We start from the raw sequence: 225,774 nt of genomic DNA on the forward strand, positions 1-225,774 counted from the left end.
AAGTTGGTGGTGACGGGGATGTCCGGGGTCAGTTCATGGAGGATGTCCCGTTCCATCCGGAAGTTCTCCCGGATGGTGGCGTCGGCGAAGCGGCGGTAGTCCAGCTGTTGGCCCGGGTTGCCGACGGTGGCGGTGACGCGGGGCGGGTCGATCTCCTCGTACGAGCCGTAGTGCTGGCCCCAGAAGGCGGTGCCCCAGGCCTCGTTCACGGCGTCCACCGAGCCGTGCGTCTCGTGGAGCCAGCGGCGGAAGTGGGCGGCGCAGCCCTCGCAGTAGCAGGCGCTGACGGGCACGCCGTACTCGTTGTGGACGTGCCAGAGGGCGAGCGCCGGGTGGCTGCCGTACCGCTGGGCCAGCGCGGTGGTGATCCCGGCGGCGGCCGTGCGGTAGACGGGCGAACTGTGGCAGATCGCCCCGCGTGAGCCGTACGAGAGGCGGACGCCCTCGGCGGTGACGGGCAGGGCCTCGGGGTGGGCGCGGTAGAACCAGGCGGGCGGCGCCACGGTGGGGGTGCCGAGGTCGACGCGGACGCCGTTCTCGTGCAGCAGGTCGAGGATCCGGTCGAGCCAGCCGAAGTCGTACCGGCCGGGCTCCGGTTCGAGGAGGGCCCAGGAGAAGATCCCGACGCTCACCATGGTGACCCCGGCCTCCCGCATCAGCCGGACGTCCTCCTGCCAGACGCTTTCCGGCCACTGTTCGGGGTTGTAGTCCCCGCCGAACGCGAGCCGGTGCAGGCCCTTGGGAGTGGTCTGCGGCATGAGTCTCTCCTGAACGCTCGGAAGGTGAAAGCTGTGGATCGCTGGGAACGTGCACACAGTCGATCTCGATGGGGCAACGCAACATAACCGCACACGAACAACCATTGACAAGTGTCCGGAACATTTCTCTACTGTGAACGCTCACAGATGCATGACGGCCATCCCGCTCCAGGGAGAGGCCCCTTTTTCGGTCAGGGAGAAGTACCCCATGCCTCACATTTCGCGCCGCGGACTCGCCGCCGCCACCGCCGTCCTGCTCGGTGCCACCGCGCTCACCGCCTGCGGTTCCTCCGACTCCGGCGGCAAGGCTGACGCCGAGTCAGGCCCCGTCTCGCTCACCTACTGGGCCTGGGCGCCCGGCATGGACAAGGTCGCCGCCCTCTGGAACGCCGAGCACCCCGACATCAAGGTCACCGTGCAGAAGCAGGCCTCGGGAGACGACCTCGTCACCAAGATCATCACCGCCACCAAGGCGCACAAGGGTCCCGACCTCGTCCAGGCCGAGTACCAGGCACTCCCGACCCTCGTCAGCAACGACTCCCTGGCCGACATAGCCGCCGAGGTCCCGGAGAAGGCCCGCGACGCGTTCGCCCCCGGCGTCTGGCAGCAGACCACCTTCGGCGGTCCTGCCGTATACGCACTGCCCCAGGACTCCGGGCCGCTGATGTTCTTCTACCGCGAGGACCTCTTCAAGCGGTACGGCCTCTCCGTCCCCACCACCTGGGACGAGTTCGCCGCCACCGCCCGCACCCTGAAGCAGAAGGCCCCGGACAAGTCCCTGACCACCTTCTCCGCCAACGACGCCGGCCTCTTCGCCGGCCTCTCCCAGCAGGCCGGCGCCAAGTGGTGGACCTTCGCGGGCGACAACTGGAAGGTCGGCATCGACGACGCCGCCACCCGGAAGGTCGCCGACTTCTGGGGCGGGCTGGTCGCCGAGGGAGCCGTCGACAACCAGCCGATGTACACCCCCGCCTGGAACAAGGCCATGAACACCGGCGAGCAGCTCGCCTGGGTCAGCGCCGTCTGGGCCCCCGGCACCCTCACCACCGCCGCCCCCGCAGGCAAGGGCAAGTGGGCCATGGCCCCGCTCCCGCAGTGGACCAAGGGCGGGAATGTCACCGGCAGTTGGGGCGGCTCCTCCACCGCCGTCACCGCCGACTCCAAGCACAAGGCGGCCGCCGCGAAGTTCGCCATCTGGCTGAACACCGACCCGAAGGCCCTCGCCGCCCTCGTCAAGGAGACCGGCATCTACCCCGCCGCCACCGCCGCCCAGACCAGCGGCGCCCTCGCGAAGGCCCCCGACTACTTCGCCAACCAGCCCGACTTCTACACCCGCGCCGCCGAGATCGCGAAGACCACCGCGCCCGGCGCCTGGGGCCCCAACGTGAACGTCGCCTACACCTCCTTCAAGGACGAGTTCGGCAAGGCCGCCAAGGCCAAGGCCAAGTCCGGCTTCGCCACCGCCCTCACCGCCATGCGGGACACCACCGTCGCGGACCTGAAGAAGCAGGGCTTCGGAGTCGCCAAGTGACGCAGCCCCACCAGGGCGCGCGCCGGTCGTACGGGGTCAAGGCGGCCCCGTACGGCTTCCTCCTCCCCGCCGCCCTCCTCTTCGCCCTCTTCTTCGCCCTCCCCATCGGCTACGCCCTCTGGCTCAGCTTCCACAAGGTCGAGATCAAGGGCCTCGGCCTCGGCAGGGGAGCCCGGCACGAGGTCTGGGCCGGCCTGCGGAACTACACCTCCGCCCTCACCGACTCCGAGTTCCTCCACAGCGCCCTGCGCGTCCTCGGCTACGGCGCGATCGTCGTCCCCGTCATGCTCGGCCTCGCCCTGTTCTTCGCGCTCCTGCTCGACTCCGAGCGCGTCCGGGGCCGCTCCTTCGCCCGGCTCGCGATCTTCCTGCCGTACGCCGTGCCCGGAGTCATCGCGGCGCTCCTCTGGGGCTTCCTCTACCTCCCCGACGTCAGCCCCTTCCTGTACGTCCTCGACGCCCTCGGCCTCCCGGAGCCCGACCTCATGGACGGCGGCCCCCTCTACCTCGCGATGGCGAACATCGCGGTCTGGGGCGGCACCGGTTTCAACATGATCGTCATCTACACCGCGCTGCGCTCCCTGCCCGCCGAGGTGTACGAGGCCGCCAAGCTCGACGGCTGCTCGGAGCTCCAGATCGCACTCCGCGTCAAGATCCCGATGGTGGCACCCTCCCTGGTGCTCACCTTCTTCTTCTCGATCATCGCCACCCTCCAGGTCTTCAACGAGCCCATGACGCTCAAGCCGCTCACCAACGGCATCCCCTCCACCTGGAGCCCCCTCATGAAGGTCTACAACGACGCCTTCACCGGCGGGAACATCCACGCCGCCTCGGCCACCGCCGTCGTGCTCGCCCTCGCCACCTTCGCGCTCTCCTTCGCCCTCCTCCGGGTCTCCAACCGCCGCACCACACAAGGAGCAAGCCGATGACCGGGCTCGCCTCCCCGATCCGCGCCTCCGCCCCGGCCGCCGGCACCACCCCCGGCACCTCCCAGGGCCCGCCCGCCGACTCCGGCGGAAAGACCCGCGGCCGCGTCGCGCCGCTCCCCACGGCGGCCCTCGTCCTCGGTGCGCTCTACTGCCTGCTGCCCGTCGCCTGGGTCGTGGTCGCCGCCACCAAGTCGGGCGAGGACCTCTTCTCCACCTTCACCTTCCTGCCCGGCGACGGCTTCGCCGACAACCTCGCCGACCTGAACACGTACCGCGAGGGCATCTACTGGCGCTGGATGGGCAACTCCGTCTTCTACGCGGGCCTCGGCGCCGTCCTGTCCACCGTCGTCTCCGCGTTCGCCGGCTACGCCTTCGCCGTCTACCGCTTCCGCGGCCGCGAGGCCTTCTTCAACGTGATCCTCACCGGCGTCCTCATGCCGCCGGTCATCCTCGCCATCCCGCAGTACCTCCTCATGGCCGAGGCCGACCTCACGGACACGTACGCCTCCGTGCTGCTGCCGCTGATCCTCTCCCCGTACGGCGTCTACCTCGGCCGCATCTACGCCGAGGCCGCCGTCCCCATGGAACTCGTCGAGGCCGGGCGGATGGACGGCGCCGGAGAGTGGCGCATCTTCCTGCGGATCGCCGTCCCCATGATGTCCCCGGGCCTGGTGACGATCTTCCTCTTCCAGTTCGTCGCCATCTGGAACAACTTCCTGCTGCCGTTCATCATGCTCGGCGACGACGAGAAGTTCCCCATGACCGTCGGCCTGTTCACCCTCCTCAAGCAGGGTGCCAGCCAGCCCTCCCTCTACACGCTCGTCATCACCGGAGCCGGCCTCGCCGTTCTCCCGCTCATCGCGCTGTTCCTGGTCATCCAGCGCTTCTGGAGCCTCGACCTGCTGTCCGGCGCCGTAAAGTCCTGACCACAGGGGATCGAGGGGAAACACACAGCATGAGCACAGCAGCGAGCAGGCGCCGCCCGGCGACCATCCACGACGTGGCCCGCGAGGCCGGAGTCTCGCGCGGCACCGTCTCCCGTGTCCTCAACGGCGGCCACTACGTCAGCCCGACGGCGAAGGCCGCCGTCGACGCCGCGATCCGAAGAACGGGATACGTCGTCAACCGGCACGCCCGCTCGCTGATCACCGGCAAGTCCGACTCGGTCGCCTTCCTCCTCACCGAACCCCAGGAGCGCTTCTTCGAGGACCCCAACTTCAACGTCCTCCTCAGGGCCTGCACCCAGGCCCTCGCCGCCCAGGACATCCCGCTCCTCCTGATGATCGCCGGCACCGAGGACGAACGCCGCCGCAACCTCCGCTACATCGAGGCCGGTCACGTCGACGGCGTCCTCCTCGTCTCCAGCCACTCCGGCGACCCCGTCGTGGCCCGGCTGCACGAGGCGGGCGTCCCCGTCGTCGCCTGCGGCAAACCCCTCGGCCAGACCGCCAAGATCGGCTACGTCGCCGCCGACGACCGGGACGGCGCCCGCGACATGGTGCGCCACCTGTACGCCACCGGGCGGCGCCGGATCGCCACCGTCACCGGACCCCTCGACACCCCCGGCGGCGTCGAGCGCCTCGCCGGCTACCGCGAGACCCTCGCCGAACACGGCCTGCCCGTCGACGAGACGCTCATCGCCACCGGCGACTACAGCCGGGCCAGCGGCGAGGACGCGGCCCGCGCCCTCCTGGAGCGCGCCCCCGACATCGACGCCCTCTTCGTCGCCTCCGACCTCATGGCGCAGGGCGTCCTCGACGCCCTCGCCCGCGCGGGCAGGCGGGTCCCCGAGGACATCGCCGTCGGCGGCTTCGACGACTCCCCGGCGGCCCTCTCCTCCCGGCCCTCGCTGACCACCATCCGCCAGCCCTGGGACCGGATCAGCACCGAGATGGTCCGGACGCTCCTCGCGCGGATAGCGGGCGAGGACCCGGTGACGGTCATACTGCCGACGGAGCTCGTCCGCCGCGAGTCGACCTGACGCCACCCCGTCCCGAGGCGGCCGGCCGTCCTTCGAGAGGTCGTCTCAGGTGGCCCGCGTCAGCCGTCGGACATCGCCGCCCAGCCGTACCCGAAGTAGTCCAAGCCCTGGCTGTCGTCGACGGCTTGGAAGGAGCGGGTCAGGCTGCGGTACTGCATGCTGCGCGGGTTCTTCCCGTCCTTCAGCAGCCGCTGTTCCTGGTCCATGAGCTCTTGCGAGCAGGTCCGGTGGGTGGTCCGGGTGAGCCCGGACATCGAGAGGACGTCGCCCCCGAAGGCGGCGCTCCCCGTGAAGTCGTTGCAACCGGCCCTGCCGGTGACGGTCCCGTCCCGGTGGAAGACGAAGTACACCTCCTCGCCGCCGACGACCGGCGCCACGGAGTCGCCCACGATCAGATGGTCCAGCCGCCACCGGGAGCCGAAGAGCCCCTTGGGCCACATCAGTTTCACCGCGATGTAGTCGCCCCGCCGGTTCTTCAGGTCCATCGTCAATTCGTCGACGCGCTGGTGGATGGTGAGCGGCCCGCTGAAGAGCTTCCGCAGCTCCTCCTCGAAGGCGCGATCCCACGGTGGGCAATGCCGGGCCGGGGCCGCCCCGTCGGTCTTCCGGCCGACGGTGAGTGCTGTTCCGGTGACGGTGGTCGCCGCCTTGAACGGGACGCATCCGTAGTTGCCCCGGGCCGTGTCGTCGTAGCCGAACTCGACCCAGGCGGCGGCATGGGGCGGCGCGGTGGTCACCCGCCCGCCGACGGTGACCCACTGCACGTACCAGCGCGCCCCCACCAGCAGCCCTCCGTTCCCGCCGGGACCCTTGGGGGTGGGCGTGACCGTGGCCCGTCCCGCCTCCGCCGGCGTGCACCCGGTGATGAGGAGCAGGGCGGCGAGCAGGGTTCCCATGACGGCCCTGGTGCGAGATCCATCCTTGGCGTTCACGCGCACGAAGTACATGGAGGAGGAGACGGACGAGGCCCGCGCAGGGTTGTACGGTCCCCCGGCCCGAGCGCCGAACGGCTTGCCCAGCGCCCACGTCCGTCACGCCGAGCACGTCCACGAGGAACTCCGTCAGTTCGTACACGCGCGGGGCCAGGGCCGCGGCCTCCGCGCCGAACGGCGGGTAGTGACGGCGGACGATCGCCGCGCACGAACCCGACGGGGTGACGACGTGGGCGTACCCCTCGAAGGCCCGGACCGTGCGCCGTACGAGCGGCTCGGTCTCGGCGCGGTAGCCGGTGTTGAACTGCGGCTGCCCGCAGCAGGACTGGGCCTCGGGAAGTCGACCTCCACGCCCAGCCGTTCGAGGAGCCGGACCGTGGCCACGCCCGTGGAGGGGAAGACGGCGTCGTTGACGCAGGTGACGAAGAGGGCGACACGCATCACGGGTTCCTCGGGGCGGAGTCGAGTCGGGCGGCGCTTGCGGTACGTAGTGTCGCAGGGGCACGTCCGGGCGACGGGCCGACGCATCGGCCTGATCGCTTCCCCGCGCGTGAGGGGCCGCGGGCGACCGGCCGCATAGGATGAATTCACGGAGCGGGACCCCACCCGGACAGGGGGGCAGGGGCAGGACGGACCAGGTGGGACGGATGACGGACACCGCACGGACAGGCGGAAACGGCGACGGCGCGGCCGGCGGTGGTGCCGGGTCCGTGGGGATCAAGGACGTCGCGCGCGAGGCGGGCGTCTCCGTCGGCACCGTCTCCAACGTGATCAACCAGCCCGACCGCGTCTCGCCCGCGACCCGCCGGCACGTCCAGGCCGTCATCGCGCGCCTCGGCTATGTCCGCAGCGAGTCCGCCCGCCAGCTCAGGGCCGGCCGCAGCCGCATCATGGCGCTGCTCGTCCTCGACATGGGCAACCCCTTCTTCGTCGACGTCGCCCGCGGCGCCGAGCGCACCGCCCGGGCCGCCGGCCTCGGCGTCATGGTCTGCAACAGCGACCAGAACCCCGCCGACGAGGCCGACTACCTCTCCCTCTTCGCCGAACAGCGCGTCCGGGGCGTCCTGGTCACCCCCGCCGACCCGAGCGGGGAGAACCTGCGGGCGTTCCGCCGCCACGGCATCCCGTCCGTGCTCGTGGACCGGGTGGCGGGCGACGACGAGGCCGGGTGTTCGGTCTCCGTCGACGACGTCGTCGGCGGTTCCCTCGCGATCCGGCACCTCGTCGCGACGGGCCACCGCTCCTTCGCGTACGTCAGCGGCCCCGCCCATCTCCAGCAGGTCCGTGACCGGCGCGAGGGCGCCCTGCTCGCGCTCGCCGAGGCCGGTCTTCCGGCCTCGGCGCTCCGGGAGATCCCGACCGAGCGTCTCGACGTGGCGTCGGGGCGGGACGCCGGGTCCCGGCTGCTCGGCCTCGCCGACCGTCCGACCGCCGTCTTCTGCGCCAACGACCTGCTCGCCCTGGGAGTGCTCCAGGCGCTGTACGCGGCCGGGGTCCGGGTCCCGGAGGACATGGCGATCGTGGGCTACGACGACATCGAGTTCGCCGCGGCCGCGACCGTACCCCTCACCTCCGTACGCCAGCCCGCGCTGACCCTCGGGGCGAAGGCCGCCGAGCTGCTCCTGGAGGAGACCGGCGAGCAGGCGGCCGACCACCGGCACGAGCACGTGGTGCTCCAGCCGGAACTGGTCGTCCGCCGCTCGACGCTCGCCGCGCGCTGACCCCGGCCGGGGGGCCGCTCAGCGCACGCCGAGGAGGTGCTCCAGGGCCAGCTGGTCCAGGAGTTCGAAGGCCATCGAGCGGGCCGCGGCCGCGTCCGGGTCGAAGGACTCGTACGCCGTGGGGTCGGCGAGCAGCCCCGCGAGACCGTCGGCGGCCGTGGGGACGGCGAGCTCGGGCAGCCGGGAGGCGGCGAGCGCCGCCACGACGTCCGGGTCGGCGCGGAAGGCCGCCGCGCGCTCCTTGAGGATCAGGTAGTTCCGCATGCAGTTCTTCGCGGACTCCCACACCCCGTCGAAGCCGTCGGTGCGCACCGGCTTGAAGTCGAAGTGGCGGGGGCCCGTGTAGCCGGCCGTCTCCAGGAGGTCGACCAGCCAGAACGCCTGGCGCAGATCGCCCGCGCCGAAGCGGAAGTCCTGGTCGTACTTGATGCCCGACTGGCCGTTCAGGTCGATGTGGAACAGCTTGCCCGCCCACAGCGCCTGCGCGATGCCGTGCGGGAAGTTGAGACCGGCCATCTGCTCGTGGCCCGTCTCCGGGTTCACGCCGACGAGCTCGGGGCGCTCCAGGCGCTCGATGAAGGCGAGCGCGTGCCCGATCGTGGGCAGCAGGATGTCGCCGCGCGGCTCGTTCGGCTTGGGCTCGATCGCGAAGCGCAGGTCGTAGCCCTGCTCGGTGACGTACTGGCCGAGCAGGTCGAAGGCCTCCTTCATGCGGTCGAGCGCGACCTGGACGTCCTTCGCGGCCCCGGACTCGGCGCCCTCCCGGCCGCCCCAGGCGACGTAGGTCGTGGCGCCGAGCTCGACGGCCAGGTCGATGTTCCGGAGGGTCTTGCGCAGGGCGAAGCGGCGCACGTCCCGGTCGTTGGCGGTGAAGGCGCCGTCCTTGAAGACGGGGTGGGTGAAGAGGTTCGTGGTCGCCATGGGCACGGCGAGTCCGGTGCGGTCCAGGGCGGCCCGGAAACGCTTGACGATCGCGTCCCGCTCGCCGTCGGGCGTGCCGAAGGGGAGCAGGTCGTCGTCGTGGAAGGTGATGCCGTACGCGCCGAGGGCGGCGAGCCGCTCGACGGACTCCACCGGGTCGAGGGCGGGGCGGGTCGCCTCGCCGAAGGGGTCGCGGCCCTGCCAGCCCACGGTCCACAGGCCGAAGGTGAACCGGTCCTCGGGCGTGGGGGTGAAGCGCTCCGCCATGGTGTCTCCCTGCTACTGGTCACTGGATTTGTTTTCTGAGATAACTAATACGGGACGTGGCCGCTCGGCGCCAGCCCCGACGAGTAGAGAGATGAGGTGAGGGCGTGCCCGCGAGCCGCTCCGTCGTGATCGGCGTGGACAGCTCCACGCAGTCCACCAAGGCCGCCGCCGTCGACGCCGACACCGGCGAGCTCCTCGCCCTCGGCCGCGCCCCGCACACCGTCACCGGCTCCGCCGGGGCGCGCGAGAGCGACCCCGCGGAGTGGTGGACCGCCCTCGCCGCGGCCGTCCGCGCGGCCGTACGGGACGCGGACGTGCCGGCCTCCGACGTCACCGGCATCGCGGTCGCCGGCCAGCAGCACGGCCTCGTCGCCCTCGGCGCCGACGGCCGGGCCCTGCGTCCCGCACTGCTCTGGAACGACACCCGGTCCGCCCCGCAGGCGGCCGCCCTCGCCGAGCGCCTCGGCGGCCCCAAGTCGTGGCTGGAGCGGACCGGTTCGGTCCCCGTCGCCTCCATGACCGCCGCCAAGTGGCAGTGGCTCCGCGAGAACGAGCCCGAGCACGCCGAGGCCGTCCGCGGGATCCGCCTCCCGCACGACCACCTCACCGAACGCCTCTCCGGAGCCGCCGTCACCGATCCCGGGGACGCCTCCGGCACCTGCTGGTACGGGACCGCCACCGGCGCCTACGACCCGGACGTCCTCGACCTCCTCGGCCTCGACCCGGCCCTGCTGCCGGCCGTCGCCCCCTCCGGCGCCGCCCGCGCCGGCACCCTCACCCCGGCCGCCGCCGAGGCCCTCGGCCTGCCCCGTACGGTCGCCGTCGCCGCCGGGACCGGCGACAACATGGCCGCCGCCGTCGGACTCGGCCTCGGCGGCGCGGGCCTCCTCGACCACCCCGTCGTCAGCCTCGGCACCTCCGGGACCGTCTTCGCCGCGACCCGCGCCCGCCCCGCCGACCCCGGACTCGCGGGCTTCGCCGCCACCGACGGCACGTACCTCCCGCTCGGCTGCACCCTCAACTGCACGCTCGCCGTGGACCGGTTCGCCACGCTCCTCGGCCTCGACCGCGAGGACGCGGCACCGGGCGGCGGGGTCGTCGTCCTCCCGTACCTGGACGGCGAACGCACCCCCGACCTTCCGCACGCCGCCGGCCTCGTGACCGGCCTGCGGCACGCCACCGACCCGCGCGCGGTCCTGGGTGCCGCCTACGAAGGCGCGGCCTTCACCGTCCTGCGCGCACTCGACGAACTCCTCGCCGCCTGCGGCCTCGACCCCGAGGCGCCCGCCGTACGGGACCGTCCGCTGCGCCTGATCGGCGGCGGGGCGCGCGGCCGGGCCTGGACGGAGACCGTTCGCAGACTCTCCGGCCGCCCCCTGCTCGTCCCGGCCGCCGAGGAGCTCGTCGCCCTCGGCGCGGCGGCCCTGGCCGCGGGGGCGGCGACCGGCGCCGACCCGGTCGCGCTGGCCACGGCCTGGGGCACGGGCGCGGGAACGGTCCTGCCTCCGGTCCCGCGCGACGAGGAGACCTGGGACCGGATCGCGTCCGTACTCACCGCGGCGACACCGGCACTGCTGCACTGAGCGCGGCGCGGCGAAGCCCTGTCCTGGCCGTGATCCCGGGGTTACCCTGCGGAAGACAACGGGGGAGGCACCATGGTTTCGCTAGTCGTTCTGTTCGGCGTGCTCGGTGGCATCGGGACGCTCCTGACCGTCACGCTGCTCCGCAGAGGCGGCGGCCGCGTGGACACGGTCGAGGGTCTGCTCCAGGAACAGGAGGCCGTCCGCCGGGCGAAGGCGGACCGCGTCTCCTTCGGCCTCGGCTCCCACAACCTCCCGCCGACCGCGAGCGACAGCTACGTCCGCGGCAGCGGACGGCCTTAGGCCGAGCGGCGGCGGTGGTACGCGACCGCCACCGCCGTGAGCAGCGGCGCCCAGGCGACCAGAGGGAGGTAGCAGACGTAGAGCAGCGTCTGCTGGAACGGGCTCACCCTGAGGTCGCTGGGGGAGGCCGGGCCGATGCCCGCGTACACCACGTACACGAACCAGCAGGTGAGAGCGGCGAGCCCGAACGCCCCCGCCAGCGCGGCGAAGGTCGCGCCCCGGGCACCGACGGGACGTCCGCCGAGGAACGGCAGCCGGCGGGGGAACACCTCGCCCCACTCGCGCACCAGACCCAGCGTCAGGAAGGCGAGCAGCTCGGCGAGGACGGTGAGCCCGAGCTGGTAGGCGCCCTGGCCGAGACTCGGGTCGTCCACCTCGGCCACCGGCGCGCCGAACGTCAGGGCGAGGCGCCAGAGACCGGACGGCAGGACGACCAGCGGCACGGCGTGGGCGGCGACGGCGGCCCAGCGGGGCACGCCCGGAAGGGCCTTGAGCTTCATCATGCCGCCCAGACTGCCGCCGTACGGAGGCCCCGGCATCGCCCTGGTGGCCGCGCCGTCTCCCCCGCGCGGGGGAGACGGCATCCTCCTGTCAGGCCCCCGCGGCAGCCGTGACCCGGCGCTGGTGGACGCGCAGGTGCAGCGTCGCCAGGTCGAGGAGCGGGGTCGGCACGCCGAGGGCGCGCGCCCGGCCGGTCAGGTCGCCGAAGAGGTGCTCGACCTCGGTGGGGCGGCCCGCCACCAGGTCGCGGTAGAGCGACGGCACCATCGGCGAACCCGGGGCCGACACCACGGCGAGCGTCGCCGCCCGCTCCTCCTCCGGTACGGGATGCCCGGCCGCGGCGGCGACCGCGGCCGCCTCGTCGAGGACCGCCGGGCCCAGGACCGGGCCGCCCTCCACGTCGTAGACGTCGCCGACCGTGCCGCGCATCAGGCTCGTCACCGCGCCGAACGTCGTGATGAACACCCACTTGTGCCACATCGCCGTGAGGACGTCGGCCGGCACCGGCGCGTCGATCCCCGCTCCTTCGAGGACCTCGCGGATCCGCTCCACGCGCGCGGAGACCTTCCCGTCCCGCACGTCCTGCTCGCCGAAGGCCAGATGGGCCAGCGGGGCGAGCCGGCGGATGTCGCCCGCCTCGTCCAGGGTGGTCACCACCTTCGCCACGCCGCCGAGGACGGGCTCCCTGCCGAAGCGGGCGTTGAGGGCGTCGATGTGGGCGAGGCCGTTGAGGAGCGGTATGACCGCCGTGTCCGGTCCGACGGCCGGCGCGACGTCCTCGATCGCCCGGTCGAGCCCCGTGGACTTCACCGAGAGCAGCACGAGGTCGTACGGCTCGCGCAGCTCGTCGGCCGTGACGAGGCGGGGCTCCACCGTCCACTCCTCGTCCCGGCCCACGACCCGCAGCCCGCGCTCGCGCAGCGCGGCCGCCCGGCCCGGGCGGACCAGGAACGTGACGTCCTCGCCGGCACGGGCGAGCAGGGCGCCGAAGTAGCCACCGGTGGCACCGGCGCCGACGACCAGGATCTTCATCAGGGTGAACCCTTCGTGGGGCGCCGCGAGGGCGCGGTGGTGAGGAGCGGGGTGAGCAGCCGGTGCGGCCGGGCGAGCGCCGCCGTCACCGGATCGTCGTCCGGGGCCGCGGGAGCGAGCCCCGGGCCGGGGGCGACCAGGACGTCCCCGACGGGCACGGCCGCGCCGCAGCCGGCACAGCGCCCGTCCGGGTCGAGCGGGGCCTCGCCCTCCGCGTGCAGGAAGACGCGGCGCGGGCCGCCCCCCGCCGCGTAGAACTCCTCGCCCCAGACGGTGAGCGCACGGACGGCCGGCCACAGCGCGACCCCCTTCGGCGTGAGCCCGTACACCTCGCGGCGGCCCGTGCCCGTCCCGGGGCGGCGCGTCAGGACGCCCGCCTCGGTGAGAGTGGCGAGCCGGTCGGTGAGGACGGCCCGGGGGACACCCAGGTGCGCCGCGAACTCCCCGAACCTGCGGACCCCGTAGAAGGCGTCGCGCAGGATCAGCAGCGTCCAGCGCTCGCCGACGATCTCCATCGAACGGGCGAGCGCACAGGTCTGACCGCGGTAGTCGCGCGGAAGCGTCATGGGCGGGAGCCTAGCGCAGAACAGTTCGGTGACCGAACTGTTTTCATGTGGGCGAAAGGGCCGACTAGGCTTTCGCTCACCATGAACCAGCCCACGGAACCCAAGGCCGACAAGTCGGGAGTGCGCCGGCACAACCTGAGCCTCGTCCTGCGGACCGTCCACGACGCGGGCGAGACGACCAGGGCGGCGGTCGCCGCCCGCGTCGGGCTCACCCGGCCCGCCATCTCCTCCCTCGTCGAGCAGCTCCTCGACCTCGGCTTCCTCGTCGAATCGGGCAAGACCTTCAGCGGGCAGGCGGGACGGCCGGGCACCGTCCTCAAACCGGCGGACACCGGACCCGCAGGCCTCGGCGTCGAGATCAACGTCGACTACGTCACCGTCCGCGTCGTCGACCTGACCGGCACCGACCGCGTCCACCGCACCGAACACCTCGACAACCGGGCGGCCGACGCGGCCGGCGTCCTCGCCCGCGCCGCGGGCATCGCCGCCGAGGCCCTCGACGAGGCCGCCGGGCTGCGCCTCGCCCCGGCCGGAGCCGCGCTCGCCCTCCCCGGGCTCGTCTCCGGCGGGACCGTCCGGCAGGCCCCCAACCTCGGCTGGAACGAGGTCCCCGCCGAAGCCCACTTCGGCAAGGCCCTCACGGCCCTGCGCCCCGCCACCGCCGGCCTCCCCGTCACCTCCGACAACGAGGCCAACATGGCCGCCCTCGCCGAACTGTGGTCCGGCTCGCTCGGCGCCGTCCGCACCTTCCTGCACCTCACGGGGGAGATCGGCGTCGGCGGCGCGATCGTCGTCCACGGCGAACTCCTGCGCGGCGCCCACGGCTTCGCCGGCGAGATCGGCCACCTCGTCGTCGACGCCGAGGGGCCGCGCTGCCGCTGCGGCTCCCGCGGCTGCCTGGAGCAGTACGCCGGACAGGCCGCCCTCCTCGCCTCGGCGGGCGCCGCCGACGTCCGGGACCTCGCGGGCCGCGCCGAGGCCGGGGAACCGCGCGCCCTCACCGCCCTCGCCGAGGCCGGCCGGATGCTCGGCCGAGCCCTGTCGGGAGCCGTGAACCTCCTCGACCCCGAGGCCGTCGTCCTCGGCGGCATCTACCCGCAGCTGCTGCCCTGGCTGACGCCCGCCCTCGCCGACGAGCTCTCCGCCCGCGTCGTCTCCGGCCTCTGGACCCCGGACGCGGGGCGCCTCCGCCCCGCGTCCACCGCCACCGACGCCTCGCGCGGCGCGGCCGCCCTCGTACTCCACGACGTCCTGGCCGACCCGCTGACCTACGCGCCGCAGTAGGGTCGGCGACGACGTCCCGGCCTGCACGCCGGTGGAGTCGGTCACGGTGTCCTGGCCCGTGCCGCTGGGGTCGGTCACGGTGTCCTGGCCTGCGCCGCTGGGGTCGGTCACGGTGTCCTGGCCCGCGCCGCTGGGGTCGGCCACGGCGTCCCGGCCTGCGCCGCTGGGGTCGGTCACGGCGTCCCGGCCCGCGCCGTTGGGGTCGGTCACGGCGTCCCGGCCGACCCACTGAACAACGCGCCGCCGCCCACGGCTCTCATCCCGCTCTCACACGGGCCTTATCCCGTCATCACACGCGGCCCCTACCTTCGCGCCCATGTTCTTCACCTACCTCCGGCGCGAGCTGCGCCGTCGCAGAAAGGCGGCGCTCGTCGTCGCCTCCGGGCTCGCGCTCGGCATCGCGCTGGTCATCGTCGTCAACTCCGTCTCCTCCGGCATGAGCCGTGCCCAGGGCAAGGTCCTGGAATCCCTCTACGGCCTCGGGACGGACCTGACGGTGACCAAGGCGCAGGAGCGGCCCGCGGAGGGGACGCAGCCGCAGCGGCCCCGGTTCGAGTTCGAGGGCAAGGAGGACGGCAAGGAGCAGAGCAGCGACCGGCTCATGGTCCAGGGCTTCCAGACCCTCGCCGACTCCACCGTCGGCACGGTCGCGAAGCAGCAGGGCGTCGCCCAGGCCGTCGGCGGTCTGAGCCTCGTCAACCTGAAGATCGACGGCGAGTTCAAGCGCGGTCAGATCCAGCGCGGCCAGGCCCAGCAGGCCCAGCCCGTCGGCCCCGGCGGCGAGAACGGTGGCAGCGGCGGCGGCCCCGGCGACACCGTCACCGGCGGTGGCGCGGCCTTCGACGTCGACTCCTTCACGATCTACGGCACCGACGTCGCCGCCCCCGACCTCGGCCCCCTCACCACCTCCACCGTCTCCACGGGCCGCACCTTCAAGACCACCGAGACGGACGCGAAGGTCGCCGTCGTCGACAGCGCCTACGCCCAGGAGAAGGACCTCTCCGTCGGCGACGAACTGACCGTCAAGGGCGTCACGTTCGAGATCATCGGCATCGCGACCGCCGACAGCGGACAGTCCGCCGCCCAGGTCTACCTGCCGCTCAAGCAGGCGCAGACCCTCTCCGGATCCGCCGGAAAGATCACCACGATCTATGTGAAGGCGACCGACTCGACGCGCATCGACGCGGTCAAGACCGCCATCCAGAAGAACGTCGCCGGCACCACCGTCACCACTTCCGCCGACCTCGCGAAGACGGTCTCCGGTTCGCTCGACACCGCCGCCGACCTCGCCTCCAACGTCGGCAAGTGGCTCTCGTACGCGGTGCTGCTCGCGGCCGTCCTCGTCGCCGGGCTCCTCACCTCCTCCGCCGTCGGCCGCCGGGTCCGCGAGTTCGGCACCCTCAAGGCCCTCGGCTGGAAGAGCGGCCGGGTCACCCGCCAGGTCGTCGGCGAGGCCCTCGTCAACGGCGTCATCGGCGGCGCCCTCGGCATCGCGATCGGTCTCGCCGGAGCGTACGCGGTCACGGCCGCGAGCCCGACCCTCACCGCCGAACTCGGCGCGGGCGGAGGCGGGTTCGGCGGGCGCGGCGGCGGCATGGTCCTCGGCGGCCCCGGCATGGCCCGTACGGTCGCCGGCAAGACGGTCGACATCGCGCTCACCGCCCCCGTCAGCGTCACCACCGTGGGTCTTGCCGTCGTCCTCGCCCTCGGCGGCGGACTCGTCGCGGGTGCCTTCGGCGCCTGGCGCGCCTCGCGGCTCCGCCCCGCCGACGCGCTGCGCCGCGTCGAGTAGACCCGCCTCCAGCCCCAGTTACGGACCACAGGAGTCCCACCATGTACGAACTCATCGGCGTCACCAAGCAGTACCGGCGGGGACAGAAGAGAGTCGACGCGCTCGCCGGGATCGACCTCACCCTCGCCCAGGGCGACCGGCTGGTCATCCAAGGGCCCACGGGCGGCGGCAAGTCGACCCTCCTGCAGATGCTCGGCGGCCTCGACCGCCCCACCTCCGGCCAGGTGCTGCTCGACGGCACCGACCTGGCCGCGCTCTCCGAGCGCCGGCTGACGGCCGTGCGCGGCGAGAACATCGGCTTCGTCTTCCAGAGCTTCAACCTCATCCCCACGCTCACCGCCCAGGAGAACGTGGAGACCGCGCTCGTCCCGCTCGGCGTCAAGGCCGCCGAGCGGCGCACCCGGGCCGCCGAAGCGCTGCAGTCGGTCGGCCTCGGCGAGCGGCTCGGGCACCTGCCGTCCGAGCTCTCCGGCGGCCAGCAGCAGCGCGTGGCCATCGCCCGCGCGCTCGTGAAGCGGCCGAAGGTGCTCCTCGCCGACGAACCCACCGGCAACCTCGACGAGTCGATGCGCGACGAGATCGTGGACCTGCTCGAAGGGCTCTGCGCCGAGCACGGGCTGACCTTCGTCATGGTCACCCACGACAGCGCCGTCGCCCGCCGCGCTCCCCGCCTGGCCACGATCGGAAGGGCCGGATCACGATCAAGGAGAACGGGCGGACGACGGCGGAGCGGGTCGAGGCCTGACCGGCCCGAACCCGGACCGGGTCGAGGCCTGACCGGCCTGAAACGGGACCGGGTCGAGGCCCGACCGCCCTACACGGACACTCCGTGGGCGCGGAGATAGACCAGCGGGTTGATGTCCGAGCCGAAGTACGGCGTGGTCCGCACCTCGAAGTGCAGGTGCGGACCCGTCACCCGCCCCGTCGCCCCGGACCGTGCGATCCGCTGCCCGCCCGACACGCTCTGCCCGGGCGACACGTCGATACGGGAGAGGTGCGCGTACTGGGTGTAGCGGCCGTCCGGATGACGGATCACCACCTCGTAGCCGTACGCGCGCCCGTACCCGGCCGTCACCACCCGGCCCGGGCCCACCGCGCGGACCGTCGTACCGGACGGCACCGCGAAGTCCTGCCCCGTGTGGTAACCCTTCGACCAGGAACCCGGCTGCCCGTAGTACCCGGTGAAGACGTACGAGGAGACGGGCGTCGTCCAGCCCCGCGTGGACGGCGAGGAGGGCGAGGAAGGGGTGGACGGCTGCGTGGGGCGGCCGGTCCGCTGCTCGTACTTCCACGCGTGGCTCGTCCAGTACCAGTGGCCGCGTGACTGGTACCAGTACACACGGCACCGGGGATCCCACCCCTGCCGGCCGTGGAAGACCGGCTCGTCCGTGCGGCCGCCGCTCGCCCGCTGCTGTTGCGCGCCGCCCGAGGCTTGGGCGCGCTGCTTGTACGTGGCGTAGTGGCTGGTCCAGCGCCACTCGCCGGCCGCGTTGCGGAACCAGTACCGGGAGCCGTCCCAGCCGGCGTGCGCCGGGGCGGGCTCGGCGGCGGCCGTTCCGGCGCCCGCACCGGTCAGGGCGACCACGCCCACGGTCGCGACGACCGCGCGGCGCACGCCGTGCAGGGCGCGCTGCCCGCCGGGCACCCTGCCCGCCCTGGCGGCCTCGGCGCAGCCCGCGCACGCGCAGTCCGGGCGCATCTCGTCGGTGAAGGCGGGGGCGTCGAACTCGGGATCGGGGGTGCTGGGGTGCACGATGCTCCTCACTCCTGGTGGTTCGGTTCGGCCGGGCCGCCACTCCGGGTGTAGAAGGCCACGGTCAAGTCCTTGACCAGGGCCTGGCGTTCGAAGTCGTCGAGCTCGACGAGCCCCCGCGAGGTCAGCCGGGTCACGGTGTCGTCCACGGCGTCGATCACGCCGGTCAGGACCGAGTCCCGGTGCTTGGCGTCCAGGACGGCGATCTGCCGCCGGCGCATGGCGGCGGCGACCTCGGGGGCGTACTCGATCCGGGTGGGCTGGGCGGAGAAGACGGCGATGCCGACCGGCCGGCACTCGGCCGCGAGCATCCGGGTCAGCGCGTCGCCGACCGCTTCGGCGTCCCGCAGGGTCGGCGCGTCGCCCCGGAAGGCGTCCGCCGGCAGCTGCGAGAGCACGCGCGCGGTGGCCGCCTCCACCTGCTCGCGCAGATAGCCGAGATGGTCGTCGACGGCGAGCAGGGCGCGGGCCGTGTCCCGTACCGACCACACGACCAGGACCACCACGCGCAGCGCCGAACCCTCCGCGTCGACGACGGCGATGGGCTCGCTGCGCCAGTGCCGCAGCCGTACGTCGATCCGGCGGCGCAGTACGAAGGGGCTGATCCAGACGAGGCCGGTGCGCCGGACGCTGCCCCGGTAGCGGCCGAAGAGGGAGAGGACCCAGGCGGAGCCCGTGCGGCCGCGGGTCAGCCCGCCGAAGGAGACGACGCCGACGACGAGGCAGGCGGCGAGCGCGGCCCACTGCCACGGGGGCAGCTCGACGGTGCGCAGGGGGCTGGCGCGCCAGAGGGCCGCCGCCGCGCCCGTGAGCGCGGTGAGGCCGGTGAGGACGGCGACCCAGCCGGGGACGGCGGGTCCCGGACGCTCCGTCAGGTCGGGGTCGGCGGGCGGGGGACGGCGGGGGAGCGTCACGGAGGGCGCGGGTCTCTCGGCCGTTCGCGCCGCCGTTCGTTCCGGCGTTCTCTCCGGCGTTCGTTCTGCCGCTCTTTCCGGCGTCCGCTCCTTCGTCCCCTCCGGCGAGCGGGGCAGGGTCTGTGTCGGCCGGGTCGGGTCCGACCGGAAGAGGTCGTTCATCGGTATGCCGTCCGTGTGCCGGCGGGTGCGGACGGGCAGGGGCCGCTTCGGTGGCTCGGTCATGAGGCCCTTCCGGCCGTAGCTGAGGTGACGGCTCGTCGGATGATCTTCACGCACCATGGTCACAGGGGTGAATGTCCGGAATGCCGCGTCGAAAGTCCCGAATGCCCGGGTCTTTGGTCCCTTGGCCACGGCTTCACCGCGGGCCGTTGTCAGTGGTGGCCCCTACCGTTTTCACCATGACGACGACGACCTATCTGGAGCTGTCGCAGGACGGCGGCGGTGCCCACAAGTTCTACGAAGTGACCGTCGAGGACCTCGCGGTGTCGGTCCGTTACGGCCGGATCGGCTCGGACGGCCAGACCCAGCGCTCCACGTTCCCGACGGCGGCGAAGGCCCAGGCCGCGGCGGCGAAGAAGATCGGCGAGAAGGTCCGCAAGGGGTACGCCCCCGCCGTCCCGGGTCAGCGCGCCGCGCGCCCCGTGACGCGCCGTGAGGTCAGCTCCGCGCCCTCCACCGCGCGCGCCGTAGCCCCCGTCCTGTGGCGCTTCCGCACCGGCTCGGCCGCCTTCGGCATCCACGTCGACGAGGACCGCTGCTGGGTGGGCAACCAGGCGGGCGACGTCTTCACGCTCGACCGCGCCGGCGAGGTGCAGGCCCGGTTCAGCCTGCCGGACGGCGTCAAGTGCCTGGTCGCCGACGACTTCTGGATCTACGCCGGCTGCGACGACGGCAAGGTGTACGACCTCTCGTCGAAGCTGCCCTTCGCCGCGTACGACATCGCCACCGACGTCGACATCTTCTGGCTCGACATCCACGAGGGCGTCCTGCACGTCGCCGACCGCTCCGGCCGGCTCACCGTCATCGACCACGAGGACGAGCACCAGTGGGCGCGCGGCGGCCAGGGCGAGCACGCCTGGATGGTCCGCGCCGACGGAGACGCCGTCTACTACGGGGACACGAAGGGCGTCGCCGCCCACGCGCCGGACGGCGGCGGCGAGCTGTGGCACACGGCGACCGAGGGCGGGGTCCTCTTCGGCTGGCAGGAGGACACCGCGGTCTACGCGGGCACGTCCCGCAAGAAGGTGCAGCGGCTCGCGAAGAAGGACGGGCGCGTGGAGGCGGTGTACTCCTGCGACAGCCCGGTGTATTCCTGCGCCACCTCGCCCGGCGGCCGGTTCGTCTTCGCGGCCGACTCCGCCTCGTCCGTGTACTGCTTCGCGGAGGACGGCACCCGGCTGTGGAAGCTGGGCACGGGCGGCGGTTCGGCGCTCTCCATGCAGTACCGGGACGAGCGGCTCTACCTGGTGACCACGGACGGTTCGCTGGTCTGCGTGGACGCGAGCGAGGCGGCGATCGAGGCCGCCCAGCAGGGCACGGTCCCGGTCGCGCGGGACATCAAGCTCGCCGCCGCCCTGCCGGTCTACGAGCCGGCGACGACCGTGACCGCGGTGACCTCCGTCAGCGACGCCCCGGCCGGCTCGGTGGTCGTGGAGTGCGTGACCGAGGGCGGCAGGACCCGGGTGCGGGTCGTCTCGCAGGGGTACGAGTCCTGGAACGTGCAGTTCCCGCGGGCGATCCGGGAGCCCGGCGCGCGGTACGTGGTGGACGCCCTGCACCCGGCGGCGGGCGGGTTCTACCGGGTGCGCGGCGACATCCGGCGGCTCCTGTGACGACCGGTGCGGGGGGCGGCTCGGGGGTGTTCGAAGCGGCGACCGGGGACGGGCCGCCGCTGCCCCCGGCCGAGGCCGAGCAGCGCTCGCGGGAGATCCGTGCGGCCGTCGAAGGACTGCTCCAGATCAGACGGCTGACCCTGCGCCAGGGCGGGGACCCGAGGACCGTGCCCGCCGACTGGGAGCGCCGCAGGCCGGTCCGCGCGGTGGCGCTCGCCCTGGAGTCCGGCGGGATCACGCCCTCGTCCGTGGACGCCTCCGGTGCGCGGCTCTCCACCGGCTACCGGGTCACGGCGGGGGAGCGGCCCGGCACGGCCAGGGTGGAGTGGCTCGGGCCGCCCGGCGCGGGCGCCGCCCAGGAGGAGGCGGCGGCCCTCGGCGCGTGCGTGCCCGCGCTGGAACGGCTCGGCTGGGAGGCGCTCCTCTACAAGGGGCCGCGCGGCCGCCGCTTCCTGGAGGTCGAGCCCATGTCCCCGTGAGGCGACCGTCAGGCGATCGAGGCGGAGACGATCGCCGAGACCGCGATGTTGCAGGACGCCGTCACCCAGACCGCCGGGTGCGGCTCGGGGTCGACGAGCGTGGCGCCGAGCTTCCCCGGCGTGACCAGGTCGACGACGAGGAAGGCCACCGCCATCATCACGAGGCCGAGCAGGCCGAACGCGGCCGTGGAGACGAGGCCCTTGCCGAAGTCGTCGTACGTCGTCCAGATCGAGGTGAAGACGATGCCGCCGATGCCCAGGAGCGCCGAGGTCAGCAGGATCGCGGCGTTGCGGTTGCGGTCCTCCCAGATCTGGCGCCCGAGCTTGCCCGGGGTCAGCACGTCCACGAGCACGATGCCGAGGATCAGCAGGACCACGCCGAGGGCTCCGTAGGCCCCGGCGCGGCCGAGGCCGTTGACGATGTCGCTCATGAGGTGCCGGCTCCGAACGTGTTGATCGCGGGGATCGGTGGTCAAGGACCGGCAAAATGTAGCGCACGGGTGAACGAGAACCGCCGCCCGCCCGGAGATCGGGCGGGCGGCGGTCGGAGACGGCGAGGGCTGCTAGGCGCCCGGTGGAAGGTCCTTGGCGCGGGAGCGGACCATGAAGGCCGTGATGAGCTCGGCCACGCCGACGACGAGGAGCCAGATGCCGCCGAGGACCGTGAGCACCGTGGCCGACTCCAGCGGGGACACGATCAGCACGATTCCGGCGAGCGCGCTGACGACGCCGAGGAAGATCTGCCAGCCGCGCGCCGGCATCGCCGGATCGGAGGCCGCCGCCACGGTCTGGGTGATGCCGCGGAAGAGCCAGCCGATCCCGATCCACAGCGCGAGCAGCAGGGTCGACTGCGTCGCTCCCCGGAAGCAGAACAGGCCGAGCAGGATCGACAGGGCGCCACTGATGAAGGCCATCACCCGCAGTGCCGTGGTGGCATGCGTGCCGAAGGCGGCGACCAGTTGCATCACACCGCTGAGCAGCAGGTACAGACCGAAGAGCACCCCCACCACCCGCAGGGTGGCCTCCGGCCAGGCCAGCACCATGACGCCGAGGACCAGCGAGACGAGTCCGGCGACGAGCAGCGCCTGCCAGGCGAAGCCCGCGAGGACTCCCAGGGGACCGGGTGGCACGTCCCCTCGCGGGTCGCGGCCGTATGGAGAGTCATGAGTCTGTGTCATGGGACGGTACCGGTCCTTTCGTTGCGGGCGGGGGTCACGGTCGAGTGCCGTAGGAGCTCAGGAACAGGGCCTCGGCCAGCGCCATGTGCTCGATCTCGGAGGGGTCCACGCTCTCGTTCGGGGCGTGGATGAGGCAGCCCGGCTCCTCGACGCCGATCAGGGCGATCTCCGCCTCCGGGAACTGCGCCGCGAGCACGTTGCACAGCGGGATCGAGCCGCCCTGCCCGGACTGCACCATGTCCTTCCCGTACGCCTCGCGGAGCGCCGCCCCCAGGGCCCGGTAGGCGGGTCCGTCGGTACGCGCCCGGAAGGGCTGGCCGGCGCTCTCCGGCTCCACCTCCACCCGGGCGCCCCACGGAGCCGCCGAGGTCAGATGGTCGGTGAGGGCGCGCAGGGCGTCGGCCGCGTCGATCCCCGGCGGCACGCGCAGGCTGACCCTGGCCCGTACCTTCGCCTGGATCGCGGCGGAGGAGCCCACCACCGGCGGGCAGTCGATGCCGAGGACGGTGACGGCGGGCCGGGCCCACAGCTCGTCGGCGACCGCGCCCGTGCCGACGAGGGACACCCCGTCGAGGACGCCCGCGTCGGTACGGAACTGCTCGACCGGATAGTCCACCCCGTCCCAGACACCGGCGTCGTCCAGGCCCTTGACCGCCGTGTTGCCGTGCTCGTCGCGGAGGCTGTCGAGGATCCGGACGAGCGCGGCCAGCGCGTCGGGCGCCGGGCCGCCGAACATCCCGGAGTGCATCTCGCCCTTGAGCGTGGAGACCGTCACGACGACATTGGTGAGCCCGCGCAGCGAGGTGGTGGCGGTGGGCAGGCCCAGCGCGAAGTTGCCGGTGTCGCACACCAACAGGGTGTCGGCGGCGAACAGTTCGGGCTGCAGCGGCACGAGCTGCTCAAGACCGCCCGTCCCCTGTTCCTCCGAACCCTCCGCCACGAACTTGATGTTCACGGGGAAGCCCCGGCCCTCCTGCCCGCCGAGCGCGCGCAGCGCCGTCAGATGCATCGCGATGTTGCCCTTGCAGTCGGCCGCGCCGCGCCCGTACCAGCGGCCGTCGCGCTCGGTCAGCTCGAAGGGCGGGGTCCGCCAGGCGGCGTCGTCGAGGGGCGGCTGCACGTCGTAGTGGCAGTAGAGGAGCACCGTCGGAGCCCCTTCGGGGCCGGGCGCGTGCCCCACCACCGCGTCCGTGCCGTCCGGGGTCGTCACCCGGCGCATGTCGCGCAGCCCGGCCTCCGTGAACGCCCGCACGAGGAAGTCGGCGGTCTTCGCGCACTCCTCGGGCGGGAACTGGCGCGGATCGGCGACCGAGCGCATCGCCACCAGTGCGGTGAGGTCCTCCTTCGCCCGGGGCATCAGCGCCCGGACCCTCTCCCGCAGGGCTGCGGTCTCGGTGGACTCGGCGGACATGCGTACCCACTTCCCTCGGGGACGAAAGCCCACTCAGTCAAGCAACAGTGGGCAATCGCCGCAAAACATGACTCAGGTGGGCTATTCCGGAGGGGCTTCGGGGGGCGCCCGGGGGCCGCCGGGCCCAGAGTGGACCGCGTACGCCTCCGCCTCCCGCACCTGGAGAACCCCATGGGCCACCCCAACCGACGCGATCTCGGGCTGCTCGTGCTGAGAGTCGGCACCGGCGCCGTGCTCGCCGCGCACGGCACGCAGAAGCTCCTCGGCTGGTTCGGGGGAGGCGGCATCGAGGGCACCACCAAGGCGATGGAGGCCATGGGCTTCAACCCGGGCCGCGAGAGCGCGATCGCCGCCGGTCTCGGCGAGGCGGGCGGCGGGGTGCTCCTCGCCCTCGGGCTCGCCACCCCCGCCGCGGGCGCGGCCGCTGCCGGCGCCATGGCGGGCGCCGTCTCCGTGCACGCCCCGTCCGGCTTCTTCGCCATGTCCGGGGGCTACGAGTACCCGGCCTTCCTCGGCTTCACCGCCGCCGCGATCGGCATCACCGGCGCCGGACGGTACTCCCTGGACCACGCCACCGGGCACGTCCTCGACCGGCCCTGGGTGGTGGTCACCGCCTTCCTCGGCACCGCGATCGCCGCCGCGGCCGTCGTCGGCCGCCGCGCCGCGCAACAGGCCTCCCCCGAACCGGAGCCGGCGCCGGAGTCGGCGTAGCTCGTACGAGGGGGACCCGCACGCGTCCGCCGCGCGGGAGGGTTAGGCTCGCCGCAGAGGAAGGGACGGGCGCCGCACATGAAGATCGATCTGACGGACACCGACTCCAGCAAGATCAACAAGGCGATCCTGCAGGGGCGCAGGGCCGTCGGCACTCCCGCCGTCGGCGCCGTGCTCACTCTCATCATCGTCACCGACGAGGAGAACGCCTACGACTCCGTCAAGGCGGCCAACGAGGCCTCGCGGGAACACCCTTCCCGCACCCTCGTCGTCATCAAGCGCCACGCCCGCACCCCGCGCGAGCGGTACGAGACCCGGCTCGACGCCGAGGTCCGGCTCGGCAGCGACGCCGGCTCGGGCGAGACGGTCCTGCTCCGGCTGTACGGCGAACTCGGCGCCCGCGCCGACTCCGTGGTGCTTCCGCTGCTGCTGCCCGACGCGCCCGTCGTCGTCTGGTGGCCGGTCGACGCCCCCGAGGTGCCCTCCCGGGACCCGCTGGGCTCGCTCGCGCAGCGCAGGATCACCGACATGTACGCGGTCGAGGACCCGCTCGCCGCGCTGGAGCTCCGCTCCGCCTCGTACGCCCCCGGCGACACCGACCTCGCCTGGACGCGGCTCACCCCGTGGCGCTCGATGCTGGCCGCCGCGCTCGACCAGGCGCCGCTCACCATCACCTCCGCCGCGGTCGAGAGCGAGGCGGAGAACCCCAGCGCCGAACTCCTGGCCCGCTGGTTCGAGGTCCGGCTCGGGGTCTCCGTCGACCGGGTCGTCACCGACGGGCCCGTCGTGACGGCCGTCCGGATGGGCACCGCCGACGGCGAGATCCGCATCGACCGGCCCGAGGGGCCGGTCGCGCGGCTCGCCATCCCGGGCCAGCCCAGCCGGGTGCTCGCGCTGAAGGTCAGGACGACGGCGGAACTGATCGCCGAGGAGCTCCGCCGACTGGACCCGGACGAGGCGTACGCAGCCGCACTCCGGGGCCGAGCCTGAACTGGACGGTGCCTCGCGCACGTGTGGGCGATGCGCACGGCCGTGTGGGCCCGCGCCCCGTCGGGGCGGTGCCCCGGTCCGCCCCCGTGTGGGCAATCGTCCCGCTGGGCGGGACGGGTGGGCACACGGGACGGCGCCCTCTCGCGGCGCCTCCGCGTTCCGGGCCTGGACCCGCACCCCATGGCACCGAGCGGGTGGTGCGGGTCAGGGCGCTTGAGCCTCTGGCGCCGGCAAGGGCGCCGTTCCGTTGTGCCCACCCGTTCCGCCCCTTGCGGAACGCATGCCCACAACGGCGGAAGCGCGGCCCACACGGGCCTGAGCGGGCTACCGGGTGAAGATCAGGACCTGGTCTGCTGAGTGGCGGCCGCGGGGGACGTCCGGGTCCGGGAGGGCCAGGAGGCGGGATCGGGTCTCCTCGACCAGGTGGGCCCCCTCCCCGCCCACCGCCCACGCCCCGGTGAACAGCCCCCGCGTCAGCGACGCCGCCATCGCCCGCGGCGACACCTGGAACGACGTGGGCCGCTCCGAGGCCGTCCCCGCGTAGACGAGGCCGTGCGCCGCGGCGATCGGGGCCAGCCACTCCGGCCCGTCGCGACGGCTGCCCTCCGGATCGAGGCGGTCCTCCAACTCCCCGACGAGGACGCCGATGTCGTCCGTGGGACGCGTCCCGCCCGCCGGGATCACCAGATAGCGCCCGCCCGGCCGCAGGACCCGCCCGACCTCGGCCAGGACGGCCCGGTTGTCCGGTCCCGCGTGCAGCAGCCAGGTCGACACGGCCTGGTCCACCGAGCCGCTGCGCACCGGCAGCCGGCAGGCGTCGGCGACCGCGACCCGGGCGCCGAGCCGGGCCCTCGCCCGGGCGAGCATCCCGGGCGAGAGGTCGAGCCCGTGCACCGTGTGCCCGAGCGCGGTCAGTTCGGCCGCGACGATGCCGGTGCCCACGCCGATGTCGAGCACCGGGCGGGCCGGGTCGAGCAGCGGCGCGAGCATCCGCGCGAAACCCGCCGCCCGTTCCGTACCGCCGCGCGACTCGTCGTACCCCGGGGCGATCTCGTCGAACTCCGCGACGGTCACCGTGCTCCTCCTCACGCCTGCGGGGTGAAGGTCACGGGCAGTGTCGCCATGCCGCGCAGAATGCCCTCGCGCCGGCTCAGGTCCGCGTCCGGGTCGGCGAGCCGCAGGTCGGGAAAGCGCCGCAACAGGGTGCCGATCGCGATCCTGGCCTCGGCGCGGGCCAGCGGGGCGCCCAGGCAGAAGTGCACACCATGGCCGAAAGCGAGCTGTTGCGGCACCTCGCGGCGGGCCACGTCGAGGATGTCGGGACGGTCGTAGCGCGCCGGGTCGCGGTTGGCCGCGGCGAGCCCGATGATGATCATCTCGCCGGGCGGGACGGTGACCCCGCCGATCTCGTACGCGTCGACGGTGAAGCGCGCGACGCCCCGGCTCACCGGCCCCTCGTAGCGCAGGAGTTCCTCGATCGCGCCGGGCAGCAGCGAGGGGTCGTCGCGCAGCGCGGCGAACTGCTCGGGGTGGCGCAGCAGGGCGTGGACGCCGTTCGCGATGAGGCTCGCGGTCGTCTCGTGGCCGGCGAGCGTGAGCAGGATGGCCATGGCCGTCAGCTCGCGGTCGCTGATCTTCTCCTCGGCCTGCGCGGCGCAGAGCGCGCTCAGCAGATCGTCCTTCGGATCCGCCTTGCGCGCGGCGATCAACGGCTCGAAGAACTCGGTGAGTTCTGCCCTCGCCCGGGCTCCCTTGGCGAGCCGCTCCGGGGTGTTGGGCGGCATGATCAGGCCGACCGCGAGACGGGCGAAGTCCGGCTGTCCCTCGGCCGGGATGCCGATGAGCTCGCTGAGCACGGCCATCGGCAGCGGCAGGGCGAACTCGGAGACCAGATCGGCCGATCCGCGCTTGGCGATGGCGTCGAGGAAGGCGTCGGTGTGGGCCTGGACGCGGGGCGCGAGCGCCTCCACGCGGCGGAAGGTGAAGGCCTTGGAGACGAGGTTGCGCAGCCGGGTGTGGTCCTCGCCGTTGGCCACCAGCATGCTGGCCATCAGGACGTTGGTGCGCTCCTGGTGGGCCATCTCCTCCTCGAGCCCGTTGACCCCGACGGGGCTGCTGCTGAGGCGCGGGTCGGTGAGCGCGGCCACCGCCTCGTCGTAGCCGGTGACCATCCAGACTTCAAGGGTGGGATTCAGCCGGACGCGCTGGACGACCCCGTGTTCACGGATGCGTTCGAAGAGCGGGTAGGGATTGGGCTGTTGAGCAACGTTCACCGGGACATCGTGGACGATTGTCTGGTCTTGGCCGGTCATCTTCCGTAACTCCCCGAAGCTTTGTGAAAGATCTGAGGCAGGTAGTCATACCAGCCACCCCAGTTGCGTGGTAGCGTCACCGGCGCTCGGCTCGGATGATGTACGGGGAGGACCGGCTTACCGCCGGTGCAGCACCAACGAGGCGTTCCACCCACCGGTGATCCGGCGTCTCGTACGCACGACTCGGAAGGCAGCCAAGGCCTCAACCAGGCCCGATGCGCAGGGGGAGACGTTTCGTGGAGCAAGCGGCAGCCGTGGACCCGATTCTGGATCTGGCCCGTCCGTCGATCCTGCGGAACCCCTACCCGGCCTACGCCCGTCTGCGGGAGAACACGCCGGTCTTCTGGCACGAACTGCTCGGCTCCTGGGTCCTGACCCGGCACGCCGACTGCCTCGCCGTGCTCACCGACAGCAACCGTTTCGCCTCCGACTGGCGCCGTGCCGGCGAGGACATCCCGGCCCCGCTGCTGAGCGTCCAGACGCTCGACCCGCCGGAGCACACCGCCATCCGGCACCTGCTGCTCGACGGCTTCCGCGCCCAGGACCGCCAGGCCCTGCACGACGGCCTGGAGCACGGGATCGCGGAGCTGCTCGCCGAGTTGGCCGGCCGGACCTCCTTCGACCTCGTCGGAGAGCTCGCCGAACCGGTCGCCCTCCGCTTCGTCACCGCCTTCCTCGGCGTCCCCGCGCCCGAGCTCGACTGGTTCGTGCCCATGTCCCGTACCGTCGTCGACGGCATGGACGCCGGGCTCTGGCCCGAGAAGCACGAACCGGCCGTCGCCGCCCGGGCCCGGCTCGCGGAGTACGCCGGCGGATGGCTCGCGGATCCGCCCAAGGAAGGGCTCATCGCCCACGTCGCCGAGCACGCGGCGGACAGCGGCGTGGCAGAAACGGTTCTTCGGAACAGTCTGCGCGCCGTCCTCCACGCCGGCTACGAATCCGCCTCACGGCTCCTCGGCAACGCCGCGGCCGCCCTCCTCACCACCCCCGGCGCGCTCGCCGCGTTCCGGGCGAGCCCGGCCACGGCCGTGGACGAACTCATCCGGTACGACGCACCCGTCCAGGCGGACGCCCGGGTCTGCGTCACCGACACCGAACTGGGTGGCGTCACCATCAAGGCGGGTGATCCGGTCACGCTCTTCCTGGGCGCGGCCAACCACGACCCGCTGCGGTTCGACCACCCCGCAGAGCTGCGACTCGACCGCGCCCCGAACCCGCACCTCGGGTTCGGACGCGGGGCCCATGCCTGTCTGGGCGCGTCCATGGCGATCCGGCTCGCCGGATCGGTCCTCGGGGCCCTGGCCAGGGACTACCCGGACGCACGGGCGGTCGCGGAACCGGACCACCGGCGCAATCTGACCCTCCGCGGTCTCGACCGCTTCGAGGTCACCCTGCGCCCACGAGCGGGGGAGGAGGTTCGACCATGAAGTACTGGCACTGAAACCAGCGAGCGTGACGCCCGTCCGGGAGGCGGGCAGCACGCCGGTGCACGGCTCACGTGCACCCGCCGGAGCCCGGGACCGCAGCGCGGCCCGGGCTCCGGCCCATCCGCTACCGCAGCCTGCCCGGCAGCCAGCGCAGCTGCGCCGCCTGCTGGAACGCCCCGCCGCCCTCATGGTCGTTGAAGTCGTAGACCTCGATCGTCTTCTCCTCCGCGGCGTACGCGTTGAAGGCCGCGAACACCGTCGACGGCGGGCACGTCTGGTCCTCCAGGGCCGTCGAGAACAGGGCCGGGGCCGTCGCACGGGCGGCGAAGTGGACCCCGTCGAAGTAGGCGAGGGTCTCCCTGACCCGCTCCACCCGGCCGCGGTGCGTCTTCAGGTAGTTGCCGATCTCGCGGTACGGCGTGCGGTCCGTGATCGTCGTCGCCCGCGGGAAGTCGCACAGGAACGGCACGTCCGGCGCCACCGCCACCAGGTCGCGCACCAGACCCGCCACGGCCAGCGTGATGCCGCCGCCCTGGCTGCCGCCCGTCACCGCCGTGCGCCCCGCGTCCACCAGGGGATGCGAGCGGGCCGCCTCGACGGCGCGCACCGCGTCCGTGAAGACCCGCCGGTAGTAGTACGCGTGCGGGTCCTCGACGCCCCGCGTCATGAAGCCCGGGAACGAGGGCGCGCTGCCCTCCGGGTCCGGGGTGTCGCCGGTCGCCCAGCCGCTGCCCTGCCCCCGGGTGTCCATCACGAAGTGCGCGAACCCGGCCGAGGCCCAGAGCAGATGCGTGTGCGGAAGGCCGCGCCCGCCGCCGTACCCGAGGAACTCCACCACGACCGGCAGGGGTTCGGACGCTCCGGCCGGCAGCACGAACCAGCCCTTGACCGGGTGCCCGCCGAACCCCGCGAAGGTCACGTCGAAGACGTCCACCGTGGCCAGCCCCGTCGTCACGGGCTCGAAGCGTGCGTCCAGCTCGTGCGCGCGGGCCTCGTCGAGGGTCTTCGCCCAGAAGGCGTCGAAGTCCTCGGGCTCCACGGAAGCGCTGCGGTAGGTGCGCAGCCGGTCGACGGACAGGTCGAACTGAGTCATGGAAACCGCCTGGTGAGTGAGGTCTCGTTCGAAATCTCGACCGGTCGCCCCGGTCCTCCCCAGCCTAGGGCGGGACCCCGGTGATTCATATACGTGAACCCCCGGGGTCCGCCCGGGCGGACACTCCGCGCGGTGAACGCCACGAGAACACCAGTGGGCCGCCAGTCGTGACATCCTCGGACGAACCGCCCACGCCGACGTCCCGCTGTGGGCCTTCCTCGTCTCCTGTGCGGAGGGACGCCTTGCTCATCAGCCACGCCGTACGTCACGACGCCCTGCACGTGACGCTCCACCGTGACCTGGACGTCACGAACCGCGCCGCGGCCGCCCTCCAGATCCAGGCCCTCGTCCAGGAACACCGGCCCGGCCGGGTCGTCATCGCCGTCCCGGCCGCCGACCCCAGCCCCGCGACCCTCAGCGCCCTCGCCCGCGCCCACCGCATGTGCGCCGGCCTCGGCGTCCCCCTCACCCTCAGCGGCGCCAGCGACCGCACCCGCCGCCTCCTGGACGCCAACAGCGCCTGAGCCGAGGTACGCCGGTCCGTTGTTCCTCGCGTCCGCCGTGGATCCAGAATGGCCCCACGAGGACCGCCCGGAACGATGGAGGCAACACCTGTGCCGCACGACGACGCGTACGCGTGGCCCCCGCGCTGGCCGCTGGAGGAGGAGCTGCGCGCCCTGCGGGCCTCCGCGCTGTGGCACCGGCCGGAGTTGGAGGACGAGGCCCGGCGCGGATGGGAACGGCTGCTGCGCGACACGGAGGTGGACGAGGAGGGCTTCGCCGCCGCGTTCGAGGAGATCACGGCCCGGTTCCCCGGCGCGGACGCGACCTTGGCGCTCTTCCGTGCCAGGCCCGTCGTCATGCCGCGCGGGGTTCCCGACCCGGACCCCGTTCCGCCGCCGCGCCGCCCGTCGCCGGCCGCGGACGGGCATCGGCGGAGTCCGGAGCCGATACACCCGGCCGAGCGCGCGAAGCGGCGCAAGACGCGGGGCCGGCGCCGGCGTCTGCTGGGGCGTCAGTTCCAGGACATGACGAACTCCTGGGGCACCGCGCATCCGCCGTCGCCCGGGCACGCCACCCGGCCCGCGGCCGAACCCGCCCCGGCCAAGGAGGAACGGTTTCTCAATCTGGCCGTCGTCTGGTCGCTCTCCAGGGAGCCCGTCCCCCAGGACCGGGTCCTCGCCTCGGGCAGCCGGTACGAACTCCGGGTGGACATCGGCGACCTGTCCACGGAGAGCCTCCTCGCGGGGCAGGCCAGGTCCTTCCCCGAGCAGCCGCTCGCCCACGCGGACGACGAAGGCCGGGGCGACTGGCTGGACGTGACCGTCTTCAGTGAGGACTTCGCCGTCCCGGCGTTCGCGCACCCGGTCTTCCTGCCGCTGCGGGGCGGCAGTTGGGTCTGCCCGTGCGGGCCCGGCGCGCGGCACGAGTGCGAGCCGGGGCACCGGGGGCGGTACCTGCACATCCCGTTCACCGCACCGGAGGCGCCGGGCCCTGCGCGGATGCGGGTGTACGTCACGTACCGCGGCAACCAGCTCCAGTCGGCCTCCCTGACGGCCGTCGTCGCCGCCAGGGAGAGCGCGGGCGGCGCGACGACCGCCGCCGTCGACTACACCCTCGCGCCCGGGTTCACGGACCTCGCCGAGCTGCCCGCACGAACCGCCGGCGTACGGATCGGCCGCGGCGGCGACGGCACGATGACCGTGGACGTCACCTCGCAGCACGGTCCCGTCGCCACCTTCTGGCTGGGCGACCACCAGGTGCGTGACGTCCTGGAGAAGGCGCGCGCGGCCCTGCTCGACTGTCACGCCTTACGGACGGGGGAGGGGGAGAACCGCCGGCTGGAGAACGCGCTCGGCCCCGACAACGGCAAATCGCCCGAGGCCCTGCTCCGGGACATGACGAGGCTGGCGCGCCTCGGCTGGTCCTTCTTCCAGCTGATCGCGCGCGACCGCAGGGAACGGACGGCGCTGATGCACGTCCTGCGGGAACCCGCCCAGATCCAGATCTGCCGCGAGGAGCACCAGTACCTCGTCTTCCCCTGGGGCCTGTTGTACGACATCCCCGTCGAGAGCCGGGCGCCACTCGTGCCGTGCGGTCCCGGCCTGGAGCAGGTGGCGACGGACACCACGGCGCGCTCCTGCCCGGCGGAAGGACGACACGCACTCAACACCCTCTGCCCGTACGGCTTCTGGGGATACCGCCACTTCATCGAGCACCCGCCGTCCGTCCCGCCGGGGCGACGCCTGCGGCTCACCGCGGGCCGCGAGGGCGCCGCACCGCTGCTCACCGTGGCCCGCGGCAACCGCCTCGACCAGCGGCTGTCGGACCGTCACATCGCCGCTCTGCGCGCGCGGTTCGGCTGGGTGAACGTCTACGACTACAGCGCGGCGCTGCGGCAGGCCTTCCTCGGCGACCCCGGCGACTGCGTGTACTTCTACGGGCACGGCCGTCGGCCCCGCCCCGCCGGCGGCGAGTTCTCCAGCGCCACGGTCCTGGAGATCGGCCGGAACGACCGGATCCTCCCGCAGGACCTCAAGGCCTGGGCGGTGGACGAGGGATGGGACCGCTGGGACGAACTCGCACCCCTCGTCTTCCTCAACGGCTGTCACACCGTCGACCGGGACCCGGCCTCCTGGCTCGGCTTCGTCGACACCTTCACCGAACTCCACGCCTCCGGAGTCATCGGCACCGAGATCACCGTGGACCAGGCACTCGCCGGCGAGTTCGCCGAACTCTTCTGGGAGGCGCTGCTCGCCGGGCAGGAGGTCGGCCCCGCCCTGCACGGCGTCCGGATGCGGCTGCTGCGCAAGGGCAACGTCCTGGGGCTCGCCTACACGGCGTACTGCTCCGCCGCACTCCGCCTGCGCGCCACCGGCTGACCGGCGCCGGTCACTCCTCGCCCATCCACGTGGACGTCGACGCGGACGCCGGGGCGGACGCCGGGCCGGCGCCGGCCTCGGGGGCCTCCGCCTGTGCCGGAATCTCCGCCCGGAGCCGTGCCTTCGCCCTGGTCTCGGACCGGTCGACGAGCAGACCGGCCACGAAGTAGCCGAAGAACCCGGCGAACAGGCCGAGGCCGTAGGCGGCGAAGAGATCCGGCTCCGCGAACTGGTTGTTCACGACAGCGCCGCCGCCCAGCGCCGCGATGACGGTGACGAGATCGGCGATCCGCGACCCGTCGGCCGCGCGCCGCAGCGTCCGGTAGGCGATCCACCCGATGACCGCGCCGAAGGCCCCGGCCCCCCAGAGACCGAGCGTCGAAACCTGCATGTGTGCTCCTCGATTCGCCGGTGCGTGCGCGGATCAAGGTACCGGCGTGCCGGCCGCCGGACCGCCCGAGTGAGCGGATGCCGACCGGGCGCCCTGCCGGCGGCTCACTTGGAGTCCGCGCTCGGCACGGCCAGCGGGTCGCGCGGGGCGTCCTCCTTGCCGGTCCGCAGCCGCTCTCCGAGCTCGACGAGCCGGTTGCGGCCCATCGCCTTGCGGACCTCGGGGAACCAGTCCTGCTCCTCCTCCTCGACATGGTGCCGGACCTGCTCCATGAGGACGGTCATCTTGGCCTTGAACCGCTCGTCGGCCGGGTCCATGCCCTTGATCTCCGACAGCATCCACACCACCGCGTGGTGCTCCTCGACGCTCTCCAGGACGTGGTCCTTCGTGTCCGGCGCGGCCTCCCTGGCCGCCGGATAGAAGTACTGCTCCTCGATCCACGCGTGGACCGTGAGCTCCTCGATCACCTCGTCCGCGATCTCCCGGCGCTCGGCGAGGTCGTCGTCCGAGGTCTTCTCGAACCTCTTGAACAGCTTCTCCACCGTCTTGTGGTCCTCGCGCAGCAATACGATCGCGTCCATCCGCAGCTCACCTTCGTTGCCGTGGGAATCACCCGGCCTGGCGGGCTCGCCGGGCGGTGGCACGTATCTGCCCGATCCCCTTCCCCGCGTCACGGGCACCGGGGGAACTGCACCCGCCTTGACGACGGCCGTACGCCCGGTCGCGAGGGACGTCTGTACGCCCCGGCCGTGGGTAGACGCGGCCATGGACACCACCGGAAGACTCCCGGCCACCGAAGGAGGCCACACCATGAGCAAGGTGGAGCAGACGATCGATGTGGACGTACCGCTGCGGAGCGTGTACGACCAGTGGACGCAGTTCGAGGAGTTCCCACGCTTCATGGAGGGCGTCGAGGACGTCCGGCAGATCGACGACCGGCACTGCCACTGGCGGACCAAGGTCGCCGGGGTCCGGCGCGAGTTCGACACCGAGATCGTCGACCAGCTTCCGGACCAGCGCATCGCCTGGCGCACGACGGGAGGCGACGTACACCAGATGGGCGTCGTCAGCTTCCAGCCCCTGGGCGAGGGCCACACCCGGGTGCGGCTCGCCATGGACGTGGAGCCCGAAGGCATGACGGAGAAGGCAGCCGACGCCATGGGGATCCTCGACCGCCGGGTCAAGGGCGACCTCAAGCGCTTCAAGGGCTTCATCGAGGAGCACGGGGACGCGACCGGCGCGTGGCGCGGCCGGATCCGCCCCGACCAGGCCGGCACCTCCATGGGGAGCCGGGCCACCGAGAAGGGCCCCGAAGCGATGAGGGAGCCGCCCGGACCGGTGAAGTCCTCCGGATCGGAGGGCACCGCCCCGGAGACGGGGGGCTGGCAGCTGCCGCCCGACGAGGAACCGGGCATGCGCTGACCGGACCGTCCCGCGCCGCGGTGCGAAGGGCCGGCTCCTCGGAGCCGGCCCGTTCCCGTTTCGGACGCCCCGGTCGTGGCAAGTCGCGGGACATGATGCACATCGGGTACACGATGATGACCGAGCAGGCAGGCCCCCGTGAGCTGGTGGGACACGTGGTCGAAGCGGAACGGGTCGGATTCGACTTCTCCGTGATCTCGGACCACTCCTTCCCCTGGCTGCCCTCGCAGGGACACGCTCCGTACGCGTGGAGCGTCCTGGGAGCGGCGGCGCAGGCGACCTCTGCCATTCCGCTCATGACCTTCGTGACCTGCCCGACCTTCCGCTACCACCCGGCCGTGATCGCCCAGAAGGCCGCGACCCTTCAGCTCCTCTCCGAAGGCCGGTTCCGGCTCGGCCTCGGCTCGGGCGAGAACCTCAACGAACACGTAGTCGGCCGCGGCTGGCCCTCGGCACGCGTACGCCTCGCCATGCTGGACGAGGCCGCCGAGATCATCCGCGCCCTGTTCACCGGGGAGTACGTGACACGGCACGGCCCCCACTTCCAGGTCGACGACGCCAGACTCTGGGACGTCCCGGACACCCCGCCGCCCCTCGGCATCGCCGTGTCCGGGCCCCGCTCCTGCGCCCTCGCCGGACGGCACGGCGACCTGGTGATCACCACGGAGGCGAAACGCGAGCTCATCGACGCCTTCGAGGCCCAGGGCGGTGCGGGAAAACCCCGGATGGGCCAGCTGCCCGTCTGTTACGACACCGACCGGGACGCGGCCACGGCCCGCGCCCACGAACAGTTCCGGTGGGCGCTCGGCGGCTGGCGCCTCAACGCCGAGCTCCCGCTCCCGGCCGGGTTCGAGCAGGCCTCCGAGCACACCCGGCCCGAGGACGTGGCGAAGAGCATCCCCTGCGGGGACGACGTGGACGCCGTCCTGGACGCCGCCCGCCCCTTCGCCGAGGCCGGGTTCACCGACCTCGCCCTCGTCCAGATCGGCGGCGCCCACCAGGCGCCCTTCCTCCACTGGGCGGAGACGACCCTGCTGCCCGCCCTCCGCGACCTGTAGGGAGCCGACGTGGACCGCGCCGCACTCTTCGACATCGACGGAACCCTCGTCGACTCCAACCACCTGCACGTCGTCGCCTGGTGGGAGGCCTTCCGGCAGAGCGGTCACCAGGTACCGACCCACGCCGTGCACCGCGCCATCGGCCTGCCCGGCGAGCAGCTCATCGACCATCTGCTCGGCGGGGACCGCGACCGGTCGGACGACGACCGGCTCGGCGCCGCCCACGACACCCTCTACAGCACCTTCTTCGAGCGTCTCCAGGCCTTCGACAGGGCCGGCGACCTGCTGCGGACGCTCGCCGACGACGGCTGGAAGGTCGTCCTGGTCACCTCGGCCAAGGACCGCGAGCTGGCGGCTCTGCGCCGCGCCGTCGACGCCGACGAGGCCCTCACGGACACCGCCACGTCCGACGACGTCGAGGAGGGCAAGCCCGCCCCCGACCCGCTCGAACACGCCCTCTCGCTCGTCGGCGTGCCCGCCGACCGGGCCGTGTTCGTCGGCGACAGCGTCTGGGACATGAAGGCCGCGCACCACGCCCACGTGGCCCGGGCCGCTCTGCTGTGCGGCGGCATCCCGCGCGCCGACCTCGTCGAGGCGGGCGCCGCCGCCGTGTACGACGACCCGGCGGACCTCCTCACCCATCTGCACACCAGTCCCTTCACGACCGTAGGGAGATGAACGACATGACCGGAGCGAGCAACGCGGACCCGGACCCCCGGCGCATTCCCGGACTCGAGGCCGGCGGGGGCGTCCCCGCGGGCGAGACACCGCCGGCCGAGTCGGGAACGGGCACGGCCACCGGCCCCCACCGGCCCCTCCGCCGAGGCTGGGCGACAGGCCCGATGATCATCGTGTGGGTGCTGGTCATCGCCTGCGCCCTGTTCTTCCTCGTGTACGCGATCGTCCTCGCCACCCACTGAGCCGCACCTCGGTACGCGCGCGCGTGCCCCCGCTCGGGCGGGGTAGCCGCAGGGGCATGACCCCACTGATCCAGGACCGCACCGTCGCGCTGCTGCTCCAGGGGTACGGCTGGCTGCCCGACGCCCGCCGCCGGGCGCCGGACGGCGACGTCGTCAGGACCCGGCTGCTCGGCCGGACCGCCGTCGCGCTGCACGGACCCGAGGCGGTGCGCTTCTTCTACGACGAAGACCACGTGCGCCGCGCCGGCGCCCTCCCCGGACCCGTGCTCGACACCCTGTTCGGGCGGGGCGCCGTGCACACCCTCGACGGCGCAGGCCACCGCGCACGCAAGGAGCTGTTCGTCGACCGGCTGACGGATCCGGCCGCCGTCGGTGCACTGGTCGCGCGGGCCGAGGCCGTCTGGCACGAGACGTTCGCCGCCCGCGCAGTCCCGGGCGAGGTCGTCCTCTTCGACGAGGCGGCGCTGGTGCTCGCCCGGGCCGTCCGCGACTGGGCCGGGCTGCCGTACGACGACGCGCAGGCCGTCGGCCTGGCGCGGGACTGCGTCGCCATGGTGGACGGCTTCGCCACCCCGGGCCCCCGCCATCTGCGGGCCCGGCGTGCACGCTCCCGCCAGGAGGAGCTCCTCGCCCGTGCGGTCGAGGAGGCCCGGGCGGCCCCGTCCGGGCCGGACACGCCGTTCGAGGCGGTCGTCCGGCACCGGGAGCCCGGGGGCAGCCCGCTCGACCCGCACACCGCCGCCGTGGAGCTCCTGAACATCGCACGGCCCACGATCGCCATCGCCTGGTTCGTGGCCTTCGCCGGACACGCCCTGCACCGGTGGCCCGGGACACGCGAACGGCTCCGCGACCCGGACGAGGCCCCCGGCCCGTACGCGAGGGCCTTCGCGCACGAGGTCCGCCGCTTCTACCCGTTCGTGCCGTTCGTCGGCGGACTCGCCGCCCGTGACCTGGAATGGCACGGCGAACCGATCCCCGAGGACGCGATGCTCCTGCTCGACGTGTACGGGCAGAACCACGACCCGGCCCTCTGGCCCGACCCGTACCGCTTCGACCCCGGCCGCTTCCTCTCCCGGCCGCCGCACCCGGACGCCCTGATCCCGCAGGGCGGCGGCGACACCCGTACCGGCCACCGCTGCCCCGGCGAGGACATCACCGTCGCCGTCCTCGCGGCCCTGGCACGCGCTCTGGCCCGCCTGGAGTGGACGGTGCCCCCGCAGGATCTGCGGATCCCGCTGCGAAGGATCCCCACCGCGCCCCGCAGCGGCTTCCGGATCGCGCTCGGGCGGGACTGAACGGACGTTTGCGGAGGCCTCGTCCGGGCACCGCACCTCGCAGAACGGGGACGTGCCGAGCCGAGGAGGACGTCATGACCGCGACGAGACGCCTGACGGAGGCCGAGTGGCGCGGCGTGGCGGAGGAGACGGCGCCGCGGCCACAGGCGTCACGACCACCGGAGGGCGCCCGGGAGCGGGTCAACAGACGCTGGCAGGAGGTCCTTCAGGAGACTCGGGTCGCCCAGACCGGCGTGCAGATCCTGTTCGGCTTCCTGCTGAGCCTCGCGTTCACCGCCCGCTTCCGTGAACTCGGCGGCTTCGACCGCGGACTGTACGTGGTCACCGTCGTCCTCGCGGCCTCCTCCACGGCGGCCCTGATCGCACCCGTCTCGCTCCACCGCTGCCTCTCCGGGCTGCGCCTGAAGGACGAGGTCGTGACCGCCGCCGGCCGGCTCATGGTCTGGGGCATGATCCTCCTCGCCCTGACCGTCGCCTGCACGCTCCTGCTCATCCTGAACGTGGTCCTCGGCGGCACACTGGCCGGGATCGTCGTCGGCGGCGTGATGGTGTGGTTCGCCCTCTGCTGGTACGTCGCCCCCTACCGCCTCCGCCGCAAGGCGCGGTCCCGGGGCAGGGACGGAGAAGGACCGCGGTGACCTCGCTCAGGTCCGGGCGACGACCGCGACGCACAGGGCGGCGAGGCCGAGGGTGAGCCGGGCCAGGTGGTCGCCGAGGGCCTGCCGGGCACGGGCAGCCGCCACGGCTGCCCGTGCCCGGCGGCGTCCTCGCCGAGTGCTTTGCCGGGGGTCCACGAGCAGTCAGTCGGGCGGCTCCTGCGGGCGCGGCTCACCGGGCTCCGGCGGGCGGGGCTCACCGGGCCCCGGCGGAGGGGGTTCACCAGGCTCCGGCTGACCCGGCTCGGGGCGGGGAGGGCCCGGCGGCCGGGGCGGTTCGGCCGGGGGCACCGGCGTGGTGTCGGGGTCGGGCGGCACGGGAACGGTGCCCATGAACAGCGGGGCCCCGCGCCCTTTCGCGGTCATGTCGAGGTGTACGTACCGCATGGTCACACCTTCCTGTGTGTGCTCCGGTCGCCCGGCGTTCGAGCCCCGCCACCGCGCAAGAGCGCGGGCGAGGGCCCCGAAAGCGTGCGCGGCCAATTGCCGACGGCTGCGGCGGCGGGCCGGTCCTCGGCGCGCCCCCAGGCGGCCAGCAGGCCGTTGATGCCGTCGCCCGGGGAGGAGAAGACGTACTCCACCTCCCAGTCACGCAGCCGCTCCAGCACGTGGTCGGACACCTTCATCACCCGACTCCTTCCCTGCGCGGTCAGGACCTCCGGGGCCTCGGGGGCGGGCCTACAGGCGCGGCTAACCGCTGGTGCCGGGATGAAACCCGCGCGGAGGGCAGCCGGCCGCCGTGCCGGTCGTCGGCGGCGGACCGTGCGCACGGCGATCGCCCCCGGCCCCGTCCGGCGGACGGGCAGATCGCTACCCGTCCCCCGGACCGGTCCAGGGGCGACAGGGGGTACGACGGCCCCGGGTCTCCTACCGCTTGTGGCCGTTCCCGTGTCCGTTCGGATGCAGGACCACCTTGGTCCAGCCCTCGTCACGGGCGTCGAAGTGCTCGTAGGCGGTGGGGGCCTCGTCCAGGCTGAGCTCGTGGGAGACGACGAAGCTCGGCTTCGCCTTCCCGCCGGCGATCAGATCCCGCAGCGCCCGGTTGTACTTCTTCACCGGTGCCTGCCCCGTGCCCATGCTCTGGCCCTTGAACCACATCATGCCGAAGTCGATCGGGACCTTGCCCTGGGCCTCCAGCTCGCCCTGGGCCTCCGCGCCGCCGGGGTCCTGGGGCAGGAACACGCCCACCACGCCGATGCCGCCCGTGAACCTGACCGAGTCGATCAGGCCGTTGAGCGTGAGGCTGGCGTCCTCGTGTCCCTGGGGGTCGTGGGCCTGGTAGCCGACGCATTCGCAGCCGTTGTCGGCGCCCAGACCGAGGGTGGCCTCCTTGACGACCTCCGCCGGGTCCTGCTCGGCGGTGTTGATCGGGATGGCTCCGATCTCCTCCGCCTTGCGCAGCCGGTCGGGATGGTGGTCGGCCGTCCAGACGCGGCCGGCGCCCCTGAGGAGGGCGGAGTAGGTCGCCATCAGCCCGACGGGACCGGCCCCGAAGACGATGGTCTGGTCGCCCGGCTTGACGTGCGCCATCTCGGTGGCGTGATAGCCGGTGGGGAAGATGTCGGCGAGCATCACGTAGTCGGTCTGCCGCTCGGCGGCGTCCTCGCCCAGACGCAGCGCGTTGAAGTCGCCGTAGGGCACGCGCAGCAGCTCCGCCTGGCCGCCCTGGTAGGGGCCCATGTCGGCGAATCCGTAGGCCGCTCCCGCGAGGGCGGGTTCCGGCTGCATGGTCAGGCAGTAGTTGGTCAGACCCTGCTCGCACTGCTTGCAGAAGCCGCAGGCGATGTTGAAGGGCAGGACGACGTACTCGCCGACCTGGACCTTGCGGACGGCCGGGCCGACCTCCACCACCTCGCCCATGTTCTCGTGTCCCATGGCGCGGCCGGACTCGAACGAGGTGCGGCCCTCGTACATGTGCAGGTCCGAACCGCAGATGTTGGTGGTGGTGATCTTGACGATGATGTCGCAGGGGTGCTCGATCTTCGCGTCCGGTACGTCCTTGACGGTGACCGTTCGCGGTCCTTCGTATACCGCTGCCTTCATGATGACTTCCCTTGACGTCGCTGCACGGCGGTGGTGCTTTCGCAGGTGCTGCGACGGGTTCGTGGCTCCGACACGCCTCTGGGAGCCGTTCACCTCGGTGAGGGGAACGGTGGTTCTGCCGCCGGCCCGCCCCGGGGAGCTCCGGCGCTCCGGCAGCGTGCCGTGCGGCTACCCGTCGGCCCCGAGGTGAAACGACCACGCACCGACCGGCATGGCGAAGCCGAGCGCGCACGTGACTCGGATGCCGCACCGGCATTGACGCTCCGTATGTCCCCTTTGTGACAGTCTGCTGCTTCACATGCCTGATATGGCGCTGGAACGTCCCTCAGGGGGTGCGGGTGAACGCGGTGAAACGGTGCCGGACGACGAGGGCCGCGGTCGGAGTCTCGGCCTTGGTGCTCCTGCTGCTCACGGGGTGCGACGTGCCGGGGATCTACCGGCCCGCCCGCCCCGCGAGCGGCGGTCCGTTCACCTTCTACGTGAGTGCGGACGGCGACGACAAGAACGATGGCATGTCGCCGGAGAAGCCCTGGAGGACCCTGGACCACGCGAACACCGCGAACTTCCGGCCCGGTGACAGGCTCCGGCTCAAGGGCGGCGATCGGTTCCGCGGCACCGTCACCCTGGAGGAGGGTGAGGCGGGCAGCGCGGCGCGGCCGGTGGTGATCGAGTCGTACGGCACGGGCCGGGCCACGATCGCGCCCCGAGGCACCTCCGGCATCACCGTGCGCGACACCGCGGGCGTGGAGATCAGGAACATCGCGTTGGTCGGCGACCGCCAGGCGCTGCGCGAAGGAGTCGGGATCGCCTTCCGTGCCGCCCGCCCCGGGAAGCGGAAGCTCGCCCACGTCAGGATCACGAACGTGGAGGCGCGGGGCTTCCAGAACGGGATCAGCATCGGCACGGACGACGACGCTGCCACGGGCTACAGCGACGTGCGCATCAGCGACGTCTCGGTCCACCACAACCTGGAGGCCGGACTCGTCTTCTACGGACCGGAGTTCGAGGCGGACAACCCCGTCTACGCACACTCCGGCCTGCGGATCGAGCGGGTCACGGCGTTCTCCAACAGCGGCGCTCCGGGCAGGGACAGCCGCAACACCGGAAGTGGCATCGCCCTCGGCAGCGTCCGGGACGCGAAGGTGCGGTTCTCGGTGGCCCACGACAACGGCGCGCGCTCCGCGGCGGACGCCGTCGAAGGTCCCGAGGGCATCTGGGTGTACGACTCGACCGGAGTGGTCCTGGAGAACAACCGCTCCTACCGGAACCGGACCGGATCACGGGTGGACGGCGGCGGTTTCGGCCTGGACAACAACGTGTCCCACTCGGTCATGCAGTACAACCTCGCCTACGGCAACGACGGGCCGGGATTCCTCGTCTACTCCGGACAGGCGACCGGCGCCCACCGGGACAACGTCGTCCGTTTCAACATGAGCTGGGACGATGCGCGGAAGCTCCCCGCGTACGGCGGCATCGTCGCCTACGGCGCCCGGATGAAGAACGTGGACATCCACAACAACACGGTCGTGATGCGGACGAAGGGTCTTGCCTCCGCGGAAGCGGCGGGAATCCGGCCCCCGGCCCTGCGGCTGAGGGACGGCATGAGCGGTGTGAAGGTCCAGGGCAACATCCTCGCCACCGATGGTGGTCCCCTGATCGACGCCGAGTCGCCGTATCTCCCCGGCACGCACCAGTTGCGGGGCAACGTCTACTACAGCATGGGTCCCTGGTCGCTGAATTGGGGGAATCGGCGCTTCGCCGACCTCGGCGACTGGCGTACCGCCTCCGGCCAGGAACTGCTCGACGGCGAGCCGACCGGCACCGGCGACGACCCGTGCCTGCGCGCTCTGACCGTCTCCGTCACCGACCCGGCCGGGGCCGAGAACCTGGTGCCGAGCTGCGAGGAGGGGGCGTCGGTGAGCATGGGCCCGCAGGCATCGGGCGTCGACGCGGGGTCCGTCGACTACTTCGGCAACCGGCTCCCGGGTGAGCTGCGCCCCGGCGCCGCGCAGGAGCGCACCGCCCATTGAGCCGGACGTCGATGCCTCGGGAGCCGGCGCACACCGGCTCCCCTCGATCTCCCCGGCGCGTTCCCGCGCGACGTCCTCGGCGATCGGACATGCCGTGACGCCGCCCCACCCCGGCGGGGTGGGGCGGCGTCACGGGGACTGCCTAGACTTTGCCGGCCGGCAGCGCCGGGGACGGAAGGCCGGTGTGGTCCGCTTCGACGGCCGGCGACGCGATCGTGGCCCTCAGGGCCTCGCCTGCCGGAGCGACCGGCGGCCGGTCCGCCGGCGCGGGACGGCCGAGCCCCTTGACGGTCCAGCCGGCGGCCCGCCACTCGTCGTGCGGCAGCGCGTTGCGCGCGTCGACGAGGACCGACGTGCGGACCACCCGGGCCAGCTTCACCGGATCCAGCTCGCGGTACTGCCCCCACTCGGTGAGGTGCAGAACGAGATCCGCTCCCCGGCAGGCCGTCAGGAGGTCCTCTTCGCAACGCAGTTCCGGATGGGCCCGGCGCGCGTTCGCGATGCCCTCCGGGTCGTGCACCCGAATGTCGGCGCCCTGCCGGTGCAGTGCCGCCGCCACCGCCAACGCCGGCGAGTCACGCACGTCGTCGCTGTTCGGCTTGAAGGTGGCGCCCAGGACGGTCACGCGGCGGTCGGTCAGGTCGCCCCCGACCAGCCGACGGGCGAGTTCGACGGTCCGCGTCCGCTGCCGTTCGTTGATCGCGTCGACCTGGTCCAGGAAGGCCACTGCGGGGCCGACGCCCAGCTCCTGGGCGCGGGCGGTGAACGCCCGGATGTCCTTGGGAAGGCATCCGCCGCCGAAGCCGAGGCCGGCGTTGAGGAACCGCCGGCCGATCCGGGTGTCGTGGCCGAGGGCGTCGGCCAGGGTGACCACGTCCGCGCCCGCGGCGTCGCAGACCTCGGCCATCGCGTTGATGAAGGAGATCTTCGTGGCGAGGAACGAATTGGCCGCGACCTTCACGAGCTCGGCCGTGCTCGGGTCGGTGCTGATGTACGGAACGCCCGCGTCCAGCATCGGGGCGTACAGCCGGCGCAACGTCTCGTCCGACTCCCTGCCGACTGTGCCGACGACGATCCGGTCCGGTCGCAAGGTGTCCTCGACCGCGAAGCCCTCGCGCAGGAACTCGGGGTTCCACGCCACGTCGGCCCGTACACCCGTCGGAACGAGCCGCGCGATGCGGTCGGTCAGGCGCGCGGTGGTGCCCACCGGCACCGTCGACTTGCCGACCACCAGACACGAGGCCGGCAGGTGCGGCACGAGCCCGTCGACGACCGCTTCGACGTACCGCAGGTCGGCCGCGCGGGAGCCGGCCTGCTGCGGGGTGCCGACGCAGATGAAGTGGACCTCGCCGTGCACCGCCGCTTCGCGCAGGCTGGTGCCGAAGCGCAGGCGTCCGGAGGCGAGGGCGCGGGTGAGGACTTCGTCGAAGCCGGGCTCGTAGAAGGGGGGCCGGCCTTCGGCGAGGGCCGAGATCTTCTCGGCATCGACGTCGACGCCGAGGACGTCGTGTCCGATGTCTGCCATGCACGCGGCGTGCACAGCTCCGAGATAGCCCGTTCCGATGACGGTCAACCGCATGCGGTGTTCTCCTGTCTGAACGCGGGGGCGGGGTGGGCTGCGCGAGGGGTCAGGGCGCGTATCCGTACGGGTTCTGCTGCTGGAAGGTCCACGCGTCACGGCACATGGCGGCCAGGTCGCGCCGTGCGGTCCAGTTCCAGGCGGAGGCGACCTTCGTGGGGTCGGCGACGAGTTCGGCGACGTCGCCCGGGCGGCGCTCGGTGACGCGGTGCGGGATCCGCTGCCCCGACACCTCCTCGAAGGTGCGCACGAGCTCCAGGACGGACGCGCCGCGCCCGGTCCCCAGGTTGAAGACCCGCATGCCCGGCTCGTCGTCGAGGTGGTCCAGGGCGGTGCGGTGCCCCTCGGCGACGTCGACCACGTGGACGTAGTCGCGGATCCCGGTGCCGTCCGGGGTGGGGAAGTCGGCGCCGAAGACGCTGAGTTCGTCGCGGCGGCCCACGGCGATCTGGGTGAGGAACGGCATGATGTTGTTCGGCACGCCCCTCGGGTCCTCGCCGAGGAGTCCGGTGGGGTGGGCGCCGGCCGGGTTGAAGTACCGCAGGGCGAGTACCCGCAGCTCGGGCACGTGCCGGCAGACGTCCGCGAGGATCTGCTCGCAGGTCCACTTGGTGGTGGCGTACGGGTTGGTCGGCGCCGCCGGCGACTCCTCCGTCAGCGGGACGGTTGTCGCGTCGCCGTAGATCGAGCAGGAGGACGAGAACACCAGTCGGTGCACTCCGTGCTCGTGCATGGCCGAGACCAGGGCCGTCGTGCCGCCGACGTTGATGTCGTAGTACGCGAGCGGGATCCGCACCGACTCGCCGACGGCCTTCTTCGCGGCGAAGTGGATCACCGCCTCGATCGGGTGGCTCGTGAAGACGGCGTCGAGGGCCCGCCGGTCGCGTACATCCGCGACGTGGGCCGCCGCGATGGGGCGGCCCGCGATCTTCGTGACCCGTTCGAGGACCTCGGGCGAGCTGTTGGAGTGGTCGTCCAGCACGACGACCTCGTGGCCGGCGCGGAGGAGCTCGACACAGGTGTGGCTGCCGATGAAACCGGCGCCGCCGGTGACCAGGACGGTCTGGGGCACTGGAACCTCGTTTCTCGATCGGTCGCAGGGGCTCTCACCAGGCGTAGAAGCCGGCGAGATAGGTGGGGAAGACGCCGACGGCGAGCGCCAGCGGGATCAGGGCGAGGAGCCCCGCGGCGAGCGGGACGGCGGCGGTGCGGAAGGCCCTGTACCGCGGGACGCCGGCGGCGCGCGCCGTCTCCCCGATGTGCAGGGAGCAGACCGCGAGGGTCACCGCCGCGTACGAGAGGGCGCCCAGGATGCAGAGGAACACGTAGCCGAAGGCAGGACCGGTGAACTGACCGACGACGGCGGTGCAGGACAGGAACAGCGTGATCACCAGGTACGGTGCCACGGCGCGCAGCGGCAGCGGTTCGAGGCCGTCGCGCTTCTTCGGCGTGACCTTGAAGGTGACCGGGCGCGGTCGCAGCTTCTGCACGAGCGCCGCCCCCACGCCCCAGGCCACGTACGGCCAGCGGGCCAGGCCGAAGAGCCAGATCTCCCAGCTGATCACGGGAGAGTCCTTCGGGCGCAGCAGGCCGGCCCGGCGGCACAGCAGGGTGAGCAGCATCAGCCAGACGGACATGGTCCAGAAGCGGGCCAGGAACTCGAAGTAGTTGACGTTGATCCACGGAACGCCGGTGATGGCCGCGATCGGCGGCAGCATGATGCCGATCACCGTGGTCAGGGCGAGCAGGGGGTAGTACAGCAGCGCGCAGGAGAAACGGATCCGCAGCTTTCCGGGCATCCGGCTCAGGTGACGCGGCAGCATCCCGAAGAACATCACCGCCAGGCTGCGTGACCACTGGAACTCCTGGGTGACCATCGCGCCGAAGGTGATCGGGCCGTCCCCGTGTGCCTCGGCGTCGATCGCGAACGCGCCCTGCCAGCCCGCCGAATTGAGCAGGAACGACGTCGAGAAGTCCTCGGCGAGTTCGGGACCGAGGCCCCCGATGTCCCGCAGCGCCTCGGTGCGCACGGCGTAGTGGGAGCCGATGCACAGCGGAGCGAGTCCGGCGGAGTAGCCGAGCTGCACGGGGCCGTGGAAGAGCGCCTCGCGCTGCAGGCGGCCGCGCGCCGCCCACGACTGGTCGGCGTTGGCGTCGCAGACGCTCGGGGCGGCGACGTATCCGATGGCGGGGTCGGCGAAGGGCCGGACGACCTCGGCGAGGTAGCGCGGGTGCGGCACGTGGTCGCAGTCCAGCTGGGCGACGACGTCGTAGTGTTCGTAGCCCCAGTGGTCGTAGAAGAAGGCCAGGTTGCCCTCTTTGCACCGGGTCCGCCGCGGCCAGGTGGCCCGGTGGTAGTCCGCGCGGCCACGGCGGCAGGAGACGCTGACACCGTGAGCCAGGCACCAGTCGGTGATCTCGTCGGTGGGGTCCTCGTCGCACAGCCACACGTCATAGGCGTCCGGATAGTCCTGGTCGAGCATCGCCTCCAGGGTCCTCCGGGCGATGTCCCAGTGCTCGGACGGGGCGCGGGTCACGACGAACGCGGTACGCAGCCGCGGCACCTCGACCGCCGGATCGAAGCGCCGCATCCGGATCAACGCGACGAGGAAGTGCACCGGCAGATAGGCCAGGTAGAGCAGCAGTGCGCTGTTGACCACCAGGCCGGTCCAGCCGACGCGGTGGGACGGCTCGAGCCACCACATCCAGAACCACACCAGGCAGGCCGCCCACCCCAGGGACAGCACGGCGACCAGGAAGCGGTGGGAGCGCGAGAACGCCCGGACGAAGCTGGACGGACGGGTGGTGAGCCCGCGCGCAGGGCGCGCAAGGACGGGACCGTCCGGGCCGATGGAGGCCACCATGCCGTTCGACAGGGCGCGGATCTCCGCCTCCAGCGCCTCCCACTCCGCCGGTGAGCCGGGAGCCGGTGAGGAAAGCGGGGGTTCCTGGGTGATGCCGGTCCCGTGGGCGGGACCTTGCTCCAAGGACGTCATGGCAGCAGGTTCTCCAGGCGGTGCGACAGGATGAGGGGCCGGGGGAGCAGGCTCGACGGACTCCGGGCCGCGGCGGGAACGGTGGGAGGCCCGCCGCGGCGCGTGGATCAGCCGCCCGCGACAGTGGCCCCGGACGCGGAGGACGCGACGCCGGCGGCGGATCCGGCCGGGCCGGGGATCGTCTGCGGTGTCGGGGACGCCGACGTCGACGCGGCCAGCGGCACCGTCTCGTCCTGGCCGCCGCGGATCGAGGCGGCCAGCGGCACCGTCTCGTCCTGGCCGCCGCGGATCGACGCGGCCGATGCGGCGAGGCGATCCGCGTGGGCGGCGAAGTGCGCGACGGTGCGACGCAGGCCCTCGGTGATGTCGACCTCCGGCTCCCAGCCCAGCACTTCGCGGGCGCGGGTGATGTCCGGGCGGCGGCGGGCCGGGTCGTCGACCGGCAGAGGGTGGTACTTCACCTCGGATGCCGAGCCGGTCATCTCCAGCACGATGCGGGCGAGTTCGGAGACGGTGCGCTCGACCGGATTCCCGAGGTTGAAGGGCCCCAGCTCGGAAGAGTCGAGGAGCGCGACCAGGCCGCGGACCAGGTCGTCGACGTAACAGAAGCTGCGGGTCTGGCCGCCGTCGCCGTAGATGGTGAGCGGTTCGCCGGTCAGGGCCTGGGTGATGAAGCTGGACACCACGCGACCGTCGTGAGGGCGCATGCGGGGGCCGTAGGTGTTGAAGATCCGGGCGATGCCGACGTCGACTCCGTGCGTGCGGCGGTACGCGGCGGACACCGCCTCGGCGTATCGTTTCGCCTCGTCGTAGACGCTGCGCGGGCCGATGGAGTTGACGTTGCCCCAGTACGTCTCCTCCTGCGGGTGGACCATCGGATCGCCGTAGATCTCGCTCGTGGAAGCGAGGACGAAGCGCGCGCTGTGGAGCAGGGCGAGGCGAAGGGCGTTCTCTGTGCCGCGGCTCCCGACCGCGAGCGTCTCCAGCGGATGGCGCAGATAGTCGGGAGGGGAGGCCGGGGAGGCCAGGTGGGCGACGGCGTCGACCCGGCCGGCGACTTCCACGGACACGCTCACGTCGGCGTGCTGGAACTCGAAGGCCGGGTGGGCCAGGAGATGGGCGATGTTCGCGGGGTCGCCCGTCGAGAAATTGTCGAGGCACACCACCGAGTCGCCGCGCCGCAGAAGCGTCTCGCACAGATGTGAGCCAAGGAAACCACCGCCACCGGTCACGGCAACGCGCATGTGTTCTCCAGGAATGAGAAGCGGAATGACCTCGATATCCGCTCGTACTTACGATTGAGTCCCGGGAATGGCCTGACGATCCGAAAATCCGAGCCATCCCGGAAGACGTGGAACGAGGGTATGGGCATACGTAGTAATTTTTGCGGAGGTGAATCGTGGGCTGGGCTGATCGGCCGGACACTTCCAGGGGAGGGTGCGCATTCACTGCCTAGTTCGTGCTTGCGCCGCACGTCGAACGGAGCAATCGGACGGTGTCACCCGCACGTGTCTCCCTCGGTGTCCGAGGTGGACGTCGGACCCAACCCTCGCGCCCGCTCGACGGCCCCCACCGCTTCAGATCCTTCCGGGGACGCGATCCTCGAGTGGTAGCCACTCGTGCGCCCGAAATCATGGCCTGCCACCGACTTCGAGGCCAGCGCACGCCGTGGCTACGGAAACCGGGGGCGGAGGGCTGTTCCCCCAGGGCGGTCGGAAGGGGTGGCAGTTCGACTGCTGCACGGCCGTGCCGGCCGACCCGGCGCTCGATCCGGAGAAGTCGTACGCCGTGTCGAAGCAGCGCGGCCTGCTCGACCGGATCGGGGATCTCTTCTCGGACGACCCCGCGAGCGAACAGGCCGTTCACGTCCTCGCCGCCCAGCGCATCGGCGACGCGGCCCGCGCGTCCGACCTGACGTCCCGGGCGGAACGGAACACCGCCGCGATGCTGCGGGAACTGCTGCGGGGCCTGGGCTTCGAGCGGGTGACCGTGACCTTCGTCTGACCGGGGTCCACCGGGCCCGAAGCCGCCCGTCCGGGGGCGCGAGGACCGACGCGCCGGTGCCGGTCCGCCGGCGGGGCAGGAGACCTCCACGAGCACTCACGACGACCGGGCCGCCCCCGGGACCTCCTACGAGCCGTTCCGGCACGCGGAGCGCACCATGGTCGCGGCCCTGTCCGGCGGCCGGGAGCACCGCTTCGAGCCCCGGCTCCAGAGGGAGCGCCGCACTCCCGGCCACCCCGGCCGCGGGAACCGACGCGCGAGCCCCGCCGGCGTCCTCCCGGGCGCGAGGGCCGTGGGCCGGGGCCGGCACCCGTACGGATGAGAACGGCCCCGGGGTTCCCGCACCGGAGGCGTGTCCGGTGCGGGAACCCCGGAGCCGTTCGGGGCGGCCGGATCAGCCGGCGCCGGTGCCCAGCAGACCCTCGCGCAGGCGCTTCACGGTGCGCGAGAGGAGCCGCGAGACGTGCATCTGCGAGCAGCCCAGCCGCTCACCGATCTGCGCCTGGGTCAGTTCCTCGACGAACCGCATGTGGATGATCCGGCGGTCGCGCTCGTCGAGGTCGGCGATGAGCGGGGCCAGCGAGTGGAAATCCTCCACCAGCTCCATGGCGGGGTCCTCAGTGCCGATGACGTCGGCCAGCGAGGCGTCGTTGTCCTCGTCCTCGCCGCTGAGGGCGGCGTCGAGCGACGAGGAGTTGTAGCCGTTGGAAGCCAGCCGCGCCTCGGTGACCTCCTCCTCGCTGAGGCTCATCAGCTCGGCCAGTTCCTTGACCGTCGGCATCCGTCCCAGGCGGGTGCTGAGTTCCTCGGTCGCCTTGGCCAGCTCCACGCGCGCCTCCTGGAGCCTGCGGGGAACGTGCACAGCCCAGGAGGTGTCCCGGAAGAACCGCTTGATCTCGCCGACGATGTAGGGGACCGCGAAGGTGGTGAACGCGACCTCGCGCGACAGCTCGAACCGGTCGATCGCCTTGATCAGGCCGATCATGCCGACCTGGACGATGTCCTCCATCTCGTCGGCGCGGTGCCGGAAGCGCCCGGCGGCGTAGCGGACCAGACTCATGTTCATCTCGATGACGGTGTTCCGCGCGTACTGGTACTCGGGCGTCCCCTCCTCCAGCGTCGCGAGCTCCTGGAAGAAGACCTTCGACAGGGCCCTGGCGTCCCTGGGTGCGACCGTCAACGTGTCAGGGATCTCCGGCAGCGCCCGTGTTCCGGACTCGACTCCCGCCATCGACATCGTGGTGACCGTCACACCTGTCTCCTTTCACGTGTGTTCCTCATGGGTACGCGTAACCCGAGACTGGCCGCCTACCCCGACTTCTCGCGTTCAGGCCTGTCGAATCCGCATGGGTTTCCGGTCGGTTTTTCCCGCCGTGCGAGGGGCAGACGGAATCCCTGACCGATCCTCAGGAGGAGAGACATGACACGGGACCCCTCGATGAGGGCCGTCGGCTGGGCGTGTTCGCTGCCGATGGGCAGCAGCGTGCAGAAGGCCCGCGACTGGACGCGCGAGCACCTGGCGGCGCTCGGCTGGGACCGTACCGCCCCCGGCGTGGCGGACTCGGTCGTGCTGGCGGTCTCCGAACTCGTCACCAACGCCCATGTGCACGCCCGTAGCGATGCGCAGCTGATCCTCACCTGGGACGAGGAGTGCCTGCACGTCACCGTGCACGACGCCTCCCCGCGGGTGCCCGAGCAGCGCAGCCCGGACGACGGCGCGCTGGGCGGCCGCGGACTGCTCCTGGTCGACGCCCTCGCCGACGACGTGCGGACCCGCCCCTGCCCGCGGGGCAAGGACGTCACGGCCTGTTTCCGTTCGGCCGACCGCGGCCGTCCCGGCTGAGGGAGCCGCTTCCCGCCGCACTTCAGTGCCCCAGGGACGCGAGCAGCGGACCCCAGTCGATGTGGCGCTCCTCCGTGCCCTGCGGCACCAGGACGAAGGTCTCGCGCACGAAGCGGCCGATCGCCTCCTGCTCGCAGCGGACGACGGCGCACTGTGCCGCCGGCCCGAGCCGGAGCATAAGCCCGCCGTCGGGGGTGGGACGGATCCGGACCTCGCCGTCGCCGGTGGGGCCGAGCGATCCGGCGAGGATCATCTCGCGGTCGACGCGCCACACCACCGGCTCCTCGCCGAGGAGGTGGAAGGCGATGCTCAGGGCATGGGGGTCGCGGGAGTCGTAGCCGACGGTGGTGTCGATCCGGACCGCCGCGTCCGCGGTGAACAGGTCCATGGCCATCAGCTGGATGAGGCCGCGCGGTGCGGGGAGCGGTGCGACGGGGGGCTGGGGCATGAGGTCCTCCGGCTGAGGGGTTGTCAGCGAGCGGGTGCGGTGTCCGCTTGTCCCGTCCCGTCCCTGTTACACCTCGTGCCGTCGTGGTGGATGCGTCGATGGTGTCGCGATTCGGTGAAGGTCGTGAAGGCCCGTCAGGGACGGGCGGGACGGGGGCCCTCCGCCGTGCCGCTCGGGGTGTCGCCGTCGGGTCCCGCGGTCTCGGACCGGCCCGTCAGGTGCTCGTAGGTGCCGGTGAGGAGGAGCAGCCGGTCGAGGAAGGGCGGTCTGCGGTCGAGGTGCAGCGGGACGCCCGCGGCCTCGGCGAGCCGGTGGAGGGCCAGCAGGGCGGAGAGGCCCATCGAGTCGCAGAGGGTGAGTGCGGCGCAGTCGAGGCGGAGGTCCGTCGGGGCGTTCCCCGGGGCGAGGCGGGCCCGGACCGCGTCCAGCAGTTCGTCGGCGCTGTCCCAGACCAGGTCACCGGCGAGCGCCACGTACAGGATCCCGTCGGGCGCGGCGTCGGCCTCGACGCCGAAGGTGTGGTCGGGGGTGGTCACGAGCGGGGTTCCGGGGCGGGCGGGTCGGGTACGGGGAGGAGGGCGCGGCGCCCGGCGGCCAGGTGCGCCAGCGTGCGGGGGAAGTCGCGCTGGGCGTCGGCGAGCAGGTCGAGGGCGGCGACCAGGGCGCCGCCCGGGACGCCGCGGGCCCGGAGGATCCCGGCGGTCCAGGTGACGAAGCCGGTGAACAGCTCGGGGTCGTCGGCGTAGAGGGAGGCGCCGAGGAAGTCGACGATGTGGGCGAGGTCCTCGGCCGTCCGCTCCCGCTGCCGGTCGGTGTACGAGGCCATCGCGGGGACCGCGTCCTCCAGGCCCCGGAGGGTCTGGCGGACCAGCCGGGTCCGGGCACGCGTGACCAGGGTGTACTCCTGGTCGGCGAGGTGGGGCGGGTCGGCGGCGGGCCGGGCCGGGCGCGGCCGGGGCGGACCGGCGGCGAGGAGCCGGGCGGCGGCCCGGGCGTCCGGTGCCCAGCCGTCCGCGCCCAGCAGACGGGCGTAGCGGCCGTCGGGGCCGAAGGCGGCGCCCCCGACGAGGACGGGGAGTCCGATGGCCTGGACGGCGGTGACGGCGGCGTGGGCCGCGGGAAGCCGGACCGGCAGCGAGGACGAGAGGGCGACGACGTCCGTGCCGGTCTGGTGCAGGTGGGCGATGAGGTGGGTGGTGGGGACGTGCGCCCCGAGGTAGTCGACGAGGAAGTCCCGGCCGCGCAGGGCCTCGGCGAGGAGCCGGGCGGGCAGGGCGTGCCACTCGCCGTCGACGCGGGCGACGGTGATGTGCCGGGGCGTCTCCCCGGTCTCCGGCCGGGGCCCGGCCTCGCCCGCCGTGCGGTGGGCGAGGGCCGCGACGACCCGGTCCTGGATGGCGGTGGCGGCGTGCTCCTGGGCGACGCCGATGCGGCCGGCGGCCCATTCCGCGCCGATTCGGGCCTGGACGGGGCCGATCACGTCGAGGAGGAGGTCCTCGACGGGGACCCCGGCGTCGTGGGCGCCGAGGACGGCGGCGGTGGCGGCCGGTTCGTCCCTCGTCTCCAGGGCCGCCCACAGCCGTCGGCGGGTGGCGGCGAGGACGTCGGCCGGGGTGGTGGTCTGCGTGCTCATGCGGTGTACCTGCCCCGGGTGTGGCCGTTCACCGCGGACAGATGGGTGGTGTGCGGCGCGGTGATGGCGACGACCGCCATGTCGTCGTGAGGACCGTCGCCCACCCAGTCCCCGGCGATCATCTGCACGCGCTCGACGACGGCCTCGGCCGGGAGCCCCACGCACTCGGAGAGCGCGCAACGCAGCCGGTCCTCGCCGAACATGGCGGGGCCGAGCGGCCCGCCCCGGGCCTCCGTGATCCCGTCCGTGTAGAGCAGGCAGGTCTCGCCGGGGGAGAGGTCCACGGTCGCGGACCGGCTGGTGACGACCGGGAGGGCGCCCACCAGGGTCCCGCCGGTGTCGGCCTCCTCCACCTCTCCCGTGGCCCGCAGGACGAGCGGGCGGGGGTGGCCGGCGCTGGTGAGCCGGAGCCGCACCCGGCCGCCCGTGCGCCGCACCGAGGCCAGGACCAGGGTGGCGAAGCGGGTGTGCCGGGCGGTCAGCAGGGCGTCATTGAGCAGCCGCAGGACGTCCTGGTGGTCGCCGGCGAGGGGCAGCAGGGCCTGCACGGTGCTGCGGATCCGGCCCGTGAGCACGGCGGCGTCCAGCCCCTTGCCGCACACGTCGCCCAGGACGGCGAGCGTGTCGCGGCCGCCGTCGGTGCCGGGGTGCACGTCGTAGAAGTCGCCGCCGATCCGCTCGGTGTCCCGGGACGTGCGGTAGCCGCCGGCGAAGTCGACGCCGTCGACGTGGTGGAGCCGGGGCGGGAGGAGTTCGGCGATCAGCGCGCGGGTGACGCGGGCCTGCTCCGCGTAGAGGCGCGCGGCCGAGAGGGCGGCGCCCGCGCGGGCGGCGAACAGCCGGGCGAAGTGCTCCTCGGAGGCGTCGAAGGCCCGCTGTCCGCCGCGCCGCAGCAGGACCAGGGCGCCCGCGGGCACGCCGTGGCCGGGCAGCGGGGTGATGGCGACGGAGCCGGGGGTCCCCCCGAAGCCCTCGGGCACGGCCCAGGAGGGCAGTTCGGCCGGGTCGATCCAGCGGGCGGGCACCGGCGGGAAACCCCGGAGCGCCTCGGCGAGACCGGGCACGACGGCCGGGTCCAGGGTGAGCTGCGTCCGCTCGAAGCCCCCGGCCATGGCGGTGACCACGGTGGAGCGGTTCCGCATCCCGGGCGGGGAGATCACGAGGGCCGCGTCGCCGAGGTGGTCGGCGGCGAGCAGGGCCGCCTTCTCCAGGCAGCGGTCGGGGTTGAGCGAGGCCAGCAGCTGGGTGGAGGCCTCGGCCAGGATCGCGTGGCGCTTCCGTTCGGTGCGCAGGGCGTCCTGCGCGGCCGTCAGGTCGGAGTCGTCGACCAGCCACCAAGCCACGTCGCCCTGGCCGGACTCGGTGGGGTGGGCCCTCAGGAGCCTGCCGTCGTGGCTGCCGCGCAGCGGTGCGGGATCCGCCGGGGCGGGTGCGCGCGCCGGGCGGGCCAGCCGCCGGTGGGCGTCGGCGAGCCACCGCGGGACGGCTTCGTCCAGCCCCTTGCCGACCCCCAGTCGCGGGAAGAGGTCGGCCGCGGCGGCGTTGAACTCCACGACGCCGCCCTCGCGGTCGGCCACCACCGCAGGGTGCGGCGAACCGCGCCACCAGGGGTTCCTCGCTTCCGCGGTCTCCCGGGAGCGGCTGGACTCGTCCTCGAAAACAGTCATCAGCGTGGCCCGCGCGTCGTGGCCCGCCACCTTCCCACTCGACGACAGCTCGTCCGTCCACCCTTGCGCAGGGGGCTCCGCACATCAAGTGACCCCCCCTCTTCCGGTACGCGTACCGCCCGGCCCCGCACGATCCCCACGATTCCGGCACAGGTGCTTCACTGTCCTGTCCGCCCGTGAAGCACGCGCACCGCACGGGCCAGGGCGTCGACGACCTGCTGGGCCGAGGGCAGGCTTTCGTGCGGGTCGAGAGGGAGGGGGCGGGAGACGACGTCGGTCCCGGCGGAGATGCCGAGCAGGGATCCGCGGGCGTCGACGAGGCGGGTGGTACGGCGGCGAGCACGAGGGGTCTGCCCCGGGCGGACAGGAACCTGATGGCACCTCAGCAGGGCGCTGATGCCGCTGGATTCGCAGAAGGTCAGGGCGGCGAGGTCGACCACGACGGGCCCCGGCGCGGCGCCGGCCCCTCACCGTCTCCTTCCACTTTCCCCCTCCTCCGGATTCATGACGGAGGAAGGAGTTTCGGCGTGGTGTTCGGGGTCAGTCGGATCCCGGAACGCGGTCCGCTCCCGGAAGGAATCCGCCGTGCCGGTCTTGCTGGTCCTGGTGTTCGGTGTCGGTGTGGCGATGACGTGGTGGAGCGTCGTGCCCGCCCCGCGCGGTTCGCGGCGCGGTCCCTGAAGACGCCCCGGCGCGGCCCCGCGCGGGTTTCACGGACGGACGAGCGGTCAGGCGGACGGGGACACGAATCCCTACTCATGTGCCAGGAGGCTCACATGGAAGGCTGGCGTGCGGCCGCGGCCTGTCAGGAGGTCGACCCCGATCTGTTCTTCCCGGTGGGGACCGGGGCTCCCGCGCTCACGCAGGAGGAGGAGGCCAAGACGGTCTGCCGGCGCTGCCCGGTACGCGAACCGTGCCTGCGCTCGGCCCTGGCGCAGCCGCATCCGCCGTCGGGCGTGTGGGGCGGCCTGACCGAGGCCCAGCGGCGGTCCCTGGCACGCCGGGCACGCCGGCGGGCGGACGACCGCGGGTGACCGGCCCGCGGATCACGCCCTCGGACGTTCCCGGAGGCGTCCGGGGGCCCGGGCGTGGTGCCGGTGCGTCACCGCGCCCGCCTGTTCCGCGGGTCCGCGGGCTCCGGCAGCAGGGAGAGGCGGGCGCGGACCCGCTTCCCCGCCGGGGCGGGCTCCACGGTCAGGCTCTCGCAGACGGCGACGACGATCTCGACGCCGTGCTGGCCGATGCGGCGGGGGTCGTGCCCGCGGGGTACGGGAGCGGCGGCCTCCTGGTCGAAGACCGAGATGTCCAGGACGTCGCGGCCCAGTTCGAGCAGGAGCCGGCAAGGGCCGGCCGTGTGCCGGATCGCGTTGGTGACCAGTTCGCTGACCACCAGCTGCGCGAGTTCGACGCGCTCGTTGCCGACCGGTCCGCGCAGCACGGCCGGGGCGGCCGCGAGGAATTCGGCCGTGAAGGCACGCGCCGACGCGATCGCCCCGCCCCGGGAGGCGTCGCCGTAGACGACGCCCGCGGACAGCAGGGGCTCCGGGACCGCGCGCTCTGCGGTGATCGCGTCCGTCATGGCGCTGGTACTCCCCTCGTCCTGGGCCGGTGGCCGGGCTCCTCGTACCCGCCTTTCCCCTCTTCATGGTTCTCACACCGCATGCCCCGCGGATCACTCCGCGGGCAGCGCGTCAGGGGGATGTCGGCCAAGTCCCCCCGTGGCGTCCTCCGTCCGGCGTCTCGGCCCCGTGGCCGCGCCAGTCGAGACAGAGTACGAGGACGGGGGCCGACGCGCCACGGGGTGTGCCGCGCAGCGCCCGTACGACGGCCCGGGGGACGTCCGCGCCCTTCCGGCGGCGCACGCCGGAGACGGCGCGGGCCACGCGACCGTCCAGCGCCTGTTCTCCGCCGCCGGCCGTCGGCTCTCCGGCGCCGTGGGCGACGAAGACCAGCCGGTCTCCGCGCAGGAGGCGCAGGCGCTGGGGAGCGTAGACGGTGTCCTCGAACATGCCCAGGGGCAGTTGGCGGTCCAGGTCGATGCGCTCGGTCACGGTGGGGCGGAGGCGCCAGAGCGTCGGCGACCCGGCGTCCACCACCTCTGTCTCGCCGGTGGTCAGGTCGATCCGGAGCAGCAGGGCGGAGAGCGGGTGCCGGCCGCGGTACTGCCCGTAGAGCGCCTGGTCGGTGAGGCTGGCCTGGGTCACCAGGTCGAGCCCGGCCCGCCGGGCGTTGCGGATCGCCATCAGGGCGAGGGTGCTCGCCAGGGCGGCCGGTGTGCCGGGGCCGGCGCCGTCGGCGACGACGATCACCAGGTCCCGCTCGGTGGCGCTCCAGTCCAGGAGGTGCCCTCCGGAGGCGTAGGCGGGCTCCCAGTGGGCGTGGAGGTCGAAGGAGGGCCCGGCGCAGGCCCGGCCCGGCAGGGTGTCCCACTGCATCTCGCCCGCGACGCTGAGGGGGTGCGTCCTGCGGGTGCGGCGGTACAGGTCGGTGTGGCGGTCGGCGACGCGCAGGGCGTGTCCGAGGGTCTCGGCGACCCGGGCGAGGCTCGCGGTGGTCTCCGGCGTGGACCGGTCCGCGGGCAGGACGACGACCAGGACGCCGAGCCGGTCGCCGCGGACCGTGACGGGCAGGTGAACGGTCGCCGTGGGCCCGACATCACGGAAAAGATATGGTTGCTGGGTGCGGAAGACGCGGCCGGCGGGGCCCGCGTCCACGGGCGTGTGCGGCACCCCGGCAGGTGTCTGGACGGGCTCCACGGGGCGCAGGGTCGTGAATCCGTAGTCGACGAGCAGCAGGTCGGCGGAGGTCGCGGCATACAGGTGCGCGAGACTGGTACGGAGGGAGTCCAGGAGGAGGTGCGGTGCCGCCCCGCGCAGTGCGCCTTCCACTGTCACGTGTCGATCCACCGGATCCGTACCGCCTTCTGGAGTTCTGGAGAGATGTGTAGATGACCGGTCTGTCGCAAGGCCGCTGTCGCCGGCGTGCGACGTCCGAGGAGGGTCGGCAGGCATGACGAGCAACCCCGCCCCGCCGCCACGGGAACCGCAGCGGACGGCCGAGTCCGCCCGGGAGCTCATCGAGCTCCTGGAGGTGCTGTGGGAGCGCGGCCGGGACATGGTGTCCTCGACACCCGTCTCGGCGAGTCAGCTGCGCGTGCTGTACAGCCTGGACCGTGAGGAGGGCATCAGCCTGCGCACCCTGGGCGAGCTGCTCGGTTCCGCACCGCCCTCGGTGAGCCGCATGTGCGACCGGCTGGAGGCGCTGGGCTTCGTGCAGCGGCTGCCCAGTCCCGTGAGCCGTCGGCAGCTGGAACTGCACCTGACCGTGCACGGCAAGGCGTACCTGCGGGACCTCAGAGTCCAGCGCGAGGAGGCTCTGCTCGCGGTCATCGCGGACATGTCGCCGACGAGCCGCAAGGCGCTGCTGCGGGGGCTCACCGGGTTCCACGACGCGGTGGGAGGGAGCGGAGCGGCCGCCTCGTCACCCGCCCGCACGCCGCTGAAGGACGTCAGTTCGGCTTGACCCCCGCGCGACGCCGGCTCCCACCGGGCGCACCACCCATGTCCTCATTGCCACCTCTGGTCGTCCTTGACGGCGTTCTTCCGGGCACCCGCCAGGGTGTTGCCCCAAGGATACAGTTGTCAGACGGCAACTGTTGACGGGGGGCCGTGCCAGTCCAGGCAGACGACCAGGGCGTCGTCCTCCAACGGGCTGCCACCCTGGTGGACGGCGAGCTCCCGGAGCACCGCCTGCGGCACCTGCGTGGGCGGCAGCAGCCGCGTCCCCCGCAGCGCACGGGCCAGCGCCCGGTCCCCGTAGCTCTCCCCGGACGACGAGACGGCCCCGTACACGCCATCGCTGCCGAACAGCAGCCGGTCGCCCGGCCGCACGGAGAACCGCTCCGGTACGTACACGGTGTCCTCGAACATGCCGAGGGGCAGCTGCGCCTCGAAGCCGACGGACTCCACCGCCTGCCCCCGCTGCCGCCACAGCCGGGGCGATCCGGCGTCGACGGCCTCCACCTCGCCCGTGGCCAGGTCGAAGCAGAGCAGCAGCACCGACACGAAGACCTCGCCCCGGTAATGGGCGTACACGGCCTGGTCCGCCAGCGCGGCCTGGTCCGCCAGCGGGAGGCCGGCCCGGCGGGCGTTGCGGAGCGCGTTGATCGCGAGGTTCGTCAGCAGGGCGGCCTCGATGCCCTCCCCCATGCCGTTGGTGACCGTCAGGGTCAGCCGGCCGTCCGAGACCGACCAGTCGTAGTTGTCGCCGAAGATGGCGTAGGCGGGCTCCAGATGGGCGGCCAGGGCGAACTCGGGGCGAGCGCAGGAACGGCCGGGCAGCAGCTGCCACTGCATCTCCGCCGCGAGCGTGAGCCGCGTCGCACGCCGCGCCAGGACGTACAGGTCCGTGTCGCGCTCCGCCACCAGGATCTCGTGGCCGAGCGCCTCGCAGAGCTGGGCGAGCCCTGGCAGCAGCGGCCCGAGGTCGGCCTGCTGGGGCAGCTCGGCCGTCAGCACACCCAGCCGGTCCCCGCGGACGGTGACGGGCAGATGGAGCCGGAGCGCCCCGCGCTCCCGGACCACGTGCGGCTCCTGGGCGCCGAAGGCGCGCCCCTGGGGGCTGTCGTGGATGGGCACCGAGGGATCCGCCCCGGGGACGTGCCCGACGAGCTGGAGCGTCCGCAGACCGTAGTCGGCCATGCGGAGTTCCACCCGCCGCACCCCGCGGTCCCTGAGGGCGTCCTCGACGACCCCCACGAGCCGGTGCGGAGCCGCCCGGCGGAGCGCCTCCTCGATCTCGGCGATCTCGCGCACGGTCTTCCTCTTCCCCTTCCCTGCGCCCGGTCCCTTTGCACGGGGTCGGGCCACCCGTCCGCTATCTCGCGCTGCCGGCCGCCGCCAACGCGTCCGCCAGGCCGTCGTGCGGCGGGATCGTCGTCGTCACGCCGGTGATCTCCAGGATGCGGCGCACGGCCGGGGTCGGCGCGGCGAGATACACGTCGCCGCCGGTCCCCCGCGCCTTGTTGACCGCCCGGATCAGGACGTTCAGCCCCGAGGAGTCCATGAAGTCGAGGGCGGACATGTCCAGCACGAAACGGCGCCGCCCCTGGCCGAACTGCTCCGCCAGAAGCTCCTGCAGCCGGCCGGCCGTCTCCATGTCCAGCTCGCCCGCCACGGTCAGCACCACCGTGCGGTCGTCGCGGATCTCGACCTCGACATCAAGGTTGGGTTCACGCTCGAGCATGTCTCCTGCTTTCCGTGGGGGGTGGGGTCGGTCTCGGGGTGGACGGTCGGGATCAGGACACCTGGACACCGACCACGCACGTGTCGTCGTCGGTGTCCGACTTGCTGCGCGCGAGCAGCTGGTCCAGCCGGCGTTCGAGGCTGTCGAACGGCTGCCGGGCGACGTTGAGCAGTTGGGCCACGGAATCGTGGACGGCGGTGTCACGCCGCTCGACGAGCCCGTCGGTGTACATCAGCACCGTGTCGCCGGGTTCGAGTCGCAGCTCCGTCTCCTCGTACTCGGTCTCCGCGAGGGCTCCCAGCAGCACCCCGCGCAGGAGCGGCAGGTCGAGCGCCTCCTCCCCGCGCACCAGCACCGGCGGGAGGTGTCCCGCGCGGGCCCAGCGCAGCGTACGGCTCTCCGGGTCGTAGACGCCGCACACGGCGGTGGCCGTCACATGGGCGGTGAGGTGGTGGGCGACGCCGTTGAGCCAGGACAGCAGCTGCCCCGGGCCCGCGCCCGTGACGGCCAGGCCGCGGAGGGCGTTGCGCAGCACCACCATGCCGGTGGCGGCCTCCACGCCGTGGCCGGCGACGTCGCCGACGCACAGGAGCACCTTCTTGGACGGCAGCACGACCGCGTCGTACCAGTCGCCGCCGACCAGGGACTCGGACTCCGCGGGCCGGTAGCGCACGGCCACTTCGAGTCCCGGCGCGTCGAGCGGCGGCATGGCCGGCGGCATGATCGCGTGCTGGAGCTGGAGGGTGAGCCGGTTGCGTTCCTCGGCCACCTCCTCCGTCGCCGCCAGCCGGTCGCGGGTGGCCGTGAGGGCGACCTCGGTCCAGTGCTGCGCCGAGATGTCCTGATAGGCGCCCCGGACGGTCTGGAGACCGCCGTCGCTGCCCAGGGCGGGTTCGGCGGTCACCCGGATGTGCCGGGTGACGCCGTCGTGGCGGAGCATGCGGAAGGCGGTGGAGCCCACCCGCCGCTGGTCCAGCACCTGCTGGAGGAAGCGGCGGATGGTGTCGGCGTCGTCGGGGTGGGCGTGGCCGGCGAGGTCGCGCAGGGCGACCGGCGGCTCCGTCGTCCTGCGGCCGAAGAGCTCGTACAGCTGGCCGTGCCAGGTGATGTCGCCGGTGACGAGGTCCTCCTCGAAGGCGCCGACCCGGCCGAGGCGCTGGGCGTGCTGGAGGAGGCTGGCGAGGCGTGCCGACTCGTCCTCGACGCGCCAGATGAGCAGCACACTCGCGCCGCACCGGCTGATGCTGATGTCGGCGAGCGAGGCGAGCGGCACCTGGTCCACCAGGGCCGTGAGCCGGACCCGGCGGGCGCGGAACGGTTCCCCCGTGGCATGGACCCGCTCGATCCGTTCGAAGAGTTCGCTGCCGCCCGCCGTCGCCGGGTACGCCTCCAGGAGCAGGGCCCCGTCGACGGAGCCGCGGGGCCGTCCGGCCGGATCCTGGAAGTGCGCGTTGGCGTGCCGGATGCGGAAGTCGACGAGCTTCCCCGTCTCGTCCAGATGGGGGGTGAGGACGAGGGCGGGGTCGTAGAGCCCGTCCGAGAGTTCGGCCAGCGCCGTCGCCCCGTCCCCGCCGGGGACCGGCAGGCCGCCGGGGGCGGGGAAGCCCCCGGGGGAGGCCTCGGGCAGCGTCTCCAGGGTGTGGGCGCAGAGCTCGGCGAGGGCCTCGACCTGGCGCTCCACGGCCTGCGGCAGGGGACCGAGCGGACGGGCCCAGCAGATCTCCAGGACGCCGTGGATGCGGCCGCCGGTCCCGGCGGGGACGACGACCCGGCCGCCGTCGGGATGACGCGCGCGGCCGATCGAGGGGATGCCCGCGTCCGCCAGGGAGGCGTAGCGGACGGTTCGGCGCCCGATGAGCGCCTGGCGGGCCGCGGTGGTCACGCCCGGCGGCACATAGTGCCAGCGGGCCGCCTCGTCGAGACCGAAGCCGGCGTGGCCGCGCAGGCTCAGCGAGGTGTCCGGGCCGGTGGTCCAGATCGCGACGGCGACGGCGCCCAGCGGTTCGAGAGCGTGCCGGAGCAGCGACTCGGCGACGGCCTGGGTGTCGCCGGCGCTGAGCGCCGCGCTCTCCGCCGTGCGCAGCCGCACGGCGACCGAGGCGGCGGTGGCCGCGGGCTCGCCGACGGCCGTCCTCACGAACTCGTCGGCCGCCTCCGCCATCCGGTCACGGGCCGCCTGGTTGACGATGTCCGCGGCCAGTTCCAGCCGGGACAGTCCTGCCCGGTCGGCGAGCTCCGCGAGCTGGCGGGCCGCCTGGGCCGGGCCGCAGCCCAGGCGCTCGACGATGACCCCCTTGGCGAGTTCGATCAGGGCGCGGCCCTCTGCGGCCGCGTGCGCGGCGCGCACCTCGCCGCGCAGCCGTTCCACCGTGGCGGCCAGCCGGCCGTCGGCGGCCGCGGCGTCCGGGACGGGCGGCGCCCCGTCGGCAGTGAGCGGGACGGCCGTGCCGGGGGGCGGGCCGGGGGGCAGGGGCGTGGTCACGAGGCCGCCCCGCCGTCGAGCCAGCGGCTGACGCAGGCGATGAGTTCGTCGGCGTCGACGGGCTTGGTGACGTAGTCGCTGGCCCCGGACGCGAGACTCTTCTCCCGGTCGCCGGGCATGGCCTTCGCGGTGACGGCGATCACGGGCAGGTCCGTGTACTGGGGCAGCTCCCTGATCCGCGCGGTCGCGGTGTAGCCGTCCATCTCCGGCATCATCACGTCCATCAGGACGAGGGAGACGGCCGGGTTCGCCAGCAGCGTCTCGATGCCCTTCCGCCCGTTCTCGGCGTGCAGCACCGTGATGCCGTGCAGCTCCAGGATGCCGCTGAGGGCGTACAGGTTGCGGGCGTCGTCGTCGACGGCGAGCACAGTCCTGCCGCGCAGGGTGCTGTCGACGGCCCGGGGCGCGGGCGCCCAGTGGTCGCCGCGCACCAGGGGCACGACGTCGCCGGGCTGCTCCGCGGACAGGTGCAGGGCGATCCGCTCGCGCAGCTCGTCGAGGCTGGAGAGGAGCTCCAGCGGTCGGCGGCGGGCGAGGTCCTGGAGGGCGCCCTCCTCGTCGGCGGGGAGCCGGCGGTTGTTGTGGGCGAGGACGGGGACGGTGCGCAACGCCTCGTCCCCGTCCATGGCGTCCAGGAAGCGCAGGGCGTCGCCGTCCGCCATGTCGACGTCGAGCACGACGCAGTGGAACGGCTGGGTGGCGAGCGCGGCGGCGGCCTCCTGGGGGCCGACGACCGCGACCAGTTCGGTGTCCGACCGGCCCGTCTGCCCGCTGTCGGCCGAGAGCTGGCCGACCGCGTTCTCGGCGACGACGGCGAGGAGCCCGCGCGGGCGCTCCTCGATCACGAGGAGGCGCCGGGGCGGCCGTGCGGCCGCGCCGCCGGGCAGCGCGAGCGCGCCGCCCCGGGCGGGGGCCGGGACGGCGGGCCCTGCGGGGGAGTCCGTCGGCAAGGCGGCGGGGGCGGGCTGCTCGGCGAAGTCGGTGCGGGCGACGGGGAGGTAGAGGGTGAAGGTGCTGCCCTCGCCCGGCACGCTGGTGACGGTGAGGGCGCCGCCGAGGAGATGGGCGATCTCGCGGCTGATGGAGAGGCCCAGGCCGGTGCCGCCGTACTTGCGGTTGGTCGTCCCGTCGGCCTGCTGGAAGGCGCCGAAGATGGCCTCCAGGTTCTCGGGGGCGATGCCGATGCCGGTGTCGGCGACGCGGAAGGCGACGACGGGGCCGCCGCGGTGCACGGACACGGGCAGCTCGCCGTCCGATGCCGGTTCGATGCGCAGCTCGACGCTGCCGTGCTCGGTGAACTTGACGGCGTTCGACAGCAGGTTGCGCAGCACCTGCCGGAGCCGCGTGTCGTCGGTGACGAGGTCGACGGGGACGCCGGCGGCCGTGGAGACCGTGAAGGCGAGGCTCTTCTGCGAGGTGAGGGGGCGGAACGTGGCCTCGACGTAGTCGAGGAGCCTGCGCAGCGGCACGCGCTCCGGGTTGAGGTCCATCTTCCCGGCCTCCACCTTGGAGAGGTCGAGGATGTCGTTGATCAGCTGGAGCAGGTCGGATCCGGCCGAGTGGATGATGCCGGCGTACTCGACCTGCTTGGCCGTGAGGTTGCGGGTGGGGTTCTGGGCCAGCAACTGGGCCAGGATCAGCAGGCTGTTGAGCGGGGTGCGCAGTTCGTGGCTCATGTTGGCCAGGAACTCCGACTTGTACGTGGAGGCCAGGTCGAGCTGCTGGGCGCGTTCCTCCAGCTCCTGCCGGGCCTGCTCGATCTGGAGGTTCTTGGCCTCGATGTCGCGGTTCTGCGTGGCGAGCAGGGCCGCCTTCTCCTCCAGCTCGGCGTTGGAGCGCTGGAGCTCCTCCTGCCGCACCTGGAGTTCCTCGGTGCGCGAGCGCAGTTCGCCGGCCAGCCGCTGGGACTCGTCCAGGAGTTCGTCGGTTCGGGCGTTGGCGACGATGGTGCTCAGGTTGACGCCGACGGTCTCCATGAGCTGTTCCAGGAAGTCCCGGTGCACGGAGGTGAAGGGGCTGAAGGACATCAGCTCGATGACGCCGAGCACCTGCTCCTCGACGACGACCGGCAGCACCACGAGGCTGCCCCGGGACGTGCTGCCGAGACCCGAGGAGATCGTGACGTAGTCGGCGGGGACGTTCTCGGCGGTGATGGTGCGGCGACTGCGGGCGGCCTGTCCGACGAGCGACTCGCCCAGCCGGAAGCGCACCCGGTGCCGGTCGCCGGCGGGGCGTCCGTAGGAGCCGACGAGGCCCAGCTCGACGCCGCCGGCACCCTCCTCGGCGAGGTAGAACGCGCCGTACTGGGCGCCCACGAGCGGGGTCAGCTCATCCATGACGAGTTCGGCGACGACGGTCAGGTCGCGGTGGCCCTGCATCAGCGCGGACATCCGGGCCAGACTCGACTTGAGCCAGTCCTGCTCCTGGTTGGCCCGCGTCGTCTCGCGCAGCGAGCCCACCATGGCGTTGATGTTGTCCTTGAGCTCGGCCACCTCGCCCGACGCCTCGACGGTGATCGAGCGGGTGAGGTCGCCCTCGGCGACGGCGCTCGCGACCTCGGCGATGGCGCGAACCTGGCGGGTGAGGTTGCCCGCCAGCTCGTTGACGTTCTCGGTCAGCCGCTTCCAGGTGCCGGAGACCCCCTCGACCTCGGCCTGGCCGCCGAGCCTGCCCTCGCTGCCGACCTCGCGGGCGACCCGGGTCACTTCGGCCGCGAACGAGGACAGCTGGTCGACCATCGTGTTGATGGTCGTCTTCAGCTCCAGGATCTCGCCCCGGGCGTCCACGTCGATCTTCTTCGACAGGTCGCCGTTGGCGACGGCGGTCGTGACCTGGGCGATGTTCCGGACCTGCCCGGTCAGGTTGTTCGCCATGGAGTTGACGTTGTCGGTGAGGTCCTTCCAGGTCCCGGCCACGTTCGGCACCCTGGCCTGGCCGCCGAGCCGGCCCTCGGTGCCGACCTCGCGGGCGACCCGGGTCACCTCGTCGGCGAAGGCGGACAGGGTGTCCACCATGGTGTTGATGGTGTCGGCGAGGGCGGCGACCTCGCCCTTGGCCTCCACGGTGATCCGGCGGGAGAGGTCGCCGCGGGCCACGGCGGTGGCGACCTGGGCGATCGAACGCACCTGCCCGGTGAGGTTGGAGGCCATCACGTTGACGTTGTCGGTGAGGTCCTTCCAGGTGCCCGAGGCGCCCCGGACGGTGGCCTGGCCGCCGAGGTTGCCCTCGGTGCCGACCTCGCGGGCGACCCGGGTCACCTCGGCCGCGAACGAGGACAGCTGGTCGACCATCGTGTTGATGGTCGTCTTCAGCTCCAGGATCTCGCCCCGGGCGTCCACGTCGACCTTCTTCGACAGGTCGCCGCCCGCGACGGCGGTGGCGACGTGGGCGATCGCCCGGACCTGGGCGGTGAGGTTCCCCGCCATCGAGTTGACGGAGTCGGTCAGATCGCGCCAGGTGCCGGAGACGCCCTTCACGTCGGCCTGTCCTCCGAGGATGCCCTCGGTGCCCACGTCCCGGGCCATGCGCGTGACTTCATCGGCGAAGGCCGAGAGCTGGTCCACCATCGTGTTGATGGTGTTCTTCAGCTCCAGGATCTCGCCGCGCGCGTCCACGTCGATCTTCTGGGAGAGATCTCCCTTGGCGACGGCCGTCGCCACGTGGGCGATGTCGCGGACCTGGGTGGTGAGGTTGCCGGCCATCGCGTTGACCGAGTCCGTCAGATCGGCCCAGGTGCCGGAGACGCCGGGCACGGCGGCCTGCCCGCCGAGCGTCCCCTCCGTGCCGACCTCGCGCGCCACCCGTGTCACTTCGGAGGTGAACAGGGAGAGCTGGTCGACCATCCCGTTGAACACCCGGGAGATCTCACCCATCAGCCCGTCGGCCTCGTCCGGCAGACGGGTGCCGAAGTCGCCGTCCCACACCGCCGTGAGCCCGGCCAGCAGCTGGCGGAGTTCAGGCTCGACCACCGCGGCCGGCCCGGACTGCTCCCGTCCGGAGGAACCCCTGGTCGTCGTCTCAGACATGCCCCATCCTCGTTCCCCACCATGTGCGCACACGGACCGTCCGGCCCACGCCGCGCGCCGGCCGACCGTTCCCCCGGGTCGGCTCCGGCTGCCGCGATCGTTGCCGTACGGCAATCATGACGACATTACCCCTCCGTGATCGACAACAGGAGGGCAGTGCCGGTCATCCGGCCGGAACCCGCCCTCCCCGGCCCCGGGACGGGGTGTGCGACGCCGCGACCGGGGTACACGCGCCCCGAACCGGGCGGTCCCCCGCCCCGACGACGAGGGGAGCAGATACGTGCTGATGGCCCACCCCGCGGTCCTGCGCGAGCTCATCGAGCAGTACGAGACGCTCAAGATGCTCAAGGCCGAGAACGGCGGCGAAGAAGTACGGCGGCGCATGGACGACCTCGCCTACACGCTGTGCGTGTCCACCGGTACGCGGGACGTGGACGCGGCGCTGATCGCGGCCCGCCACCGTCTGCCGGGCGCGCGCCCCGAGGACGACTCGGTGCTGAGCGCCTGAGCACGCGGCCGAGCCCGGCACCCTCCTGACGGAGGTGCCGGGCTCGGCCGCGCCGTGGGCGGGAGCGCGCCCGACCGGGGGACCGCCTACCAGCGGTACCAGCGGCTCGTGCCGCCCCTCGGCCGGGCCACGAAGCCCAGCAGCCACAGGACGAGCACGATGACGGCGATCCACCAGAGCGCCTTGACGGCGAAGCCGGCGCCGAAGAGCAGCAGGGCGAGGAGCAGGACGAGAAGCAGGGGGACCATCTGGGTCGACCTCCGTGAAGACGGTGACTGACGGAAAGGTGCAAGGGCGGCGGACGGCGGACGCGCGCGCCGGCCTCTCGCGGGGGCGGAAGCGCCGCCCGCTCAGCTGCGGCGTCCGAAGAACAGGGCCACCGGGCCCAGGCCGCGTCGTGCGGCCAGGCGTCCGGTCCGGCGCCCCCACCCGTACGCGAGGGCGAGCGCGGCCGCCGTGCCGGCCGCGGCACCGGCCGTCACGGTCCGGTGGGCGCGCGCGGCGGCCCGCAGGCCGCCCCCGGTCCCGCGGGCCGTCTCCGCGGACGGCGCGGGAAGGAGGCGCAGGCCCGCGAGAACGGCCGGCTCGTACGCCTCGTCCACGTCGGGGTCATCCCCCCGCGTCAGGCCGGGGCGGTCCGGGACGGCGTAGGGGCCGGTCCGGGGGAGGGGGTTCCGTTCGCTGTTCTCCGAAGCACTCATGGGCACCGTCTCGCCGGAGTCCCGCACGCTAAACCTGGTGGATCACGGCCCCGGCCCCGCCCCGCGTCTTTTCCCCGCGTGCTTGACCGCGCCCGTACGGGACAGACGACCGTCCATGGTGACGTCACTGCTCGTGGTCTGTTCCGTCCTCGCCGCGCTCGCCACCGGCCTCGCCGCCGTCCTGGTGTCCCCGTGGTGGTGGTGCGCGGCCGGACCCGCCCTGCTGCTCGCCGCGGTCGCGACGCACGACGTCGTCCAGCGGCGCCACTCGATCCTGCGCAACTATCCGCTCCTCGGGCACCTCCGGTTCGCGATGGAGGCGATCCGCCCCGAGGTGCAGCAGTACTTCGTCGAGAGGAACGTCGACGGCGTGCCCTTCGACAGGGACACCCGGTCCATCGTGTACGAGCGGGCGAAGGGGACGGACGCCGAGGACCCCTTCGGCACCGAGCTGGAGCTGGACCGGACCGGCACCGAGTACCTGGTCCCCTCCATGGCGCCACGCCCGGTGCCCGACGAGGCGCCCCGAGTCCGGATCGGCGGCCCCGACTGCGCGCGGCCCTACGACATGGCCCTGCTCAACGTGTCGGCGATGAGCTTCGGCTCCCTGTCGGCCCCGGCCGTCCGCGCCCTGAACGAGGGCGCCCGGCGCGGCGGCTTCGCCCACGACACCGGCGAGGGCGGGGTGTCGGAGCACCACCTCGCCCCCGGCGGCGACCTCGTCTGGGAAATCGGGACCGGGTACTTCGGCTGCCGTGCCGAGGACGGCGGCTTCGACCCGCGGCTGTTCGCCGAGAAGGCCGCGCTCGACCAGATCGCCTGCGTCCTGCTGAAGATCAGCCAGGGCGCGAAGCCCGGCATCGGGGGAGTGCTGCCCGGCTCCAAGGTCGGCCGGGAGATCGCCGCCGTCCGCGGCGTCCCCGAGGCCCGTACGGTGATCTCCCCGCCGTACCACCGCGTCTACCGGACCCCCCGGGAGCTGGTGCGCTTCCTCGGCCGGATGCGGGAGCTCTCCGGCGGCAAGCCGGTCGGCTTCAAGCTGTGCGTGGGCGCGCGCCGTGACTTCCTCGCCGTCTGCAAGGCGATGCTGGAGGAGGACCTCACGCCCGACTTCATCGTCGTCGACGGGGCGGAGGGCGGTACGGGCGCTGCCCCGCTGGAGTTCGCGGACACCGTCGGCCTGCCCCTCACCGAGGGCCTGACCACGGTGCACCGGGCCCTCGTCGGCACGGGGCTGCGCGACCGGATCAGGATCGGCGCCTCCGGCAAGGTCGCCACCGGGAGCGACATCGTCAAGCGGCTGATCCAGGGTGCCGACTACACCAACTCCGCCCGGGCCATGATGTTCGCCCTCGGATGCATACAGGCCCAGCGCTGCCACACCAACACCTGCCCCGTCGGGGTGGCCACCCAGGACCGCCGGCGCGCCCGCGCCCTCGACGTCCAGGACAAGGCGGAGCGGGTCCGGCGCTTCCAGGAGGCGACCGTCCGAAGCGCCCTCGCGCTCATGGCGGCCATGGGAGCCGACGGTCCCGGGGACCTGGAGCCCGGCATGCTGCTGCGCCGGGTCGGACCCGACGCCGTGCGCTCCCACGCCGAGCTGTACGAGCCGCTCGAACCCGGTCTGCTCCTGTCGCCCGCATCGGTTCCCGACACGTGGCCAGGCGACTGGAAGGCGGCCCATCCGGACCGGTTCACCCTCCGGTGAACCGGTCGACAGCCAGAGGAAGGAGACCCCATGTCCCGTACCGTCGCACAGGTGATCGTCGACGGGCTCGCAGACCTCGGCGTCGCCCGCGTCTTCGGCGTGGTCGGCGACGCGCTCAACCCGATCACCGACGCCATCCGGACCACCGAGGGCATCGACTGGACCGGCTTCCGCCACGAGGAGGCGGCGGCCTTCGCCGCCGGAGCGCACGCCCAGCTCTCCGGAGAGCCGGCCGTCTGCATGGGCACGGTGGGACCGGGCTCGGTGCACCTGCTCAACGGACTGTACGACGCGGCCAAGAGCGGGGCGCCGGTCCTGGCGATCTGCGGCCAGGTGCCGCTGTCGGAGCTGGGCGGGGACTACTTCCAGGAGGTCGACAACGACCTACTCTTCCGGGACGTGGCCGTGTACCGGGCCACCGTGACCTCACCCTCCCAGATGCCCCGGCTGCTGGAGTCCGCGGTGCGGGCGGCCGTGACCGGGCGGGGCGTGGCGGTGCTGACCGTCCCCGGCGACCTCGGTGACCAGGAGGTCGAGGAGGACCGGCCGACGCGGTTCGCGCTGCCGCGCCCGGCCGTCACGCGCCCCGACGACCCGGCGCTCGCCGAGGCGGCCGAGACGATCGGCCGGGGCTCGCGGGTCACCCTCCTGGTCGGCCGCGGCGCCCGGGAGGCCCGCGAGGAGGTGCTGCGCGCCGCCGAGCTGCTCTCGGCGCCCATGGTGCTGACCCTGAAGGGCAAGGAGGGCTTCGAGGACGACAACCCGTACGAGGTCGGCCAGACCGGCCTCATCGGCAATCCGGCCGCGGCCCACGCCATGGACTCCTGCGACACCCTGATCATGCTCGGGACGGACTTCCCCTACCGGGACTGGTACCCGGAGAACTGCCGGGTCGTGCAGATCGACACCCGGGAGGAGCACCTCGGACGCCGCGCCCCGGTGGACGTCGGGCTCGCCGGGGACGTGGGCGCGACGCTGCGGGCCCTGCTGCCGCTGCTGGCGCCCGTCGCGTCGCGTTCCCACCTCGACGGGGCCCGCGAACGGTACGCGGACTGGCAGGAGGGGCAGGCCGGCCTCGCCGACCCTGCCCACGACAGGCGGCTGCTTGGACGCGTACGGGCCATGTTCGACAACCGGGAGGCAGACATCCGTCCCGAGGCCCTCGCGGCGGCCGTCGACCGCCACGCCGCCGACGACGCGATCTTCACCTCGGACACCGGCATGGCCACCGTGTGGCTCTCGCGGCTCGTGCGCATGCGCGGCACCCGCCGGCTGATCGGCTCCTACAACCTCGGCTCCATGGCCAACGCCATGCCCCAGGCCATCGGGGCGCAGCTGTGGGCCCCGGACCGGCAGGTCGTGGCCTTCTGCGGCGACGGCGGCCTCGGCATGCTCCTCGGCGACCTGATGACGATCCGCTCCGAACGGCTGCCGGTGAAGCTCGTCGTCTTCGACAACCGCCGCCTCGGTATGGTCAAGCTGGAGCAGGAGCAGGCGGGGCTTCCCGAGTTCGGGACGGTGCTGGACAACCCCGACTTCGCCGCGGTGGCCGAGGCACTCGGGCTGACCGGCATCCGCGTCACCGCGCCGGGCGAACTGGACGAGGCCGTGCGCAAGGCGCTCGCCCTGCCCGGCCCGGTCCTCCTCGACGTGCTGACCAACCCGGCGGAAGTGGCCGTCCCGGGCAAGCCGGCGGTGTCGCAGGGGTGGGGCTTCGCCATCGCCAAGATCAAGGAGAACCTGCCCTCCGGTGCGCGCTGAGTGTCCTCGCGGAGGAGGGGGCGGCCCGCCGATATGCGGGCCGCCCCCTCCTCCGTCCCGGTCAGCTGCGGTCGGCGTAGCCGACGCGGACCCACAGGGGCAGGGCGAACCAGCAGATCAGGTACCAGGCGAGGACGCCGGAAACCAGCCAGGGCACGTACGGGTCGTGCGTCGCCACGCGCAGGATGAGGAACAGGGCGGACATCAGCGTCGCGAGCAGCAGGAGGAGGCCGGTGAAGGTGAGCCGGGAGGCCCAGACGACTGCCTGGGGCTTGACCCGCCGCCCCGACACGATCCGGTGGAAGGAGACGGGGCCGATCAGCGCGCCCGTCGCCAGCGATCCGAGGACGGTCGTGACCAGGTAGATCGTCTTGTCGGTCTGCTCCAGGTCGTGGAAGAGGGGAGTGAACACCACGGTGAGGAGGAAGCCGAGGAGGATCTGGACGCCGGTCTGCGCCACCCGGATCTCCTGGAGGAGCTCCTGCCAGCGCCGGTCCGCGCGCTCCTCCTCCGTCTCCCCGCGTCCGTCGTGCCCACCGGTGCCGGTGTCCGGTTCTGATGCCTTGTTGCCTTGTCGGTGAACCCTCGGGTCGGCTTCCGGTGCACCGCCGTCTCGTTCGTCCATGGATCCTCCTCAGCAGCACGGGTCGGGAGCGGGACCGCACCGACTCACGGCGGAAGCCCCCGTCGGGTGCGGGGGCTTCCGTCCGGTGCGGCACGGTGCGGAGTCAGGCCCGCGGCGTACCGGCCGTTCGCGGGGGCGCGTGGCCACCGTCGCCGGTGGCGGGGCAGTCGGCCCGCCCGTCCGGCCCCTCCCGCCCCTGCTGTCCGTCTCGTCCGCGCGGTGCGCCGGGGGTCGCGGCGGGAGCGTACGTACGGCCCTCCCCGCTCCGGCCCGAGGCACTGGGGTCCTCGGACGGGACCGCGGCCTCCGGAGCGCGCGGGTGTGGCCCCGTCCCCGCGGGGAGTCCCCGCACCGGGACGCCGCGTACGGAGACGCCGTGCACGGGGGCACCCGGTAGGGGGACGGCCGGCGCGGGGACGGTCGGTCCCACCGGCGCGGCGCACGGCGCCACGCGGCCGAGGGCTCGGGTCGGGTTCGACATGAGCGCCTCCTGGGTGAGTTCCGTGGGCCGATTGCCCGTCAGCCTGCTTCCGAGGCCTACAAGTTCGGCTTACCGCCTTCCCCGGGTCCAAACCCCGAGGACGCGGAAAGACCGCCTCGGCCCTCGGACGAGCCGGGACCGCGACCCCACGGCGCGGGCTCGGAGTGACGGCCGGGGGCAGTGGCGCGGGGCCGCGGTTCGGGACGGCGGCTCGGGACCACAGGTGAGTGGCCCGCACCTTCCACCGGTGCGGGCCACTCACGGATGCCACCGATCCACGGCAGGGGGGACCGTGGATCGTCCGGCGCGAGCGTGTCCCTCGCTCGACCCCCGCCTGCCCCGCCGGTCGGGATCCACACCCTTTGGTTTCGACCCGGGGGCTGGGCCCCGCCACGGGCGTGCCGGTGCCGGGCCCTCAGACCGATCCGCGCCAGCCGCCCGTCTGGAGGCCACCGCGCTCCTCGATGAACGACTTGAACCGCTTGAGGTCGCCGGCCACCTTGCGCTTGACGAAGCCGAGCTTGTCGCCCGCCTGCTCCGTCAGCCCTTCGGGGGCGAAGTCCATCTGGAGCATGACCTTCGTCCGGGTCTCGTCGAGGCGGTGGAACGTCACCACGCCAGCCTGGCGGGCCTCGCCCTCGACCGTCGTCCACGCGACGCGTTCGTCCGGGATCTGCTCGGTGATGACCGCGTCGAACTCGCGTCGCGCGCCGCCGATCTCCGTGACCCAGTGCGTGAGCGTGTCCGTACGCTGCTCGATCCGTTCCACGCCGTCCATGAACTGCGGGAACGTCTCGAACTGGGTCCACTGGTCGTACGCGGCGCGCACCGGGACCTCGACCTCGACCGACTCCTCCACCTTGGACATGGCGACACCTTTCTCTCGGAGGCGCATCGTTCCCCTGTCGGGGACGTGCTGCTGAACCTGTGCGGACCGGGGCGGACCGGCGGCCGTCAGAGGCCGCCCGGGCCTCCCCCGAAGGGCCAGGACATGCGGTAGTACTGGCCGATCTCCTCGCGGTACTGACGGTCCGCGAGGTGCTTGTCGGAGACGAACTCGGGCGAGTCCTTCACCTGTTCCTTCGACAGGGCGAGGTGGAGGGTCTGCTCCTCCAGGTCGACGCGGGTCACCGCCCGCGCCGGGATGAGCACCTCCTTGCCGAAGATCCAGACGCCCGTGTCGACGACGAGGTAGGACTCGTCCACCTCGTCGGAGTGCTTGTCCACCTTGCCGATGTGCCCGTCGGCGGCCTCGACGCGCCACCCGGTGAGGTCGGTACCCGCCAGGTGGCCGGACTCGGCACTGAAGGACCACAGATGGTCGGTCATCGCTTTCACTCCTCTGTCGCTGTGTTCGTGCAGGGCGCGGCGCCGGACGCGCGGGCCGCCTCAGAGCAGGTCACGACGGTCGTCGTCGGTGACCGTGGGCGCCACTGGCGGGACCACCATCCGACGGCGGCGCAGCACGTTGGTGTAGACGGCGGTCCCGAGCAGGCCGACGCCCATGAGGATCAGGCCGACCAGATCGAGGTCGACCGCTTCGATCTCCCAGTCGGTCGCGAACGTGAGGATCGCGCCGACGGCGATCATGATGATGAACAGTCCCAGACCCATGGTTGGTTGCTCCTCCCCTGCGGGTTGGACAGCGTCCGCGTACCCGGGTCTGCGGGGATCATTCCGCCGTCCTCGGAGACGGTCGGAACGGGTCGGTCCGGGCCCGTGGGCACCGCGAACCGCCGATTCGGCGTCCTTCAGGGGATGTTCATGGACGGAGGGGGCACGCGTTCAGCCGCGGCCCGCGCACGACCGGCGGGCGGCACACCCGCTTCCCGGCCCGTCGGCAGCGGGCCGGCCACACCCCGCCCGGACGCCGCCGCCTGCGCCCGGATCCTACCGGCTCGCCGGGCAGCGCACCGGTCGGCCGGGCGGCGGACGGGACCCGGACGGCCGCCCTGACCACGCCGCTCCCGTACGAGAACGACCTTCCCGCAAACCGGTCCTGACTGATCGTCAACAAAGGGGGGAGTGTGAGACGGCCGTCCGGGGCAACACGGAGTGCCAGGACACGGACATCGGAGGAGAACCCCATGACCGCACTGCTGGACCGCATCAAGCGATTCGCCCGCAGCCGCCAGGGCCGTGACGCGGCGGCGTCCCTGCGCCGTGCCGCGGCCGACCCGCGCAGGCGCGCCCAGGCACGCCGCCTGTTCGGCAGGCTGCGTCATCGCTGACGTCCGCCCGCCCCTCACAGCCGTACGCCGGTGCCCCGCGCGGTACATCGCGCGGGGCACCGGCGTACGGGAGCGGTGCCGGACGTGCCACCGACCCGGTGATGTGGGGATGCGAGGCCGTCAGCCGTCGTGCCGGCGCGTCTGCTCCTCGCGTCCCACCCCGGGGCGCTGGTGCTTGTCGGTGTGACCACCGGCGCCCTCCGGGTCGGTGGCTTCACGGCCCGTGGCCCCCTGCCGCTCGCCGGTCTCGCGCCGGCCGCGGGGCAGTCCCCGGGAGGACACGGCCTCGGCGGCCTCCCTGCGGGCCTCCTCGTCGCCGCTCTCTCCCTCCGCGTCGGCAGGCGTGGTGCGCGGCCGGCCGGCGCGGTCCTCGTCCGTCCTGTGCTGCTTCCGCTCGCCCATGGTCCCTCCTCCGTCTCCGTTCCGTCGCGGGGCGTGTGCGCCCCTGCTCATCGCTCGGGCCCCTCCTCCGGGGTCGACCAGGAACCCCGCTCCGCCTCCATGGGCGGCGGCTGGGCGACACGGCCGTCCCGCCGTCGGCGGGCGACGCGCCGTGAACCCCACCAGAACGCGGCGATCAGCACCACGACCAGCACCACTCCCACCAGGATCAGGAACAGCGAGGACGATCCGGAGGCGGCGGCCAAGGAGTCGGTCATGATTCTTCCTTTCTCACGGGATCAGAACGGGGTGTCGCATTCCGTCCCCGCCGGGCCGGGCGGCGGGTCCTCCAGCCGCGGAGGCTGCGAGCTGCCAGGTCTGGCGGGTCCTGCGCGACGGGGAGCAGGGCACGGAGTTCGGGTTCGAGACCGGAGCCCGCGAGCCGGCGGCCGGTCCGGGGAGCGTCCCCCTGCCTCGCTCGCTCGGCTCGCGGTCGAAGTCGTCGATCCGCCGGTCCTTGCGCACGGCCTTCGCATGGCGCACCCACAGCAGCGGGACCCCGTCCGTGCCGTCCCCGGCCGGTGGTGCCCGCCTGTATCCGGGCTCCGGGCACATGACGTCTCCCTTCCGCGCGTACGGCTCCGAGTCGTTCCGGAAGATGCGCGTACCCCGTCTTCGCGATCGCACGCACGGTCGGGCGAGCCCGGCCCTCCGGACGGGCGGCCGGGCGCGGCCGGTGCGCGGTGACGGCGGTCACGAGGGCTCTCGGGCGTGTGCCTCGTCGGCTTGTCACGTCACGGTAGGCCAGCGATCCGGGGACCGGAGCACGCAAGTGCGCAGGGGCGCACACGCGGGCCGGACAGCCGCAGGTGCAGGACCACTGCAGTACCGGCCCGCCGCTTCAGCAGCGGGCGGGCCGGAACAGCGTCGGTCAGGCCGTGACCGCGGCCGGGGTCCTGTCGGAGAGGGCGGCGAGGTGGCGCTCGGTGTCGAGGGCGGCCTGGCAGCCGGATCCGGCAGCGGTGACGGCCTGGCGGTAGGTGTGGTCGACGACGTCGCCGGCGGCGAAGACGCCGGGGATGTTCGTGCGGGTGGAGGGGGACTCCACCTTGATGCAGCCCTCGTCGTCGAGGTCGATCTGGCCGGTGAAGAGCTCGGTGCGCGGGTCGTGGCCGATGGCGATGAACAGGCCGGTGGCGTCGAGGTCGCGGGTCTCGCCGGTGAAGGTGTCGCGCAGGACGACGCCGGCGAGCATGCCGTTCTCGGACTTGATCTCGGCGATCTCGCTGTCGAAGGCGAAGGAGATCTTGTCGTCGGCGAAGGCCCGGTTCTGCATGGCCTTGGAGGCGCGCAGGGTGGAGCGGCGGTGGACGACGGTGACCGAGCGGGCGATGGGGGTACCCCCATGCCCTTAAGGCTATGGGGGAGGGTGAGGAAGGTGGCTTCCTCCATGGCGGTGTCTCCGCCGCCGACCACGACGATGTCGCGGTCGCGGAAGAAGAAGCCGTCGCAGGTGGCGCACCACGAGACACCCCGGAGAGCTCTCGCTCACCCCGGTCACGCCTTCTTGGCGTCGATGTCGGCGATCAGGCCCTCGATGAGGGTCTTGATCTCGTCGCGGATGGGGCGGACGGCCTCGACACCCTGGCCGGCCGGGTCCTCCAGCGTCCAGTCGAGGTAGGTCTTGCCGGGGAAGTACGGGCAGGCGTCGCCGCAGCCCATGGTGATGATGTAGTCCGACGCCTGGGCGGCCTCGGTCGTCAGGACCTTCGGCTTCTGGTCGGAGATGTCGATGCCCAGCTCGGCCATGGCGGCCACGGCGGAGGGGTTGATCCGGTCGCCCGGAAGGGAGCCCGCGGAGCGGACCTCGACGCGGTCGCCGGCCAGGTGGCGCAGGAAGCCGGCGGCCATCTGGGAGCGGCCGGCGTTGTGGACGCAGACGAAGAGCACGGAGGCGAGCGGAGCGGTCATCGGTTCTTCCTTGGAGGCAGGGGTGGTGCGGGGGACGGAAGGGCTCAGGAGCCGGACGGCAGGGTGTCCGGCAGGGCGGTGATCCGGGCGTCGAGGGCGTCACGGATCTCGCACACGACGGCGATCGGGGCGCCGTCGGGGTCGGGGACCGGCCAGTCCAGGTAACGGTGGCCGGGCAAGACGGGACAGGCGTCGCCGCAGCCCATGGTGATCACGGTGTCGGCGGCCTGGACGACCTCGTCGGTCAGCGGCTTGGGGTAGACCTCGTCGAGCGCGACGCCGGCCTCGGTGAGCGCCTGGAGCACGTGCGGGTCGACGGCGCCGGAAGGGTGGGTGCCGGCGGAAGAGACGATCACGCCGGCGCCGGCCCGGTGCGCGAGCAGTGCTGCCGCCAGCTGGGAGCGGCCGGCGTTGTGGCTGCACACGAACAGCACGCGCGGTCGACCGTCGCCCGCAGTTGGGTCCTCGGCGTGCGCGAGTGCGTCCAGGCGCTCAGCGGCGAACCGCTCCGCCAGCACCACCAGGTGGGTGCGGACGTGCGCGTACCCGGCAAGCCGCTCGTAGGAGTCGGCGATCAGCCGCTGTACCGTCTCCACGGAGTACCGGCCCTGGTGGCGTACGGCGAGGCGGGCGACACCGGCCGCGAGACGTTCGTCGGGAAGGACCGGGTGCGAGGACGCGGCCATGGCGAGAACCCCCTTCGGCGGGTTCAAGAGGTCAGCCCAGGCTGGTATCAGCTCCAGGTGATGTGAGATTATCAGCCCATGATGACGTCAGTCGACACTGATCTGATCCGGGTGCTGGGTGACCCTCTGCGTCTCCGGATCGTGACCCTGCTCGCCCGCGAGACGCTGTGCACCACTCACCTCGTGGAGGAGACCGGTGCCAAGCAGACCAATCTCTCCAACCATCTGAGAGTGCTGCGCGAGGCCGGGGTCGTGGAGACGGAGCCCTGTGGCCGGTTCACCTACTACCGCCTCAAGCCGGACGTCATCGAACAGCTCGCCGGGCAGTTCGCCGCGCTCGCGCAGACCGCGCGCCTGACCGCCGAGGCGAACGTCAAGCGTTCCTGCCCCTGACCCCGCCCCCTCTCGCCTCACCTGCCGAGGAGTACCCGCCCGTGACCGCCACCGAGCCCGCTGCGAGCGACGCCATAGCCACCGACCCGTCGCCGCGGCCCGCACCCGGCGCCACCCCGCCCCGCACCCCGCTGATCGCCCGGGCGGCTGCCGAACTCGTCGGCACCGCCGCCCTGGTGGCCGTGGTCGTCGGCTCCGGCGTCCAGGCCACGAAGCTCACCGACGACGTCGCGCTGCAACTGCTCGCCAACTCCACCGCCACCGTCTTCGGGCTCGGCGTCCTGATCGCCCTGCTCGGCCCGGTCTCCGGCGCGCACTTCAATCCGGCCGTCACCCTGGCCGAGTGGTGGACCGCCCGCCGCGGTGGTGCCGGGGTGAACGCCCGCGAACTCACCGTCTACGTCCCCGCCCAGATCGTCGGCGCGATCCTCGGCGCGATCCTGGCGGACGCGATGTTCGGCGAGCCGCTGGTGAAGTGGTCCACCCACGACCGCTCCGCCGGGAACCTGCTCCTCGGCGAGGTCGTGGCCACGGCCGGCCTGATCCTGCTGATCTTCGGTCTGGCCCGTACCGACCGGCTCCGCTTCGCGCCCGTCGCGGTCGCCTCGTACATCGGCGCGGCCTACTGGTTCACCTCGTCCACGTCCTTCGCCAACCCGGCGGTGACGATCGGCCGGGCGTTCACGGACACCTTCGCGGGCATCGCGCCCGCCTCGGTGCCCGCGTTCGTGGGGATGCAGATCATCGGCGTGGTCGTGGGCCTGGCCCTGGTCGCGGTCATCTTCATGCGCGGGAAGACGGACGCCGAGTGACCCAGGTCGTGGACGTGGTGGTGATCGGCGGCGGCCAGGCCGGGCTCGCCGCCGGTTACCACCTGCGCCGCCTGGGCCTGGACTTCGTCGTCCTCGATGCCCAGCCGGCGCCGGGCGGTGCCTGGCAGCACACCTGGGACTCGCTCCACCTCTTCTCCCCGGCCGCGTACTCGTCGCTGCCGGGCCGGCTGATGCCGCCGCAGCCGGGTGAGACGTACCCGGACGCCGCCCACGTCGTCTCGTACCTCACGGACTATGAGGAGCGGTACGAACTCCCCGTCCGCCGTCCCGTACGCGTGGCCGGTGTGCACCGCGACGGCGCACTCCTGCGCGTCGAGACCGACTCCGGTGCGTGGCGGGCGCGGGCGGTCGTCAGCGCCACAGGCACCTGGTCGCGCCCGTTCGTGCCCGCCGTGCCCGGTCGTACGGAGTTCCGAGGCACCCAGCTCCACACGGTGGAGTACCGCAGCCCGCGCGACTTCGCCGGGCAGAGGGTGATCGTGGTCGGGGGCGGCAACTCCGGCGCGCAGATCGCCGCCGACCTCGCCCGTGACACGCAGCTGACCTGGGTCACGCTGCGTGAGCCCCGCTACCTCGCCGACGACATCGACGGCCGCGCCCTCTTCGACCACGCCACCGCCCGCCGCCGCGCCCTCGACGAGGGCCGTACGGACACAGGGGGCGTGGCCTCACTCGGCGACATCGTCGCCGTCCCGCCCGTCCGAGCAGCGCGGGACGCCGGCCTGCTCAAGGCCCAGCCGATGTTCACCCGTCTGACTCCGACTGGGGTGCAGTGGCCCGACGGTATGACCGCCGAGGCCGATGCGATCGTCTGGTGCACCGGCTTCCGCCCAGCCCTCTCCCACCTCGCCCCAGTCGGCCTGCGCGGCCCCCGAGGTCATATCCCCACGTCCGGCACCCAGGCGATCGGGGAACCCCGCCTCCACCTCCTCGGCTACGGCGACTGGACCGGCCCGGCCTCCGCCACCCTCATCGGCGTCGGCCGCCCCGCCCGCGAAGCCGCCCGGCAGATCGCCGGCCTGCTCGGCGTCGTGTGAGTCCGCAGCGCAGGTGAGGACGTGGGTTCTGTGGTGATCCTGGCGGGAATCATCCAGACCCTGGGGGACTCGGGCTCCGAAGGGAGTGGTGTGATGCCGGATGGCCGTTCCGTGCTCGACCGGCAGGGCGTCCTCGACGGCTACGCCACGGCCCGCCGGACCTTCCACGCTCTCCTGGACGGGGCCACGCCGTCCGACCTCGCCCGTCCGACCAGCGGTACTCGCTGGACCAATCGGCAGCTGCTGTGGCACATGCTCTTCGGCTACCTCGTCACCCGCGTCCTGCTGTTCCTCGTACGCGGCTTCGGACGCCTGCCCCGGGGCGCGAGCAAGGCGTTCGCCCAGGTGCTCGATGCAGGATCGCGGCCCTTCGACGTGATCAACTACCTCGGACCGTGCGGGGCGGTGAAGGTGTTCGGGCCCCGCAGGATGGGCGCGGCGTTCGACTGGATCACCGGTTCGCTGGCGCGACGGCTCGCGAAGGAGTCCGAACGCGATCTGGCGCGAGGGATGCACTATCCGGTCCGATGGGACCCGTTCTTCAACGACTTCATGACCCTCGCGGACCTCTACCGGTATCCCACCCAGCACTTCGATTTCCACCAGCGCCAGCTCACCCTCGGCGAGGGTGGCTGACGCCCATCAGTCGATATGGGGGCTGCGGCGTTCGACGAGGACGGTGTCGCGCCAGACGCCGTGGTGGCGGCCGATGCGCTCGCGGGTGCCGATGACCCGGAAGCCCTCCCGTTCGTGCACGGCCAGGCTCGCGGCGTTCTCGGGGAAGATGCCGGACTGGATGGTCCAGATCCCGGCCGCCTCGGTGGAGTCGATGAGCGCCTTGAGCAGGGCGGAGGCGACCCCTCGGCCGCGGGCGTCGGAGTGGACGTAGACGGAGTGCTCGACGACTCCGGCGTACGCGCACCGGTCGGAGACCTTGGTGGCGGCGACCCAGCCGAGGACGCGCCCGGTCTCGTCGAGGGCGGCGAAGCGGTGCTCGGGGAGCTTGGCCGCGTCGAACTCGGCCCAGGTGGGGGCGGTGGTCTCGAAGGTGGCGTTGCCCTCGTCGATTCCAGCCTGGTAGATCGCGACGACCTCGTCGGCGTGCTCCGCGGCCAGCGGGACCACGATGGTGGAGGCGGTCACGCGGCGGCAGCCTTGGTGAGGATCGCGCCCATCGCGGCGAGGACGGCCGGTTCGACACGGTAGTAGACCCAGGTCCCGCGCCGCTCGGAGGAGAGCAGGCCGGCCTCCTTCAGCTTCTTCAGGTGGTGGGAGACGGTCGGCTGCGAGACGCCGACGTCGGAGATGTCGCAGACGCATGCCTCACCGCCCTCGTGCGAGGCGACCGCCGAGAAGAGGCGCAGCCGGACCGGGTCGCCGAGGGCCTTGAACATCTTCGCGGTCCGCTCGGCCTCCTCGGCGTTCAGCGGGCGCTCGGTGAGCGGCGGGCAGCAGGGGGCGACCTCGGGCTCAAGGACCGGCAGCACGGCGACATTCGACATGCATCTATGTTGACACATGTCGAAGCAGCCGCCCAGGGGGTGCTCGGGAAGGCGGTTCATTTCGATGAATGTCTATGTTGACGAGTGTCGATCCAAGTGCCATGCTTGCAGCGCAAGAGATCGACGGATGTCGAAACAAAGGGGAATTGTCGTGAACACCACCGCCACCGACCGGCTGCCCGTCGTGGTCATCGGGGCCGGGCCCGCCGGCCTGGCCGCCGCCGCCCACCTCGTCGAGCGCGGCCTCGAACCGCTGGTCCTGGAGGCCGGGCAGGCGGCTGGTGCGGCGGTACGCGAGTGGGCACACGTCCGTCTCTTCTCCACCTGGGGCGAGGTCACCGATCAGGCCGCCGAGAAGCTCCTGGCCCCCACCGGCTGGGTGAAGCCCGACGCGAAGACCTACCCGTCCGGCGGTGACTGGGCGGAGAAGTACCTCCAGCCGCTTGCCGATGTCCTCGGCGACCGCGTCCGCACCGGCGCCATGGTCACCGGCGTCTCCCTTGCCGGCCGCGACCGGATCGTGGACGCCGACCGCCAGGCCCAGCCGTTCGTCGTCCACGTGACCCACGCCGACGGCCGTGAGGAGCGGCTGTTCGCCCGTGCGGTGATCGACGCCTCCGGCACGTGGTCCACCCCGAGCCCGGCAGGAGCGTCCGGCCTCCCCGCCCTCGGCGAGAAAGCCGCCGCCGACCGCGTCACCTACCGCGTCCCCGACCTCAAGGACCCGTCCGTCCGCGCCCGATACGCGGGCAAGCGCACCGCCGTCATCGGCTCCGGCGCCTCCGCCTTCACCGCCCTCGCCTCCCTCGCCGAGCTGGCCAGGGCAGAGGACGGCGCGGGCACGAAGGCCGTGTGGATCCTGCGCCGGGGCATCTCCGGCTCCACCTTCGGCGGTGGTACGGCCGACCAGCTCCCCGCCCGTGGTGCACTGGGGCTCGCGGCGAAGGAGGCGGTGGACGGGGGCCACGCCGACGCCGTCACCGGTTTCCGTACGGAGGCGATCGAGCGCGAGGGCGACCGCCTGGTCCTCGTGGCCGAGGACGGCCGCCGGCTCGACCCGGTCGACGAGGTCATCGTCCTCACGGGCTTCCGCCCCGACCTCTCCTTCCTCTCCGAGCTCCGCCTCGGCCTCGACGAGCGCCTCCAGGCCCCCGTCGAGCTCGCCCCGCTGATCGACCCCAACCAGCACTCCTGCGGCACCGTCTACCCCCACGGCGTCAACGAGCTCTCCCACCCCGAACAGGGCGTCTACCTGGTCGGCATGAAGTCCTACGGCCGCGCCCCGACCTTCCTCGCCCTCACCGGCTACGAGCAGGTCCGCTCCGTCGTCGCCGCGATCGCCGGCGACCACGAGTCCGCCGAGCGCGTCGAACTCGTCCTCCCGGAGACCGGAGTCTGCGGCGGCGCCGGCGTCTTCGACCAGCCCCAGCCCGACGAGGCGGCCGACGGTGGCGGTTGCTGCACCCCCGCCCCGGCCCTCATCCAGCTCGGCGCCGGCTCCCCGGCCACCTCCGGCGGCTGCTGACCCGCCCCCACCACACACCCACAGCAGGAGGTTCGTCATGACTCGTGTACAGCTCGCCCTGCGCGTCCCCGACCTCTCGGCATCCGTCGCCTTCTACACCAAGCTCTTCGGCACCGAGCCGGCCAAGCTCCGCGACGGCTACGCCAACTTCGCCATCACCGAACCGCCGCTCAAGCTCGTCCTCATCGAGGGCGCCGACGGCGAGGACACCCGCCTGGACCACCTCGGCGTCGAGGTCGACACCACCGACGCCGTCCACGCCGCCACCACCAGGCTGGCCCAGGAAGGCCTCGCCACCACCGAGGAGAACGACACCACCTGCTGCTACGCCCTCCAGGACAAGGTGTGGGTCCACGGCCCCGGCCGCGAGCCGTGGGAGGTGTACGTCGTCAAGGCCGACGCCGACACCCTGGCCAAGCAGCAGGCCGGCACGTGCTGTTCCAACCCGTCCACCGCCGGCGCCCGGGCGAGCGAACCGGCCACCGTCACAACCGGTGGCTGCTGCTGATCGCCAGATGACCCACCTTCACAACCGCGAGGCCGCGACCGGAACCGGGGACCGGTCGCGGCCCCGCGCCGTCCTGCCCGCCCTCTGCGCCACCCAGATCACCAGCTGGGGAAGCGTCTACCACGCCTCGCCGTCCTGAACCCCCAGGTCACCGCCGACACCGGCTGGTCAACCGGCGTCACGACGGCGGCGTTCTCGCTCGCCGGCTGGATCCTGGCCGGACTCGCGGATGATCTGCCGCATGTTGTGGCGGGAGCGGGGGTCCAGGCCGGTCGTGGGCATGTTCTCCTCTCCCGCGATCAGGCCGTCCACCGCGGAGAACAGGCCGGTCATCCCGATCGCCGCCCGGACAGGCTGCGGGCGGCGATGTCGCCGTACCCCGTCGTGGCCCGGATGCTCAGGCCACGAGTGCCGTCGTTCTTCAGGGAGTTGCCGACGCGTCCGTAGGCCGTACCGGCGTCCAGGGAGGCGGAGACCCCGGCGGCGGCGCCGACCGTGATGTCGCCCATCTGGGTGTCCAGGAGGACCGAGCCGCCCAGCGCCTCGGCGATGCGGATGTCGCCGCGCGCGGTGCTGATCTCGGCGGAGCCGGTCAGGCGGCCGACCTCGACGTCGCCGTCGACCGCGGTGAGGCGGAGGGTCGCGGCCTCGTCGATCTTGATCTGCTGGTACGCGCCCTCGAAGGTGACGTCGCCGAGCCGGCCCACGGCGCGGAGTTGGGTGGCGGCGGCCTGGGCCTTGATCGTGGATCCGGCGGGGAGCAGGACCGTCACCTCGATGGAGCCGGCGTGCCCGAGGATCCGGTTCTCCGGCTTCGGGACCTCGATGCGCAGGACGCCGTCGGCGTAGGTGACTTCGGTCTGCTCGGCCGTCTTCACGTCGCGGCTCTTGGAGGGGTCGGCGGGCAGGACCTCGACGGTGGTGTCGGTGCGGTCGGCGGCGATGAGGCGGATGCGGCCGGCGGGGACGGTGAGTACGGCGGAGATCGGGGCGGTGGTGTCGAACTTCTGCCTTCGTCGGTGGCGGGGCGCTTGTTCGTCGTGCTGTTTCCGACGAAAGAAAAGCTACGTTGCGTTCGGAGATCTGGCGAGCACGGCATTGCGTAAAAACCACGTCATTGCAGGTCGGTTGCTTGGTTTCGTTGCATTGGTACTGAATCTAATGCAACGAACCAAACCTGTTGCGTTGCAATGGGTTGGAAGTGAACGCGATGTCGAGGCTATGTGTCACTGCCTGTTGTCCCAGAGGGCCGGGTGGCAGACTGTCCGGCGATCTGCCGAAGGAGCACCTCGTGTCGATGATTCACCGCCTGCGCAGCGCCGTCCGCCGGACGTACCGGCGTGCCGTGGACCTCAGCCACCCGGCGCGGTCGCCGCTCGGCAGCGCGGTGGTCAACTGTGTGGTCTACCGGGACGGTGTACGGCAGGACGGGGTCCGGTCGGTCGAGGAGGCCGTGCGGCGCGTGCGGAAGTCGGGCGACGGGTTCGTGTGGATCGGTCTGCACGAACCGGAGGAGAAGGAGTTCGCGGGTCTTGCCGAGCTGTTCGGGCTGCATCCGCTGGCCGTGGAGGACGCCGTCCACGCCCACCAGCGGCCGAAGCTTGAGCAGTACGACGACGTGCTGTTCGCCGTCTTCAAGACGGTGCGTTACGTGGAGCACGACGAGCTCACCGCCACCAGCGAGGTGGTCGACACCGGCGAGCTGATGGCCTTCACCGGGCCCGATTTCGTCATTACCATCCGCCACGGAGGGCACGGTTCGCTCGGTCCGCTCCGCGAGGCCCTGGAGTCGGAGCCCGAGCAGCTCGCGAAGGGGCCCTCAGTGGTGCTCCACGCGATCGCGGACCACGTCGTCGACGACTACCTCGCCGTCACGGAGGCCGTGCAGGACGACCTCGACGCGATCGAGACCGCGGTCTTCTCCGAGCAGGGCCACCGCAGCGACGTCGGCCGGATCTACCAGCTCAAGCGCGAACTCCTCGAACTCAAGCGGGCCGTGGCGCCCCTGGGCCGGCCGCTCCAGAGGCTGGCGACCGAACCGGTACCGACCGTCGCGGACGAGATACGCGCGTACTTCCGCGACGTGGCCGACCACCTGGCTCGGGTCACCGAGCAGGTCGCCTCGTACGACACGCTCCTGGACTCCATTCTCCAGGCGCACCTCGCGCAGGTGACCGTCGCGCAGAACGAGGACATGCGCAAGATCACCGCCTGGGCCGCGATCATCGCGGTCCCGACGATGGTGTGCGGCGTGTACGGCATGAACTTCGACAACATGCCCGAGCTGCGCTGGACCTACGGCTACCCCCTCGTCCTCGGCGTCATGGCCCTCGCGTGCTTCTTCATCCACCGCGGCTTCCGCCGCAACGGCTGGCTCTGACCTCGCAAGGGGTGTTGCGTGGCTCCCTCGGCAGCGGTCGAGGAGATTCCTGCCGGGGCTGACGCGTGCGGACGCCGTCCCGGGTGCGACTGCTGCAGCTGATCCCGGGCAGGGCGCGGTTGCCCCGTCGACGTCGCGCCCTGGGGGCTCGCCCGGGGGCCACCGTCCCAGACGGTGAAAGAGCGCCGAGCGCATCATGAAGGGAGAGCGCTCGGGCGTGACAAGCCGACAGGAGCCCGTCGATGCCGCGTGGACGATTACGAATCCATCCGGGGGCAGCCAGCCCACGACCACGTCGGCGCCACTCGACCGCAGGCGCTGGCCCTCGTCGTCATCGCACTCGTCGGCGGGCTTGTGCCCGCGCTGATCGCCGCTCTCACAGGTGAGGGAGGACTTCGGCCTGGAGACGGTCAGCCTCCTGGAGGAGGAAACGGAACATCCCGCCGAGCCTCGTTGGCGGGTCGTCGTCGCCGCCGCCGGTGAGGACCCGCCCGCACGCCCGTACGACGCGGACGTGGAAAGCCCCGCCGCCGACGGACTGACTCTGGCCGCGCGGGGCCGGAAACCGAGCGGCGACGACCGGCTCGTCCTCGGCGCGTGCGCCGCACAGCCGGTGATGGCCCACGTGCACGCACGGCTCGCCGCCACCGCGGCCGAGACGGGTCTTTCGCCGAGGCCGAACACCCGGGCCTCCGTCCTCCTCGCCGCGAGCCGTGATCTACGGGCTCCGCTGCGTACCGCCGAGGCAGCCCTCGACCACCTCTTCGCCGACTTGGGCACCCGACCGTCGGCCCCGGAAACGGAGCTGCCGGACGTGATCGCCGACGCGGCGGTGCTCACGCGTGTACTGGCCGTGCCGGCGGCAGAAGCCCTGGGCCACCCGCGTCTGTCGCGCGACCGTACTCGGCCGCTGGCTCTCCCGAATCGCCACTTTCAGTGACGGCCGGCACGGCGGTCCGACGCCCCGGAACCTGCGACACGAGGCAGGGAAGCCGGCGCCTCGTACGCGGCCAGGCCCGACGACACCGACATCCGTGGAACGGAGGATCCCTGACGAACGTGCCGCCGATCTTTCGCTCTCCTTCACGGTGTGTGCGGGCGGTTCGCCCTCGGGCTGGACCGTATGGAAGGGAGGAGCGGCGCACGCGGGTGCGCAGGGGCGCGTGACCTGGACCTCGGCTCGGCTCAGTCGGGTCGGCGTCGATGCCTTGGCCCCGCCCCGCTCACGCGTTCCACGCTGCAGAGGGGTCTCCCGCCTACCTGATGGTTCATCAGGTAGGTCGGTAGCTGGTCAGCATGAGTCCCCGGGCGTTCCGTGGCGGTTGCCCGAACAGGTGCCAGTGCGGCGTGAAAGCGCAGGTGGGAAGCCGCCTCGCCTGACCGGAGCGATGTTCCTCACAAACGTCGGACGGGGGTGTCGGTGTAAGGTCGAGGACGCCCTTGACCTGCAGAAAGCAGGCAGGGAGCTGTCTTCGAGGAGTCCCAAGTGCTGCGTACTCTGTTCAAGTCCAAGATCTAGCATTTGGACGTCTGTGCAGGTCAGGGGCATGATAGAGGCCCCTCAGGTCAGCAAGAGGTCAGCATGCGTCGCAGCCCTGTCTCCGCTTGCTGACCTTCCGCCCTCTGCGCAGCGCCTGTGCATGGTTCATCGCTCCGCTCGGAAGGTTCGACACGTGGCTCGACAGCTCGCCCGCGGCATGGGCTCCTTCTTCAAGGAATGTGACTGCGCCAAGCCCACCCGCTGCCCGCACCCGTACACGATTCGCTTCAGGGACGCGCTCGGCAAGCAGCGCGAGGAGTCCGGGTACGCTACGCAGGACGACGCGATCGAGCGCCTTACGGCGATCTACGCAGAGAAGAAGAATACGGCGCCATCCGTCGCCGAGGCCCGCCGTGAGCTGGGCCAGCAGACGGTCGAGGAATACGCGAAGCAGTGGCGACCGCGGCAGCGCAAGATGACGGAGTACTCCACGGGCGAGCACGTCGATAGCTCAATCAATGTGCACATAGTCCCCCGACTCGGATCACGAAAGCTGAACTCCGTTACGCCGATCGTTGTCGAGCGCTTCCTGGACGAATTGGAGGCCGACAAGGTCGGTCGCGGAAATCAGGTGAATATATTCCGCACCCTCAAGGCCATCTTGCGAGACGCTTATGGCAAGGGCGCCATGGCAGACGACCCGGTGAAGGGGGTCCAGGAGCCGGAGTACGTCCGCGAGAAGGTGGTTATCCCGTCCCTCGCCTATGTGAAGAAGGCGCTGACTGTCGCCGACGAACATCTCGCGCTTGAGATCGTCATGATGGTCGGGTGCGGCCTGCGCAACGGTGAGGCCCGGGCGGTGAACGTCAACAACGTTGTGGCAGACGACGTCTACAGGGTGCACGAGCAGATCCACTCCAACACGCACAAGCCGGCGAAGCTGAAGCACCGCAAGGCGGGCGAGTTCAGGGAGGTTCCGCTCCCACGCTCGGCGAAGGAGGCGTTGGAGCGCTACGAGGAGCAGCACGGCACCACCAAGGACGGCTACCTGCTGCGCGGCCCTAGCGGCTACTACACGGAGCCGATGGAACGCCGTCGCGTGCAGAAACTTTTCAAAGACCTCCCCGCAGAGGACGGCGTCGGAATGTACAGCTTCCGGCACTATTTCGCCTCGAACGCGCTCGGGAGCGGCATACCCATCACCGACGTCGCCGAATGGATGGGACACAAGTCCATCGAGGAGACGTATCGAACCTACCGGCACCTGATGCCGGGGAGCATCACCAAGGCCGCCCGTATTCTGGATGCCGGTCTCTGGGAAGCGGCCTGATTCGTCCCGGACGCGTACCCGCTCCTCAGTCTGGCCGGGCGACCGACGGAGGGGCCACTCCTGTGGGGCGGATCAGTGGGTGGTGGCGGGGTGCAAGCTGCCACGAGCCCAAAGTTTGGCGGTCCAGATGGCCGTCACCGTGTCCGGTCCTGCTCCACAGCGGAGACCCCAGCATGTGGCCGCTGCTCAGCTTGATCGCAGGGCCGCTCAAGGGTCAGCACAGGGCCAACAGAGGTGCTTGTCAGTGGGCGCTGAGAGGATGGGGGAGTGGCAGGTTATGTGTTTGGCTTTGAGGTTCCTCGGGTGTGCAGGGTGCGCGGGGAACGTGCCGCCGCCGAAGATCTGATCCCGCAGGTCGCCGAGGCGTTCCGTGCGGATGATGATCACGTGGTCAGGGAGTCCGGGCGGCTTCGTGAGGGAGCCCTGGCGCTTCCCTCTGTGGTCGCGGCGGCGGGCGCGATGATCGTGCTGGGGGAGCCGGGCGCCGGGAAGACTTCCGTGCTGACACAGCTCACAGATCGGCTGCCCCGCGTCGTTGATGCCTGGGACGGAGACTCCGACGCGTGCCTCTGGGTGACGGGTGGTGACCTCACCGAGCTCTCCTACCAGGAGGAGCTTGGAAACCATCTTGCTTCCTTGCCTCCGGAGGGAGGCGCCACCGGGTGTGGTGGAGTTCTGACGCTAGTCCTGGACCAGGCTGATGAGAGCCCACTCCTGCCGTACCTGCCGAGGCGGTTAAGAAGGTCGCTCAGTGGCCGGGACCTCAGCCGGGTTCGGTTTCTCATGGCCTGCCGCACAGCCGACTACCCGGCGACGCTGACACCTGTGCTGTCCGAGGCTTTCGTTGCATGTCGGCGCGTTGATCTCGCTCCGTTGAGTCGACAGGAGGCTGTGGCGCTGGCTGACAGCGCCGGCGTGCCGGGTGAAGAGTTGGTGGCGGCGGCTGAGGCGGCTGGTGCCGCCGCGCTGGCCAGCGTACCGCTGACCTTGGAACTGCTGGTCATGACCTACCGGGCTGACGGCCAGCTGCACGGGCTGCCAGAAGAGTTGTTCGCTCGCGGTGTGGCACGGCTTGCTGAAGACCCCGACGCTCGCCGGCTTAAGAAGTCCCTGATCACCACGGCCCCGCAGCGCCTGACGGTAGCGGGCCGCGTTGCCGCGTGGATGCTGCTGTCCGGCCACCGCACCGTTTGGCGTGGCGCCACCTTCGAGGCGGGCACATACGACCTGGCGGGCGAGATACTGGCGGGCGGAAAGGAGCGAACCGCTGCTGGTCCGTTCGAGGTGACGCCCCAGGTGGTCGAGGAATGCCTGGCTACCGCGCTGTTCACAGCACCGGACGACGACAGGGTGGCCTTCCGGCACTCTTCCGTAGCGGCCTATCTCGCTGCCCGGTACCTGACCGATCGGAAGATCACGCCGCGGCAGCTGGAAAACCTCTTCCTGATCGGCTCACCGGACGGAGAGACGGCAACAATCCCAGGGCCTCTGCGCGAGACCGCCGCCTGGTTGGTGGCCATGAACCCCTCTGCCAGCAGCTGGCTAGCAACCGCCGATCCGGAAAGCCTGGCGGTTCACAGCGCTCTAGTGCGTTCCGACGAGGTCCGCCGACTGACCGTGAGCAGACTGCTGGAACGTGCAACACAGGTCGAACTGAGCGACACAAGATGGCAGCTCTCTCGCTGGGACCTGCGCCATCCTGGGCTCGCTGACCAGCTCGCCGACGTGCTGGAGACGACCCGCGGTGAAGGTGCAGCCGACTGGCAGACCACAGCGCGAATCCGCCTGGCGATCCGACTGGCTCAGGAGGCCGGCACGGCTCACCCCAAATTGGCTGATGCGCTACTGCGGCTGGTGAGGAACGACGCGTGGCACCAGACGGAACGTCGTCTGGCGGCCCGCGCCGCGTTCACGTGTGACCCAGGCCGTGCCGCGCCTGTCCTGGCAGAGACTCTCGACTCGCTATCCGACCTCTCCTACGCCGAGCGTGTGGACCCCGACCACGAGCTGCGAGGCACCCTGCTGAGCCTGCTCTGGCCGCACCATCTGGACGCCGCGACGATGCTGGCCGCCCTTCGCCCCCCGTCCCCAGACCTATACGGCAACTTCGCCCACTTCTTGAGGAGCATGCCCCAGCAGTGCAGGGACGAGGACCTGCCCGATCTCCTGGCTTGGATACATCGAGCGATCCTCCAGCCGGACCGTGGCTTCGTCTTCACTCATGACCGTTTCGAGATCTCGCTGATCAACGGGGTGATCGATCGCGCGCTCCGGGCCCCGCAAGCGGATCAGCACACGAACACCTTGGCGAAGATCATCATCTGCCTCCTTCGGGACCACCACAAGGTCGAGGTCCCGGACTGCCTGCAACCCGACGAGCACGGGCACGAAACCCAGGAGACCCAGTCACTGCGCAGGCTTCTGACTCAAGCCCTCGTCTCGGAAGCCGTGCGGGCAAACTTCGACCCGCGGGAAGCGGCCTGCCTGATCGCGTACGACTGGGAACGCCGCCCGTCGCTGCGGCTCGACGGACCCTCGGCCCCCGAGCCAGCTACCCGCCACCAGTTGGTGGACCGGAAGGACTTCGCATGGATGCTGGAGCAAACAGCCCAGGCAGCGGCGTCCGGCGACCATGCGCACATCCAGGTCTACGGCGAGCTGGCCTCCTGCACATTTCCTCCTGACGACCACCATGCGTTCGAACTGGCCTATGACGACAAGCACCCGGCATGGCCATATGTGCGTTCCTTCTACGAGGCGATAGCCCTCGACAGTCCTCTCGCTCAGGCGCTCCGCCGCAACCACAGTGCCAGCAAGAAGCATTGGCCGGAAGCAGCGGATTTCATGGCCGAGCAAGTGCGACTCCTCGGTGAGGCTAGGAAGGGGGACAACGACAGTCTGTGGCAGTTCGTATGGAATCTACGCGTGGACCCGCGGACGGGAAGGCTGGTGCAGGACGCATCGGACGCCATGTCAACCTGGCCGGCCGCCGTAGCACTCGACGACGATTTGACGGACCTCCCTGAGCTAGCTCTGCGCTATCTCACAACCGAACACGACCGCGCGGATTCCTGGCTGCCACACTCGCGCCGCAACAAGTGCTCATGGGCCGGGTACGCCCTGCTGACCGAGCTCCACCGAGCAAACCGCCTGCTCGAACTGCCCCCGTCGGTGTGGGCCTCGTGGACCGCCGCGCTTCTGGCCGAGTACCTGGGAATGTCGACGAGCTACATGGAGCCCGAACGGGTGGACCTGCTGCGCCTTGCAGCCCGTCACGCGCCTGAGTCTTTGGCTCTGCGCATCACCCAGGCAGCTCGGGCCGCACTCACGACAGGCCGACAGCCCATCGAACTTAACCCCGTCGACCTACGCTGGGCCACGGAACTGCGCACGGCCGTAGAGCACCTCGCGACTGCACTTTCCACCTGCCTCGGGCTCGTGCCCAACGCGGTGGACAGGGCCGAAGCAGGCGCACCAGCAAGCGAAGACCAGTGGATACGCCTGCCCGAGGGCGATGAGGCACGCGAGGCCGCGCTTTGGACCTGGCACAGCACCCTGGCCTCTCTCCTCACCACCGACAGCAGGACCGTGCTTGGCATCATTGACAGCACCCTCGACGCGCCCGGAGAAACTCCGCTTGCCACACGAGCCGCAGTTCTTGCCGCGCAGGCCCTGCTGACCGCAGACGCTGAGACGTACTGGCCACGTGTCAAGGCATTCGCTGCAACCGACCCGGAGCTCGGCCGCCTACTAGCCGAAGCGTGCGCCAGGACTGAGACGGAGCGAATCCAAAGCTCCCTCAGTGAGACCGGTGTTGTCGACTTGTACCAGTGGCTCAGCGGCTTGTACGACCCCGACGAGGACCGGCCCCTTCGCGGCGCGCGCTGGATCGACGCTGATGAACAAGCCCGAGAGTGGAGAGACCGCCTACTCCCTGAGATAAGCCGACGAGCCACGTCTGAGGCCGTCCATCAACTGCGTCAACTGGCGGCCCGGTACCCCAATCGACTGGCCGTCGCCGCAGCACTCGTCGCGGTGACCAAGCAACATGCTGCTGCGAGCTGGAGTCAAGTGCGCACAGAGGACGTGATACAGCTCCTGCAGGACCCAGCTCGGCGCGTCATCCGCACCACCACAGACCTCTTGGACATGGTGCAGGAGGCCCTTGAGGATATGAGTCAGGACCTTCCCGCACACTGCGAACTGCTATGGGACCGTACACCGGGGAAGACTCCTCGAAAGCCGTCTGCAGACAACCCAACAATCCCCGACGTCTGGCGCCCCAAACCCGAAGCAGCCCTGTGTGCCTACCTCACGCACGAGCTGAGTCTGAGGCTGGCCGGTCACCGCGTCGCGATAAACCGTGAGGTGCTGATCCACCCAACCGATCCATACGGTGCCGGCGACCGCACTGACCTCCTCATCGAGGCGCTGCTCTCACCGGGTGACGACCCCAACATCGCTTCGAGGGAGCCCATAAAACTGGTCATCGAGGTCAAGGGTTCCTGGAACGATGAAGTTCCCACGGCTCAAAAGGAACAGCTGGTGGGCCGGTATCTACCCGAAGCCGGGACGGACGCAGGCATCTACATCGTCGGCTGGTATCCCATCGATCTTTGGACTGCCACAGGGGACAGCCGTAAGACCCAGGCGAGGAAGCTCCAGCCTGACGAGCTGCTGGTCGATCTGCTGGACCAAGCGGCGATCCTCTCCCAGGCAGGCCATGTTCACGTTCGGCCCATGGTGATCAATGTTCCGCGCCCCCACAAGCAGTAGGTCCGATCGCGCAGATCGGTGTACCGCTCCCCAGCTTGGACAGCAGGTAGGGCTCTGCAGAGACTCGATCAGGGCTTCCCAGAGCTTGTCCGCGTTGACACAGATTTGGTTCCCCGAGTTCTTGCCATGCATCAGCGCGAGGCTGGACAACTTCGTCATGAAGTTGTCTACCTGGTGGCGCTGACCTGCATCGATGCGGCTGTGCCCACCCCTGACCTGCGCGGATAGGTCTTTCAGCGTCTTTCGGGATCGTGCTGCGTTACGCGGTCGATTCTCCCCACGCGCTCCCCAGGACCGTCGATACTCCCTAGATTCTCCCCAGGAAGTGACGTTGCGGCGGGCCTGGTGGCACGTGGCGTCATGCCACCGGAGGCGCTGCCAAGGGCACGTTGAGTGACTGTCTGTGAGGGCAGGGCAGAAGCCTGGCGCTGAGCGGATGAGCGCAACGCGTGACTCTGCCTGAGCAGGATTCAAGTTTGAACCCGCTGTCTTTCCGATGCCGCATCATGGTGCGATCGGGAATGTAGATGACCTGCTGGCCGTTGTCGGTCAGCAGCGCGATCATCAACGCTGCCTCGCCGGCATTGAGGTCGATCGCCCAGGTCGTGTCGCTTGATCCGCTTCGACGCGACGGGGGGAGCCGCGCTTTGCGCCGCGAGCGCCCGCACGCCCGCGGCACCGCTGCGGGTGGTCCGAGACTCGAGATTGCACCTGCGCGGATTCCGTGGGTAGCCCGCTGACCTTGCGCAGGAGCGACCCTGCGGGAAGCACGACGTACTCAGGACGGCTTCGGGTGCGAGAGAGGCCGACCGCTGGCGAGGGCGCGCTCCACCGCGTCCCGAGCAGGCTCCTGTCGGGTGAACACATCCTGTCCGATCACTGTGGATTCCCACGCCTGTGCCGGAGATGAGGAGCGGGTCAGCAGCCAGGTGGTCAGCAGTTGTTCCGGGTCCGGTAGGAGCTGTCCGCTCCAACTCGTCAGAGAGCCCACGTCGCCGTGTTCGTTGCGCCAGGCGATGGTCCAGCCGAGAGCGATGCCGTGCCCCGGCTCCGTTGGCCCGCCATGGCGGCCGGTGAGGAGGTATGTGCCGGGTGCGTGTCCCACGGCCGTGAGATACGTCCCGCTGATGCCTCCCACCGGGTCCGATCGCAGGTGCATGCGCGAGCCGAATTCGTTGTACCAGTCGCCGTCGATGATCACGGGGCTCTCCCAACACGTCGATGCTCCAGCAGTCCTGCCGGACATGCACCGGTTCCTGCCTCTCGATCGATTGGACCGTAATGCCGAGAACGTTCCAAGTGGCGCAGACATGCCGATATTGGGAAGCGGGGGGCGCGCCGTTACGGCGAGTGTGGCCTGTCGGCGGCCGCTGACCAGGAGCTCGGCGAGATCCTTGACACACGTCTTTGCTGGGGACGGGGCGTAGGGATCCGTGGGAGGGCCCGGCCTTCAGGATGTCCTGGACCGGTGCGGGCAACACAGGCCCGGGCACCTGCCGCCGAGAGCCGCGTCTGCGTCGCCGTCGGGGCCAGGACGGCCCTGGCGGGCGCAGTCGGCGCGTGCTTTCCTGAAGGTGAGGAGAGGTCCTCCTGGAAGGACGCGGAGGAACGGCCTCGGGCCGTACCGTGCAATCAGGATCCGCGAGAAGCGGATGGGCCCCTCCGCCGTCGTTCCCGTGTCGTGAGGTCCGGGCGGACCGCGATCGGGGCCGACTGGCTCTACCCCGGCTCTTCCTTCCCGTGTGAGCGTGGCAGCGAGGCATCTCGTATCCCGAAAGGCGGTGGGGCCATGGAGACGCCCCTCGTGGTCGGAGTCGACGGTTCCGACGCCAGCCTGACGGCGACGGACTGGGCCGCCGACGAAGCCGTACGCCTGGGGCTCCCGCTGCGTATCGTGCACGCCTCGCGGTGGGAGCGCTACGAAGGCTCCGTACCGGCCTGGAGCCTGAACCGCCCTTCCGGGCAGGTGCTCGCCGAGAACATCGCCGCCACCGCGGCCGAACGCGCCCTGCGTCGCGCCCCGGGCCTGAAGATCACGACGGACGTCCTCGCCGAGGACGCGGCGAGCGCTCTGCTCAGGGAAGGACGCACGGCCGAGGCGATCGTCGTCGGATCCCGGGGCCGCAGCGAACTCGCCGACCTCCTGCTCGGCTCCGTCGGGCTCATCGTGGCGGCCCGCTCCGAGGGTCCCGTCATCGTCGTGCGCGGCCACCGGCACGCCCTGGAGGCGCGCCACGGCAGCATCCTGCTCGGCATCGGCGAGTACGACGTGGACTCGCCCGCCGTCCGTTTCGCATTCCGCGAGGCCGCTCTCCGGCGGGCCGAACTCGACGTCGTCAGCGCCTGGAGGCGCCCGGCCCACAAACCGGTCGACCATCCCTTGCTCACGGGCGACGCCTCGCACCACGAGGAGCAGCAGGCGACCGCGCTCCTCGACAAGGCCGTGGAGGCCGCTGCCCGGGCCTGTCCGGAGGTGCGGCTGCGGCGCACCACGGTCGAGGGCCCGGCGTACAAGACGCTCGTCGAGCGGTCGGCGGCGGCCGACCTGCTGGTCGTCGGAGCACGGCGCCGCGAGGGCCACCTCGGCATGGAGCTGGGCCGGGTCGCCCACCGGGCCCTGCACCACGCCGCCTGCCCGGTCGCCGTCGTCCCGCAGCGCCACCGAGCTCCGACCGGGGGTGAACGGTGATGACCGGCGCCACTCCGCACGCTCGCGGCGACATCGGCCGCCGGGTCGCCGCCCGGCGTGAGACGCTCGGCCTGACCAGGGAAGAGGTGGCGGAACGCGCCGGTTCGGCACCGAGCTACATCCAGTACGTGGAGGAGCGCGTGGCCACGCCTGGCATCGCCTTCATGACCCGCCTGGCCAATGCCCTGGAGTGCACCGTCCAGGACCTGACCGGGTACACGACCGGACCGCCGGACGGGACCGGCCGGGCAGGACGCGATGCCCGGCTCACCGAGCTGGACGAGCCGGAGTGCCGGCGCCTGCTCGGCACCCACGGCGTCGGGCGGATCGTCTTCGTCACCGAGGAGGGGCCCGTGGCCTTCCCCGTCAACTACCAGATCGATCACGGGGAGGTCGTCTTCATGACGGCGCCGGACGCGGCAGTGGTCGGTACGGCCGGGACGGATATCGCCTTCGAGACCGACCACGTGGACGAGGCTTTCAGCCAGGGCTGGAGCGTGCTCGTCGTGGGGCGGGTCCGCCGCGTCACCGAACCGTTCGCCACCCGGCGGCTGCAGAACGCGATGCACACGGGGCCGTGGGCGGGGGAGGGGCGGGACGTGGTCATGGTCCTGACGCCGCGCCGTGTCACCGGCCGGCGCGTCGTCGTCGAGGGCGCTCCCGGAGTCGAGGGCCATCCGGACGGCCCGGCGTAGACGGCCCGGCGCGGCCGGGTCAGTGATCGCCGCGTAGTCGTACGCGGCGGTAGCGTTCGACTGCGCGGGAAGCGCAGCGGGCGGTTGCGGCGGGCCCTCGCCGAAGGCGAAACCGAGCAGCGGCTCGCAGGGCTCCACGCCCATTACGATCTCGCAGGGCGGGCGCGTCTGCGCGCCGACGCGCACCAGGACGCAGGGCTGTACGCCCCGGCCCACGACGGCCACCAACACGGAGCCGATGAAGAAGCCGACGACCTCGTCGAGCCCATGGGAGCCGGGGACTGGCAGATCGGCGTCGTTCACCAGGTCGGTCAACTCCTCGGCCTCCCTGCCCTCGGCTGATCGGTGCTCACCTCAAGATCATGGTGGGCGGCGCGCGCAGGACCGTGGTCCGTGCGGCCCGGTCCGCTGCGGCGGTGCCAGCGAGCCTCCGGGACCGACGACGACCTGGGCTGCCATGGCGGGCTTCCCTGCGGGGGCGTCCGGGGCCGCTCCGCGAGGAGAGGGCCGGGAGGGCTCGAAGGGGACCGAAGGGCCCATTCGCGGGTGTGCCGGAGTGGTGCCAGCGTGGAAGGTGCCGCACCTGGGGCGTACGTATCTCCCGGCCCTGGGACGTACTGCCGAGGAGGAGCGATGAGCAGTGACTTTCCCGTCCGTCCGGAGCTCGGCACCGTCGTCGTGGGGGTCGACGGTTCCCCGTCGGCCCGGTCGGCCGCCCTGTGGGCCGCTGATGAGGCGGCGCGGCGCGGCCGGTCCCTGTACCTCGTGCACGCCGCCGATACCGACCGGCGCGCCCTGTTCGTCCGTGCGGAGACTCTCCAAGCGATACGGGAGGCGGGCCGCGACCTGCTCGACGAAACGGCCGCCGCAGTCGAGAAAGATCACCCCGATCTGACCGTGGTCAAGGAACTCAGCAAACTGGAGCCGGTGGCCGGACTCACCTCCACCGCCGGCCACAAGGGCACGATCGTGGTGGGAAACCGGGGCCTCGGAGGGTTTGCCGCGCTGATGCTCGGTTCGGTCGGACTGGGTGTCGCCGCTCGCGCCACCGTTCCGGTGATCGTCGTGCGCGACCACGGGGACCGGCCGGAGACGGGCACGGTCACCGCCGCCGTGCACGGCGCCTCGGACCTGAAGTGGCTGCGCGTCGCGGCGGCCGAGGCCGAGACACGCAAAGCCTCACTGAGACTGCTGAGCGTGTGGAACGTGCTCACCCACGTCGGCAGCGTCGCCACCATGCTCGACGACCTGGACGGGATCGCCCGGACACGGGTCCAGGAGGTGAGGGAGATCGCCGATCTCCTCAGGCACGACTACCCGGAACTTGACATCAGCCACCACGTCGAGACGGGCACCAGCACCCCGGGCATCCTGATCGACGCCAGCGCCCACGCGGACCTTCTCGTGTTGGGCGCCGAGCACCGTGCCCTGGGCGCGACACCGGCCCTCGGACGCGTCGCACACGTCGTCCTGCACCACGCCCACTGCCCCGTCCAGATCGTCCCGTCCGGCTTCACGGACGGGGAGCGCCGGGAGGAGCAGTGAACGAGATCGTGCATGGAGTCGATCCGCGCGATCCGTCGATCCCCGCGCTCACCTGGGCCGCCGATGAAGCCGTACGCCGCGGACTGCGGCTGCACCTTGTCGCTGCCGTGCCCCCGGCCCACGACCGACTGCGTTACGACGGCAGCGGTCACCTGAGCACACTGCGACTCCGGGCCGAGTCGGCGCTCGCCAACGCCGAGGACCTGGTGCGCGAACTGCGCCCCGGGCCGCCGACCCAGGCGGAACTCGCCGACGGGACCCCAGCGGAGGTCCTCACCGCCAGGACGCCGCACGCCGATCTGGCCGTGGTCGGCTCACGGCACCTCGGCCGGGTCGCCGAGGTCCTCAGCGAGGGGTCTGTGATCGTCCCGCTCACCGCGCGCGCCGAATGTCCCGTCGTCGTGGTCGGGGCACCGGCGCACCCCGCCGTCCACCCGCCGTTCCTCGTCGTCGGCGTGGACGGCAGTAGCGGCTGCCGGGCGGCCGTCGCCTTCGCCGTGGCGGAGGCGAGCCTGCGCGAGGCACGACTGCGGGCCCTCTGGGTCTGGCCCCGCCCGCTCCTCTCCCACGACGATGTCGCCCAGGGGCTGTCCGAACGACGCCGGCTGCTCGCCGAGTCGGTGGCGGGTTGGGCCGAGCGGTACCCGGACGTCGACATCGAGCAGGAGATCGTGCGCGGCCACCCCGTCGAGGAGCTCACCCGCGCCTCCCGGGAAGCCCTTGCGCTCGTCGTCGGCCGAAGGGGCCATGGCGGCGACTCCGCCATTGGGCTCGGCTCCACGGTCCGCGGGCTCCTGCACAGAGCGGCCTGCCCCGTCATCACCGTCCCACCGCCCCGGGCGACAGGGACGGTCGGCACCGCGCACGGGGCCGACCGGGCCCAGCCGCGCACGGACCGCCCGGCCCCTGCTGGTTGATCCCCTCGGCACTGGGGCAGCCCCCTATCCGGCGGGAGTGTGGGAGGACAACAGCCCTCGGACTGCGGTCCGGGCCCCGGAGAGGTGAGGACGATGCAGCAGATCCGGATCAGCCGTCGGCCCCAGCCGCCCCGTCGGCCCCGCCCCCTCGATCTGCGGACGCCGTCCGGTCGCCCGCTCCCGTACTGAGGCCCCGGCCAGAGCCGTGGAGGACATCGTGAGCGCCATCAGTGAATCGGAGTCCAGGGTTGTGCCCTTCACCGTGCTCGGCCGCAAGGATGTCGGCCGGGTCGGCGGCAAGAACGCCTCCCTGGGGGAGCTGACCACCCGGCTCGGCGCGGCGGGCATCCGTGTACCACCGGGCTTCGCCACCACCGCCGAGGCGTACCGTGAGCTGCTCGCCGGCCACGGGCTGCGCGAGGCGATCGAGGAACAGACAGGACGCCTGCACGACGGCGCACCGCTCGAAGAGGTCGGCGCCGGCATCCGCTCCCTCCTCCTCGCCGAACCACTGCCCGAACCCCTGCGGGACGAGATCGTCGGCGCCTACCGGCGACTGGCCGAGGAATGCGGCCGGACCGATCCCGACGTGGCGGTCCGCTCCAGCGCCACCGCCGAGGACCTGCCCGAGGCGAGCTTCGCCGGCCAGCAGGAGACGTACCTCAACGTGCGCGGCGCCGACCAGCTCCTGGACGCGTGCCGGCGCTGCTACGCCTCCCTCTTCACCGACCGGGCCATCGACTACCGCGAACGCATGGGCTACGACCACCTCACCGTCGCCCTCTCGATCGGCGTCCAGCTCATGGTCCGCTCCGACCTCGCCGGCGCCGGCGTCGCCTTCACCCTCGATCCGGAGAGCGGCTTCCCGGACGTCATCGTCGTCAGCGCGGCCTGGGGCCTGGGGGAGACCGTCGTCAGCGGCCAGGTCGACCCCGACGAGTACACCGTCTTCAAGCCGAGCCTCAAGGACCCCGCGCTCGATCCACTCATCGACCTGCGGATCGGGGCGAAGCGCCTCAAGGCCGTCTACGCCGAGGACGGTCTGACCCGGACCGTCGACACCCCCGACGCAGAACGCGGCGCACGCGTCCTCGACGACGCCGAGGTACGTGTCCTGGCCGAGTGGGCCGCGGCCGTCGAGCAGCACTACGACTGCCCCATGGACCTCGAATGGGCCAAGGACGGCCTCACCGGCGAGCTCTGGATCGTCCAGGCCCGCCCCGAGACCGTTCAGTCCCGCCGCCGCGCCACGACACTGCGCCGCTGCCGCCTGACCGCCACCCCCGTGCCCAGCCCGCTCGTCGAGGGCATCGCCGTCGGCGAGGCGATCGGACAGGGCCCGGTGGTCGCGCTCGACGCGCCCGTCGACCTCGACCGCTTCCCGCCCGGCGGCGTCCTCGTCACCCCCGTCACCGACCCCGACTGGGAACCCGTGATGAAACGGGCCTCCGCGATCGTCACCGACCACGGCGGCCGCACCTCGCACGCCGCCATCGTCAGCCGCGAACTCGGCGTCCCCGCCGTCGTCGGCACCGGAGACGGCACGCGTCTCCTGCGCGACGGCATGCCGGTGACGGTCTCGTGCGCCGAGGGCGAGCGGGGCCGGGTGTACGAGGGATCACTGCCGTACGAGGAGACCCAGACCGACCTCGCGGACCTGCCCGCCACCCGGACGCACGTCATGCTCAACCTGGCCGATCCGTCGGCCGCGTTCCGCTGGTGGCGGCTGCCCGCGGACGGCGTGGGCCTCGCCCGGCTGGAGTTCATCGTCGCCCACCAGGTGAAGGTCCACCCGATGGCGCTGCTGCACCCCGAACGACTCGACGCCGACGACCGGCACGTGATCGAACGCCTCACCGAGGGCTACCCCGACCCCCGGCAGTACTTCGTCGACCGGCTCGCCCGGGGCATCGCCCGGATCGCCGCCTCCCGCTGGCCCGCCCCCGTCATCGTGCGCACCAGCGACTTCAAGACCAACGAGTACGCCAAACTCCTCGGCGGCCGCCCCTTCGAACCCGACGAGGCCAACCCCATGATCGGCTGGCGCGGCGCGAGCCGGTACTACAGCCCGGGCTACCGCGAGGGCTTCGCCCTCGAATGCCGGGCACTGCGGCGGGTACGCGACGAGATGGGCCTGACCAACGTCGTCGTCATGATCCCGTTCTGCCGCACCCTCGGCGAGGCCGACCGGGTACTCGGGGTGATGGCGGAAGAAGGGCTCGTACGCGGCGAGAACGGACTCCACGTCTACGTCATGGCGGAGATACCGGCCAACATCATCCTCGCCGAGGAGTTCGCGGTGCGATTCGACGGCTTCTCGATCGGCAGCAACGACCTCACCCAGCTCACTCTCGGCGTCGACCGCGACTCCGAGGCCCTCGCCGATGTCTTCGACGAGCGGGACCCCGCCGTCGTCCGCAGTATCGGGCTCCTCGCCGCACGTGCCCACGCGGCCGACCGGCCGGTCGGCCTCTGCGGGCAGCGCCCCAGCGACGACCCTGGATTCACTGCGCTCCTTGTCCGCGCCCGACTGGATTCGATCTCGGTGGCACCCGACAGCTTCCCCACCGTGAAACGGACCGTGGCTGAGGCGGAGTCCGCCCTCGACGACGCCGTCGCGGCCACGTCGTACGGAGATCCCCGGTGACCGGGCCCCGCAGAGTCCCGGTCGGCGTTCCCGCTCAGTGACGTCTGCGGCGGCCTCGTACGCGCGATGCCGCGACTGGTCGCCGACGTGACGTGGGCCGATCGCCCCCGTCCCAGGTGCGGGGGAACGCGCTGCCGAAGAACCGAGGCGGGCCGGGGACTCCACCCTCTGCATCGGCTGGCTCCGGCTCGCCTGGGTGCATCGCGCCCCCGCCGCCCCAGGGCGCCGAGTGCGCTCACCAGACACCCCTGGGCACCGTGGTCATGAACGACGGTCCTCCGCGACAGTGACAGCGCGCCCCGTCGCCGCCTCAGTCCTCGTACCGCAGCCGGTCGACGACACCCGCGACGCCGTCCACGCTGCCGCAGAGCCGCATGACGACCGGTCCCAGACCGCGGCGCGGCAGAACGCCGCTGAGGGTCACCACGCCGTCGGCGACCTCGACGTTCACTGCGGAGGCAGGCAGACCCAGGGTGTGGGTGAGGACGTCTTCGACGATCTCCTCCTGGATCGCACGATCGCGGCGCAGGAAGAGCTGGACCAGGTCGCTACGGCTCAGAACCCCCACGACCGCTCCCTCCTCGTCCACGACCGGCAGCCGCTTGACGCCCTGCCGGTCCATGACCCGGACCGCGCGCACCACGCTCCACTCGGGCCGGGCCACCACGGCAGGGCTCGTCATGAGTTCCCCGGCGGTGCTTGCCCCTCCGCCGTCCGCCTGGCGGCGCACGAGATCGCGTTCGGAGACCACGCCGAGCGGATGGTTCGCCTCGGTGACGACGCACACGGCGGTGATGTCGAACTCGTCGAGCAGCCGGGCGATCTCCTTCACGGAAGCGTCGGGACGAACGCTCACTGAAGTGGGGGTCATCAGATCGGCGACGCTGCGGTGCCTCATGACGTTTCACTCCCGGTCGTGGCGGCGATGCGCCGCCTCACCTCATCCGTCAGGGCCGCCAGACGTGGTGACACGGAGGCCACCGGCGCCTCCGGCCCGTCGATGCGGCGTGCCGCCTCCGGTACCTGTTTGAGGTCCGTCTCGAAACGGGCGCGCGTGGAGGCGAGGGAGGGGCGCGGCCCGATCCGGCGACCGTTCCGCATCACGGTGTGCAGCAATGGTTCCGCGCCGGCCGGGACCGGCTCGTCGCGCAGTCCGATGACGTCCACGAGGTCCGGCTGGCGGAAGACCTGCTTGGGTGCGGGGGCCGTGACCTTGCGAGATGACAGCTTCATGACCGGCCGTCCGTCGTACGCGACGAGCTTGTAGGCCGCGTCGAGGTACGGGGCGTCGGCCGACACTCCCACCTTCGTGCCGACGGCGTACACGTCGATCGGTGCCCCGGACCGTACGAGCGCGTCGACCGCGTACTCGTCGAGGCCGCCGCTGGCGATGATCCGCACCCGCGGCAGTCCCGCCTCGTCGAGGAGGGCGCGGGCGCGCCGCGCGAGCATGCCGAGGTCACCGCTGTCGAGGCGGATCGCGCATCCGTCCGCAGCGCCCAGCTCGTTCAGGACGCGCGCGGCGGTCCGGGTGCCCCGCTCGGTGTCGTACGTGTCGACGAGCAGCGTGACGGGCCCCGGGTGTGCCCGGGCGAAGGCACGGAAGGCGTCGAGCTCGGTCGGGAACGCCTCGACGTAGGAGTGCGCCATCGTGCCGGACGCCGGGATTCCGTACCGGACGGCAGCGGCCACATTGCTCGTGCCCGCGAACCCCACCAGCGCTCCGAGCCGAGCGGAGGCGAGGCCGGCCTGCGGACCGTGGCTGCGGCGCAGCGAGAAGTCGATCACCGGACGTCCCGCGGCCGCGAGCACACAGCGAGCGGCCTTCGAGGCGACCGCGGTCTGGTGACAGACGAGCGAGAGCAGGTAGGTCTCGACGAGCTGCGCCTGCGGAAGCGATGCGGTCACCTCCAGGAGCGGCTCGCCGGCGAGGACGGCCCTTCCCTCCGGTACGGCCCGCACCTCGCCGTCGAAACGAAGTCCGACAAGCGGTTGCAGGTCCTGCTCCCGGCGGTGCAGCACCTCGGCGAAGTCCCTGACGTCCGCCGGACCGACCGTGAAGCCGGAGAGGTAGTCGAGCGCGGGCTCCAGACCGGCGGCGACGAGAAACCCCCGCTCCGGTGGCAGATCCCGTACGAAGAGGCTGAACGTGGCAGGGGATCGCATGCCCTCGCGGAGGTAGGAGAGGGCCATGGTGACCTCGTAGAGGTCGGTGGTCGTCACGTTCGACACGCCACTCAGCTCCCGTCGTGTCCGTACGCTGCGGGGCGACACCACGCATGACGTCCACGACGTCTTCCACCGGTGCCCCCTGCGGTTGCCCCTCCAACCCGGCCGACCGCAGGAGGACATCGCCCAAGCCAAGTCGGGGGCCTCGACGAGTGAGGGACGAGCGAGGTCACCGGCGCCGCATCGGGACGGTGGAATGGCATGGCGCTCCGTCTTCTCTCCGGTGGTCGGTTGGTTGGGGAACCAGAGAGGCGCTACCTGACCTTCACGTTCCGCGCGGCGGCTGTCACCGGAACAGGGTCGAACGGTCCTGAGGTGGGGCCGAACGGCGCCGGGCTGGCTGGCGTCGCTTACGGGTGTGGCGCGCTGGTCCATGAAATGACCGTTCGCGGCGCCGACGTTCCGGCGGGTGCCGCGGCCTGACGCACCTCACCGAGCGCGCGGCAGACCTTGGGGTTAGCCATCGGCGTCGCTGAGGAAGTCGTCCGGCCACGGCAGGAGCGGAGGATGTCGCTACGGTGACTTTCGGTGTCGGAGCGGTTGCGCATCATGGGCGTGCTCGTGTTCGTGTGCCTGGGCGGCGATCACCGCGGCTTGTACGCGCCGCTCGACGCCCAGTTTGCCGAGGAGACGGGAGATGTGGTTCTTGACCGTCTTCTCCGACAGATACAGACGCTTGGCGATCTCATGATTGGTGAGTCCCTCGCCGACCAGGTCGAGCACGGCATGTTCGCGCTCCGTCAGCACCGTCGTGCGTTCGTCCTCCGGCGGCTTCCCGGCCTGAGGGTCGCGCAGAGTGCTCATGAGCCGGGCCGTGGTGGCCGGATCCAGCATCGACGCGCCCGTGGCCACTGTCCGTATCGCCGCGACCAGGTCGGAGCCCTTGATGCGCTTGAGGACGTAGCCGGCGGCCCCCGCCATGATCGCGTCCAGCAGAGCCTCCTCGTCGTCGAACGAGGTCAGCATCAGACAGGCGACCTCCGGTACCTGTGACCGCAACTCGCGGCACACTGTGATGCCGTTCCCGTCCGGCAGCCGTACGTCGAGAACGGCGACGTCGGGTCGCAGCGCCGGCCCGCGGGCCAGGGCCTCTTCGGCCGACGACGCGTCCCCGACTACCACCATGTCCGGCTCGTCGTTGATCAGATCACGCACGCCTCGGAGTACGACCTCATGGTCGTCCAGGAGGAAGACCCGGGTGGGTGGCGTGGGCGCCTCGGTCATGCCGGACCCCAGTCGACGGACGGATGGGAACCTGTGCCCCGATTGTCTCAGGAGTATCGATCGCGCACACGGTGGAAGCAGCCGGCTCGTCCAGCGCCAGTGCGGCCCACCTGTGTCGTCGGGCTGTGAAGGAACCCGGCGTGTGAGGGTGCGTTCGTCGTCGTTGGGTGCCACTCTTGGAGAGCGTCTGTCTCTGCTTGCGGCGCGCGCAGCCGGATCCCCGCGAGCCCGGGCTCGACACTCCAGGCGTTCGGGGGCCATCCGATCGGCGTGGCCGAGTGGCGTCGTTCCGCCCTGGACGGGAGGGCCTCGTGATCATCAGTCACAGCGTCGACGGAGACATCCTTCGTGTCACCCTCGATCGCGACCTGGACATCACCAACCGCGCTGCGGTCGCGCTTGCGCTCCAGGCCCTGATCCAGGCCCACCGTCCCAAGCAGGTGCTCGTGGATGTCCCGCTGACCGAGCCCTCACCCGCGACTCTGAGCGCTCTCGTTCGCACCCACCGGATGTGCAGGAGCGTCGGCGTCGACTTCGTACTCACCGGGCTCGGGGCTGACGCTCAGCGGCTCCTGGACGCCGGCGTCTCCTGAGCGGCCGACATCCAGCGGCACGTATGGGTGGCGCTCGGGGAGGGGCCGAACGGGGTTCTTCGAGGGACTGATCGGGACCTCACGGCCCGGTCCCCGGCTCGTATCGTGAGATGAGCGGGGCGAAAGACCCCTCGCCTCGCCCCTGGCATTCGGGTCCTCCACAGGCACGAGAAGTGTTCTGGGAAAGGGAGGGAACAGTGGGAGCACTGGTCACCCCTGTCGCCCGGCCTCAGGGGCTCTACGACCGTGAGGCCGAGTGGGAGCGGCTTGTCGCGTTCATCGACGATCCGCGTCCCGGGCCCGCGATCGGTGTCGTCACCGGTCCGCGAGGGCATGGCAAGTCGTTTCTTCTCAAGGCTTTGGCCCGTGCGACGGGCGGGTTCTATTTCAGCGGCCAGGAGGCCGCTCAGGCCGAAACCCTGCGCGCGCTCGCCGAGCGGTACGCGCGCCATGCCGGTCTCGCGCGGGCGCCTGAATGGACGGGGTGGCGGGACGCGCTGCTTACGCTGGCGGTCTCGGGGCGCGGACCGGCGGCGCTGGTCGTCATCGACGGATTTCCCGAAGTCGTACGGCAGAGCCCAGGGCTCCCTGCCACGATCAACGAGGTGTGCCATCAGCTGGACGACAGCCCAGGCAGTACCTCCCGGCTCCGGCTGCTGCTCTGCGGCAGTACGACACCGGTGATGAGCAGACTGCTCAGCGCCGCCGACAGGTGGGTGGACCAGGTCGTGGAGGTGGCACCGCTGGACTTCCGGCAGGCGCGGGAGCTGTGGGCGATCCAGGACCTCGTGCTCGCGTTGCGCGTGCATGCCGTCGTCGGTGGCAGCGCGGCCTTCCGCTTCGATCCCGCGGGCGACCGGCCCCCGGCCGGTTTCGCCGACTTCGACCGGTGGATACAAGAGCGGGTGCTCAGCCCGCGGCTGCCGTTGTTCTGGAAGGCCGGGCACATCCTGGACGGTGTACCGGACAGCTGGGACGTCGCCTCATGCCACTCCACCGTGGCCGCGCTCGCCGCCGGGCGCACCACCCCCGGGGAGATCGCCGGCTTCCTCGACCGGCCGGCGACGGACGTGCCACACATTCTGTCCCACCTCGAAGCACGCGGCCTGGTACACGGCGAGCCCGATGCCTTCCAGCCGGGGCTGATCCACTACCGCATCACCGAACCGCTGCTGGCCTTCGACCACGCCGTGATCCGCCCGCACCGTCCGGAACTCGTCGACGCGGATGTCACGGAGATCGACGAGATCTGGCGGCAGGCCCGGGCCGTGTTCGAAAGAGACGTGGCGGGCCCGCACTTCGCTCGGATCTGCCGGGAGTGGGCGGTCCGGTACGCCCCGGCGGAGCTCTTCGGAGACGCGCCGGAATCCGCGTTGTCCGGCTCCTTGCCCCACACCGGCGGTGAGCCGGCGAGCATCGACGTCGTGGTGCGCGGCGAGCAAGGCCGCCGTCCCGGTCCGCTGCTGTCGATCGGCTTGGTCTCCTGGTCGCACCCCATGGACACGCCCCACCTCGAACGGCTGCGCGACCATCGGGCGCACCTCGCCGCTCTCGGCGAGGACACCGGCCGGACCCGCTTCGTCTGCTACTCGGCTGCCGGGTTCAGCCCGGGACTCCGGCAGGCCGAGGTGAACGGGGACGTGCTCCTCGTATCACCCGAGCAGCTGTACGGCGACGGACCGTGGCCGTACACAGCGGAGGAAGGAGGACGCCCGTGAACGACTCGGCACAGCCGTCCCGAACGAGGGAGACCAGGCCCAAGGGCCGGTCTGACCGACGGGAATTCCCGGGCGGCGTGCTTCCCGCACCGAGCTTGGCGGCGTATCCACCAGCTAAGACGATCAGGGTACGTCCCAGGCGCCCCGTGCACACCATTCGTGTGAGCGCGCTGTTCCTCTGACGATCCGGGATCGCTCCGGAAGGAGCAGGCAACCATCCATGACGGAGGGGGCGGAAGGAGGAGACGGCCATGACGACCGCACGCGAGATCATGCACACCGGCGCCGTCTGCGTGAAGGAGGACGAGACCCTCGTGGACGCCGCGCAGCGTATGAGCGAACTCGGCATCGGCGCCCTGCCCATCTGCGGGCCGGACGATCGGCTCCACGGAATGATCACCGACCGCGACATCGTGGTGAAGTGCCTCGCCAAGGACAAGGACCCGCGCCACATGACGGCCGGACACCTCGCCCAGGGCAAGCCGATCACCGTGGACGCGGACGCCGACAGCGAGCAGGTGCTCCGGACGATGCGGGAGCACCGTATCCGCCGGGTCCCCGTGATCGACGACCACCGGCTCGTCGGCATGATCAGCGAAGCGGACCTCGCCAGGCACCTGGACGAGCAGCAGGTCGGGAAGTTCGTCGAGGCCGTCTGCACCTGACACGACTGCGGCACACGACCACTGCCGGTAGGGAGGGCGGCTGGTCCCCGGTGGGAACGAGGGATACGGGGGCCAGCCCCGACCGTGCTTGGCACGCAAGCTGAGCCACTGGCTTCGGGCTGTGGCGATCGATTCGCGTCGCCGGTCCCCCGCATCACGATCATCCGCCGGTCGGTCGCCCTGTGGCCGTCGAGCGTCGCTGGGATGAGGTTTGAGCATGAAGGGCTGAGCGGAGGAGCGTCGTGAGTGGGCTGATGATCGTGGGAGTGGACGGCTCGGCTTCGAGCCTTGGCGCCGTGGAGGCGGCGGCCAGGGAGGCCCGGTGGCGAGACGCGGAGCTGCGGATCGTGCACGCCTTCCACTGGCCGGTGGCGCGTGTGCCGTTGTGGCAGGCCCTCCCGCCGCCGACCCAGGACGAGATCCAGAGGATGGTCGAGGGCCTGGTCACCACAGCGGTGGAACGAGCCAGGACGGTGGCGCCGTCGGTGGACGTCACCCATGTCGTGGTGTCGGGAGCGCCGGTGACGGTCCTTGAGGCACAGTCGCGCGCGGCGGAACTGGTGGTCGTCGGATCCCGGGGCATGGGAGGGTTCGTCGGACTGATGGTGGGCTCCACGGCGCTGCACCTCGCGGCACACGGCCGATGTCCCGTGCTCGTCGTGCGGGACCAGTCGGAGCCGGCCGGGCCGATCGTCCTGGGGGCAGACGGCTCCCGGGCCGGGGCGGCGGCGGTGGACTTCGCGTTCGCGGAGGCCGCGCTGCGCGGCGTCGGCCTCGTCGCCCTGCACGCCTGGACCACGTGGAACGCACCCGTGCCTCCGCCGCAGGATCCCGCCGAACCGTACGCGAGCGGTCCGGGCATGCTCGCCCAGGCCGAGGAGCGTCTGCTCGCCGAGGCGCTCGCGGGGCACCCGGAGAGGTACCCGGAGGTCCCGGTCGAGCTCCGCGTGGTGCACGGTCCCACGCGCGAGGCTCTGATCGAGGCAAGCGGCGCCGCGCAGCTCCTGGTCGTCGGCGCACGGGGACGCGGTGGCTTCGCGGGCCTGCTGCTCGGCTCGGTGAGCCAGGCGGCGCTGCACCACGCGCACTGCCCCGTCGCCGTGGTGCGACAGCCCGGGGCCCGCTGAACGGCAAACTTTCGGCCGCGGTTTCGGCGACCGGCGCGAACCGGGCCTGCTCCCGCTCGCCGTCGTGCTTTCACGCTGTGACCTCCGCGCTTCCGGGCGCTCGACGACCTGTGCCAGCTGCTGGCCACAGCCATCCGGTTCCGTTCAGGTAGGGACTCGCCATTTGGGCGATGGGAAGTCTGTCGGTGATTCGGCCGTGGTACTCGAACACACCGCGATTCCAACCAGGGCAGTTGGGCCTCAACAGGCCCGTCCACGGCATGATCCGCCGGGCAGGTCCTGGGCATCCATCAGCACCCCGGCACCGTCAGCGTCCCTGAATGGCGACTGGCAGTCGCCGTCCGGACCACCGAACTGGGCACGGTGTGGCCAGAACCGGGGAGACCTCGGCTGTTTCCCAGTGCAGGAGACTTGCTGGGCCATGCAGTGGGACGATCGTGCCCCCGGCGCGCTGTTCCGGGCGGATGCCCCTCGACGACGATGTGGTCTCCGGCTTCGGCGTTCGTCTCACGCTCCTCGACGTCCGGGCCCACCCTCGGGTCGCGCTGCCGATGGCGAGACGATGGTCCGGCCGATGCGGGGCCTCCGGATCGTCGCCCCGGACCGCCAGGCTCGACGCCAGGACGTTCCGTCCCCCGCAGCGACTTGTTGATGAGGTTCACCTCGAAGGGGCCCGGTGACCTGCCGCGCCAGCCGGGGAGCTCCCGGTGCCGGGTGCGAATGGACCACTTCGCCTTCGTGGAGTCGATAGTCGACCGGCTGCACGACGGGACCGCTGCCGGTCGACGGCGCGATGCGGCCGATCCCGCCGGGCGCCGGCTTCCCCAGCACTCCTCTCCGGAAGATCCTTCGGGACGGGACGTGCTGGCGAGGGGCACGGCCGGGCGCTCTCCGGGCTCACCGCCCAGGGGTTCCCAGCGGACGCGCCGCGTGCCGCAGCCCGCCGAGTGAGCATCACGGCGTCGACGGCACCGGCCGACGACTGCACCTACCCCACGTACCCCGGCGCCATGTCGCCCGGTCTGCCAGGTCCCTGCGACCGAGACCGAGGAGTTGCCAGCGCCGGGCCACTCGTCGGCCGATGTCTCCGAGTGACCCGGCGGTGATCGGTACTCCCGCCGCCTGCGCACTTCATGAACACCATTCCCTCAGTGAGGGGCCGGACGGCGCCGCGACGAGCGGACAGACCGCGTCCGGTGGGTCGGATCCGTGGCGGTCATCCGTGCAGGGGCGGTTCGTTGGCGTCGGCGTCGGCCATGCCGGAGCGCAGCAGCTGGTGGCCGAGGTCGACCAGGGCGCGTCCGGCCGCGTATTCGTCGCCGATCTCCGGGGCGGGCGGGTCGTGCGGGTTGCGGTGGGCTTCGGTGTGGCTCTCCAGCCGGTTGTCACCGGTGTCGAGGACGGCGTGCACCTTTGTGGCGTCGCCCTCCTCGAAGAGGTCCACGCGCAGGGTCCACGTCTTGGTTCGCATCGGCGTGTTCGTCGTCTGCTCGTTCATGTCCAGTCCTGTCCTCTGAGGGGGCCGGTGAGGGTTCCGTCCCGGGGGTGGGTGAGTCCTGCCCGGGGCAGCCGCCCGCTGTCGTGACCGTCGGTGTGGTGACCGCTGGTGCGGTCGTCGCGGAGCTCCTTTCCCGGCCGACGAAGCGGGTCAGGGCCCAGGCGCTTCGAGTAACTGGGCGGGGAAGACGATGGTGGAGTTCTTCTCGGCGGCGATCTCGGCGAGGATCTGCGGGTTCTGCGACTGCAGGACGACGCGGTTGCCGACGATGACGTCGGTCACCGTGCGCGGGGCGACCTTCGACATCCGGTCCGTCAGCGGGCACTTGAACCGGCTCTCGGGGTCGAGCACCCCGCGCCGCCGGCCCAGCCGCAACACCACCCCGCGCTCGTACGGCCACACCATCGCGACGACCCGATCCGACACGGGAACCACCTTCTTCGCCCCGAGCCCGTACCCCCAGTGTGACCGCGGCCGAGACTGTTGGACATGGGCCGCCCGGCCCAACGCGAGACAGCGGTCGGACGCAGTCCCCGGGCGCCGCCGACTCAGTCGCCGTCCGCCGTGGTTTGGCGGTGGCGCCCGTCCCGTTCCGCCCGCTCGCGGACGAATGGTGGGGCACCAGTTACCGCGAGTGGGCAGCCGGGGGTATGGCGGATTCACCGAGCCGCCTTCGGGCCTGGTCATCGGGGCAGTGACGGGGTCGTTCCGCCTTGGCACTGGGTGGGGGCGGGCGTATCGTGGAAATTGGCCTGCAGGGCGAGCGAGGGAGTTCGACCGGATGGCCCCGGGTGATGGGCGGAAGCTCCGCGCGGGGCGTTGGTCGACGGTCGGGCTGAGAGGCTGGAAGGTCTGTGAGACCGGAAGGCGACCTCCATCACCTGATCCGGACAATGCCGGCGAAGGGAGCCCACCTTGCAGGTTTCCGTCTGACCGCACGACACCGCTGCGAGACGTGATCAGCCACGCGACAGCGAAGAAGGGACCGCGGAGCGCCCGGAGTGGGCGCGCCGGTTGACATGTGGTCCGCGTCCGCGCGCTCTGCCCTGATCGGTCCTGACGCCGCCCCTGTAGCTCATGGGGACCTCGATTCCTGAGCGGTTCTTCGGATTCGATCCCGACGCCTCGGGCTCGTCGCGAACGGGCGCGCCCACCACGGGAGCCTGACATGGGAACCACGACGTCGGTCAACGACGACATCCTGAGGACCCTGTGCGAGACCCCGGGGCCGATCGCCTCGGTGTATCTGCAACTGGAGCCCCGCCCGCAGCGGGAGGACGACGCAAGGCTTCGCTGGCGCACCCTTGCACGGCAGTTGTCGGACTCCGGTGCCGATGACGACACGATTGCCGCGCTGACGCGGCGTGTCGAGGCGGCACTCCCCGGAACCGGGATGCTCGCGGCCTTCGCGGCCGCCGGCGAGCTGCGCCACTCCACGATCCTGCCCGGCGACGGACACGGGGATCTCGCCGTTCACGCGCCCCTGCCGCACCTGGCACCGCTCCTGGAGTGGCGCCAGGAACACCCGGCACGCGTCCTTGCCGTGGTCGACCGCACCGGAGCCGACCTGTCGGCGTACCCGCGCGGAGACACCGAGCCGCTACGGCGCACCGTGACCGGACCCGATGACGAGATCGAGCGCAACGCGCCCGGAGGCATGTCGCAGGGCCGTTTCCAGCGGAGGGCGGAGGATTCCTGGGAGCACAACGCCGTCAGCGCGGCTGAGGCCCTGACAGGCGCCGTGTCGCGGGTCTCCGCCCGCCTCGTGCTGCTCGCCGGGGACGTCCGCGCTCTGCAACTGCTCACCAAGCACCTGCCCGACCGCATCCGGCGGCAGGTCTCCCTGCGCCACGTCAGCGGTGGACGCGCACCGGACGGGTCCGCCCGCATCCGGGAGGAGCAGATCGAGGCCGAGACCCACCGCGCGGCGGACGAGCAGACGAAGGACCTGCTGCGACGGTTCGCCGAGGAGAGGTCTCCGGTAGGCCGGGCCGTCGAGGGCGTCCGCCCCACACTCAGCGCGCTCGCGGAGAGCCGCGTGGAGACCCTCGTCCTCGTCGACGAGCCGGACGACCGGCGTACCGCGTGGTTCGGCGAGGCCGCTTCAGCTGTGTCGGATCGCCGCCCCACGCCGTCCCCCGCCGGCGGCCCCGTGATCCGCGGCCCGCTGGCCGACGTGGCGGTCCGCTCGGCCGTGCTGTCCGGGGCGGACGTACGCGTCCTGAGTCCCGATGCCGCCGGCGCCCCGGCCCACGGCATCGGGGCGCTGTGCCGCAGCGTGTGACCACCGCACGGCGAGGAAAGAAGGATCTCCTCAAGCACCCCGGACAAGCGGAGGACGACTACGGTCGCCCGGCCGCCCGCGCGTTGCCGTGCGCACATGGTCCTCCGGTCAGCGGGAAGGCGGGGCCGTACCTGGTGACACCGCACTCGTGAGGAGCGGACCGGGGACACCCCGTCCGCTCCTCACGCGTGCAAGGTGTGATTCAGTCCTCCGTGATCTCGACATGCCGAGGCTTGGCGGCTTGGGCCTTGGGGACGGTCACGGTCAGCACGCCGTCGGCCAGGTTCGCCTTGACCTCCTCGGCCTTGACCTCGACGGGCAGCAACGCCCGGTACTCGAAACGGCCCGTGCGGCGCGTACCCCGGCGCAGGACGCCTTCACGCTCGCGTTCCTTGAACTCACCCGTGACGCCCAATTCCCGGCCGCTGACCTCGACGTCGATGTCCTCTCGCTTGATGCCCGGCAGCTCCGCCTCGACCACGTAGGCGTCGTCCGTCTCGTGCATGTCGGCCAGCGGCGACCAGATGCCGGAGACGGCGGGTGCCATGCTGGCTGCCTCCAGGAAACGGCCCATCCGCTCGAAGAGGTCATCGATCTCGGATGCGGCGGGCTCTCCCCAGCTCAGCGTGGGGAACGTCCGTTCCAGAAGCCGAGTCGGCCGGTGATGTACGGGCAGGGTCATCGCGGTTCACCTCCGCGAAACGACGATTGTCAGGACTACTTCCATGCTGCGCGTCGTCGTCGCGCCGATCCAATCGGCGGACCTGTCAGCCCCCGGCAAGGGCCGTTCGGCCCCTGCGAGTCTCGCGGATCGAAGGAAGACTGGACGACGAGTGAGAGCTGGTGGCCGGAGCCGAGCTCCCGGGACTGGGGGCGTCGATGGGACCCGCGTACGGCGGGTCCCCGGCCCCCGCACGTGGGATGAAGAGTCCCCGGCGGCCCGGTCGGCTCACGAATTCCTGCTTGATCGGGAGATGCAGGAACGGGTCGGCCACGCGAACTCCTCCTCGTAGCGGAGGTCATCATGAAGCGAATGGCGCCACAACCCGTCGTGGACGTGCAGGTGGACACCCGGGGTGATGTGTCCGCCGAGGACGCCGCATACGCCCGGGACAAGGTGCGGGCCGTGTTCGGCCAGGCACCGGGACCTGTGCTCTTCGCCCGGGTGAAGCTGACCAGGTACGCGAACCCGGCGATGGAACGCCCCGTGACCGCACAGGCCAATCTGGACGTCAACGGCAAGCCCGCTCGCGCACACGTGGCGGGCATCAACGCGACGGAAGCGGCCGACCTCCTGCGGGACCGGCTCGAAGCCGTGCTGGCGGGGATGGCAGAGCACTGGGAGGCCCGGCGCGGCCGGACACATCCGCCAGGGAGCGAGCGCCCATGGCGGCACGGCGACGAGCCCACCCACCGCCCCGGCTACTTCCCGCGCCCGGTCGAGGAACGGGAGGTCGTGCGGCACAAGGCGTTCGCCCTGGCCTTCGAGTCGCCGGACGAGGCGGCCGACGACCTGGAGCGGCTGGACTACGGCTTCCAGCTGTTCACCGACGCCGGATCGGGCGAGGACAGCGTCCTGTATCGCACGGACCCGGAGGGATACCGGCTGGCGCAGGTGCATCCGCGGCCAGACCTGATCGGCCCGGTCGCCGTGCCGCTGACCCTCAGCCCGGCTGCTGCCCCGCGCATGAGCGTCACGGAGGCGAAGGAGCGCCTGGACGTCACCGGCTGGCCGTTCGTGTTCTTCGCCGACGCCGGCACCGGCCGCGGGAACGTCCTCTACCACCGCTATGACGGCCACTACGGCCTCATCACCCCTACCGCCCGCGAGCCGTCACCCACAGCCACCTGAACGGGACGAGCCACCGTGCCGTCCCGGGCGCGGACGACATGACCGCATCTGGAGAGATCGCCATGACAGAGCGTGAGAAGTTCGCAGCGGGCGCCGAGGCTCGCCGTGCCGTACCCCGGCACGGCTGGCGTCCCGACGAGCAGCAGCGGCAGGACGCCCTGCTGCGTTACGTCGGCGCGCTCGCGAACGTGTCCACCGCCAAGAAGGCCCGGCCCGCTGCCCAGGCACCCCGTACCGCCCTCCTCGTACGTGACCTGATGACCGCGCCTGCGCCGTCGGTCGCTGGAGACACCAACCTGCCCGGCATCGTCCGGGCGCTGTCGGAGCACGCGACGGGGTCGCTGCCCGTCGCCGACACCGACGGCCGGGTCATGGGCGTGGTGTCCGAGGCCGATCTGCTCGCCGTGGTCGCCGCACGAACGCACCGGCCCAGCGCGGCGAGCCAGGTGCGGGAGACCAGGCCGACGGCCGAGCCGGGCGAGGAGACGGCTGAGACCCTCATGACCAGCCCCGCCGTCACCGTCCAGCCGGACATGACGGTCTCCGAGGCCGCCTGGCTGGTGGCCCTCTCCCGTCTCAAGCGCGTTCCCGTGGCGGAGCCGGATGGGCGGCTCGTGGGCACCGTTCACCGGCACACCCTGCTGGACGCCCTGCTCGGGGTCGACGCGACCCTCGTCGAGGGCGTGCGGGGCCGCATCAGGCACGTGTTCCCCGAGGCCGCCGACACGGTGGAGGTCACGGTCCAGCAGGGAATGGCCCGCCTCCGTGGCTCCGTGACGGGCGACGTAGGGGCGCGGTTGCTCGCCGAGGTGAAAGGGCTCGACCCGGTGCGCGATGTGATCGACGAGCTGACCGTACGGGACGGATGAGCGCCGGTGGGCGCGGGGGAGCGGCGGACACGGGGTTACAGAGCGTGCTCTTCGGTGAGGGGTACACCGTGCGGTTCCCCCACCCCGCCGTATGGCCCACGTGACGTGACTGGTGGGTTCGGGCATAGGGGATTTCTCCCGTCCACGCAGCGAACCGCAGGGCCGTTCCGGCCGGAGTGCGCAGGACGTGCGCGTCGTGACGTCGAGACCCCTGTTGCCGGTCGGGCGGTCTCTCCGGTCGGGCACGTGCGGTGACCCGAGGAGGGAAGTGGCCCGCGGCGGTTCGCCCGTGCCGACAGCGGAGAGGGCGTTGATCCTTGAAGTGGGACGCCCACCCGCGATCCACCCTCCTCTGCGCATCCGGGAACCGCCAAGGGAGCCGTCCGTTGATCACATCAGTCCACTTCTCAGGTCGGCATCTGTCGCGCTCGGCGAAATCGGGCCCTCCGCGTGAGCCGCCCAAGCCGTCGGGGCCCTCGCCGAAGCCCTCCTGGACGCGCTGGCTGCTGCCCGTCGCCACATTGGCCGTACTGCTCGTAGTCCTGCTGCGAGTCCCCTCCTCTCCTCCCCGCAAGGGGCGAAGCTGTCGTACAGCGACTTCCTCGGCAAAGTGGTCGTCGGGCAGGTCAAGACGGTCGACATCGACGACAAGGGCGCGGTCAGCGGCACGCTCAAGGACGGCAAGAAGTTCACCACACGCATCCCGACCGCCCTGGACAACAGTCGCCTCGATCAGCAGCTGCAGTCCGCGAAGGTGGAGATCATCGCGTCCAGGAGCGGCGGCAGCCCCTGGGTGACCCTGCTGGTGCTGTTCCTGCCCGTGCTGGCCATCGGCGGGCTGTTCCTCTGGGCCGGCCGCAGAGCGGCCGGGACCCTGACCGGAGGCTTCGGCGCCATCGGCCGGGCCCGTGCCAAGATCATCGAGACGGAGCGCCCGACGACCCGCTTCGCGGACGTGGCCGGCTACCAGGGCGTCAAGCAGGAGATCGGCGAGATCGTCGACTTCCTTCGCAACCCCGAGCGCTACGCCGCCGCCGGTGCCGAAGGACCGCGCGGCGTGATCATGGTCGGTCCGCCGGGCACCGGCAAGACCCTGATCGCCCGCGCGGTGGCCGGCGAGGCGGAAGTCCCGTTCCTGTCGGTGACCGGTTCCGCGTTCGTCGAGATGTTCGTCGGCGTCGGCGCCTCCCGCGTGCGAGACCTCTTCACCGAAGCGCGCAAACGGGCACCCTCGATCATCTTCATCGACGAGATCGACGCCGTCGGCAGCCGCCGTGGCGCGGGTGCCCGGCTGGGAGGCAACGACGAACGCGAGCAGACCCTCAACCAGCTCCTGGCCGAGATGGACGGCTTCGACCAGTCCGCGGGCATCGTGGTCCTGGCCGCCACCAACCGCCCCGAATCCCTGGACCCCGCGCTGCTGCGCCCCGGCCGCTTCGACCGGCACGTGACGGTGCCGCTGCCCAACCAGGCCGAGCGGGCGGCCATCCTGGCCGTCCACGGCCGCGGCAAGACCATGGCGCCCGACGTCGGCTGGGACACGGTCGCCAGGGCCACGCCGGGCTTCTCCGGCGCCGATCTGGCCAACCTGGTCAACGAAGCGGCCATCAACGCCGTCCGGGACGGCCGTGCCGTCATCGAGGCCCGGGATCTCGACGACGCCCGCGACCGGCTCCTGCTCGGGCGGCGGGAATCCACCAACGCGCTGCTCCCCGAGGAACGGCGCGCCGTCGCCGTCCACGAGTCCGGACACGCGCTCGTGGCGGCACTGTGCGAGCACGCCGACCCCGTCGCCAAGGTCACCATCCTCCCCTCCGGGCCCGCGCTGGGCGCCACCGAGCAGCTCCCCGAAGCCGAACGGCACCTGTACAGCGAGGGTTACCTGACCGACCTGCTCGCCGTCCGGCTCGGCGGACGGGCCGCCGAACTGGTCGTCTTCGGCGAGGGCTCGACCGGCGCCGCCGACGATCTGGCCGGCGCCACCCAGATCGCCGTCCGCATGGTCCGCGAATTCGGCCTGTCCTCGGCCCTCGGCCCCGTCGGGTACGGATCCGGCGCTCCCCGCTACCTCGGCGGCGACAGCACCGAGGACGCGTTGCTGCGGCCCTACTCCGAGCAGACGCAACGCGTCATCGACAAGGAGACCACCCGCCTGGTGCGCCAGGCCGAGGAACGCGCCACGGCCCTGCTGCGTGACCACCGCGAGGCGCTCGACGCCCTGGCCGACCTCCTCACCGCCCGCGAGACCGTCGACGGGTCCGTGGTCCTGGAGGTACTCCGGCAACGCCGGCACGACGGTCACCACCCCGCAGCGGGCGACCACGATGCGGCGGCCGGGGCGACCCGCGATGAGCAGGACCGGCCTACCGCGTAAGGCCGACGTGATGGTCGCCCGTTCGGTATCGGCTGCGAGCACGGGCCCCGCTGTGTCTGCCGTGTCTGCCGTGGCGCCGGAACCGAGGGGCCGAGGGAGCCGATGACGCCACCGTGGGCGTCGTCGCCGATGTGGCGGCACGGACGAGGCGGTTACCCGCCTGGCCGGAGTCGCGACCCCGCATGGAGCCGTGGTCCGTCAGCCGTGCGGCAGGGGAGCCTGCTGCCCACCCCGGAGGGGTTCGGGGATCTTCCTGGCGGCATCCACCACGGCCGCCAGGTCCGAAAGCTGCTGGGTGAGCTGCCAGAAGAGGTCGTCGAACGAGACCACGCCGACCAGCCGGCCCTCAGCCACCACCGGAAGGTGGCGCACCCGCGCCGACCGCATGACGAGAAGAGCGACCGCGACGGCCGCTTCGGGGTCCACGGTCACCGGGGCAGCGGACATGACCTCCTCCACCCTGGTCTGCGGGGACAGTCCGTCGGCCATGGCCCGTACGACCAGATCGCGGTCGGTGACGATGCCCACCACCCGGTCGTCGTCGACCACGGGCAGCGCCCCGACGCCCGCACGGGCCATGTGCTGTGCCGCCTCCTCGATGGAGGTCGTAGGAGGCACGCTGGCCGGCGGTGTACTCATCACGTAATGGATTTGCACGGTCTGATCCCTGCCTTTGAAAGCGGGCCCCCGGCCCCCGTCGCCGCCGACGTCGTCACTGACGGACGCCCACAGGTAACGAACTTTGTGTGCTGGCCCGCGAGCAGTGCGTGGCCTCCCCGAGAGGTACTCCGTCAGAACTCCATTCTCGCGTCGACCGCACCACAACGCACTGGGGGATCCCGGTGGAGCCGACGCGCGTGCCCCTCTCCGTGGCCCTCCCCGGCCGTCCGGAGGGACCGTTTCGCTCACTCGGCGCACTACCACGATTCGGAACGGGTCGTTGATCCGGGCGTGGCGAGTGGGAGACAGCCCGTCTCGAACGAGGTCCGCCAGAAAGTTGGCCCCACGGGATACGCGGATCTACGGGAGGGGCTGCAACGTGCATTGGCGCGCAGCGAGGCCGCGTTCGTGCGGCGTCTGGGCGTTGCGGCTGTGAGCAGCCAGGACGGCGGGGTGGACCCCGACAGCGAGGACGGCGGCGCACCACGGTGACCGCGGCTTCCGCGGCGGTGCGCGACCGTGCCCTGCTGGGGCGAGCATGGAAGTACGGGGCATCGCGTCCACTGTGTTCCTCGGGGACGAGGAGGTCGGATCGTGTTGTTCATGGATCGTCGTGAGGCCGGCCGGCAGTTGGCCGGCCGGCTGGGACACCTCAAGGGAGCCGAGGTGGTGGTGCTGGGTCTGCCCCGTGGCGGAGTTCCGGTCGCCGCGGAGGTCGCCGACGCTCTGGGCGCGCCGCTGGATGTCTGTCTGGTGCGGAAACTGGGCGTGCCCTTCCAGCCGGAGCTGGGCATGGGAGCGATCGGTGAGGGCGGTGTGCGCGTGATCAACGATGACGTGGTGCGCGCGGCGCAGGTCACCTCCGATGAGCTGGGCCAGGTCGAGGCCCGTGAGCGGGAGGTGCTGGAGAGCCGGGCCAGGCGCTACAGGGGCGGGCGGGCACCGATCGGGCTTGAGGGCCGTACGGCGCTGGTGGTCGACGACGGGGTGGCCACGGGGTCGACGGCGCGTGCGGCCTGTCAGATCGCCCGCGCCCGCGGGGCCGCACGGATCGTGCTGGCGGTCCCCGTGGCACCTTATGACTGGACGGCCCGGCTGGGCAGGGAGGCCGACGAGTTCGTATGTGTGCACACCCCGCGGAACTTCTATGCGATCGGACAGTTCTACGTCGACTTCTCCCAGACCGACGACGACGAGGTCGTCGCCTGCCTGGAGGAGGCGATCGCCCGCCCGCTGAGCACCCGCCGCGCTGGGCCGCGTCCCGCCGTGTCGGAGGACAGGGAGGCGGATGTGCGGGCTGGAGCCGTGGTGCTGCGCGGGCGGTTGACGGTGCCCGCGGGCGCGAGGGGCATCGTCGTGTTCGCGCACGGCAGCGGCAGCAGCCGGCACAGCCCGCGCAACCGGTTCGTGGCGGCCGGACTCAACCGCGCCGGTCTTGGCACGCTGCTGTTCGACCTGCTCACCGAGTCGGAAGAGGCCAACCGGGCCAATGTCTTCGACACCGGCCTGCTCGCCCGGCGCCTGGCGGACGCCACTGAATGGCTGCGCGGACAGCCCGAGGCCGACGGGCGCGCCGCCGGGTACTTCGGCGCCAGCACCGGCGCGGCCGCCGCGCTGTGGGCAGCCGCCGAGCCGGGCGCGCGGATCGCCGCGGTCGTCTCCCGGGGCGGCAGGCCCGACCTGGCCGGGCCACGGCTGCCGGCGGTGACGGCGCCGACGCTCCTGATCGTCGGCGGCCACGACCAGCTCGTGCTCGACCTCAATCAGCAAGCACAGGCCCGGCTGCGCTGTGAAAGCAGGCTCGCGGTCGTGCCCGGCGCGACCCACCTCTTCGAGGAGCCCGGCGCCCTGGAGAAGGTCACCGCTCTGGCACGCGACTGGTTCACCGACCACATGGCCCCGGCCGCTCACACAGCGGCCTGAGGCTCTGAACCCGAACGCGTGCTCCGGACACGGGCGGTGCTCAGTTGCAGAGGACGACTCCCCGACCTCGTACGGGAACACGCCTGGGGCACGCGAGGCGAGATGAAGACCCAGGGGAGCCGAGCCGTCGCAGAAGGCCACGACAGCTTTCGGCGTCAAGTGTGTGAGAGGTGTGGAGTAGGCCCCGATGAACGCCCTGCTTGAGATCGACGGAGCGGCCTGCTCCGGATCGGGCATGATCGTGCGCCAGGCGATGGCCTACGCGGCCGTGACGCGCACCCCGGTTCATCTGCGCCACGTCCGGGCGCGCAGAGCGCGGCCCGGGCTGCGACGTCAGCACCTCTGCGCGGTCGAGGCGGTCCGCACGCTGGTCGGCGGAACGGTTGCGGGGGCGTCGCTGGGCTCGCGGGAGTTCACCTTCTATCCGGCCGATGAGACACCGCGAGGGCGGTACGCGTTCGACGTGGGGACGGCCGGGTCAGCCACGGCGCTGTCGCTCGCGCTGCTGCCCGTCATCGCCGAGGCGCACGAGCCGGTCCAAGTCGAACTGACCGGCGGGCTGTTCCAGGAACGAGCGCCCTCCGCCTTCCACCTCCAGCACGTGCTCGCACCGCTGCTCGGCCGTATGGGTCTCACCGTCACGGTCACCCTGGTCCGGCCCGGATATCCGCCGAGCGGCGGGGGTGTGCTGCGGCTCCGGGTACGGCCCGACGGACCGCTCGCGCCCCTGGAGGCCGAGCGGTTTGGGCCGGTGCGATCGGTGTGGGGGATCGCCCTCGCCTCCCACCTGCGCGAACGCTCGGTGAGCCGGCGGATGGCGGACAGCGCCCGCGAGGTCTTCGCCCGGGCCGGACACGAAGCCCGAATCGAGGAACGCGACGACACGGGTGCCCTCCAGCCAGGCGCCGGGATCGCCGTGTTCGCCGACCTGACGGGCGGGTGGCGGCTCGGAGCGGACGGGGCCGGAGTCCGCGGACGCCCGGCCGAGAGGATCGGGCACGCCACCGCCGCGCGCCTGCTGCAGGACCTGCGAACCGGTGCGGTACTGGACCGCTATGCCTCCGACCAGATCATCCCGTTCGCCGCGCTGGCCCGAGGACGCAGCCGGCTGCGCCTGGCCGGAGTCACCGACCACGTACGCACAGGGATCTGGCTGACGAACCTCTTCGGCGTGGCACGGGCGAGCCTGGACGGACGCCTCCTCGTCGTCGAGGGCGGCAGCCCCGGAGACCCGGCGACGCAAAGGCGTGAGCCCTACTGATGGTGCGCGTGCGGGACGACGATGACAGGGCAGTGCGCGTGGTGCAGTACGCCCTGAGTGACGGACCCCAGGAGCATGCCGGTGAAGCCGCCGTGCCCGCGAGTGCCCACGACCAGGCCGAGGGCGTGTTCGGACGCCTCGGTGAGGACCTGCACCGGGTGGCCCCGCACGACCTCGTGATGCAGTTCCACCTCGGGATGGGCGGCGGTACGTCCGGCGACCACCTCCGACAGCAGCCGGCGGCACTCCTGGACGGCCGCGTCCTCATCCAGGACGACTCCGAGCCGCGGAGGATGCCACACGTACAACGCCCGCAGGAGCGCGCCGCGCAGGCCGGCCTCCTCGAAGGCGACGTCGACGGCGGCGGCGGATCGAGGGCTGCCATCGACCCCGACCACGAAGAAGGACGGCTGCTGGGCAGTGTGCTCCGGCTCCGGTACGACCACCACGGGGCAGGGGGCGTGCGCGATGAGCGGCAGAGCGACGGCGGCGGAACTGAACAGCTCCTGGACAGCGCTCAGATGCCAGGAGTCGAGCACGACCGCCGTAGCGTTCTGCGCCTGCTCCCGCAGCACCCATGCCGGATGCCCCTCCGCAAGCAGCCCGGACACCCGCACCCGCGGATGCCGTGACTCGACGAAGGCCACCGCCTCCTCCAGTACGCGGTTCCCCGTCGCATGCAGCGCCTCGTTCCACTCCTCCCAGGTCGGGACCCCGCCCATCGGCCGGTACCCGGGGGTCGGCACGTTCTGCGCGAGAACCAGCAGCAGCGGCAGGCGGCGCCGGTCCGCCTCGTCGGCGGCCCAGACGAGTGCCGTGCGCCTTCCCGGATCGGGGTCGAGGCCGACCACGATCGGGGGACGCCCTTCTTTGTGCTTCATGGCCGTCTCCTCCGGCACGAGGGTGTGTCTACGGGCCCTGGGAGAGCAGGATCACGTGGGCGAGTCGTGCACCGTATGCCGCTCCCTCGGGTGGAACGTCCTCTGAAGGGGCGCTCTCCGGGCCAGCTGTGCCTGCGCCGTTGTTGTCGCGCGGCCATGAGCGAGCACCACCACTCGGGTCGGGCCCGACAAGGCGTGCCTCGCCGGGAAACCGCTCATAGCCAGTAAACAACGGTTGGCGGGAGCCCGCAGCGAGTCAGGATTTCGGGGTGTGTTGCCTGGCTTCCCGATGGCGCGACCGCAGAGGGTGACGTGATACTGGGGCCGCACGTCAATCAGCGGTGACGACGGTGCCGATATCGCGCCCTTCGCAGATTGCCGCCATGGCACCTGGCCTCGCGGCATCGAAGACATGCATGACCAGGCCCTGCTCCTCGGCGAGCACGAAGGCCGCGGTGTCCATCACCTTCACCCTCCGCTCCAGCGCCTCCCGGTAGGTGAGACGCGCGTACCGCTTCGCGTCCGGATGCGTCTTCGGATCGCTGTCGTAGACGCCGTCCACGCCGCGCTTGGCGACCAGCAGCGCATCGACCGACAGCTCCAGGGAGCGCTGCACCGCTGCGTAGTCGGCCGTGACATATGGCTGGCCGGTGCCTCCGGCCAGCAGCACGATGCGGCCGCGCCGCAGGTGCCGGTCCGCACGCAGCCGGATGAACGGCTCGGCGAAGCTCTGCATCGGGACGGCCGTCATCACCCGCACGTCCGGTTCGCCGCGCGCGGTCAGCGCACCTCGCAGCATCAGTGCGTTCATCACCGTGCCGAGCATGCCGATGTCGTCCGCCTCGGCCCTGTCGATACCCCAGCTCCCGGCCAGCCGTCCCCGGAAGAGGTTGCCCCCTCCGACGACCACCGTGGTCTGCACCCCGCGGTCGTGCACCGAGGCGACCTCGTCCGCCAAGTGCGCCAGGCAGGCCGGATCAGTCCCGGCCCCGGCCGCCCCGGCGAACGCCTCGCCGCTGAGCTTGACCACGACACGCGCATAGCGGCCCACGGTTCTTCCTCCCTGCGCCATGGGTGACCCCGCCGCCTGCGGCACGGGCCATGAGGAGGCACCCGGCCATATGGACAGGCACAAGACCATGCTCGGGCGGCGCCCCCAGTCGCGCACCTCGCCCAGTGGACCCCGGCGATCCACCCAGGTGCCTGTGACGCCGTGCGGTGCTGCGGCTGCCGACCGGTTCCGCCCGCCCTAGCATGGAGCCCATAGGGCAGGGAGTGGGAAGCCTTTGAGTTCCTCCCGCGCTGGGCGCGCAGCATGCGACTCGACGGGCGCCGCCCGCACCCCGTCACTCCTGAATGAGCGGACCGCTCTCAGTACCGGCCACGGCACCGCCGAGGCGTGCCCATCGTCCCATGTGGCGCAGGGGAGTCACGCACGACCGGAAGGGGAAGACCCATGCCCGAGACCACCCACCACCCCGACTTCGAGCACGCCATCCACACCGCGAACATCTGGCTGAAAGCGGTCTCGGAAGCCCTGGGCACTGAGGACCGCCACGCCGCTCACAGGGTCCTGCGGGCCTGGCTGCACACGCTCCGCGACCGGCTCACCGTCGATGTGGCCGCCCACTTCGCCGCCCAGCTCCCCGACCTGTTGCGGGGCGCCTACTACGACGGCTGGGATCCCAGCACCGTACCGGTCAAGTATGACCGTGAAGGGTACGTCGACCGCTTCGTCCAGGAGGCCAAGGTCACCGCCGAGGAAGTGCCCCGGATCGCTCCCGTCGTCACCGGCGTCGTACGCGAACACGTTTCGCCCGGACACCTGGAGGCGGCACTGGAGCAACTGCCGCACGACATCCAGGCGATCCTCCTTCAGCCGACCGGCTGACCGGTGGTGCGGGGTCGTGCCTGCCCGCATGGCGTCAACTGTGCGGAAGCCAAAGCCACGTGAGCTCTGCCCATGGGGTGACTCCCGTTTGAAGGCGAGCCCTGGGGATGAGTCAGTCCTCGGCCTCCTCACACCGAGCGTGTCACAGCTCGCCAGAGGTTCGTTCTCGATGTCGGGGGAGCTGTCCGGTCGTACAGGCGGGCAACCGAAGCCTGGCCCACATGACTGAGGAAGCGATCGTGGAAGAGCAGGAGGAGGTTCTGGCGCGGACGGTCGGCTCGGTGATGCGCCCCGAGGTGGTCACGGTCGATGTCGGTGAGACGGTGCTCGTGGCGTGGGAGTTGTTGCAGCGGTCGGGTTCCCGTCATCTGCCGGTGGTGCGTCCGGACGGTCGTTGTGCCGGCTTGCTGGAGAGGGCTGATGTGGCAGTTGTGTGTGGGGCTCCCGCCGTTTCGTTGTCGGAGGTGCGGGTGGATGAGCTCCTTCGGGGTCACGGGCCGGCGCTCGTGCACGTGGAGCAGACCGTGCGTCACGCGGTCGACCTGATGACGTACACCGAATCCGACGCCCTTCCAGTGCTGGGTGAAGACGGGCGTCTTGCCGGGGTGCTGACGGCTGCTGACATCGTCGTGGCCCTCGCCGGCCACCCGGTGCGGAAGGAGCCGGTGGACCGTCGGCCGCAGGCCGGCACGGTGTTGCCCGGGCTGCCGCCTCGGCGGGGCTACCGTGGCACGGCTGTTCCCTGACCGCCGGGGGCGACGCGCGAGGGAGGCGAGGCGTGGACGGTGCGGCCGCACGCGGTGGGTATCGCGGTGTTCCGCATACGGCGGACCTGCGGGTGGAGGCGTGGGCCCCCACGCGCGAGGAGTGCCTGGGGCAGGCGGTGCGAGGGGTCTGCGCTTCGTTCCTGGACGTGTCCGGGGCGACCGTCGTCCGCCGGCGGGAGGTCGACGTGCGGGCGGACCGGGACGAGGACGTGCTGGTCGCCCTGCTGGAGGAGGTCGTCTACCGGCTCGACACGGAGGGCGAGGTCCCGGTCGACGTTGAACTGGCCCCCGTCGACGGCGGCGTGAGGGGCGTTCTGTGGATGGCCGACGCAGGGTCGCTGCCCGTGACGGGTGCCGCGCCGAAGGCCGTCACGCTGCACGATCTGGCCGTGACGCGAGGGACGGACGGCTGGACGTGCGCGGTGACGCTCGATGTGTGACTCCCCGCCCTGCCCGGGAGATACGTTCGCGCCTCAGCCTGCTCGCTCCTTGCGTAGGAACCGGCGCAGCCGCCGAAGGGGCCAGGTGTTGATCACGTCGTCGGGGCTGAGCCAGCCGCGCTGGGCCGTGCCGACGCCGTAGCGGAGGTACGCGAGCTGCGGGAGGGAGTGGGCGTCGGTGTCGACGGCGAACTTCACCCCGTACCCCCGGGCACGGAGGATGTCCTCGTCGCCGAGGTCGAGGCGGTCGGGCTGGGCGTTGATCTCCAGGGCCGTTCCGGTGCGCGCGCACGCCGCGAAGACCTCGTCGAGGTCGACGTCGATTTCGGGCCGTTTGCCGATCAGCCGGGTGGTGGGGTGGCCGATGACGTGGACGTGGGGGTTCTCGCAGGCGCGTACGAGCCGCCGGGTCATCGCTTTCCGGTCGAGGCCGAAGTGGGAGTGCACCGAGGCCACGCAGATGTCGAAGCCCCGGAGGAACTCGTCGGGCCAGTCCACGTCCCCGTCCGGGCCGATGTTGAGCTCGGTGCCGTGCAGCAGCCGCATCCTGTGGTGCCTGCCGTCCAGGGCCCGTACGTGCTCGCGCTGGGCGAGGACCTTCTCGTCGGTCATGCGCTGCATGGCGAGGTCGGGTGCGTGGTCGGTGACCGCGTAGTAGGCGTAGCCGCGCGCTGCGGCCGCCTTCACCATGTCCTCCAGCGGGGTGAGGCCGTCGGTGAGGTCGGTGTGGGTGTGCAGGTCGCCCTTGATGTCGTGCTCGGTGACCACCTCGGGCAGCTCGCCGCGGAGCGCCGCTTCGATCTCGCCCCGGTCCTCGCGGAGCGTGGGCGGGATCCAGGGGAGGCCGAGCCGGGCGTACACCTCTTCCTCGGTCCGCGAGGCGATCTTCTCCCCGCTCTCCGTCTCGAACAGCCCGTACTCGGAGAGCTTCAGCCCCGCGTGGACGGCGATGGTTCGGGTGTGGATGTTGTGCGCCTTCGAGCCGGTGAAGTACTGGAGGGCGGCGCCCCACGCGTCCGGACGCACCACGCGCAGGTCGACCTGGATGCCGTCGGCGGTGCGGACGGAGGTCTTCTTGGCGCCGTGGACGAGGACCTCCGCGGTGGCGGGCAGTTCACGGAGGGCGTCCATGAACGGGGCCGAGCGGTCGGCGGCGACGAGGATGTCGAGGTCGCCGATGGTCTCCTTCATGCGGCGCAGCGACCCCGCGTAGGTGCAGTCCTGACAACCCGTGATCCCGGACAGGACGGTGACGATGTCCTCGGCGGCCTCCATGGCGGCGCTGAGCAGGATCCGCCCGCCTGCCTGCCGCATGAGGGCGATGCCGTGCAGGATGTTCGCCTCGGTCTTCTCCCCGAAGCCCCTCAGGTCGCGCAGCTTCTCCGCCGCGATGGCGTCGGCCAGCTCGTCCACGGAGGAGATGTGCAGCTCCTCGTAGAGCGCCATGGCCTTCTTCGGGCCGAGGGTGGGGATGGTGATGAGCTGCCGCACCCCGGCCGGAATCCTCGCCCGCCGCTCCTCGACCACCGCGACCTTGCCGGTGCGGAAGTACTCGACGACCTTGTCGGCGATGGACTTGCCGACGCCCGGGATCTCCCGCAATCCGGCGGCGTCGAGGTGGGAGACGTCGGTGGGGTGGCCGCCGATCGCGCGGGCCGCCTTCTCGTAGGCGCGCGCCTTGAACGCCTCGCCTCCGGTGATGGCGATGAGGTCCGCGTACTCCTGAAGGAGCGCCTCGACCTCTTCGTTGGGCCGGACCACGTCTTCCAGTCTAGGAACCGGGCCCTCGCCCAGTCCAGGAACCGGGCCCTCATCCAGTCCAGGAACCGGGCTCTCGCCGCGCTCCCGGTGCGCGAAGCCGTGACGCCGAGGGTCTACTGGAAGTCAGGGGCCCGGGAAGGGACCACGGCATGGACATCACTCTGGTGGAAGAGACGCCGTTCCGTTTCCGCGTCGAGCGACAGGGCGCGATGCGGGTCCCCGGCGTCGTCTTCGCGACGAGGGAGCTTCTGCCGCAGGCGACCGGGGACAAGGCGCTGGAGCAGGTCGTGAACGTGGCGACCCTGCCGGGTATCGTCCGCGCTTCGTACGCCATGCCCGACGTGCACTGGGGGTACGGGTTCCCGATCGGCGGGGTGGCCGCCACGGACATCGACGTCGGCGGAGTGATCTCGCCCGGCGGCGTCGGGTTCGACATCTCCTGCGGCGTCCGGCTGCTCGCCGCCGGCATCGACCGTGACCCGCTCGCTCCCCGGATACGGCGCCTGATGGACATCCTCGGCGACACCGTCCCGCGCGGCCTGGGGCCCGGCGGACTGTGGAAGCTGTCCGGGCGCTCGCTGGAGGGACTCATGGTCGGCGGAGCCGCGTACGCGGTCGAGCACGGCCGGGGCGTGCCCCGCGACCTGGAGCGCTGCGAGGACGGCGGGACGCTGGCGGGGGCGGATCCGTCGCAGGTCGGCCAGCGGGCGGTGGACCGGGGGCTGCGGCAGGTGGGCAGCCTGGGGTCGGCCAATCACTTCCTGGAGGTGCAGGCCGTGGAGCGGGTGTACGACGAGACCGCCGCGGCCGCCTTCGGGCTGCACGCCGGCCAGGTGTGCGTCATGATCCACTGCGGTTCACGCGGCCTGGGACACCAGGTGTGCAGCGACCACGTCCGCGTGATGGACCAGTCCCTGCGCTCCTTCGGCATCGAGCTGCCGGACCGGCAGCTGGCCTGCGCGCCCGCCGTCTCCACCCCGGGCCGCGCCTATCTCGGGGCGATGGCCGCCGCCGCCAACTACGGGCGCGCCAATCGGCAGTTGCTCACCGAGGCCGCGCGCCACGCGTTCACCGTCGCCACGGGGGCGGGTCTGGACCTCGTCTACGACGTCTCGCACAACATGGCGAAGATCGAGACCCACGAGGTGGACGGGGTACGGCGCCGGCTGTGCGTGCACCGCAAGGGCGCCACCCGGGCCCTGCCGCCCGGCCACCCGGACCTGCCCGACGACCTGGCGGAGGCCGGGCAGCCGGTCCTGGTGCCCGGCACGATGGGAACCGCCTCGTACGTGATGGCCGGCACCGCCGGCAACGACGCCTTCTGGTCCTCCGCCCACGGCGCCGGCCGCGTCTGGAGCCGTCACCAGGCACTGCGCCGGGTCCGCGGCGAGGAACTGCACGGCGAGCTGGAGTCGCACGGCATCGCGGTCCGGCCGAAGTCCTGGCGTGCGCTCGCCGAGGAGGCGCCCGACGCCTACAAGGACGTCGACGCCGTGGCCGCCGCCACGGAAGGCGCGGGGCTCGCCCGGCTGGTCGCCCGCCTGGTGCCGCTCGGGGTCGTCAAGGGATGACGGGCAGGAGATCCACGACGTGTCCCAGCGGTGTCCCTGTGGGCACGGACACCGCCGGATGGCTTATCGCTTCGGAGACCCTCATCGACAAGCCCCTACAGCCCCTGGGAAAGCAGCAGTTCGTGTGCCAGTCGGGCGCCGCGCGCCGCCTGCTTCTTCATCTCGGTGTCCTCTGAAGGGATTTCCTCCAGCCCTTCGGCCAGTGCTTTGACGGCCTGGGCCAGGACCTGCACCTGGTTCTCCAGAGTGCGGAGCCGCTCGTGCTCGTTCGGGACGATGCTCTCGGACATCACGTCTCCTTTCGCGGGGAACGGGAGTGGGCTCTCCCGGTCGGTGGGGGTGAGTCGTGCGTGGGCTCGGACAGGGGCGGTCGCAGCGGTGTCTTCGCTGCTAGGCAGTGTCCTGGCGATCACGAGCGGAGCCAGATGACGAGCGCGGCTGCGGTAACGGTTCCGAGGTAGACGTAGCCGCGCTTGTCGAACCTGGTTGCAACCGCGCGGAAGGTCTTCAGTTTGTTGATCGCCCGTTCGACGGTGTTGCGCTTCTTGTAGCGGTCCTTGTCGAAACCGGGCGGTCGGCCCCCGGAGCTGCCGCGTCGGACCCGGTTGGCTGCCTGGTCGGCCTTCTCCGGGATGACGTGCCGGATTCCGCGTCTGCGCAGGTAGCGGCGAGTGCGGCGGTTGCTGTAGCCCTTGTCAGCACTGACGCTGTCCGGCTTCGTACGTGGCCGGCCGCCGGCCAGCCGGGGCACGCAGATCCGGTCCATGACCGCCTCGAACTGGGTGCAGTCGGCGCACTGTCCGGGCGTGATGACCAGCGAGAGCACCCGGCAGCGGCCGTCCGCGCTCAGGTGGATCTTGGTGGTGAACCCGCCGCGCGAGCGGCCGAGCGCCTCGCCTCCCTCACCACCTCCGCCAGCCGGTCGATCACTTCCGCCCGAACCCGAGCGGCTCTGACCGCCTGGGCGGAGCCCCCTTTGATGGCGGGCGGCGGAGCGTGCCGGGCGCCGGCGGCGTGGTGGTGTGCGCGCACGGACGTCGAGTCGACCGAGACGTCCCAGTCGATCTCGCCGGCCGCGTCCGCCTCGGCTTGGATCCGCCGCAGGAGCATCTCCCACGTTCCGTCCGCCGACCAGCGGCGATGCCGCTCGTGCACCGTCTTCCACGGTCCGTACCGCTCCGGCAGATCGCGCCAGTGCACGCCCGTGCGGATCCGGTACAGCACCCCGTTCACGACCTGGCGGTGGTCCCGCCACCTGCCACAGCGCCCATTGCTGACCGGTAGAAGCGGCTTCAGCCGCTCCCACTGAGTATCCGTCAAGTCGCCTCTGTCTCCCACGGTCCTATCAACGACGGGACTCTCGTCGGAGCGACTTCCAACCCCCGGCGATGCTCGGTACTGACGGCTGAATACGGTGGAGGGGCCCGGTTGAATGAGAGGACGCGAAGACGTGGATGTGTATGAGGCCGTGGACAGTCGCCGGGCCGTGCGGGCGTTCAGCGATGAGCCCGTGCCCAAGGAGGTGCTCAAACGAGTGCTGACCGCAGCGACGCGGGCTCCGTCCAGCGGGAACCTCCAGCCGTGGCATCTGTACGTCGTGACCGGTGAACCCTTGGCGGAACTCAAGCGGACCGCGACAGCCAGGGCACTGGCGGGGGACCCGGGCGACGAGCGTGAGTACCCGATGTACCCGGACGGCCTGGCCTCGCCGTATCTCGACCGCTTTGCTGCCGCCGCCGCCCAGCGGTACGAATCGCTGGGGATCGAGCGCGACGACCCAGACCGGCCCAGGAAGATCGCCACCTTGAACTCGGAGGCGTTCGGAGCGCCGGCCGTCCTGTTCTGCTACCTCGACCGGACGATGGGGCCCGGACAGTGGGCTGACGCGGGGATGTACCTGCAGACGGTCATGCTGTTGTTGAGGGCCGAGGGGCTGCACAGCTGCCCCCAGGTGATGTGGACCGTGTACCGGGAGACTGTCAGCCGGGCAGTCGGAGCCGATGACGGACTCGTGCTGTTCTGCGGCGTCTCAGTGGGGTTCGAGAAGGAAGGCGTGCCGCAACTGCGCACCGTGCGGGCGGACATGACGGAAACAGTGAGCTTCATCGGAGTGTGACCGTTGGACGGCCGAGATCGACAGGACAGCTCCTAGTCCGGCTCCATATAGGGGCGACGGAAGACCAAGGGACCGGTGTCGTGCGGACGGATGGCTGTCAGCGCCTGGGAGACCGCGGCCTCCAGGGAGCCGCTGGTGTCGATCGTGACGGCTTCCTCCCAGGGAGGCTCCCGCTCCGCCACGGCGGTGGCCACGTCGAGGTCGGCGTCGGAGGCTCCGGCGGTGCGGTCCGCCAGACGGGCCGCCGTCGTCTCGTCCGGGACCTGGCAGTGCAGGGCCACGAGGTCGGCGCCGGCGCCTTCGGCCACGCGCCGTGCGGCTTCGCGCTGCTCGGCGTTCGACCAGGTGGCGTCGAGGACGACGGACTCTCCGCGGGACAGCAGGGTGGCTGCGCGTTCCAGCAGGGCCGCGTAGGTGGTGGCGGTCCCCTCGGGCGTGTACAGGCCCTCGCCGTAGGGGGCGGCAGCGGACCGGTCCGCCGGGATGCCCGCGAGTTCCTTACGCAGCCGGTCGCTGCTGAGGAGCGTGACGCCCAGGCGGTCGGCCAGCGCACCCGAGAGCGTGGACTTCCCGCTGCCGGGGAGCCCTCCCACAAGGGTCAGGTCGACGGCGGAGGTACGCAGGTGCCGCAGGGTCGAGGCGATCAGGCGCCGTGCGGCGATGTCGGCGTCGGGCGCGCCCTGGCGGGCCTGGATCAGGGAGACCTTGGCGCGGACGAAGGCGCGGTACGCGACGTAGTGGTGTCGCAGGGACGGTGGCGCGGGGTCGCCGGAGTACTCGCTGTAGCGGGCGAGGAAGAACGCCGCCAGGTCCGGGGCGTCGAGCTGTTCCAGGTCCATGGCGAGGAAGGCGGCGTCGTCGAGGCCGTCGACGTAGCGCAGATGGTCGTCGAACTCCAGACAGTCCAGGACGCGGGGGCCGTCGTCGAGGCAGAAGATGTCCTCGGCGAGCAGGTCGCCGTGGCCGTCGACGATCCGGCCCTGCTCGATGCGCGTCTCGAACAACCGCTCGCGTCCGGCGAGATAGCGGCGGACCAGCCGCTCGATCTCCTCGACGCCCTCCGGCACGCCGCCGTCCACGGCCATCTCACGCACCTGTGCGAAGCTCGCCTCCCAGCGCGACGACAGGGCGTCCCGGGTGCCCTGCGCGTCCACCTCCGGTGTGCGGGGTGCGCTCGCGTGACGGGTGGCGAGCAGTCGGGCGACGGCTCGCAGGGCGTCGTCGACGACCGCGCCCTCCCGTACGAGCCGGGACAGGCGGCGTTCCGCCGGCATGCGGCGCATCGCCACGAGCGGCTCGGAGGTCTCCGTGTCCGGGACCCGGATCTCGCCCACGCCCAGGTAGACGTCCGGGGCGAAGCGGCGGTTGAGGGTGACTTCCCGCTCGCACGCGATCCGCCGGGCCTCCACGGTGGTGTAGTCCAGGAACTTCAGGTCGACCGGCTTCTTGAACTTGTAGGCGCGGTCGCCGACGAAGAACACGACCGCAGTATGGGTCTCGCGCACTTCTGCCCGCGGGAGCGCGCCGGTGTCAGAGCCGGTGTCAGGGGCGTCGTCCTGCCGGGGCGTGGCGGTGTGCTCCTGGCGTACCGTCGCGATCAGCTCGTTCAACGAGGTCGGCTCAGTCATGGGGGACGACGGCGACAGGGCAGCGCGCGTGGTGCAGGGCGGCATGGGCCACGGGACCGAGGCGGGGTGCGAGCGGGGGACGGTGCTTGCGCCGGCCGACGACCAGCAGTCCGGCGCCTTCGGCGGCGCGCACGACAGCCTCGGCCGGGCTTTCGAGCCCGACGGCGTCGACCGGCTCCACGCCGGGGAACTTCTCGCGCCAGGGGCGAAGGACCTCACCCAGCTGCTTCCGCGCTTCCTCCGTGATCCCCTTGGCGACGTCGTGATCCGCGCCCCACGGAGTGTGTGCGTGGAGCGGCAGGCTTCGGCCGTGGACGACCTGGAGGGGCACGCCGCGGGCTGCGGCGGCCTCGAAGGCGAAGGCGAGCAGGTCGTCGCAGGTACCGTGCAGCTTCAGCGCGACGACGACGCTCCGAGGGGCGGGCGACGTGCCCTTCTCACGGGGCTCGGGGCGGACCAGGGCCACGGGCCGCGTGGCCCGGGCCACGACGGCCATGCTGACGGATCCGAGGAAGTAGCTCTCGGCGGACGTCAGGCCGCGCGAACCCAGCACGGTCAGCTCGGCCTCCGATGCCGCCTTCACCAGGGCGTCCTGAGCGTCGTCGGCGACCAGGTTGCCGACGATCACGAGGCCCGGGTGACGGGCCTGCAGTTCCGCCTGCGCCTGGTGCACGAGCCGCTTCGCCCAGTAGTTCTGATCGATCTCCGACGCGGCGCGGACCGGCTCCGGCGCGAGATTGGGCCAGGCGTGCATCAGGCGCAGCGTGACCTTGCGCCGCTCCGCCTCGTCGGCGGCCCAACGCGCGGCGGCCATGCTTTCGGGTGAGCCGTCCAGGCCGACCGTGACGACGGGCTCCATGGGCACCTGCCTCCCTCTCGTACGAGGCCGCAGGGAGGGGCGCGTGGGCATCGGCACCCGAGGGCCGAAGCGCGCCCCTTCCTCTCATTCGAGGAGTACCTCAGATCGTCCTGCCGCGCATGCGGGCCGCGACATGAGCCGTTCGGGAGCGCTGTGGAGTCGTAGCTGCGCGCCGGAGGAGGCGGCAGATTCCCTGAAAGACGTACCCCGTTCGGCCCCTATCCGGGCCCGTCCGGCACTCGGAGAGCACGTCTACGGGAGCCAGGGTGGGGATGACAGGACGATCCACGATGCAAGGAGCGAACGATCATGTCAACGGACATGGAACGCCGTCGCAGCCGCTTCCCCGAGTTCCCCGACGTCAGGGACTGGTTCGGCGACCTTCCCCGCTTCCCCATGTGGCGCACGGCCTTCGGTCGGCACGCCATCCCGATCGAGGTGACGAGCGGGGGCGGGCAGTACGTGCTGAAGGCGGAGCTGCCCGGCGTGGACCCGGACAAGGACATCACGATCACGGTGGACGGCGACGTGCTCACGGTCAGCGCCGAGCACGAGGAGAGCAGCGAGACGAAGGACCACTCCGAGTTCCGCTACGGCTCCTTCGAGCGAGCGGTGCGCCTGCCGGAGGCGATCGCCCCCGAGGACGTGAAGGCGGAGTACGCCGACGGCATCCTCACCGTCAGCGTCGCCGTCCGGCAACCACAGGAGAGCCGCGCTCGCACCGTTCCCGTGACCCGCGCAGGGGACTCCGGCAAGGCGGAGTCCGCAGCATGAACCTCGGTCGGATCCCGGGCCCGTCCCGAGGGGCCGACATGATCACCCCGCGCTGAGCCCATGGCGGGTCGGCGCGGGTCGTCCCACCCGGAGGCCCGCCATGCGCGACGGAGAGACACCGACCCCCGGACAGCCGCAGCGCCCCTGGCACGACGGCGGCAACGGCGACTCTGCCGGTCCGGACGCCAACCTCCTGCGCCGTCCTTGCGACCGGACCCGTACCCGCTGGCACGTCGGCCTCGCCCTCGCGGTGCTCATCGCCTTGATCTGCGGTGCGATCGCGGGTGCCCGCATGTGGAGCGACGCGGCACGAACCGCCCGCGACGAGGCAGCCCACCGCCACGAGACCACCGCGACCACCCTCGCCCGCGCCACCAGCGCGCCGACGGCTGCCCGCTTCGGCACACCCACCACGCTCGTCGACGCCTCCTGGCGCGCCCCCGACGGCACACCGCGCACCGGCAAGGTCGCCGTCCAGCCCCGTTCCGCAGAGGGCACCACGGTGCCGATCTGGGTGGACGACGCCGGGGTGATCACCCGCGCCCCACGCAGTACGACTGAAGGCCACTTCGCCGCCGTCGCGGGCGGAACCCTTGTCGCCGGGGCGCTCGCCGCGACCGCCGCCGGCGTGGTCGGGCTGCGGCTGAGGCGCACCGAGGCCGCCACCCTGGACGACTGGGGGAGTGAGTGGGCCGTCGTGGAACCGCTGTGGACCCACCGTGGGCGTACCTGAACGGGCAGGAATCACGACCGCCTGTGGTGTTCGCGGCAGGCGGCAACGTTGGCAGCTGCGGGCGGTGCCGCTGGGCGCAGCTGCTAGCGGTCGCGTGCCAAAGGCCGCACTATCCGGATGAGGAATCGCGTGCCGCACGGGACTCGACCACGCATCCTGGGCCGGGAAAGATCTCTGACTCGTGACCGTCATCGTAGCGGACTAGATAGGGCGCTTCACCGTCGTGGCCGAGTACTTTCACGACAGTGGCACGGTGTTCGGGCGTTCCCACGGTTCTGCTGGTGAAGCGGAGCACGTCGCCTTCGTGCGCTTTCATCGAGGCTCACCTCGCTCGCTGGCGTCTCTTCCTTGTCTTTGATCAGGATGACTGCGGGAGGTGGCTCATGAGGAAGGGCCGTTCGGGTACCTCTGGGGGACGAGAGGGACCCGTGATCAGACTTGTGCGCGACGCGGCGCGGCTTGTGCCGGAGGGCGGGCGAGGTTCGTGGAGCAGGCGCATCCTGGATGGGGAACGAACCGTAGTGCCCCACCTGTACGTGTCTCGGTGCGGCGGAATCCCGGGCCTGGTGGCACGTGGCGCTGAGCGTCCTCTCGGGAGCGATCATGAGACTTGCCTTCCTCGAACCCCTCTACAGCCAGCCGGGTCCTTTCGCGTCTGTCTATCTGGACACCTCCCGCGATTCCGTCGTCGAGCATCCCGAGGCCGTCATGGAGCTGCGCTGGCGCCACCTTCGGGACGCCCTGGTGTCCGAGGGGGCGGATCAGGCATCCATCATGGCGGTGAGCGGCACGGTGGGCAGCGACACTGACATCCCCGGCACTCATGGGCAGGCGGTGTTCACCGCTCACGGGCGGCTGGCCCTGCTGGACGAGCTGCCCGTACCGCCCCCACGGGACACCGTGCGCTTCGGGACCCTGCCGGACACGATGCCGCTGATCGTCCAGCACGCGCCCGGAATCCCCTACCTGGCGGTGAACGTCCGGTACGGCGGCCGTCACTCCACGGACGCCGCGGACATGGTGCGGATCGACGCCGAACTCGGCACCTGGCCCCTGACCAGGGTCACGCCCGGACACCGTCTCCACGAGGAGGTCCCCGCCACCGACTGGCTGAACGCCGCCACAGAGTTCGGCAGGGAATTGGAAGGTCAGTCGCGGCCCATCGACGTCGAATCGGTGGTCGTCGCAGGAGACGTCTGGGCCCGCGGCATCCTCATCCGCAGGCTTCCGGCTTCCCTGCGCGGGCACGTCACCACGGTCGAGGGCGCGGGCGAGCAGAGACCGGGGAGGGCTTTGCTGGAGCGGCAGCTCGACGGCCTCTTCGAAGGGCGCTTGGCCGCGCACGACCAGGCGCTGCTGGATTCCTTCCTCGCCGAGCGCGCCCATGACGGAGCCGTCGCGGAGGGCCTTGCCGCCGCCGTGTCGGCGTTGCAGCGCGGCCAGGTCAAGGCCCTCTTCCTCAACAACCACCCCGAGTCGCTGCTCCATCTCTGGGTCGGCCCGGAACCCGGTCAGATCGCCGTCACGGAACAGGAACTGCGCTCCTACGGGGTAAGGGAGGCCAGCGAGGAGCGGGCCGACGCGGCCCTGGCCCGCGCCCTCGTCGGCACGGGGGCCGAACTGGTCGTGGTACCCGAGCAGAAGCTGCGACTGAGCGACGGCGTGGCCGTGCTGCTGCGCTACCCGAACCCCAATCGCCAGCGCGAACCGACCTCCGGGAATTGACTGCTGCCGTCACTGGCCCGCCGACAGACCAGGGTGCTGTGCCTGTCCCGGGTGCGGCGAAGCCGGGACACCGCCCCGACGCGCGGCTCCGACGGGGGAGCGCGCTCCTGGACGGACCGGCCTCGGAACTCCCCATGACCACGGTCGACTTTGTGCGGTGCGCGGAATCGTGCTGCTTTCACGATGGCGACGAGAGCACCTCGCTGTCCCGGTAGTACGGCCACCCAGCCGACCTGGCCCGGCAGGCCGAAAGCGCGCGACCGCTCGGTCGTCTCAGTGGCCGAGCAACAGCCGACCAAGAGGCGGGTCCTTTCGGCCCTGTGCGAAGACCGACGGGCGGCCGCATACTGGCCGGGTTCGAGGAGGTTCCCGTGGTCGAGCCCGAACGGAACCCGGAACTGCGCGCACAGCTCGAACGTTGGGTCGCCGCAGGGCTGATCGGCCCTGAGCAGGCCCAAAGGATCGAGCACGCCGAACAGACCCGCCGCAACGCCCGGAGGGACCGGGCGGGAGCAGGCGTTGCATGGGTCGTAGGCCGTGGCAGGGCGGCGCTGATCGCGGAGGCGCTCGGCTACCTGGGCAGCTTGCTCACCATCGTCGCGGTGCTCACCGCCGTCGATCAGCTGTGGCCCGACGCGCCCCCGGGTATGCGAGCAGCAGCTGCCGGACTGGCGTCCGTGCTGCTCGGACTGTCAGCGGGCCTCCTTCGGCCGCGGGGGGACGCCGCTCTGGGGCGGCTTCGCAGCGTGCTGTGGTTCCTGTCGGTCGCCGCGCTGGCGGCCTGCGGTGGGGAACTCGGCGCCGTGTGGCACCTCTCCGACAGCGGCACCGTCATGTTGGCGTCGGGGCCGGCGACCGCGTACGCGATCGTGCTGTGGCTGCGGACGAAGGCACCCCTCCAGCACATCGCGATGTTCGGGGGCCTGGCGACGGCCCTTGGCGCCGGGGTCGTCCGTATCGACCCCGACACACCGCTGTGGGTGTCGGGGCTGAGCGTCTGGCTGCTGTCGGTCGTCTGGGCTGTGGCCGTGTATCGGGGGCACGTCCCGCCGGCCGCCGTCGGTCTTCCGGTCGCTGCGGTGGGCTCGCTCATCGGGGCGCAGCTGATGATGGAGACCGCCGCAGGGCACGTGGTCGCCCTGGCCACCGTGGCCGGGGTGCTCGCGGCGGGCGTGGTCCTGCGCCGGATGTGGGTCCTGGCCGCCGGCGCTCTCGGAGTGCTCCTGACTGTGCCCCGGACGGCCGACCGCTATTTCCCCGACTCCGTCGCCGCACCACTCACCGTCCTCCTCGTCGGTGCCGTACTGCTCGGCGTATCGGTGTTTCTCCTGCGGCGCGCGGTGACAGGCCGGCCACGCGCGCACCACTGAGGGCGACCGGCTGGAGAAAGAGGACGTGTGTGCCGGCGGGCTGGGCCAGGCAGTCGCGCGGGGAGCCGAGGGTACGTCCGTGGCTGAGGCTGTGTGCGGAAGGCGTCGAGTCGGCGCCGGCCGTGTGCCTCACACGGCGGGGGCGTCGGCGACCGTGGTCTCACCACTCCTGTTCGCGAGGCACTCGGCGCCGACGGCGCCAAGTGGCCGCCCCGCTGCCACTACCAGCGACACCGTCGCACGATCGAGGGGCGGTCTCTTCGAGACCACCCCTACCAGCCACCGTCCCGATACACTCCAGTCGCCCGGCATCGTCCCAGGTCAGCCGCCAAAGTCCTGCTGGAGTACCAGTCGCCTTGCTCCCTACCGGCGCGCCAGTTCCGACCGCCGATAGGAGTATCCGAAGTACACGCCCAGTCCGATCAGGAACCACACGACGAAGCGCACCCAGGTCTGCCAGTGCAGGAAGGTGATGAGCCACAGCGAGAAGACGACCCCGATCGCCGGCACCACCGGCATCCCGGGCGTGCGGAAGGTGCGCGGCAACTCGGGCTGCCGGTAGCGCAGCACGGTGACCGCCACACAGACCACGACGAAAGCCAGCAGGATGCCGATGTTGGTCAGTTCGGCTGCCGCGGTGATCGGCAGAAAGCCGGCGATGACCGCCGACACCGCTCCGACGATCCAGGTCACGCGCGTGGGTACGTGGCGTGTGGGATGCGTCTTCGCGAACCACTTCGGCAGCAGTCCGTCGCGGCTCATCGCGAACCACACGCGGGTGACGCCGAGCATGAACGTGAACATCACGGTGAGGATGCCGATGATCGCCCCGACCGCGATGACGTCGGCGATGCCGTCGAGTCCGACGGACTTGAACGCTGTCGAGAACCCGCTCTCCGGGTCGATGTCCTGGTAGTTCTGCATGCCGGTCAGCACCATGCACGCCGCCACGTAGAGCACCATCGCGATGGACAGCGAGAGGATGATCGCCTTCGGCATGTGACGCCGGGCGTCGTGGGACTCCTCGGCGGCGGTGCTCATGGCGTCGTACCCGAACACGGCGAAGAACACGGTCGCGGCCCCGGTGAACGCTCCGCTGACCCCGAAGGGGAAGAACGGGGCGTAGTTCGCGGTGTCGATGTGGAAGGCACCGACGCCGATGACCAGCAGGACCACCAGGACCTTCAGCACCACCACGGTGGTCTCGAAGCGCGCCGCCCTCCTGATGCCCAGATTCAGCAGATACGCGATGAACAGACACAGCAGGGCGGCGAACAGGTCGACCCGGTGCCCGGCACCCGTACCGGGCGCTCCCAGCATCCACGCCGGTGGTTCGACGCCCGCCTCGGCGACCAGGAAGCCGAAGTATCCGGAGACGCCGATGGAGACCACCGCGACGATCGCGGTGTATTCGAGCAGCAGATCCCAGCCGATGAACCAGCCCGCGAGCTCGCCGAGCACCGTGTACGCGTACGTGTAGGCCGAACCCGCCCTGGGGATCAGCCCGGCGAACTCCGCGTACGAGAGCGCCGCGGCGGCGCTGGCCACGCCCGCGATGAGGAACGACACCACCACCGCCGGGCCGGCCGTGTCGTTGGCGACCGCGCCCGCGAGCGCGAAGATGCCCGCACCGATGATCCCGCCCAGGCCGAGCGCGGTGAGCTGCCACAACCCCAGGGCCCGTTCCAAACGAGCGCCCTCGCTGGCGCCGGTCTCCTCGATGGTCTCGATGGGTTTGCGGCGCAGTACACCGCGGCCCGCCCCGAGACCGGCCACTGGACACCACACCTTCCTGCACGGCAGCCACTCCGAGCCCCGATCACGACGGCCGAGGCCCTGCCGTGCCGCGAGACGAGGACGGAACCGCTTGCGACCGTTGCGCCGGACCGGCGGGCGCGACCGCGCGGCGGGGGAAAGACACAAGCTATCGCTGTCCGGGCGACGTCCCGGCCCGGGCTCGCCGAGCGAAGCTCTCCTCCGCTGCAGGGTGTGCGGGAGCCGGTGCGGTCATCGTGCCCCCATATGATCTCGGCGGGCCGCCCGGACGTTCCAGGAGCCGCAGCGGGGACGAGGGCGTCCTCAACTCAACATGCAGGCGCCCGAGACCGCAGGCTCGGCATTACGCAACGTAACTGCCTGCCCTGGACGAACGTCGGCCAGGACGTAGGGAACATTCGCAATCCACGCAGCGATGTGAGGCCCGCTGACGGGCAGAGCTGTCCTGAGCTCTGCGGGTGCGGTAGGAGTGCGGGACGCAGAGGAAGCGGTGTGGCGAACGCCTAACGGGCCCCGATCGAGAGGGGACACAGCCGGATGGAATCGGATGGATATGTCCGGCCCTTCGGCATCGTCGCAGGTGAAACGCGTCACCGAAATGGGTTCGAGTCCCACCCGCCCCACATAGAAAAACGTTCTGACCTGCGGAAACGCCCCTGGATGGGTGTTTCCGCGTGTGGCGATCGCTGCTCATCGGTGTGGCGAAACAGGCGTCCCTGGCTTGTCTTGCAGGGGCCGTACCTTCTGACCTGCGGTTTTGGGTGGAGCGTGGGTGTGGAACCATATCGATGATCCCACGGCGATCCCACGGCTCCTGGGTGTGACGCGCCGCACATCGCACCAAATTTCTGTGCTTTGTCGGCGGCCCGCTGGCCGGATGGCCGGAGGCTTGCCGGTAGGGGTTGGGACCGCTCGCCGTCCTCCGTCGAGGCTGGCGGACGGATCCCCGACATCCGCACCCTGCACCCTGAGTGACGGGAACGCACGTTCTGATGGTTGTAGCGCCGGGGCTGTGGACCCAGTCTGCGAGCGTGCGGTGGCCGGTGCCGGTGGCGAACACCGTGCTCGTTCAGGCTGTTGAACGGCCTCACTCCAGGTCCCGTGGTCGGGTCACGGCGCGGCGTCGTGGGTTTCGCCGGAGCGCGCGCGGCGGTGCAGGAGCCGGCCGTGGGCGGCTTCGGAGTGGGTGACCACGTAGACGTCGATGTCGTCGCCCGAGCCTTCGATGATGGCCTCGCCCACGCCTCGGGAGAACAGCTCCTTGAGCCGGCTGCGCCGGGTGGCGCCGATGACGATCTGGGTGGCGTTGGCCTTTCGGGCGTACTCGAGGACGGCCTGGGCGGTGTCGTCCCCGGTCACCGTGTGGAAGCTGCCACCGAGTTCTTCCACCAGTTTCCGCTGGCGGGCCAGGAGCTTGGGGGATGCGGTGGCCAGCCCGTCGTCCCGTTCGACGTGGACGGCGAGGAACTCGCCGCCCGCGCCGCGCGAGGCGGTTCGTTTGCCGCGCCGGATGAGGGTGTCGCCCTCAGGCCCGCCGGACACGGCGACCAGGACCCGTTCGCGGGTGCTCCACGGCTGCTGGATGCCGTGGCCCTCGCGGTAGCGCAGGAGTGCCTCCTCGACCCGGTCGGCGGCCCACAGCATGGCGAGCTCGCGCAGGGCGGTCAGGTTCCCCAGACGGAAGTAGTGGGAGAGAGCGGCTTCGATCTTCTCGGGCGGGTAGACGTTGCCGTGCGCCATCCGGCGGCGCAGTGCCTCGCCGGACATGTCCACCAGCTCGATCTGGTCGGCCTGGCGGACCACGTCGTCGGGGACGGTCTCGTGCTGCTTGATGCCCGTGATCTGCTCGACGACGTCGTTCAGGGATTCCAGGTGCTGGATGTTGACGGTCGAGACGACGTCGATGCCCGCATCGAGCAGCTCCTCGATGTCCTGCCAGCGCTTGTCGTTGCGGCAGCCGGGCACATTGGTGTGCGCGAGCTCGTCGACCAGGGCGACCTGAGGGTGGCGGGCGAGGACGGCATCGAGATCCATCTCGGTGAAGGACGTGTCCCGATAGCGCACTGACTTGCGGGGCACGGTCTCCAGTCCCTCGGCCATCTGCCGCGTCAGGGCCCTGCCGTAGTCCTCCATGAACCCGATGACCACATCGGTGCCACGCTGGGCGCGGCGCTGCCCTTCGGCGAGCATGTCGTACGTCTTGCCCACCCCGGGAGCGGCCCCCAGGTAGACCCGCAGCTTGCCCCGAGGCATGTGCCCCACCTTCCGGACGGGCCGACCCCGCCGCTCCGATACGGGCTGGGGCGCCGATCACTCTCCCCACCATGGTCGCCCATACACAGCCGCCAGGTCTTCCGGCCGGTGCGGAGCCGGGCGGCCTCAGTCCAGGTGAGAGATCTTGAACACGAGCTGCGCGATCTCCCTGTCGGTCTGCTGGGACAGGTGCCGGATGTCGGACTCGGCGGCGTGCAGGAAGCCCTGTGCGCAGGAGGCGGCGGCACCGTCGGCCAGCAGCTGCCAAAGTCGGGGGTTGTCGGTGAGCAGGTTCGGGCCCAGGGAGATCCGCGCGCCGTGGACGTCCCGCAAGAGCACACGGCGTGAGGGGCCGGCCGACCACCACACGCACACCAGGCGGTCGGTCCGTACGGTGCGCCCGCGCACCAGCCCACGCGAGGCGAGCCAGCCTTCCCCTGCGGTGACTCGGTCCGGCAGCAGCACGACGAACAGCAGGACGGCGAGTCCGGCCCACAGTGCGCCTCGGACCGGCGTGAGCGTCCCGGCGACTCCGTCGACGAGGAGCAGGAGTCCCAGCAGAGTGGCGGCGCAGGTGATAGCGGTGCGCAGTGCGCCGGGCCAGCCCTCGTCGCGAGCCAGGGGCATGGATGACCGCGTGTGAGCCGGTGGGAGGCGTCCCATGCGATCGAGGCTAGAAGGGCGGGGGTGGTTTGCCGTGGATCTTGACGGGCCGCTGACGTGTTGTCTACGCGACTTTGTCGCCTGGCGTCCTCTGCGCCACTCGGCCGTATCGGCATCCCTTCCTCCTGGTGGCCGACTTACGCTCGCGCTGTGCCGAAGGTGACGGAGATGCTCAAGCGCCTGGTGATCGGGCGGGCCAAGCGCAGTGAGGAGCTGGGGGAGACGCTGCTGCCCAAGCGGCTCGCCCTGCCGATCTTCGCCTCCGACCCGTTGTCCTCGGTGGCGTACGCCACCCAGGAGATCCTGCTGGTGCTCACCCTCGGCGGGCTGGCCTATCTCCACTTCACGCCGTGGATCGCGGCCTCGGTCGTCGCGCTGATGACCGTGGTGGTGCTCTCGTACCGGCAGGTGGTCAACGCCTACCCGAGCGGCGGCGGCTCGTACGAGGTCGCCTCGACCAACCTCGGGCCGTCCGCCGGCCTGGTGGTGGCGGCCTCGCTGCTGGTCGACTACGTCATGACCGTGGCCGTCTCGGTCGCGTCCGGGGTGGACAACATCATCTCGGCGCTACCCTCCCTGGCCGACTACCGAGTCCTCATGGCGCTCGGGTTCGTCGCCCTGCTGACCGCGATGAATCTTCGCGGTGTGCGCGAGTCGGGCCGGCTGTTCGCCACCCCCACGTACCTGTTCATCGGCGGCGTGCTGATCATGGTGGGCACGGGCCTGTTCCGCTACCTGGTCGGCGACGCCCCGGTCGCCGAGAGCGCCGCGTACGGCATCACCCCGGAGGAGGGGGACGCGGACCTGGCGGGCCTGGCCTTGCTCATGCTCGTCCTGCGGGCCTTCTCCAGCGGCTGTACGGCCCTGACGGGCGTCGAGGCGATCTCCAACGGGGTGCCGGCGTTCCGCAAGCCCAAGCCACGGAACGCGGCGGCCACCATGGCGGCGATGGGCATCATCGCGATCACCATGTTCGCCGGGGTCACCACGCTCGCGATGATCTCCAAGGTGCACATCGTCGAGGACGCCTGCCGTCTCACCGGCCTCGGCGGTGACTGCGAGAGTTACACCCAGCGCACGGTCATCGCCCAGCTGGCCGCGTCCGTCTTCGGCGGCAACGACAGCGTCGGCTTCTACTACATCCAGGCCGCCACCGCGCTCATCCTGATCCTGGCCGCGAACACCGCCTTCAACGGCTTCCCGCTGCTGTGCTCGATCCTCGCCCAGCACCGCTACCTGCCGCGCCAGCTGCACAACCGGGGCGACCGGCTCGCCTTCTCCAACGGCATCATGGCCCTGGCGATCGTCGCCGGCCTGCTGCTGTGGTGGTACAAGGCGAACGTCACCAGCCTGATCCACCTGTACATCCTGGGCGTCTTCACGTCGTTCACGCTCTCCCAGAGCGGGATGGTCCGGCACTGGAACCGAGAACTGCGCACCGAGACCGACCTCACGGCGCGCCGACGCCACCAGCTGTCTCGGGCCATCAACGCCACCGGCGCGGTCGTCACCGGCTTGGTCCTGGTCATCGTGCTCGCCACCAAGTTCACCCAGGGCGCCTGGCTCGCGGTGCTCGCGGCGGTCCTGTTGTGGCTGATGATGCGCGCCATCCGCCGTCACTACGACCAGACGGCGGCCGAGCTCGCGGTCACCGACCCGCACATGGAGCGGCGCCTTCCGTCAAGGGTGTTCGCGATCGTCCTCGTCTCCACCGTGCACAAGCCGACCATGCGTGCCCTCGCATACGCGCGCGCCTTCCGGCCCGACCATTTGGAGGCGCTCACGGTGGCGGTCGACCGCGAGGGCCTTGACCGGCTACGCAGGCAGTGGGACGACTTCGAGATCGACGTTCCGCTGAAGGTTCTCCAGTCCCCGTACCGCGAGATCACCAAGCCCGTCGTCGAGTACGTACGCTCCATCCGGAACGCGGGACCACGCGACGTCGTCGCCGTCTTCATCCCCGAGTACGTGGTCGGCCACTGGTGGGAGAACCTCCTGCACAACCAGTCCGCCCTCTGGCTCAAGAGCCGCCTGCTCTTCACACCGGGCGTGATGGTGACGAGCGTCCCCTGGCAGCTCACGTCGTCCGCCCACGCCGATCACCCCGCCGCCCGCGCCCCCGGCGCGGTCCGCCGCGGCGAGCCGGTCACGCCCCACGAGCACGCAGCGGCCCGCCGAACTCCGCCGGACACGACTCAGGAGTGATCGGTGACCCGCTGGTGCCGGCAGCGGGGCCCGTGACGTAACGGACGTATTCGCGGGACAGCCGGAATCCGGCCGTCCAGGCGAGGAGGCGGCTGGGGCGGTTGTCGCGGGAGCAGGACCAGCTGGCCTGGTGGCCGCGTGCCGTGATGTCCTCGGTGAGGCGGGTGACGCACGTCAGGGCGAGGTGCTGCCGACGGGCGTCAGGCGCGGTGGCGCAGGCGATGTCCTCGTAGCGGTGGCCGAGCAGGCGGGTGCAGGCCACGGCGAGGACGCGGCCCCTGTGGAACGCCGCCCAGCCGAACCCGGAGGCGGCGAGAGCAGTGGGGCCCTCCCAGCTTTCGTGGATCCAGGCCATGGCGGGGTCGAGTGTGGCCAGCGCGGAGGCGTCCTCGGGGACGAGACGGCGGACGGTCACCCCGCGCGGAACACGGGGCGGGTCGACCGGGGTGCGGTGGATGTACAGCATCCGCTCCCACGGTACGAGCCGGTCGAAGGCCGCGTCGAGGACGGGCAGGAAGCGGTCGGGCGCCTCGACGTAGTGGCCGGCGAGTGCGGCCAGTCCGGCCGGAGCGACGGCGGTCGGGTCGCCGGCCAGGAGGGCGTGACGGGCACAGGAGACGGCGATCACGCGGGGCCGGTCCGGGCGGTCGGTCCACCAGCGGCCGTGGCCGGTGGCCAGGACGTGCTCCGCGAGGGCGGCGGTGCCGGGCGCGTCGCTCGGGAAGGCCCGGGCCGGCGCGGGTGGCTGGTGGGCGGGGTGCGGGATCACGGGTACCTCCGGGAACGGTGTGGGGCGGCCCCGCGCGGGGCCGCCCCACGGGGTCAGCGCTGGCCGGCCTTGCGGCCGTGGTTGGCGGCCTTCTTGCGGCGGGCCTTCTTCTTGCGGGCGCGCTTCGACATGGTGGGTCGCTCCTTCAGGCGGTGTGTCCGACGAGGAGGTCGGCGAGCTTGGTGAGGCGCTTGACGGTGCGTTCCTCGGTGGCGGCGGGCGCGGGGGCGACGCGCTGGTCGCGGTCGTAGTAGGCGCCGTTGACGATCTCGACGGCCGGGTCGCAGAGCCGTACGACATGGGCCGCGCCCTCGGCGGGGGCGCCGCCCTCGTGCGCGTACAGGGGCAGCAGGCTCGTGGCGCAGACGCCGGGGTGGACGGAGACGGCGGTCACGCGCGGGTCGGCGGCGAAGACGGTCAGGGCGAGCTGCGACTGTGCGTATGCGGCGAGGCGCGAGTACCGGCGGGTGCGGTTGGGGTCGTTCCACTGGATGGAGCCCGTGCGGTGCAGCGCGGAGGAGACGTTGACGACCCGGCCGCCCGGATCGCTGGTCAGGGCCTGCTCAAGCAGATGGGTGAGCAGGTAGTGCGCGAGGAAGTTGACCTGGAAGGCGATCTCGTTCCCGTCCGCGGTGACGGTGTGCCGCTCCGGAGCCGCCATGCCCGCGTTGTTGACCAGGACGTCCAGGTGCGGGTGGGCCTCGGTGACCCGGCGGGCGAGCAACTCGACCTCCTCCAGATGCGTGAAGTCGGCGCCGTACGCGCACAGTCGCTCCGCAGGCACCTCGGAGAGCGTCACCAGCCGGTCGACGGCGGCGAGCGCCTCCTCGGCGGTGCGGCCGTGCACGAGGACCGTGGCGCCGCGCTCGGCGAGCAGCCGCGCGGTCTGGTGGCCGATGCCGGACGTCGCTCCGGTGACGAGAACGGTGCGTCCGGACAGGGAAGAAGACATGGTTCGTCCAGGGGTAGGTGAGGTGGTGGTACGAGAAAGGGGCGCCGGACCGGTACGGTCACGGCGCCCCGAGGACTGCGGAGCGGTCGTCAGCGCGAGGCGGACGGCTCCGGACAGCGGGGCGTGCGACACGGCGACGCCTGATGAGGCGGCCGGTCGAGCAGGAGCCACGCGCTGTTCATGATGTCCATCGAACCCTCGCCGGAGGCCCCGTACAAGGAGAACGGTATTTCCCTTAAGTCCTCCTGACGAAGGTTCATCCCAGCCCGGGGACGGTCGAGACGAGGAGGTCGATGACCTTGATGCCGACGAACGGCAGGACGAGGCCGCCGAGTCCGTACACGGTGAGGTTGCGCCGCAGCAGGTCGTGTGCGGAGGCAGGCCGGTAGCGGACGCCCCGGAGGGCGAGGGGGATCAGGACCACGATGATCAGGGCGTTGAAGATGATGGCCGAGGTGATCGCCGAGGTGGGGCTGTGCAGGCCCATGATGTTGAGCGCTTCGAGTCCCGGGTAGGCGCCGGTGAACATGGCGGGGATGATCGCGAAGTACTTGGCCACGTCGTTCGTGATCGAGAAGGTCGTCAAGGCGCCTCGGGTGATGAGGAGTTGCTTGCCGATCTCGACGATCTCGATGAGCTTGGTCGGGTTGGAGTCGAGGTCGACCATGTTGCCGGCCTCCTTCGCGGCCGACGTGCCCGTGTTCATCGCCACGCCCACATCCGCCTGGGCCAGGGCGGGCGCGTCGTTCGTCCCGTCACCGGTCATCGCGACCAGATTGCCGCCCTCCTGCTCCTTCTTGATGAGGGCGAGCTTGTCCTCCGGGGTCGCCTCGGCGAGATAGTCGTCGACGCCCGCCTCCTGCGCGATGGCCTTCGCGGTCAGCGGGTTGTCCCCAGTGATCATCACCGTACGGATGCCCATGCGGCGCAGCTCGGCGAACCGCTCCTTGATGCCGTCCTTGACGACGTCCTTGAGGTGGACGATCCCGAGGACCCGAGGACCGTCCCAGTCGTTCACGGCCACCAGGAGCGGCGTGCCGCCACCGGCCGCGATCGCGTCGCTCCAGACCCGGGCCTCGCTCGGCACCGCACCGCCGTACATCTCCACCCAGGCGATGACCTGCGCGGCCGCCCCCTTGCGGATGTGGCAGGCGGCGCCGTTGTCCCAGTGCAGGTCGATGCCGCTCATCCGGGTCTGCGCGCTGAACTTGACGAAGCGGGCGTTCGCGAGCTCGCCCTCGGCCGGCGCCCGCAGGCCGTACCGCTCCTTCGCGAGGACCACCACCGAGCGCCCCTCGGGGGTCTCGTCGGCGAGTGACGACAGCTGGGCGGCGTCCGCGAGCTTTGCCTCCTCGACACCCGGCAGGGGTACGAAGTCGGCGGCCTCCCGGTTGCCCAGGGTGATGGTCCCCGTCTTGTCGAGGAGCAGGGTGTTGATGTCGCCGGCGGCTTCGACCGCGCGCCCGGACATGGCCAGGACGTTGCGCTGCACGAGCCGGTCCATGCCGGCGATGCCGATCGCCGAGAGCAGTGCGCCGATCGTCGTCGGGATCAGGGTCACCAGGAGGGCGACGAGGACGGTGGTCGACTGGGCCGCGTTCGCGTACGACGCCATGGGCTGAAGCGCGACCACGACCAGGACGAAGACCACCGTGAGCGCGGCGAGCAGGATGTTCAGCGCGATCTCGTTCGGGGTCTTCTGCCGCGACGCGCCTTCGACCAGGGCGATCATGCGGTCCATGAAGGAGTGGCCGGGGCGGGAGGTGACCCGGACGACGATCCGGTCCGACAGCACGGTCGTACCGCCTGTCACTCCCGATCGGTCGCCGCCCGCCTCGCGGATCACCGGGGCGGATTCACCGGTGACGGCGGATTCGTCGACGGCGGCGACCCCGTCGACGACGTCGCCGTCGGCCGGGATCAGCTCGCCCGCCTCGACCAGGACGAAGTCGAACATCCGCAGGTCGGTCGCGGCGACGGCCTCCGTCTCGGCCGTGTGGAGATTCGTGCCGTACCGCCAGTGCTTCAGGCGCAGCGCCACCGTGTCCGTCCGCGCCTTGCGCAGCGACTCGGCCTGCGCCTTGCCGCGGCCCTCCGCCACCGCCTCCGCGAGATTCGCGAAGATCACCGTCAGCCACAGCCAGACGCTGATCACCCAGGTGAAGACGGACGGGTTGACCACCGCGGACAGTGTCGTGAGGACCGACCCGGCCCCGACGACGAACAGCACCGGGTTGCGCACCAGGGCCCGGGGGTGCAGCTTGCGCACCGCCTCCGGGAAGCACTGCACCAGCTGGACCGGATCGAGCAGCCCGCCCTTCTCCGAGCGTTGCCGCCCCGGCCGGGGGGCCGGGGACCGGGGTGGGGATGACGGGGAGGGAGAGGCCGGGGGCGCCTGCGGAGGCGCTGCGGGATGCATCGCGGAGAACCTTCTCGACGAAGCCCGGCGGCCCGCGCGGCGGACGCCGGGGAGACAACGGACAGGGGAGGCCGCCGCCCCACGCCGTGCGGGCGCCTGGGCGTGCCCGGCGCCCACACGGTGGCTGTGGACGGGCAGCGACGATCGCGACGCGAGGGCACGGCAGCCGGATGGGAGGGCGGCACGTGCCCTCGCGGCCGGGGACGGTCAGGCCACTGACGTCCACGGTCGGGTGAGCGACCCAGGGAAACGTAGCTGTTGCTTCCTCGTCCGACCGGCCTCGAACGCCCGATTTGACGACCCTCTGACGGCGACCACCGCAGTCTCGTCAAGGTGGCGTCAAATTGAACTGAGGGGGCGTCAGGGGCGCATCAAGGAAGGGCGCTCGGCGTCGGACGGGGCCGCAGACTCGTCGCCACGGGGGATCGGACGACTGTCCGAGGCGTGAGGTGGGAGGGAAGCGTGGCCACCACGACAGGTATCGCGCACGGTCCGGAGTCGACGGCCCGGACCGACACCGAACGCCTCGGGACGGGCGCACGACCGGTGGGCCCTCCGGTTCCGCCGCCACGAGGGGGCGGAACCGGAGGCCCGTCCGGGTCACGCCCCCGTGTCCCGCACGGACTCGGAGCCCTGCGCCGGCGCTACGTGGAGAGCCTGCCCGCACGGCTGCGTCTGCTGCGGGGCGCCATCCTCCTGGCGACGGCCGGAACAGCAGCTCTGCTGCTCGTGGCCGGCGTATCCGCATCGGGCACCTGGGAAGCCGTCACCAGTCATCACACCCCGCGCACGGTGAGTGCCGCCGACCTTAATCTCGCCCTCAACGACATGGACGCCCAGGCGGCCAACTCCCTTCTCGCGAACGGCGACGCGGGCAAGGGCCGGATGACGGTCCCGTACGACAAGGCCGTCCGTCTCTACGACGAGGCCCGCCGGGCCGTCAGCCGCGAACTGCGAACCCTGGCCGTGGCGGCGGAGGGCGACCCGGAGGCCCAGCGCACCGTCGAAGCCCTCACCGACGACTTCGCCCGGTACCAGGAGCTCATCGGACGCGCCCTGGAGAACGACACCCGTGCCGGCGGCAAGCCCGCTGCCGTCGACGACTACCGCACCGCCACCGATCTGCTCTCCCAGCGGCTGCTTCCCGAGGCCCGCAGCCTCGTCGAAGCCAACGACGGCCAGTTCGAGGCCGCCTACGCGGCCGAGCGTTCCGCCCTCGGCACGGAGTCGGGGTTGTTGCTGGCTCTTGGCGTCGTGCTGTTCGCGGCGCTCGGCCTGCTCCAGTGGCATCTCGCGCGCCGCTTCCACCGCATCCTCAACTCCGGCCTGCTCGCCGCCACCGCCTGCGTCCTCGTGGCAGTGGTCCTCGGTTCCCAGGCCCTCACCACCACCTCCGAGCAACTCCGGGTTGCCCGCCGCGACGCCTTCGATTCCGTCGTCGCCCTCTCCCGGGCCCGCGCGATCGCCTACGACGCCAACGCCGACGAGAGCCGCTACCTCCTGGACAAGGACCACCGCGGCTCCCACGAGGCCGCGTTCCTGACCAAGTCGCAGAGTCTGTACGGGATCGAGGGCGCCGAACTCGCCTCGTACGACCGACAGCTGTCCGAGACCTGGCAGGCGTACCAGGCGGATCACGAGGACCGGAGGTTCACCGGCGAGTTCCGCCGGGAGCTGGACAACATCACGTTCGCCGGTGAGCGGGCCGCCGCCGAGCGGACCGTCGAGGCGTACGCCGTGTACCAGCGGGACGACAGGACGATCCGGGCTCTGGCATCAGCGGGCCGGGAGCGGGACGCGGTCGCCTTCTGCATCAGCTGGGATCCGGGGAAGTCCAACGCCCACTTCGGCGCGTGGATGAGCGCTCTCGACGAGGTCACCGAGATCAACCGCAGCGCGTTCGCGCAGGCGGCACGGGACGGCGAGGGGGCGGTCACGGGGCTCCTGCCCTGGGCCGGTGTGGCCCTCCTCGCCTCGGCCGTATTCACGGTCCTCGGCCTGCGCCCGCGCCTCGCCGAGTTCCGCTGAACGGAGGACCGTGCCTGGTCCGCCAAGGCGGCGTCAGTATCTCCGGGGCCGGTGCCAGAGAGCCGTCAAGGTGCCCGTGCGGCTGTCCCGCGCAGGGTTTGCTGAGCGGCAAGCGCACCCTCATGGACCGCGCTCCGCACCGCATCGCGAATCCTTCGGCAAGACACCAGGGAGTTGGTCGCTCATGAGCATGGAGAACGTCGTCGGGCTCATCGTCGCCGTCAGCCTCGTCGGCTACCTCGTGGCCGCACGCATCTGCCCGGGGAAGTTCTGATCCCGCACCCGCCCTGTGCGGCCCGTGCGTCCATACGCATTCCTGACGCCGAACTCGCGTGCGAGAGGCGACGCGGCCCCTGCCGGTCGGCAAGCTGTTCTGATGTGACGTCAACCATCCATCTACGTATGCCACTCGGGCAGCGATCGCAGCACATGGTGATCTGCGGAGACGACGGTCTCGCCCACCGCCTCGCCATCGAGCTCGACGCCGTCTGCGGCGAGGCGGTCACCGTCGTCCTGCCCTCGCGACGCGACGAGTACGGCGACGAGATCGCCATGCTCCACCGCGACCCCCGCTCGCCGATCGAGCTGCTGGTGTCCGCGCGTCCGGACGAGCGCACCCTGCGGGTGGCGGGGATCGAACAGGCCGCGGCCCTCGCGTTGACCTACGGCGACGACCAGGTCAACATGACCGCCGCGCTCCTGGCACGCAGTCTCAACCCGTCCATACGCCTGGTCGTCCGCATGTACCACCGCGAGCGAGGCCGCCATTTGGAGAGGCTTCTGGACCGGGCCGCCGGCGTCCAGGACCGGTCGGACGCCTCGACCACCGTTCTCTCCGACAGCGACACAGCCGTAGCCGAGTTGGTCGCGGCCGCGGCGGCCGGCCGCGGACACACCCTTCAGATCGACGGCAAGGTGTTCCGCGGCGTCGTGCGCTCGGCCGGAACCTCCCCGCGGTCCACCGACCTCGTCACCCTCGCCGTGCTCTCCGGAGCGCACCAGGACGACCCGGCCAGTGAGGACAGCGCGGAGACACCCGGCCTCGACGGCACGCAGCTGCTGCCCGACGCCCCCACCGCGGACCGCCGCCAGTTCACCCACGGCCGGCTCATGCTCGAAGAGGTCACCCAGCACCACGCCCCTCAGGCGCACGGGGAGAGACGGGGCTCCCGGGGCTGGCTGCGGGCCCGGCTCGCGCACCTGCCCTGGAAGGTCTTCCTCGCCCGTGAGGTCCTGGCCGTCTTCGGCGCGCTCGGCGCGATCGTCGTCGCCCTGTCCTTCGTCACCTGGCTGGTCGAGGACCTGCCGGTCTGGAAGTCGGTCTACCTGCCGCTCCTCGACATCTTCACCATGGGAGACCCGGCGACCGGTGAGGACGAGTCCCCGGCCCGGCGGGTGCTGCAGCTCATCGCCGGCTTCGTCGGACTCGCCGTGCTGCCCCTGGTGGTCGCCGCCACCATGAACGCCACCGAAGCCTTCCGCGCCGGCTCGGCCGGCCATCCACCGTCCGACGAGCTGACGGACCACATCGTCCTCGTCGGCCTCGGCAAGATCGGCACGCGTGTCCTGGCCCAGCTGCGGACCACGGACCACGAGGTCGTGGTCATCGAGCGGGACGCACAGGCCCGCGGCGTCGCCTACGCGCGCGAACTCGGCGTCCCGCTGCTCCTTGAGGACGCGGCGGAAGCGGGCGTGCTCGACCGGGCCAGGATCCGGCAGAGCAGGTCGCTCCTGGTCCTCACCCACGAGGATGGGGAGAACCTCGACATCGTCATGGCCGCACGGGAGATCAATCCCGGGATCGGGGTGGTGATGCGCCTGTACGACGACGACTTCGCCGCCACCGTCTCGGGCACGATGCGCGCGTCCTATCCGGACGCGCTGACCCGCACCCGCAGCGTCTCCGCCCTCGCGGCGCCCGCCTTCGCCGCCGCGATGATGGGGCGGCACGTACTCGGCGTCATGCCGGTCGAGCGTGGCTCCCTGCTCTTCACCGTGGTCGACGTGGCGGGCCATCCGGAGCTGGAGGGGCGCTCGATCCACGACGCGTTCCGCGAGAACGAGCGGCGCGTCCTGGCCGTGGGAGCCGCCACCCGGCCGCAGGCCCCCTCGGGGGACACCCTGGCCGGCTTCCGGACCGACCGCCGTTCCGGCTTCGACTGGCGACCACCGCAGGGGCGCGTCCTGCGAGCGGGGGACCGGGTGGTCCTCGCGACGACGCGTCGAGGACTGGACTTCCTGATGACGGGGGTGCAGCCGCACCCCTCGGAACGCAGGGAGGAACGAGCGACCGAGTGATCGGGTTCCGCCACTCGGGCCAGATCGGCGTAGGGGATGCGTCAAAAGAGCGCTGCGGGCCGCTAGGGAGGCGTTAACGAGGACTGTGGTGTGGCTGAAAAGGCTGTTTCCTCGTCTGGTCCGAGAATCCGTTCTTCACTCAGGAGCTCACGATGGCCGACGTGGCCTTCGTCGTCACCACGCTCGCGGTCTTCGCGCTGGTGGCCTTCATCGCCAAGGGGGTGGCCAAGCTGTGAACGCCGAAAACATCATCGGCCTCGTCGTGGCCGTCGCCCTGCTGGGCTATCTCGTCCTCGCCCTCGTCAAGCCGGAGAGGTTCTGAGTACGGATATGAGCCCCGTTCTTGCTGATGTGCTCCAGGTCACGGCGCTGATCGTCGCCCTGGCACTGGTCCACCGCCCGCTGGGCGACTACATGGCCCGGGTCTTCTCCTCGGAGAAGCACCTGCGGGTCGAGAAGTGGATCTACCGCAGCGTCGGCGCCAACCCGGACGCCGAGATGCGCTGGGCCGCCTACCTGCGCGGCGTCCTCGCCTTCTCCGCCGTGAGCGTCCTCTTCCTCTACCTGCTCCTGCGGATCCAGGACGATCTGCCGGGTTCGCTGGGCTTCGCGGCGATCACGCCGGACCAGGCGTTCAACACGGCCGCCTCGTTCGTGTCCAACACGAACTGGCAGTCGTACTCGGGCGAGGCGGCGATGAGCCATGTCTCCCAGACCGCCGGTCTCGCCGTCCAGAACTTCGTCTCCGCCGCCGTCGGCATCGCGGTGGCGGTCGCGCTGGTGCGCGGCTTCGCCCGCTCGCGTACCGGCGAGCTCGGCAACTTCTGGGCCGACCTGGTGCGCGGCACGGTCCGCATCCTGATCCCGATCTCGGTGATCGCTGCCGTGCTGCTGGTCGCGGCCGGTGCGATCCAGAACTTCGCCGGGATCCACGAGATCACCACGGTGACCGGGCAGACGCAGTCGATCAGCCCGGGTGCGGTGGCCTCGCAGGAGGCCATCAAGGACCTGGGGACGAACGGCGGCGGTTACTTCAACGCCAACAGCGCGCACCCCTTCGAGAACCCCAATGGCTTCTCCAACCTGCTGACGATCTTCCTGCTCCTGGTGATTCCGTTCTCGCTGCCGCGCACCTTCGGCACGATGGTCGGCAACGTCAAGCAGGGCTACGCGATCGTCGCCGCCATGGCGAGCATCTGGTTCGTGGGCGTGGTCCTGGTGACGTGGCTGGAGTACGCCCACCCGGGCACCGCCTCGCAGCTCGCGGGCGGCGCGATGGAGGGCAAGGAGCAGCGGTTCGGCGAGGGCGCCTCGTCGCTGTTCGCGGTCTCCACGACCATGACCTCGACCGGCTCGGTCAACTCCTTCCACGACTCCTTCAGCGGCCTGTCCGGCGGCATCCTGCTGCTCGGCATGATGCTGGGCGAGATCGCGCCCGGCGGTGTCGGCTCCGGCCTCTACGGCATGCTGATCATGGCGGTCATCGCCGTGTTCATCGCCGGTCTGATGGTCGGCCGTACCCCCGAGTACCTGGGCAAGAAGATCGGCACCCGTGAGATCAAGTTCGCCGCGCTCTACATTCTGATCACCCCGGCGCTCGTGCTGATCGGCACGGCGATCGCGATGGCCACCGGAAACGGTGAGTCGTCGATGACGAACACGGGTGCGCACGGCTTCTCCGAGGTTCTTTACGCCTACACCTCGGCCTCGAACAACAACGGCTCGGCCTTCGCCGGCTTCGCGGCCAACACCGAGTTCCACAACACGGCGCTGGGTCTGTGCATGCTGTTCGGCCGGTTCCTGCCGATGGTGTTCGTCCTCGCCCTGGCGGGCTCGCTGGCGGAGCAGAAGCCCATTCCCGAGACTGCGGGCACGCTGCGGACGGAGAAGCCGCTGTTCACCGGCCTCCTCGTCGGCGCCATCCTCATCATCACCGGTCTGACCTTCTTCCCGGCCCTGGCCCTTGGCCCGCTCGCCGAAGGACTGGCGTCATGACGATCAAGACAGACAAGACAGAGAAGCAAGAGAACCCGATGTCCGTTCCGACGACTCCGGCTCCCCACAGCGATGTGCCCACCGGGCACAAGCCCGAGGGCGGTCGCGTCGGCGGGGGCCTCTTCGACCCGAAGCAGCTGGTCAAGTCCTTCCCGGACGCGATCAGGAAGCTCGACCCGCGCGTGATGGTCAAGTCGCCCGTGATGTTCGTGGTCCTCGTCGGGTCGGTGGTCACCACCGTTCTGGCGATCAAGAACCCGGGCGACTGGTTCGGCTGGGCGATCACCGCCTGGCTGTGGCTGACCACCATCTTCGCCAACCTCGCGGAGGCCGTGGCCGAGGGCCGCGGCAAGGCCCAGGCCGACACCCTCCGCAAGGCCAAGACCGACACGGTCGCCCGCCGCCTGACCCAGGACGGCAAGGGCGAGGAGCGGGTCCCCGGCACCGAGCTGCGCATCGGTGACCTGGTGGTCTGCGAGGCCGGCGACATCATCCCCGGCGACGGCGACGTCGTCGAGGGCGTCGCGTCCGTGGACGAGTCCGCGATCACCGGCGAGTCCGCTCCGGTCATCCGGGAGTCGGGCGGCGACCGCTCGGCCGTCACCGGCGGTACGAAGGTGCTCTCCGACCGGATCGTCATCAAGATCACGACGAAGCCCGGCGAGACCTTCATCGACCGCATGATCAACCTGGTCGAGGGCGCCGCCCGGCAGAAGACCCCCAACGAGATCGCCCTCAACATCCTCCTGGCGTCCCTCACCATCGTCTTCCTGCTCGCGGTCGTCACGCTGAAGCCCTTCGCGATCTACGCGGGCGCCGACAAGCAGACGTCGATGATCGTGCTGACGGCCCTGCTCGTCTGCCTGATCCCGACGACGATCGGCGCCCTGCTCTCGGCGATCGGCATCGCCGGCATGGACCGCCTGGTCCAGCGCAATGTCCTGGCGATGTCGGGCCGTGCGGTCGAGGCCGCCGGTGACGTGTCGACGCTGCTGCTGGACAAGACCGGCACCATCACGCTGGGCAACCGGCAGGCTTCCGAGTTCGTCCCGGTCAAGGGCACCACCGAGGCCGAGGTCGCCGACGCCGCCCAGCTCTCCTCGCTGGCCGACGAGACGCCCGAGGGCCGCTCGATTGTCGTGCTCGCGAAGGAGAAGTACGGCCTTCGCGAGCGCCACCAGGGCGAGCTCGCGCACGCCACCTGGATCGAGTTCACCGCCCAGACCCGTATGTCGGGTGTGGACGTGGACGGCAAGCAGACCCGCAAGGGCGCGGCCGGTTCGGTCATCGCCTGGGTCCGCGAGCAGGGCGGCACCGTCGCCGACGACGCCGACACTCTGGCCAACAAGATCTCCGAGGCCGGCGGCACGCCGCTGCTCGTGGCGGTCAAGGACGACAAGGGTGCCCGTGTCCTCGGTGTCATCCACCTCAAGGACGTCGTCAAGGAAGGCATGCGCGAGCGGTTCGACGAGCTGCGCCGCATGGGCATCAAGACGATCATGATCACGGGTGACAACCCGCTGACCGCCAAGGCCATCGCCGAGGAGGCGGGCGTCGACGACTTCCTCGCGGAGGCGACCCCCGAGGACAAGATGGCCCTCATCAAGCGGGAGCAGGCGGGCGGCAAGCTCGTGGCGATGACGGGTGACGGTACGAACGACGCCCCCGCGCTCGCGCAGGCGGATGTCGGCGTGGCGATGAACACCGGTACGTCGGCCGCGAAGGAGGCCGGCAACATGGTCGACCTCGACTCCAATCCGACCAAGCTCATCGAGATCGTCGAGATCGGCAAGCAGCTCCTCATCACCCGAGGCGCGCTGACCACCTTCTCCATCGCCAACGACGTGGCGAAGTACTTCGCGATCATCCCCGCGATGTTCGCGGTCGCCTACCCGGGCCTGGACAAGCTCAACATCATGGGCCTGGCCTCGCCGGAGTCCGCGATCCTGTCCGCGGTCATCTTCAACGCGCTGATCATCATCGCGCTCGTGCCGCTCGCCCTCAAGGGCGTGCGCTACCGGCCCTCCAGCGCCGACTCGATGCTCCGCCGCAACCTGGGCCTCTACGGCCTGGGCGGCCTGATCGCCCCCTTCATCGGCATCAAGATCATCGACATGCTCATCGCTCTCATCCCCGGGATCGGCTGAACGCCATGAACAACTCCGTAGGAAACGCGGCCCGGCTGCTCTGGGCGGGCCTGCGCATGCTGCTCGTGCTCACCGTCGTGACCGGGATCATCTATCCGCTCGTCGTCACGGGGATCGCGCAGGGCCTGTTCAACGACAAGGCCAACGGTTCGATCGTGAAGGTGGAGGGCAAGGAGGTCGGCTCCGAGCTGATCGGCCAGAGCTGGGACCTGCCGAAGAAGAACCCGGACGACGAGAACGAGGTCGCCCAGCCGGACCCGAAGTGGTTCCAGCCCCGGCCCTCCAACAGCGGGTACAACGCGCTGGCGACCGGCTCCAACCAGCTCGGCGCCTCCGACGAGAAGCTGACCAAGATGGTCGGCGACACCAAGAAGGCCGTGGCCGCGTTCAACGGCGTGCCGGAGTCCGAGGTCCCCAAGGACGCGGTCACCGGCTCGGCGTCCGCGATCGACCCGCACATCTCCCCGGAGTACGCGGAGATCCAGGTCAAGCGCGTCGCCAAGGCCAACGGCCTCAGCGAGCAGCAGGTCGCCCAGCTGGTTGAGGAGCACACCGAGGGCCGCACCGCCGGCTTCCTCGGCGAGCCCCACGTCAACGTCCTCAAGCTCAACCTGGCCCTCAAGGAGCTGACCAAGAACTGATGGTCTTAAGCGTGACGAACGGGAGCCGGCCGGCCATGGCGTGTCCAGGGCTCGCCGGCTCCCGCCGCGCACCGGGCGCGGTCCCGAGGAACGACGAGAGGAAGGCAGCACGCCATGACCCGGGTGCTGGTGGTAGAGGACGACGAGCAGCTCGCCCGGGCTCTGGTCATCAACTTGCAGGCACGTCGGTACGTCGTGGACGTCGCAGCCGACGGGGCGACGGCGCTCACGCTCGTGGCCACGGAACAGCCCGACGCGATCATCCTCGATCTGGGCCTGCCGGACATGGACGGCATCGACGTCATCAAGGCGCTGCGGAGCTGGAGCGGTGCCCCTGTCCTGGTGCTTTCCGCGCGCAGCGGCTCCGCGGACAAGATCCGCGCGCTGGACGCGGGCGCGGACGACTACATGACCAAGCCGTTCAGCATGGACGAACTCCTCGCCCGGTTGCGCGCGGCCACCCGGAGACTGGCGGCCGTCTCGCAGCCCGCCCCGGTCACGCAGATCGTGTCCACCGAGGAGTTCACGGTCGACCTGTCGGCGAAGAAGGTGAGCCGCGCGGGGCGTGACGTACGGCTGACACCGACCGAGTGGCATCTGCTGGAAATCCTCATCTGCAACCCCGGGCGGTTGATCAGCCAGCGCCAGCTGCTCCAGGAGGTCTGGGGCCCCAGCTACAGCGGCAAGACCAACTACCTCCGGGTCTACATGGCGCAGCTGCGGCGCAAACTGGAACGCGACCCCTCGCACCCCCGCTATCTGATCACCGAACCCGGCATGGGCTACCGCTTCGAGGCGTGACCCGGTCCGCCCTCCCTCGCAGAAAAGGCATCACACAACACCATGGGACGCGGAAAACTCCGGATCTACCTCGGCGCGGCACCGGGCGTCGGCAAGACGTACGCGATGCTGTCCGAAGGCCACCGACGTGTCGAGCGGGGCACGGACTGTGTCGTCGCCTTCGTCGAGCACCACAGCCGGCCGCGTACGGAGGTGATGCTGCACGGCCTTGAGGTGATCGCGCGCCGGGAGATCGAGTACCGCGGCACCACCTTCACCGAGATGGACGTCGACGCGGTCCTCGCGCGCAGGCCCGCCGTCGCGCTCGTCGACGAGCTGCCCCACACCAACGTCCCCGGCTCGCGCAACACCAAGCGCTGGCAGGACGTCGAGGAACTCCTCGCCGCAGGCATCGACGTCATATCCACGGTCAACATCCAGCACCTGGAGTCCCTCGGCGACGTCGTCGAGTCGATCACGGGCATCCGTCAGAAGGAGACCGTCCCGGACGAGATCGTCCGGCGCGCCGACCAGATCGAACTGGTCGACATGTCGCCGCAGGCGCTGCGCCGCCGCATGGCCCACGGCAACATCTACAAGTCGGACAAGGTCGACGCGGCCCTGTCCAACTACTTCCGCCCGGGCAACCTCACCGCCCTGCGGGAGCTGGCCCTCCTGTGGACGGCCGACCGGGTCGACGAGTACCTCCAGGAGTACCGGACCGAGCACCGCGTCTCCAAGATCTGGGGCTCCCGCGAACGCATCGTCGTCGGCCTCACCGGCGGACCCGAGGGCCGCACCCTCATCCGCCGTGCCGTCCGGCTCGCGGAGAAGGGCGCCGGCGGCGAGGTCCTCGCCGTCTACATCTCCCGCAGCGACGGCCTTACCGCCGCCTCTCCGAAGGAACTCGCCGTCCAGCGCACGCTCGTCGAGGACCTCGGCGGAACGTTCCACCACGTCATCGGCGACGACATCCCGACCGCGCTCCTGGAATTCGCGCGAGGCGTCAACGCCACCCAGATCGTCATGGGTGTGAGCCGCCGCCGCTCCTGGCAGTACGCCTTCAGCCCCGGCGTCAGTGCCACCGTCGCCCGCGAGTCGGGCCCCGACCTTGACGTCCATATCGTCACCCACGACGAGGCGGCCAAGGGCCGGGGGCTGCCCGTCGCCCGCCGGGCCCGCCTCGGCCGCTCCCGGACCATCTGGGGCTGGCTCACCGGCATCGCGGGCCCCGTCCTGCTCACCCTGCTGCTCAGCAGCGCCGTTCCCGACCTCGGTCTGGCCAACGACGTCCTGCTCTTCCTCACCCTCACCGTCGCCGCCGCGCTGCTCGGCGGCCTGCGGCCGGCCCTCGCCTCCGCGGCTGTGGGCTCCCTGCTTCTGAACTGGTTCTTCACCCCGCCGGTCCACGAGCTCACGATCGCCGACCCGCGCAACATCGTCGCCCTGGTGGTCTTCGTCGGCGTGGCGATCTCCGTCGCCTCCGTGGTGGACCTGGCCGCCCGCCGCACCCATCAGGCCGCCCGGCTGCGAGCGGAGGCGGAGACCCTCTCCTTCCTCGCCGGCAGTGTGCTGCGGGGCGAGACGGGCTTGGAGGACCTCCTCGAACGTCTCCGGGAGACGTTCGCCATGGACTCGGTCGCGCTCCTGGAGCGCGTGGACGAGAACGAGCCCTGGGCTTGCGTCGCCGGGGTCGGGTCCCGGCCCGGCGCCCGGCCCGAGGACGCGGACGTGGACATGCCGGTCGGTGACCACCTCGCCCTCGCCCTGACCGGCCGGGTCCTGCCGGCCGAGGACCGGCGGGTGCTCGGCGCGTTCGCCGCGCAGGCCGCGGTGGTGCTGGAACGGCAGCGGCTCGTCGACGAGGCTGAGGAGGCCCGCAAGCAGGCCGAGGGCAACAAGATCCGCACCTCGCTGCTCGCCGCCGTCAGCCATGACCTGCGTACCCCGCTCGCCGGCATCAAGGCGTCCGTGACCTCCCTGCGCTCGGACGACGTCGAGTGGTCCGAGGAGGACCGGGCCGAACTCCTCGCCGGTATCGAGCACGGCGCCGACCGGCTGGACCACCTCGTCGGCAACCTGCTGGACGTCTCCCGGCTGGAGACCGGGACGGTCACCGCGGTCATCCGGGAGACCGACCTGGACGAGGTCGTCCCCATGGCGCTCGGCGGCGTCCCCGAGGAAAGCGTGGAGCTGGACATCCCGGAGACCCTTCCGATGGTCGCCGTGGACAGGGGCCTGCTTGAGCGGGCGGTGGCCAACATCGTGGAGAACGCCGTCAAGTACAGCCCCGACGGCGAACCTGTCCTCGTGGCGGCCAGTGCCATCTCCGACCGGGTCGAACTCCGGGTCGTGGATCGCGGCCCCGGTGTTCCCGACGAGGCCAAGGACCGCATCTTCGGTGCCTTCCAGCGCTATGGCGACGCCCCGCGCGGGGAGGGCGTGGGCCTGGGCCTCGCGGTGGCCCGCGGCTTCGTCGAATCCATGGGCGGCACGCTGACCGTCGAGGACACCCCCGGCGGCGGTCTGACCATGGTGCTCAGCCTGCGGACGGCGGACGGCCTACCCCTGGCGCTCCCGGAGCTCTCCGGCGAGAAGACGACCTGAGGCGCCGGCCCCCGGGCTAGACGCGGTCAGCCGCCCTCAGGGAGTGCCCCTGCGACCTCCAGGTCGAGCTCGCAGGGGTACTCCCGCCCCTCCCGCAGAAAGGTGAGGCGGACGGTAAGCACGCGAGCGGAGTCGGCGACGGCGGGCTGCCCGGTGATCGTGCCGTCCGTGTGGCCGCCGTCTTCACTCAGGCCGTACGCCCCGCCCCAGTCGACGTACTCGTTGCCGGCGTCGTCGTGGGCCTCAAGCGCCAGCAGGACGAGTGACTCGCCGTCGTCTCCCTCCGGCAGGGGCGGCGTGACCGTGTAGCGGACGGTGAACGATTCCTGCTCCAGGGACAGGCCGTCGACGACGAGTTCGTGGCGGTCGTCGAGGATGCGGGCGGCGGGACGGGGCGTACGGCTGTTCATGGGGTGCTCACGCGCTTCCGGGCTTGGAGACCTGGCAGGTGATGTAGCGGTCGGCGGCGGAGTTGGGCCTGGAGCCCTTCAGGAACCAGTAGAAGGTCAGCTTGTTGCCGGTGGCGATGGTGCCGGAGCCGCCGCCGACGTACTGGTACTTGTTCATGCTGCCGTGGAAGTTGTACGTGCTGATGGCGGTGTGCGGACCGTACGGCGGGTTGATCGCCTTGCCGTTGACGTACGCGTACGGCATCGTCACCGTGACCGGCGAACCCAGGTTCGCGCGCGCCGTGTTGGACAGCTTGAAGCCCCAGGCGAGAGTGCCGCCCGACGCGCGCTGGAAGGTGACGGTGGACACGGCGTGCGTCCAGGTGCCGGTGCACAGCTTGTTCGCCGACGTCCGGACGTGAACTTCCTCCGCACGCTCGCGGGCCAGCTCCTCCACGGTCGCCGCGTCCTTCGGTGTCACCTGGGTGAGGAACCCGCCGCCGTTGTCGGACGGCTCGTCCGCCGCGGAGGCGGGCGCGGTGGCCGTGGTCAGCAGGACGGCGCCGGCGGCGGCCAGCGCCGCCAGGGTCTTCTTCATGGATCTCCCCCCTTGCTCGAGGTGCGTCACAACCGCGGTTGGTCAGACCGCTGTTCGCGTGACGTCGCGTTCGCGGCAGCAGTCTTGCCGAATGATCGCCGCGACGGCAACGGGCAGAGCGTATGAATTCCGTCAGGAAGAGGACGTACGGGTGAAGTCGGGCTTCACCGAAGCCGCGTGCCCCGGCCCGCCGATGCCCAGCCCCGCCCGTCGGCCCCGGCGTCGGAGATCCGTCGCAGCTCGTGCGGCTCCGTCGCGGTTACGCGGTGCGGCTGCGCGGCGTCCGGTGTCCTGCTGACGTCCAGCGGCACGAGCCGCCGTTAGGGTCCGACGTATGACTTTCGCTCGTTCCGTCGCCCTGTTCGTCGTCGCCGCCTTGTTCGAGATCGGCGGCGCGTGGCTGGTCTGGCAGGGCATCCGCGAGCACAAGGGCTGGGTCTGGATCGGCGCCGGCGTCGTCGCCCTCGGTCTGTACGGGGTGGTGGCGACCTGGCAGCACGACGAGAACTTCGGCCGCATCCTCGCCGCGTACGGCGGGATCTTCGTAGCCGGGTCGATCGCCTGGGGCATGGTCGCCGACGGCTACCGCCCCGACCGCTGGGACGTGATCGGGGCCCTGGTCTGCCTCACGGGGATGGCCGTGATCATGTACGCGCCGCGCGGTCGCTGATCGGCTCGGCGCATCGGAGCCGTTAACTGACCGGTCAGGGCGGGTGGTTGGCCCGTTACCGGGCTGGATGCCCAGTGGCCGCAGCTGGTGTGCGCCGTCGGAGCAGCCAGCGGCGCAGTTCGTCGGCGCCCCATACCAGGAAGGGGAAGGGGACGACGAGGGCGAGCATGGCGGGGGTGAGTGCGGCGGTGCCCAGCAGGTCCTGGAAGGGCGGGGCGTAGATGAACACGGCGGCCAGGGTGAGTTCGAAGGCGATGCCCCACAGCAGCAGGGGGTTGGTGAACACGCCGATGGAGCGCAGGGAGGCGTGGTCGGTGCGGGCGGCGAAGGCGGTGCCGACTTGTCCGGCGACCATTCCCAGGAACGTCATGGTGGTCGCCTGGCGGTAGGCGTGGTGAAGGGGCGTGCCAGGGCCGGTGGGGTCGCCGGGGTGCCAGCCTGCGTGGATCAGGACGGCGAAGAACCCGGCCATCTGCAGCACGGCGCAGATGACGCCGAGGAAGAGCCAGGCGCGCAGCAGCATCGGGCGGCGGATGACGCCTTCGGAGCGTGGGCGGGGCGGGCGGTCCATCAGGCCGGGCTCGGCGCGCTCGCGGCCCAGGGCGAGGGCGGGCAGGGTTTCGGTGCCGACGTCGAAGGCAAGGAGCTGCATCACGGTCAGGGGCAGCGGGATCGCCCCGCCGCCCAGGGCGAACACGAGGAAGGGTGTGACCTCGGGGGTGGTGTGGGCGAAGATGTAGCAGATGAACTTGCGGATGTTGTCGTAGGTCCGCCGCCCGGCTCGTACGGCCGCGACGATGGTGGCGAAGTTGTCGTCGGTGAGCACCATGGTGGCCGCTTCGCGCGCGACGTCGGTGCCCGAACGGCCCATGGCCACGCCGATGTCGGCGCGGCGCAGGGAGGGCGCGTCGTTGACCCCGTCTCCGGTCATGGCGACCGTGTGGCCCTCGGCGCGCAGTGCGTCGGCGATCCGCAGTTTGGCCTCGGGTGAGCTGCGGGCGAAGATCAGCTCGCCGCCGTGTCGCAGCAGCCGGTCGAGGTCGTCCTCACTCATCCGGTCGAGCTCTTCGCCGGTGACCACTGTCGGGTGTTCGCCGCCGAGGCCGACCTGGTGGGCGATCGCCGCGGCGGTCAGGGCGTGGTCGCCGGTCACGATGATGACGCGTATGCCGGCGCTGTGGCAGTGGGCGACGGCTTCGGCGACCTCGGGGCGCGGGGGGTCGGCCATGGCCGCCAGGCCGATCAGGGTCAGATCCCGTTCGGTTTCTGCGCGGGTTTCGGGCAGTGCGGAGAGTTCCAGGCGGCGCTCGGCCAGGGCCAGGACCCTCAGTCCCTGCCGGGCAAGGGCCTCCACCCGCTCTTCCACCCGACGGCGCACGTGGTCGGTGAGCGGCTGTGCGCTCCCGTCTGTCCCCAGGATGCGGCTGCACCGTGGCACCACCGCCTCGGGTGCGCCCTTGGTGTCGGCCCATGTCCCGTGATCACGCTCGTCCACGGTGGACATCAGCTTGAGTACCGGATCGAAGTGGAACTGCCGGCGACGGCCCTGCTCGCGCTCCGAGGCGCTGATGCCGTGGCCGAGACGGTCGGCGGCCTCCAGCAGAGCAAGCTCGGTGGGGTCTCCGATGGAGACGTCGTCGGCGGTGCCGGGTTGCGCGTTGTTGCACCGGGACATGACCGCCGCGAGAGAACGCAGCGCCGGATCGTCCCGCTCGCCCCGCGGTGCGGCGGCGTCGGGGAGCTGCTCGTCCCCGGCGGCGGTCCACACCCTGGCGACGTGCATGCGGTTCTCCGTCAGGGTGCCGGTCTTGTCGGTGCAGATCACATCCGCGGATCCCAGCGTCTCCACCGCGCTGAGCCGCTTGACGACGGCCCCGCGCCGCACCAGCTCGCGCACCCCGAGCGCCAGCGCCAGGGTGATCACCGGCAGCAGCCCCTCGGGCACGTTGCCCACCAGCAGGCCGACGGCGAACACCACCGCGTCGTGGAAGGCCAGCTTCGCCCCGAACACCGCTATCGGAAGGAACGCCAGGCCGGTGACCACCGCGATCAGCGCGATCAGCCACGCCACGCGCCTGACCTGGCTCTCCAGCGGGCTGATCTCGCGTTCGACCCGCTCGGACAGCGCGGCGATCCGGCCCAGCTCGGTGTGCATGCCGGTGGCGAAGACCAGCGCCCGCCCCTCGCCCTCCGTACAGGCGGTGCCGCTGAACACCAGGTCCCGGGCCTGCAACCACGGCACCCGCACATCGGTCAGGTCCGCGGACCGGTAGGCGGGCATCGACTCGCCGGTCAGCGCCGACAGGTCGACCTCGACCCCGCCCGCGACCAGCCGTGCGTCGGCCGAGATCCGGTCCCCCTCCTCGACCATCAGCACATCCCCGGGCACCAGGTCGACCGCGTCGACCACCTGCTCCTGCCCGTCCCGCAGGACCTTCGCCCGCTCCGGCAGATACGCCGCCAACGCCTCCACCGCACGCTCGGCCTGTCTCTCCTGCACGAACGCGAACGCGGCGTTGACCACGATCACCACCACGACGGCCAGCGCCACCGGGACGATCCCCGCCCACCAGGCCAGCAGCGCCGCCGCCCACAGCAGCAGCGCGAGCGGATGGGTGACCTGCCGCGCCAGCTCCCCGGGCCAGCGCCGCCCACCGCGGCGGCGCAGCGCGTTCGGCCCGTAGTGCACCAGCCGTCGGGACGCCTCCCGCGACGTGAGCCCCTCCCGCGTACTGCGCAGGTCCCGCAGCAGCAGCTCCACCCGCTCCTCCGGGTCCAGCCCACCCAAGGCCGGCTCCGACGCCCCGAGCTCCCCGGGCACGACGCCTCACCCCGAAGTCAGGACGCGGCGCAGGCGGCCAGGGAGCCGCCGAGCGGATGTCTCGTGCCGCATCGCCACCACCTCGCCGCGGTTCCGGATCACCCACCTCCAGCGTGCGCGCCCCTCCCCGCCACCGCGAATCACGCCTGCCGTGCAGACCTGGCGCGCCCCTGCACGAGCGCGAGCGGTCATACCGTGCGGCCCGTCGATCGGGGTTCCACCCGCTCCCACTCGCGGCCCCACCGGACGAGCCGGCGCCGGTCGAGTGCGAGGTGAACGGTCTTCCGGGTCACGACGGCAGCAAAGCCCGTGCCGGCCGCGGCAGCGATGCCGCTGGCCAGGGAGGCGGACAGGGGGACCTCCGGGCGGATGGGAGGCGAGGCGACGCGTCCTTGGGCGTCGAGCCAGATCTGCACCTGCTCGCCTTCCCGCTGCCCCGCAGCCACTCGCGCGACCATCCTGTGGCTGCCCCCGTTGCCAGCCCACTCCACCGGCACCCGCGCGCCATCCGAACGCGAGCTGCCGTGCTGGTCGGCATCGACGAGCAACCGCGCGGTGACGGCGTGGCGTGAGGCGAGCTGGGCACTGCGGACCTCTGCGTAGTGCTCGAAGGCGGCGTTGGCCGCGAACCAGGAAGCGAGCGGTACGGCGACTGCGGTGAGGATCCACAGCAGCCGCACCAGCCACTGCTCCAGCCGGTCCGACGGCCGCTCCAGCCGATCGCCCGGCGCACGCCGATCTCGTCTCTCCCGCACCCCCGCAGGGCAGATCCTCCAAAGTCCGAACGCCCACATGACGACGCTCACCTTCCCTCGGTCGGTGCCCACCTCCCATTTCCGCACAGAACGCCCCTTCCGGCATGGGCCGCACAGTCCTCAGTCGTGCGCTCACTGGCCCCGGTGCACTGCCGGCACCAGACGCTTCGCTCGGGGCTGCGGATCGGATCTCGCCGGCCGCCGACCGCGGTGGGGGAGAGCCCTACTGAGAGCGGTGCCGTGGGCGACGAGGACCCGTTCGGCCGTGTCGCGCGGGGTACGAGTGAGGATCCGGCGTCGTCAACCCAGCCGTCACGGTGGTGCCCTCGGGAGTATGGGGTGGGACAGCGACCTTTCCGGTACGGGCGTGCCGTCGGGGGCGTGCCACTTGGCGTCGGCGGGCGCGGGGGGTGTCTGGAACCGGCTCGCAGCCGACATGCCGCCGGCGCGGGTGAGGGTCGTGGCCGTGGCCAGTCCGGGCGCCGCGCCATCCTCGGTGTAGCGGTTGCCTGCCACACCCGTCAACATGTGAACGCCCGAGCCCACGGGCGCGGCACTACGCAGCGTAACCACGTCAAGGGCGAACACGAGCCGGGGCGTGGGGGTCCCATGGCAACCTGCGCAGTGATTCGGGGGCGCCGGCTGGCGCAGTGTTCCTGAGTTCTGCCGGTGCGGTCGGAGGATGGGAAGCGGTGTGGCGAACGCCTAACGGCCCCCGATCGAGCGGGATCGAAGGGGGACGTAGCCGGATGGAATCGGATGGATATGTCCGGCCCTTCGGCATCGTCGCAGGTGAGACGCGTCACTGAAATGGGTTCGAGTCCCACCCGCCCCACCACAGCCCGTGGCGCCAGGAAGCATTCCCCTGCGGTCGCGGGCTTTCGGTCGTCTATGGTGTCCTGCCCGTGATCAGCGTCGCCGGGTGACCCGCCCGGGGCAGGTAGATGGCCCACCAGGCGTGCTTCGATGCGGGCATCCACCTGCGCGACCAACTCGGCAGGTGCCTCGAAGGGGTTACAGAGGGCTATCGAGTCGATCGCCGAGCACCCTCATGTGCATGGCGGTGTTGCGATCCTTGGCCGCTCACGAGGGTAGCCGCCACTTCCACGGTGACCGGGATCTCAACTGCCCGACCTGCCGCTCCGGGGGTGGACCCCTAGGTTTTTCCCGTGCTGGATCGGTGCTGGATAATCTGACACCTCATCACCTGTCGTCACCCCTTGTCATCCGTACCGCGCTGGATCGGTGCTGGATACCGGCGAGGCCCCCGTGCTGGTTCGTGCGTTGCGGCTCTGCGGGGAGGGGAGCGGAGCGGTCGAATGGCGCGCGCTCACACTTTCTTCACGGCTCTGTAGCCCCTCGCGGAAACAAACCTGCACCTGCCCGACGTTGTTGATCTCCTGGCCGAGGAGGGGAAGGTGTCGGGTCTGAAGCTGTTCCACACGACGAAAAGCGGCGTGACCGAGGTCATGCCGCGTCTTGCTGAGGTCGAGGCGGATGTGCAGGGCCTCGTCGAGGCGCACATGGAAACGTTGCTATGCGTCACGTTCCTCGCGAGCGAGTACGTGATCGACTGCGTGGAGGGAGGGCGGATCGACGCCCTGGGGATCGACGAGAACGGGGCACCCGTAGTCGTCGAATTCAAGCGCGGCACTGCGGCCGGCGTGGTCAATCAGGGCCTCTACTACGTGGCGTGGCTGATGGCGCACAAGGACGCCTTCCGGAACCTGGTCCGCGGCCGGCTCGGGGCCTCGGCCGCGTCCCAGATCCTGTGGAGCAGTCCCAGGCTGATCTGCGTAGCGGGTGACTTCACCCGCTACGACGCGCACGCCGTGCGCGAGCACCGGCGCAGCATCGACCTGGTCCGCTACCGGTATTTCGGCAGCGAGCACATCGGCCTTGAGACGGTGGCCTCGGTCACAGGGGCCTCGGTCGGTACCAAGCGGGCCCGCAGGCGCGCGGTCGGGCTGTCGTCGGTCGGGAGGCGGGACGGAGCGATGGCGGAGCTGGCCGAGGCGGTCGACGAGGCGCTGCTCGGCATCGGGGACGGCGTCACCCGGGTCCAGCGCAAGCAGTATGCCGCCTACCAGCGGTTGCGGAACTTCGCCTGTGTCTGCCCGCCCCAGCAGACCAAGCTCCTCGTCTACCTCAAGGCCGACCTCAAGAAGGTCGACCTGGTTCCCGGGTTTACCCGGGACGTGACGGGGCTCGGCCACCACGGCACGGGCGACCTGGAGGTGCAGTTGCGCACCCCGAAGGACGTGGAGCGGGCCCAGGATCTGTTCCGTGCGAGCTACGCGGCAGCGTGATCGCTTGACGGCACCTTGGCCATGAGCGTTTCGCGCTTGGTCTGTGGTCGTCTGGGTGGTGCCTTTCGACGTACGGGCAGGTCGTGGCGGTGGACTATCAATGATGCGGCGGATCGCCGGTTTGGCTAACCGGCGATCCCGCGCTATGTCGCCCCGCTCTGACGCGCCGGTGATCAGCGTGCGCGGCTGAGTGAGGGGCCGGCCGGGGTCGCCGGAGTGGCTGGCGGCGTGGTGCCGAGGTTCGTCCTGAGTTCGCGGGCGGTGGCCGGGGGGTGACGGGTGCCGGTTCGGTGGGCGAGGCTTTCGGAGAGGTCGGCCAGCAGCGAGCTGGGGGTGTGCGGGGATGCTGTGAGGGTCCAGGTGGCGTGGGCGAGGCTCGGACCGGCCCAGACCGTCCAGGTGGCGAGCACTTGGTTCGGATGCTGGGCGGCGAAGGCATCGAACTGGACCCCGGCGTCTGCGCCGGGTGATGTCCAGTGGATCCAGCGCCCGTCCACGGTGTGCTTCCATCCGGCGTCGGCGAGGGGTTTCGTGGCGGCGCTGACGGTCTTCTCATCCACTGGAGCACCGACAGCCGTGTCCCACCCGTCGCCGTCGGCTAGGTGGTCCAGCAGCCCCTGCAGCACGGGGGCGGGAGTTGCGCCAGTCGCGGTGAGATGCCACATGCGGTCCGAGACGGGCGTCTCGTACGCGGCCACGGTCCAGGCGGTCTCGCGCGGGTGGCCTTCGTGGATGCGTTCGATGCGCAGGGTCTGGGATTCGTGGATGGCGTGGGTGGTGTGGTCTGACCAGGTTCTCCACTTTTCCCAGTCGCCGTGCGTGTTGAGGAATTCGTTGAGCAGGGCGTCGTGGTCGCCGGCGTCGGCGGCGTAGGCGGGCACGGTCTCCGGTCCCGGGCTCGGAGGCTCGGGCTCGGGCTCGGAGGCCGGTGTGTCGAGTGATGTCCGGGCTTCGGCGGCGGCGCGCTCGGTGTCGGTCATCGGGGCGGGGCCTGGGCGCATGGTGTCGCCGTGGAACTTCTCGAAGGAGACGAGAGCTTGGGCGGGTGAGCCGAAGGTGTCGGCGATCTGCCGCAGGTGGTTCTCGCCGTGAAGGTAGACGCTCTTGCCGGTATCGAGGTAGGTCCCGACCGCGACGGTGGTGTGGCTGTCCTGGGCGTGGGCGTGGATGAGGAGGCGACCGTGGCGGATGTCGTCGTAGATCTTCTGGGCCTTGTCGGAGAACTCCCGGATCTCGGTGCGAGTGCACCAGGGCATCGGGTGGTTGGCCCACGTCCATTCTTCGTCGATCGCTTCTCGGAGCCGGGGCGTGATCTCGACGGTGATCCCGTCGGCGGCCAGTTGCTGGGCGGCTTTCTCGGCCCAGTAGGGCTCCTCGTGATCGATGCGCGCCAGGACCAGGGTGTTCTCGGCCACGACGTGCCAGTCGGCGGCCTCCAGACCAAGGTGAGGGATGTGGGCCTGGGGTCCGGTGAGGGTGGCGGTCACGGCGCTGGGGTGGGTGGGATGGGTGTCGAGGCGGACGTGCGCGTCGACGGATTGGGGTGCCACTGAGACGTGCTCATTTCTGCCGGCGGCCGGACCATGGGGTCGGCCGCCGGCGGCCTTGGGTCAGCGGGAGATGCGTGCGGCGGGTGGAGCCGTGGTCGGCGGACCGGCCCGGGGCGCAGCTGTGGCCCTGGTGCGCGCGGGCCTCTTCGTCGGTGCGGGTGAGGTGGCGTGCTGCCACCGGGTGCGTACGGCGGACAGGTCGGCGAGGGCGCGGCGGCTGCCGACGACGAGCTGGTACGGCGTGGTGGCCGGGTCGTCGGTGCATGCCTCGATGCGCCGGCCGATGTGGTGGGCGGTTGCGAGGACGGAGCGCTGGAGGATGCGCTCGCCCCAGTGCTCCGGGGATCCGGCTGGCACGGCGAGGAGGTCGAGCAGCTCCCTCGGCTCGGTCCCCGGGTTCAGAAGGCCGTGCTGTTGTGCCTCCCACAGGACGGCTATGGGGTCGACGGGGGTGCCGCGCCGCGTCAGGGTGGTCAGGCACTGCCACAGCCCGGCGTGCAGCGGGTGCGTGAAGTCGCCGGGGGTCAGCCACCTCATCTGGTCGACGCTGCCCGGGTACGCGGTCGCGGTCGCGAGCAGCAGTCGTTCCTCGTCGACCGCTTCTTCGTCGTGGGGTACGGCGAGCGACGGTGCGTGGGTGCGGGGCAGGGAGCCGGAGTGCGCCGGGAAGCGGGCGGCGATGTCGTCCACCACGGCGGCGAGGGCATCGGCTTCGGCGAGGGTCGCGGCCACGCGCTGAGGGAGTGAGGTGTCCCCGGCGGTCTGCATGACTCGCTGGGCGGCGGCGCCCAGACGGCGCCGTGAGTGCTCGGCCTCGACCATCCGCGCGTACGCGGGCGCGTGCCGTGGCCACGGGCAGACCTGGATCAGGCTGTGCAGGTAGGAGGCGGTCAGCCCGCGCGCCTGGTCGCGGGCGGCGGCGAGCACCTGGTTGAGCCAAATCGTGTTCTTCGCGTGCTCGGCCGGGTCGGGGGCGGGCAGGGACCGGATCGCTGCGAACAGGGCGGCGTGCGCGGCGGCGGAGAACGAGTCCGGGGCGATCCCGGTCACACTGCCGAGACGCTGCGGTTCGAGGAGGAGCGCGCCGAGGAGGGCCTGCTCGACGTAGAACACCGGGTGCGGCGGCTGGCTGGTGTCGAGGCCGTCCTCGACGGGGTCGGGGGTGCGGGGCATCAAGCGGCCAGGGTGAAGTCGTCGGGGTTTACGGAAACGCCGAGGTGCGGGGCGAGGAGGTGGCCGGCGAGCAACGGGGGAACCGCGTTGCCGATCTGGCTGAAGACCTGGCCCTTGTTGCCGGCCCAGGGATAGTCGGCGGGAAAGGTCTGCAGGATGCCAGCCTCGCGGGCGGTGATCCGGATCGGCTCCGGCGCGATCGGGGTCGCCGTGTCCTCCGGCTGAGCCGAGGCCGGCTCGGCGACCCAGGTGCATTCGTTCGCGCGGTGCCCGAAGAACAGCGTCCCCGCCGGCTCGGACAGCGGCCGGACCGTGGCGTTGGCCTGGTTGTTGCTCCGCAGGGACCAAGCCCAGCGGTGCGCCTCGGACGTGAAGGTGGGCGCCGGGCGGTCGGCACCCCTGTTCTCGCGGGTGCCGTGCCGGGCCGCCCACCCCGCGCCCTCACGGCGGGACTGCAGCACGACACCGCCAGGGCGGGGTGTCCAGGTTCCGCGCTCGCGGGCGTTGACGAGGGTCTTGCGGGAACCGGACGGAAACGGCTCGGGCCCTCCACCGGGTCCGCCGCCGGCGCAGACGGTGGGAACGGGCCGGTCGGTGGCACCCCAGCCCAGGGCCTCGGCCATGCTGACCCAGCGGGCACGGCCCGGACCGAACAAGCTCTCGGGCTCGGCTGCTTGGGCGTGCGTCGGGACAGGCGGCTGGGCCGTGCGGACCCGGGAGGCCAGGAGGATCGCTCGCCTTCTCGTCTGCGGTACGCCGTAGTCGGCCGCATTCAGGATCCCGCACCACACGGAGAACCCCCAGCCACGCAGCACGGCGGCGTACTGCTTCCACAGAGGAAGGACGTCCGGCACCTCCTCCATGGCGACCCACTCCGGCTCGCCGACCGTGTTCAGGGCGTGGAGGTAGCGCATGGGCTCGGCGGCCAGCAGAGAACGCTCGTCCCGGCAGGCAGTGAGCAGCCTCTCGCGGGTGTCGCGGCCGGCGGCGAGATTCTCGACCGCCTCATGTACGAGCGGCTGGTCCACAAGGCCGAGGCGTTTGCCGGCCATGCTCCATGCCTGGCACGGAGGAGATGCGATCAGCCCGCGCGTCCGGCCGGCCCACGGCCATGCCGGATACATCGCCACATCGGTACGGATCGTCAACTGCCCGGCGGCGGCACGGGTCTTGCAGGCCCACTCGTCCCATTCCAGGCCGACGTCCCGCACACCGAGCACAGCCAGCGCCCGGCTCCAGCCACCCGGACCCGCGAACAGATCCAGAACCAGTCCCTTCACGCAGTGAGTCCGAAGTCGTCCTGCACCGCCTCCACTTCACCCCGGCACGCCCAGGGTGAGCAGCCGTCCGCGATGCCCTGCTCCAGCTCGTCCGTGTCGGCGAGGTCTGTCTGTCGAGCGGCCCACTCGGCGGCGGTGACGTGGTCGATCGGGGCCTGATCAAGCGGGACCCGCGAGCGGTGCAGGAACGCCTCACCCAGCAGCCTGTTGCCGCTGGCGTTGGCGCGGGCGTTCCCCTTCCGGATCGCCGCGTCGAAGGCGACGACGTCCGCCCACTCCGCGGGAGAGCGATCGCGGATATTCCGCCACTGCGCATTTCCGTGAAATGGGCACCCCAGGCAACTCGACTTCGGCGTGTTAGCGAGGCCGAGCGAGGTCAGGTATCGCACGCAGTCGGCCCTGCTCCAGGATATGTCGAGAAGAGGGTGCCGGTTGCGCATGTACTTCACGTCCGCATCCTTCGCCCGATGGAACTCATCGGTCGAGATTCCTATCCACTGCTCAATGAAGGTGTCCTTCGGGATGCGGGTCGGGTAGGGGTATCCGAGCAGTTCGCGAACCTTCTGCTTTATCGGTTTAACCCTATATTCCCCGGTACATTGGCACCGGGTCATTCCAGGTCGCCCGTCCTGATTGAGGATGTGGAGCGGCATGGATGCGAATCGGATATCCGGGTTCAGGGCGTCGTTGCAGATATTTCCAGCCGAAACTCTGAGTACGGTGATTCCGGCGGGTTCGGCGATCTCTTCTTTCAGTCGGTCAAGGTGTGCATAGACTGCTCTGGGTTCCCATCCGGTGTCGGCGAAGATTGCGTAGTCGACCTTGGGGAGAACACCTTCGGCTGACAGGGCAAGGAGGGTGCTGGATTGGACTCCGGCGCCGAGAGAGAGGGCGCGGAATCGAGGCTGATCTGAAATGGGCTGTCCTGGGTTTAGGGAATGTGGGAGGGTGCGTCGCAGCGGGAGATGCGCTCGCTGACCAGCTGTGCGTGGCGCAGGGGCAACGCGTGGGTGGCGTCCGGGACGATGTCCAGCTGGGCGCTGGGCAGGCAGGCGGCAAGGCGGCTGGTCTGCTCGGGCGGGATGTGGGCGTCGAGGCTTCCGGCGAGGAGGTGGACCCGGCTGCCGAGCTGCCGCAGCGCACCGGGGTCGGGCTGCTGGTCGGCGAGGTCGTGCCACAGGGCGGCGATGTCGCCGGTCGCCATGGTGTGAAGGCCCTGTCGGCACGGTAGCGGCCCTGCACCGGACTCCGGGTGGGCGTGGGGACGCAAGGCCCACTGGCTGGTGGTGGGAAGACGCCGCCGGACGGCGTCGAGCAGGGACGGCGCGTGCGTGCACGCGGACACGAGAAGGCTGCGGGCCAGGGCGAGGAACGAGTGGGCAAGGCCGGTGCCGGTGCGTGTGCTGATGCCGCCGTAAGGGGGCGAGATGAGCACGAGCCCGCGAATGCGGGGCGCGAAACGAGGGTGGCGCGCGACCAGGCGCATCAGCGTCATCGCTCCCATGGAATGGCCGGCGAGCACGAGCGGTCCTTGCGGCGCTGTCGTATCGAGAACCTGGGCGAGGTCGTCGGCCAGCTGGTTGAGGCTCAGGGTGGCGGTGCCGCGGGTGGAGTAGCCGTGCGCGCGGTGGTCGTAGCGCACGACGCGCATGCCTTCATGGAGCAGGAGCGGTACGTGAGAGCGCCACAGGGCAGCGGTGACTGAGAGGCCGTGCACGAGGACTGCCGTCACGGGTGCTTGGGCAGGACCGTCGACGTGGGTGCTGAGCCGGGCACCGTCCGGGAGTCGTATCGCTCTCATGCTGCGGTCCCGAAGTCGGTCTGCCGCGGTGCGTGCTTGGCGACGGCCCGCTTGGTGATGCCGTCGGAGGCCCTCTTGGACGCGGCGGAGAGTTCGGCGGCGCCGGGCTCCAGGTACCACGGGCGCAGGTCGAGCATCGCGGCGCGCATGCCGGTGGCGAAGCACAGAGCAGTGCCCTTGGGCAGGGCTCGGATCGCGTCGGCGGGGAGGATCCGCTCCTGCCGCATCGACACGGAGGTCGACGTGCCGGACTCCGAATGCGAGGTGGAGGTGGTCTCGACGTCGTGGTCGCCGATCAGGCGGGACAGCTTGTCGGCGAAGTCCGGGTCGTCGATGCCGGATCCGATGACCTTGACGGTGGAGGCGGACCACATGGCGTCCATGCCCGCGTCCCCCCACACTTTCTGGCCCTGCCGGTAGGACTGGAGGATCGTGATCGGGATGATCCCGCGTGACCCGAGGTGGGAGTAGAGGTCGGGGAGGTCGCTGATTTTGCACACGTTGGCGGCCTCGTCGAGGATCGCCAGCATCGGCGGGTCGAGACGTCCGCCGGCGCGCTCGGCCTGGGCGGTCGCGGCGCCCATTACCGAGTCCGCGCACGCGGCGATCAGTGCGGAGGCTCCACCACCGCCGTCCTTCGACAGCAGGAACAGTGTGTCGGTGGAGGTGACGAAGTCGGCCGGGCGGAACTCTGCGGCGTCCTTCTGGGGGGTGACCCAGGCGGCTATCTGCGAGTTGAGGAGGGCTGCGGCGTACTGGCGGGCGGTCTCGTAGATGCCGTCGCGGGTCTCCGGCGGGCCTTCGACGGTGCCTTTGAGCTGGGCGGCGACGGCGGCGAAGCCGTGGTCGCGCAGGATGTCGAGCGGGGCGCGGTCGGCTGGGAAGGCCAGCCACTGCATGACGTCGGTGATCGGCCGTTCGTCGAGCGCCGCGGCGAGGAACAACTGGCTGAGGATGTTGGATCCTGCCTTGGACCAGAAGTCGCCCTGCTGGCTGCCGTCCACGGAGGCAGCGAGGAAGTGACCGGCCAACCGCCCGGCGCCATCCAGCGTCTTGGCGTCGGCGAGGGGGTTCCACCACATCGTCCGCTCGGCGTGGGCGATTTGCTGCGGGTCCATCGACCACACCCGCCCCACCTGGGACCGGGCGTCGTAGCACGCGGTGTAGGCGTCGCCGGCGGCCTTGTTGGAGGTGAGCAGGACAGGGCCGGGCGCGTTGAGGACGGAGGGGATCGCCAAGCTGGTGGTCTTGCCCGAGCGGGGCGCCATGATGGCGACGGCCACGTCTTCGTAGCCCATGCGCACCTCGTGCCGGCTGCCCTGCAGGTTGCCGAGCAGGATGCCGGTGTCCTTCGCGTCGATGTGCTTGGCAGTCTTCAGGCTGGGGCGCAGGGAGCGGGCTTTGTCGGTGATGGCCTTGGCCATCAGCGGTTCGATGTCCTGGGCCTTGGCCATGCCGGTGATCTTCTTCCGGCCGGCGCTGCGGTTCTTGTGCCGGGCCCACAGGACGCCTGCCGCAGCCCCGAGAACCAGGAGGAGGACGACGGGAACGACGCGGGCTCCGATGAGCAGGGACGTTTCTCCCACGTCGGGCCAGAGCTGCTCTGGGTGCAGGAGGGCGGCAGCCGGCTGATAGGGAGCCGGGTCGGTTCCAGTGAGGTGGGCGGTGATGTTGCCGGACAACCAGGCGAGGTGGGACAGGGGGACGGCCACGGCGAGCACCACGAGGAGGAGGCGCAGGACGAAGTCGTAACCGTCGATGGAGCTGTTGGAGGAAGGGGGCAATGGGCTGTGTGCTTCCGGGCGGGGGCGGAGGGCTCAGCGGCTGCGACCGCTTTTGGGCGGCGACCAGGGCGGGCAGCTGGGGCTTGCCGGCGGGGCCGTACGGCGTCCGGCAAGAGACTCGACGCGGTCTTCGAGGGCGTAGGCGACGTGGACGGCGTGCACGTCTGTGGTCTGACGCGTGACGATGCTCGGATCCCGGGTCGGGAGGCCGAGCGAGCCGTGGGTGCGCGGCACAGGACGGGGGTCGGCGAGTGCGGTGGTGAACGCGGTGACCAGGTGGGCGGGGGTGTGCTCGCCGAAGCGGGCCTGCCACACCGGGCGGTCACGGCCCAGCGTGGCCGTGACGAACCAGGCACCGGGTTCCTCCGTGCTGCCGAGTCGCTGGACGTACGCGGTGCCGTCGGGTGAGACGGACCCCGGTGCGCCGACGGAGGGTGCCCAGGCCATCTTCCGGAGGGGCTCGTACGGGTCGGCTGGTGCGCTCGCGGCCGGGGCCGGACCGGTGAGGGTGTCGGTGACGGCGGCGATGAGTTCGACCGGGGTACGGGCGCCGAAGCTGGCGTACCAGGCGGGCCGGTCCGGCTCGGCGGCGTGGTGCAGGGTCCACCACTGGCCGTCGGGGTCGGGCTCCAGTCTCAGGAGGGCCTTCTGGTCGGGGCTCGAGAGCAGGACGCGCGGCATCAGGGGGTCGTCGCCGTAACTCCAGCCGCAGGCGCGGTGGAGAGGGACGGTGATCCAGGCGGGGTCGCCGCCGCCGGCGAGGTGGCGCGGGGTGATGAAGTCGATCTCGACGGTCTCAGGGGCTGGGGGCATGCTCATCTCCGTGCCGAGGTGTGCCGGCTGGGTGCGGCGGTCGGGTGTGGTGTGGGGGCCAGAGGTGAAGGGGCTCGGCGGGCTGCGGAGTTGATCTCGCTGAGTGCCTTGCCGTGGGTGGCCCAGTCGTCGAGGTAGCTCCACGATTCGGCGTGATGCTCAGCGAGGGCGTCGTCGTATGCGGGGGTGCCGGGCTTGGCGGCGGGAGGGAGGGCGTCGCGGGTCTGCAGCCACTGCTCGTGCAGTTCGTCGAGCCGGTCGAGCGCGTGGTGCAGGACGCCCAACTGGTAGACCCAGCGGCCCTGAACGCTGCGTTCCGGTAGGCGGCCCAGCTGCGTCTCGGCCGTGGCGAGCAGGTGGCGGGCGCCGTCCCGGAGCGGCTCGAACGCTTCGGCGGTGTGGGCGTCACGCTGGCTGGCGCGCATGCCGTAGGCGTGGTCGTCGTGGGGCCAGCCGTCGAGGTCGGTGTGCTCGTCGGAGTAGGCGTCCCAGGCGTCCAGGATCTTCTTGCTGTCCTTCAGGTAGCGGTTGAGGTGACGAAGCAGAGCGTGGTGGGCGCGGTGGGCGGAGGAAATCGGGGAAGGCTCCTGTCGGTTCAGCGGCGAGGTGCGGGTTGAGTGGTAGCGGACCGCGCCGGTGGTATGGGGGACTTGGTCTGCCGGTGGGCGGCCTGGGCCTGGCTGCGGAGGGCCTTGACGCGGGTGAGGTACGCGTCGACCGTCTGCTGCGGGGTGAGCGGGCTGGGTTCCTGGACGACGCCGTGGTGGGCGGTGCGGTCGAACATGCCGCGCTGCAGCGGTGTGGTGTCGGCGAGCGCGGTGGCGAAGGCGGTCACGAGATGCTCGGGAGTAGCGTCGTCGAGGAAGGCGTGCCACAGGCGAGGGCCACGGACGAAGGCGTCGAGGCTGTCGCGGACTTCGATGTGCCAGGCCACCCGGCCCGCCTCGCGCCAGGACACTGTGCCGCGGCCCTGCGCTGGGCGGCGCTCCACCCTGCATCCCGGCGGGTTGGAGTCGGCGGCACCGCGGCCGTCGATGAGCCATCCCGCGGCTTCCAGTACGGGCAGCGTGCTGGTCGGCTCGGCGGGCGGAGGAGCGACGAGGGCGTCGGTCAGGCTGGCGAGCACCTCGGCGGGGACGAACGCGCCGAACTCGGCATACCAGCCAGGCTCGGTGTCGGTGGGCTCGGCCCGCAGCCGCCACCACGCGGAGGTGGCGGACTGCGGGTCGAACTGGAGGCGGTGGCGGTGATCGGGACTGCGCAGGACGATCTCGGCACTCAGCGGGTCGGATATGCGGGTCCATCCGGCGGCGGCCAGACCATGGGTGACGTGACGGGCGTCCCCAGGACCGGCGAGGTGGCGGGGACTGGTGTCGAACGGGATCTGCCCGCCGTGCTTGTCGGCGAAGGCGGCGAGCTGCCGCTCGCTCAGCGGCACCGGCCGCACTCCGGCTCGCCCTCGGCACCACTGCCGTACAGATCTCGGAGGCCGTCGAGCACGCCGTGGAGGGAGTGCTGGTCGGCCTGCTCCCATGCGGCGGCGCGCAGCTCGGCGATCAACAGGTCGCCGGCCAGGGTGCGGGGGACGTCCGGGTGGTCCTGGAGGGCGCGGGCGAGCGCGCGCAGGGTGTCGGCGAACTGGACCGGCAGACCGGTGTACTCATCCAGGAGGGGCTCGACGAGGGCGAACACCTCTTCCGGGTCGGGGTTCTCGCGCAGGTAGTCGGTGAGGCGGGAGAGGGTTTCGGTCGCGGTGCGGATGGTGTCCGCGGTGAGCGGGAGCATGGGGTTCCTCGGGACGGTGGTGGGCAAGTGGTCAGCGGCGGGTCCGGGCGCCGCCCGCGGGGGTGTAGGGGCGGGCGGTGGTGCGCGGCCGGGCGCTCTTGGCGCTGTTGCGGGCCCAGGTGGCGGCGCGGGCGGCCGTGATCCGGGCCTGCTGCCACGCGCTGAGCTGGGAGGGCTTGACCGAGACCGACCAGGTACGGATCTGTGCGCTCGGCGGTACGTGTCCGCGCGGGCGCATCACGGGCTCGGGGTTGGCGAGTTCGGCCGAGAAGGCTTGCACCAAGTGCATCGGCGTGGTCGGGGAGAAGTTCGCGGTCCAGCCGTTGCCCTGGCGGTCCTTCGCGCCGGTCCACCACATCGCCTCGCCGTCGGGGCTCTGGTGGTACTGCATCCACGCGGTGCCGTCGGGGCTGGTCGCGGTGTAGTGCCCACCCTCGAAGCGCGTGTGCCAGTTCTGCTCCTGCAGTGGGGCCCAGACGTTGGGGGCGTGCGCGGAGCGTGGAAGGGTGAGGGCGTCGGTGAGGCCGGCGATGATCTCCCCCGGGGTCTGCCGGCCCAGGTGTGCCGACCACTCGTCGTTGCGGCCGGTCGCGGCGCCGTGGATGGTCCATCCGCCGGGCTGGACGTAGGGGTCGTAGGAGATACGGACGGTGCGGTCCGGACTCTGCATGGCCAGGGGACCGCCGGTCTTGGAGTGGTCCCGCCATTCTGAGGCGCGCAGGAACTCGGAGACGTGGCGGACGTCGCCGCCGCCTGCCAGCGCGCGGGGCTCGACGAGGTAGTGCTGTTCGGCCTGCTCGCCCGGCCCCCAGCCCTGCCACGTCTGCTTCATCGGTGCCGCCGGATGACGAGAGGGGCGGGCGGGGGCTTCGCCGCTGTTGCGGTGGGCTGGGCGCCGACGCGCCGAAGGGTGGCGCGGTGTTCGTCCAGGTCTGCACCGATGGCATCGAGGTCGTTGGTGGCCCGGCCGAGGGCGAGCCACACCTCGGCCGGCAGCGCGCCCCGCTCGGCCTGCGTCTTCGCGAACGTGCTGCTGACGGACATGAGGCCGGTGACGCCGTTGAGCAGTCCGTCGTCCGGGTCGAGGACGTGAGCGATGACCTGCACTGCTTCGTGGGGCGGGAGCTGGGCGAGGTGGTCGGTCAGCAGGCCGAGATGTCGGGCGATCTCGTCGGCCAGCCTCACTGGGTAGGGGACGGAGTGGGACATGCTCCTCCGGGTCGGTGGACGGTCAGTGGTGGTGTCGGTGGCCGACGCGTTGGGTCTCGGCGAGGACGGCCTCCGGGCGGGCGCCAGCCAGCGGGGAGACCTGGTCGGGGCCGGTCGGGATACAAGCGCGCAGGTAGCGGCGGAACAGGGCGGTCGCGAGTCGGGGCTTGAGCAGGGAGGTGATCGGTGGGGGCGTACGGGGTGCTACGGGTTTCTCCGGGAGTCGGGCGGGGCTGGGCGGGCGGCCCCAGCTGGGTGCCGGGGCCGCACGAAGCGTCTTACGGGGTGCGCCGGGCTGGTGCGGGGCGCGAGGAGGATGGGGCCGGTGCCGGGTTGCGCGGCGAGGGGTGGGCCGTGCGGGCGCGGGCCTCGTACGCGGCTTGCTGGAAGGCGGCTTCGTCGAAGACGTCGGGACTGCAGTTGACCTTGTATCCGGCCAGGTGCAGGGCGGGGAGGGCGCGGCTCGCCAGGCGCCTTTGCTCGTCTGCGGCGAGGTCGTCGGGCACGGTGTGCCAGATGTAGAGGGGCGCACCGACGGGGTACTCGTGGCGCTTCAGCCCGAGTCGTTCCAGCAGGTCGTGAAGCGCGGTGGGGGCGCCGGTGGGGGTGTCAGCGTGGATGGTGGTGGTCAACGGCTTGACGTAGAACTCCACGTCCGTGCCGTATTCGTCGGCCAGATTGGCCATGAGCCTCTCTTCGGGGTCAACGGTGGCGGGCGGTCGGCGTCCGGGCGCCGACCGGGGCGGGGGCTGCGGGCGCCGGGGCCGAAGTGGGCGCGGTCCGGCCGGCCGGGTGCTGGAGCGCCGTGCCGATGCCGAGCGCGTCGAGCTGCGGTCCGATCGCACGCAGGGCGCGGGCCTGGGCCCGGGTGTCATCCGCGGTGAGACGGTAGATGCCGCTCTGCGGGTCCTGGACGAATCCGTTCGCTTCCAGGACGGCGCCAGCTCCCTCGCCGACGGGGGCGGTGGCGATGCTGCCGTCGGGCTGCCAGGTCAGGACGAGACGGTCCGGCTGGGAGGGCTGCAGACCACCCAGGGCGTTGTCCCGGACCTGGGCGAGGGCGCTGTCGTAACGGACGAGCAGGTCGCCAGCGACCTGCTCGGCGCTCAGGAACGGGTCGTCGGCCAGAGCGATGCCGTTGGGCTCGAAGACGGCGCGGTACGCCTCGTCGGGCAGGGCGCGGGGGGCGACGGCGGCGACGAGGAAGCTGTCGCGCTCGTCGTGCCGCTCGAGCACGACGAGCTGGGCGCCGTCCGGGCGGCTCAGGACGGCTGCCTGCCGCAGCGGGTGCTCGGCGAGGGAGGCAGCGACCAAGTCCAGGTCCCAGATGCGATCGGCGAGATCGGCGAGATCGTCCTTGGCGCCCGGCGGGAGGTAGGAGCTGGTCCACGTGTCGGGCAGTTCGCCGGCGAGGACATCGGCGTACGAGGCGAGGCGCTCGGAGGTGTCGTGGTGGTGCATGGTGTCCTTGGGCGAGGTGAGGGTCAGCGGCGCAGGCCGGCGGCGACCGGGGGCGGCGGGGCCGGAAGCGTGCGCGGCGGGGGCGGGCAGGCGCACACCGCGGAACGTTCGCGTTCGGCGGCGGGGACCTCTTGGGTGCAGGTGCTGCGGCCGGGATGCAGGGCGTGCCGGTCGGCGAGCGCGTTGCGGGTCGCGGCGAGGCCGCTGTGGATGACGCGGAGGTGCTCGTCGGCGAGGTAGCGCAGCCGCCGGGCGGTGTAGGGGTCGGACGCTTCGCCGAGCCCGTCGTGGAAGTCGGCTGCTCTGGTGAGGACTTCGTGCAGGGCGTCGGCCGCCTCTTCCGTGGTGACGGCTTGCCGGATCCGCTCGGCGAGGTAGGCCACGGAGGAGCCCAGTGGCGGGTAACTGGCGGGGCGGGAGTCGGTATCGAAGTCCTCATGGCAGTCGACGTGGTATCCGGCGGCTCGTAGTCGGGCGACGGCTGCGGTGGCGAGGCGGCTCTCGTCTGGCTCGGCCAGGCCGGTGGGGGCGCGGTGGTAGGTCTCGTGGAGACGGACGACGGCGACGAAGCCCGCACGTTGCAAGATGCCGTGGGCCTCGGGGTCTCCGCCGCGGGCGAGGACCTTGCCGGAGTGCGGGTCGCGGCGGATGGACAGGAATCGGTCGACCAGGGGCAATAGGGTCCTTTCTCTTACAGGGCTCGGTGGGCGGGGCGCTGGACGGCGGAGGGGGCGGTGGCGTCCCGGGGCTGGACCAGGTGGTCGGCGGTAGCGTCCAGGTCCTGCTGGATGGTGTGCAGGCGACGCGCGATCAGCTCCAGGCGGTGGGCGGTGTCGCCGCCGGCGGCGCCGGGCTGGGAGGCGATCCGGTGCGCGACGTACTCGACGAGTCCGCGGACCGTCGCCACGGGGCCGGCCTGCTCGTCGGCGAGCTGCGCGAGCACGCTCGCGAGCTGAGCCGACGCCGTCGGCGCGAGCTGGGAGACGGTCCGCGCGGACGGTGCTGTGCGTACCGGGATCAGATGCAGGTCCTGTTCGAGGCGGCGGGCCTCTGCCGCGAGGCGCCGCAGGACATCGGCGGGCGGCGCGTGCCACGCACCGTCGAGGTGGATCAGGTTGGCGATCAGGTCCAGGCGCCGGGGCTGGGCCTGGACGGCGATCCACCGGCAGCCGTGTCCCTTGCCGGGAATCTCGATGCCCGCGGCGCGGGCGAGCCGGTGGGCGACCTCGGCCCACTCGGGGCCGGTCAGATCCCGGTCATCAGGCTGGAGCCGGACGTCGAGGTGGAGGATCGCCCGCCGGTCGTCGTCCAGACTGACAGCGAACAAGTGCTCCAGGTAGGGGTCTTCGAGGTGCGCGGCCCACTGGATGGAGGTCCAGATCTTCTGCTCGTCACCGAACATGGAGTCGTCGAGGCGCGGCCAGTGAGCGACGACCGTGTGCTCGGTCAGGGCCTCGTTCGGCGGGACCGGGCGCCCGAGCGCCTTGGCGAGCGGGCCGCACGGGGTGTGAGTCCGCTTATGCAGGCGGGGGATCACTGGCCGGCCCGGGCGTCGGCCACGTGCACCAGCTGGCCCACGGCGGTGGTGGTGTACCAGCCGCAGTCGATCAGGGCGTCGTCGCCGGGGTACTTCGGCAGGAGGGCGTCCTCCATGGCCCGCAGGTGGATCAGGCAGTCCGGGCAGCGGCGCGAGAGGTGCACGAGGTACCTGGGGTGGGCGGTGATGTAGGACTGCTGCCCGCCGGTCGCGTCGCGCAGGCGCCAGCCGTCCTCGTCGGTCGGCAGGTGCCAGGACGGCGCGACCACCCGCATCGCGTCGCCCCACAGTTCGCCGCCGGCCACCCCCTTGAGGACGACGACGGTGTCACCGGCCTGGAAGTGCTGGTGGGTGATGTCCCGGTTCGGGGTGAGCGGGTCGGGAGTGAGCGCGACCACGGGGTCGGGCGGGAGCTGGGACATGCGGTTCCTTCCACGTGGGGCGGATGCGGTGGGAGGAACAATGGTCCGGAGGATCGCCGGTTTGGCTAACCGGCGATCGTCGGCTATGTTCCGCCGCCGTCAGCGGAACGGGTTCTCCGTCCCGCGGTCGTCCTCACCGGCGGCGTCGAGGAGTTCCAGCAGGTCAGAGCCCTCCGCATCGCGGTCGATCCACCACCCGGCGCGGGTGATCGAGCGGGCCTTGTCTTCCAGCTCCGCCCAGTCCGCCTCGTCCCAGGACCCCTCGACGACCAGTGCGGTGTGCGCGGACACCATCAGTTGGTGACGGGATCGCTCACCCCAGCCCAGGGCCTTCTGCGGTCCCTCCAGCTGCGGCATGTCGAACTGCTTCGCCCATGCGGCGGCAGCCTCCTGCTCTGCGGCCCGCTTGGCCGCGAGCCACTCCTCCTTGGACTTCGTATCGGTGTCGCGGGCTGCCTTCCAGCAGTCGGTGCAGTCCCGGCCGGCGAGCCAGCGGGCAAATCCGGCCCGCCGGTCGGCGGGGCGGTCGGACAGGTCATGAATCACCTGGTGGGAGCACGAGTGCTCAACAGTCCACTTCGTACGGACGGCCATCGACAGATCTCCTCAAAACAGTTGGAAAATGGGTGCCCTGGATCAGGGCGTCTTGTGCTGGCCCCCGGGCGGGCGGCGGTGCCGCCCGCGGCGGCTCAGGCATCCGGAGGCACCGAGGCGACGGCGCGCGGCGAGCAGGACGACGAGCGCGAAGGCCGCGCCGGCGGAAGGGAGCGCTGCGGTGGCCAGGGGCTGCTCGGAAAGGCGTCCGGCCAGCGCGGTGCCCACGGACTGCCCAGCGCCGATCGACAGGATCAGCCACGCGTACGCCTCGCTGGTACGGCCCGCGGGGGTCAGGGCGTCGGTGGTCACGTAGGCGCACGTGACCACGACGGTCAGGAACACACCGGGCAAGGCGACAGCGGCGGTGGCCGCGTACGGGCCCGGGAGAGCAACGAGCGGGAGCCAACCGACCAGGAAAAAGGTTCCGCCGCCGATCAACCGATCCGTGGTGGTACCTCTCCAGCGGCGTCGCCCGTAGAAGAGGCCACCGAGGAAGCTGCCGGTCGAGAACGCGGCGGGCAGGATCCCGGAGAGCAGCGCCTGCTCGTGGTGCCTGGCCATGGCGATCGCCCACACGTTCATGGATCCGATCGCGAACCCGATCCCGGCGAGGGACACGAACAGCAGCAGCAGACCGGGGCTGGCCAACCGGTGCACCATCCCGGCTGGTGCCTGTGCGGACGGTGTCGGGCGCCAGCGCCGGGACGGCGGCGCGAAGGCGACGACGACGGTGCCGGCCAGGCCGAGGGCGGCGGTGACGGCGAGTGCGACGGTGGGGTTGTAGGCGGAGGCGAGCGCGGCGACGAGCAGGGGGCCGGCGATGTACAGCAGGCCCTGCGTGCCGGTGTCGAGAGCGAGGGCGGCGTGCCGCAGCCGGTGGTCGGGCAGCACGCTCGGCCACAGTGCCCGGAGCCCTGCCTCCAATGATGGCGTGGTTAGGCCGCCGGCGACGACGATGCCTGTGGCCAGACCTGGTCCGCCGTACGGTCCGGCCAGGGGAAGCGCCACCAGGAAGACCGAGTTGAGCAGGGCGGCCGGAAGATGCACCGCGGTCTGGCCGTGGCGGTCCATGAGGCGTCCCTTGACCGGCTGGGCCAGTGCGGACGACAGCCCGTACAAGGCGCTGAGCAGCCCGCCGAAGGCGATACTGCCGCCGCTGGTGGTGGCCCACAGGACGATGGCGACGGGAGCCATGCCGTTGGGGAGGCGGCCGGCGAGGGTGCCGCCGAGCAGGCGGGCGGCGTACGGGCTGCCCAGCACCGCGCGGTAGGTGATGCGCGGGGCTGGGGCCGGGGGTGCGGTCAGGGACAAGAAGGGCTTTCTCTCGAAGGAGGCGCCGCCTCAGCGGTGGCGGGCGGCCGTGCTGGTGCGAGGCGGCGGCGTGGGCGGTGTGGTGCGCACGGCAGGGCCGGGGCGCAAGCGCGGCGCGGGTGTGCGGTGCGGCGGCAGGACGGCGACGGTCGCGCCGAGGTCCTCGGCCGCCTCCTCGACTTCGCGGGTGAGGAACTCGATCTGCCGACCGAGTGCGGAGAGCCGGGCGGCGACCTGCCGACCCTGGACCGTCCCCAGCGCACCGGCGAACTGGGCGCCGGTTTCCAGGAGTTCCTGGAGGCGGACCATCGGGCCCGCGTCGTGGCCGCGCTGGGTGGCGCTGAGCAGCGCGTTGGAGGCGTCACCGGCGTGCTGGGACTCGCTGACGCTCTGGATGAGTTCCTGCAGCGACACCTCGGGCGCGGGCTCGGCCCGGTTGAACTCCGAGACGTCGGCCCGCAGGACACCGGGCGGGACCGGGGCGGGCAGCACTTGGCCGGCTTCGTATTCGTGGGTGTAGTGGCCGATCACCTGCCAGCCCGGTGCGTCCGGGTCGCCTCTCAGCGCGACCACCGTCGAGTCGTCGCCCTCGACCAGGTAGGCGAGGGTGATCGGCTGCCCGTCCGCGGCGTACCAGGACTCGGTGAGCTCCAGCTCGCCCCGCCTCTGCGCGGCCCTGGCCAGCTCGGTCCACATCTGCTGCTCTTCGACGGTCAGCGGGGCCTTGTGCTGCTGGCGCTGGTCGAGGTCGGCGAGGTGGCTGGCGATGAAGCCGTGGTCCGCCCAGGCGGTGAGGTGCGGCCACAGGGCCTTGTGCTGGGCGCGTTCGCCCGCAGGGCCGGGCGCGGTCGGCCGGTCGAGCACCCGGCGGATCGCCGCGGTGGAGGAGGCCAGACCGTCCAGCACGGTCCGCCACCCGTCCAGATGCCGGGCGGGCGGCAACTGGTCGAGCGCACGACGGGCGGTATCGAGCAGGGCATCGGCGCACGGCGCGAGATACGTGGTGTACACCTCGACGGCCGCCCTGTCTCGGTGGGCACGTACCTCTGCCGCAGCGTCTGGGTGGACGGTACGTCCGTAGCGGTCGCGGGTCATGTTCAGCGCGGTCTGGGCTTCGCGGTCGAGGATCGCCATCCGCAGACGGAAGTTGCGGGCCCGATCGGTGAGGTCGAGCACTGCCGGCGGGGAGTCGGCCGGGGGCGGGTTGCCTTCGGGGGTCATCGGACTCTTCCGCCTCCTGCGACTGTCAGGTGGACGGTGGGCGCGTAGGTGGGCCTCGGCGGGATCTGCCGGGTGGCCGGCGGGGAGGTGGTGGGTGGAGCGGAGCGCTGCGTGGTTCGGCCGGCGGCGGCCTGCGCGAGCCGGCTGCGCCGCTCCTGCAGTCCGTTCGAGCGGACCGGGCGCGGCGGGCCGGCCGATGCGGCGGGGTCGAGAGCGATGTCGGCGTGCACCGTGTAGCCCTGGCGCCGCAGGTCGTGGACGGCCTGGCGGGTGCGGCGGGGGCCGTCGTGCTCGGGTTCGACGAGCCGGTACAGCCGGGGTTCCCCGGGGACGGGCTCGAACTGCTCTCGCTCCAGGAACCAGTGGGCGAGGTGCGCGGGCATGGAGGTGGTGAAGGAGGCGACGAAGCCGTAGTCCTTGTGGGTGCCGAAGGCGAAGTGGGTGCCGGGTTGCAAAGGGGCGGGATTCTCCTCACGGGTCGGTGGTGGAGCTGATCAGCGGCTGTCATGCGGAGGACAGGCAGCGCGAAGGGGGCAGTGGAGTGGGAGCAGCGAGAGCCGGTGGCGGTGGGGCACGCTCAGGCCGGCGTGGCGGAGGGAGGTCTCGCTGCCGGTGGGCCGTAGGTGGACGAGGGACGACAGCGGCCTCGTCGGAGCCTGCCGACAGGCGGCCGACGCCGCCTGTCGACCGCAGGAAGTCCGCCCCCCACAAGGCGGCGCGACCGGGCGCTGCTCGCCCGTGGCGATGCCGACGACGCCCGTGCCCCGTCGGAGCGACGGGGCGCCCCGCGTGTCAGCCGTGGACCAGATCCGCTGTAGGGGCCTCAGTTTGGTGAGCACGGGTTCCAGCAGAAATGCGGGATTCCGCGAGTGATGGACACTGCTTGCGGGTGCCGATCATGAGCAGAACGCTCTGCTCGGGCATTCTTAGTGGTCGCTGCGAGTAGCGGGGCTGGTACTCGCCTTTCGGCCCACCTCGGGTAATGGGGCGGCCGGTGGCGGGTGATGGTGCGTTGTGGATGAGCTGTCCTTCGGTGATGGGGCAGAGGTTTACGGGGCTTCCCGCACCGAACGTGGGCGTGTAGCGGTGGGAGGAACAATGGTCTGCAGGATCGCCGGTTTGGGTAACCGGCGATCGGCAGCTATGTTCCGCTCAGCAGAATCGAGGCGTCAGTTCCCCGGCGCTGGTGTCTCGGCCAGCCCCTCCACACCTACGGGAGGAGCTCAGCCGTTGCCGGCGTCTCAGCCAACCGTCACCGAGAACCCGTTACTGATGATGATCAGTGCCCCCACGATGATGCCAAGCGTTACCAGGACACTGATGAGACGCGCCGTCCGGGACCCCTCTGCGATGGCGTATCGCACAGTTCGCCACCACTCCTTGCCTAGCCTCATGTCGCTCACCTCTCCTCGCTTGCAGGTGAGTTGAGCTTCCAGGACCCTCCGCGGTGATGTTTCAAGGCGATACGCTGTGATGCACAAAGAACTGTGGTGAATCGTGGTGAACCGAGTCTTCGGTGCCACGGTGAGGGAGGGCACAGTGCCGGGTTCAGCGTCCAGAGCAATAGCGATCCCTGATGCGGTGCCGGACGGGCCGCTGCGGACCTGGCTGGAGTGGCTGGGCGACCTACGCCGTCGAGCCGACACACCGTCCCTGGCCGAGATCGCTGGCAGGGCGCAGAAGCGTGGGGTTGCCGTGAGCACCGCGACCGTGCGTCGGCTCTTGCGAGGTGAATCCTTGAGCGACGGGTCGGCGACCGCAGTGGCCTATGTCCTGGCCGAGTTGGATGCCAGGCCGGGACCTGGTCGACCGTCACTGGACTGGGATGCCTTCGACAGGACGTTGACTTACCTACTGTTCGCCGCACGGAGGGAATTCAGCGGAGCTCCGCCCTGTCAACCAGCACCGCTGAGTTCACAGGCCATGTCTGAGCGGCTTCCTCACGGCTACACCCCAACTGAAAGGGATCTACCAGTAATAGCCAGGTCCGGCCAACGGTCGCAGTTTTCGGGCGGAGGCGTAAGGCCGGCCTCTGCTGTTGAACTTGAATGAACGCGCCGCCCACACCGGAGAATCAGTAGCAGTCGACAACTGACCGCTACCGAGCATCGCCGTTGTCCATGGTCATGCGGAAATGTCCAAACGGTGCCCACGGTCACGCGGATGTGGCCACGGAATTGCGGAACCTACATCCGCGCGGCTGTGCAGGACGGAGCGCAGGCTGTGGCCGTACTGCCAGGCGTGATTGCGGGCCGCCGCTTCCAACTGGTCGTACCCGTGCTGGGCCGTCATCTGCCCGCCCCACTTCCGGTACTGGTAGACGGGGACCGGCAGCAGGACCCCGGGTGCGAGATTCGAGGTGCCCACAGCCGCCATGTAGTCCTCCCCCTGGACGAGTCCGCCCATGCCGCCGGCCGCGCGTACCAGGCGGGTGCGGGCGAGGATCGTGGTCGGCCCGATCGGGATGGTGTCCTCGGGACGCGGCCAGTAGGTGATCACGTCGCCTGCCGCGTGGTAGCCGGGCGGGGTGGGGCACTTCCACAGGTGGGTCGAGCCGTCCGGGAGCCAGTCCTCGCTGTATCCCGCGACCCACCCGAGCCGGTCGGTGAAGGTTTCCAGCCGCAGGCCCAGGCTCCAGTCGGGGAAGATGTCGTCGTCATCGGCCCAGTTCACGAACTCCGTACGGACCTGTGTCAGGCCGAGGTTGCGGGCGCAGGCGGCACCGACCGGACGCGGCAGCGCGAGGGGCCGGATGCGCGGGTCGGCGGCAAGCGAGCTGGGGAGCAGCTGCGGGTCGGCGCCGTCGAGGACGAGGACGGCTTCCCACGGCACGGTCTGCCGGGTGAGGCTCGCATGCATCTCCTCCAGGTAGGGCAGGCGCTCGGGGCGGAGCTGGGTGGCGATGACGACGGTGATCTGCGGGACGGACAGCGAAGGGCTCCTGTGTTCGGGGTGGGGCGGGGCGGTCAGCGACGGGCGGCTGTATGGGACGTGCCTGGCGTTGCGGGAAGGGGGGGAGGCTGTGGACGGCGCTGGGGAGCGGGCCGGAGTGACGGTGGGCCAGGAGGCGGGGCTGCCGAAGTCGGTGAGGGGGTCGGCGTCCCAGTCGACGACGGGGCCGGAAGTGGCGTACATCGTGGGGAACACCTCGACGCCGGACGGGCGCAGGACGTATCCCCACTCCACGTCCATGTTGGCGACGGTCGACTCGGTGACCGCGATGCGGGCCGGCGGCGAGCCGTCCGGGGTGATCAGGTTGTCCAGGGGACGGCTGGGCCAGGGCACTCCGCCGGTAAGGGCGGCGACGATCCCGGGTGGTGCTCCGTCGAGGAGATCGCTGCCCAACTCCTCCCAGCCGATGGCGACGTCGTCCACGAGGTGCCGGGTCATCGCCTCCAGATCCCGGCCGAAGCGGTACTGAAAGGCGGTGACCAGCAGCGGGAGCTTCGAAGCGGGCGTGCCGTCGAAGCTCACGTACACCCCGGTGTACCCGGTGGCGGTGGGGCGGGCGATGAAGGAACCGGTGGTCAAGGACAACGCTCCAGGAGCGGTTAGCGGCTGGGGGAGGTGCCGGGCTTCGGTGAGCTGGGCGGAGCCGGCGGGAGAGGCGGCGTGGACCTCCGAGCTGCGGACGGTGGTTCGGGAGCGGGGGCGTACTCGGCGCGCAGGTTCTCCAGGTCGGCCTCGGCCACCTTCTCCACGGCGGTGCGGATGCTCTGGGCCGCCTCCCGCAGAAGGCGCTGGGCCCGTGGCGTGTGCAGGTGGTTCTGGCCGCGCCACAGAGCAACACCGACGATGTGCCGGGCGATGTGGTCGAGCACCGGCGCGGTGATCCCGGCCAGGTGGTGCGTGATCGCGCTGACCTCGGCGGGCGTCTCGGCCGCCCCCAGGGCGGAGAGGAACGGCGTCAGGACCGGGAGCGGCAGGGGCTCCTGTGGGAGCGGATGCTCGGCGAGAAAGGCTTCCGCGTCCCGGCGGGCGTACCCGCGAAGCACCCTCGGGGGCGTGGTGGCGCTCCTGTCGGGGGCGTGTTGGAGCAGGCCGAGTTGGGCCAGCCGCTGGTCGATCGCCTGGATGAGGGGCGGGATGCTGCCGCCATGCACGGCTTCGGGCCGGCCAGGGGTGCCGGAGCCGGTAGCGGGACTGGAGTCGTAGATCACCTCGAACAGCGCTTGGTCGTCAGGGTGCTCGCGGGTCACGATCCACCCTTCGGGGTCCCCCGGCGGGCGGTCGGAAGAGGGCTCCTGCGGTGGGCCGATGATCAGGTGGCTGTCGTCGGGGAGCGAGACGCGCACGATGTAGGCGCTGAGGCCGAACTCGATGTCGCATTCCAGCCCGCGCCGGCGCAGGGGCGTGGTGATGTGTGAGTGGCGGGACCACAGCTCCTGCCACCAAGGGGCGGTGACGTGGCGGTGATCGGGAAGCGGAGCGAGCCGGCCGGTGCGACGGGCTTCTGCGAGGTTGTCGCCGTCAGCGTCCACAGCTCCTCCGGCGGGAAGCGGACGCGTTGCGCGTTGAAGGCGCGTGGTGGGCGGGACCTCCTTGTGGCTGCTTCAGGTAGGCGGCCCCGGCGGCGTCGGTGAGGTGGGAGGGGTGGTTCAGGGGTGTCCTTCGAGGCGACGTTGGTGCAGGTGTTTTTGGCGTGGGTCAACGGTGACGTGCGCTCGGTGTGGGCGACGGCGGTGCCGGGATCGCCCGTGGGGTTACCGAGGACAGAAAGCGGTGGAAGTCGAGGTGAGCGTGGAGTTCCTTGGCCGCTTCGCCGATCAATTCCGAGGTGCGCCGCAGGTAGGCGCGCGCCGTGGCGTGGTCTATGACCATCGAGTTCCCTCGGTACCGCCTGGTGATCGGGCCCGCGGCTCGGGAAAGCGACAGGGCGGTCTCCGTGGTCTCGGCGAAGTGCGGTGCTGCGTGGCTCGACAGCGTGGCCGCGGTCGCGAGGTGGGCGAGGACAGTGCGGCCGGCACGGTTCGTACTGTGAGGGCTGCGGGTGAAGCCGGCCGCCATCCGGACGACGTCGCGGGAAAGGTCCTGGGCGTCGACGGCGTGCTGGAGCAGCTCGGTGTACGACGGTTCGGCCGGCACGTCACCGGTGTCGTCGAGTAGCTGCCACTGTTCGGCGGCGTCGAGGAATGCGGTCTTCAGGTTGTCGAGCGAGCGGATCAGACGGAGGGCGTCACCGCGCGGTATCAGCTCGCGCTGGATATCGCGATCCATGAATCTCTCTCCTGTGCGGGGCATGGGTGCTGGTCAGCGTCCTCGCGGGGGTTTGCCGCGGCAGGAGGCGCCACGGGGTGAGTCGGCGCGGTCGTGGTGCTGACCGAAGGTGCGTGCGAGAGCTGCGCGGCGTGGTCACGCAGGCGCTGGGCGGCCGTGCGCAGGGTGGTGCCGGTGTGGTCGAGATGCTCTTGGAGGACGTGCCGGACGTCGTCCGGCGCGGCGGTGCGCTTGGTGGAGGAGTGCCGGATGTTCTCGTGGAGGAAGCCGAGACGCTCGACTACCTGGCCGAGATGGGCGAGGGCGGTGCCGAGAGGGGCCGCACACCGGGTGAGGGCTGCGGTGCCGGAGCGTTCGGCGTGGCTGTGCGCCGACGGTATCTCGGCTTCGTGGCGGTTGCTGGTGGCCAGCTCTTCGCTGATCTCGATCAAGTAGTAGGCGATGTCGCTGACCATGCTCTGGATGGCCGGACTGATGTCGTCGCCCCGGCGCAGGTGCTCGGCTTCGGGGAGGTCGTTGAGGGTCCGGTCGATGCTTCGCGCGATCCGGAGGAAGTAGACGGGGTGGCTGATATCAGGCATAGGAGGGTCCCGGTGGCCTTTCAGTGCATACGGGCGTCGGTGTCGAAGAGCGCCAGCTCGTGGCCGTGCAAAAGATGTTGAACGATGAACGATCGTCCGGCGACCTTCCACAGGCCCCGGCCGCGGTTCAGGTGGGCGATGGCGTCCATCTCGACCGAGGTGAGGCCGAGCAGGGAGGCGGCGGCCTGGAGTTGGTCGTTCTCCTGGCGGTAGATGATGCGGGTGGAGCAGTCGGCGAGGAGGCCCTCGGCGAGCGCGCGGCCCTGTGATCCGGCGTCGCCGGCGGTGAGCAGGTCGGACAGGCGGTGGATCACCAGGAGGTTGGCGATGCCGAGGCCGCGGCTGAGCTTCCACTGGGCCTGCATCCGCTGCAGCAGTCCGACGTGCCGCATCAGGCGCCATGCCTCGTCGTACACGATCCAGCGCCGGCCGCCATTCGGGTCGGAGAGGGCGGACTCCATCCAGGCGGAGGCGCAGGTCATCGCCAGGACGAGGGCGGTGTCGTCTCCGGAGCCGCCGAGCCGGGAGAGGTCGATGGTGAGCATCGGCGCGTTCGGGTCGAAGGCGACGGTGGAGGGGGCGTCGAACATGCCGGCGAGGTCACCGTGGACCAGGCGCCGCATTGCGTGGGCCAGGTCGCGGGCGGCGTCGCCGAGCTGCCCCGACATCATCCCGGCCGCCTCGTCGAGCGCGCGGGGGTCGTTGAGGGTGGCGGCGACGTCCCCGAGGAGCGGGGTGCGGGCGGTGGCGGTGGCGCGGGTGACGACAGCGTCCAGGGCGATGTCCAGGGCGGTGTGCTCCATGGGCATCAGGTCCCGGCCCAGGACGGTCCGGGCGAGGGAGCCGAGCAGGAGCAGGCGCCGTTTGCGGATCTCGCCGACCCAGTCGGCCTCCGAGACGCCTGCAGGGCGCGGGGCCGCGTCGAGCGGGTTGAGCCGGCCGGGCAGTCCGGGCCCGAGGGCGACGGACCGGCCGCCGAGGGCTTCGGCCACCGGTGTCCACTCGCCCTTCGGGTCACACGGGACGTAGACGCGGTATCCGAAGGCGATCGAGCGCAGTGCGAAGGACTTGGCGAGTGCGCTCTTGCCCTGGCCGATGACGCCGGCGAGCAGGAGGTTCGGGTTGGTGAAGCCCTCGACCTTGCCGTACAGGGCGAACGGGTCGAAGACGAAGGACGCTTCGGCGTGGACGTCGCGCCCGATGTAGATGCCTTCCGCTCCGAGCCCGCCTTCGGCGAGGAACGGATATGCGCCGGCGGCCACAGCGGTGGTCATGCGGTGGGCGGGGAGCTTCAGCCGGTTGTGGCGGCCGGAGGCGGGGCCGGGGCGTCCGCCCGGAGGGTAGAGCGGGGCCGGTGTGGCGTGGTCGGCCGATGTGGTCTCGGCCTGGTGGGCGCTGGCTTCCGCGCGGGCCTTGGCGGCGGCTTCGGCGAGCTGACGGCGAGCGGCCTTTCGGCTGGCCCGGTCGGTGCCGTGGGGGGTGAACAGAGGAGACGCGGAGGCGCGGCGGGCGCGGCGGGCGGGCCGGTGACTCATCGGAGGCCCTCGTTTCTGCGGGTCGTGCTCATCGCGCGCACGCCGTGGTGTGCGCGCGGAGGTCGCTGGGGGTGGTCTTGCGCCGGACGACGTGGCCGGCGGCGAGGTGGCGCTGGCAGATGGTCAGCACGGGCGGTCCCTCGGGCAGCCGCTCCGGACGGCACGTGCTCGACTCGGTGCCCGCCGTCGTGCTGCTGGGCAGCAGGTGGAAGGCGGCGTGGACTTCGCTGGCGGCCTGCCACAGGCGGGTGTGAGCGGCGGCCAGATGACGGCCGGCTGCCGGGTGCGGTGGCCGGGTGGTCTCGGCGAGACGGTCCAGGAGCTGGTGCACGGTGGTGAGGTGGGCGTGGAGCACGTCGAGGTGCAGGCGGTCCGCCGGCGGGGGCGGGCCCGTGTCCGACGGTGCCAGCCCGCGGGTGTGGTGGCGTACTCCGGCGTTCGCGGCGCGGAGATAGGGGTGGGCGTTGGCCGGGTGGGCGGGGGAGGTCAAAGGTGGTGGTCCTTCCTGCCGGGAGGCAGGGGTCGCGACGGGGGCTCCGCCGCAGACGATCGGAGGGGGCCAGCAGGACCGGGGCGGGCCTGGGTCACAGGGCGGTCCGGGCGAGCGGGAGCGCGCTGAGGGCGAAGGCGTCCGGCTGCTGGTAGTTGAGCCTTCGCAGGTCGACGCCCGAGGTGACGGCGTGGGTTTCGATCTGCGCGCAGGCGGCGTCCAGGAGGGCGTCGGTCTCGGCGGTGACGGTGATCAGGCCGGTCAGGGCCACGTCGGCGTGTCCGGCGATGAGCTGGCGTTCGCGGGTTTTGACGTCGGCGTACTCGACGGAGTCTTCCTCGCTGTCGACCTGCCCGCGGCGGGCGCGTTCGTTGGCGTCGGCGATGATCGCGGCTTTCTTCCGCTGGACGTCCCGCAGGGCGGACTCGAGCCCCTGCGGTACGTAGACGAGGGAGAGGCTGCGTCGCACGCCGGCGGTGAACATCAGCCCGTGCAGGAATCCGGCGCCGATCTCGGTGCGCGGCCAGTTCTCCACCCAGTACGTCGCATGCCGTGCGCTGTCGGTGGCGATGCGGTCGTACTCCTCGACCTGGACGACGGGCCCGGCGGCGGCCGGGTCGGCCTCGGCGCGGCCGGTCTCGGACCACTGCTGGAGTGCGCTGAGGGCCTTGGGGTCGTAGGCGGTGCGGATGACGGCGGCGATCTCGCGCGAGCTGAGCCACCCTGTCACCTGGAGGCCGGCGGTGCGGGCGGCCTGGGCGATGGAGGAGGTGGTCTGTTCCATGACGGTGAAGGCTCCGGGCAAGCCTCCGCCGGCCTGAGCGATGAGCCGCTTGGCGGCCTTGAGGTCGAGGGAGATGGCGAGATAGGTCTCGTGCGGGGCGGCGGCGGGGCCGGCCGAGGCGACCAGCTCGGAGTAGATCTGGCCTGCGACCGGGGCCTGGGGCTGTCCGTTCTGGGTCCAGTGGCGGGTGAGGGTGTCCCCGCTGTCGGGAACGGTGCGTTCCAGGACCTGCACGGTGGCGAGGTGCCCGCTGCGGGCGATGCTCGCGAGAGCGCGCCCCCAGCTGGCCACGTTGTGGTTCTGGGTGGCGGGGTCGAGGAGGGCGAAGGCGCGGGAGGTGACGCGGGCGATGGCGGTCAGTGTCTGCTGGTGGGGGTCGTGCACGGCCGCGGCGCCGTTGGCGGAGTCGCCGGGGGTGACCACCTTGAGGGAGGCGGCGCTGCCGGGCAGGTGCAGGACGCCGTCCTGCCGGGGGCGGGTGACGGGACGGGCGAGCCAGAGGGTCTGGCCGGTGCGTCGGCGGTGGGCGTGGCGAGCGACGATCGGCATCCAGTCGATGAGAGAGCGGCCGTTGCGGCGGATCGCGACGAGCGCGCCCGATGCCGCCCACAGGGGGGTCAGGGCGACGGCGCCGAGCAGTCCGGTGGACACCACCGTCATCAGCAGCAGGGCCAGGGTGGCGGAGACGAGGACCAGTTGGGGCAGGGAGAGGCCGAGGAGGATGCCGCGGCGGGAGCGGTGGGGGAACTTCACCGTGACCGGGGCGACGGAGAGATCAGTCAAGGGGCGGGTCCTGGGGACGCGGGTGAAACCCGGGGGCGGGAGGTGGCGTGCACGTCCCGCCCCCGGTAGTCGGGCAGGGGATCAGAAGCCGGCCGGAGGCGGCGGAGGCGAGGCCGGTCCGCTGAACGTGGCGTTCTGCGAGCCGGAGGAGGGGGATGCGCCCTGCGGCGGTGGGGTCGTGGTCGGCGGAGTGGACTGCCATCCGCCGCCCTGGCCGGCCGCGGGGTTCGTTCCGGAACCGCCCGGCTGCGGACTGCCGCCCATCTGGCCGCTGGTGTCGGCGGCCAGGCTCGTCGGCGCGGGCTGCACGGCCTTCTCCAGACCGGACTTGATGGCATCACCACCGGGCGAGACGCCCGTCCCGCCGCTCTGCGAACTCTGCGAACCTTCCTTGCTCTTTCCGTCCCCGCCGGTCGGGTGGGAGGCGATGTCGCCGGGGAAGCCGCCACCGGCCGCGGACGGGCCCTGCGGGGCGGCGCTCGCTCCGGCTGCCGCGCCACCGGTTCCGGCGGTGGCCGCCGCTGCCGCGGCCTTGCGGGTGGCGTTCTCGGCGTGCGCCTTGGCGATCTGCGCTCCGGCGCCGCCGGCCCGGTGGATGGACTCGCCGTCGGTGCCGTCGGCTGCCCAGTGCACGAACTTGAAGACGGCGTACGGGCACAGCAGCACGAGGATCATGATGACGACGCCGGCCATGACGTCGGCGAGGGCGGCCACGCCGTCCTTGGCCTCGGTCCGGCCCATGGCGGCGATGCCGAGCACGAAGATCACGGTCATCAGCAGCTTGCTGACCACCAGGGTGGCGGTGGCCTCGATCCAGCCCCGGCGCCAGCGCCGTGCGACCTCCCAGCCTCCGCCGGCGGACGCGAAGATCGCCAGCGTGACCATGACGAGGATGCCGACCTTGCGGACCATCATCACGCACCAGTAGAGGACCGCGCCGATCGCGGCGCCGAGACCGGCGACGACCGGCACGAGCCAGCCGAGCCCTGCCAGGGCACCGATCTGGTTGACCTTCACGATGCGGCGTACGGCCGACTCGATGTCCAGGTGCGCGGCCTTGAACAGCCCGTCGCTGATGGCGTCGACCACTTCGACGGCGACGGTGGTGAAGGCGATGGCGCAGAAGGCGAACAGGACGCCGCTCATGGTGCCGGTGAAAGCCTGTGCGAGGGCTTGTCCGTCCCGGCGGACGGCAGCCCGGACGAGCTGCGCGCAGAACGTCGCGACCAGCAGGACCAGGCCCAGCGGCAGCAGCGTCTCGTAGTTGTCGCGGAACCATCCGGCATTCAGGTCCACCTTGGTGGTGGTGTCGACGGCCTCGGCGGCCAGGTCGGCAGCGGCGGCGGCCAGCTCGCCTGCCGACTTCGCCATCCAGTCACCGATGGCCTTGCCGGGATTGGAGGCGAAGTCCACCGCGTCGCCGACGGCGCAGAGCTTGTCTGCCAGGGGGAAGTCACAGAAACCCACGAGGAGTTGCTCCTCCTTTCTTGTGTCAGGCGCGGGTCACTGCGTGACGCTCGGAGCGATGGCGGCAAGAGAGCAGTCGTGACTGGGTCGGCACTGCACGGCGAGGGTCACGGCGCGCTCCTCGGCCCCGGCGCCGCCCTTCTTCCAGGCGATCTGCTGTTTGCCGTTGATGGTGACGACGTAGATGTACGCCTTCGTGATCGCGGAGGGGTCCTCGGCCAGGGCCTGCTTGAACGCGCCGGGGTAGTGGCCTTCGAGGACCGTTCCGGTGGCGTGCTGGTCCTGGTCGGCCATCCGTGACCACAGCACCGGATCGGGAACCTGGCCGGTGACGGAGGCCCAGTCGGCGTACTTGGTCTCGCTGGTCATCCATGCCCGCATGCCGGCGAGTTGCTGGTCGCGGCTGGTGGTGCGGGTGTCGTAGGACCACAGCATCTGGGCCGCGGCCTTGGCGTAGGCGACCGGCTCGGCGATCCGCGGAGGATGGGGGACGGACCCGGACCCGGATCCGGTGGCGGGCTTCGGGGAGCCCGGTACGGAGGACGCGCTCGGCGCCGGAGTGGCGGCCTCCGGGGTCTGGTGGCCGTTGTTGCCGCCAGACAGCCAGGCGACGGCCGTGGCGACGGCCAGCAGGACGGCGACGACGGAGGCGACGATCGCGATGCGCCGGTTGGCAGACCAGTCGGCGCCGTACGTGGACGACGACAAGATTGGGAATCGTTTCTGCATCACTGGACCTGCGAGCCGAGGGCCGAGAAGAAGCTCACGATCCCGTTGGCGGCGCCGAGGCCGAGGGCGGCGCCGGCCGCAACGACCGCGCCCTTCTTGCCGTTGGCCTCGGCCTGGTGACCACCGGTGTGGTGGCCCCAGGCCCACACGCCGAGCGAGACAGCGAGGGCACCGACGACGGCGATGATCCCGAACATGTTGATCGAGTTGACGACGTTCTTCAGCACGGCGAGTCCGGGCAGGCCGCCGCCCTTGGGCGAGATCCCAGGGTCGAAGGCGAGCTGGATGACGTGGTCTGCGAGAGGGAGGGGCATAGCTGTGGCGTGGCTCCTTGCGTGCGCAGGCCGAGCGGGCCCGGGCGGAGGTGAAGAGAAAGAGGGGAGGGCGCGCGAGCGGCGCGAGAAGGGGCCGGCGTCAGAGGACGCGGCGGGCGGCGAGGACGTCCCAGTCCTTGAGCGGCGTGATCCGGACCGGCTTGCCGGTACGCGGGGCCTCGATCACGAGCCCCTCGCCCATGTACATGCCGACGTGCTCCGGACGGGCCGCGGTACCGCGGCTGAAGATCAGATCTCCGGGCTTGAGCGCCTTGGCGGAGACAGCCTTGCCCTCGTTGACCTGCGTGTACGTGGTACGAGTGAGCTGGATGCCGGCCTTGGCGTACGCCTGCTGCATCAGCGAGCTGCAGTCGCAGCGGCCCATCGGGTCGGCGCCGTGCGGGGCCGTGCACGAGCCGCCCCACTGGTACATCGTGCCGAGCTGGTGCATCGCCCAGACGATCGCTGTGCGGGCGCGCGGGTCGGTGTCCTTCGGGATCGAGTAGCCCTTCGGGACGGCGCCTTCGGGGATCGGCCCGTACTGGGATCCGTCCTGCGTGCTGCAGCCCGAGGAGGCAGCGCCCCCGGTGTCCTTCCCGGAGCTGTCGGAGTTTCCGGGGAAGGTGGCGGCGATGGCCTTGTGCAGCGCGGTCGCCAGTGGTTCCCACTGTGCGTACGCGTCCTGGTAGCCGGATTTCTGGACGGCTTGGGCGGCCTGGGTGACGGTCATCTGCTGCCAGCCGTCCACCGCGAGGAGAGCCTTGTAGAAGCGTTCGCTCGCGTAGACCGGGTCACGGATCTGCTGGGCGGTGCCCCAGCCCTGGGAAGGGCGCTGCTGGAACAAGCCGAGCGAGTCGCGGTCTCCGTAGTTGAGGTTGCGCAGCCGTGACTCCTGCATCGCCGTGGCGAGCGCGATGATCTGTCCCTTCGTCGGGACGTCGAGGCTGATGCCGGTGGCGACGATCGTCTGGGCGTGGGGGATCTGCTCGGTCGGAAGGTCCAGGCCCTCGACGCGGACATCCTCGCCGGACGCCCCGTCGAGGATCTTGGTGACCTGGTCGGTGACCTTGCCGGTGTCGATGTCGGTCATGCAGCCGCCGACGGCGCCGGTGGTCTGCGCGGCTTCGGCGGAGGCGGCCAGCGTCATGCCGGTGCCGGCGATCAGGAGCGGGGAGAGGAAGACGGCGCCGATGCCGGCGGCGAGCGCCTTCAACGGGAGCAGGCGGCTCGGGTGTCAGCGGTTTCGGGCAGGGGTGGGTAGCGAGACGTCATGGACGTGTCCTTCGGGGTGCGGTGTCCGGCGTGCCGCGTGCGCGAGGCGTGTCGGAAGGGCGCGGCGGCCGGGGTGGGCGATCGGTACGGGCCGGCGCGGGCGAGTTGCCGCTCGCTCCATGCGGCCGGGCCGTGAGCTAGGTGTGCCGGGGCAGGGGGAAACCTCCGTGAGGAATGGCGGGGGAGTTGCCAGCGGCGGTGTGCGCCGGGCGGTTCAAAAACAGTAGGGGCGGATTGGCGGCTGACCAAAAAGCTGGGCGGAAGGTGCCGGAATCCGGCACCTCAGCGATCCGCTTCTTGGTCGTCGGCGTTTTCGCCTCTACAGTTTTTGGACTCCCCTCGCCCTCCTCGGTCTGCGGCCCTGGGCTTCTGCATGCCCCACTTTGGCCCGCGAGGACTCCTGTTGCGTGACGGGGTAGTTCCCTCCGTGCTTCCACACCCGAATTGGGGTTTCTCTTTGCCTTTTTCCCTGCACCATGGTGATGCCCTCAGCGTCCTTGCCGGTCTGCCGGACGACTGCGTCGACTCCGTGATCACCGACCCGCCGTACAACAGCGGTGGCCGAACCGCGAAGGAGCGCACCACCCGCTCCGCCAAGGCGAAGTACACCTCCGCCGAGGCCAAGAACGATCTCGCCGACTTCACCGGCGAGAACATGGACCAAAGGAGCTACGGCTTCTGGCTGACGCAGATCATGACCGAAGCCCACCGCCTGACGAAGGAGGGCGGCACGGCGCTGCTGTTCACCGACTGGCGTCAGCTCCCCATCACGACGGATGCGATCCAGGCGGCTGGCTGGCTGTGGCGAGGGGTGCTGGCCTGGCACAAGCCGCAGGCCAGGCCGCAGAAGGGAAGGTTCACGCAGAACTGTGAGTTCATCGTCTGGGCCAGCAAGGGGGCGATCGACGGCTCCCGGAACCCCGTCTACCTGCCCGGCCTGTACAGCGCCTCGCAGCCCTCGGGCTCGAAGCGCCGGCACATCACCCAGAAGCCCGTCTCCGTGATGCGCGAGCTGGTCAAGATCGCCCCGCCGGGCGGCACGGTGCTCGACTTCTGTGCTGGCTCCGGCTCCACGGGTGTTGCCGCTCTGCTGGAGGGCCGCGACTTCATCGGCGTGGAGAAGACGGCGCACTATGCGTCGATCGCATCCGACCGGCTCACCGAGACGGTCCGCGAGACCCTGACGCAGGACGACGTGGTTCTCGCCGTTTAGGGCATCAACTGCCTTGCCTTCGGCGGCAATCGGCGCTCTCTTTTCGTCTCTTGCGGTTTCACGCCGGAGTGTGTTCGTCATTCGCCGGCCGGTTTGTGTGCCGCCATCTGTATCTCGTAGGAGGCCGTACTTTTCATGTCCGAATCCACAGAGCCCGCGGATGGCGGGAAGCCGGAGCCGGTTCGCATTCCAGACCCGCAGCTGGAGGGAATCGAGGCGAGCGTCCGACGGCTCATGGAGCAGTCGGCGCAGCAGGCCCGACAGCTCGACCATCTCGCTTCCGCTCCGGCCCCGGACCGATCGCCGTTCGCCGCGTTCGGCATGCCCGGGTTCGGCGGGCGGCCTCCCGCCGCGCCGCCGGAGCCCCGCCCGATTCTGGAACTCGCGGGGGAGGAGCGCGAGGACGAGCTGGACGCCCTGTCGGACTGGGTGGACGACTTCTTTCTCCCCGTCTACGGGGCGGAGGTCACCACCGCGGCGCCCTGGTGCCTGCGGTGGCAGGAGCACGACGACGTCGTGGCCTGGCTGCATGCCCTGTGGCTCGCCTACCAGCAGCACAAGGAGCCCGACGCCGGCCTGGCCGGGATGTTCGTGTGGCACCGTGACTTCCTCACCCCCGCCGTCGCGGCGATCCGCGCGCCCGGTGGCCCGCTGTCGGCCTGCATGACTTCTCCCGACCGGCCCGCGCACCGCCTGCTTCCCGGCCCGCCGCCGTCCGCCCGTACGGACATGGCGAGCGCAGCGCAGTCCGCCGGTTCCGCGGAGCCGGACGAGTCGGCGTGATGAGCGCGGGACAGCCGGCCTTTGGCCTGAGCTTCGATCCCCGTGCTCTGACCGACCTCCTGCAGGCGCCCGGCGATATCCGCGATCTCACCCTCGCTTACCTGCAGGAAGTCGTGAACGCCGAGCGTTTCGGATTGCGTCTGACCGGAGACCTGGAGGGCTACCGCAAGCTGTTCGTGGACGCCCGCAAGGACTGGCGCGTCGTTTACGGGCTGCGCCCCGCGCCGGCGGAGTCCACACATCAGCGGGAGGTCCACGTCGTCGCGGTCCGGCCGCGCGCGGGCAACGACGTCTACGACGAGGTCGGCCGCCGCCTGGGGATGACGCGCCGGCCCTTGAGCGCCCGTACCCACGCGGCACGCTCCCGCTCCCCGCAGCTCACCACCCGCGCTCCCGTACCCCGGCCCGGTCCGCCGCTCTCCGGCATGCCGGGCCTGCCCCGCCCTGCGCAGAACCCCGCGCACCATCACACCCGCTGAAACTCGTGGAGCGTCGCCTATGCCCCCTGAACCCGCGCCGGCGGCAGCCCGGCGTGCGGTTTCTCCGCTCGACCACCGCATCGAATCCGTCACCGGCCATGACGTCGACACGCTGTGGGCCTTTCGCGACCGCGGTGTCCTCGACGAACCGCACGCCCGTCTGGTCGACCGGCACCGCGAGCTGGCCAGGGCCCAGACCAGCGTCACGTTCTACCTCAAGCTCCTCAACCGCCTCTCCAGCGGCGAGTTCCCCGTTGACACCGCCTGGTTCGAGCGAATTGACCGTGCCGTGGACCAGATGGAGGAGGCAGCCGACGAACGTGACGCCGCCGCCCGCAAGGTGCTCGCGGCCCTGGAACCCATCGAGGCCGCCACAGCAGCACCGGTCCGCGGGGAAAGGACGCTCACGACCGACGACCAGGCGGCACTGCTCGCTCTCGCCGGCGGAGCCAAGCTGTATGAGCACTTGCTGACCGGCCGGCTGTCCGTGACCGTCGCCTCCGGCACCCGCATCCCCTATGCCGAGGTTCGGAAGCTGGAGGACGCCGGTCTGGTCGTCCGGGATACCGGCCACCCCTTGCACGCCGGACAGCCGGTCGCTCTGACCGACGCCGGCCGCGCCGCGCTGTTCGCCGCCCGTCGGCCGCCCACCACCACGGAGGTTCCGAAGCCCCCGGCCCGGCCTGGGGCATGGCCGTCCACCCCGGCTCGGCGGCGCTGATCCCACCGAAAGGCTCTTGTTGTCCTCCACCGAACCGGCGCCCGGCCGGAAGCCCATCCCCGTCGTTGATTTCGACCTGGACGACTTCGACGCCGACGAAGAGGTCCTCCTCGACTTCGATCGCCATGTCGGCGTCGGGGACATGCTCACCCCGCTCGCCGAGCACCACTCCGCCGATGGCGTGCACAGCTACTACGTGTTGTTCGACGGATCCGTCACCTGGGGAATGCCCGGTATGCCGCAGCTGATGGCCCTGCATCTTCAACGCGACCGGGAGAAGCGGACGTTCACCTTCGAGGGGGAACGGCTGCCGCTGCCCGCGATGGCGCAGTCGTGGCTCATCCACCGTGGCTGCCCACCCGAAGCCATCGGCCTCAACCCCGAGCTGGGGCCACCGGCGGCGGACGAGACGACGCGCGCACTGGAACGCCGTCTCGCCGGCGACGGCGACCACTACGCCATGGGCTACTCCTACACCCGCGACGACCCGGACGACATGGTCACCGTCGTCGCGCTGCGCGCCCTGGACGAGCGGGCCCCCAGCCCGTTCCGCGTCCTGGTCGAAGAGGTCGACACCGACGCATGGACCCACACCCTGCGCGAGGGAGGCTTCGCCACCAAGGCCGAGGCCCTGCGCTGGTGCGACGACCGGCTCACCGGTAAGGCCGCGCCCCTCCCGCCGGTCCGCCCGGCAGCCGCAGCCACCCGCCCGGCCGGCTTGCCCAAGGCCCCTGCCGCACACCCTCCCGGCCGCTCGCGCTGAGCACCACCGCCGACGAGAGCGGCGAAACATAGCCGACGATCGCCGGTTAGCCAAACCGGCGATTCTCCGGACTCTTAAACAGCCGCCGGGACGACGCCCGCAGCGGCCACCCACGCCATCCCTATGCCTTTACGGAGGTCTCTTTCGCATGCGCTCCACGCGAATTGCCATCACCGCGGCGATGCTCGGCGCCATCACCCTGCCGGTGCTGTCCGCCACCACCGCCAGCGCGGCACCCGCCGCCGCGCCCACGGCCCTCGCGAGCAGCTGCTACGACCTGCCGCCGCTTCCGTACGAGGTGCACACCGCGGCCGTCACCATCCGGTCCAAGGCCACCACGAATTCCACCGCCCTCGGCATCCTCTACCGCAGCCACAAGTTCACCGTGCACAAGAAGAGCGGTAACTGGCTCTACATCACGGACAGGACCACGGGCGTCAAGGGCTGGGTCTCCGGCACGTACGTCTATCGCGACGTCCGCATGTGCCTCGACTGAGAGCCGCACCCGCGCCCTTCCCGTCCCACCGGCTGAGCTACCGGGACGCCCGCGAACTCCCCACCTTCCCCTCCGGTCTCGCCTTCCGGAAAGGAAACCTTCCCTTTGTCTGACGACATACCCGACGTCGGTGAAGACGTCGTGGGCGTGCTCACCGCACGGATCGAAGCCCATCTCGGAACGAACATGGACCACTTGAAGGCCGTGGTCACCGACGATCCGGCCGCGAACCCCTACGTCACCGACATCGTCAAGTGGCACGGTCTGCTTCTCGACGCCCAGGCTGTGCTCGACCGTGCGGCGGACGATCTCCTCGCCGCGCTGGAGACCCAGCCCAGTGAGGTCGACGACCCGACGATGGACCTCGCCCACCGCGTGAACGCGGCTGTCACCACCCGTGACGGCCGGGCCCTGGTCGTGCGGTGGCTCCTCGACCCGGACGCTCCAGGGAAGAAGGGTCTCGCCACCGAACGCCTCGCCCGCCTCCGTTCCCGAACAGGGCCGGCGGTGCAGACCAGCCCGGCTTGCCGGCCTGCGGGAGTACCCGCGCCGGCTGTGGCCCGAGCGGGAAGGGTCGCCCGGTGAGCGTGCGAATCAAGACCAGCACCATGGACGGCGAGCTGCAGGAGGTCTTCGGCGCCCCCGTCTCCGATCTGTATGAGGCGGCTTGCGGTCCCGATGCCTCTCCCGCGCTCGCCCGGGCCATGGAACTGCGCTCCTTCCTCGCCCTGACCGAGGAACAGGTCGCCCGCGTCCGTGACCGCGTCCACGCGGACATGCGACCGGACCGCGACATGGGCGAGCTGTCGGCGGACCAGCTCCGCTTTGACGTGCAGTGGCTGGAGGCGGCGCTCGAAGCCCGCGACGGCTACCGCACCGCGCTCGGCGAGCTGCTGCGCACCATGCCGTCGCTCGACCAGCGGCCCCGGCCCGTCCGCATGACTCAGCTGAGGGCCACCACCACCCTGGCCCGGTCCGCCGCCCCGGCATCTCCGCCTGCCGCGGCGGCCCGGGCCCGCCGACCGTGAAAGCCCCCGCTTGCCCCATCCCACGTCCACCGAGATAGCCGGACGGATCGAGGACCTGTACGGCGCTCCGCTCGCCGACCTCGAAGCCCACGCCCAAGACCTGCCACCCGGGATGCTCGCCGCCCTGCTCGGCATGCACACCGACCTCGCCCTCGCCGAGCGCAGCATCGACTTCCACCGTGATCAGCTCGCCCGGCTCCTGAACCCGGAACGGCAGATCGACCGGCACGAGGTCTCCCACCTCCTCGACGGAGCCCGCCGGCTCGCTGAAGCCGTCGCCACCCGCGACGCCCAGACCAAGTCGGCCTCCGCAGTTCTGCAGAGCCTGACCCGTACCTCGGCCCCGGCACCCTCACCGCCGGCATCCGCGCCGCCCGTACCGGCTCCGCCCCGCCCGGCCCCAAGCGCGCCCCGAAGCCGCTGACCCGCAGGCGAATCCCTCTTCACTTCCCAGGAGTTCCTCCCTTGGCCATCACCGCTCTGCCTCCCGACACCGACGCCGACATCGCCCGGGTCACCGAGGCCCTCGCCATGATCACTCCGCGCTGGAACGTCAGGATCATGCTGGCGCTCTCCGGTCCGCCGCTGCGCTACAGCGAGCTGGCGGCCCGGGTGCCCTGGCTGCAGAACGGCCAGCTCCACCCCAAGCTCACGTCGCTGTGCGACGCCGGGCTCGTCGAGCGCACCGAACACACCGCGCGGCACGTCACCTACGGCCACACCGACCGTGGTGCCGCCCTGCTGCCGGTGCTGCCCGTGATCGTCGCCTGGGCCGAGGAGCACCTGGAGAAGCCGAACCGTCCGCTGCCCGCGATCGAGCAGGTCGAGGACAGCCTCATCCTCCTCACCCGGCGGCACGCCGCCGCCCTGCTGTGGGTGCTCAAGCAGCGCGGAGAAGTCAGCGGCCGGGCGCTGGCCAGGATGGTCATGCCCAGCAGCGACTGGACCAACGTCTACCCGCCGCTGCGCCAGCTGGTGGCCGACGGCCTGGTCGACACCGACGGGATCGGCCGGCCCTACCGCCTGTCCGCGGCGGGCGACGGCCTGGGGCCCGTTCTCGGAGCCCTGTCCGCATGGTCCGCCGGTCAGCCCCTCAGCAAGGCCGGCCAGCACCCGGTCTGGGGGGATCCCCAGGTCACGCCCGCGCCGAAGGGATGGGTCAGCAACCAGTCCCGCCCGACGTGGCGCAACCGCGACCTCTTCTCCCACACCACGCCCGCCCGCCCGGTGGCGGCCGTCCCGGCGGGAGGCCCGCGCCGATGACCACCCTGTTCACCTCCGCCGAACTGCACAAGGCGATCGTGCTGCTGGCCTCGCCGCCGCTGGTCCGGCTCATCACCGAGATCGACGACAACGGGGCGATACCGCCCCGACGGCTGGCCGGCATCCTCCACGACCTGTCCCCGCACCACCTGCGCTGTGCTGTCGAGACGGGCCGCGGCCACGGTCTCGTCCGGTCCGTACCCGGCGTCGGACTGGAACTCACCGAGGCCGGCTCGGCCCTGGCCGACCTCTACGACGCGACCGCACGATGGGCCCGCCGCCACAACTGTCCGGAGCCGGTCAGTGATTTCGGCAGCCGCGTCCGGCACACCTTCGACCTCCTGGCGGCCCCGCTCGCGACCGAGCAGACCGAGGGCTTCCCTTCCCCGAGTACCGGGACCTTGTCCGGCCCCGGGCGCGAGACGGACCTCGATGTTCTTCGCGCCCTGCTGATCCAGTGGCTGACCAGTAATCCGCAGGTCACCGCGCTGCCCGAGCCTGAGCCGGCCGCGTGAGCGCAGCGGTCATGCCCCGGCACGCGCGCCACACCGCCGGGCTGGTGGGCGGCATCTACCTGCCGCGTACGGCGGACGCCCTGGCGTTCGCCATGTCCACCTACGGAATCCCGCTCCTGGTCCTGGCCACCACACGCTCCGCCACGCTGACCGGCGTTGCCTTCGCACTGGAGTGGGTCCCGAGGCTGGCGGCGTTCGGGTGGGCCGGGTCGGTCGTCGACCGGCGCGGAGCCTCCGTCGTCTTCCACCTCGCCTCCCTGGGGCGGGCGCTGGCCCTCGCCGCCGGCGCGGTTCTTCTCTACCTTCATCCGTCCGGCATCGTGGCGAGCGTGACCGTGATGGCGCTCGCGGCGACCACCGGCGTGCTCACGGAGTTCAGCTACATCGCGGCCGAGACCGCAGGTGCCGCCGCCGGCCGCCGAGCCGGTGCACGCGCCCACCGGGTCCAGGCCGTTCTGCTCGGGATCGACCAGACCGCGACCCTGACCGGCCCCGCGCTCGCCGGACTGCTCCTGCTCACCGGCCCGCCGCGGATGCTCGCGGTGATCACCGCGCTCTCGCTCCTCGCCGCGCTGCTTGCCCTGCGCACACCCCCTTCGCCCGTCGCACCGGCCCGACTTCCCAAGGGCCAGACGAACGCCGGCCTGCTCACCGGATGGCGCACCATCCGCTCCCTGCCCGCGCTCGGCTGGCTCGTGACCGGGCTGACCCTGTCCAACCTGGCCACGGGCCTCTTTCAGGCGGCCGGCCCCGTGATCGTCGTCCAGCACTTCGGGCAGTCGACCACCGCCGTCGGCCTGGTCTGGTCCGCCGCCGCCGGAGCGACGCTCCTGGCCGTCACCATCTGCCGGTTCGCGATCGACCGCCTGGGCCTGTGGCCGGTCGGCGCCGCCTGCGCCGCCCTCGCCTCGCTCGCCTGTCTCGCCGCCGCCCAGGCCCCCGACTACCGCTCCTACCTGATCCTCGTCGCCCTCCTCATGGCGGGCGAAGGCGGCATGACGGTGGTCCTGCGCACCCTGCGCTCCAGCCTCATTCCACCGCAGAAGTTCGGCAGCACCCTGTCGGTGACCATCCTCATCCTCCTGCTGCCCTTCCCCGTCGCTGGCGTGCTGACCGCGCTCACCCCGCCCGAGGCACTGGGCCACGTCATCACCGCCTGCGCCGTCCTGCAGGCGCTCGGGCTGTTCTGTGCCTTCGCCCGCCTGCGCACCGATCCCGCCCTGCACACCTGACCCCGCCACGCTTTCCCCAGCCTGTGGAGACCCCCATGCCCGCTGTCGCTCTCGGCCCGAACCCTGCGCGCGGTCGCACCATCACCGAGCAGTTCCACGCCTTCGACGCACACAACCCGCACGTGTACCGCGCCCTGGAACGCCTGGCCGCCCGGCGTCTTGCCGCCGGTGCCACCCGCGTCGGCGTGAAGGACCTCTTCGAGGACCTGCGACGCCAACTCCCGCACGGTGTCGCCGGGCTGAACAACAACTTCACCGCCCTCTACGCCCGCCGCCTGGTCGACGACCACCCCCGCTGGGCCAGCGCGTTCGAGCTGCGTCGCCGCCGCGCCGCCTGACCTCCCCGTCCCGCCCTCTACCGATACGGAGAAGCCCCTTCTTGTCTGCTCGCCCCCGCCTCCTCGTCGTCTCGCCGGGCGATGAGATCTATCGCGGCTACTGCCTTGAGCAGGTGGCCGCCGCGTACGACGTCGTCCTGCTGACCGGCACCGAGCCGTCGTGGGAGAAGCCGTACATCGTCGATCATGCTGTCGCCGACCTCGACAGCACCATCGACCTGCTCGCCGCCGGCCGCGTCCTCGCCGAGCGCCACGAACCCGCCGGCGTGGTCACCTGGTCGGAGTGGCATCTCGTTCCCACCGCTCGCCTCGCCCGTGCGCTCGAACTGCCAACGAACTCCGTCGAGGTAATGCGGGCCTGCCGCAACAAGGCCACCGCGCGCACCCTGTTCGCCCGCCACGGCGTGCCCTCGGCCGCCTCGATGAAGGCACGGTCCCTGGTGGAGGCCGGGCTGGCGACGATGACCATCGGCTACCCCGCCGTCCTCAAGCCCGCCGCGTTCGCCGGAAGCATCGGCGTGATCCGCATCGACCGGCCCGAGCAACTGCCCGACGCCTTCGACTTCGCCTCGGCCGGTGCCGGCCAGAGCCGCGAGGACACCGCGGTCCTGGTCGAGGAGTACCTCGACGGCCCGGAGATCTCGGTCGAGTGCGTCACCCACCACGGCGAGACCACCGCCGTCACCGTCACCCGCAAGGGCCTCGGCCCGCCGCCGTACTTCGAGGAGACCGGCCACACCGTCGACCCCGACGACCCGCTCCTCGCCCAGGTCGCGCCGGTCGCCGCCGCCGCGATCAAGGCCCTGGGCATCACCGACGGCGTCCAGCACGTCGAGATGCGCCTGGTCGACGGCCGCCCCCGCCTGATCGAGGTCAACGCCCGCATCGGCGGAGACATGATCGGCCACCTCGTCCGCCTCGCCACCGGCATCGACCTGCCCAAGGCCGCAGCCGACCTCGCCTGCGGCCGTACCCCCGACCTCACCCCGACCCGGCACGAGACCGCCGGCATCCGCATGCTCTACCCGGCCGCCTCCGGCACCCTCACCCAGCGCCACATCAACCAGGAATTCGCCGCCCGCACCCCCTGGCTGCGCCAGGTGCAGTGGACCCGCCAGGTCGACGAACCGATCCTCCTGCCGCCACACGGAGACCTGTTCACCGCCCGGGCAGGGTTCTACATCGTCACCGGCCGCGACACCACCGAGGTCAACGAGCGCCTCGACACCGCCGCCGGCGAGATCACGGTGACCACCCGGGCGGCATCATGAGCCCTGAATCCGACCGCCACGAGATCGACGGCGACGTCTACGTCTCCCCGCGCTATCTCGCAGGCTCCATCAGCATCGGCGACCCCGCGCTCGCCCCGCTCCTCGCCCTCGGCTGGGACCTGGAACACGACGACCTCGGCAACGTCTACGTCAACTCCTCGGACCGCAAGGTCCGCCTCGGCTTCCTCCCCGAAGGCGAGGACGACGGCCTGTGGCGCATCAACGCCTACAAGGACCCGTTCGGCCGGCCGACCTGGGGCGCTTGCTTCAACGACTCCTGCCCCACCGAGTTCGTGACCGCCTTCACCACCGCACTCGCCGAGGCGTACGAGAACGGCCCGGACGCCTACCTCGCCGCCCCCGACCCGAGAAGCATGGACCGCGATCCGTTCCTTGCGGTCGTCCCCCTCATCCAACGCGGCTGGCAGATCGAAAACCCCCGCTGGGGCGTCTTCGCCATCCACTCTGCCGACGGGCTCGCCGGACTGGAGTTCACCACCGGGCGCCTCGACCCGGAAGCCGAGCTGACCACCCGCGACGCCCGCTGGCAGATGTGGGCCGGCACCTCGATCGACGGCCCCGCCTGGTACGCCACCGCCAGCACCGACACCCCCGTCGCCCTGCTCAAGGCCGTCACCGAGTGCGTCTCTGACCCGGCCCCGCTGCCGCGCTGGCGTCAGGACACCCACAGCTACGTCGAGGGCATGGCCCAGCTCACCCCCATCCTCCCGCCAAGCCTGCCAGCCCCGACCCCGCTCGACGTGCAGCGGGCCGCCCGCCGACCGGCCACGCTCCCCGCCCCCAGCGTCCCGCGCTGGAGCACCACCAGCCTCCCGGCCCTGCCCAGCCCGCGCCGCTTACACCAGCTCGACCTCGACCGGAGACACCTCTTGTCCCTGCAAGCCCCCGAGTTCTTCGCCGAACTGTCCCTTCCCTTCCTCGACAGCACGGTCGTGGGCAACACCTACTACGCCACCCCCGTCGCAGGCGCACCGCTGCGGCTGCGGATCGACTTCAGCCGCACCATCCACGCCGACACGTACGGCGGCCTGCACCTGGCGGTCGTCCACGCGGACCGGGGCGAGATCGACGCCGTGGCGCTCGACTTCGTGGACCACGGCACCTTTCACCGCCGCGACGAGGCCCACAACACCTTGGTGAACAGCAAGCAGTACGGCACGTTCACCGCATACCGCCGTCCCGGCAAGTCGCCGTGGGAGGGCGCCGTCACCACCGGGCTGCGTGACGCCATCGAGCAGTACGCGGCGGTCTGGTTCCCCGGGGCTTGGGCCGAGTCCGCGCCGCCACGCACCGCGGGCCGTACCGCTCACAGGACCCCCGCCCCGCCGGTCGCCCGCAGTGGTGGCCGCGCCCGGTGAGCCGAGCCTCTCCGTCCCTGTGCCCAGTGCTTCGCTCGGCCTCTCCAGGAGCCACTTCGTGTCGACCGACCCGTTCCAGAATCTCGACCCCGCCCAGAGCGTGAAGGTCCTTCCTCGCCACCTGACAGGACCCGGCCCGGCCAGTCCCCGTACCGCCTGGCCCTTCCCCTTCGACAAGGACTGGTCACTGCACCAGCCCGAAGAGGGAACAGCTTTCGCCACGAGCCCCTGCCTGCGGCTGTGGACGAGCCTGGTCCTCGAACCCGACAAGCCCCGCAAGGGAACGTGGACCATCGCCGCAAACCGCGTCCCCTTCGGCCCGGCGGCCTGGCAGATCACCCTCGACGCCTCCACACCGGTCGAGCTGCTGCACGACCTTCACACCGAACTGCTCGACCTCTACCTGGAAGACCGGTACAGCGACCGCGACTGGCTGTACGAGGACGCGACAGCGCCGCACGAGGCGTACGCACCGCTGTTCGCCCGAGGCTGGAGCCACAGAGTCAAGACGGACGGCACCCAGACCTTCCTGGCGCCGGACGGGCTCGGGGGCGTACGGCACCGCTACGCCACCACCGGATCTGACGGTCCGACCTGGAGGGCCTGGGGCGGATACCCGAGCGAACCTCACTGGCAGGCGCGCTTCTCGTTCGGTACGCCGACCACGCTCGTCGCGGCCTTCACCGCCTCGCTGATCTCCAACGAGCCGGTCCACCGCACTGCCCAGGACGTCCCCTTCCACACCCGCCGTCACCTTTACGTTGCCGCACCAACGCCGGCCAAGCAGACGGCGGGCCCTCTGCCCGTCGCCCCGCCTCCCAAGGGCGTCGGCCTCGGCCGATCTCTCTGAACTTCTTCCTCTCACTCGCACCAAGGAGTCTTTCTCGTGCATGCCCGTACCGTTCGCGGTGCTCTCCGAACTCTGGCCGTGGCCACCGCCGCCGGCGTGGCCGGGACCCTGGCCTGGACTCCCGCCCAGGCAGCCCCCGCTCCCATCTCCCTGGGCCCCGGCTACACGATCCCCGACTCCGAGGGGAACGCCGGCTCCAGCCACATCGGCGCCTACGGCCCGCCCGGCCCGGCAGTCCACGGAGATGCCGAGACCTACTGCGCCGACCCTGAGCGCAAGGGCCCGGCCGACGCCGGCGGCTACGGCGCCCCGCGGCCGGTGACGTCCTGGACGTCGTCGGTGACTGGCAAGACCGTGCCGAAGGAGCGTCTCGCCCAGGCGGCGTACGTGATCGGCAAGTACGGGCAGACCCGCGAGAACGCGCAGGCGGCAGCGGTCGATGCCGTCGTGTACGAGTACCTGGCCGGCGGCACGTACGCCCTCGACGGCGCCCGCGGCAAGCAGCGCCTCGCCTACCCCGTCGTCTCGCCCACCGCCCGCACCCTCGCCCAGGGCTACATCGCCGAGGCCAAGCGGCTCGCCGGCCCCTACACCCTCACGATCACCCCGTCGGTGACGACCACCACCGCCGGAACGAAGGTCACCATCGCCGTGAAGGTCACCACGAGCGCGGGCGCCCCCGTGCCGAAGGTGACCGTCGCGCTGGCCGAGTCCGGCTCCGGCACCGCCTCGGGGAAGGTCACCACGAGCGCGAGCGGCACCGCCCAGTGGGAGTTCACCGCGAAGACCTCGGGCACCGCCAGCGTCACCGCGAAGGCCGACGGTCTGCCCGCCACCGACCTGCAGGTCCTCACCCCGAAGAACCCCGCCGCCCAGCGCATGCTCCTCGCCGGCGGCACCACCAGCGTCAAGGACTCGGCCACCGTCACCGTGGACGAGGCGACCGGCGGCGTCACCATCCGGAAGAAGGACCCCGAGGGCAGCCGCCTGGTCGGCGCCGCCTTCGAGCTCCTGGACAAGGACGGGAAGAAGGCCGCCGAGGGCAAGACCGACGAGCACGGCGTCCTCGCCTTCGACCAGCTCCGGGCCGGCACCTACCGCCTGCGCGAGACCTCCTCCGGCAGCCCCGTCCACGACCTCGTGCCCGAGCAGACCATCACCATCACCGCCGGACGCACCGCCCAGGCCAACCCGATCGACCTGATCGACCCGTTCAAGAAGGCCGATCTGGCAGTGAAGAAGATCGACAAGAACACCGGCAAGCTGCTCGCGGGCGCGGTCATCGCCATCCGGGCCGACGAGACGGACAAGACCGGGCAGCACATCCCCGGCAAGGTCGTCACCACGCTGACCACCGGCACGAACGGCACCGCCGAGGCCGACCTCGACGTCACCCTCAAGGCCGGTACCCGCTACTGGGCCGCCGAGACGAAGGCCCCCGACGGCTACCAGCTCGACACCACCTCCGTCGCCTTCACCGCGAAGCCCGGCGCCGACGTCGCGGTCACCCTCGCCGACCAGCCCGTCCCGACCACCCCGCCGCCGAGCCCGAGCACCCCGCCCACGACGCCCCCGGTCCCGCCGACCACGCCGCCGGCGCCGCCGTCCGGCTCCCTCGCCCACACCGGCGCGGACACCACACCGTGGCTGATCGCCGGTGCGACCGCTCTGCTCGCCAGCGGCTCGGGCCTTTACCTGTTCAGCCGCCGCCGGCGCACGAGCGACACGGCCAGCTGACCGTCGAGCGCACCCTTCCCGTACCGACCGCCCCGCCCGGAGTTCTCGCCATGAAGCACCATCAGATCCTGCCCACGCTCGCCCTGACCACCGCGGCCGTGCTCGCCACGCCCGCTGCCGCTATCGCCGCCCCGTCCCCCGAACCGACTCCCTCAGCGACGGCCGCCCGCGCCGAGGCACCGACCCCCGAGGCGGGCAGCATCGAGATCACCAAGAAGGACCCGGCCGGGGACGTGCTCTCCGGCGCCGCGTTCCTGCTGCTCGACTCCGCCGGCCAGGAGGTCGGGGGCGGGAAGACGGACGCCCAGGGGAAGCTCACCTTCCCCGACCTCGCGCCAGGCGTCTACCGGCTCAAGGAGACGGCCTCCGGCAGCCCGCTCCACGAGGTTGTGGCCGACCAGGACGTCATCGTCACACCGGGCGCGACCACCCGGCTGACCATCACCGACCCCTTCAAGGCCGCCAAGGTCCTCCTGCAGGCCAAGGACAGCAAGACCGGCAAGCTCCTGCCCGGCGCCACCGTGAACATCGACTGTGGCGTAGCGACCCTGCTGACCCTCGCCACCGGGCCGAAGGGCACCGCCACTGGTGAACTGCCGGTGACTAGCAAAAAGGCCGAGTGCTGGGTCAAGCAGGTCAAAGCACCCGCGGGCTACGACGTCTACAAGCCCTCGAAGAGCTTCACCATCACGCCTGGGGCGCCGGTGACCGTGACCGTCACCAACGCCAAGACCGCCACCCCGCCGAAGCCCACCCCCTCGGACCAGCCGACGCACAAGCCCACCGGCACGCCGCCCGCTCCTACGGTCAAGCCGAGCAGCAGCCAGATCGGCGGACCGAAGACCACGCCGACGCGTTCAAAACCGTCGGAGGCCAACTTCCCGTCCGCCGCCTCATCGCCCAACGCATCCGCGGCCCCGGCCGATGGCTCCGCCCTGGCGGCCCCCGCAGGAGCCCTTGCCTACACCGGGGCCGACTCCAACGCCTGGCTCCTTGCGATCGGCGGGCTCCTGATTGCGGCTGGCGGCGGGGCCCTGATCGCGGTGCGACGGAAGAAGGCGGAGGACGAGGAGGAGACCCCGGCGACCAACTGATCGGGGGAACAGCCACGAATTCCGCACCAGCAAGTCCGGCCCAGCAGTCCGCTCGCCCCAGCTCGAAGGCCCCGGGAACCACCACGGTTCCCGGGGCCTTGGCACATCCGGGAGGCCGCGTCCGATGCGCTCCGCTAAGAACTCAGCCGCTCATGACGGCCACCGGAGCGAGAGCACCAGCTGCCCAAACGCGTCGACTGGCGGACGGTTCGGTGCCAGTCACGGAGTGACAGACGCCGCAGACGACTCGTCCGCCTCCCAGGGCAGGACGACCTGCTCGGGCATCCGCGACAGCGTCTGCACCAGGTCGGAGCGGTGCAAGGAGTGGCCGGACGCCAGGAGCAGCCGGACGTAGGTGTCCAGTACCCGAAGCAGCTCCTCCGGCACCCCGCGCGCGGCCGGAGCCTCCCAGACGTCGGCGAGCACCCTGTCCGCCTCCTCCCCGGTCACGCGGAAGAACGAGTGCCGGTCCCAAGAAGCCATGCGCTGCAGGGTGCCTCGGTCGCTCCGGCCGTTCCGCCCCATCAGGCGGTTGCCCGCCAGCTCCAAGGCCCGGACCACCGCCATCTCGGACACCGCGACCACCGCTGCCGTCGGCTGAGCCATGCTCTCCCCTAACCGTGCATTCCTCGCGCCCGGCTGCGGCTCCGCGGCCCAGGACGGACGAAGTGCTGTAGCGCCGTGTGGATCTTCCCGAATAGGGAGCACCGCGCGTCTCTGTCAGTCTGCCAAATGACGAGCCGTCTAAGGGAATACGAGGGACTGCCGAGATTGCGGCCACTACGCTCTGCCCGGTGCCAGCTAGACCGCGTTGCGGACGATTCCGCCCCCAGTTGGGCCCGGACGGCGTTCGAAGAGCCTCTCGGAGAGGGAACCATGACCACGATCGATAGTGCGACGCTGACCGCTCTCAATGCGGCCTCCCAGGGTTTCGTGTTCTACTCCGGCATCTCCGACAGGCTGGGCGCCGCGTCGAAAGACGCCACCGGAGGACTGGACGAAGAGCACGTTGAAGCGCTCCGTGCCGGATTCCTGTTCTTCCTGCGCACCGATGGCACCTTCGTCGGCGAGTACGTAGGCGCCGGGCCGCAGCCGTGGCCCCGTGAGCTGTCCGAGGTGAGTAGGCGGACGGTCGACATCTGGGCCGCGTACGGCGCAGTGGCCGACCACCCCGGTGCCCGTGGCCGCCTTCACGACCTTTTGCACGTCGTCAGCTCCGGCCGTCCCAGGATCGAACACCTTCGTGCGGCAGTGGATTCCTACGTCGAGTCGGCGGACTGGTTCGAGGCGGCGCCCCAGATGTCGGGCGGCAGGATGCGCGCGGCGGACTCGCTGGTGCGTGCGTTCGAGCTCGCGCTCTCGGTCAAACTGCCCGCTGCCGCGGATATCGCCGCGACCATGGTCGCCCGGGCGATGACGGAGATGGACAGAGGCGATGAGGGCCCCGGTGTCGCGGGAGCCCTGCTCAACCCGCTGGTGAAGAGGTCCAAGTGGCATGCCCACGCCTTGCCTGTCGCGGAGCGGGCGGCCGAGCATTACCGGCGTGATGCACACGCCCGTGTCTCCTTCCTGCGTGACCTCGCGGCGGTTACTAGGGGCGACCCCGGTGGTGTCGAGCGGATTAACCGAGCCATCGCCGCCACCTACACCGACGCGGCCGAACGGCTCGGCGGCGTCGCGAAGTTGATGATGCTTTCCGATGCCGCCGTGCACGCCCGCGACAAGGGCCTTACCGACCTGCACGCAGACATCCGCATGAAGCAGCAGGCGCTGACCCGCGAGGACCTGGAGTTCCAGAAGGTTCGCTTCGACACCGGTATGCCGGAGGAACTCTTCGATGCCGCTGGTGCGTACATCGGCGAGGCCAAGGATCTGGAGGACGCGCTGCTGCGCATCGCCGACTACCCGGCACCTCCGCAGGCCGAATCGACGGCCGAGGGCGACGAACAGGGGTTGCAGCCCTCCTTCCTCCGCCTGGGCACGGTCCGGATCAACACAGCCGGCCCGGTACTCGTCCACAACACGGGACGGCAGGAGGCCCCAGGGTATAAGCAGCGCGTCATCAGCCTCGAACTAACCGGTGTCCTGATCAGCCGCCAGTTGGATGTGCTGTGGGAGCGCTTCGAGCCCAGCATCCGGGAGATGGCGACGGTACTCACCAACCCGGTCGTTCTTCCCGCCGAGCGCGCCCGACTGCTAGCCCGCGCATTTCAGCTGTACTGGGAGTACGACGAGATCGCCCTGTTCGTCGCCGTCCCCCTGGTCGAGGGCATCCTGCGCCGCTACCTCAAGCAGCACACTCCGGTGATCAACCTGGCTAAGGGAGACACCGCAGGCGGTGTCAGTCAACTGGGGGGACTCTTGCGCTCCCTGGCCGATAGGCCGGACCTGGCCGGAAGCTCATGGGCCTGGAGCTTTCTGCTGCTGCTCGCCGAGCAGGATGCGGGACCGAACGTCCGGAACACCATCGCGCACGATCTCTGGGAGTCGTTTCCCCCGCGCCACCAGACTGCGATGCTCCTGCTTGCCGCGTTGGTCTTCCTTCGTGCGGCGTCGGCCGGTTCGACCGGCGAGGCAGAAGAGTGAGGTCGCTTCGCCTGAATATGCCTCCGTGTAGAGCGCGCTGAACTTCCAGGGGGTGTAGGGACGATGGGCCGGGTGAGCTCGCAGGCGGAGTGGGTGCCGCCCAACAAGTGCCTAGTTGTCCGTTGACAGCGAAGTCAGTCGGACGTGAGGCGCTGACCTGCGCGGACTAACTTCGCTGGCAACGCGGCCTTGTGGCGCTGGCCTCGCTCCGCGCCTCGTTGTTCCGTCTCTGCCGATCTGGTCCATCTCTCAAGCGAATGGGTCTGATTCGCCCGATGTCTCAGGTGATCGGGTCCGCGTCTGAGGGCCGGGCGGGAACCGGTCGTCACCTGCCCGCCGGTGCAGTCTGCCGCTCAGATGAGGTGCCGCCCGGAGAGGAACCCACGCCACTCGTTTACAGCGTCTTCGGCGATCTCCAGGACGTCGCGCTCCCTGCCGCCGGACGCAGTGTAGAAGCGGTACTTTGCGGTGCCCGTGCCGATGAGTACGGCGACGTCGTTCCGCGCAATCGTCGTTGAGAGGTCACCGGTCTGCGAGGTCGTCAGCTTGTAGTGCTTCGATCCATTGGCCAGATCTGCGCAGAGCTGGAGAACCGAGCTGCCATCGATCAGTGAGTGCACGTCGTCCTTCGTCACCCCGCTCGCCTGATCGTTCCGGAGCCAGTCTTTGAGGTGGTGCGCGGATTCGAAGAACGACAGAACTGCGTCGATCGCAGCATCAGCGTCCGGCGCGCCTCCGTATACGGCTCTCACGGCCTCGAGGCGGCGATTTACCCGCTCCCATTGCGATTGCCAACCTTGACCAAGCATGAAATGAGTGTCGCAGCAGGAGGAGCCGACGCCAGGCATTCAGAGGCCGGGCGAGTCGCGCCCCTTCGGGTTCAAGGACACGCACTACCGAGACTTGCCAGGGCGAAACGGCAGAGCCGAACCAGATCGACTGAGTCAGCACTCGCGCCCAAGCGCGCCCAGGACCAGATTGATTGAGACTCCCGGCGGCCAGGCGTCTCAATCGATCTGGTGGCCGCAGGTCAGGGCTCTGCCCGCAGGTCAGATCCTTTGAGACGGGACACTCGTGACCTGCGACGACTGGATTGAATGACAAAGAGGGCCGCGGACTGGGTTCGATGTCGACGGACACTAGTTCGCCGGGGGCAGACAGGAAAGACCTCGGAAAGACTGGCCAACGCAGGCAGGGGCATGTCAACGTAGACGACCTCGCAAGAAACCCCAGGTCAAAGAGGTGATAGCCCGTGACCGTGGCTCCCATGAGCCCTGGATTCTCCACGAACGTGAAAGCACTTCGGCTTCGCGAGTGGAAACTCGGCCCCGGCCAGCCCACGCTCGTCATGGACCTGTTCTCCGCGGAGGACTTCCACCTCATCGTGGACGACCGCGCGGACGTGCACGTCAGCTCGAAGGACGGCCGGTTCTACCTTGGCTGGTTCCCGCTCGGCCGTCCCGGTAGCAACGGGGAGGGATGGAAGATTGCCGTCACCGGTACGGCCAAGGTGCGCGGCTATTCCCTGTCGTTCGATACCGAGACGCCGGCCGAGATCGTGGCCGCCACCGTAGCGCGGGTGCTGGAGACCTCACGCCGCGTGTGACAACGCATGCATCCCATGGAGCCCCTCGCTCCGAGGCTGCCGGCGGACCGCCGACCGGTTCCACCGCTCATCGCTTTCCCTCACCCAGGAGGTACTTCGTGACGTCCCCGGAGATGACCGTCGGCGACCTCGCCGACCTGTTGTCCCGCTGCGACCGTGATGCTCCGGTTCGACAGGCCATGAACCCGTTCTTTCCGGCGGCCCACCGGCTGGCGCAGGTCGTGCAGTCCGTGGATCAGACCGGCCAGACCGTTGTCTACCTCGCCGAGGGACGGGACGAGAACACCCAGCTCGGTCACCTGCCCCCGGAGGTCGCCGTCGCCCTGACCTGGCAGGAACCCGTCCAGGCACCCCCACGCCGCCCTCGCCGCAGTGCCGGCGGCAAGTAGAACCGCATCGAGCCCTTGGAGGCGCCCCTGTACCCCGACTTTCCGCTCGTCCCGTCCACGCCGCCTGGCGGACAGGCCGCGTTCTGGGTCGGCCCCCGGCACCTGGCCGGTGACGACAAGCGCCTCTATGACACCGTCGCCGACACGCTCTCCGGCCTGGGCTGGTCGAGCCTGACGATCGTCCGCGGTCGCGACGAGCCGGACAAGGACCGCCAGGTCCTGCGCAGCACCGTCCTGCACATCAGCCCCGACACCCTCCGGTGGGCCCAATGGTGTCTGCCGGACGAGCCGTTCTATCTGGGGGAGCTGCCGATCGCCTGGCAGATCTCCGCCCGTCCGGGCACGAGCAGTCCGCTCGCTGGGTGGTCGGCCTACTTCACCCCCGATGTACCCGGCGAGGCTGTGGCCGACTTCCTCGTCGCGCTCGACGCCCGCGACCAGCCCGTCGTGCCGTCCGCCGGCCCGGAGGTGGTCCTCGACGCGGTCGCCGCACACGGCTGGCTCCGCGACATCGACCAGCCCGAGGCGGCAGCGACGGACCCGACCTTCACCTCGCACATCAGCCTCGGTGAGGTACCGCCCCTCATTCAAGACGGCGACCCGCGCGCGCTGACCACCAGCGCCGACGAGGCGGGACCGGCAGGGTGGCAGGCATGGGCCGAGCCCGCGCTCGGCGCACCGTGCCTGTGGGTGGCGTCGTTCGGCAGCAGCGTTCCGCACGACCTTGTCGCCGCCTTCGCCGCATCCCTCAGTTCGACCGCACCGGTCCTGCGACGGGTCCTGCCCGAGGCCACCCAGGAGCGGCTCCTGCGCGCGCCGGCCATCTAACGCCTGGCGGCCCCTCTTGCCCGACGCATACAGCCCGGCCTCCCTATGGGAGAGCCGGGCTCCTTGCTGTTCGGGCCGGAACCCACCTGCACACGATGCTGCCCCGCGTCGTCGAGGCCGACGCAGCATGTTGGTGCCAGCCCAAACGGCACGCACTGACGGCCGGTGGACGCGCGGATGCCCCCGACCCACGCCCCAAGGGGCGTGGGTCGGGGGCATCCGCGGATCGGGACCGGTCAGCTCGTCGCAGTGGCCTTGGCGAGGGCCTTGCCGAGGTGGCGGTCGACCAGGGCCGGCGAGCCGGACACGATCACCAGCAGACCGCCGTCGCGGATCGCGGTCTGCTTCACCACGGTGCTCCGCCCTCCGACGGAGAACGTCAGGAGCTGGCTCCACCGCTCGTCGCCGAGCCCATGAGGTGCGGTCAGCTTCTGCGAGACGATGTCGATCGGGGTCCCGCCCGCGACGACCTGATAGCTCGGGCAGCCGGTCATGGCGTCGAAGATCCGGCCGATGCCGTCGGACAGCTTGTCCGCGCTGCCGCTGTACAGCTCCTCGGAGATCTCGGAGGCGCTGTCGCCGTAGGTGAACGTGACCTTCGCCTTGCGGGGGAAGGCGAGCGTGCCGCCGGTGGCCGCTTCGCCGCCCAGCTCGTTCAGGGCGCGGCAGCCGATGACGGTGACGTCGTCGTGCTGGCTGGGGCGCTCCGGCTTGCGCGCGTAGCCACTGCCGAGATCGCTCTCGTCGAGCAGGCGCGTCTCCAGGATGGCCGAAGACAGCGGGGCGGCGTTCCGGTCGGAGCGGACCGGCTCACCGGCGGGAAAGGAGGCGGTGGTGTCGGGCTTCGTGCCGGCGGCGCCGCTGGTGCAGGCGGGTACGGCGAGGAGGGCGGCGGTGATGCCGAGGGCGGTGGTGGCGACGCGAACGCGCATGACGGTACTGACCCCTTGGTACTTGGAGACGGGTGGTCAGTGCGGGCCCGCGGGCCCGGTGGGGTTGTAGGGGTGGGGGTCAGTGGCCGAGGTGGCGCAGGCAGTCCTCGAACGTGGCGTGCGTCGCGTCCGCCGGCCCGGCGCTCCGGTTGTACCAGGCGGTGTCGAGGCGGGTCTCCTGCTGCTGGTGGCCGGCCCGGCAGCGCAGCCAGATCTCGTCGCGGGTGGAGAGGACGAGCCAGTCCCGGTACGCGCCGCACCCGGTGCAGGCGACCATCTCGCCGTCGAGGACGAGCGGCTGCCCCCAGGGCATCATGCGGCCGTCGAGCTGGTCGTGGCTGGGCACCCGCAGTTCCGGCGGAAGGAAGTCGTCCACCACGGCGACAGGCTCACCGCGCTCGGGCTCGGCCGACGGCTTCCCGATGCCCGGCGGGACCTGGTCCTGCAGTCGTGCCGACATCTCGAAGAATCGGCGCTGCGCCTCGCTGGGCTCCGCCGCCCGGCGGCGTATCCGGTGAAACATCCTGACGTCCTCCTTTGCCTCGTCCTGCTCGCGTCATGATCGTGCCCCACACCTCCGGGAGCTTCAATTCACAAAGTCCACAGTGACCTTCGAGGAGGCCAGGACGGTGGCGGTGTCCCTGTTCCCGAGGGCGCGCCGACACGCACACGCCCTGGCCGGAGGGCTTACCGGGCCTTTCCGACGGTGCCCTCCCCGCCGCGCCGTCGGCCAGGTGCAGAGGCCCGGGCTGCCGCCCTGCGCGTCGGCGACGAGCCGCCTGTCGTGCCGTACGCGGGCAATTCCGAGGCGTCGGCGGGCAGGTCGGCCATCCTCCGCATCCGCCACACCAGTACGTCGCTGACCGACTCCGCGGTGTCGAGTTCGCGGCGCTCGACCGCGTCGGACAGGAGGGCGGCGGGGTCGTGGCCGGCGGCTTCGGCGTCCGCGATGGTGGCGGCCAGGGCGTACCAGCCGGGCTCGGCGAGGATCTGCTCGGCCAGAGCGGGCAGCGCCTGGCGCAGCACGACCGTCTGGCGCTGGAGGAGGGGCCGGTTCAGGCGCCGGCCTCGCTGGTAGAGCACGCCGAGGGGCTGGGCGGCGGCCTCCTGGTAGGCGGAGCGCAGGTGCTCGGCGGCCCGCGCGGCGGCGGCGGCCTGCTGTGCGTGGCCCTTTTTCGCGTGCCAGTGGGCGGCGGCGGTGATGAGGAAGAACAGCATGTCGATCGCCATCGCGGTGCTCGCGCCGTCCTCGCCGCGGCCGAGGGCCGGGCCGCCGTGTACGAGGTCGCGGGCGGCTTGGCGCAGGGCGCGGTCGTGTCCGCGTATGGCGCGGACGTGGGAGCGCGAGGCCCGTTCGAAGGCCGTTGCGGCGTCGCGAAGTTCGCGGCGGGTGTGGGCGGCGGACGTCTTCGCGAGGGCGTCGAGGATCTCGCCGGCCGCGGCGATGTGCGCGGCGGCGACCGCGTCGTCGCCGTGCTCGATGACAAGCATGGCCTGCCACGCGGCCGATGCCGTCCTGCGGCGGGCAGCGGCTGGAGTGCCCGGCCCCGTACGGAACGCGTCCTCCGGCCGGGGAGCGGGGGCGTCCTGGGCGTCGCGGGACCAGCGCTCCCGGATGCGGGGCAGCGAGAGGTCGGGGGCAAGGCGCGCGCCGGGGTAGAACACCGGCTCGCCGTCCCGGTTCCGGTCGTCGGGCAAGGCGACCTTGTATCCGAGGAGGTCCCCGGAGGGTGCGGTGCGCTTGCGGATCAGGAGGCCGGCGCCGGCGAGCCGGTCGAAGAACTCCTCCTCGCTCCTCACGCCGGCCACCGCACGGCGTACGGTCTCGCGCAGTTCTTCGCGGGCGGTGCGCTCGCGGCCCTGGCGCTCGGCCTTGTGGCGCTCGGCGCTGGTGGGCCGCTGAGCGGCCGTGCCGTCGCCGGGCGCGACCTCGTGGAGCCCGAGTTCCTTCTCGATGAGCCGGGCTTCGGCCTGGGCGCGGGCGCCCGAGCGGAAGTCGTCGGGGCGTAGGCCGTCCTCGCGGACGAGCGTGGCGACGATGTGGATGTGGTCGTCCGCGTGCCGTACGGCGGCCCAGCGGCAGCCGGGCTGCCCGTTGCCGGGGTCGATGCCGGTGGCGGCGACGATCCGGCGGGCGATGCCGGCCCATTCCTCGTCCGACAGCGTCCGGTCGCCGGGGGCGGTGCGGACGGAGGTGTGCCACACGTGCTTGGCCGGGCGGGCGTGCTTGGGAAGGGCCATCACAGGCTGGTCCAGGAGCTGCTGGAGGTCCTTGAGGGTGGCGTTCGGGTCGCGGCCGGGGTCGGGGGACATGTTGTCGAAGGAGGCGACGAGGTGCGGGTCCGTGTGCTCCTCGTGCTTGCCGGGGCCGTAGAGGTAGGCGAGCAGGCCGATGGTCCGGTCACCGGGGTCGTTGACGCTCGGGATCATGATGCCTGCTGCTGTTCGAGGACGGCGGTCGCGGCGGCGTGCACCGCGTTGGCGGCCCGACGTACGGCCGCGAGGCTCGCCTCGAGTTGAGGGATGGTGGCATCGGCACCGGCGTTGAGGGCCTTGGTCATCTGGTTGAGGTTGTTGCCGGCCCAGCCGAGCTTGCGCCGGCTGTCGAACAGGGCGGTCAGGACATCGCGTTCGGTGGCGATCTCGGCGTTCGTTCGGTCGAGATCCCGGGCTGCGGCGAGCGCGGCACGGGCGAGGAAGCCGCCGACGGTCAGGTTGCACTGGGCGGCGGCGGAAACGATCAGGGCGCACTCGGCATCGTTGAAGCGGGTCGTACGCAGGTGGCGGCGCTTCTTCTCGGGCGGCTGACGCGGACGCTGACGGGCAGGACGCTCACGAGGTCGACGATTCGGCGTGCGTTCCTCCTCCGGCTTCGACCCGCCCTCGGTCGAAGCCCCCCGGACCTGCGCCCCCCGGTGCAGGTCCTCTCCCGCCCCTTCAGGGGCGGGCTCGGCGGAAGTAGTACTTCCGCCCCAACTTGCTCGCCCCGGGACCGAGTTGTGGTCGGGAGCAGGTTCTGGGGTGGTGCCGTTCTGGGGCGAATGCGTCATCGGGATTCGGGCCTCGTGGAACGGATGCGGTGCTGGATGGCGGCGGCCAGTTCGAGGACGTCGGCCGGTCCCGCAAGGACGCGGACAGGGCCGTCGGGACGGCCCTGG

General features: G+C 71.4%; 212 protein-coding genes and 7 pseudogenes (2 of these 219 running past the window's edge). 103 read left to right on the forward strand and 116 right to left on the reverse strand.

Going from position 1 to position 225,774, the window contains the following annotated elements; genetic code table 11:
• Positions 1–758, reverse strand: partial view of a beta-galactosidase gene (locus ABT041_RS02610; RefSeq protein ID WP_351177810.1) — the start only. The gene continues 1,264 nt to the left of window position 1, outside the view; the window shows 758 of its 2,022 coding nt (coding positions 1–758); it begins with the start codon at positions 756–758; its stop codon lies off the left edge, out of view.
• Between the two features lie 208 nt (positions 759–966).
• Here ABT041_RS02610 and ABT041_RS02615 point away from each other — a divergent pair, with 208 nt between their 5' ends.
• The 4 genes from ABT041_RS02615 to ABT041_RS02630 are packed head-to-tail and all read left to right on the forward strand — an operon-like array spanning position 967 to position 5,199.
• Positions 967–2,289 carry an ABC transporter substrate-binding protein gene (locus ABT041_RS02615; RefSeq protein WP_351177812.1) on the forward strand — a complete coding sequence of 441 codons (1,323 nt, stop codon included), beginning with the start codon at positions 967–969 and terminating at the stop codon, positions 2,287–2,289.
• Positions 2,286–3,218, forward strand: coding sequence for a carbohydrate ABC transporter permease (locus tag ABT041_RS02620; RefSeq protein ID WP_351177815.1), 933 nt, complete (start codon positions 2,286–2,288; stop codon positions 3,216–3,218). Before ABT041_RS02615 ends, ABT041_RS02620 begins: the two co-directional genes overlap by 4 nt.
• Positions 3,215–4,144, forward strand: a complete 930-nt coding sequence (locus tag ABT041_RS02625; protein WP_351177818.1) for a carbohydrate ABC transporter permease — start codon at positions 3,215–3,217, stop codon at positions 4,142–4,144. Before ABT041_RS02620 ends, ABT041_RS02625 begins: the two co-directional genes overlap by 4 nt.
• A gap of 29 nt (positions 4,145–4,173) precedes the next feature.
• The gene (locus ABT041_RS02630; protein WP_351177821.1) at positions 4,174–5,199 is read left to right on the forward strand and encodes a LacI family DNA-binding transcriptional regulator; all 1,026 of its coding nucleotides are present in this window, start codon (positions 4,174–4,176) and stop codon (positions 5,197–5,199) included.
• A gap of 59 nt (positions 5,200–5,258) precedes the next feature.
• Here ABT041_RS02630 and ABT041_RS02635 read toward each other — a convergent pair whose 3' ends face one another.
• Together ABT041_RS02635 and ABT041_RS02640 are read right to left on the reverse strand one after the other, a co-directional pair.
• A complete protein-coding gene (locus ABT041_RS02635) occupies positions 5,259–6,095 on the reverse strand; it encodes an META domain-containing protein (RefSeq protein WP_351177824.1) in 837 nt (278 codons plus the stop codon).
• Positions 6,096–6,216: 121 nt separating this feature from the next.
• Positions 6,217–6,572: pseudogene (locus tag ABT041_RS02640) on the reverse strand (heterodisulfide reductase-related iron-sulfur binding cluster); the annotation flags it as partial.
• A 206-nt stretch (positions 6,573–6,778) separates the two neighbouring features.
• Here ABT041_RS02640 and ABT041_RS02645 point away from each other — a divergent pair.
• The gene (locus tag ABT041_RS02645) at positions 6,779–7,852 is read left to right on the forward strand and encodes a LacI family DNA-binding transcriptional regulator (protein WP_351177827.1); all 1,074 of its coding nucleotides are present in this window, start codon (positions 6,779–6,781) and stop codon (positions 7,850–7,852) included.
• An 18-nt stretch (positions 7,853–7,870) separates the two neighbouring features.
• Here the strand turns inward: ABT041_RS02645 and xylA are convergent, their stop codons facing one another.
• A complete protein-coding gene (gene xylA, locus ABT041_RS02650; protein ID WP_351177829.1) occupies positions 7,871–9,040 on the reverse strand; it encodes a xylose isomerase in 1,170 nt (389 codons plus the stop codon).
• A 104-nt stretch (positions 9,041–9,144) separates the two neighbouring features.
• Here xylA and xylB point away from each other — a divergent pair, with 104 nt between their 5' ends.
• Together xylB and ABT041_RS02660 are read left to right on the forward strand one after the other, a co-directional pair.
• Positions 9,145–10,623, forward strand: coding sequence for a xylulokinase (gene xylB / locus ABT041_RS02655; RefSeq protein WP_351177832.1), 1,479 nt, complete (start codon positions 9,145–9,147; stop codon positions 10,621–10,623).
• Positions 10,624–10,695: 72 nt separating this feature from the next.
• Positions 10,696–10,923, forward strand: coding sequence for a hypothetical protein (locus ABT041_RS02660; RefSeq protein WP_351177835.1), 228 nt, complete (start codon positions 10,696–10,698; stop codon positions 10,921–10,923).
• Here ABT041_RS02660 and ABT041_RS02665 read toward each other — a convergent pair.
• The 3 genes from ABT041_RS02665 to ABT041_RS02675 all read right to left on the reverse strand — a co-directional run bounded on the left by ABT041_RS02665 (position 10,920) and on the right by ABT041_RS02675 (position 13,022).
• Positions 10,920–11,426: a hypothetical protein gene (locus tag ABT041_RS02665; RefSeq protein ID WP_351177838.1), complete on the reverse strand. Its 507-nt coding sequence runs from the start codon at positions 11,424–11,426 to the stop codon at positions 10,920–10,922. The genes ABT041_RS02660 and ABT041_RS02665 overlap by 4 nt on opposite strands.
• An 88-nt stretch (positions 11,427–11,514) precedes the next feature.
• On the reverse strand, positions 11,515–12,456 hold the full coding sequence (locus ABT041_RS02670; RefSeq protein ID WP_351177841.1) for a ketopantoate reductase family protein: 942 nt from the start codon (positions 12,454–12,456) through the stop codon (positions 11,515–11,517).
• Positions 12,456–13,022: a winged helix-turn-helix transcriptional regulator gene (locus ABT041_RS02675; protein WP_351177844.1), complete on the reverse strand. Its 567-nt coding sequence runs from the start codon at positions 13,020–13,022 to the stop codon at positions 12,456–12,458. The genes ABT041_RS02670 and ABT041_RS02675 overlap by 1 nt, the downstream gene beginning before the upstream one ends.
• Before the next feature lie 81 nt (positions 13,023–13,103).
• Between ABT041_RS02675 and ABT041_RS02680 the strand changes: the two genes are divergently transcribed.
• From ABT041_RS02680 to ABT041_RS02690, 3 genes and pseudogenes are all read left to right on the forward strand, one after another.
• Complete coding sequence (locus tag ABT041_RS02680; RefSeq protein WP_351177846.1) at positions 13,104–14,306, forward strand: ROK family protein; 1,203 nt, start codon at positions 13,104–13,106, stop codon at positions 14,304–14,306.
• Positions 14,307–14,622: 316 nt separating this feature from the next.
• Positions 14,623–16,098 carry an ABC transporter permease gene (locus ABT041_RS02685; protein WP_351177849.1) on the forward strand — a complete coding sequence of 492 codons (1,476 nt, stop codon included), beginning with the start codon at positions 14,623–14,625 and terminating at the stop codon, positions 16,096–16,098.
• A gap of 41 nt (positions 16,099–16,139) precedes the next feature.
• Positions 16,140–16,843: pseudogene (locus ABT041_RS02690) on the forward strand (ABC transporter ATP-binding protein).
• Positions 16,844–16,912: 69 nt separating this feature from the next.
• On the opposite strand, the gene ABT041_RS38980 reads toward ABT041_RS02690, so the two are convergent.
• Both ABT041_RS38980 and ABT041_RS02700 read right to left on the reverse strand, forming a co-directional pair.
• Positions 16,913–17,851, reverse strand: a complete 939-nt coding sequence (locus ABT041_RS38980) for a M23 family metallopeptidase (RefSeq protein ID WP_502976338.1) — start codon at positions 17,849–17,851, stop codon at positions 16,913–16,915.
• Positions 17,852–17,859: 8 nt separating this feature from the next.
• Positions 17,860–18,765: an SPFH domain-containing protein gene (locus tag ABT041_RS02700; protein WP_351177852.1), complete on the reverse strand. Its 906-nt coding sequence runs from the start codon at positions 18,763–18,765 to the stop codon at positions 17,860–17,862.
• A 401-nt stretch (positions 18,766–19,166) separates the two neighbouring features.
• On the opposite strand from ABT041_RS02700, the gene ABT041_RS02705 reads away from it, so the two are divergent.
• Both ABT041_RS02705 and ABT041_RS02710 read left to right on the forward strand, forming a co-directional pair.
• Entirely contained in the window at positions 19,167–20,600 is a 1,434-nt protein-coding gene (locus ABT041_RS02705; protein ID WP_351177855.1) for a WGR domain-containing protein, read from the forward strand.
• Positions 20,597–21,079 carry a hypothetical protein gene (locus ABT041_RS02710; RefSeq protein ID WP_351177858.1) on the forward strand — a complete coding sequence of 161 codons (483 nt, stop codon included), beginning with the start codon at positions 20,597–20,599 and terminating at the stop codon, positions 21,077–21,079. The genes ABT041_RS02705 and ABT041_RS02710 overlap by 4 nt, the downstream gene beginning before the upstream one ends.
• An 8-nt stretch (positions 21,080–21,087) precedes the next feature.
• Here the strand turns inward: ABT041_RS02710 and ABT041_RS02715 are convergent, their stop codons facing one another.
• From ABT041_RS02715 to ABT041_RS02725, 3 genes are all read right to left on the reverse strand, one after another.
• The gene (locus ABT041_RS02715; RefSeq protein ID WP_351177861.1) at positions 21,088–21,510 is read right to left on the reverse strand and encodes a DUF350 domain-containing protein; all 423 of its coding nucleotides are present in this window, start codon (positions 21,508–21,510) and stop codon (positions 21,088–21,090) included.
• 132 nt (positions 21,511–21,642) lie between these two features.
• Entirely contained in the window at positions 21,643–22,257 is a 615-nt protein-coding gene (locus tag ABT041_RS02720; RefSeq protein WP_351177864.1) for an HdeD family acid-resistance protein, read from the reverse strand.
• A gap of 34 nt (positions 22,258–22,291) precedes the next feature.
• Complete coding sequence (locus ABT041_RS02725; protein ID WP_351177867.1) at positions 22,292–23,668, reverse strand: dipeptidase; 1,377 nt, start codon at positions 23,666–23,668, stop codon at positions 22,292–22,294.
• Between the two features lie 171 nt (positions 23,669–23,839).
• Between ABT041_RS02725 and ABT041_RS02730 the strand changes: the two genes are divergently transcribed.
• Positions 23,840–24,379, forward strand: coding sequence for a DoxX family protein (locus ABT041_RS02730; RefSeq protein ID WP_351177870.1), 540 nt, complete (start codon positions 23,840–23,842; stop codon positions 24,377–24,379).
• A gap of 78 nt (positions 24,380–24,457) precedes the next feature.
• Positions 24,458–25,369: a glucose-6-phosphate dehydrogenase assembly protein OpcA gene (gene opcA / locus ABT041_RS02735; RefSeq protein ID WP_351177873.1), complete on the forward strand. Its 912-nt coding sequence runs from the start codon at positions 24,458–24,460 to the stop codon at positions 25,367–25,369.
• A 324-nt stretch (positions 25,370–25,693) separates the two neighbouring features.
• Here the strand turns inward: opcA and ABT041_RS02740 are convergent, their stop codons facing one another.
• Together ABT041_RS02740 and ABT041_RS02745 are read right to left on the reverse strand one after the other, a co-directional pair.
• Complete coding sequence (locus ABT041_RS02740; RefSeq protein ID WP_351177876.1) at positions 25,694–26,443, reverse strand: class I SAM-dependent methyltransferase; 750 nt, start codon at positions 26,441–26,443, stop codon at positions 25,694–25,696.
• An 11-nt stretch (positions 26,444–26,454) separates the two neighbouring features.
• Complete coding sequence (locus tag ABT041_RS02745; RefSeq protein WP_351177879.1) at positions 26,455–27,642, reverse strand: cytochrome P450 family protein; 1,188 nt, start codon at positions 27,640–27,642, stop codon at positions 26,455–26,457.
• Between the two features lie 293 nt (positions 27,643–27,935).
• Between ABT041_RS02745 and ABT041_RS02750 the strand changes: the two genes are divergently transcribed.
• Positions 27,936–29,108: a cytochrome P450 gene (locus tag ABT041_RS02750; RefSeq protein ID WP_351177882.1), complete on the forward strand. Its 1,173-nt coding sequence runs from the start codon at positions 27,936–27,938 to the stop codon at positions 29,106–29,108.
• A gap of 124 nt (positions 29,109–29,232) precedes the next feature.
• Here ABT041_RS02750 and ABT041_RS02755 read toward each other — a convergent pair whose 3' ends face one another.
• Positions 29,233–30,201: an acetylxylan esterase gene (locus ABT041_RS02755; protein ID WP_351177885.1), complete on the reverse strand. Its 969-nt coding sequence runs from the start codon at positions 30,199–30,201 to the stop codon at positions 29,233–29,235.
• 242 nt (positions 30,202–30,443) lie between these two features.
• Here ABT041_RS02755 and ABT041_RS02760 point away from each other — a divergent pair, with 242 nt between their 5' ends.
• Entirely contained in the window at positions 30,444–30,725 is a 282-nt protein-coding gene (locus tag ABT041_RS02760) for a hypothetical protein (protein ID WP_351177888.1), read from the forward strand.
• Positions 30,726–30,800: 75 nt separating this feature from the next.
• A complete protein-coding gene (locus ABT041_RS02765) occupies positions 30,801–33,083 on the forward strand; it encodes a CHAT domain-containing protein (RefSeq protein WP_351177891.1) in 2,283 nt (760 codons plus the stop codon).
• Between the two features lie 10 nt (positions 33,084–33,093).
• On the opposite strand, the gene ABT041_RS02770 is transcribed toward ABT041_RS02765, so the two are convergent.
• The gene (locus ABT041_RS02770) at positions 33,094–33,474 is read right to left on the reverse strand and encodes a hypothetical protein (RefSeq protein WP_351177894.1); all 381 of its coding nucleotides are present in this window, start codon (positions 33,472–33,474) and stop codon (positions 33,094–33,096) included.
• A 104-nt stretch (positions 33,475–33,578) separates the two neighbouring features.
• Positions 33,579–34,055, reverse strand: coding sequence for a hemerythrin domain-containing protein (locus ABT041_RS02775; protein WP_351177897.1), 477 nt, complete (start codon positions 34,053–34,055; stop codon positions 33,579–33,581).
• Between the two features lie 229 nt (positions 34,056–34,284).
• Here ABT041_RS02775 and ABT041_RS02780 point away from each other — a divergent pair.
• The 6 genes and pseudogenes from ABT041_RS02780 to ABT041_RS02805 all read left to right on the forward strand — a co-directional run.
• Positions 34,285–34,758, forward strand: a pseudogene (locus ABT041_RS02780) (SRPBCC family protein); the annotation flags it as partial.
• A gap of 230 nt (positions 34,759–34,988) precedes the next feature.
• Positions 34,989–35,954, forward strand: a complete 966-nt coding sequence (locus ABT041_RS02785) for a TIGR03557 family F420-dependent LLM class oxidoreductase (protein WP_351177900.1) — start codon at positions 34,989–34,991, stop codon at positions 35,952–35,954.
• 9 nt (positions 35,955–35,963) lie between these two features.
• Complete coding sequence (locus ABT041_RS02790) at positions 35,964–36,632, forward strand: HAD family hydrolase (RefSeq protein ID WP_351177903.1); 669 nt, start codon at positions 35,964–35,966, stop codon at positions 36,630–36,632.
• A complete protein-coding gene (locus tag ABT041_RS02795; protein WP_502976339.1) occupies positions 36,629–36,874 on the forward strand; it encodes a DUF6480 family protein in 246 nt (81 codons plus the stop codon). The genes ABT041_RS02790 and ABT041_RS02795 overlap by 4 nt, the downstream gene beginning before the upstream one ends.
• 56 nt (positions 36,875–36,930) lie before the next feature.
• Entirely contained in the window at positions 36,931–38,169 is a 1,239-nt protein-coding gene (locus ABT041_RS02800) for a cytochrome P450 (protein WP_351177906.1), read from the forward strand.
• Positions 38,170–38,243: 74 nt separating this feature from the next.
• Positions 38,244–38,807, forward strand: coding sequence for a DUF6328 family protein (locus ABT041_RS02805; protein ID WP_351177909.1), 564 nt, complete (start codon positions 38,244–38,246; stop codon positions 38,805–38,807).
• 407 nt (positions 38,808–39,214) lie between these two features.
• On the opposite strand, the gene ABT041_RS02810 is transcribed toward ABT041_RS02805, so the two are convergent.
• Together ABT041_RS02810 and ABT041_RS02815 are read right to left on the reverse strand one after the other, a co-directional pair.
• Positions 39,215–39,451, reverse strand: a complete 237-nt coding sequence (locus ABT041_RS02810) for a hypothetical protein (protein ID WP_351178876.1) — start codon at positions 39,449–39,451, stop codon at positions 39,215–39,217.
• A 241-nt stretch (positions 39,452–39,692) separates the two neighbouring features.
• Positions 39,693–40,868, reverse strand: coding sequence for a glutathione-independent formaldehyde dehydrogenase (locus tag ABT041_RS02815; protein WP_351177912.1), 1,176 nt, complete (start codon positions 40,866–40,868; stop codon positions 39,693–39,695).
• 395 nt (positions 40,869–41,263) lie between these two features.
• On the opposite strand from ABT041_RS02815, the gene ABT041_RS02820 reads away from it, so the two are divergent.
• Positions 41,264–42,898 carry a right-handed parallel beta-helix repeat-containing protein gene (locus ABT041_RS02820; protein WP_351178815.1) on the forward strand — a complete coding sequence of 545 codons (1,635 nt, stop codon included), beginning with the start codon at positions 41,264–41,266 and terminating at the stop codon, positions 42,896–42,898.
• A 142-nt stretch (positions 42,899–43,040) separates the two neighbouring features.
• Here ABT041_RS02820 and ABT041_RS02825 read toward each other — a convergent pair whose 3' ends face one another.
• The 4 genes from ABT041_RS02825 to ABT041_RS02840 all read right to left on the reverse strand — a co-directional run bounded on the left by ABT041_RS02825 (position 43,041) and on the right by ABT041_RS02840 (position 48,717).
• On the reverse strand, positions 43,041–44,477 hold the full coding sequence (locus ABT041_RS02825; RefSeq protein ID WP_351177915.1) for a UDP-glucose dehydrogenase family protein: 1,437 nt from the start codon (positions 44,475–44,477) through the stop codon (positions 43,041–43,043).
• A gap of 49 nt (positions 44,478–44,526) precedes the next feature.
• Positions 44,527–45,549 (reverse strand): UDP-glucose 4-epimerase GalE, encoded by a 1,023-nt coding sequence (gene galE / locus ABT041_RS02830; RefSeq protein ID WP_351177918.1) that lies wholly within the window; start codon positions 45,547–45,549, stop codon positions 44,527–44,529.
• A gap of 34 nt (positions 45,550–45,583) precedes the next feature.
• Positions 45,584–47,473, reverse strand: coding sequence for a glycosyltransferase family 2 protein (locus tag ABT041_RS02835; protein ID WP_351177921.1), 1,890 nt, complete (start codon positions 47,471–47,473; stop codon positions 45,584–45,586).
• Positions 47,474–47,580: 107 nt separating this feature from the next.
• Positions 47,581–48,717 carry a UDP-glucuronic acid decarboxylase family protein gene (locus tag ABT041_RS02840; RefSeq protein WP_351177924.1) on the reverse strand — a complete coding sequence of 379 codons (1,137 nt, stop codon included), beginning with the start codon at positions 48,715–48,717 and terminating at the stop codon, positions 47,581–47,583.
• Between the two features lie 499 nt (positions 48,718–49,216).
• On the opposite strand from ABT041_RS02840, the pseudogene ABT041_RS02845 reads away from it, so the two are divergent.
• A pseudogene (locus tag ABT041_RS02845) lies at positions 49,217–49,477 on the forward strand (DUF4230 domain-containing protein); the annotation flags it as partial.
• Between the two features lie 394 nt (positions 49,478–49,871).
• On the opposite strand, the gene ABT041_RS02850 reads toward ABT041_RS02845, so the two are convergent.
• Complete coding sequence (locus tag ABT041_RS02850; protein WP_502976341.1) at positions 49,872–50,729, reverse strand: RNA polymerase sigma factor SigF; 858 nt, start codon at positions 50,727–50,729, stop codon at positions 49,872–49,874.
• Between the two features lie 168 nt (positions 50,730–50,897).
• On the opposite strand from ABT041_RS02850, the gene ABT041_RS02855 reads away from it, so the two are divergent.
• Positions 50,898–51,320 (forward strand): ATP-binding protein, encoded by a 423-nt coding sequence (locus tag ABT041_RS02855; RefSeq protein ID WP_351177927.1) that lies wholly within the window; start codon positions 50,898–50,900, stop codon positions 51,318–51,320.
• Between the two features lie 22 nt (positions 51,321–51,342).
• Here the strand turns inward: ABT041_RS02855 and ABT041_RS02860 are convergent, their stop codons facing one another.
• From ABT041_RS02860 to ABT041_RS02880, 5 genes are all read right to left on the reverse strand, one after another.
• On the reverse strand, positions 51,343–51,768 hold the full coding sequence (locus ABT041_RS02860; protein WP_351177930.1) for an SsgA family sporulation/cell division regulator: 426 nt from the start codon (positions 51,766–51,768) through the stop codon (positions 51,343–51,345).
• Between the two features lie 134 nt (positions 51,769–51,902).
• Entirely contained in the window at positions 51,903–52,304 is a 402-nt protein-coding gene (locus ABT041_RS02865; protein ID WP_351177933.1) for an STAS domain-containing protein, read from the reverse strand.
• Positions 52,301–53,401: a cobalamin B12-binding domain-containing protein gene (locus ABT041_RS02870; RefSeq protein ID WP_351177936.1), complete on the reverse strand. Its 1,101-nt coding sequence runs from the start codon at positions 53,399–53,401 to the stop codon at positions 52,301–52,303. The genes ABT041_RS02865 and ABT041_RS02870 overlap by 4 nt, the downstream gene beginning before the upstream one ends.
• The gene (locus ABT041_RS02875) at positions 53,398–55,068 is read right to left on the reverse strand and encodes a PP2C family protein-serine/threonine phosphatase (protein WP_351178821.1); all 1,671 of its coding nucleotides are present in this window, start codon (positions 55,066–55,068) and stop codon (positions 53,398–53,400) included. The genes ABT041_RS02870 and ABT041_RS02875 overlap by 4 nt, the downstream gene beginning before the upstream one ends.
• 158 nt (positions 55,069–55,226) lie before the next feature.
• Positions 55,227–55,508, reverse strand: a complete 282-nt coding sequence (locus tag ABT041_RS02880; protein ID WP_351177939.1) for a hypothetical protein — start codon at positions 55,506–55,508, stop codon at positions 55,227–55,229.
• A 336-nt stretch (positions 55,509–55,844) separates the two neighbouring features.
• Here ABT041_RS02880 and ABT041_RS02885 point away from each other — a divergent pair, with 336 nt between their 5' ends.
• Positions 55,845–56,102, forward strand: a complete 258-nt coding sequence (locus tag ABT041_RS02885) for a WhiB family transcriptional regulator (RefSeq protein ID WP_351177942.1) — start codon at positions 55,845–55,847, stop codon at positions 56,100–56,102.
• A gap of 68 nt (positions 56,103–56,170) precedes the next feature.
• Here the strand turns inward: ABT041_RS02885 and ABT041_RS02890 are convergent, their stop codons facing one another.
• Positions 56,171–56,647 (reverse strand): ATP-binding protein, encoded by a 477-nt coding sequence (locus ABT041_RS02890; protein ID WP_351177945.1) that lies wholly within the window; start codon positions 56,645–56,647, stop codon positions 56,171–56,173.
• A gap of 112 nt (positions 56,648–56,759) precedes the next feature.
• Complete coding sequence (locus ABT041_RS02895) at positions 56,760–57,962, reverse strand: PP2C family protein-serine/threonine phosphatase (protein ID WP_351177948.1); 1,203 nt, start codon at positions 57,960–57,962, stop codon at positions 56,760–56,762.
• A 115-nt stretch (positions 57,963–58,077) separates the two neighbouring features.
• Here ABT041_RS02895 and ABT041_RS02900 point away from each other — a divergent pair, with 115 nt between their 5' ends.
• Positions 58,078–58,590, forward strand: a complete 513-nt coding sequence (locus tag ABT041_RS02900; RefSeq protein WP_351177951.1) for a MarR family winged helix-turn-helix transcriptional regulator — start codon at positions 58,078–58,080, stop codon at positions 58,588–58,590.
• 119 nt (positions 58,591–58,709) lie between these two features.
• Here the strand turns inward: ABT041_RS02900 and ABT041_RS02905 are convergent, their stop codons facing one another.
• The 4 genes from ABT041_RS02905 to ABT041_RS02920 all read right to left on the reverse strand — a co-directional run bounded on the left by ABT041_RS02905 (position 58,710) and on the right by ABT041_RS02920 (position 66,819).
• Entirely contained in the window at positions 58,710–59,882 is a 1,173-nt protein-coding gene (locus ABT041_RS02905; protein WP_351177954.1) for a PP2C family protein-serine/threonine phosphatase, read from the reverse strand.
• Positions 59,883–59,943: 61 nt separating this feature from the next.
• Positions 59,944–60,312: an STAS domain-containing protein gene (locus ABT041_RS02910; RefSeq protein WP_351177957.1), complete on the reverse strand. Its 369-nt coding sequence runs from the start codon at positions 60,310–60,312 to the stop codon at positions 59,944–59,946.
• A 52-nt stretch (positions 60,313–60,364) separates the two neighbouring features.
• Positions 60,365–62,794, reverse strand: coding sequence for a SpoIIE family protein phosphatase (locus tag ABT041_RS02915; protein ID WP_351177960.1), 2,430 nt, complete (start codon positions 62,792–62,794; stop codon positions 60,365–60,367).
• Positions 62,791–66,819: a HAMP domain-containing protein gene (locus ABT041_RS02920; RefSeq protein WP_351177963.1), complete on the reverse strand. Its 4,029-nt coding sequence runs from the start codon at positions 66,817–66,819 to the stop codon at positions 62,791–62,793. Before ABT041_RS02920 ends, ABT041_RS02915 begins: the two co-directional genes overlap by 4 nt.
• A 280-nt stretch (positions 66,820–67,099) precedes the next feature.
• Between ABT041_RS02920 and ABT041_RS02925 the strand changes: the two genes are divergently transcribed.
• The gene (locus ABT041_RS02925) at positions 67,100–67,327 is read left to right on the forward strand and encodes a DUF5133 domain-containing protein (RefSeq protein ID WP_041132388.1); all 228 of its coding nucleotides are present in this window, start codon (positions 67,100–67,102) and stop codon (positions 67,325–67,327) included.
• Positions 67,328–67,413: 86 nt separating this feature from the next.
• On the opposite strand, the gene ABT041_RS02930 is transcribed toward ABT041_RS02925, so the two are convergent.
• Positions 67,414–67,575, reverse strand: coding sequence for a DUF5670 family protein (locus tag ABT041_RS02930; protein WP_086829420.1), 162 nt, complete (start codon positions 67,573–67,575; stop codon positions 67,414–67,416).
• Positions 67,576–67,677: 102 nt separating this feature from the next.
• Positions 67,678–68,028, reverse strand: a complete 351-nt coding sequence (locus ABT041_RS02935; protein ID WP_351177967.1) for a hypothetical protein — start codon at positions 68,026–68,028, stop codon at positions 67,678–67,680.
• A 115-nt stretch (positions 68,029–68,143) separates the two neighbouring features.
• On the opposite strand from ABT041_RS02935, the gene ABT041_RS02940 reads away from it, so the two are divergent.
• Positions 68,144–69,736 carry an FMN-binding glutamate synthase family protein gene (locus tag ABT041_RS02940; RefSeq protein WP_351177970.1) on the forward strand — a complete coding sequence of 531 codons (1,593 nt, stop codon included), beginning with the start codon at positions 68,144–68,146 and terminating at the stop codon, positions 69,734–69,736.
• Positions 69,737–69,766: 30 nt separating this feature from the next.
• The gene (locus ABT041_RS02945; RefSeq protein WP_351177973.1) at positions 69,767–71,497 is read left to right on the forward strand and encodes a thiamine pyrophosphate-dependent enzyme; all 1,731 of its coding nucleotides are present in this window, start codon (positions 69,767–69,769) and stop codon (positions 71,495–71,497) included.
• 61 nt (positions 71,498–71,558) lie between these two features.
• Here ABT041_RS02945 and ABT041_RS02950 read toward each other — a convergent pair whose 3' ends face one another.
• The 4 genes from ABT041_RS02950 to ABT041_RS02965 all read right to left on the reverse strand — a co-directional run bounded on the left by ABT041_RS02950 (position 71,559) and on the right by ABT041_RS02965 (position 74,217).
• Positions 71,559–72,122 (reverse strand): DUF6328 family protein, encoded by a 564-nt coding sequence (locus ABT041_RS02950; protein WP_351177976.1) that lies wholly within the window; start codon positions 72,120–72,122, stop codon positions 71,559–71,561.
• A gap of 896 nt (positions 72,123–73,018) precedes the next feature.
• Complete coding sequence (locus ABT041_RS02955) at positions 73,019–73,471, reverse strand: SRPBCC family protein (RefSeq protein WP_041132393.1); 453 nt, start codon at positions 73,469–73,471, stop codon at positions 73,019–73,021.
• Between the two features lie 86 nt (positions 73,472–73,557).
• Positions 73,558–73,932, reverse strand: coding sequence for a ribosome maturation factor RimM (locus tag ABT041_RS02960; protein ID WP_351177980.1), 375 nt, complete (start codon positions 73,930–73,932; stop codon positions 73,558–73,560).
• A 60-nt stretch (positions 73,933–73,992) separates the two neighbouring features.
• Positions 73,993–74,217, reverse strand: a complete 225-nt coding sequence (locus tag ABT041_RS02965) for a DUF6458 family protein (protein WP_351177983.1) — start codon at positions 74,215–74,217, stop codon at positions 73,993–73,995.
• Positions 74,218–74,690: 473 nt separating this feature from the next.
• On the opposite strand from ABT041_RS02965, the gene ABT041_RS02970 reads away from it, so the two are divergent.
• Positions 74,691–74,834 carry a hypothetical protein gene (locus tag ABT041_RS02970; protein ID WP_351177986.1) on the forward strand — a complete coding sequence of 48 codons (144 nt, stop codon included), beginning with the start codon at positions 74,691–74,693 and terminating at the stop codon, positions 74,832–74,834.
• A 120-nt stretch (positions 74,835–74,954) separates the two neighbouring features.
• Here the strand turns inward: ABT041_RS02970 and ABT041_RS02975 are convergent, their stop codons facing one another.
• The 6 genes and pseudogenes from ABT041_RS02975 to ABT041_RS03000 form a co-directional block, all read right to left on the reverse strand.
• Positions 74,955–75,236: a hypothetical protein gene (locus ABT041_RS02975; RefSeq protein ID WP_351177989.1), complete on the reverse strand. Its 282-nt coding sequence runs from the start codon at positions 75,234–75,236 to the stop codon at positions 74,955–74,957.
• Positions 75,237–75,283: 47 nt separating this feature from the next.
• A complete protein-coding gene (locus ABT041_RS02980) occupies positions 75,284–75,493 on the reverse strand; it encodes a DUF6479 family protein (protein WP_351177992.1) in 210 nt (69 codons plus the stop codon).
• A 13-nt stretch (positions 75,494–75,506) separates the two neighbouring features.
• On the reverse strand, positions 75,507–75,830 hold the full coding sequence (locus ABT041_RS02985) for a hypothetical protein (RefSeq protein ID WP_351177995.1): 324 nt from the start codon (positions 75,828–75,830) through the stop codon (positions 75,507–75,509).
• Between the two features lie 316 nt (positions 75,831–76,146).
• A pseudogene (locus tag ABT041_RS02990) lies at positions 76,147–76,751 on the reverse strand (NAD(P)/FAD-dependent oxidoreductase); the annotation flags it as partial.
• A 21-nt stretch (positions 76,752–76,772) separates the two neighbouring features.
• A complete protein-coding gene (locus ABT041_RS02995; protein ID WP_351177998.1) occupies positions 76,773–77,186 on the reverse strand; it encodes an arsenate reductase ArsC in 414 nt (137 codons plus the stop codon).
• Between the two features lie 44 nt (positions 77,187–77,230).
• Entirely contained in the window at positions 77,231–77,872 is a 642-nt protein-coding gene (locus ABT041_RS03000) for an arsenate-mycothiol transferase ArsC (RefSeq protein WP_351178001.1), read from the reverse strand.
• Between the two features lie 78 nt (positions 77,873–77,950).
• Here ABT041_RS03000 and ABT041_RS03005 point away from each other — a divergent pair, with 78 nt between their 5' ends.
• The 4 genes from ABT041_RS03005 (at position 77,951) to ABT041_RS03020 (ending at position 80,771) form a co-directional block, all read left to right on the forward strand.
• Entirely contained in the window at positions 77,951–78,265 is a 315-nt protein-coding gene (locus ABT041_RS03005; protein WP_351178004.1) for an ArsR/SmtB family transcription factor, read from the forward strand.
• Positions 78,266–78,306: 41 nt separating this feature from the next.
• Positions 78,307–79,077 carry an aquaporin gene (locus ABT041_RS03010; protein ID WP_351178007.1) on the forward strand — a complete coding sequence of 257 codons (771 nt, stop codon included), beginning with the start codon at positions 78,307–78,309 and terminating at the stop codon, positions 79,075–79,077.
• Positions 79,074–80,135 (forward strand): ArsO family NAD(P)H-dependent flavin-containing monooxygenase, encoded by a 1,062-nt coding sequence (locus tag ABT041_RS03015; RefSeq protein WP_351178010.1) that lies wholly within the window; start codon positions 79,074–79,076, stop codon positions 80,133–80,135. Before ABT041_RS03010 ends, ABT041_RS03015 begins: the two co-directional genes overlap by 4 nt.
• A gap of 93 nt (positions 80,136–80,228) precedes the next feature.
• Entirely contained in the window at positions 80,229–80,771 is a 543-nt protein-coding gene (locus ABT041_RS03020) for a DinB family protein (protein WP_351178013.1), read from the forward strand.
• Positions 80,772–80,777: 6 nt separating this feature from the next.
• On the opposite strand, the gene ABT041_RS03025 is transcribed toward ABT041_RS03020, so the two are convergent.
• Both ABT041_RS03025 and ABT041_RS03030 read right to left on the reverse strand, forming a co-directional pair.
• Positions 80,778–81,278 carry a GNAT family N-acetyltransferase gene (locus tag ABT041_RS03025; RefSeq protein ID WP_351178016.1) on the reverse strand — a complete coding sequence of 167 codons (501 nt, stop codon included), beginning with the start codon at positions 81,276–81,278 and terminating at the stop codon, positions 80,778–80,780.
• On the reverse strand, positions 81,275–81,637 hold the full coding sequence (locus ABT041_RS03030; protein ID WP_351178019.1) for an ArsR/SmtB family transcription factor: 363 nt from the start codon (positions 81,635–81,637) through the stop codon (positions 81,275–81,277). The genes ABT041_RS03025 and ABT041_RS03030 overlap by 4 nt, the downstream gene beginning before the upstream one ends.
• Before the next feature lie 127 nt (positions 81,638–81,764).
• Here ABT041_RS03030 and ABT041_RS03035 point away from each other — a divergent pair, with 127 nt between their 5' ends.
• From ABT041_RS03035 to ABT041_RS03045, 3 genes and pseudogenes are all read left to right on the forward strand, one after another.
• Positions 81,765–83,162: an FAD-dependent oxidoreductase gene (locus tag ABT041_RS03035; RefSeq protein WP_502976344.1), complete on the forward strand. Its 1,398-nt coding sequence runs from the start codon at positions 81,765–81,767 to the stop codon at positions 83,160–83,162.
• 37 nt (positions 83,163–83,199) lie between these two features.
• The gene (locus ABT041_RS03040) at positions 83,200–83,670 is read left to right on the forward strand and encodes an ArsI/CadI family heavy metal resistance metalloenzyme (RefSeq protein WP_351178025.1); all 471 of its coding nucleotides are present in this window, start codon (positions 83,200–83,202) and stop codon (positions 83,668–83,670) included.
• Between the two features lie 7 nt (positions 83,671–83,677).
• A pseudogene (locus tag ABT041_RS03045) lies at positions 83,678–83,878 on the forward strand (MFS transporter); the annotation flags it as partial.
• Here the strand turns inward: ABT041_RS03045 and ABT041_RS03050 are convergent.
• Together ABT041_RS03050 and ABT041_RS03055 are read right to left on the reverse strand one after the other, a co-directional pair.
• Entirely contained in the window at positions 83,839–84,003 is a 165-nt protein-coding gene (locus ABT041_RS03050; RefSeq protein ID WP_351178031.1) for a hypothetical protein, read from the reverse strand. The pseudogene ABT041_RS03045 and the gene ABT041_RS03050 sit on opposite strands and share 40 nt — an antisense overlap.
• Positions 84,000–84,656 (reverse strand): DUF4097 family beta strand repeat-containing protein, encoded by a 657-nt coding sequence (locus ABT041_RS03055; RefSeq protein WP_351178824.1) that lies wholly within the window; start codon positions 84,654–84,656, stop codon positions 84,000–84,002. Before ABT041_RS03055 ends, ABT041_RS03050 begins: the two co-directional genes overlap by 4 nt.
• Positions 84,657–84,967: 311 nt before the next feature.
• On the opposite strand from ABT041_RS03055, the gene corA reads away from it, so the two are divergent.
• From corA to ABT041_RS03075, 4 genes are all read left to right on the forward strand, one after another.
• Complete coding sequence (gene corA / locus ABT041_RS03060) at positions 84,968–86,050, forward strand: magnesium/cobalt transporter CorA (protein ID WP_351178827.1); 1,083 nt, start codon at positions 84,968–84,970, stop codon at positions 86,048–86,050.
• 382 nt (positions 86,051–86,432) lie between these two features.
• Positions 86,433–86,990 (forward strand): hypothetical protein, encoded by a 558-nt coding sequence (locus ABT041_RS03065; RefSeq protein ID WP_351178034.1) that lies wholly within the window; start codon positions 86,433–86,435, stop codon positions 86,988–86,990.
• Between the two features lie 757 nt (positions 86,991–87,747).
• Positions 87,748–88,860, forward strand: a complete 1,113-nt coding sequence (locus tag ABT041_RS03070; protein WP_502976362.1) for a tyrosine-type recombinase/integrase — start codon at positions 87,748–87,750, stop codon at positions 88,858–88,860.
• A gap of 267 nt (positions 88,861–89,127) precedes the next feature.
• Positions 89,128–93,636: a hypothetical protein gene (locus ABT041_RS03075; RefSeq protein WP_351178040.1), complete on the forward strand. Its 4,509-nt coding sequence runs from the start codon at positions 89,128–89,130 to the stop codon at positions 93,634–93,636.
• 778 nt (positions 93,637–94,414) lie between these two features.
• Here the strand turns inward: ABT041_RS03075 and ABT041_RS03080 are convergent.
• The gene (locus ABT041_RS03080) at positions 94,415–94,837 is read right to left on the reverse strand and encodes an avidin/streptavidin family protein (protein WP_351178043.1); all 423 of its coding nucleotides are present in this window, start codon (positions 94,835–94,837) and stop codon (positions 94,415–94,417) included.
• 588 nt (positions 94,838–95,425) lie between these two features.
• Here ABT041_RS03080 and ABT041_RS03085 point away from each other — a divergent pair.
• The 5 genes from ABT041_RS03085 to ppsA all read left to right on the forward strand — a co-directional run bounded on the left by ABT041_RS03085 (position 95,426) and on the right by ppsA (position 102,129).
• Positions 95,426–96,325 carry a universal stress protein gene (locus ABT041_RS03085; protein ID WP_351178046.1) on the forward strand — a complete coding sequence of 300 codons (900 nt, stop codon included), beginning with the start codon at positions 95,426–95,428 and terminating at the stop codon, positions 96,323–96,325.
• Positions 96,325–97,020 carry a helix-turn-helix domain-containing protein gene (locus ABT041_RS03090; RefSeq protein ID WP_351178049.1) on the forward strand — a complete coding sequence of 232 codons (696 nt, stop codon included), beginning with the start codon at positions 96,325–96,327 and terminating at the stop codon, positions 97,018–97,020. Before ABT041_RS03085 ends, ABT041_RS03090 begins: the two co-directional genes overlap by 1 nt.
• Positions 97,021–97,653: 633 nt before the next feature.
• Positions 97,654–98,565 (forward strand): universal stress protein, encoded by a 912-nt coding sequence (locus ABT041_RS03095; RefSeq protein ID WP_351178052.1) that lies wholly within the window; start codon positions 97,654–97,656, stop codon positions 98,563–98,565.
• Positions 98,562–99,482, forward strand: a complete 921-nt coding sequence (locus ABT041_RS03100; RefSeq protein WP_351178055.1) for a universal stress protein — start codon at positions 98,562–98,564, stop codon at positions 99,480–99,482. The genes ABT041_RS03095 and ABT041_RS03100 overlap by 4 nt, the downstream gene beginning before the upstream one ends.
• A gap of 217 nt (positions 99,483–99,699) precedes the next feature.
• A complete protein-coding gene (ppsA, locus tag ABT041_RS03105) occupies positions 99,700–102,129 on the forward strand; it encodes a phosphoenolpyruvate synthase (protein ID WP_351178058.1) in 2,430 nt (809 codons plus the stop codon).
• 310 nt (positions 102,130–102,439) lie between these two features.
• On the opposite strand, the gene ABT041_RS03110 is transcribed toward ppsA, so the two are convergent.
• From ABT041_RS03110 to ABT041_RS03120, 3 genes are all read right to left on the reverse strand, one after another.
• Complete coding sequence (locus ABT041_RS03110) at positions 102,440–103,027, reverse strand: CBS domain-containing protein (RefSeq protein ID WP_351178061.1); 588 nt, start codon at positions 103,025–103,027, stop codon at positions 102,440–102,442.
• On the reverse strand, positions 103,024–104,361 hold the full coding sequence (locus ABT041_RS03115; RefSeq protein WP_351178064.1) for a nicotinate phosphoribosyltransferase: 1,338 nt from the start codon (positions 104,359–104,361) through the stop codon (positions 103,024–103,026). The genes ABT041_RS03110 and ABT041_RS03115 overlap by 4 nt, the downstream gene beginning before the upstream one ends.
• Positions 104,362–104,871: 510 nt before the next feature.
• Positions 104,872–105,582, reverse strand: coding sequence for a response regulator (locus tag ABT041_RS03120; protein ID WP_351178067.1), 711 nt, complete (start codon positions 105,580–105,582; stop codon positions 104,872–104,874).
• Positions 105,583–105,893: 311 nt separating this feature from the next.
• Here ABT041_RS03120 and ABT041_RS03125 point away from each other — a divergent pair, with 311 nt between their 5' ends.
• The 4 genes from ABT041_RS03125 (at position 105,894) to ABT041_RS03140 (ending at position 109,685) form a co-directional block, all read left to right on the forward strand.
• Entirely contained in the window at positions 105,894–106,175 is a 282-nt protein-coding gene (locus tag ABT041_RS03125; RefSeq protein ID WP_351178070.1) for a hypothetical protein, read from the forward strand.
• A gap of 197 nt (positions 106,176–106,372) precedes the next feature.
• Positions 106,373–107,893, forward strand: a complete 1,521-nt coding sequence (locus ABT041_RS03130; RefSeq protein WP_351178073.1) for an AAA family ATPase — start codon at positions 106,373–106,375, stop codon at positions 107,891–107,893.
• Positions 107,894–108,144: 251 nt separating this feature from the next.
• On the forward strand, positions 108,145–108,558 hold the full coding sequence (locus tag ABT041_RS03135; RefSeq protein ID WP_351178076.1) for a CBS domain-containing protein: 414 nt from the start codon (positions 108,145–108,147) through the stop codon (positions 108,556–108,558).
• A 242-nt stretch (positions 108,559–108,800) separates the two neighbouring features.
• Positions 108,801–109,685 carry a universal stress protein gene (locus tag ABT041_RS03140; RefSeq protein ID WP_351178079.1) on the forward strand — a complete coding sequence of 295 codons (885 nt, stop codon included), beginning with the start codon at positions 108,801–108,803 and terminating at the stop codon, positions 109,683–109,685.
• 1,216 nt (positions 109,686–110,901) lie between these two features.
• On the opposite strand, the gene ABT041_RS03145 is transcribed toward ABT041_RS03140, so the two are convergent.
• Both ABT041_RS03145 and ABT041_RS03150 read right to left on the reverse strand, forming a co-directional pair.
• Positions 110,902–111,183 (reverse strand): dsRBD fold-containing protein, encoded by a 282-nt coding sequence (locus ABT041_RS03145; protein ID WP_351178082.1) that lies wholly within the window; start codon positions 111,181–111,183, stop codon positions 110,902–110,904.
• Positions 111,184–111,333: 150 nt separating this feature from the next.
• Positions 111,334–111,609, reverse strand: coding sequence for a hypothetical protein (locus ABT041_RS03150; protein ID WP_351178085.1), 276 nt, complete (start codon positions 111,607–111,609; stop codon positions 111,334–111,336).
• 742 nt (positions 111,610–112,351) lie between these two features.
• On the opposite strand from ABT041_RS03150, the gene ABT041_RS03155 reads away from it, so the two are divergent.
• A complete protein-coding gene (locus ABT041_RS03155) occupies positions 112,352–113,467 on the forward strand; it encodes a baeRF2 domain-containing protein (protein ID WP_351178088.1) in 1,116 nt (371 codons plus the stop codon).
• Between the two features lie 202 nt (positions 113,468–113,669).
• On the opposite strand, the gene ABT041_RS03160 is transcribed toward ABT041_RS03155, so the two are convergent.
• Positions 113,670–114,149, reverse strand: a complete 480-nt coding sequence (locus tag ABT041_RS03160; RefSeq protein WP_351178091.1) for an Hsp20/alpha crystallin family protein — start codon at positions 114,147–114,149, stop codon at positions 113,670–113,672.
• A gap of 351 nt (positions 114,150–114,500) precedes the next feature.
• On the opposite strand from ABT041_RS03160, the gene ABT041_RS03165 reads away from it, so the two are divergent.
• From ABT041_RS03165 to ftsH, 3 genes are all read left to right on the forward strand, one after another.
• On the forward strand, positions 114,501–115,319 hold the full coding sequence (locus ABT041_RS03165) for a sigma 54 modulation/S30EA ribosomal C-terminal domain-containing protein (protein WP_351178094.1): 819 nt from the start codon (positions 114,501–114,503) through the stop codon (positions 115,317–115,319).
• Positions 115,320–115,381: 62 nt separating this feature from the next.
• Entirely contained in the window at positions 115,382–116,188 is an 807-nt protein-coding gene (locus ABT041_RS03170; protein ID WP_351178097.1) for a CBS domain-containing protein, read from the forward strand.
• A gap of 610 nt (positions 116,189–116,798) precedes the next feature.
• A complete protein-coding gene (gene ftsH / locus ABT041_RS03175) occupies positions 116,799–118,562 on the forward strand; it encodes an ATP-dependent zinc metalloprotease FtsH (protein WP_351178100.1) in 1,764 nt (587 codons plus the stop codon).
• 198 nt (positions 118,563–118,760) lie between these two features.
• On the opposite strand, the gene ABT041_RS03180 is transcribed toward ftsH, so the two are convergent.
• On the reverse strand, positions 118,761–119,201 hold the full coding sequence (locus tag ABT041_RS03180; RefSeq protein ID WP_351178103.1) for a CBS domain-containing protein: 441 nt from the start codon (positions 119,199–119,201) through the stop codon (positions 118,761–118,763).
• A 615-nt stretch (positions 119,202–119,816) separates the two neighbouring features.
• Here ABT041_RS03180 and ABT041_RS03185 point away from each other — a divergent pair.
• Together ABT041_RS03185 and rtcA are read left to right on the forward strand one after the other, a co-directional pair.
• A complete protein-coding gene (locus ABT041_RS03185; RefSeq protein WP_351178106.1) occupies positions 119,817–121,145 on the forward strand; it encodes a phosphoribosyltransferase family protein in 1,329 nt (442 codons plus the stop codon).
• A gap of 187 nt (positions 121,146–121,332) precedes the next feature.
• Positions 121,333–122,406 (forward strand): RNA 3'-terminal phosphate cyclase, encoded by a 1,074-nt coding sequence (gene rtcA, locus ABT041_RS03190; RefSeq protein WP_351178109.1) that lies wholly within the window; start codon positions 121,333–121,335, stop codon positions 122,404–122,406.
• Here the strand turns inward: rtcA and ABT041_RS03195 are convergent.
• Together ABT041_RS03195 and pyrH are read right to left on the reverse strand one after the other, a co-directional pair.
• Positions 122,400–123,287, reverse strand: coding sequence for a universal stress protein (locus ABT041_RS03195; RefSeq protein WP_351178112.1), 888 nt, complete (start codon positions 123,285–123,287; stop codon positions 122,400–122,402). The two genes, rtcA and ABT041_RS03195, sit on opposite strands and share 7 nt — an antisense overlap.
• A 331-nt stretch (positions 123,288–123,618) precedes the next feature.
• Positions 123,619–124,338 carry a UMP kinase gene (gene pyrH, locus ABT041_RS03200; protein ID WP_351178115.1) on the reverse strand — a complete coding sequence of 240 codons (720 nt, stop codon included), beginning with the start codon at positions 124,336–124,338 and terminating at the stop codon, positions 123,619–123,621.
• Between the two features lie 405 nt (positions 124,339–124,743).
• Between pyrH and ABT041_RS03205 the strand changes: the two genes are divergently transcribed.
• The 3 genes from ABT041_RS03205 (at position 124,744) to ABT041_RS03215 (ending at position 126,385) form a co-directional block, all read left to right on the forward strand.
• The gene (locus ABT041_RS03205; RefSeq protein ID WP_351178118.1) at positions 124,744–125,178 is read left to right on the forward strand and encodes a DUF2267 domain-containing protein; all 435 of its coding nucleotides are present in this window, start codon (positions 124,744–124,746) and stop codon (positions 125,176–125,178) included.
• A gap of 221 nt (positions 125,179–125,399) precedes the next feature.
• Positions 125,400–125,924, forward strand: a complete 525-nt coding sequence (locus tag ABT041_RS03210; protein ID WP_351178120.1) for a CBS domain-containing protein — start codon at positions 125,400–125,402, stop codon at positions 125,922–125,924.
• Positions 125,925–125,956: 32 nt separating this feature from the next.
• The gene (locus ABT041_RS03215) at positions 125,957–126,385 is read left to right on the forward strand and encodes an archease (RefSeq protein WP_351178123.1); all 429 of its coding nucleotides are present in this window, start codon (positions 125,957–125,959) and stop codon (positions 126,383–126,385) included.
• Between the two features lie 33 nt (positions 126,386–126,418).
• On the opposite strand, the gene polX is transcribed toward ABT041_RS03215, so the two are convergent.
• Positions 126,419–128,146 (reverse strand): DNA polymerase/3'-5' exonuclease PolX, encoded by a 1,728-nt coding sequence (gene polX, locus ABT041_RS03220; RefSeq protein WP_351178126.1) that lies wholly within the window; start codon positions 128,144–128,146, stop codon positions 126,419–126,421.
• Between the two features lie 149 nt (positions 128,147–128,295).
• Between polX and ABT041_RS03225 the strand changes: the two genes are divergently transcribed.
• On the forward strand, positions 128,296–129,717 hold the full coding sequence (locus tag ABT041_RS03225; protein ID WP_351178129.1) for an RtcB family protein: 1,422 nt from the start codon (positions 128,296–128,298) through the stop codon (positions 129,715–129,717).
• Between the two features lie 95 nt (positions 129,718–129,812).
• Here ABT041_RS03225 and ABT041_RS03230 read toward each other — a convergent pair whose 3' ends face one another.
• The gene (locus ABT041_RS03230; protein WP_351178132.1) at positions 129,813–130,007 is read right to left on the reverse strand and encodes a hypothetical protein; all 195 of its coding nucleotides are present in this window, start codon (positions 130,005–130,007) and stop codon (positions 129,813–129,815) included.
• Between the two features lie 119 nt (positions 130,008–130,126).
• A protein-coding gene (locus ABT041_RS03235) for an IS5 family transposase (protein ID WP_502976346.1) occupies positions 130,127–131,055 on the reverse strand; the annotation gives its coding sequence in 2 pieces (ribosomal slippage) (positions 130,127–130,717 and positions 130,720–131,055; 927 coding nt in all).
• 112 nt (positions 131,056–131,167) lie between these two features.
• On the opposite strand from ABT041_RS03235, the gene ABT041_RS03240 reads away from it, so the two are divergent.
• Positions 131,168–131,833, forward strand: coding sequence for a nitroreductase (locus ABT041_RS03240; RefSeq protein ID WP_351178830.1), 666 nt, complete (start codon positions 131,168–131,170; stop codon positions 131,831–131,833).
• Positions 131,834–131,865: 32 nt separating this feature from the next.
• Here the strand turns inward: ABT041_RS03240 and ABT041_RS03245 are convergent, their stop codons facing one another.
• Positions 131,866–133,338 (reverse strand): bifunctional aminoglycoside phosphotransferase/ATP-binding protein, encoded by a 1,473-nt coding sequence (locus ABT041_RS03245; protein WP_351178833.1) that lies wholly within the window; start codon positions 133,336–133,338, stop codon positions 131,866–131,868.
• Positions 133,339–133,453: 115 nt separating this feature from the next.
• Positions 133,454–134,320 carry a universal stress protein gene (locus ABT041_RS03250; RefSeq protein ID WP_351178135.1) on the reverse strand — a complete coding sequence of 289 codons (867 nt, stop codon included), beginning with the start codon at positions 134,318–134,320 and terminating at the stop codon, positions 133,454–133,456.
• A gap of 309 nt (positions 134,321–134,629) precedes the next feature.
• On the opposite strand from ABT041_RS03250, the gene ABT041_RS03255 reads away from it, so the two are divergent.
• Both ABT041_RS03255 and ABT041_RS03260 read left to right on the forward strand, forming a co-directional pair.
• The gene (locus ABT041_RS03255; RefSeq protein WP_351178137.1) at positions 134,630–135,094 is read left to right on the forward strand and encodes an Hsp20/alpha crystallin family protein; all 465 of its coding nucleotides are present in this window, start codon (positions 134,630–134,632) and stop codon (positions 135,092–135,094) included.
• 100 nt (positions 135,095–135,194) lie between these two features.
• The gene (locus ABT041_RS03260) at positions 135,195–135,827 is read left to right on the forward strand and encodes an Rv1733c family protein (RefSeq protein WP_351178139.1); all 633 of its coding nucleotides are present in this window, start codon (positions 135,195–135,197) and stop codon (positions 135,825–135,827) included.
• A gap of 109 nt (positions 135,828–135,936) precedes the next feature.
• On the opposite strand, the gene ABT041_RS03265 is transcribed toward ABT041_RS03260, so the two are convergent.
• Positions 135,937–136,143, reverse strand: coding sequence for a DUF1918 domain-containing protein (locus tag ABT041_RS03265; protein ID WP_351178142.1), 207 nt, complete (start codon positions 136,141–136,143; stop codon positions 135,937–135,939).
• A 287-nt stretch (positions 136,144–136,430) separates the two neighbouring features.
• On the opposite strand from ABT041_RS03265, the gene ABT041_RS03270 reads away from it, so the two are divergent.
• Positions 136,431–137,552 carry a baeRF2 domain-containing protein gene (locus ABT041_RS03270; protein ID WP_351178145.1) on the forward strand — a complete coding sequence of 374 codons (1,122 nt, stop codon included), beginning with the start codon at positions 136,431–136,433 and terminating at the stop codon, positions 137,550–137,552.
• A gap of 371 nt (positions 137,553–137,923) precedes the next feature.
• Positions 137,924–138,922 (forward strand): DUF2157 domain-containing protein, encoded by a 999-nt coding sequence (locus ABT041_RS03275; protein ID WP_351178148.1) that lies wholly within the window; start codon positions 137,924–137,926, stop codon positions 138,920–138,922.
• Positions 138,923–139,285: 363 nt separating this feature from the next.
• Here ABT041_RS03275 and ABT041_RS03280 read toward each other — a convergent pair whose 3' ends face one another.
• The 3 genes from ABT041_RS03280 to ABT041_RS03290 form a co-directional block, all read right to left on the reverse strand.
• Entirely contained in the window at positions 139,286–140,698 is a 1,413-nt protein-coding gene (locus ABT041_RS03280) for an amino acid permease (protein WP_351178151.1), read from the reverse strand.
• A gap of 1,110 nt (positions 140,699–141,808) precedes the next feature.
• Complete coding sequence (locus ABT041_RS03285; protein ID WP_351178154.1) at positions 141,809–142,951, reverse strand: universal stress protein; 1,143 nt, start codon at positions 142,949–142,951, stop codon at positions 141,809–141,811.
• A 126-nt stretch (positions 142,952–143,077) separates the two neighbouring features.
• Entirely contained in the window at positions 143,078–143,578 is a 501-nt protein-coding gene (locus ABT041_RS03290; protein WP_351178157.1) for a hypothetical protein, read from the reverse strand.
• 204 nt (positions 143,579–143,782) lie between these two features.
• Between ABT041_RS03290 and ABT041_RS03295 the strand changes: the two genes are divergently transcribed.
• Positions 143,783–145,819 (forward strand): APC family permease, encoded by a 2,037-nt coding sequence (locus ABT041_RS03295; RefSeq protein WP_351178836.1) that lies wholly within the window; start codon positions 143,783–143,785, stop codon positions 145,817–145,819.
• Here ABT041_RS03295 and ABT041_RS03300 read toward each other — a convergent pair.
• The 4 genes from ABT041_RS03300 to kdpB (ABT041_RS03310) all read right to left on the reverse strand — a co-directional run bounded on the left by ABT041_RS03300 (position 145,761) and on the right by kdpB (ABT041_RS03310) (position 149,959).
• On the reverse strand, positions 145,761–146,588 hold the full coding sequence (locus ABT041_RS03300) for a GNAT family N-acetyltransferase (RefSeq protein WP_351178160.1): 828 nt from the start codon (positions 146,586–146,588) through the stop codon (positions 145,761–145,763). The two genes, ABT041_RS03295 and ABT041_RS03300, sit on opposite strands and share 59 nt — an antisense overlap.
• A gap of 53 nt (positions 146,589–146,641) precedes the next feature.
• Entirely contained in the window at positions 146,642–146,719 is a 78-nt protein-coding gene (locus ABT041_RS38985; RefSeq protein WP_502976363.1) for a 50S ribosomal protein bL37, read from the reverse strand.
• A gap of 14 nt (positions 146,720–146,733) precedes the next feature.
• A complete protein-coding gene (locus ABT041_RS03305; protein ID WP_351178163.1) occupies positions 146,734–147,540 on the reverse strand; it encodes an SDR family NAD(P)-dependent oxidoreductase in 807 nt (268 codons plus the stop codon).
• Between the two features lie 256 nt (positions 147,541–147,796).
• Complete coding sequence (gene kdpB, locus ABT041_RS03310; RefSeq protein WP_351178166.1) at positions 147,797–149,959, reverse strand: potassium-transporting ATPase subunit KdpB; 2,163 nt, start codon at positions 149,957–149,959, stop codon at positions 147,797–147,799.
• Positions 149,960–150,607: 648 nt separating this feature from the next.
• Here kdpB (ABT041_RS03310) and ABT041_RS03315 point away from each other — a divergent pair.
• The 9 genes from ABT041_RS03315 to ABT041_RS03355 all read left to right on the forward strand — a co-directional run bounded on the left by ABT041_RS03315 (position 150,608) and on the right by ABT041_RS03355 (position 162,455).
• Positions 150,608–151,987, forward strand: a complete 1,380-nt coding sequence (locus ABT041_RS03315; protein ID WP_351178169.1) for a GlnX family signal transduction membrane protein — start codon at positions 150,608–150,610, stop codon at positions 151,985–151,987.
• 184 nt (positions 151,988–152,171) lie between these two features.
• A complete protein-coding gene (locus ABT041_RS03320; protein WP_351178172.1) occupies positions 152,172–152,261 on the forward strand; it encodes a K(+)-transporting ATPase subunit F in 90 nt (29 codons plus the stop codon).
• A 128-nt stretch (positions 152,262–152,389) separates the two neighbouring features.
• On the forward strand, positions 152,390–154,285 hold the full coding sequence (locus ABT041_RS03325; RefSeq protein WP_351178175.1) for an NAD-binding protein: 1,896 nt from the start codon (positions 152,390–152,392) through the stop codon (positions 154,283–154,285).
• Positions 154,286–154,517: 232 nt separating this feature from the next.
• The gene (kdpF, locus tag ABT041_RS03330; protein WP_351178178.1) at positions 154,518–154,607 is read left to right on the forward strand and encodes a K(+)-transporting ATPase subunit F; all 90 of its coding nucleotides are present in this window, start codon (positions 154,518–154,520) and stop codon (positions 154,605–154,607) included.
• 8 nt (positions 154,608–154,615) lie between these two features.
• The gene (gene kdpA, locus ABT041_RS03335; RefSeq protein WP_351178181.1) at positions 154,616–156,280 is read left to right on the forward strand and encodes a potassium-transporting ATPase subunit KdpA; all 1,665 of its coding nucleotides are present in this window, start codon (positions 154,616–154,618) and stop codon (positions 156,278–156,280) included.
• Positions 156,277–158,427, forward strand: a complete 2,151-nt coding sequence (kdpB, locus tag ABT041_RS03340) for a potassium-transporting ATPase subunit KdpB (protein WP_351178184.1) — start codon at positions 156,277–156,279, stop codon at positions 158,425–158,427. Before kdpA ends, kdpB (ABT041_RS03340) begins: the two co-directional genes overlap by 4 nt.
• A gap of 5 nt (positions 158,428–158,432) precedes the next feature.
• A complete protein-coding gene (gene kdpC / locus ABT041_RS03345; protein WP_351178187.1) occupies positions 158,433–159,068 on the forward strand; it encodes a potassium-transporting ATPase subunit KdpC in 636 nt (211 codons plus the stop codon).
• A 114-nt stretch (positions 159,069–159,182) separates the two neighbouring features.
• Positions 159,183–159,869 (forward strand): response regulator, encoded by a 687-nt coding sequence (locus ABT041_RS03350; protein ID WP_351178190.1) that lies wholly within the window; start codon positions 159,183–159,185, stop codon positions 159,867–159,869.
• Positions 159,870–159,911: 42 nt separating this feature from the next.
• Complete coding sequence (locus tag ABT041_RS03355; protein ID WP_351178193.1) at positions 159,912–162,455, forward strand: DUF4118 domain-containing protein; 2,544 nt, start codon at positions 159,912–159,914, stop codon at positions 162,453–162,455.
• Positions 162,456–162,481: 26 nt separating this feature from the next.
• On the opposite strand, the gene ABT041_RS03360 is transcribed toward ABT041_RS03355, so the two are convergent.
• Together ABT041_RS03360 and ABT041_RS03365 are read right to left on the reverse strand one after the other, a co-directional pair.
• A complete protein-coding gene (locus ABT041_RS03360) occupies positions 162,482–162,865 on the reverse strand; it encodes a hypothetical protein (protein WP_351178196.1) in 384 nt (127 codons plus the stop codon).
• A gap of 7 nt (positions 162,866–162,872) precedes the next feature.
• Complete coding sequence (locus tag ABT041_RS03365; RefSeq protein ID WP_351178199.1) at positions 162,873–163,442, reverse strand: hypothetical protein; 570 nt, start codon at positions 163,440–163,442, stop codon at positions 162,873–162,875.
• Positions 163,443–163,776: 334 nt separating this feature from the next.
• Between ABT041_RS03365 and ABT041_RS03370 the strand changes: the two genes are divergently transcribed.
• Entirely contained in the window at positions 163,777–164,112 is a 336-nt protein-coding gene (locus ABT041_RS03370; protein ID WP_351178202.1) for a YnfA family protein, read from the forward strand.
• Positions 164,113–164,167: 55 nt separating this feature from the next.
• Here ABT041_RS03370 and ABT041_RS03375 read toward each other — a convergent pair whose 3' ends face one another.
• Complete coding sequence (locus ABT041_RS03375) at positions 164,168–166,900, reverse strand: cation-translocating P-type ATPase (RefSeq protein ID WP_351178205.1); 2,733 nt, start codon at positions 166,898–166,900, stop codon at positions 164,168–164,170.
• Between the two features lie 221 nt (positions 166,901–167,121).
• Complete coding sequence (locus ABT041_RS03380; RefSeq protein ID WP_351178208.1) at positions 167,122–167,739, reverse strand: Rv1733c family protein; 618 nt, start codon at positions 167,737–167,739, stop codon at positions 167,122–167,124.
• A gap of 1,367 nt (positions 167,740–169,106) precedes the next feature.
• Here ABT041_RS03380 and ABT041_RS03385 point away from each other — a divergent pair.
• Positions 169,107–169,997: a DUF5655 domain-containing protein gene (locus ABT041_RS03385; RefSeq protein WP_351178211.1), complete on the forward strand. Its 891-nt coding sequence runs from the start codon at positions 169,107–169,109 to the stop codon at positions 169,995–169,997.
• A 173-nt stretch (positions 169,998–170,170) separates the two neighbouring features.
• Here ABT041_RS03385 and ABT041_RS03390 read toward each other — a convergent pair whose 3' ends face one another.
• The 32 genes from ABT041_RS03390 to ABT041_RS03545 form a co-directional block, all read right to left on the reverse strand.
• Complete coding sequence (locus ABT041_RS03390) at positions 170,171–171,547, reverse strand: SPDY domain-containing protein (RefSeq protein WP_351178214.1); 1,377 nt, start codon at positions 171,545–171,547, stop codon at positions 170,171–170,173.
• Positions 171,548–171,607: 60 nt separating this feature from the next.
• The gene (locus ABT041_RS03395; RefSeq protein ID WP_351178839.1) at positions 171,608–172,720 is read right to left on the reverse strand and encodes a DnaB-like helicase N-terminal domain-containing protein; all 1,113 of its coding nucleotides are present in this window, start codon (positions 172,718–172,720) and stop codon (positions 171,608–171,610) included.
• Positions 172,720–173,991, reverse strand: coding sequence for a DNA cytosine methyltransferase (locus ABT041_RS03400; RefSeq protein WP_351178842.1), 1,272 nt, complete (start codon positions 173,989–173,991; stop codon positions 172,720–172,722). Before ABT041_RS03400 ends, ABT041_RS03395 begins: the two co-directional genes overlap by 1 nt.
• A 5-nt stretch (positions 173,992–173,996) precedes the next feature.
• Complete coding sequence (locus tag ABT041_RS03405; RefSeq protein WP_351178844.1) at positions 173,997–174,917, reverse strand: adenine nucleotide alpha hydrolase family protein; 921 nt, start codon at positions 174,915–174,917, stop codon at positions 173,997–173,999.
• Positions 174,918–174,931: 14 nt separating this feature from the next.
• Positions 174,932–175,801 (reverse strand): alpha/beta fold hydrolase, encoded by an 870-nt coding sequence (locus ABT041_RS03410; protein WP_351178217.1) that lies wholly within the window; start codon positions 175,799–175,801, stop codon positions 174,932–174,934.
• Positions 175,798–177,585, reverse strand: coding sequence for a type IV secretory system conjugative DNA transfer family protein (locus tag ABT041_RS03415; RefSeq protein WP_351178220.1), 1,788 nt, complete (start codon positions 177,583–177,585; stop codon positions 175,798–175,800). The genes ABT041_RS03410 and ABT041_RS03415 overlap by 4 nt, the downstream gene beginning before the upstream one ends.
• A 33-nt stretch (positions 177,586–177,618) precedes the next feature.
• Entirely contained in the window at positions 177,619–178,398 is a 780-nt protein-coding gene (locus ABT041_RS03420) for an SPDY domain-containing protein (RefSeq protein WP_351178223.1), read from the reverse strand.
• 2 nt (positions 178,399–178,400) lie between these two features.
• Positions 178,401–178,823, reverse strand: a complete 423-nt coding sequence (locus tag ABT041_RS03425) for a hypothetical protein (protein ID WP_351178226.1) — start codon at positions 178,821–178,823, stop codon at positions 178,401–178,403.
• Between the two features lie 170 nt (positions 178,824–178,993).
• A complete protein-coding gene (locus ABT041_RS03430; protein ID WP_351178229.1) occupies positions 178,994–179,836 on the reverse strand; it encodes an SPDY domain-containing protein in 843 nt (280 codons plus the stop codon).
• The gene (locus tag ABT041_RS03435; RefSeq protein ID WP_351178232.1) at positions 179,827–180,183 is read right to left on the reverse strand and encodes a hypothetical protein; all 357 of its coding nucleotides are present in this window, start codon (positions 180,181–180,183) and stop codon (positions 179,827–179,829) included. The genes ABT041_RS03430 and ABT041_RS03435 overlap by 10 nt, the downstream gene beginning before the upstream one ends.
• A gap of 31 nt (positions 180,184–180,214) precedes the next feature.
• Complete coding sequence (locus ABT041_RS03440; protein WP_351178235.1) at positions 180,215–181,015, reverse strand: SPDY domain-containing protein; 801 nt, start codon at positions 181,013–181,015, stop codon at positions 180,215–180,217.
• A complete protein-coding gene (locus ABT041_RS03445; RefSeq protein ID WP_351178238.1) occupies positions 181,012–181,392 on the reverse strand; it encodes a hypothetical protein in 381 nt (126 codons plus the stop codon). The genes ABT041_RS03440 and ABT041_RS03445 overlap by 4 nt, the downstream gene beginning before the upstream one ends.
• A 278-nt stretch (positions 181,393–181,670) precedes the next feature.
• On the reverse strand, positions 181,671–182,078 hold the full coding sequence (locus ABT041_RS03450) for a hypothetical protein (RefSeq protein WP_351178241.1): 408 nt from the start codon (positions 182,076–182,078) through the stop codon (positions 181,671–181,673).
• Between the two features lie 16 nt (positions 182,079–182,094).
• Positions 182,095–182,853, reverse strand: coding sequence for a hypothetical protein (locus ABT041_RS03455; RefSeq protein ID WP_351178847.1), 759 nt, complete (start codon positions 182,851–182,853; stop codon positions 182,095–182,097).
• 23 nt (positions 182,854–182,876) lie between these two features.
• Entirely contained in the window at positions 182,877–183,530 is a 654-nt protein-coding gene (locus tag ABT041_RS03460; protein ID WP_351178244.1) for a hypothetical protein, read from the reverse strand.
• Positions 183,531–183,544: 14 nt separating this feature from the next.
• Positions 183,545–184,390, reverse strand: coding sequence for a relaxase/mobilization nuclease (locus ABT041_RS03465; protein ID WP_351178247.1), 846 nt, complete (start codon positions 184,388–184,390; stop codon positions 183,545–183,547).
• The gene (locus ABT041_RS03470; RefSeq protein ID WP_351178250.1) at positions 184,387–184,812 is read right to left on the reverse strand and encodes a hypothetical protein; all 426 of its coding nucleotides are present in this window, start codon (positions 184,810–184,812) and stop codon (positions 184,387–184,389) included. Before ABT041_RS03470 ends, ABT041_RS03465 begins: the two co-directional genes overlap by 4 nt.
• A gap of 99 nt (positions 184,813–184,911) precedes the next feature.
• Positions 184,912–185,406 carry a hypothetical protein gene (locus ABT041_RS03475; protein ID WP_351178253.1) on the reverse strand — a complete coding sequence of 165 codons (495 nt, stop codon included), beginning with the start codon at positions 185,404–185,406 and terminating at the stop codon, positions 184,912–184,914.
• Positions 185,407–185,448: 42 nt separating this feature from the next.
• Positions 185,449–186,720: an MFS transporter gene (locus ABT041_RS03480; protein WP_351178256.1), complete on the reverse strand. Its 1,272-nt coding sequence runs from the start codon at positions 186,718–186,720 to the stop codon at positions 185,449–185,451.
• 30 nt (positions 186,721–186,750) lie between these two features.
• Positions 186,751–187,941: a hypothetical protein gene (locus ABT041_RS03485; RefSeq protein ID WP_351178259.1), complete on the reverse strand. Its 1,191-nt coding sequence runs from the start codon at positions 187,939–187,941 to the stop codon at positions 186,751–186,753.
• Positions 187,938–188,396, reverse strand: a complete 459-nt coding sequence (locus ABT041_RS03490; protein WP_351178262.1) for a hypothetical protein — start codon at positions 188,394–188,396, stop codon at positions 187,938–187,940. Before ABT041_RS03490 ends, ABT041_RS03485 begins: the two co-directional genes overlap by 4 nt.
• 1,669 nt (positions 188,397–190,065) lie before the next feature.
• Positions 190,066–190,857, reverse strand: a complete 792-nt coding sequence (locus tag ABT041_RS03495; RefSeq protein ID WP_351178850.1) for a glycosyltransferase — start codon at positions 190,855–190,857, stop codon at positions 190,066–190,068.
• A 635-nt stretch (positions 190,858–191,492) separates the two neighbouring features.
• Complete coding sequence (locus ABT041_RS03500; RefSeq protein ID WP_351178265.1) at positions 191,493–192,422, reverse strand: hypothetical protein; 930 nt, start codon at positions 192,420–192,422, stop codon at positions 191,493–191,495.
• A gap of 166 nt (positions 192,423–192,588) precedes the next feature.
• Positions 192,589–193,158 (reverse strand): hypothetical protein, encoded by a 570-nt coding sequence (locus tag ABT041_RS03505; protein WP_351178268.1) that lies wholly within the window; start codon positions 193,156–193,158, stop codon positions 192,589–192,591.
• Entirely contained in the window at positions 193,131–193,739 is a 609-nt protein-coding gene (locus tag ABT041_RS03510; protein ID WP_351178270.1) for a hypothetical protein, read from the reverse strand. Before ABT041_RS03510 ends, ABT041_RS03505 begins: the two co-directional genes overlap by 28 nt.
• A 20-nt stretch (positions 193,740–193,759) precedes the next feature.
• Positions 193,760–195,274 (reverse strand): VirB4 family type IV secretion system protein, encoded by a 1,515-nt coding sequence (locus tag ABT041_RS03515; RefSeq protein ID WP_351178273.1) that lies wholly within the window; start codon positions 195,272–195,274, stop codon positions 193,760–193,762.
• A gap of 28 nt (positions 195,275–195,302) precedes the next feature.
• On the reverse strand, positions 195,303–195,764 hold the full coding sequence (locus tag ABT041_RS03520) for a DUF6238 family protein (RefSeq protein WP_351178276.1): 462 nt from the start codon (positions 195,762–195,764) through the stop codon (positions 195,303–195,305).
• A gap of 94 nt (positions 195,765–195,858) precedes the next feature.
• Positions 195,859–197,331 carry an SCO6880 family protein gene (locus ABT041_RS03525; RefSeq protein ID WP_351178279.1) on the reverse strand — a complete coding sequence of 491 codons (1,473 nt, stop codon included), beginning with the start codon at positions 197,329–197,331 and terminating at the stop codon, positions 195,859–195,861.
• An 81-nt stretch (positions 197,332–197,412) separates the two neighbouring features.
• Positions 197,413–198,798, reverse strand: coding sequence for an SCO6881 family protein (locus ABT041_RS03530; RefSeq protein WP_351178281.1), 1,386 nt, complete (start codon positions 198,796–198,798; stop codon positions 197,413–197,415).
• 36 nt (positions 198,799–198,834) lie between these two features.
• Entirely contained in the window at positions 198,835–199,527 is a 693-nt protein-coding gene (locus ABT041_RS03535; RefSeq protein WP_351178284.1) for a hypothetical protein, read from the reverse strand.
• Positions 199,527–199,841: a DUF6112 family protein gene (locus ABT041_RS03540; RefSeq protein WP_071265881.1), complete on the reverse strand. Its 315-nt coding sequence runs from the start codon at positions 199,839–199,841 to the stop codon at positions 199,527–199,529. The genes ABT041_RS03535 and ABT041_RS03540 overlap by 1 nt, the downstream gene beginning before the upstream one ends.
• Positions 199,842–199,941: 100 nt before the next feature.
• A complete protein-coding gene (locus ABT041_RS03545; protein ID WP_351178287.1) occupies positions 199,942–201,054 on the reverse strand; it encodes a C40 family peptidase in 1,113 nt (370 codons plus the stop codon).
• A 516-nt stretch (positions 201,055–201,570) separates the two neighbouring features.
• On the opposite strand from ABT041_RS03545, the gene ABT041_RS03550 reads away from it, so the two are divergent.
• The 19 genes and pseudogenes from ABT041_RS03550 to ABT041_RS03640 all read left to right on the forward strand — a co-directional run bounded on the left by ABT041_RS03550 (position 201,571) and on the right by ABT041_RS03640 (position 216,275).
• On the forward strand, positions 201,571–202,326 hold the full coding sequence (locus ABT041_RS03550) for a DNA-methyltransferase (RefSeq protein ID WP_351178290.1): 756 nt from the start codon (positions 201,571–201,573) through the stop codon (positions 202,324–202,326).
• A 234-nt stretch (positions 202,327–202,560) separates the two neighbouring features.
• Positions 202,561–203,109 carry a DUF4913 domain-containing protein gene (locus tag ABT041_RS03555; RefSeq protein ID WP_351178853.1) on the forward strand — a complete coding sequence of 183 codons (549 nt, stop codon included), beginning with the start codon at positions 202,561–202,563 and terminating at the stop codon, positions 203,107–203,109.
• Positions 203,109–203,588 (forward strand): hypothetical protein, encoded by a 480-nt coding sequence (locus tag ABT041_RS03560; protein ID WP_351178293.1) that lies wholly within the window; start codon positions 203,109–203,111, stop codon positions 203,586–203,588. The genes ABT041_RS03555 and ABT041_RS03560 overlap by 1 nt, the downstream gene beginning before the upstream one ends.
• A gap of 19 nt (positions 203,589–203,607) precedes the next feature.
• Positions 203,608–204,309: a hypothetical protein gene (locus ABT041_RS03565; RefSeq protein WP_351178300.1), complete on the forward strand. Its 702-nt coding sequence runs from the start codon at positions 203,608–203,610 to the stop codon at positions 204,307–204,309.
• A gap of 16 nt (positions 204,310–204,325) precedes the next feature.
• Entirely contained in the window at positions 204,326–205,072 is a 747-nt protein-coding gene (locus ABT041_RS03570) for a hypothetical protein (RefSeq protein WP_351178303.1), read from the forward strand.
• Positions 205,073–205,253: 181 nt separating this feature from the next.
• Complete coding sequence (locus ABT041_RS03575; RefSeq protein ID WP_351178856.1) at positions 205,254–205,568, forward strand: SH3 domain-containing protein; 315 nt, start codon at positions 205,254–205,256, stop codon at positions 205,566–205,568.
• A gap of 105 nt (positions 205,569–205,673) precedes the next feature.
• A complete protein-coding gene (locus tag ABT041_RS03580; RefSeq protein ID WP_351178306.1) occupies positions 205,674–206,153 on the forward strand; it encodes a hypothetical protein in 480 nt (159 codons plus the stop codon).
• 23 nt (positions 206,154–206,176) lie between these two features.
• Positions 206,177–206,596: a hypothetical protein gene (locus tag ABT041_RS03585; RefSeq protein WP_351178859.1), complete on the forward strand. Its 420-nt coding sequence runs from the start codon at positions 206,177–206,179 to the stop codon at positions 206,594–206,596.
• A 10-nt stretch (positions 206,597–206,606) separates the two neighbouring features.
• Positions 206,607–207,020 (forward strand): hypothetical protein, encoded by a 414-nt coding sequence (locus ABT041_RS03590; protein ID WP_351178309.1) that lies wholly within the window; start codon positions 206,607–206,609, stop codon positions 207,018–207,020.
• A 41-nt stretch (positions 207,021–207,061) separates the two neighbouring features.
• Complete coding sequence (locus ABT041_RS03595; RefSeq protein ID WP_351178312.1) at positions 207,062–207,859, forward strand: winged helix-turn-helix transcriptional regulator; 798 nt, start codon at positions 207,062–207,064, stop codon at positions 207,857–207,859.
• On the forward strand, positions 207,856–208,374 hold the full coding sequence (locus ABT041_RS03600; RefSeq protein WP_351178315.1) for a regulator: 519 nt from the start codon (positions 207,856–207,858) through the stop codon (positions 208,372–208,374). The genes ABT041_RS03595 and ABT041_RS03600 overlap by 4 nt, the downstream gene beginning before the upstream one ends.
• A complete protein-coding gene (locus tag ABT041_RS03605) occupies positions 208,371–209,606 on the forward strand; it encodes an MFS transporter (protein WP_351178318.1) in 1,236 nt (411 codons plus the stop codon). Before ABT041_RS03600 ends, ABT041_RS03605 begins: the two co-directional genes overlap by 4 nt.
• A gap of 35 nt (positions 209,607–209,641) precedes the next feature.
• Positions 209,642–209,944, forward strand: coding sequence for a hypothetical protein (locus ABT041_RS03610; protein ID WP_351178321.1), 303 nt, complete (start codon positions 209,642–209,644; stop codon positions 209,942–209,944).
• 41 nt (positions 209,945–209,985) lie between these two features.
• Positions 209,986–211,215: an ATP-grasp domain-containing protein gene (locus ABT041_RS03615; RefSeq protein ID WP_351178324.1), complete on the forward strand. Its 1,230-nt coding sequence runs from the start codon at positions 209,986–209,988 to the stop codon at positions 211,213–211,215.
• Positions 211,212–212,072 (forward strand): annotated as a pseudogene (locus ABT041_RS03620) (SPDY domain-containing protein); the annotation flags it as partial. The gene ABT041_RS03615 and the pseudogene ABT041_RS03620, both read left to right, overlap by 4 nt.
• Before the next feature lie 33 nt (positions 212,073–212,105).
• Positions 212,106–212,594 carry a hypothetical protein gene (locus tag ABT041_RS03625; RefSeq protein WP_351178862.1) on the forward strand — a complete coding sequence of 163 codons (489 nt, stop codon included), beginning with the start codon at positions 212,106–212,108 and terminating at the stop codon, positions 212,592–212,594.
• A gap of 58 nt (positions 212,595–212,652) precedes the next feature.
• Complete coding sequence (locus ABT041_RS03630; RefSeq protein ID WP_351178327.1) at positions 212,653–213,444, forward strand: SPDY domain-containing protein; 792 nt, start codon at positions 212,653–212,655, stop codon at positions 213,442–213,444.
• Positions 213,445–213,522: 78 nt separating this feature from the next.
• Complete coding sequence (locus tag ABT041_RS03635; RefSeq protein ID WP_351178330.1) at positions 213,523–215,181, forward strand: MSCRAMM family protein; 1,659 nt, start codon at positions 213,523–213,525, stop codon at positions 215,179–215,181.
• Positions 215,182–215,231: 50 nt separating this feature from the next.
• Positions 215,232–216,275: an MSCRAMM family protein gene (locus ABT041_RS03640; RefSeq protein ID WP_351178333.1), complete on the forward strand. Its 1,044-nt coding sequence runs from the start codon at positions 215,232–215,234 to the stop codon at positions 216,273–216,275.
• A 219-nt stretch (positions 216,276–216,494) separates the two neighbouring features.
• Here ABT041_RS03640 and ABT041_RS03645 read toward each other — a convergent pair whose 3' ends face one another.
• Complete coding sequence (locus tag ABT041_RS03645) at positions 216,495–216,881, reverse strand: hypothetical protein (RefSeq protein ID WP_351178336.1); 387 nt, start codon at positions 216,879–216,881, stop codon at positions 216,495–216,497.
• Positions 216,882–217,151: 270 nt separating this feature from the next.
• Between ABT041_RS03645 and ABT041_RS03650 the strand changes: the two genes are divergently transcribed.
• Positions 217,152–218,861: a hypothetical protein gene (locus ABT041_RS03650; protein ID WP_351178339.1), complete on the forward strand. Its 1,710-nt coding sequence runs from the start codon at positions 217,152–217,154 to the stop codon at positions 218,859–218,861.
• Positions 218,862–219,214: 353 nt separating this feature from the next.
• Here ABT041_RS03650 and ABT041_RS03655 read toward each other — a convergent pair whose 3' ends face one another.
• Positions 219,215–219,613, reverse strand: a complete 399-nt coding sequence (locus ABT041_RS03655) for a hypothetical protein (protein WP_351178342.1) — start codon at positions 219,611–219,613, stop codon at positions 219,215–219,217.
• 515 nt (positions 219,614–220,128) lie between these two features.
• Between ABT041_RS03655 and ABT041_RS03660 the strand changes: the two genes are divergently transcribed.
• The 3 genes from ABT041_RS03660 (at position 220,129) to ABT041_RS03670 (ending at position 221,684) form a co-directional block, all read left to right on the forward strand.
• Positions 220,129–220,467, forward strand: a complete 339-nt coding sequence (locus tag ABT041_RS03660) for an SPDY domain-containing protein (RefSeq protein WP_351178345.1) — start codon at positions 220,129–220,131, stop codon at positions 220,465–220,467.
• A 98-nt stretch (positions 220,468–220,565) separates the two neighbouring features.
• Complete coding sequence (locus tag ABT041_RS03665; protein WP_351178348.1) at positions 220,566–220,856, forward strand: hypothetical protein; 291 nt, start codon at positions 220,566–220,568, stop codon at positions 220,854–220,856.
• 15 nt (positions 220,857–220,871) lie between these two features.
• Positions 220,872–221,684, forward strand: coding sequence for an SPDY domain-containing protein (locus ABT041_RS03670; protein WP_351178351.1), 813 nt, complete (start codon positions 220,872–220,874; stop codon positions 221,682–221,684).
• Between the two features lie 236 nt (positions 221,685–221,920).
• Here ABT041_RS03670 and ABT041_RS03675 read toward each other — a convergent pair whose 3' ends face one another.
• The 4 genes from ABT041_RS03675 to ABT041_RS03690 all read right to left on the reverse strand — a co-directional run bounded on the left by ABT041_RS03675 (position 221,921) and on the right by ABT041_RS03690 (position 225,666).
• Positions 221,921–222,616: a hypothetical protein gene (locus ABT041_RS03675; protein ID WP_351178354.1), complete on the reverse strand. Its 696-nt coding sequence runs from the start codon at positions 222,614–222,616 to the stop codon at positions 221,921–221,923.
• Positions 222,617–222,695: 79 nt separating this feature from the next.
• Positions 222,696–223,139 carry a hypothetical protein gene (locus ABT041_RS03680; RefSeq protein ID WP_351178357.1) on the reverse strand — a complete coding sequence of 148 codons (444 nt, stop codon included), beginning with the start codon at positions 223,137–223,139 and terminating at the stop codon, positions 222,696–222,698.
• 164 nt (positions 223,140–223,303) lie between these two features.
• Positions 223,304–225,046 (reverse strand): relaxase/mobilization nuclease domain-containing protein, encoded by a 1,743-nt coding sequence (locus ABT041_RS03685; protein WP_351178360.1) that lies wholly within the window; start codon positions 225,044–225,046, stop codon positions 223,304–223,306.
• On the reverse strand, positions 225,043–225,666 hold the full coding sequence (locus tag ABT041_RS03690; protein WP_351178363.1) for a plasmid mobilization protein: 624 nt from the start codon (positions 225,664–225,666) through the stop codon (positions 225,043–225,045). The genes ABT041_RS03685 and ABT041_RS03690 overlap by 4 nt, the downstream gene beginning before the upstream one ends.
• 29 nt (positions 225,667–225,695) lie before the next feature.
• Here ABT041_RS03690 and ABT041_RS03695 point away from each other — a divergent pair, with 29 nt between their 5' ends.
• Positions 225,696–225,774, forward strand: the 5' portion of a protein-coding gene (locus ABT041_RS03695) for a hypothetical protein (protein WP_351178366.1). It continues 104 nt past the right edge of the window; the window shows 79 of its 183 coding nt (coding positions 1–79); the start codon lies at positions 225,696–225,698; the stop codon falls past the right edge of the window.

The organism is Streptomyces sp. NPDC002825, from assembly GCF_040295385.1.
In the GTDB taxonomy this organism is placed as follows: Bacteria; Actinomycetota; Actinomycetes; order Streptomycetales; family Streptomycetaceae; genus Streptomyces.

What these genes read in the sequence shown, in the direction of transcription:
- ABT041_RS03110 (WP_351178061.1), bottom strand. Translation starts at nt 103,027, where the DNA reads ATGAGGCACCGCAGCGTCGCCGATCTGATGACCCCCACTTCAGTGAGC.
- ABT041_RS03510 (WP_351178270.1), bottom strand. Translation starts at nt 193,739, where the DNA reads ATGCCTGATATCAGCCACCCCGTCTACTTCCTCCGGATCGCGCGAAGC.
- ABT041_RS03610 (WP_351178321.1), top strand. Translation starts at nt 209,642, where the DNA reads ATGCCCGCTGTCGCTCTCGGCCCGAACCCTGCGCGCGGTCGCACCATC.
- ABT041_RS02920 (WP_351177963.1), bottom strand. Translation starts at nt 66,819, where the DNA reads ATGTCTGAGACGACGACCAGGGGTTCCTCCGGACGGGAGCAGTCCGGG.
- ABT041_RS03120 (WP_351178067.1), bottom strand. Translation starts at nt 105,582, where the DNA reads ATGACCGAGGCGCCCACGCCACCCACCCGGGTCTTCCTCCTGGACGAC.
- ABT041_RS02860 (WP_351177930.1), bottom strand. Translation starts at nt 51,768, where the DNA reads ATGCCCCAGCCCCCCGTCGCACCGCTCCCCGCACCGCGCGGCCTCATC.
- ABT041_RS03205 (WP_351178118.1), top strand. Translation starts at nt 124,744, where the DNA reads ATGCCCGAGACCACCCACCACCCCGACTTCGAGCACGCCATCCACACC.
- ABT041_RS02835 (WP_351177921.1), bottom strand. Translation starts at nt 47,473, where the DNA reads ATGACGTCCTTGGAGCAAGGTCCCGCCCACGGGACCGGCATCACCCAG.
- ABT041_RS03255 (WP_351178137.1), top strand. Translation starts at nt 134,630, where the DNA reads ATGTCAACGGACATGGAACGCCGTCGCAGCCGCTTCCCCGAGTTCCCC.
- ABT041_RS03505 (WP_351178268.1), bottom strand. Translation starts at nt 193,158, where the DNA reads ATGGATCGCGATATCCAGCGCGAGCTGATACCGCGCGGTGACGCCCTC.
- ABT041_RS03350 (WP_351178190.1), top strand. Translation starts at nt 159,183, where the DNA reads ATGACCCGGGTGCTGGTGGTAGAGGACGACGAGCAGCTCGCCCGGGCT.
- ABT041_RS02795 (WP_502976339.1), top strand. Translation starts at nt 36,629, where the DNA reads ATGAACGACATGACCGGAGCGAGCAACGCGGACCCGGACCCCCGGCGC.
- ABT041_RS03410 (WP_351178217.1), bottom strand. Translation starts at nt 175,801, where the DNA reads ATGAGAGCGATACGACTCCCGGACGGTGCCCGGCTCAGCACCCACGTC.
- ABT041_RS03145 (WP_351178082.1), bottom strand. Translation starts at nt 111,183, where the DNA reads ATGAACGAGCAGACGACGAACACGCCGATGCGAACCAAGACGTGGACC.
- ABT041_RS03355 (WP_351178193.1), top strand. Translation starts at nt 159,912, where the DNA reads ATGGGACGCGGAAAACTCCGGATCTACCTCGGCGCGGCACCGGGCGTC.
- ABT041_RS02890 (WP_351177945.1), bottom strand. Translation starts at nt 56,647, where the DNA reads ATGACGGACGCGATCACCGCAGAGCGCGCGGTCCCGGAGCCCCTGCTG.
- ABT041_RS03035 (WP_502976344.1), top strand. Translation starts at nt 81,765, where the DNA reads ATGTCGAAACAAAGGGGAATTGTCGTGAACACCACCGCCACCGACCGG.
- ABT041_RS03195 (WP_351178112.1), bottom strand. Translation starts at nt 123,287, where the DNA reads ATGAAGCACAAAGAAGGGCGTCCCCCGATCGTGGTCGGCCTCGACCCC.
- kdpB (WP_351178166.1), bottom strand. Translation starts at nt 149,959, where the DNA reads ATGCATCCCGCAGCGCCTCCGCAGGCGCCCCCGGCCTCTCCCTCCCCG.
- ABT041_RS03455 (WP_351178847.1), bottom strand. Translation starts at nt 182,853, where the DNA reads ATGCACCACCACGACACCTCCGAGCGCCTCGCCTCGTACGCCGATGTC.
- ABT041_RS03470 (WP_351178250.1), bottom strand. Translation starts at nt 184,812, where the DNA reads ATGTCCCAGCTCCCGCCCGACCCCGTGGTCGCGCTCACTCCCGACCCG.
- ABT041_RS03180 (WP_351178103.1), bottom strand. Translation starts at nt 119,201, where the DNA reads ATGAGTACACCGCCGGCCAGCGTGCCTCCTACGACCTCCATCGAGGAG.
- ABT041_RS03420 (WP_351178223.1), bottom strand. Translation starts at nt 178,398, where the DNA reads ATGCCCCCAGCCCCTGAGACCGTCGAGATCGACTTCATCACCCCGCGC.
- ABT041_RS03030 (WP_351178019.1), bottom strand. Translation starts at nt 81,637, where the DNA reads ATGTCGAATGTCGCCGTGCTGCCGGTCCTTGAGCCCGAGGTCGCCCCC.
- ABT041_RS03645 (WP_351178336.1), bottom strand. Translation starts at nt 216,881, where the DNA reads ATGGCTCAGCCGACGGCAGCGGTGGTCGCGGTGTCCGAGATGGCGGTG.
- opcA (WP_351177873.1), top strand. Translation starts at nt 24,458, where the DNA reads ATGAAGATCGATCTGACGGACACCGACTCCAGCAAGATCAACAAGGCG.
- ABT041_RS03650 (WP_351178339.1), top strand. Translation starts at nt 217,152, where the DNA reads ATGACCACGATCGATAGTGCGACGCTGACCGCTCTCAATGCGGCCTCC.
- ABT041_RS02785 (WP_351177900.1), top strand. Translation starts at nt 34,989, where the DNA reads ATGATGCACATCGGGTACACGATGATGACCGAGCAGGCAGGCCCCCGT.
- ABT041_RS03095 (WP_351178052.1), top strand. Translation starts at nt 97,654, where the DNA reads ATGAGCAGTGACTTTCCCGTCCGTCCGGAGCTCGGCACCGTCGTCGTG.
- ABT041_RS03640 (WP_351178333.1), top strand. Translation starts at nt 215,232, where the DNA reads ATGAAGCACCATCAGATCCTGCCCACGCTCGCCCTGACCACCGCGGCC.
- corA (WP_351178827.1), top strand. Translation starts at nt 84,968, where the DNA reads ATGATTCACCGCCTGCGCAGCGCCGTCCGCCGGACGTACCGGCGTGCC.
- ABT041_RS03425 (WP_351178226.1), bottom strand. Translation starts at nt 178,823, where the DNA reads ATGCGCGCCAGCCAGCGTGACGCCCACACCGCCGAAGCGTTCGAGCCG.
- ABT041_RS03230 (WP_351178132.1), bottom strand. Translation starts at nt 130,007, where the DNA reads ATGTCCGAGAGCATCGTCCCGAACGAGCACGAGCGGCTCCGCACTCTG.
- ABT041_RS03290 (WP_351178157.1), bottom strand. Translation starts at nt 143,578, where the DNA reads ATGCCCCTGGCTCGCGACGAGGGCTGGCCCGGCGCACTGCGCACCGCT.
- ABT041_RS03685 (WP_351178360.1), bottom strand. Translation starts at nt 225,046, where the DNA reads ATGATCCCGAGCGTCAACGACCCCGGTGACCGGACCATCGGCCTGCTC.
- ABT041_RS03395 (WP_351178839.1), bottom strand. Translation starts at nt 172,720, where the DNA reads ATGCCCCGCACCCCCGACCCCGTCGAGGACGGCCTCGACACCAGCCAG.
- ABT041_RS03165 (WP_351178094.1), top strand. Translation starts at nt 114,501, where the DNA reads ATGGCGCCACAACCCGTCGTGGACGTGCAGGTGGACACCCGGGGTGAT.
- ABT041_RS02765 (WP_351177891.1), top strand. Translation starts at nt 30,801, where the DNA reads ATGGAGGCAACACCTGTGCCGCACGACGACGCGTACGCGTGGCCCCCG.
- ABT041_RS02935 (WP_351177967.1), bottom strand. Translation starts at nt 68,028, where the DNA reads ATGAGTGCTTCGGAGAACAGCGAACGGAACCCCCTCCCCCGGACCGGC.
- ABT041_RS03000 (WP_351178001.1), bottom strand. Translation starts at nt 77,872, where the DNA reads ATGGCCGCGTCCTCGCACCCGGTCCTTCCCGACGAACGTCTCGCGGCC.
- ABT041_RS03435 (WP_351178232.1), bottom strand. Translation starts at nt 180,183, where the DNA reads ATGCTCCCGCTCACCGCGGACACCATCCGCACCGCGACCGAAACCCTC.
- ABT041_RS03090 (WP_351178049.1), top strand. Translation starts at nt 96,325, where the DNA reads ATGACCGGCGCCACTCCGCACGCTCGCGGCGACATCGGCCGCCGGGTC.
- ABT041_RS02955 (WP_041132393.1), bottom strand. Translation starts at nt 73,471, where the DNA reads ATGTCCAAGGTGGAGGAGTCGGTCGAGGTCGAGGTCCCGGTGCGCGCC.
- ABT041_RS03555 (WP_351178853.1), top strand. Translation starts at nt 202,561, where the DNA reads ATGGAGCAGTCGGCGCAGCAGGCCCGACAGCTCGACCATCTCGCTTCC.
- ABT041_RS03295 (WP_351178836.1), top strand. Translation starts at nt 143,783, where the DNA reads ATGCTCAAGCGCCTGGTGATCGGGCGGGCCAAGCGCAGTGAGGAGCTG.
- ABT041_RS02980 (WP_351177992.1), bottom strand. Translation starts at nt 75,493, where the DNA reads ATGACCGACTCCTTGGCCGCCGCCTCCGGATCGTCCTCGCTGTTCCTG.
- ABT041_RS38985 (WP_502976363.1), bottom strand. Translation starts at nt 146,719, where the DNA reads ATGTCGAAGCGCGCCCGCAAGAAGAAGGCCCGCCGCAAGAAGGCCGCC.
- ABT041_RS03210 (WP_351178120.1), top strand. Translation starts at nt 125,400, where the DNA reads ATGACTGAGGAAGCGATCGTGGAAGAGCAGGAGGAGGTTCTGGCGCGG.
- ABT041_RS03585 (WP_351178859.1), top strand. Translation starts at nt 206,177, where the DNA reads ATGGACGGCGAGCTGCAGGAGGTCTTCGGCGCCCCCGTCTCCGATCTG.
- ABT041_RS03365 (WP_351178199.1), bottom strand. Translation starts at nt 163,442, where the DNA reads ATGAAGAAGACCCTGGCGGCGCTGGCCGCCGCCGGCGCCGTCCTGCTG.
- ABT041_RS03040 (WP_351178025.1), top strand. Translation starts at nt 83,200, where the DNA reads ATGACTCGTGTACAGCTCGCCCTGCGCGTCCCCGACCTCTCGGCATCC.
- ABT041_RS02725 (WP_351177867.1), bottom strand. Translation starts at nt 23,668, where the DNA reads ATGTCCGCCGAGTCCACCGAGACCGCAGCCCTGCGGGAGAGGGTCCGG.
- ABT041_RS02940 (WP_351177970.1), top strand. Translation starts at nt 68,144, where the DNA reads ATGGTGACGTCACTGCTCGTGGTCTGTTCCGTCCTCGCCGCGCTCGCC.
- ABT041_RS02680 (WP_351177846.1), top strand. Translation starts at nt 13,104, where the DNA reads ATGAACCAGCCCACGGAACCCAAGGCCGACAAGTCGGGAGTGCGCCGG.
- ABT041_RS03020 (WP_351178013.1), top strand. Translation starts at nt 80,229, where the DNA reads ATGCCGGATGGCCGTTCCGTGCTCGACCGGCAGGGCGTCCTCGACGGC.
- ABT041_RS02630 (WP_351177821.1), top strand. Translation starts at nt 4,174, where the DNA reads ATGAGCACAGCAGCGAGCAGGCGCCGCCCGGCGACCATCCACGACGTG.
- ABT041_RS03070 (WP_502976362.1), top strand. Translation starts at nt 87,748, where the DNA reads ATGGGCTCCTTCTTCAAGGAATGTGACTGCGCCAAGCCCACCCGCTGC.
- ABT041_RS02645 (WP_351177827.1), top strand. Translation starts at nt 6,779, where the DNA reads ATGACGGACACCGCACGGACAGGCGGAAACGGCGACGGCGCGGCCGGC.
- ABT041_RS02950 (WP_351177976.1), bottom strand. Translation starts at nt 72,122, where the DNA reads ATGGACGAACGAGACGGCGGTGCACCGGAAGCCGACCCGAGGGTTCAC.
- ABT041_RS03250 (WP_351178135.1), bottom strand. Translation starts at nt 134,320, where the DNA reads ATGGAGCCCGTCGTCACGGTCGGCCTGGACGGCTCACCCGAAAGCATG.
- ABT041_RS02730 (WP_351177870.1), top strand. Translation starts at nt 23,840, where the DNA reads ATGGGCCACCCCAACCGACGCGATCTCGGGCTGCTCGTGCTGAGAGTC.
- ABT041_RS03305 (WP_351178163.1), bottom strand. Translation starts at nt 147,540, where the DNA reads ATGTCTTCTTCCCTGTCCGGACGCACCGTTCTCGTCACCGGAGCGACG.
- ABT041_RS02625 (WP_351177818.1), top strand. Translation starts at nt 3,215, where the DNA reads ATGACCGGGCTCGCCTCCCCGATCCGCGCCTCCGCCCCGGCCGCCGGC.
- ABT041_RS02995 (WP_351177998.1), bottom strand. Translation starts at nt 77,186, where the DNA reads ATGACCGCTCCGCTCGCCTCCGTGCTCTTCGTCTGCGTCCACAACGCC.
- ABT041_RS02755 (WP_351177885.1), bottom strand. Translation starts at nt 30,201, where the DNA reads ATGACTCAGTTCGACCTGTCCGTCGACCGGCTGCGCACCTACCGCAGC.
- ABT041_RS03370 (WP_351178202.1), top strand. Translation starts at nt 163,777, where the DNA reads ATGACTTTCGCTCGTTCCGTCGCCCTGTTCGTCGTCGCCGCCTTGTTC.
- ABT041_RS02660 (WP_351177835.1), top strand. Translation starts at nt 10,696, where the DNA reads ATGGTTTCGCTAGTCGTTCTGTTCGGCGTGCTCGGTGGCATCGGGACG.
- ABT041_RS03445 (WP_351178238.1), bottom strand. Translation starts at nt 181,392, where the DNA reads ATGTCCCACTCCGTCCCCTACCCAGTGAGGCTGGCCGACGAGATCGCC.
- ABT041_RS02975 (WP_351177989.1), bottom strand. Translation starts at nt 75,236, where the DNA reads ATGGGCGAGCGGAAGCAGCACAGGACGGACGAGGACCGCGCCGGCCGG.
- ABT041_RS02635 (WP_351177824.1), bottom strand. Translation starts at nt 6,095, where the DNA reads ATGGGAACCCTGCTCGCCGCCCTGCTCCTCATCACCGGGTGCACGCCG.
- ABT041_RS03265 (WP_351178142.1), bottom strand. Translation starts at nt 136,143, where the DNA reads ATGAAAGCGCACGAAGGCGACGTGCTCCGCTTCACCAGCAGAACCGTG.
- kdpB (WP_351178184.1), top strand. Translation starts at nt 156,277, where the DNA reads ATGACGATCAAGACAGACAAGACAGAGAAGCAAGAGAACCCGATGTCC.
- ABT041_RS02855 (WP_351177927.1), top strand. Translation starts at nt 50,898, where the DNA reads ATGACACGGGACCCCTCGATGAGGGCCGTCGGCTGGGCGTGTTCGCTG.
- ABT041_RS02840 (WP_351177924.1), bottom strand. Translation starts at nt 48,717, where the DNA reads ATGCGCGTTGCCGTGACCGGTGGCGGTGGTTTCCTTGGCTCACATCTG.
- ABT041_RS02720 (WP_351177864.1), bottom strand. Translation starts at nt 22,257, where the DNA reads ATGACACAGACTCATGACTCTCCATACGGCCGCGACCCGCGAGGGGAC.
- ABT041_RS02715 (WP_351177861.1), bottom strand. Translation starts at nt 21,510, where the DNA reads ATGAGCGACATCGTCAACGGCCTCGGCCGCGCCGGGGCCTACGGAGCC.
- ABT041_RS02685 (WP_351177849.1), top strand. Translation starts at nt 14,623, where the DNA reads ATGTTCTTCACCTACCTCCGGCGCGAGCTGCGCCGTCGCAGAAAGGCG.
- ABT041_RS02900 (WP_351177951.1), top strand. Translation starts at nt 58,078, where the DNA reads ATGACGAGCAACCCCGCCCCGCCGCCACGGGAACCGCAGCGGACGGCC.
- ABT041_RS03320 (WP_351178172.1), top strand. Translation starts at nt 152,172, where the DNA reads ATGAGCATGGAGAACGTCGTCGGGCTCATCGTCGCCGTCAGCCTCGTC.
- ABT041_RS03515 (WP_351178273.1), bottom strand. Translation starts at nt 195,274, where the DNA reads ATGAGTCACCGGCCCGCCCGCCGCGCCCGCCGCGCCTCCGCGTCTCCT.
- ABT041_RS03675 (WP_351178354.1), bottom strand. Translation starts at nt 222,616, where the DNA reads ATGCGCGTTCGCGTCGCCACCACCGCCCTCGGCATCACCGCCGCCCTC.
- ABT041_RS02810 (WP_351178876.1), bottom strand. Translation starts at nt 39,451, where the DNA reads ATGAAGGTGTCCGACCACGTGCTGGAGCGGCTGCGTGACTGGGAGGTG.
- ABT041_RS02875 (WP_351178821.1), bottom strand. Translation starts at nt 55,068, where the DNA reads ATGACTGTTTTCGAGGACGAGTCCAGCCGCTCCCGGGAGACCGCGGAA.
- ABT041_RS03450 (WP_351178241.1), bottom strand. Translation starts at nt 182,078, where the DNA reads ATGGCCAATCTGGCCGACGAATACGGCACGGACGTGGAGTTCTACGTC.
- ABT041_RS03690 (WP_351178363.1), bottom strand. Translation starts at nt 225,666, where the DNA reads ATGACGCATTCGCCCCAGAACGGCACCACCCCAGAACCTGCTCCCGAC.
- ABT041_RS02930 (WP_086829420.1), bottom strand. Translation starts at nt 67,575, where the DNA reads ATGGTCCCCCTGCTTCTCGTCCTGCTCCTCGCCCTGCTGCTCTTCGGC.
- ABT041_RS03005 (WP_351178004.1), top strand. Translation starts at nt 77,951, where the DNA reads ATGATGACGTCAGTCGACACTGATCTGATCCGGGTGCTGGGTGACCCT.
- ABT041_RS03560 (WP_351178293.1), top strand. Translation starts at nt 203,109, where the DNA reads ATGAGCGCGGGACAGCCGGCCTTTGGCCTGAGCTTCGATCCCCGTGCT.
- ABT041_RS02805 (WP_351177909.1), top strand. Translation starts at nt 38,244, where the DNA reads ATGACCGCGACGAGACGCCTGACGGAGGCCGAGTGGCGCGGCGTGGCG.
- ABT041_RS02815 (WP_351177912.1), bottom strand. Translation starts at nt 40,868, where the DNA reads ATGAAGGCAGCGGTATACGAAGGACCGCGAACGGTCACCGTCAAGGAC.
- ABT041_RS03325 (WP_351178175.1), top strand. Translation starts at nt 152,390, where the DNA reads ATGCCACTCGGGCAGCGATCGCAGCACATGGTGATCTGCGGAGACGAC.
- ABT041_RS02970 (WP_351177986.1), top strand. Translation starts at nt 74,691, where the DNA reads ATGACCGCACTGCTGGACCGCATCAAGCGATTCGCCCGCAGCCGCCAG.
- ABT041_RS03135 (WP_351178076.1), top strand. Translation starts at nt 108,145, where the DNA reads ATGACGACCGCACGCGAGATCATGCACACCGGCGCCGTCTGCGTGAAG.
- ABT041_RS03575 (WP_351178856.1), top strand. Translation starts at nt 205,254, where the DNA reads ATGCTCGGCGCCATCACCCTGCCGGTGCTGTCCGCCACCACCGCCAGC.
- ABT041_RS03440 (WP_351178235.1), bottom strand. Translation starts at nt 181,015, where the DNA reads ATGAAGCAGACGTGGCAGGGCTGGGGGCCGGGCGAGCAGGCCGAACAG.
- ABT041_RS02870 (WP_351177936.1), bottom strand. Translation starts at nt 53,401, where the DNA reads ATGAGCACGCAGACCACCACCCCGGCCGACGTCCTCGCCGCCACCCGC.
- ABT041_RS03050 (WP_351178031.1), bottom strand. Translation starts at nt 84,003, where the DNA reads ATGACCGGCCTGTTCTCCGCGGTGGACGGCCTGATCGCGGGAGAGGAG.
- ABT041_RS03475 (WP_351178253.1), bottom strand. Translation starts at nt 185,406, where the DNA reads ATGGCCGTCCGTACGAAGTGGACTGTTGAGCACTCGTGCTCCCACCAG.
- ABT041_RS02965 (WP_351177983.1), bottom strand. Translation starts at nt 74,217, where the DNA reads ATGGGTCTGGGACTGTTCATCATCATGATCGCCGTCGGCGCGATCCTC.
- ABT041_RS02885 (WP_351177942.1), top strand. Translation starts at nt 55,845, where the DNA reads ATGGAAGGCTGGCGTGCGGCCGCGGCCTGTCAGGAGGTCGACCCCGAT.
- ABT041_RS02910 (WP_351177957.1), bottom strand. Translation starts at nt 60,312, where the DNA reads ATGCTCGAGCGTGAACCCAACCTTGATGTCGAGGTCGAGATCCGCGAC.
- rtcA (WP_351178109.1), top strand. Translation starts at nt 121,333, where the DNA reads ATGAACGCCCTGCTTGAGATCGACGGAGCGGCCTGCTCCGGATCGGGC.
- ABT041_RS03085 (WP_351178046.1), top strand. Translation starts at nt 95,426, where the DNA reads ATGGAGACGCCCCTCGTGGTCGGAGTCGACGGTTCCGACGCCAGCCTG.
- xylA (WP_351177829.1), bottom strand. Translation starts at nt 9,040, where the DNA reads ATGGCGGAGCGCTTCACCCCCACGCCCGAGGACCGGTTCACCTTCGGC.
- ABT041_RS02675 (WP_351177844.1), bottom strand. Translation starts at nt 13,022, where the DNA reads ATGACGCTTCCGCGCGACTACCGCGGTCAGACCTGTGCGCTCGCCCGT.
- ABT041_RS03160 (WP_351178091.1), bottom strand. Translation starts at nt 114,149, where the DNA reads ATGACCCTGCCCGTACATCACCGGCCGACTCGGCTTCTGGAACGGACG.
- ABT041_RS02770 (WP_351177894.1), bottom strand. Translation starts at nt 33,474, where the DNA reads ATGCAGGTTTCGACGCTCGGTCTCTGGGGGGCCGGGGCCTTCGGCGCG.
- ABT041_RS03565 (WP_351178300.1), top strand. Translation starts at nt 203,608, where the DNA reads ATGCCCCCTGAACCCGCGCCGGCGGCAGCCCGGCGTGCGGTTTCTCCG.
- ABT041_RS03225 (WP_351178129.1), top strand. Translation starts at nt 128,296, where the DNA reads ATGGACATCACTCTGGTGGAAGAGACGCCGTTCCGTTTCCGCGTCGAG.
- ABT041_RS02960 (WP_351177980.1), bottom strand. Translation starts at nt 73,932, where the DNA reads ATGACCGACCATCTGTGGTCCTTCAGTGCCGAGTCCGGCCACCTGGCG.
- ABT041_RS03660 (WP_351178345.1), top strand. Translation starts at nt 220,129, where the DNA reads ATGAGCCCTGGATTCTCCACGAACGTGAAAGCACTTCGGCTTCGCGAG.
- ABT041_RS03360 (WP_351178196.1), bottom strand. Translation starts at nt 162,865, where the DNA reads ATGAACAGCCGTACGCCCCGTCCCGCCGCCCGCATCCTCGACGACCGC.
- ABT041_RS03680 (WP_351178357.1), bottom strand. Translation starts at nt 223,139, where the DNA reads ATGTTTCACCGGATACGCCGCCGGGCGGCGGAGCCCAGCGAGGCGCAG.
- kdpC (WP_351178187.1), top strand. Translation starts at nt 158,433, where the DNA reads ATGAACAACTCCGTAGGAAACGCGGCCCGGCTGCTCTGGGCGGGCCTG.
- ABT041_RS03535 (WP_351178284.1), bottom strand. Translation starts at nt 199,527, where the DNA reads ATGCAGAAACGATTCCCAATCTTGTCGTCGTCCACGTACGGCGCCGAC.
- ABT041_RS02985 (WP_351177995.1), bottom strand. Translation starts at nt 75,830, where the DNA reads ATGTGCCCGGAGCCCGGATACAGGCGGGCACCACCGGCCGGGGACGGC.
- ABT041_RS02775 (WP_351177897.1), bottom strand. Translation starts at nt 34,055, where the DNA reads ATGGACGCGATCGTATTGCTGCGCGAGGACCACAAGACGGTGGAGAAG.
- ABT041_RS03600 (WP_351178315.1), top strand. Translation starts at nt 207,856, where the DNA reads ATGACCACCCTGTTCACCTCCGCCGAACTGCACAAGGCGATCGTGCTG.
- ABT041_RS03485 (WP_351178259.1), bottom strand. Translation starts at nt 187,941, where the DNA reads ATGACCCCCGAAGGCAACCCGCCCCCGGCCGACTCCCCGCCGGCAGTG.
- ABT041_RS02800 (WP_351177906.1), top strand. Translation starts at nt 36,931, where the DNA reads ATGACCCCACTGATCCAGGACCGCACCGTCGCGCTGCTGCTCCAGGGG.
- ABT041_RS02825 (WP_351177915.1), bottom strand. Translation starts at nt 44,477, where the DNA reads ATGCGGTTGACCGTCATCGGAACGGGCTATCTCGGAGCTGTGCACGCC.
- kdpA (WP_351178181.1), top strand. Translation starts at nt 154,616, where the DNA reads ATGAGCCCCGTTCTTGCTGATGTGCTCCAGGTCACGGCGCTGATCGTC.
- ABT041_RS03170 (WP_351178097.1), top strand. Translation starts at nt 115,382, where the DNA reads ATGACAGAGCGTGAGAAGTTCGCAGCGGGCGCCGAGGCTCGCCGTGCC.
- ABT041_RS03285 (WP_351178154.1), bottom strand. Translation starts at nt 142,951, where the DNA reads ATGCCTCGGGGCAAGCTGCGGGTCTACCTGGGGGCCGCTCCCGGGGTG.
- ABT041_RS02945 (WP_351177973.1), top strand. Translation starts at nt 69,767, where the DNA reads ATGTCCCGTACCGTCGCACAGGTGATCGTCGACGGGCTCGCAGACCTC.
- ABT041_RS03260 (WP_351178139.1), top strand. Translation starts at nt 135,195, where the DNA reads ATGCGCGACGGAGAGACACCGACCCCCGGACAGCCGCAGCGCCCCTGG.
- ABT041_RS03540 (WP_071265881.1), bottom strand. Translation starts at nt 199,841, where the DNA reads ATGCCCCTCCCTCTCGCAGACCACGTCATCCAGCTCGCCTTCGACCCT.
- ABT041_RS02615 (WP_351177812.1), top strand. Translation starts at nt 967, where the DNA reads ATGCCTCACATTTCGCGCCGCGGACTCGCCGCCGCCACCGCCGTCCTG.
- ABT041_RS03270 (WP_351178145.1), top strand. Translation starts at nt 136,431, where the DNA reads ATGAGACTTGCCTTCCTCGAACCCCTCTACAGCCAGCCGGGTCCTTTC.
- ABT041_RS03155 (WP_351178088.1), top strand. Translation starts at nt 112,352, where the DNA reads ATGGGAACCACGACGTCGGTCAACGACGACATCCTGAGGACCCTGTGC.
- ABT041_RS02665 (WP_351177838.1), bottom strand. Translation starts at nt 11,426, where the DNA reads ATGATGAAGCTCAAGGCCCTTCCGGGCGTGCCCCGCTGGGCCGCCGTC.
- ABT041_RS02705 (WP_351177855.1), top strand. Translation starts at nt 19,167, where the DNA reads ATGACGACGACGACCTATCTGGAGCTGTCGCAGGACGGCGGCGGTGCC.
- ABT041_RS02670 (WP_351177841.1), bottom strand. Translation starts at nt 12,456, where the DNA reads ATGAAGATCCTGGTCGTCGGCGCCGGTGCCACCGGTGGCTACTTCGGC.